Source organism: Olleya sp. AS48, from assembly GCF_038900355.1.
Lineage (GTDB): Bacteria > Bacteroidota > Bacteroidia > Flavobacteriales > Flavobacteriaceae > Olleya.
This window is the reverse complement of record NZ_JBBMRD010000003.1, coordinates 1-230,686: the sequence shown is the minus strand read 5'-3', so window position 1 is coordinate 230,686 and position 230,686 is coordinate 1. Positions and strand designations below refer to the sequence as shown.

The window sequence follows — 230,686 nt, the reverse complement described above, 5'->3', positions numbered from 1 at the left end:
TCCAGAAAGTGCCTTAGAAGCTTTGATAACTTCTTCCTCTTTTTTGAGCTGAGCAGCTTTAGCTGCCTTAACAGCTTCTTCTGCTTTTTGCTTTTCTTCTAACTCCTTTTCGCGTTTGATACGCAGCTCTTCTTTTTCTTTATTCTTTGCTTCGTTAACTTCTTGAGACGCCATTTTTTTGCTAGCATCTTTTTGAAATTCATTTGAAAGAATACTGTACGTTTCCTCTGAAATTTTGGTAGTCGGACGCTTCTCAACCTCTACACCCTTAGAATCTAAAAATTCTACAGCGCGATCAAGAGAGATGTTAAGCTCACGTAATACCTTATTTAATCTAATTGTTTCAGCCATAAATTGCCTTTAACCTAATTTCTTTTTTTCAAATATATGTTAATCTTCGAACTCTTCCTTAAGAATTCTAATAACATCTAAAATTGTTTCTTCTTCTAAGTCAGTTCTTTTGACTAGATCTGCCACATCTTGCTCTAAAATACTTTTTGCTGTATCTAGACCTGCTTTACTAAATTCTTTGATAATCCAATCCTCTATTTCATCAGAGAATTCTCTTAACTCTACATCTTCCTCAGCTCCTTCTCTTAACACGTCAATTTCGTAACCTGTTAATTGACCAGCTAATCTAATGTTATGTCCACCTCTACCAATTGCTTTACTTACTTCTTCTGGCTTTAAGATTGCTTCTGCACGTTTGTTTTCTTCATCAATCTTGATTGAAGTTACTCTTGCAGGACTTAAAGCTCTGGTAATATACAATTGTAAATTGTTAGTGTAATTGATTACATCAATATTTTCATTACCTAATTCACGAACAATACCATGTATACGTGATCCTTTCATTCCGACACATGCTCCAACAGGATCAATTCTATCGTCGTAAGAGTCAACCGCTACTTTAGCTTTTTCTCCAGGAATACGAACTACATTTTTAATTGTAATTAAACCATCAAATACTTCTGGTATTTCTGATTCAAAAAGTTTTTCTAAGAACTTTGGTGATGTTCTAGACATTATAATTGTTGGCTTATTACCTTTAAGCTCAACACTATCAATAACACCTTTTACATTATCTCCTTTTCTAAAAAAGTCAGAAGGGATTTGCTTATCTTTTGGTAATATGATTTCGTTTCCTTCATCATCTAACAAAATTACAGCTCTGTGACGAATATGATGTACTTCTGCTGTATATAAATCTCCAACTAATTCTTGGAACTGCTTAAATACGTTAGTATTATCGTGTTCATGAATTTTAGAAATTAAATTTTGACGCAATGCTAAAATTGCACGACGACCTAAATCTATTAATTTAACCTCTTCAGACACATCCTCTCCAACTTCAAAATCTGGCTCGATTTTTCTTGCTGCTGTTAACGAGATTTCTTGATTAGGTTCTTCAACTTCACCATCTGCAACAACAACACGATTTCTCCAAATCTCTAAATCTCCTTTATCTGGGTTTATAATAATATCAAAATTATCGTCATCTCCAAATTTTTTCTTCAATGCATTTCTAAATACATCTTCCAAAATAGCCATTAAGGTGACACGATCTATTAATTTATCGTCTTTGAATTCTGAAAAAGATTCAATTAACGCTATATTTTCCATAACTCTATTTGAATTAAAATTTTATTATAACTTTTGCTTCTACAATATCTTTGTAAGCAATATTTTCTTTTTTGTTTACTGTAACCTTACCCTTACCTACTGGTTTTGGCTCTCTAGCCTTCCATTCTAAAGTAATTTCATCCTCATTGGCTTCGGTTAAAACACCTTCAATATTTCCAGTACTTGTCTTAACACCTAAAGTTCTTCCAACATGTTTTGGATATTGTCTTGGTAATGCTAAAGGAGCAGCTGCACCAGACGACATAACCTCCAATGCAAAGTCATGTTCTTCTCTATCAATATTATGCTCGATAGCGCGACTAACAAACATGCAATCTTCAACTTTAACACCTTGATCTCCATCAATAATAATATTAATAGCATTCTCTCCATTAACACTAAAATCTATTAAAAATAAATCTTTGCGCTCTGTTAAGGCTTCCTCTAGTAAACTTTTGACTGTATTTATAAACATTTTTAAGTATAAAAAGAGGGGACTTTTAGTCCCCTCAATTTCAGTTTTTCTCTTGCAACGCTGCAAAGATACATAATTTTATTGATTTTCATAACTTTTTAAAAGTCATTTTTTATTACTAACTTTATAATATGTTCTTTATTAACCATCTAAATCAACATTATGAAAAAACTATTAGTCCCAACTGACTTCTCCAATGAAGCAGAAAATGCAGTTAAAGTTGCTGCTCAATTAGCAAAAAAACATAATTGCGAATTAATATTATTACATATGCTAGAGCTTCCTTTAAACCAATTAAGCACTAATGGTGGTACTCCTGCTGATCTGCCTGAGGCTGTTTTTTTTATGAAATTAGCACATAAAGAATTTGAAAAAATACTTGATAAAGACTATATAAAAGGCATAACGGTTCATGAAGCAGTAGATTTTAATGAAATTTCTAAGGGTATTCTTGAAACCTGTAAAAATCATGATGTCGATTTAATTGTCATGGGATCTCATGGTGCAGAAGGACTTAAAGAACTTTTTATTGGATCTACCACAGAAAAAGTTGTTAGAACCTCCAACACACCTGTTCTGGTTATTAAAAACGAACATGACAATTTTGATATAAAAGAATTTGTGTTTGCTTCAGATTTTAAAAATGACAACAAAGAAACTTATGTACAAGCGGTAAAACTAGCTAACCTTTTTGAGGCTAAAATCCACTTACTTAATGTTAATACACCAAGTAACTTTACCACAACAGCAGCCTCCAAAGTTAGAATGAGAGATTTTATAGCCAATTCAACTTTTGATAATTACACGATAAACATATATAACGACGAAACAATTGAAAAAGGTATATTAAATTTTTCTAGAATAATAGATGCCGATTTAATAGGAATTAGCACACATGGACGACAAGGTATTGCTCACTTTTTAAACGGTAGCATCAGCGAAGATTTAGTCAATCATGCAAAACGACCAGTCATTACTTTTAAGATATAAACAAAAAGGTATTAAATAAAAAAGCTTCCTAAAAAAGGAAGCTTTTTTTTGTTGGCCCACTAGGTTTCGAACCTAGACTCTTTGGTACCAAAAACCAACGTGTTACCAGTTACACCATAGGCCAATCTCGTAATGAGGATGCAAATTTAATACAATTATTTATTCACGCAAACATTTTTTAAAAAAAATTTAAATTAAAACTTAACGTTAACTTAAAAACCGTGTCTGTTTGATAATAATTACTAAATTCGCAACACATAATAAACCTATAATTTATGATGACTTTTAACTTTAAAAAATGGAACTTAATACTGAGTTGGTTCGCTTTTTTAATTGCTCTTATCACTTACACGCTTACTGTGGAACCTACCGTAAGTTATTGGGATGCTGGAGAATATATCTTAACCTCTTCAAAATTACAGGTTGGACATCCACCAGGAGCACCACTATTTCAAATGTTTGGAGCGGTGTTTTCAGTGTTTGCTTTAGACCCTTCACAAATTGGTTATTTAATGAATATGATGAGCGCTGTTTCTAGTGCTTTTGCTATTTTATTTATGTTCTGGACAATTATTTTATTGTTAGAAAAAATAATTGGACAACCAGAAAAACTTGAAAAAGGACAACAATTTGCCATTTTGGGTAGTGCTTTTGTAGGAAGTTTAGCTTTTGCCTTCACGGATTCATTTTGGTTTAACGCTGTAGAAACCGAAGTTTATGCTATGGCTACTTTAATAATGACTGTCATGTTTTACTTAGGTTTACGCTGGGAAAAAGACATGCATAAACCTAGAGGTAATCGCTGGCTAATACTAATAGCCTTTGTTGTAGGTCTTTCTTTTGGAATTCACTTTATGGGATTATTAACCATTCCTGCGATTGGCTTAATCTATTATTTCAAAAACTATAAAACAATAACAATTAAAAATTTTATAATAGCCAATATTGTATCGGTTGCTGTATTGTTATTTGTATTTAAATTAATGTTTCCAAATGTATTAAGATACTTTAGTGCGTTAGAATTGTTTTTTGTTAATCAAATAGGATTGCCTTTTAATTCTGGCTCAATAATAGCAGGAATATTGCTTATTGCAGCATTTTACTACGGACTAAAATATACACGAGCTAAAAAATTATATCATATAAATACAGGTATCATATGCTTACTATTTGTATTAATAGGCTCTTCAACATGGTTAATGTTACCTATTAGAGCAAATGCAAATGTTGTTATTAATGAAAACAACCCTTCTAGTGCCAGAGAACTTTTGGCTTATTATAATCTAGAACAGTATCCAGAAACACATTTATTTTACGGACCATTATTTACTGACCAATACACTGGTTTAGATGAAAACGAACCGTATGTAGATGATAAACCTAAATACGAAAAAGACGAAACAGCAGGTAAATACATTATTGTTAACGATTATAAACGTGCTAAACAAAACTTTAACTCTAAACAAGCTGCTATTTTACCAAGAATGTGGAGTGGAGAAAATGCTGAAAACTACATGCTGTTTACTGGCTTTTTGGAATTTAGTCTTAAACCAGAATACCAAGGGGAAGATCGATTAGTACAATCTATGATTGACTTTAAAAGTGATGTTGCTAAAGGTGCAATTGATTATGAAGATTATCATAACTTTTTAAAACAATTTGGACAATTTATCAATATTGAAAAACCATCATTAGCTAGCAATATCTCTTACCTATTTGAATACCAACTAGGTTATATGTATTGGAGATATTTTATGTGGAATTTTACTGGTAGACAAGATGACTTACAAGGTCGCTATGACCAACATGGTAATTGGATTAGTGGTATTAAATTTATTGATGAGTGGCATTTAGGACAATCTCAAGACAATCTACCAAGTGATGTTGCCGATAATAAAGGTCGCAATACGTATTTTTTCTTCCCATTAATTTTAGGATTAATAGGCTTATTTTTCTTATTCAATAAAGACAAAAAATTATTTTGGGTTACCTTGGTATTTTTCTTATTTACAGGATTAGCAATACAAGTATATACCAACGTTAGACCTTTTGAGCCGAGAGAACGTGATTACTCAGTCGTAGGATCGTTTTATGTATTTGCAATATGGATCGGACTTGGTGTCTATGCTATTTTTGATTTATTAAAAAAATACGTATCAAACAAAGTATTAGCTCCAACTATTACTTTAGCGTGCTTACTGTTAGTCCCTGTTATAATGGCGTCTCAAAACTGGGATGACCATGATAGATCAGGTAAGTATACAGCTTTAGCTATGGCTAAAAAATACTTAGATTCTTGTGGAGAAAATGGTATATTATTCTCCATTGGTGACAATGATACATTTGCCTTATGGTATGCCCAAGAGATTGAAAACTATCGTACAGATGTACGTGTAGTAAACACTAGTTTATTCCAAACGGACTGGTATATAGATCAAATGAAGCGTAAAGCTTATAAGAGTGATCCTATTCCTTCTAGCTTAACACACGATAAATATAAGCATGGAACAAGAGAATATTTAATGAAACGTTTACGATCTAAAGACACTTTAGACATTGCTACATTTATGAATTTTATAACTAGTGATGATCCAAAGACAAAACTTAAATATGCTTTACAACAAGAAGGAGAAGATTACACACAATATCCTCAGCAATTTTTAAATGCTAACTATTTTCCTGTCGAAAATATCAGAGTACCAGTAGACAAACAATCTGTTTTGGCTAATGGTATTGTAAAAGCAAAAGATAGCGACTTAATAGAAGACTATGTTGACATAACAATAACTGACAATGCCATAACAAAAAACCGTCTATTAATGCTTGATATTGTTGCTAGCAACAATTGGGAACGACCTATATACTTTACAGGTGGAGCTTTTGGAAACGATGACTACATTTGGATGAAAGATTACTTACAACTTGATGGTATGGTGTATAAACTAGTCCCTATAAAAACACCTGTAGCTAGAGCAAATCCATTTGATATGGGACGCTTGGATACAGAGTTTATGTATAATAAGGTTGTTAATTGGGATTGGGGAAATAGTGGAAGTGATCAAATTTACCATGATCCAGAAACTAGAAGAAACTCAATTACATACAGAGGAAACTTAGCAAGATTAATTGAAAATTTAATTAATGAAAATCAATTAGATAAAGCTGAAGAAATAGCAGACATAGCTATGAAAAATATGCCTGTTAATAAGTATGGTCATTACACCTTATTAGAGCCTTATATTAGTGCCTACTATGAAGTTGACAATCAAGATAAAGCCAGACAACTATTTACAGAAGTTGCTACCAAATATCAAGAAAATTTAAAATACTACAGCACCTTAACTAGAAATAATCAAGATAACAACTTTACTGAAATACTTACAGATATTGAGCGATACAAAGCTTTAGTAGATGTTTTAGTTGAATATGACAGAGAATTTGCCAAAGAAGAATCTATGACTTTTACTAACTATCTAGAATTGTTTAAACAATATTATGATAGCGAGCCTGAGCCAGAAACTAATCCTGCACCAACAGACAAAGATTTTTTACAGCAATTAGATACTGTTTTAAAAAGCGAATAGATGCCTGTTTTTCCAGCAAAAACACCAAAATTAATACAACGCCTTTTTCCTAAATACATTTGGAAAAAGGCGTCTTTGTCTAAGACTATTTATTTAACTTTTGATGATGGTCCTACACCTAAAATCACACAATGGACTTTAGATCTTCTAAAAAAATACAATGCAAAAGCAACATTTTTTTGCATTGGAGATAATATAAAAAAGTATCCAAATATTTTTAAATCTGTTCTAAATGACGGTCACACAATAGGCAATCATACCTTTAACCATCTTAAAGGGTGGCATACAGATACTAATAGTTATGTAGAAAATGCTGAAAAAGCGCAACTGTTAATCGATCCAGACAACAAGCATCTGTTTAGACCTCCTTTTGGGAAAATCAAACGTAAACAAGCCAATCAATTAATTAAAAGAGGTTATAAAATAGTAATGTGGAGCGTTATATCTTATGACTGGGAAGTCAAAGTTACACCAGAACAATGCTTACAAAATGTTATAAAAAATAGTACTTCGGGAAGTATTATCGTATTTCATGATAGCATAAAAGCATCAAAAAACATGCAATACGCACTACCTAAAGTTTTAGAGTATTTTAGTAAAAAAGGCTATCAGTTTAAAGCGCTTTAAACAAATTGCTGTACAATACTTATCAAAGTATTAGCATCTTGTTCGCCACTTTGACGCCATTTCATTTCTCCATTTTTATAGATAATTAAAGTTGGCAATCCTTTGACACGTAAAGCTTCGGATAGTTCTTGATTTTTGTCAACATCTATCTTTATTACTTTTGCCTTATCACCTAGTGCTGCAGCTACATCGCGTAAAACTGCGTGCATGGCTTTTGATGGCTCATTCCATTCTGTAAAAAAGTCTAACAGTACAGGAATTTCGACATCTATTAATTCTCCAAATTTTGACATTTGATTTTCAGTTTAGTTCAAACTAGTCACTAAAATATAACATTTAGTTGTAATTAAGCAATTTGCGTCCCTTTTTTAAGTTCTATGACTGTTATTTCTGGCCAAATTCCTACACGTCCAGGATAAGCTAAATAACCAAAACCTCTATTAACGTTAATGTATTGGCCTTTTTCTTTATAGATTCCTGCCCAATGTTTATAACGCCATTTAACAGGACTCCATTTAATCCAACCGGGAATTTCTATTCCAAACTGCATGCCATGTGTATGCCCACTTAACGTTAAGTGATAGTGATTACTATGGTCTATTACCTGTTCTGCCCAATGTGAAGGATCATGAGATAGCAATACCTTAAAATCATCTGAGGCAATATTATTTGACGCTTTATCCAAGTCTCCAGCTTTTTTAAAACCACCTATTCCCCAATTCTCTACACCTACTAATGCTATTTTTTGTCCATCTTTTTCAATGTAACGACTTTCATTTAATAATAAATCAAAACCAATCTCTTTCTGGATAGATTTTAATTCATTTAAATTATCATGTTTATCTTGCTCTGTTGCCCAATCTACGTAATCACCATAATCATGATTCCCTAATACAGAAAACACACCATCTTTTGCTGTAAGCTTAGAAAAGGTGTCTTTCCAATCATACATTTCGGATGCTTTATTATTAACCAAATCTCCTGTAAACAATATAACGTCTCCTTGTTGCTTGTTTACTAAATCGACAGCGTAATTAATTTTTTCTTTATTATCAAAACTTCCAGAATGGATATCACTAATATGTGTCATTTTATAGCCATCAAACGCGTCTGGTAAATCTTCAAAATGTAATGTGTATTTTAAAACTTTATAATTGTATCGTCCTTGATACATACCATAAAGCAACGAGGCAAATGGTATTGCTGCCAAACCTAATCCAATTTGACTTATAAATTTACGTCTAGAGGGTAGATAAAAGGATTCTTTAGTAATAAAATATTTATCATATAGGCTTATAAATGATCTAATAATGTCCTCTCCTATTAATATTGGAACAAGCACTAAATTAAAAGCCATAAAGGATAACAAAAAACCAATAGCATAACCTCTACCTCCTGATATCACTCTACCTTCAGATGGTGATGCAAATTGATACACCATATTTAAGGCAACAACAAGTGCTATTGCAAAAAACAAATAATGTACCCAACTTGATTTAAATACTGTCTTAATAGCCTGAAAACCATAAACAGTTAATAATATATATAAAAGTGAAATAATAATTAGACGTGTCATAACTTAGTTTAGACTACAAATTTAACTAATATGACAATCAATTATCTTAGCAATTTGTTAAACGTTTTGATTTTTAATTCTTTATGCCATGTCCTTTTTATTGTTATAAGGTGATTTATTATTTTATATTTTCTGTTTTAATTAAAATTAATGAAGCCTTTAAATCTGTTTATATATTAAGTACAAGTACTGGTCATAGAATTTTTTGAAGTTTCATTTTTAATTATATTAGAGGCTTATAAAAGCTATTCTTTCTAATGAAACTAAAATTAACCGCGTTTTTAATCCTATGTTTAATCATTTCTAGTTGTAATGACAAAACCGAAAACAAAAAACCAACAACTACAGAAAAACCATTAATAGCCTATGTTAATCCTTTTATTGGAACTGGAGGTCATGGTCACACGTATCCAGGAGCAACTATGCCTTTTGGAATGATGCAACTTAGTCCAGACACACGACTAGAAGGTTGGGATGGTTGTTCTGGATACCACTATAGTGATAGTTATATCTATGGTTTTTCGCACACACATTTAAGCGGAACTGGTGTTTCGGATTATGGTGATATTTTAATCATGCCAACCAATAAGGTTAATTTTAACAATGGTGCAGATGGTAAACCTGGTTATCGTGCTTATTTTTCTCATGATAATGAAATCGCTCAACCTGGTTACTACAAAGTCCATTTAGATAGCACCAATATTAATGTAGAATTAACGGTTTCTAAACGTAGTGGAATTCATAAATATCAATTTCCTTCAGCTGAAAATCAAGTTGCAATTGTAGATTTATTGCATCGTGATAAGGTTATAGATGCTAAATTTACAAAGGTTTCGGATACGCAAATTGAAGGCTATCGTTTTTCGGAAGCTTGGGCAAAAGATCAGCGTCTGTATTTTGTTATTAAAACATCACATACTTTTTCAGATGTACTCCAATCTCCACCTCAACAAGGTCAAAAAGGTGCTCAAAAAACAGCGTTAAAATTCAATAACCCAAACAACCAACCTGTTTATTTAAAAATAGGTATTAGTGCTGTAGATATTGAAGGTGCCAGAAAAAATCTTAAAGAAGAAATAGGAGAACATACTTTTGAAGAGGTAAAAAATACAGCTCAAGATATTTGGGAAAAACAATTAAAAAAAATTGTAATTCAAGATAATGATGTTGATAACAAAACCAACTTTTACACCTCAATGTATCACGTTGCTTTAGCACCTAATTTGTATCAAGATGTCGATGGTCGTTATCGTGGTATGGACATGAAAATTCACACCACTAAAGATTTTGATTATTACACAGTTTTCTCACTTTGGGACACCTATCGTGCAGCACACCCTCTATACACCATCACAGATCAAGACAAAACCACCGATTTTATAAACACCTTTATTGCTAAATATAACGAAGGTGGTATTATGCCAATTTGGGACTTAAGTGCCAATTACACAGGTTGCATGATTGGTTATCACGCAGTACCAGTTATAGCAGATGCCTACTTAAAAGGCATAAAAAATTATGATGTCGACAAAGCTTTTGAGGCCATGAAACATAGTGCAACAAGAGATAAATTAGGCCTAAAAAGCTATAAGCAATTCGGTTATATTCCTGTGGAAGAAGAAAGCGAATCGGTTTCTAAAACCTTGGAATATGCTTATGACGATTGGACTATTGCTCAAATGGCAAAAAGTTTAGGCAAGTTAGACGATTATAAAACGTATTCGGAAAGAGCACAATATTATAAAAACAGTTTTGATCCCGAAACGCAGTTTATGAGAGGTCGATACAGAAACACCTGGTTTGCACCTTTTGATCCTTACGAAGTCAATTTTAATTACACTGAGGCTAACGCTTGGCAATACAGTTTTTACGTACCACAAGACGTCTCTGGTTTTACGACACTTTTAGGCGGAAAAGACAAACTAGACGCTAATTTAGACAAACTATTTGTTGCAAAAGACCAAACCTCTGGACGACATCAAGTGGATATTACAGGCTTAGTTGGGCAATATGCACATGGCAACGAGCCTAGTCACCACATGGCTTATCTTTATAATTTTGTAAATAAACCACACAAGACTCAAGAAAAAGTCTATCAAATTTTAACAGAATTATACAAAAATAATCCTGACGGAATCTCTGGTAACGAAGATTGTGGTCAAATGAGTGCTTGGTACATTTTTAGTAGCCTAGGTTTTTACCCTGTAACACCTGGTAGTAATGACTATATTATCGGGACACCTCTTTTTGAAAAAGCAACCATTAATTTAGAAAACGGTAAACAATTTACAATTTCGACCGACAATTTAAGTTCTAAAAATATTTATATCGCTTCCGCAGAATTAAATGGCAGTCCGCTAAATCAGTCTTTTATCAATCATTCAGATATTATCAATGGTGGCACACTTCATTTTAAAATGACAGATCAACCCTCTACTTGGGCTACAAAAGATAACCAAGTACCAAAAACCGAAATTACAGAACACCTCATCACTCCTGCTCCATTTATTGCAAAAGGTGATATAGCCTTTAAAGGCGAAACTGAAGTTGTTTTGAATAATGTAGACAAACAAGTTGCAACTTATTACAGTCTAGACAATCAAAGTTTTAAACCATACCAACAACCCTTTACTATCTCTAAAGCTACACTGTTGCAAGTTTACTCAGAAAAAAACGGAATTAAAAGTGCCACTATCCAAACCCAATTCTATAAAATAGATCCAAATATTTCAATTAAACTAGAAACCGAATATGCAAATCAATATAATGGTGGCGGAAACAACGCGTTAATTGATGGTATTTACGGAACACAAGATTTTAGAACCGGAACTTGGCAAGGTTATCAAGACAAAGACTTAATAGCAACTGTTGATTTAGGTAGCGTGAAGCAAGTAAATCTGGTAACATTAAATTTTTTACAAGAACAACGATCATGGATATTTTATCCAACCCAAGTGAGCTGTTTTGGCTCGACAGATGGAATTAATTTTAACCCAATTGATACCACTAAATCTGTTAATAGCACACAACCATCTGAGGACACAGAAATCAAAAAGGTGTTTTTTAAACAAGTATCAATACCATATCGCTACATAAAAATCATAGCAAAAAAACTAGGCAAACTTCCAGAATGGCATTTAGGTTACAAGCATGATGGTAGAAGTTGGCTTTTTGTGGACGAAATCACTATCAAATAACTTTAATAACTATATTTAGGACAAATTAAAAACCAAACAATGGAAAACCAAAATAACAAATCTGCTTTAACAACCTTAGTTACTGTCTTCTTTTTTTGGGGATTTATAGCTGCTTCAAACAGTGTATTTATCCCTTTTTGTAAAACCTATTTTGATATCGATCAGTTTCAATCGCAATTAGTAGATTTTGCTTTTTATGGTGCGTATTACATTGGTGCCTTACTATTGTTTATAATATCTAGCACAATTAAAAAAGACATCTTAAATGCTTGGGGTTATAAAAACGGAATTATCTATGGATTACTCCTTTCTGCAATTGGCGCTTTTGTTATGTATCCTGCAACAGCTGGAGCAGAACAAGGACAAACTAGTATTTTTTATTTTGTATTAATAGCACTTTTTATTGTTGGACTTGGTTTTTCATTACAACAAACCACTGCTAACCCATTTGCTATTGCATTAGGAGACCCTAAAACTGGCTCACACAGATTAAATCTTGCAGGCGGAATCAACTCCTTTGGGACTACCATTGGACCAATTGTAGTTGCATTTATCATTTTTGGTTCTACACCTTTATCTGGTGATGAGTTGGCTGCTATGATTAAAAATAACGAGATTACACTTAACACTGTACAAATGCTATATTTAGGAGTTGGTGTCCTATTTTTATTAGCAGCAGCATTATTTTATTTCTCAAAAAAATTACCAGCTTTAAAATCTGAGACTGCTTTTGAGCCAGCTAATAAAGCCAAAAACTTATTAATTGTGTTAACCATAATAATCATTGGCTGTTTTGGTTACATTTTTAGCACTTATACAGGTAACGAAGTCGCTTCAGAAGGTTTAGAAAATAAACGTTTAGTCTTTTTAATTATCGCACTAGCAGCTGTTGTTGGCTGTTTAGTATTTGCTTATTCTAGTTCTTCTAAAAAACCAGAAGGTTGGGGAGCAATGAAATATCCTCAATTAGTTTTAGGGATGCTTGCTATTTTTACGTACGTTGGTGTAGAGGTTACAGTTGGTAGTAATTTAGGTGAGCTACTAAAAAAAGCTGTAGACGGAACAAACCTAAACGAATTAGGCTTACCAATCCTAAACGATGCTCAAATCGCACCATATATTTCACTGTATTGGGGAGGATTAATGGTTGGTCGTTGGGTTGGAGCCATTACAGTTTTTAACCCTAGTAAAGGCTTAAAAAAATGGCTATTAATAATTGTGCCTTACGTTGCTTTTGGAGTCATATTATTGGTCAATTTTGGAAAATATTCGCCTAATCAAATCTTATTTTTCGCCATATGCGTTGCAGTACAAATTGGAGGTTTCTTTTATGCTAAAGACAATCCAGTTACAACATTAAAAACATTTAGTTTATTGGGTGTTTTAGCTATGGTAATCGGACTATTAACTTCTGGTAACGTCGCATTATTTGCTTTTTTATCTGGTGGTTTGTTCTGCTCAATTATGTGGCCTTGTATATTTACTTTAAGTATTGCAGGTTTAGGTAAATACACGTCTCAAGGATCTGCATTTTTAATAATGATGATTTTAGGTGGAGCTATTATTCCGCCTTTACAAGGTAAATTAGCAGATGTTTTTGGTATACAAACGTCATACATTATGGCTGTATTATGCTTTGGCTATTTATTATTTTATACTTTCAGGACTAAATCTATTTTAGATAAACAAGGTGTAACGTATTAATTACATAATATGGATAGAAGAAAATTTTTAAAAAACGCATCATTAACCAGTATTGGTCTTGCAGCAGGAAGTTCTGCTCTTGCTTGTGCTAAAATTGATAAAAATTCATCTGATGTAACTCAACAAAAAGAAGACACTACTAGTATTATAGATAACACTAATTTTCCTATATCCATTTGTACTTGGGGTTTTGTAGATGCCAATGCAAAAGCGGGTCAAACGTTGGAAAAAGGTGTAAAAGCTTTAGATGCTGCAATTGCTGGTGTCGCTATTGAGGAAGAAAACCTAACCAATACAACCGTTGGTAATGGTGGTGCACCAGACAGAGATGGTCAAGTAACGCTAGACGCTTGCGTTATGGACAGTTCTGGAGATTGTGGTGCTGTTGTTTGTGTTCAAAATATTACTAATGTTGCGCTTCTTGCTAAAAAAGTAATGACAGAAACACCTCACGTTATCTTAGCTGCAAAAGGTGCCGAAGATTTTGCCTACACACAAGGCTTTAAAAAAGAAAACCTACTTACAGAAGCCTCAAAAAAAGCATGGGAAGACTGGAAAAAAACTTCAGAATACAAGCCTATTATTAACATAGAAAATCATGATACCATTGGCATGTTATGCATAGATAAAGATGGTGACATTGCAGGAGCTTGTACAACCTCTGGATTATCTTATAAAATGAAAGGACGCGTTGGCGACTCGCCAATCATAGGCTCTGGATTATATGTTGACAATCAAGTTGGTGGTGCAGCTGCTACTGGTTTAGGTGAAGAAATTTTAAAAACCGTAGGAAGCTTTTTAATTGTAGAGCTGATGCGCAACGGAATGCATCCACAACAAGCTTGTGAAGAAGCCATAAACCGTATCGTCAATAAAAGCAAAAACCACAAGGATTTTCAGGCAGCCTACATTGCGATTAACAAAGCTGGTCAAACGGGATCTTACTGCATTCATCCTGGATTTGCGTACATGAAATATCAGCATGGTAAAAACGAAAGAATCTTATCTAAAGCATTCTTAAAAGCTTAATCAATAATTTACTATTTTAAGCACAGAAGTTGTCAAATTTTAAAGCAAACCTGCGTTAAGTTTTGTAGTTTTGGTATTCTATCAAAATTACTATTATGTCAGACAATAAACGCGTCTTTTTAGTCGATGCCTACGCTTTAATTTTTAGAGGTTACTATGCCTTTATAAAAAACCCAAGAATAAACTCTAAAGGAGAAGACACCTCTGCTATTATGGGTTTCATGAATTCGTTATTAGATGTTATAAAACGTGAGCGTCCTGATCATTTAGCAGTTTGTTTTGATAAAGGCGGAAGTGCTGACAGAGTTGAAATGTTTGAAGCCTATAAAGCCAATCGTGACGAAACGCCTGAAGGTATTAAAACTGCTGTACCTTATATCATGGAGATTTTAAAAGCCATGCATATTCCAATTATGGTTAAAGCTGGTTATGAAGCGGATGATGTTATTGGGACTTTAGCTAAACAAGCCGAAAAAGAAGGCTACCAAACCTTTATGGTAACACCTGATAAAGATTTTGCGCAATTAGTTAGCGAAAACATTTTTATGTACAGACCAGTGTTTGGAGGTGGTTATGAAACTTGGGGAATCCCAGAAGTACAGAAAAAATTTGAAGTAACAGACCCTTTACAAGTCATTGACTTTTTAGGAATGATGGGAGACGCTAGTGATAATATTCCTGGTTTACCTGGTGTTGGAGAAAAAACCGCTAAAAAGTTTTTAGCACAATATGGTAGCATGGAAAACCTTTTTGCTAACACACACGAGCTTAAAGGTAAAATGAAAGAAAAGATTGAAGCCAACCAAGAGTTAGGTTTACTTTCTAAAAAACTAGCAACCATCATGCTAGACGTTCCTGTGACATTTAACGCTAAAGATTTTGAGTTAGACGCTCCAGATATTCCTAAAGTGACTGCCATTTTTCAAGAATTAGAATTTAGACGTCTAATAGATAATTTTACAAAAACCTTTACTTCTGGTGCAGAAGCCACATCGCTTGCTAACAACAACGCTTCGGAAAAAACAACACCAAAAGTGACACCAAAAGAAGCTGAAAGTGCTGGAGCTGGTCAATTTAATTTATTTGGAGGCGACCCAAATTCCGCAACAGCGATCTCTGACACAGATAGCTTAGCGCGAAAAACTGCCGAAACTACTGCTCATTTTTACCAAAGTGTAGCCTTAGGAATGGCAACTACATTATTTATCAAAAACTTAATGAGACAGACTTCGGTGTGTTTTGATACCGAAACCACAGGTTTAAATCCATTAACTGCAGAGTTGGTTGGGATTTCATTTTCATGGGAAATTGGTAAAGGCTTTTACCTACCCTTTCCGGAGGACAAAACCGAAGCACAAACACTAATCGAAACGCTTAGACCATTTTTTGAAAGTGAGACCATTCAGAAAATTGGACAAAATTTAAAATACGATATTAAGGTATTAGCCAAATACAATGTACAAGTCAAAGGTCCATTATTTGACACCATGTTAGCGCATTATTTAATTAATCCAGACATGCGTCACAATATGGATGTTTTGGCAGAAACGTACTTAAACTATACACCAATTACTATCACAGAATTGATTGGTAAAAAAGGAAAAAATCAATTATCCATGCGTGATGTTCCGTTGGAAAAACAAACGGAATATGCGGTTGAGGATGCTGATATCACGCTTCAATTAAAAGAACATTTTGAAAAGGAATTAGGCGAAGCTAACACTCAAAAATTATTTGATGATATTGAGGTGCCTTTACTTCGTGTATTGGCTGCTATGGAATTGGAAGGTATTAATTTGGATGTTGACTTTTTAAATAGCCTATCAGACGATTTAAATAACGATATCAACACTTTAGAAAGCAAAATATATGAGGTTGCTGGAGAGGAGTTTAATATTGCCTCACCAAAACAATTAGGTATTATTTTGTTTGAAAAACTAAAATTGGTTGACAAACCTAAAAAGACAAAAACAGGTCAATATGCAACAGGAGAAGACATACTGTCTTACCTAGCTAAGGATCATGAAATTATTCGCAATATTTTAGATTATCGTGGTTTAGCAAAACTTAAAAGTACCTATGTGGATGCGTTACCACTTCAGGTAGAGCCTGCAACAGGTCGTGTACATACAGATTATATGCAAACCGTTGCTGCCACAGGACGTTTAAGTAGCAATAATCCAAACCTACAGAATATTCCGATACGTACAGCACGTGGACGTCAAGTCCGTAAAGCGTTTGTACCACGTAATGAAGACTACACACTATTAGCTGCCGATTATAGCCAAATAGAATTACGTATTATTGCTGCGTTAAGTGAAGAAGAAACCATGATTGAAGCTTTTAAAAATGGAGAGGATATTCACGCTTCCACAGCATCAAAAGTCTTTAATGTACCTTTAAACGAAGTTACTAGAGAGCAACGTAGTAATGCTAAAACCGTAAACTTTGGAATTATCTATGGTGTGTCTGCTTTTGGGTTAAGTAACCAAACCGATTTATCGCGTGGTGAAGCCAAAGAGTTAATTGACACCTACTACGAAACCTACCCTAAACTTAAAAAATACATGAGTGCACAAGTAGATTATGCACGTGATCATGGATATGTGAAAACTATTTTAGATCGTAGACGTTACTTAAAAGATATAAATAGTCGTAATGCTGTGGTACGTGGTGCAGCAGAGCGTAATGCTGTTAATGCACCAATCCAAGGTAGTGCTGCAGATATTATTAAAATTGCCATGATTAACATTTATAACAAACTAGAAGCTGGTAATTATAAAACCAAAATGCTACTACAAGTACATGATGAATTGGTTTTTGATGTCTACAAACCTGAACTTGAAGAAATGAAAACCTTAATTAAAACCGAAATGGAAAATGCCTTTAAAATGGAGGTTCCGTTGGATGTTGAGGTAGATACTGGTTTGAATTGGTTGGAGGCGCATTAAGATGAAAACTATTTCTGTAACCTGTGCAATCATTCAATTTGACGATAAAGTTTTAGCTGTTCAAAGAAGTGAAACAATGAAACTTCCTTTGAAATGGGAATTTGCAGGAGGAAAAATTGAAAAAGGAGAAACAGAAATAGATTGTATTAAAAGAGAAATATCCGAAGAATTAAATATCCAAATTAAAGTCAAAGAAAAATTAACTCCTGTAACTCATGAATATTTAGATTTTAAAATTGAATTGATTCCTTTTACTGCCAATTATTTATCAGGAGAATTAATACTCAAAGAACATTCTGATTTTGTTATAGTTAATAAAGAAGAATTGATTAATTTAGATTGGGCTGAAGCAGATTTACCTATTTTAAAAGAATATTTATCACTATGAATCAAGGAATTTACGAAGAATTAATAACCCAATTAGTATCTGAAAAATTAAATGAACTTGATAAAGATAAATTCTTTCTAAAGAAAACTTCAATTGACAAAGAGGAAGCCTCAAGTGTTTTATCTAAACATCTAGCTAAAACTTTAAAACATGCATTTCAACTTATAAAAGGCAAAGCCGAATTACAAATTGAAATAGCTAATAAAATAATTAAATTACTTAAAGACGAATTAAATAAACAAGAATTTAATGATGATTTAGTTAGTGTAGAAGGTGAAATTTTAAAGGCAGTATTTTCAAAAACTGATGCGCACTTTTCAAATTTAGATTTAAGATTAAAAGAAATAACCCCTTACACAAGATTAACACAAAGTGAATTATTTACAGGTGGAAATGGTGGTCTATCACTAGAAAGTGAGCTTAAAAAGGAGATTCTTTCGTCTAACGAAATATATCTTCTTGTCTCTTTTATAAAATTTAAAGGCATCATTATTCTTGAAAAAGAGTTAAGAGAATTTACTGAACGTGGTGGAAAACTAAAAGTAATTACCACGACATATATTGGAGCAACAGATTATAAAGCTATTCAACTACTTTCAAAACTACCAAATACTGAAGTTAAAATATCGTACAATACAAGTAATGAAAGGTTACATGCAAAAGCATATCTTTTTTACAGAAATACTGGATTTCATACGGCATACATTGGTTCCTCTAACTTTTCAAGGTCTGCTTTGACTGATGGTTTAGAGTGGAATTTAAAAGTTACAACCAAAGAAGTAAGTCACATAATCGATAAATTCAATAAGACATTTGATTCTTATTGGAAGAGTGATGATTTTGAATTATTTGATGATTCTAAACACAAAGAGAAACTTCAAAATGCCTTAAAACAAAGTAAATTTAGTAAACCTTATGAAAACGCTACAGCTTTGTTTGATATTAAACCTTTTCCTTATCAAAAAGAGGTATTAGAAAAACTAGAAGTAGAAAGAACGGTTCATAAAAGATTTAGAAACCTTGTAGTAGCAGCAACTGGAACTGGAAAAACAGTTATTTCTGCGTTTGATTACAAACGTTTTAAACAAAATAATAAGTCTGCAAAACTTCTATTCCTTGCACATAGAAAAGAAATTATCCAAAAATCATTATCTACTTTTCAAGGTGTTTTAAGAAACAATAATATTGGTGAATTATGGGTTGACGGAATGGTTCCTGATAATTTTGAATTTGTATTTGCTTCTGTACAATCTGTCAAAAACAAGTTTAAAGAATATAACTTAACTCCCGATTATTACGATTATATAATAATCGATGAATGTCATCACCAAACCGCTAATAGTTATAGAGAAATAATTGACTATTTTAAACCAAAGGTTTTACTAGGCTTAACTGCTACACCTGAACGAATGGATGGTGGAGATATTTTAGAAGATTTTGATAATAAAATTGCTGCTGAAATTAGACTACCTGAAGCAATGAATCGAAAATTACTTTGTCCATTTCAATATTTCGGGATAACAGATAGTATAGATTTAACAAATGTAAGTTGGGCTAGAGGTAAATATGTCGCAAGTGAATTAACTAATCTGTATACCGAAAATGACAGAAGAGTTAGAGAAATTATTGACGCATTAGATAAATACACGAAAGATATAAATGAAGTTAGGTCTTTAGGATACTGTGTTTCTATGGAACATGCTAAATTTATGGCTGAAAAATTCACATTAGCAGGATTAAAAGCCGATTATTTAACAAGCATAAATAGTAAAGACAGAATTCAAATTCGTCAGAAACTTGAGAAAAAAGAAATTAATTACCTATTTGTAGTCAATATGTTTAATGAAGGTATTGATATTCCTGAAATTGATACTGTTCTATTTTTAAGGCCAACTGAAAGCTTGACAGTCTTTTTACAACAACTTGGAAGAGGACTGAGACTTCACGAAGAGAAAGATTGCTTAACAGTTTTAGATTTTGTTGGAAATTCCAAACCTGAATATAATTTTGAAAGTAAGTTTAGAGCTTTAATCGGTAAAACTAATACAACAGTTAAAAAAGAAATCGAAGATGATTTCCCGCATCTTCCTTTGGGTTGCTCAATCATTTTAGAGAAGAAGACAAAAGAAACAATTCTTAAAAATATTTCGGCTGCAACATCATTAAATAAAAACAAATTAATTCAAAGAATTCAGCAATATCAAAACGACACTAATTTACCATTAACAATAGGTAACTTTTGCTCGTTTTATAATATACCTCTACAATCAATATACAAAAGAGAAAGCTGGAAGCGTTTATGTCAATTAGCAGGAAGAATAGAAAACTTCAATTCTGAAAATGAGAAAGCTATTGTTTCAGCTATTTCAAACAAATGGTTATCTACAAATTCACTCAGTTATTTTTCTTTCATTTTAAAAATTGCAAAACAGAATTTTAAGGTGACAATTTCAGAATTGAATGAAAATGAAAAAACCATGCTTCTAATGTTGCATTACGATGTTTGGCAGAAAGAAGAAGGTTTCGATTCTTTAGAAAAAAGTATTCTCCAAATTGGAAATAATCTTGTTCTAGTCGAAGAAATAAAGGAAATTCTAGAATTTTTAATTGATAATATAGACTTCAAAGAATTACCGATTAAACTTCCATATGAACAACCATTAAAATTACATAGTCGTTATACAAGAGACCAAATATTAACTGCTTTCCAATTTAGTAGTTTCACAAAAAAATCATCTAATAGAGAAGGAACTGCATTGAATATAGATTTGAATACCGAATTACTTTTTATCAACCTTATTAAGTCCGAAGAAAACTTTTCACCAACCACAATGTATGATGATTATGCTGTAAATGAATTACTATTTCATTGGCAAACTCAAAACTCTGCAAGACCTGATAAAGGAAAAGGATTGTCTTACATAAAACATCAAGAGGACAATAAACGAATTTTACTTTTTGTTCGCGAAAAAGCAAAAGATGAATTTGGAAATACAAAAGGTTATGTTTTTATAGGAGAAGGAAATATAAAAGACCACTACGGTTCAAAACCAATGAGTATTAATTGGGAATTAAATGAACCAATGCCAAATTATATATGGAAAGATGCTGCAAAACTTTCTGTTGGATAAACCCTAATTTTTCCTACCCCTAAAATACTCCATACACTTAATAGCAGGATTTGTTTTTCGGTTTTTAAAGCCATGTGCAGCGCTGCTTACAATTAAAATTAAAGCAGCAACTATTGCAGTGTAGGCTACAGTGGTATTTGCGTTGTTATTAGCTACGTAAATAGCAATTAAAGCCCAAGCACCAACTAGTGCAAACTCGCGCATGTTACGTGTCCAGGTAACTATTAAGTTTATTACTGTGGCTATCACAATTAATAGTAAGGTCCAAACGGTTTGTGATAACCCAAAACCATCCCAATTATATTTTACTAAAACTGCTGATACATTGGCAATACTTGCTACTGTAATCCAACCACTATAAATTACAAATGGCCACCATAAAAAAACAATAACAGTGATTGGTGCATCAAACAATTCCATTTTATTTTTAAGGACTATTTGTAGTAATGCGACAAGTATTATAAAAATAAATACAGAGGACAATACAGTATAACCATAAATCCAGGTGACAATCCAAGCACAATTAGCAATACATGAGATAGCAAACCACCAACCTGTTGTTAGTATAAAATCGTTGTTTCTAACTTTTACAAATAGACTGCGTCCTTGATAAACAATAAATCCTGTTAAAAGCAAATAGATGATTCCCCAAATGGAAAACGCATATCCTGCAGGTGTAAATAAGGTATTGTATTGTTTAGAGACTTCGCCAATAGTCGTGTTATTTAATAAACCAGTATTGGATAAATAGTTCATTACAATCACGCTGACAAAAGCAATCCCATTGATTATTTGAAGTTGTTTTTTCATAGTTATAATATACTATATTTAAAACATCTTGAAAAAAATCTACACCAAAAAAAAGTTAATAGATTACTAATTTTTAACGACGTTTATTTTTGCTTTTAAACTTAGCCTTATTCTTACGTTGATTAAACGGAACAGCGTCATTAAAGGTGTTTTTAGCTTCACCTTTAGGTTTGTTTTTTCGCCATTTCTCCTCTTTACCAGGTAACAGCACGTCTAATAAGTCTTGACGTCCTAATTTATTTAAGGTCTTTTTGATCCACGCTTTGTTTTCGTCTTTATACCAAAAGAAAAAACGGTGTTGTTCGTCTTTCTCTTTTCTAGTAATTGGTGTATTTACTTTTTTAAGCGTGTAAGGATGGTAGCCACTATAATAAATTACAGTAGCCACAGTCATTGGTGTTGGTGTAAAGCCTTGTACTTGCTCTAACTGGAATCCCATGTCTTTGGTTTCGGCAGCTAGATTAGCCATGTCTTCAACCTCACAAGCAGGATGATTAGAAATAAAGTAAGGTATTAATTGAAGTTTTAATCCTTTGGCAATATTAATTTTATCAAAACGCTCTTTAAACTTATGGAAGTATTTAAACGACGGTTTACGCATTAATTTTAACACAGGATCACTAGTATGCTCTGGAGCCACTTTAAGTCGTCCAGAGACGTGCTTAGTCATGACTTCTTCCGTATAAGCATCTAACTCTTTTGGATCTGCATTTTTATTAAATTCTGGGACTAACATATCGTGTCGGATTCCAGAACCTATAAATGATTTTTTAACTTTTGGATGACTATCAACCGCTTGGTACAATTCGGTTAACGGTTTATGTGATGTATCTAAATTACTACATATTACTGGCGAAATACAACTTGGTGCAACACATTTATCGCAAATAGACTGTACTTTACCCTTCATTTGATACATATTTGCACTTGGTCCACCAATATCACTTAAATACCCTTTAAAATCAGGCATATTTGCAACAGTATCAACTTCTTTTAAAATAGATTCCTTACTACGTGAGGCAATAAATTTTCCTTGATGCGCAGATATGGTACAAAAGCTACAACCACCAAAACAACCTCTGTGAATGTTGATGGAAAACTTAATCATCTCGAACGCAGGAATTGGTCCACGTTTATCATACTTTGGATGTGGTAATCGTGTGTATGGTAAATCAAATGACGCATCAATTTCTGCTTCGGTCATTGTTGGATATGGTGGATTAATCATTAACACCTTATCTCCTACTTTTTGGAAAATTCGTCTTGCAGCTAATTTGTTGGACTCTTGCTCGATGACCTTAAAATTAGATGCATATTTTTTCTTATCCTTTAAACAGGTTTCATGCGAAGCGATTTCAATATCTTCCCAATTACTGTTCTTAGGTATTTTTTCGTCTTTATTCATTAATACAGCAGTTTGATTAACTGTATTAATACTACTAAATGGTACGCCTTTTTCTAGCAAACGTATGATTTCTCGCAAGGGTTGTTCTCCCATTCCGTACACCAACATATCTGCTTTAGAAGTTTCTAAAATTGTTGGCATTAATTGATCACTCCAATAATCGTAGTGTGTTACACGACGTAAAGACCCTTCGATACCACCAATTAACACTGGAGTATCTGGCCATTTTTCTTTTAAAATTTTAGAATATACAGACGATGCATAATCAGGTCTAAATCCAATATCACCATTTGGCGTGTAAGCATCCTTATCACGTTTCTTTTTATTAGCATTATAATTGCTAATCATGGGATCCATACAACCACCTGTAACACCAAAAAATAATCTTGGTTTACCTAATTTTACAAAGTCCTGAAGATTATCATTAACATTAGGTTGTGGTACAATAGCGACACGTAAGCCAAAACTTTCTAGCAAACGTCCAATAACTGCTGGACCAAACGTAGGATGATCCACGTAGGCGTCACCACTAAAAAGTATGACGTCTAGCTCTTGCCAACCACGTATCTTAACCTCTTTGTTAGTGGTAGGTAACCAATCTGATAATTTTAATTCTTGCATAACGTTGCAAAAGTATATAAAAAAAGACTGTGATGTATTTATTTTAAAGGGAATAGTTAATCTAGAAGCCTAAACTTTAACATCTAACGCATCGCGTAATGCATTACCAATTAGCATAAAAGCCATTACTAAAAGCATGATGCATAAACCTGGTAAAATAGCTAGATAGGGTTTACCTAAAATAATATAGTTGTAATGATCCTTAATCATTGCTCCCCAACTTGCCATAGGTGGTTGTGCACCAATACCTAGAAAACTAAGTCCAGACTCTATTAATATTGCTGCAGCAAAATTGGCTGCACATATTACAATCACTGGAGCCATAATATTAGGCAATATGTGTTTTGTTATTATCCTAAAATCGTTAAATCCTAAAGCTCTAGCTGCTGTCACGTATTGCATTTGTTTTGCACTAATAAGTTGTCCTCTAACGACTCTAGCGACTTCTACCCACATGGTTAAACCTACTGCTATAAATACTTGCCAAAACCCTTTACCTAAGGCTAAAGTAATTGCTATAACCAACAATAACGTTGGAATGGACCAGGTTACATTTATAATCCACATGATTAAAGCGTCTACTTTACCTCCATAATATCCAGCAACACTACCCATAAATATTCCAATTACCAGAGATATAAATACTGCTACAAAGCCAATAAAAAAAGAAATACGTGCACCAACCAATAAACGACTTAATAAATCACGTCCATATTTATCGGTTCCTAGATGGAAGGTTACGTTTTTTATATATTGAGACGGTGAATTTTGAGTGATATAAGACGCATCGATTGTTTTTGTGTCGCCTTCTAAACCATCAGAAGCAAACTCGGTGTACGTTAATTGGTTATTATGTATTGAATAACTTGAAATAGGAATTTCGGAGTCTGTATTGTTTATTCCGAAGAACACTTTTTGAAAAAGTGATTGCTCGTTTTTAATTTGAGAAGGTATGGTCAACATCTTAACATTAAAACCTGGAGGTTTAGAATGAATAGACACATGCATTTGATTGGCATTTTGAGAATTGTCTGGTGCAAATAAATACGCAAACACAGATACTAAACCAACTAATGCTACAAAACACAAACTAAAAACGCCCCAAAAGTTTTTTTTAAACTTTTGAAGCGCTAATTGTGATAAGGAGTATGTTTTTGTTGTCATTTTATAATTATCAATTCCTAAGTTTTGCGATGCTAAATATACAAATCAAAGGAATGACAAAACTACTAATTTTTTATCGTGGCTACTTTTTTAATTTCGTAAGTCATTTTTAAGTCGTTTAGCACGTTAAGCGCTTCTTCAACATAAACATCTTTACTTAAATTTTCATGCCATCTGTTACGTTTATCACGCAAGGTTGTGTCTTGATCAAACATTTTTTGCTCGTATGGTAACGACTCAAATGTTAAATTAGTTTTATAATCTGAAATCGCATCAAACTGCTTTGCTTCTTCTTCATTTAACTTTAACTCTGCTCTATATTTTTCGTAATTAAGCGAGTAGCTGTTATCATCCATTTTAGTCTTAGCCCATTTAGCACTATTTTCAATTAACTTTAATTGCTCGTTATTAGCCATACGCTCTTTACTATTAGCAATGGTACGATCGTAGTCAAAATAGCTATTCCAAACTTCAAAATCTACAGGTGTGATCTTATCCCAAGCTAATGGATTTTCTTGATCACGCTCACCTATGTCAATAAAACTGTAACGATCCGGAACAACAACATCACTTTTTACACCTTCTAACTGTGTTGATCCACCATTAATACGGTAAAACTTTTGACGCGTTAATTTTAAGGCTCCTAAATCTCCGTGAGAACTATTACGAACCATACGGTTTAAGTCTAATACATTTTGTACTGTTCCTTTACCATAAGTTTGCTTACTACCAATAATAATAGCACGTTTGTAATCTTGCATTGCTGCAGCTAAAATCTCTGATGCAGATGCAGATAACTCGTTAACCATAATTACTAATGGTCCATCCCAAACAATGGATTTATCAGTATCACGTAACACCTCTTTTGGCTCGTCGGTTGATCTAACTTGTACAATTGGTCCATCTTTAATAAATAAACCAGCCATATCTACAACGGTTCTTAAAGATCCTCCACCATTATTACGTAGGTCTAAAACAAGACCTTCAATACCTGCTTCTTTTAAACGCTCAATTTCTAATTTAATATCTGTTGCAGCATTACGGTTATTGTAATCTTCAAAATCTACATAAAATTTAGGCAGATTTATTATTCCGTAATTTTTATTGTCTTTTTTAACTATTGAAGACTTAGCATAAGTCTCTTCCAGCTCTACTAAATCTCTAGTCACTGCAATATCTTGGATAGTACCATCCACTTTTTTCATGGTTAAAATAACCTTAGTCCCTTTAGGTCCTTTAATTAATTTAATAGCATCATCGATACGCATTCCAACTACGCTTATTGCTTCTTTTTCTTTGTCCTGACGTACTTTCATTATAACATCACCAACTTCTATCTCTCCATCTCTCCAAGCTGGTCCACCAGAAATAAGTTCTACAATTTTGATGTAGTCCATTTTTTTCTGTAAACGTGCTCCAATACCTTCAAGTTTACCAGACATTTGCTGATCAAATCTATCTTTATCTGTTGGTGCTAAATAAGAGGTGTGTGGATCAAACTCTTCTACAATAGTATTCACATACATACCAAACCAATCCTCACGATCCATATCTTCGATATAATCAGTAAAATAATTATCTAAAGCTTTAGACGTTTCAGCTCTAGCTTCTGCTTCAATCTCTGTAATAGTTTTTTTAACTACAGGCTCTTTTTCAATAGCTTCAGTACCTTCCTCGTCTTCCTTTACTTTGGCTGTATCATTTTGCTCATCCATTAAAGTATCGTAACTAGACAACGTATTAAATTTTAACTGTTGTCTCCAACGCTCTTTTAACCCTTTTTTGTTTTTAGCGTATGGTAAGTTTTTATAATCTGTGTTATAATCTTCGTCTTGATTAAAATCAAAAGGCTTTGCTAAAATATCTTTATAATAAGACTTAGCTTCTTCTTGACGTTGCACTAAACGCTCATAAACCATACTAAAAAATGAAATATCATAAGCTCTTAACTGATCATCAATTTCGGTTTCAAACTTTTTAAAATCGTCAACATCTGACTGCAAGAAGTAACGTTTTAAAGGGTCAACCAACTCTAAATAGTCCGAATAAATTTCTGCAGAAAAAGCATCATTTAATTCTTTTGGTTCAAAATGTAACTGGTCTAAAGCTAAAGTTATGATTTGTATTAAAAGTTTGTCTTTATCTGGATCGTCATCAACTTTAGTGGTAAAACTACAAGAACCAAATGCTAATAATAGTACTAGCAATATTATATTATATTTCCTTTTCATGTGTTCTGTTTAAATTTTTTCGAGAAATTTCTACTAAAGTAAAGAAAAAACCATGCCAATAAAATCTAATCCACCTAATTTTTTGTTAAACTGAAGAAATTGAGTAGATACGGGAGAATTTATGTATTTTAGCTAAGTAATTTAATAGACTACTATGAGTAAAAAACCACTAATTTTAGTGACTAATGATGATGGCATAACTGCACCAGGAATTTTAGCTTTAATTGAAGTTATGGAAACCTTAGGCGATGTCGTTGTAGTAGCACCAGATAGTCCGCAAAGCGGAATGGGTCATGCTATTACATTAAACAATGTACTACACTTAGATAAAGTCTCTAAAAAAGGAGACAAAACTTTAAAATACAGCTGTTCTGGGACACCTGCAGATTGTGTTAAAATTGCAATTAACGAGGTTTTAGACAGACGTCCAGATTTGTGCGTATCTGGTATTAATCATGGCTCCAACAGCTCCATCAATGTGATATATTCTGGAACTATGAGTGCTGCTATTGAAGCAGGAATTGAAGGTATACCTGCTATCGGATTTTCTTTGTTGGATTACAAATGGGATGCAGATTTTGAAGCTTCTAAAAAATACATTAAACAAATAGCTAAAAATGCTTTACAACATGGTATTGCTGATGGTATGATACTAAATGTAAACATTCCTGCTTTAAAAAAGAAGGACATAAAAGGCATTAAAGTTTGTAGACAAGCAAGAGCTAATTGGAAAGAAAAATTTGACAAAAGACAAACACCACAAGGTAGAGATTACTACTGGTTAACTGGTGAATTTGTAAATTACGATAAAGGCACAGATACTGACGAATATGCTTTATCTGAAGGTTATGTTTCTGTTGTACCTGTACAATACGATTTAACTGCGCACCATTACATGCAAGAACTAAATACGTGGCAATTTGAATAACAAAAAACACATTATTCTTGGCTTTATTTTAGGTGTGATTTCTACAGGAATTGGTGTATTACTATACATCGCATTCTTTTCTAGATATGGCATTGAAGAGACTTTTAAAAAAGCCATACAGTTTAAATTTGTTGACAAAATAGTTAGCTTAGGCGCTTTGCTTAACTTAGGTTTGTTTTTTCTATTTTTAAACAGAAAAAAAGATGATTTGGCAAAAGGTGTGCTAATAGCCACACTAATAATTGGATTAATTATTATAATAAATAGATTATAAATTGAAGTATTACATTATTTCTGGCGAAGCCTCTGGCGATTTACATGGTGCAAACCTAATGAAAGCGTTGCAAAAACAAGATGCATCAGCTGATTTTAGGTTTTGGGGAGGCGACTTAATGCAATCTGTTGGTGGCACATTGGTAAAACACTATAAAGCTCTAGCTTTTATGGGATTTTCTGAAGTGATCATGAATTTAAGGACTATTGCCAAAAACTTATCGTTTTGTAAAACAGATATTGCAAACTATAATCCTGACGTGATTATTTTTATTGACTATCCTGGGTTTAATCTACGTATTGCAAAATGGGCTAAGACTAAAAATTTTAAAACACATTATTATATTTCTCCTCAAATTTGGGCTTGGAAAGAAGGTCGTATTAATGCTATCAAACATGATGTAGACCAAATGTATGTGATCCTACCGTTTGAAAAAGACTTTTACGAAAACAAACATAATTATCCTGTGCATTTTGTTGGACATCCATTAATAGATGCTATTGCAGACAGAACACAAGTGGACGATAAAACGTTTAGAAAAACACATGGTTTAAACGAAAAACCAATTATTGCCCTATTGCCAGGAAGTAGAAAGCAAGAAATAACAAAAATGTTATCCGTAATGCTTAGTGTTGTAGATGACTACCCTGACTACCAATTTGTAATTGCAGGTGCACCAAGTCAGGATTACGACTTTTATAAAACTTTTATTAAACAAAGTAATGTCCATTTTATAAGTAACAAAACTTACGATTTACTAAGTCTTGCGACTGCTGCTTTAGTGACCTCTGGAACAGCAACATTAGAAACCGCTTTGTTTAAAGTGCCTCAGGTAGTTTGCTACAAAGGTAGTTGGGTGTCTTACCAAATTGGTAAACGAGTAGTAAACCTAGATTATATTAGCTTAGTAAACTTAATATTGGATAAAGAGGTTGTAACCGAATTAATTCAGGGTGACTTTAACACTAAACGTCTAAAAAAAGAGTTAGATACTATACTAGATAGCTATGAACGTACTAAATATTTTATGAGTTATTATGACTTAGAAAAAAAATTAGGTGGAAAAGGTGCTAGTGAAAACACAGCTAAATTAATATATAATTACATACACGATTAATTATTAAATGAATAAAATTGTCCTACTTTTAATATTAGCAACATTAATGTCTTGCGGAAGCAGTAAAAGCAAGCGTGTTGTCACTACAAAATCTGAATCTGAAGTTATCAGCCAAACCAACAATAAACCTGCTAGACGTGGTCCTGCTAGAAAAACCAGCACAAAATCTACTAGAGACATAGCTACTGATGATCAATTAGAAGATAATCAATCTGTAGAAGCCATAGCTGTTAACAATCCACTAATTGCAAGCATTATTAATAATGCACAAAGCTATGAAGGTGTTAGATACAAATATGGTGGTACTACAAAAAAAGGAATGGATTGCTCTGGATTAATCTATACAGCATTTCAATCTGAAGATATTAGTTTACCACGATCTTCAAGCGCTATGGCTACGCATGGTGACTGGATAGATGTAAAAGAAGTTAGAGAAGGTGACTTACTGTTTTTTGCCACAAAACGGAACAGCAGAACCGTTAACCATGTTGGTTTAGTAACGTCATCTAGATTAGGACGTGTAGAATTTATTCATGCAAGTACAAGTAAAGGTGTAATGACCTCCCTTTTATCTGAACGCTATTGGTACTTTGCTTTTGTCCAAGCACGACGATTATTGTAAGAAATTGACTATATTGAAGTATGAAATTGCTTCATTTTTCAATTATAAAATTCACAATTTGCTTAATAATTGGCATCGTACTTTCTAAGATACTAAGTATTTCGGTACTTTATAGCTGGTTTATAACTATAAGTCTTACAGCGCTTTCCGTTATTTTATATTTTATTTTCAAAAAGAAAAGTAACCACATTTATCTTTTTGGTACTATTATCTACTTAACTTTTGTAGCTTTTGGTCTTTTTATATCTAATAGTAACGAAGATTTAAATAAAACCAATCACTTTAGTAATTATATAAGTAAAGATACCACCACTAGTACTACAACTTTTAGGATTAGAGAATTATTAAAACCTAATGCTTATAGTCAGCGTTATTATATTGACTTGCTTCAGATAAATAACAATAACGTTATAGGCAAAGCATTGCTAAACGTTAAAAAAGACAGTTTACAATCTATATTACCTATAGACGCTATTTATACGACTGCCATACCATTAGTGGACGTTAAAAAGCCTTTAAATCCAGATCAATTTAGTTATAAAAATTATTTAGAAAAACAGCAAGTACACTTTCAGCTATATGCTGATCACACCAATATACTGCAGCTTCAAAATAAAACACATACCCTATTTGGATATGCAGCTAAATTAAGAAATCACATAAATAGCAAATTAGATAAGTATCAATATACAAATGACCAGCTGTCCATTATTAATGCCTTAATATTAGGGCAAAGACAAAATATAACAAAAGCAGTTTATGACAATTACACCAATGCAGGAGCCATACACATATTAGCAGTTTCTGGGTTACATGTTGGTATAATATTGTTAATACTAAATTTGGTATTCAAGCCTCTAGAACGTTTAAAAAACGGGAAGTTTTACAAAACCATAATACTCGTTATTTTATTATGGACCTATGCTTTAATTGCAGGTGGTTCTGCATCTATTATAAGAGCAACAACCATGTTTAGTATTGTTGCTATAGGTATTAACTTAAAACGTCCGACAAACATCTATAACACCTTAGCTGTTTCTGTTTTTATTTTACTATTAATTAAACCTAATTTTTTATTTGATGTAGGTTTTCAGTTAAGTTATGCTGCAGTAATAGCAATCGTTAGTTTTCAGCCTATATTAGAAAAACTTTGGACACCTAAATACAAAATTGTAACGCTGTTATGGCAAACGCTAACAGTAACCGTTTCAGCTCAATTTGGAATTATCCCTATTAGTCTATATTATTTCCATCAATTTCCTAGTTTGTTTTGGCTATCCAATCTAATTGTAATTCCATTTTTAAGTATCATATTAGGTTTAGGTTTACTAGTAATAACATTAGCACTATTTGGTTTACCTAAAACATTTTTGTCAGACACATTTGGAATGGTTATCAATTGGATGAATTCCTTTTTTGAATGGATTTCTAGTCAGGAAGATTTTTTAATAATTGATATTCCGTTTACCATCGCTCAGGTGATTATATCCTATATTTTTATATTTTGCCTTTATGCACTTTACCATAATAAGAATTATAGGTGGTTACAATTTACCTTAATTTCGGTCTTGGTTTTACAGTTATCCTATACCATTGTCCAATTTAATAGTAAAAGCAATCAGTTTATTGTATTTTATAAAAGTAGAAACACACTATTAGGTAAAAAACATAACAATCAATTAGCAACCTTTTCTACATTAAAAACAGCAGAAACAAATTCTATAATTAGAAGCTATGCAGTCAAAAACGCATTACAAACATCGGCTTCAAAACCTGTAACTAACATATACAAACTGGACAACAAACATGTATTAGTTATTGATAGTTTGTCCGTATTTAATGTAAAAGGAATAACAATAGATTATGTTGTATTAACACAATCTCCAAAATTAAACCTAGAGCGATTAATTGACAGCTTAAAACCAAAGGTTATAATAGCAGATGGAAATAATTATAGATCGTATGTAAATCGTTGGGAAGCTACTTGTTTAAAACAAAAACTCCCGTTTTACCACACAGGTAAAACAGGAGCTTATATTATAAACTATTAAAAACGGTTTAATCGTTTTTAAAGGTTGCTTTAAAGGCTTTGTAATAGGCATCAAAATCTGCTTGAGTTTTCATGTCTTTATGTTTATTAGACTGAAACATTTTTAAATACAACTCTAAAGCTTGTGGTGTTTGATAACCTGTAATTGGAGATATTAATTGAGCATCTTCATCAAAAAATAGCAACGTTGGATAAGCTCTAATCCCTAAACCACGTGAAAGCTCGTGACTAGAATTTCTAGTTTTAGCTTTAGCTGGATTGTAACTCGGGTTTTTATATGTTTTTCCTTTAAAGGTAATTTCTTCATTTCCCTCAGCATTAAACTTCACAGCATAATAATACTTATTTACGTAAGCAATTAGGTCTTTATTAGTAAAAGTTCTAGCATCCAAAAGTTTGCATGGACCACACCAAGCTGTGTAAGCATCCATCATTATTTTTCTAGGTTCTTTTTTTTGAAGCTCAACAGCTTCTTCAAGTGTTACCCAGTTAATTTTGTCTTGTGCAAAACTACTAACTGTTAATAACAATGTTAGGGCTAAAAATATGTTTTTCATGGTATTTATTTTATATCTTTTATAGTCGCAAATAGTGTTCCAAATTTACAAAAAAATAAAACGCCTCATGATAGAGGCGTTTATTTTAATAATATATTAAGTGTTAATTATTGTACACCATGCATCATACGCTTAATCTTACCATTTAATAAAAGCATAATTACACCTGCTCCTATTGGAATTAAAGTAAAGATTAAGAAGAATGTTGATAAACCGTAATCTTCCATAATTGGATCCATGTAACTTGCTGTCCAACCTCCAATTACACCAGCTAAGAAATTTGCAATAAACCAAATACCAAACATCATACTTACTAGTTTTACTGGAGCTAATTTACTAACATAACTTAAACCTACTGGAGACACACAAAGCTCTCCTAAAGTATGCAATAAGAAAGCAATAATTAACCAAATCATACTAACTGAAGCTGACTTTGCGCCATCTGGGATTCCTGAAGCTCCATATGCTAATGCAGCAAAACCTACTCCTACAAGAATTAACCCTAAAGCAAATTTAATTGGTCCTGATGGGTTGTATTTGCTTTCCCATATTTTAGAAAATACTGGTGCAAATAATATAATGAATAATGAATTTAATACAGAGAACCATGATGCTGCAACTTCAGTAGCTTCAGATGTAAACTCTCTATATAACATCCAAATAACAATCACCCAAATAATTAAAAAACTAAATCCTAAGAAAAAATTTGATAAGGCATACTTTTTAAAAGTTTGCTTAAATAGCATTCCTAAAACCCATGTTAACACAAATAAAGGGACTAATGTAATAATTGAATTAACTATATTAAAAACCGTTGCAGACTCTCCACTTAAAGCACGATCTGTATAATCTGCTGCAAAAATGGTCATAGATCCACCTGCTTGCTCAAATGCCCACCAAAAAAATACTGTAAACAAAGCAAAAATACCAATTACAGTCAAACGGTCTTTTGTAACCTTAGACGACTTAGCATCGTCAATAACGTCTTCTACATCATCTCCAATTGCTTCCATTGAATGTTCTAATGTATCGTCAAGGTCCTCACTATTATTTGGAGATAATCCAATGTTACCAAATATTTTTTGTGCAAAGTAAAATTGCAACATTCCAAAAAACATAAATACACCAGCTAATCCAAATCCATAATGCCATCCTATTTTCTCACCTATATAACCACATAAAAGAATACCTAAAAATGCTCCTGCATTAATTCCCATGTAAAAAATGGTGTAACCAGCATCTTTCTCTTTTCCTTGACCTTTATATAATTGACCAACAATTGAAGAAATATTTGGCTTAAATAAACCGTTCCCTAAAATAAGAAAGACTAATCCAATGTAAAAAAACATATCTGTTAATCCCTCTAAAGCCATAGCAGCATGTCCTAAAGTCATTATTAAAGCACCAATAACAACGGACTTTCTAAAACCTAAAAATTTATCAGCTAAATAACCACCAATTATTGGTGTTAAATAAACCAATCCAATATACCATCCATACATTAAGGTTGCATCTTCACGCTCCCAACCCCATCCTCCTTCAAGGATTGACTTTGTTAAAAACAGTACTAGTAAAGCACGCATCCCATAATAGGAGAATCGTTCCCACATTTCAGTAAAAAAGAGTACAAATAATCCAGACGGATGACCTAAAACGGTCTTTTGATTGGTTTCTGAACCTCCAAATTTAAATTCCATAAGTTATAATATTAGTTAGTTTAATTAAAGTTTATCGCCTAAAGTGCAATTGATAAAGTTTGTCATTTTTGTATATAAATGCAATCTTGTATTACCTCCATAAATACCATGGTTTTTGTCTGGATATATCATCCATTCAAATTGCTTATTAGCTTGTACTAAAGCTTCAACCATACGCATTGTATTTTGTACGTGTACGTTATCGTCTCCTGTACCATGTATTAATAAAAAGTCTCCTTCTAATTTATCTACATGATTTATTGGTGAGTTGTTATCGTAACCACTAGCGTTTTCTTGTGGTGTAGTCATATAACGCTCTGTATAAATAGAGTCGTAAAACCTCCAACTAGTTACAGGTGCTACAGCTATTGCCATTTTAAACACATCGTTTCCTTTAAATAACGCATTACTTGACATAAATCCACCATAAGACCATCCCCAAATTCCCATTCTGCTAGAATCAACATATGTTCGTGCTCCTAATAATTTTGCTGCTTCAATTTGGTCTTCAACTTCAAATTTACCTAATTCATTTTGAGTTACTTTTTTAAAATCTGCACCTTTCAAACCTGTTCCTCTTCCATCAACACAAGCTATAATATAACCTTGTTGCGCCAACATTTGATACCAATAGTCATTTGCACTATGCCATTTATTAGCCACTTGTTGAGATCCTGGACCTGAATATTGAAACATAAACAATGGATATTGTTTGTTAGCATCAAAATTGGCTGGTTTAATCATCCACATATTTAAGTCGTTTCCGTTTACAGAAATAGTAGAAAACTCTTTTTTAGATATTGTATAAGCCTTTAAAGTTTCCTTTAAATCGCTATTATCTTTTATGGTTTTTAAAACTTTTCCTGTACTAGCATCATTTAAAGTGTATAAATATGGCGTTGTCGCACTTGAAAAGGTATTAATAAAGTAAGTGAAGTTAGCACTAAAGTCTGCATTGTTTGTGCCTTCGTTTTGTGTTAATCTTCTTTTTTGAGTTCCGTTTAATTTAATAGAATAAACGTCTCTGTTAATACTTCCGTTTTCTACTGACTGATAAAAAATACGATCTGAAGCACTATCATAACCATAATACTCTGTCACTTCCCAATTACCTTTAGTAATTTGGTTAATTAACTTTCCTTTTTTGCTATAATGATACACATGGTTGTAACCATCTTTTTCGCTACTCCAAATAAAGGTTTTGTCCTTTAAAAACGTTAGATTGTCTGTAATATCTATGTAAGCTTTATCCTTTTCTTCAACAACCAAATACGCTTCGTTTTGACTAGCATCAATCATCCATAAATCTAATTCGTTTTGATGACGATTCATATAAATAGCACTTAACATATTAGCGTCATGAGACCATTTAATTCTAGGGATATAAAAGTCGTTGTAAGTTTTATTCACTTTTACTTCTTCTAATTTATTTTTATCTAAATCAAAAAGATGTAAGGATACTACTGCATTACGTTCTCCTGCTTTTGGATATTTAAAAACGGTTTGTGTTTGATACAAATCCTTACCATAAACGTCCATAGAAAACTCAGGTACATCACTTTCGTCAAATCTAATAAATGCTATTTTGTTACTATCTGCATTCCAATCAAATGCTCTAACAAAACCAAATTCCTCCTCATAAACCCAATCCGTAATACCATTAATTACTTTGTTTTTTTTGCCATCAAAAGTTAATTGTGTAACGTCGTTAGTTTCTAAATTTTTAACGTATAAATTATTTTGATAACCGTAAGCTACTTTTTTACCGTCTGGAGAAAAAGTTGGTTCTTGTATTTTATGATTTGCTACACTATGGATAGACTTTTCTGACACATCATACACCACATATTTACCTAACGAAGAACGTCTAAAAATAGATTCTTCTTCAAAAGCTAAAAGTATTTTGTTTTCATCCTTACTAAAGGTATAATCAGAAAAATATTTTAAATCTAAATCCTTAGAGCTAACTAACGTTTTAACCTTTTCTAAAGTCTTATAGTCGTAAATATCGATTGTAGTTGTAGCACTTGCGCGATCAAAGTTTAAAACCGAATATTGTTGACCATTATTCATAGAGTGTAAGGCGTCTAAACCTTCTGTCCTAAAGGTACCACTCCATATTTCATCAAGTGTAAATTCCTTATTTTGAGCAGTTAAAAATGTACTTGCTAAAAAGCAGAATAGGGAAAGGATTCTTAAAATCTTCATTTAAAATTAATTATTTAATAATAGGATGTCAAGTTTACTAAAAAATACCCAAAAAACCGCCAACATTAACAGATAAATCAGCAATATTACGCGTACTACTATAATTTGAAAGTGTATATAGTATCTTTGCATTTCAAAAATAATAACATGAGCACACTCGTTTCTGGATTTTCTAAATTATCAAAAGCTGAAAAGATTAATTGGCTAATTAAAAATCACCTGTCAGCCTATAAAGATGCTGAGACCATCCTAAAGCAATATTGGAATAGTGATCAAAAGCTACAACAGTTGCACGACGAGTTTATTGAAAACACAATAACTAATTATTTTTTACCCTTTGGAATTGCACCAAATTTTGTTATTAATGACAAGATTTACACCATTCCAATGACAATTGAAGAAAGCTCTGTAGTTGCTGCTGCTAGTAAATCTGCAAAATTCTGGCAAACCAGAGGTGGATTTAAAGCAACCGTTTTATCTACTACTAAAATTGGTCAAGTCCACTTTACATATTCAGGAAGTTATAGTGATTTAAAAAACTATTTTGACATTATAAAACAGCAACTTATAACTGACACCAAATCCATTACTAAAAACATGGAAAAACGTGGTGGTGGTATTTTAGATATTGAATTAAGAGATAAAACCAGCGATTTAGATAATTACTATCAGTTGCATGCTACTTTTGAAACCTTAGATGCAATGGGAGCAAATTTTATAAACTCGTGTTTAGAACAATTTGCTAAAACATTTAAAACCGAAGCTGAACATCACTTACAATTACCAATAAATATTGTCATGAGTATTTTATCTAATTACGTACCTGAGTGCGTAGTTAGAGCTGAAGTAAGTTGTAAAGTTGAAGCTTTAGCTGAAAAAGACATAGATCCAAATACATTTGCCGAAAAATTTGTACAAGCAGTTAATATTGCAGAAATCGAACCTTATAGAGCTGTTACCCATAACAAAGGTATCATGAATGGGATTGATGCTGTTGTGTTGGCTACAGGTAATGATTTTAGAGCTGTAGAAGCTGGTGTACATGCCTACGCTGCAAAAGACGGAAAATATAGTAGCTTAACGCATGCTAAAATTGAAGATGGCATCTTTACTTTTTGGATGGAAATACCCTTAGCTTTAGGTACTGTTGGCGGTTTAACAAGCTTACATCCTTTAGTCAAACTAGCATTACAAATTTTAGACCAACCTAATGCAAAACAATTAATGCAAATTGTAGCTGTTGCAGGATTAGCGCAAAATTTTGCGGCTTTAAGAAGCTTAACCACAACTGGTATACAAGAAGGACACATGAAAATGCATTTAATGAATATTTTAAATCAGTTTGAAGCAACACCTTCTGAGAAAGAACAGATTGTAAATCACTTTAAAACTAACGTAGTTACACATAGTGCTGTTGTAAAAGCTATTGAAAATCTAAGACAGTAATGCAAACCTTTTATAGTCACGGAAAATTATTACTTACTGCAGAGTATGTTGTACTTGATGGCGCTAAAGCGTTAGCAGTTCCCACTAAATTTGGTCAACAATTAACAGTGGAGTCTATTGATAAACCTCAAATTATATGGACAAGTTTGGACCACAACAACGCCATTTGGTTTGAAGATATATTTAGTTTAGATGAAATTAAAGTCGGTTACCTTTCTCGTAATCCCATCTCTGATAGGCTAATTCAAATCCTAAAGGCTATAAAGCAGTTAAACCCTGAATTTTTAACTTGTAAAACAGGTTTTAAAATAACCACAATACTTGAGTTTCCTAAAAATTGGGGATTGGGTACATCCTCTACTTTAATAAATAATTTAGCGCAATGGGCTAACGTAGATCCATACCAATTATTAAACTTAACCTTTGGAGGTAGTGGTTATGATATTGCTTGTGCACAAAATAGTAAAGCTATAGTTTATCAATTAACGGACAACCTACCTGTAATAAATATATTAGACTTTAAACTTGACTTTTTTGAAAACCTATATTTTATTCATTTAAATAAAAAACAAAATAGTCGTGATGGTATTGCACATTATAAAGCTAACAAACACGACTTAGCAAATACAATAAAAGCTATTAATGCAATAACAAGTAATGTTATTAAAAGCGAAACGCTAGAAGATTTAAAAAATTTAATAGAACAGCACGAAACCATTATAAGTACTATAACAAATCAAACTAAAGTTAAGGACACCCTTTTTAGCGATTTTAATGGTAGTATAAAAAGTTTGGGTGCTTGGGGAGGCGATTTTATTTTAGTCGTAAGTAAAACCAATCCAACAGACTATTTTAAAGCTAAAGGTTTTAATACTATATTAAACTATAAAGACATGGTCTTATAAAAATAATGCATAAAAAAAGCCTCTTAAATTATTAAGAGGCTTTTTTTATATGTAAACTATAGTAGTTTATTGTACCGTTTTAGCTCTAAAATCTTCAATCTCTGCGGACTCTTTTAAAGCACTGTATAATCTAGTTTGTACTGCACTTAACTTTTGTGCACTTACTTGATTAGCAAATGGTAAATAGTTTTCTAATTCAACAGCTGGTGTCTTTTTAGTAACCTGTACCATAAACACACCTGTGTTTCCTTTTATTAATTTAGAAGCTACACCTTCTTTTAATCCAAAAGCAGTACCTACAACCATTGGCTCTTTTCCTGCTCCTGCAATTGTTGGGTTTTTCATGTTTATTGCTGAAGATGATTTAACCGTTTGGTTTTCTGCTGCAGCAAAATCTGCTAATGTTGAAGCGTTAACTCTGTCCATTATCATTTTAGCTTTTTTCTCTTTTCTAATTGCTGGTAATGCAGTAACTGAAGCATCTTCAACACTCATTAATCCTTTCTCTTGCTTACCAGTTAATTGTGCAATTACAATTCCTCCTGGTACGTTATCAAAACGCTTGTAGTCTCCAACTGCAGTTGCATCTTCAAAAGCCCAACGTACAATTTGACGTTGATTTCCTAAACCAGGAATACTTTCGTCTAACTCGTTAGCTGTCATTGGACGTACTTCGTAGTTTGCATTTTTAGCTACTTCTGCAAAGTTTCCTTTAGCAATTGCTAATTCAAAATTAGATGCATCAGCAAATATTTTGTCTTCTGTTTTAGAAGAAGGCTCTATTTTTCTAGCAATTGTTGCTAATTTAGCTGCAGTTTCAACATTTTTCTTATCGTCTACTCTAATAATGTGGTAACCAAACTTTGTTAAAACCACGTCTATACTTCCAGTTTCATTAAAAAATAAGAAGTTAGCAAAGTCAGGGTCAAAACTTGCAGGATTATAAGTTGTTAATCTTGTCCAACCAATACTTCCGTCTTTACCTTTAGTTCCGTCAGAGTTAATTTCATTTGCTACTTCTGCAAATTTAGTTTTATCATTTTTTACTAAAGGAAAGATACTATCGATCATTGCTTTAGCTTCTTCTTTAGTTCTAGTAACATCAGCTGCTGCTCTTGTTGTTCCAACAAAAGGAATTACAATATGGCTAGACTCGATTGAATCTGCTAATTTTTTATAATCTAATACTTTAGTTACTTTATAATAGTTACCGTCTTTATATGGACCGTAAGTTTTTCCAGCTTCTAAATTAAAGATAGTGTCTGCAATTGTTGCTGGTAAGCTAGATTTGTATTGGTACTTGTCTACAAACTTTAAATCATCAGAGTTACTGTTTACAAAACCTTCTACATCTTTAGTATTAACAAAACCTAATTTGTTATCTGTAGCTTTAGTCGCTTCGTTATAAACTTCTTTATCTTTAAGTAAACCGTTAAGTTCATTTTTAATTTCGTTTTCATCTTCTAAAGAGGCAACTTCTTTAAAAAATACATATTGAAAATTTCTATTAGCTTCAGTTTGATAAGCTTTTTGATTTTTGTTTATGTAGTTTTTAATATCTGATTGCGATACGTTAACTTCTGTATCTGGAATAGATGTGTAAGGTACTTGCACATAATTAATATCTACTTTTTCTCCTTCTAACTTATGCTCTAACTGTCCTTCTGCTAATGTTGCAGTTGTACCAGCTTTAACCATGTTAAAGTAGTTAGATTGTAAAGCATTATTAGCTAAAGTTTGCTCTGTAGATAACCAATTTTGGTAAGCTTCAGCTGAAGAGCTTTTTAAATTATCTATAAACAACTTTAATTTAGATTCATCAAAAACACCATCTTCGTTTAAAAATGTAGGATCTGTTCCGTAAGATGTTTTGATAAGGTCACGCATCTGCTCAGACTCCACAGTCATTCCTAATTTTTCAATTTGACCGTTCATTACAGCTTCTCTAACTTTAGTCTCAAACACACTATTCATGACTTGACTAGTTGTTGCATTTGGTCCCATTTGTCTTTGTTGAAACTCTACAAGGTTAGAAAACTCTTCTCTTGAAATGTCTTGACCATTGATTGTTGCTACAACATCTGGAGATTTAGAAAATAATGCATCTTTATTATCAAATAAACTTGATAAAATAAAAGCGAATAACGCTAATGCAATAACTAAGATTAATACAACCGTTTTTTGTCTAATTTTATTTAAAATTGCCATTTTTTGTGATAAATTTTGTGAAATATAGTGGGCGAAAATACCATTTTCTATTCAATAATAAAAGTACTTTATTATAATAAATATATTAATTAAAAATACTGTTAGTAAAATAGTTAGTATTTATCTTAAAATATTAGTCTTCTTCTTTAATTTGAAGCTCTACCAAGTCAATTTTGGTGTTTGAAACTTCTAAGATTTTAAAGTTGAATTTTTCTGTCGAAACAATTTCATTTTGCTGCGGAATCTCCTCGGTATGATCTACAATTAGACCTCCTAAGGTTTCGTAGTTTTCTCCTACTGGCAAATTTAACTTGTAAGTTTCGTTTAGATAATCTACTTCTATCCTTGCTGAAAAAACATAGGTTGTTGCATCCTTTTGTTCTTCAATTAAATCAATAGTATCATGCTCATCTTCTATTTCTCCAAACAACTCTTCAACAATATCCTCCACTGTCATTATACCAGAAGTTCCACCATACTCGTCCACTACTACAGCTATACTTTTACGTTTTTTAATTAAAACGTTAAGTATATCTTTAACTAACATAGTTTCCGGAACTAACTCTATTGGCATAATCATAGAACCAATATTTTTTGGTTTTTTAAATAAGTCAAAAGAATGGACATAGCCTAAAACATCGTCTATAGTTTCTTTATATATTAATATTTTAGAACATCCTGTCTCAGTAAACAATGCGCTAAGGTCTTGGATTGTATCTTGAAGCTCTAAGGCTATAATCTCTGTACGAGGCACCATAACCTCTCTTGCTTTAACTTCGGAAAACTCTAAAGCATTTTGAAAAATTTGAATTTCGGAATCTATATCTTCATGTTCCTCGATGCTTTCCATCTGCTCACTAATATAGTGACCTAACTCTACTTTTGTAAATGCAAGTTGTACTTGGTCGCCTTCTGTTTTAAAGAATTTTTTTAAAACCACATCACTGATCCAAATAACAAAGTCGGACACCCAACTAAACATCACATAAAAAATATAAGCTGGAAAGGCTAGTACTTTTAAGAGTGTATTAGAATATATCTGAAAAAATACTTTTGGTAAAAACTCGGCAGTAAATAAAATTAATAAAGTGGATAATATGGTTTGAGACAATAAACTTAAATCTACTAACATGTAGGAGGCAAAGGCATTGTCTGTTGGCAACATACTTTGAAACCAACCCATAAGCAAATCACCCATAAAAAAACCATAAATAACCAATGCTATGTTGTTACCTATAAGCATTGTTGCAATAAATTTTGATGGTTTAGCTGTTATTTTAGATAAAATTTTAGCTAAAAAACCATCTTGCTTTTTTTCTATTTCGATATGGATTTTATTGGACGATACATATGCGATCTCCATTCCTGAAAAAAAAGCTGACAATAATAAGCACGTAACAATTATAAGTATTGAGCTAAGCATTTACTTACGATCTTGATTTTCGAACTTTTTATTAAATCTTTTTTTGAAAAAGAACATAAACACTGCTGTTACACCTAATAAAAGAGACATATATGCTCTGGTTTCTCCCCAACTTGCAATTGCATCGTAAAGAAAAAGTACTGCAAATACTAAATAAGCGTATTGAAAAAATTTAAAAGTTTTCATTTAAATATAAATTGATAAGTAAAGATACTAAAAAAGTATTCTTTTTATTAGAAAGGAAATACTATTCTTGAACAGCAAATTGACCTGTAACACCTAAAACTTCTGCTTTTTTAAAGTCTCTGTCCGAATCAAATCCCATTCCGCTAGTTACATATCCTTTGGCTCTGTATGTTGCTGGCAGATTAGTAAATAACCATTGCTTACTTTGATCGTAATATAGTTGCTCTGCAAACAAGGTGTCATTTGTTGAAGTAGCTGCAATAACATGACCTCTTAAATCAATAAGATTAGTGTTGTCATAAAGTATTGCGTAATCTGATATAATGGTAGTCTTAGCTCGGTTTTTATCATACAAATGCAAAATAACACCTTCCGGAAACTCAGAGAAAGCAAAAGCCCTATTGCTAAAATCATACATTTTAGGACTAACCAAATTTGCAGCTAGACGACCTGAGTCTGTATATTTAACATTAATACTGTCTGAGACACCTACTGGATCATTAGCAGACATACCCATTTTTTTTACATCGTCTAAATTGTTTTTACATGCAAAAAACAAAGTCATAGCTAATGCTATGACTGAGTTTTTTAATATATGTAATTTAATGTTTAGCATTATAGGTTTGGTACTGTTACACTTCTACCTATCCAACATCCAATTTTAATACTTTGACCAGCATTACCTTCAGCAAATATTTCTGATTTGGTAGGAGCTTTAGCGTTATAGCTTTCTACATATTTAGATCCTGCTCCTCCAGCTTTAGCAGCTTCGTTAGCAGCTAACCAAAATACAGCTCTTTTGTTAAAGTTTGTATCACCACAACTGTTTGCACTACTTGCATACATTGATGCTATCTGTAAGTGAGGGTTTTTGTTAGATGGGTTAAGGTTTAAAGACTCTTGGTAATATTGTCTTGCCTTACCATAACTACCACTCTTTTTAAAGTCTGAAGCAGCTTTGTAATATAATTTAGCCTTTTTAAATGGATCTGTTTCTAAGTCCATAGTTTGGTCTAAATACTTTTGCTCTCCTGTAATAACATATAAGTAATAAGAAGTACTAGCATCTGGTTGTATTGTATTTTTTTGCTTTACAATGGTAACAAACATTGGATCTTCTTTACATCCTTTTTCATATAACTTGTTCATTGCACGTTGTAACCAAACTGCATTAGTTTTGTTTGCTTCGTAATTTTTTTGGTATAACGGAATTAAGTTTTCACAGTTAGCTCTATCTCCTAATTCTTTATCAACACCAAGTTGAACATTATCAAAAGCATCTACCATAGCACCATAATATGTTTTCCATTGACCATCCTTTTTAGTTAAAGCCACACCAGAGTCTTCCTTATTGATTAACTCATTAAGTTTTTTTGCGTTAAATGCAGTTTCTTCTTCAATTTTTTCGGCAACATCATCATACTTATCAAATAAGTCTTGTGCAGTTTTGTTTCCAGAATCATATAAGCTAACCATTAACTTAAAGTAGACATATAAACTCTTAGCACTTTTAAAGCTATCCTTATCTGCTTTATAAGCAGCATCAAAACAATCAAAAACATCTTGATCTGTTAAACCTAAAGCTTCTTTGTTATCATACTTAAGTTGACATTGCTCTGATTGGTACTCTCCAACAGGAGAAATACTTGCAAAGTTTGCCATTCTCTCGTCAAACATTAAAATTAAATCATTTACATAACCTAATTTTTCTGCTCCAGTAGATTTTTTTATGTAGTGACTTAGTATTTTTTCTCCATACACGTAAATCGCTTTGTTATATTTTGGACAGTCTTTTCTTAACTCCATAAAATATGGGTAAGCAGCTTCATAATTTTTAGCTTTTGAAGCTTCAGTCATTAAGGACAATTTAGTCATACATTCTTGCTCATCTTGAGCAAATCCGACTGACAGACCCAAAAATAGGGCTATTAATAAAGTGATTTTAGTTTTCATAATCTTTAATTTTATGCTGTTAGTTATATTTCTTTTTATTAAACCATCTATCATTTAGTGATAAACTTAATTGGAAGTTAACAAAGTTTTCTTTTACTAAATTAGCAGTGGTTGTACCTCTTTGTCCAAACTCTACTCCTAAATTAGCATTAGAGAACCAAACTCCAACTGGTATTCCTACTCCAAAAGACATGCCAAACTCTTTTATCGACTCATCATTTATAATTAACCCTGTGTTCTCAAAACGCATACCTGCACGATAAGTAACTCTTTTCCAACCGCTTGAAAACGAATTATACTCAGGAATATAAAATCCTCCTAAAGATAATTTTGAAGCATCTTCAAACGTTGCTCCAACATTATCATACAAAGGATTAAAAAATTCGCTTGTATTTTGCGAAGTATATTCTAAACCTGCAAACCACTTTCTAGGCTGACCAATACCAGATCCAATAGTAAATTTAGAAGGCAAAGTTAATTCTGTTTCTTTTAAATTAGTTGCAGATAAGTCTACATCAATTTGATTTGTTAAACCAGAAGAGACATCAATTGTAGATATTGAGCGTTGGTTTTGAGACGTCAATTTAATCTCTGGTGTGTAAGTCATAGACCCTTGATACTCTAATTTAGGCGAAATCATTTTTTGGTAATGCACTCCTAAATTAAAATTTAAACCACTTAAATCTGATCTATTACTCTCTTCTGAGTAATATTGTAGTGGCTCATCAGCGTCATTATACAATACATTAATTGTATTGTTTTGGATGTTACCAAAATCATAATCCATCTGTACACCTACACTAAAATTTTTGTTAACTTGATATCCTAAAGCTAAAAAAGCCTTATTTAGACCTCCTTCTCCTGCATATCTGTAATCAACCATATCATTAGCATTACGAGTTTCTAACTCATACCCAACAGAGGAGTAAGGTAGTAGTCCAAAACCAAAACCAAATTTCCCTACAGGAAAAGCTAAAGCTAAGTAATCAAAAGTAGTACTTGTAGCACTATCACTTCCATTATCAGATTTTAGATCAGTAGTTGTATGGCTTCCTCCAACTGTAAATTTTACTGGTCTTGTTTCATTATTAAAAGTTGCAAGATTGTTACCACCATAAGTTGCTGGATTTGAAAAATTAATATGAATACTATCTTTGTAAACACCTAACCCTCCCATGCTACGATTTTCAACCGATCCTTTAAATTTTAAGCTTCCTATACCATAAAAAGAATATGGTGAAGCTGTTCCCTCCTGTCCGTAACTTTGAATTGCAAAAACTGCAATAAAAACTAATACAAGTTTTTTTATCATCCGTTTGTGTTGTATTGTAATATGAAATTCAAACCTTCTAAAAGAAAATTTGAGTTGGCAAATATGCTACTTTTTAATTGTTTAGACAAAAAATTAGTATCTCCTCCTGTTAAAATTATTGTTAAATCTGAATAATCAGCACTATAACGTTCTATTATTCCATCTATTTCACTTAAAACACCATAAACAATTCCGCTATTTATTGCGTTTATTGTCGAGTTTCCTATAAAATGTTCCGGAAACTGTGTTTCTAACAATGGTAATTTAGCGGTTTGGTAATGTAATGCTTTATAACGCATTCTTATTCCCGGAGAAATTGAACCTCCCAAATAATCATTTGTATTAGTTATAAAATCATACGTAATACAAGTACCTGCATCAATTATTAAAACATTTTTATTAGCAAATTGTTGTACAGAGGCACAAACTAATGCTATTCTATCAATGCCTAATGTTTTTGGAGTCGCATATAAATTATTAAATGGTAAAGGCGTTTCATGACTTAGTACCAATAAATTAAAATGTAGGCTCAAATAATTAACAACAGCTTGATCTATAATTCCAACCGATGATACAATTGCTAAATGCAATTGGTTATAAGACTTTCTTAATTCTTTTATACCATCCAAAACTTCTGACTGCTCAACAATAACAACAGTTATAATGTTGTTTTTATCAAATACAGCTAGTTTAGTTCGGGTATTTCCTACATCTATTACTAAATTCATTCTACATTTAAAAATGGTAAATCTACAAAACGATTGTATTAAAAAGTATTAATAATATTATAATATTGAAATTGAGACAAATAAGCCTTCAAAAGAAACAAAAGTAAAAAAACATTGTAATTTTTTTGATTTTTTGTTTGGTAGTTCTAAAATTGAAACTATATTTGCACTCGCAATTTATTGCTACTGGTGCCTTAGCTCAGTTGGTAGAGCAAAGGACTGAAAATCCTTGTGTCCCTGGTTCGATTCCTGGAGGCACCACCACTAAAAACCCGATTCATCTGAATCGGGTTTTTTGGTTTAAAGAACTAAACCAAAGATTAATAATTCACTATAAAAAAGTAGTATATTAGCTAATGCTACATTTTTCAACTTAAAAATTTAAATTATAGTATGAGTAATAAAGATCAATTTATGAAAGAAGCTGTAAACGCAGCTTTAAAAGGAATGAACAACAACGAAGGTGGACCATTTGGTTGTGTCGTTGTTAAGGATGGAAAAATTGTAGGACGCGGAAACAATAAAGTAACCTCTACTAACGACCCAACTGCACATGCAGAAGTAACTGCTATTAGAGATGCTTGTAAAAATTTAGATTCGTTTCAATTAGATGGTTGCGAAATATACACCTCTTGCGAACCTTGCCCAATGTGCTTAGGTGCTATTTACTGGGCTAGACCTGACAAAGTATACTACGGAAGTAATCAAGTAGACGCTGCCAATATTGGTTTTGATGACGAATTTATTTACAAAGAAATCCCATTACCATACGCAGAAAGAAGTATCCCGTTTGAGCAATTAGCGCGCGAAATAGCTTTAGAACCTTTTCAAGAATGGACTAAGAAAGTGGATAAAACTGAATACTAAATAAACAATGACGTCACTTCGAGTGTTTCGGTTTTTACCGAAATGTATCGAGAACCTTTAAAAAAAACTTCTCAAAACAAAATTCAAAAAAAAGGAATTGCACTCGAAGTGACGACCTCATTACATTTTTAATTCATTTATAATTCATTTATAATTAAAAATTAATTAAACGTACAACATGATAACCTTCATCCTAAATAACAAAACCATAAAAACCTCGGAACATTCCGGAACTACTTTATTGGATTTTGTGCGTTATCAACAACGCTTAACAGGAACAAAAATTGGTTGTCGCGAAGGAGATTGTGGCGCCTGTACCCTTTTAGTAGGAACACACAATGGTAACACAATGGAATACCAGAGTATTACCTCATGTATTTCGCCACTAGGAAATGCACATGGCAAGCACATTGTTACCGTTGAAGGTACAAATCTTAAAGACAAATTAACCACTGCCCAAGAAGCCATGAAAGCAAATTACGCCACACAATGTGGATTTTGCACACCTGGTTTTGTGGTTGCCTTGACAGGATTTGCATTATCAAATTCGGATAAAAATTACACTAATGCAATTGACGCTATAAGCGGAAACATTTGCAGGTGCACAGGATATAAAGCAATTGAAAAAGCAGCACATCAAGTTGTAAAAAAACTAGACAACAACACTAACACCACGTTTAATTGGTTAATTGAAAACCAATTTATTCCTGAATATTTTAAAAGCATCCCACAACGTTTAAAAGATATTGAAGCTAAAGATTTAAATCAACCCAAAGGGAAATTTGTTTCTGGAGGTACGGATTTATATGTCCAAAAAGCGGATTATTTAGTAGACAACGCTGTACATCTAATAGCCGAAAAGGAGTATTTAAAAGGAATTACTATTGAAAATGGTATTTGCACGATTGGAACCAACGCAACGGTTTCAGATTTATGGAATCATACGGAATTAAATAGTATTTTACCAAACTTAAGAAACCACTTAAAGTTAGTCTCTTCAGAACAAATTAGAAACATGGCTTCGCTTGGAGGGAATTTAGTAAACGCCTCGCCTATTGGAGACATGACTATCTTTTTTCTCTCGCTTGATAGTAATATTACAATATTAAATTCTGAAGAAAAAGAAAGAACCATTGCACTCAAAAACTTTTACAAAGGGTACAAAACTTACGATTTAAAAGACGACGAACTTTTAAAGCGCATTCAATTTAAATTACCAACAGAACAGTCATTTTTCAATTTTGAAAAAGTGTGTAAACGGACACATTTAGATATTGCTAGTGTCAATTCTGCAATACATCTTTCAGTTGAAAACGAAACGATATCGGAAGCGCATGTTTCCATTGGAGGTGTTGCTGCCATTCCAAAATATTTGCATGAGACCTCAGCCTTTTTAGTTGATAAACCATTGACTTTAGACACTATAATTGAAGCTAATCAAATACTTCAAAATGAAATCAGTCCAATTAGTGATGTGCGTGGGACAACTGACTACAAACGGTTGTTAGGACGACAATTATTTTTTGCTCATTTTACAACGTTATTCCCGAAGCACTTCACCTTAAACGATTTTGTACAGCATGCATAAAAACAAGCCAAATAAAGTATTAGACACTAAATTAGATGCTGTTTCAAAATCATTAAAACAAAGCATCAAAAACTTAGACTCTTACACGCATGTCCGTGGAGAATCATTGTATGTTGACGATGTTAATATTAGACAAGGGACATTTCATGCTGTTGTTTTTGATTCGCCAAAAGCGCACGGAAAAATAAAAAGTATTGATTATTCTAAAGCAAAAGCTCTAGAAGGTGTACAACGTATTTTTACTTATAAAGATGTTCCTGGAGAAAATGAAATTGGTGGTATTATTCCAGACGAACCTTTATTTGCAGAACACGACGTCCATTTCTGGGGAATGCCCATTGCATTAATTGTTGCGGAGTCAGAATTTATTGCTCGAAAAGCACGAGATTTAATTATCATTGAAATAGAAAACTTACCAGTCATTACTACAGCAAAAGAAGCCAAAGCAAAAGGCAGCTTTATTAATGCACCACGTTCTTTTAGTTTAGGAGATACAGAAAAAGCATTTGCAAATTGTGACTATGTTTTTGAAGGTGAAACATTCTCTAACGGACAAGAGCATTTATATATCGAAGCACAAGGTGCTTATGCAGAACCTTTAGAAAACGGAAACATAAAAGTAACATCATCTACACAAGGTCCAACTGCTGTGCAAAAAACAATTGCTAAAGTTTTGGGCATTGCAATGCATAAAATTGAAGTTGATGTAACACGACTTGGAGGTGGATTTGGAGGTAAAGAAGATCAAGCAACACCTTGGGCTGTAATGGCAGCTTTGGCTGCGCACCATTTAAACCAATCTGTAAAACTGATTTTAAATCGTCATGACGATTTACGCATGACAGGAAAACGTCATCCCTATGAAAGCACATATAAAATTGGACTTTCAAAAGACTTAAAAATTATAGCGTATCAAACCGAGTTTTTGCAAAACTCTGGTGCTGCAGCAGATTTATCTCCTGCAATTGCAGAGCGCACTTTGTTTCATGCCACCAACAGTTATTACATACCTAATGTAACAACAAAAGTGTTGAGTTGCAAAACCAACTTACCGCCAAACACAGCATTTAGAGGATTTGGAGGTCCACAAGGTATGTTTGTAATCGAATCTGCTATTGCAAAAGCTGCTCATGAAATTGGTGTACCAACACGAACAATTCAAGAAGCGAATTTGTTAGATGAAAACGACACGTTTTCTTATGGACAAATTGCAAAAAAAGTAGAAGCCAAAAACACATGGCATTCTGCTAAAAACATATTTGACATTGAAGCTTTAGAACAAGCGGTTGAAGACTTCAATAATAACAATACAAGTTTCAAAAAAGGAATAGCGTTTATGCCCATTACTTTTGGTATTTCGTTTACAAACACACCAATGAATCATGCACGTGCTTTGGTTCATATTTATTTAGACGGAAGCGTTGGTATTAGTACTGCTGCTGTAGAAATGGGGCAAGGTGTAAACACCAAAATGATGCAAATTGCTGCGGATGTGTTTTCTATTCCTATTGAAAAAATCAAAATAGAAACAACCAATACAACGCGTGTTGCCAATACGTCGCCTTCTGCTGCAAGTTCTACCGCAGATTTAAACGGAAAAGCAACCTTAATGGCTTGTAATGCTTTAGTTGAAAGATTAAAAATTGTGGCTTCGGAAGACTTAAAAGCTCCAATAAAAGACATTACTTTAAATGAAGAATCTGTTTATATCAACAATAAAAAATCAGCTTTAACTTGGACAGAGCTAGTCAGCAAAGCCATGTTAAAACGTGTTGCTCTAACTGAAAACGCACATTATGCGACTCCAGAAATTCACTTTGACAAAACCAAAGAAAAGGGTCATCCTTTTGCTTATCATGTTTACGGAACCGCAATTACAACAACCACTATAGATTGTATGCGTGGTACTTATGAGTTTGACAGCGTAAAAATTGTACATGACTACGGAAAAAGCATGAGCGAAGGTATTGATTTAGGTCAAGTAGAAGGTGCTTTAATACAAGGTATTGGCTGGATGACTATGGAAGAGATTGCTTATAATAAAGAAGGGAAATTATTATCAAATGCACTTTCCACCTATAAAATTCCTGATATCTTTTCTGTACCAAAAACAGTAGAAGTGATTCCTGTAGAAACTGAAGGAAACGACATGGCTATATTAAAATCTAAAGCTGTTGGAGAGCCTCCTTTAATGTATGGGATTGGTGCTTATTTTGCACTTCAAAATGCTATAAAAGCGTTTAATCCAAACTACGACATGCAATTTCATGCACCAATGACACCTGAAAAGGTATTAACTGGTTTATATCAAAAATAATTAAGCCTTATCGCACTACATTACAAAACACAAAACATCCTTAAAGGTGCACTAATTTATAGTGCTGGAGACACAATAGCAGCCTTAATTGTCGACGAGTATTCTTGGCACAGACTACTGGGAATGGCATTTGTTGGCGCCACTTTTTATGCGTTTGAAATCCCTAACTATTTTGATTGGATAGTGAAAAAAACTAAAGATTTAAAAGGTGCACGCGCTGTATTATCTAAAACAGGTTTAGCCATAGCCTACTTTAATCCACTTTGGGTTGCAAGACATTTATTGTTTATCAAATTATTTTCGGCACAATTTAATGCGATTGGCTTTAATTTAATAGAAATTGCCTTTTGGTCCTTTTTAGTAAATATTCCTATTTCGTTTTTAGCAAATTACTTGATTCAAAATAGATTTAAATTAAAATGGCGTTTTTTAGGAAGCGCAATATACTCTGCAATAATGGCGATTTATTACGCTTTAGGCGAAACTATTTTTAGTTAGATTAAATGTTCTAAATCTTCTATAGTCAGAATAGAACATTCAGTTATCTCATAATGCTCCAAAACAGCATCCAACAAATAATCTCTGACTACCAAAATAAGATGTGAGTTATCTTTAGATCTAAACTGAGAAATCAAAGCTTGGGTTGAGACATGCAAGCCTTCATTTTTTAATTCTAACTTACCAATTTCATCAATAATTAAAAATTGAGGTTTTGTTTTTGAAGCTTCTAAAATCAAATAGTCATTAGCTTCATTAAAAGCCGATTGCAAAAATTTAAAATTACCTATTGCAACAATAGCTTCGGCTTCAGCTTCAGCTTCAAGCTTAAAAGTTGTTTTGTTTTTTAATTTCAGAAAATAACGTTTTCCATTAGCATCATCGGGACACAATAATCCATCAACATCATTCTTGTTTTTAGACCAATCTAACAACGCTGTAGTCTTACCTGATCGTATTGCTCCCGTAAGGATATAAATCATTCCGTAGGCGTTTTAAAATGAATACAGTTAGAAATACTATTGGCTATAAAAAACTTAAAACGATTGAATCCTTTTAAATGCTGCGTTTGTTTCCAAGTATAAGAAATAATCTGCCTAAAATAAGGAAACAAATCCATCGCGTTTGTTATTTCTTTTTGATATTTAGATTCTTTTTTACTTAAGTATTTCTGAACCATTTTTAATAAAAAAGGACCAATTACTAAATACCAAAGCATTAAAATAAGAAAACTACGAAACACGATATAAATAGCCTTTTGCCACCCAAAAAGAGGACCTCCAAATATTGAAAACCCTAAAACTATAAGGCCAACCGTAATTAACCACACCCAAATAACTTTGGTTTTAAAGGGTACTTTATGCTTAGTGCTTTCCGACGCTTTTGGCATTGTATCTAAATAAAAATCAACCTCAGGTTTTCTTGATATTATCTTAATAATACTTTTAATAAATAAACCGGCTAATAGTCCACAAACTCCATATATCAGAAGATATAACGTGACTAAAAAAGATGTGGTAGACGTTTCTGAGACAAAGTCTAACTTTTTCTGAACCCATGAGCCATAAATATTAATAGCTTCCCAAAGACCAGTACCATAAACCACTGTTAGCACTATTAGTTTTTGCAATGCGGACTCTAAAAAAATCACCATTCCTAAAACCAAAATCACGACACCTTTCCAAGAAAAGTTAGAAAATAAAAACGCACCAAAAAGCGCTTGAAAACTGACTGCAACATAAGCTCCGAACGGAGAATATGGACTTACTGCCATTTTAATAATCAAGACAATAACCAATGCTTTTAAAATAGCTTGCCATTTATTTTTAGCATAAAAAGCAATTAAGCTAATTAACAATATTGAAACACCACCAACAATCAAACCTGTGAATGGCGAATTAAACACATGTAAAAAACCACCCAAACCAGACTCATTTAAAGCCCAAAGCGCAGTTAATTTATCTATGATTGATTTGTTTTTTTTCATCTTTAATTGCTGCAATAATAGCCATTCTTTTACTTACAAGACACTTCGTAATCTCATAGAGGGAATATTATCATCAAATCTTAGTATTAATTAGCTAAGCTTTTATAATGCACTTGTAGTAATTGTGCAACAACACTTATAGCAATTTCTTTTGGTGTATCACCTCCAATGTCTAAACCAATAGGACAAACGACATTAGTCATACCTTCAGGAATATTCATCTCTTTAATAAGCATATTGTTAAATCTGACTTTTTTAGTTTTACTGCCAATCAACCCCAAAAATTTAGTTTGATTTTGTAACGCCATTGCTATAATATCAAAGTCAATTGCATGATTATGTGTTAACACTAAAACGTAGCTGTTACTACCCCATTTTACAACCTCCTTAAACGTTTTGAAATCAGTTTCAGTAGTTTGATGTGTTGCAATACTAGAATCTAACTCTAGATTAGAAAACCAGTCGTCTCGAGAATCTATTAGATTAACTTTAAAAGGCGTGTCTACTAAAAGTTTGCAGATTTCTACTCCGATATGTCCTGCTCCAAATAAAAATAACTCTGGCGATTGATTCATAGGTTCTATAATAAATTCGACTTTCCCGCCACAGCATTGCTCAAACTCTGGTCCTAAGGTGTAACTAGATTCTATAATTCTGTTGTCATTAATAGCAATTAATGCTTCGTCAATAGCTTTAAACTCTAGCTTACCTCCGCCTATGGTTCCGTAGATCTGTTTGTCTTTAGTGACTATCATTCTAGAACCAACAACGCAAGGTGTTGACCCCAGACATTTGGAAACAGTAATAAAAGCAATGGGTTGTTGTTTTGCCTTAAAATCAGACAATAGACTAATCCAGTTTTGCATAAGGGCTATTTAATTTCTAGTTTTTTAACTAATTTGCCAACGGTCATTCCTTGTATTAATATAGAAAAAACAACCACAACATAGGTAATTACCAAAATTAAATCACGCTCCATAACTTCTGTAAGACCTAAAGCCAACGCTATAGATATTCCACCACGCAATCCACCCCAAGTCATAATCAGGTTAGTTTTTGGAACAAAGTCCAACTTGTTTTCAAAGAATTTTATTGGTATTAACAATGAAATATATCTACAAACTAACACTAAAGGAATTGCTAATAAACCAGCAGTCAAATACTCGAATTTAAAGGTTAACACTAACATTTCCATCCCTATTAAAACAAACAGAATGGTATTTAAAAGAATATCCAATAACTCCCAAAACTTATCGACATAGGTTTCTGTTGTTTTCGACATTGCACTATCTCTAACCGTATCATTCCCAACTACCAAACCAGCGGTCACCATTGCTAAAGGCGCTGATATATGCAGCTTTTGCGCTAAAACAGTTCCTCCCATAACAGCAGCTAGGGTTATAATAACTTCAATATCATAATCGTCAATAGACTTCATTAATCTATACGTAATCCAGCCCAAAATCAAACCTAATGCAATCCCTCCAAGCACCTCAACACCAAACAGCTCCACAACTTCTAAAGCACTAACATTTTCAATACCTAAATCGGCAATTTTAAATATGGTTAAAAATATAACAACACCAACACCATCGTTAAAAAGGGATTCTCCAACAATTTTAGTTTCTAATTTTTTAGGCACACCTGCCTTTTTTAATATACCCAAAACAGCAATTGGATCTGTTGGCGAAATTAATGCACCAAACAATAAACAGTATATAAAATCTATATGTAAGCCTATAATTGGCAATGCATAAAACATAGCACCACCAACTAAAAATGTCGAAATCAAAACACCAAAGGTCGCAAATGCAAAAACAGGCCAACGCTGTACTTTAAGCTGCTCAAAATTAGTATGTAAAGCACCTGCAAACAGCAAAAAACTTAGCATTACGTCTAATAGAACACTTTTAAAATCTATTTGTGTAATTATAAACTTCTCTGCGTTTAGCAAAGTATCATCAAAATAACTTAATGCAAAAACCCCTAATGTAAACACAATGGTAATTAACATTAAACCAATGGTATTAGGCATTTTTAAAAACCGCACATTTATATACCCAAAAATGGCAGAAATAAGTACTAATATTGATGCAATCACAAAATAATCCATAGAAATATATTTATTGCTAAATTAAAATATTTAACATAAAAATCTGTTATTTGGCAAAATTTAGATTATTATACGTGTTATGAAAAACCTATGCATACTAGTTATTGTATTAACCTTTTTTTCCAGTCCAGCTCAAAACATGAAAACTTACACCTACGCCACAAAAGGATTAGACACACTTAAATTAGATGTTTACACGCCAGAAAACATTAAACCAACAGATAGCTTACCTGTTGTCATTTGGATGCATGGTGGCGGATTTTCTAGTGGTGAACGTAATGGTATTGACGAGTTGAATATCGTTAATGCTGCCAATAAAAATGGGTATATTGGAGTATCGATAACATATAGATTATTAAGAAAAGGAACAGATACTGGCTTTAGTTGCAATTGTAGTAAAGAAGACAAGATGTTCACCTTTAATCAGGCAGTTATCGACTTTTTAGATGCTACTAATTTTATCTATCAAAATAGCAAGATGCTACAAGTAGATACAACAAAAATTATTGCAGCAGGAAGCAGTTCTGGAGCAGAGACAGCACTACATGCAGCATTTATGCGACGTTTTTTTATTTCAGATTTAAGCATGTATCAAGACATTAAATTTGCAGGAGTAATTGGTTTTTCTGGTGCATTTCTGGACATAGACCACTTGACTATTGACAATGCAATACCAGTAGCACTTACACACGGTACGGAGGATCAAGCTGTACCCTTTGGCAGTGCTCCACACCACCACTGTAAACCAACAAAACCTGGTTATATTATGTTACATGGTGCCAAAACTATTACCGAAAAATTAGACACTTTAGAAAGTTCCTACTATTTAAATCTAGTCAAAAACGGAACTCATGATGCAGCTAATGTACATCCTGAAGATCTTGACGATATCTTTTATTTTTTGAATAAAACAGTCCTTAAAAACGAAGTTATTCAAACCAAAAAATACACCTTACCAAAACCTACTATCTATTAATTTATCATAAATAACAGTACTTTTGTTAGTACTACTAAAACTTTACGACAAAACGGTTTTAGATTTATATCTTTAAAAAAAATCATGATGGCAAAAACATATTACGATCCAGCGGATCTAAGAAAATTCGGAAAAATAACAGAATGGAATGAAGAACTTGGAAACAAGTTTTTTGACTATTACGGAAAAGTATTTGAAGAAGGCGCTTTAACTGCTCGCGAAAAATCATTAATAGCATTAGCTGTTGCACATACTGAGCAATGCCCATATTGCATTGATGCTTATACCAAAGATACCTTACAACGTGGTATCACAAAGGAGCAAATGATGGAAGCCATACACGTTGGTGCAGCTATAAAAAGTGGTGCAACTTTAGTTCATGGTGTACAAATGATGAATAAAGTAAACAAATTAGACGGTTAAAATAAAACCAATTTGGTATTACTTACGTAAGAATTACAAACAAGACAAATTGATTAATGGCAACAAAATCCCTTAAAAAATTAGGTAGCGATTTAGCAAAAAGCAATAAACAACTAGAGATATTATCTGGCGGAATTTTTGCTGATGGCGAATTACCAACTTTCAAAGATAAAATTTCTGAAACTAGTCAATTTCCGCTTAAAGCGAAAAAACTAGAAATACTACAAATTAACGTTGGTTACATGTGTAATCAAGTGTGCGAGCATTGTCACGTAGATGCAGGTCCAGACCGAAAGGAAATTATGACCCAAGAGACTATGCAACAAATCTTGGATGTTATTAAAACGACAGGTGCGCATACTTTAGATTTAACAGGAGGTGCTCCAGAAATGAACCCAAATTTTAGATGGTTTGTAGAAGAAGCTTCAAAAATTGGAATTAAAGATTTTATTGTACGTTCTAATTTAACCATTATTCGTGCTAACAAAAAGTATTACGATTTACCACAGTTTTTCAAAAAGCATAATATTCATGTTATAAGCTCAATGCCACATTGGACAAGAGGAAAAACGGACAAACAACGTGGCGAAGGTGTTTTTGACATGTCTATAAAAGCCTTGCAGGAGTTAAATGCTGTTGGTTATGGTATGCCAGGAAGCGATTTAAAATTGGACTTGGTTTACAATCCTTCAGGAGCCTTTTTACCTGGTGACCAAATGGCTATGGAAAAAGATTTCAAAAAAGCTTTGATGGAAGATTTTAGCATTCAGTTTCATAACTTATTTGCAATTACAAACCTACCAATTGCTAGATTTTTAGACTTTTTAATAGCCTCAGAAAACTACGAAGATTATATGTACTCTTTAGTCGAAGCTTATAATCCTGCTGCAGTAGCAAACGTCATGTGTACTAATACATTGTCTGTAAGTTGGGATGGTTATTTATTTGATTGCGATTTTAACCAAATGCTAGAATTGCCTGTAAACAGTAAATCTAAACATATATCAGACTATAAAACCGAATTACTTGAAGGTAGAAACATAGTAATTTCACAACATTGTTATGGTTGCACTGCAGGAGCAGGAAGTAGCTGTCAAGGTGTTGTTGCTTAATATAAAACTAACTTTTTTCGCTGTCGCGGAAATCCATAAATGAAGACTAAAACTGCCATTTTAATTTTTTCTAATTCTGCTAAAGAGGATGCTAAACGCAAATCTTTTTCAGATAGTCGGTTGTTTGAAACACTTACAAACGAGACTATTAAAAAAGTTAAAAAAACAGGATTACCGTTTTTTCATTTTACTGAAGCACAGCAACAAGGTTTAAATTTTGGTGATCGTTTTACAAATGCTATTCAATCGGTTTTTGATAGAGGTTTTACTAATGTTATTTCTATAGGAAACGACACACCACATCTAAAAACCAAGCACATAAATGATGCTTACCAAAAACTAAACAACAATCAGTTGGTTTTTGGACCATCAAAAGATGGCGGATTTTATTTAATGGGTTTAACCAAAAACCTATTTAATGCTAAGCAGTTTAAAAATTTACCTTGGCAAACTTCAGCTTTAAAAAGCACTACATTACAATTCTTATCTTCGACTAAAATCACTTTTAGTACGCTTGAAACCTTAGACGACATCGATTCGTTTAAAGACTTAAAAGCTATTTTAAATAGTTATAAAACGGTTTCAAAAACACTAAAAACTATAATACTACAACTTTGTATTTCCGCGAAAGCGATACTTAAACACATAGCATTACAATACCTATTATTACCACAACAATTACCTTTTAACAAAGGGTCTCCTAAATTAGTTTACACCAACCAATAGTGGCTTTTAGCCAATTTTATACTGAAACTAATTTAATTTAAATGAAACACATTTACTTATGTGCTTTGCTTCTTGTTTGTACATTTAGCGTTGCACAAACTACGATTACTGGTACTGTAACAAGTGCACAAGATGGTCAAACTTTAGCATACGTTAATATTTTAGCAGACCAAAATAACGGAACAATATCCGATAACAGCGGTTATTATTCTATTACAATTTCTGAGGAAACGGAAAACTTAACATTCTCATTTATTGGTTACAAAACACAACAAATTGCAATTAATAATCAAACGGTTATTAATGTTGTTTTAGAAGAAGATACCTCTAATTTAGACGAAGTAGTCATTACTGCATTAGGTCTAGAACGTGACACTAAAGAGCTTGGATATGTAGTACAATCTTTAAAAAGTGAAGGTTTAACCGAAGTCAAAACGGTAAACTTTATTGATAATCTTGCTGGTAAACTTGCAGGTGTTACAGTCTCTCAAGGTGCGACAGGTGTTGGATCGTCTTCAAAAATAACGATTCGTGGTGAAGCCTCATTTTCTAACAATAATCCTTTATTTGTAGTGGATGGTGTCCCAATTAACAACAATACTGTTTTTAACTTTACAAACGAAGCTGCTGCTGGTTTTCAGGAAATAGATTTTGGAAATGGGGCTATGGAAGTTAATGCAGACGATATCGAAGAGGTTTCTGTATTAAAAGGTCCAAGTGCTGCTGCTTTGTATGGTACGCGTGCATCCAACGGAGTGATTGTTATTAAAACCAAAGATGGTAAAAAAACCAAAGGTTTAGGGATTAGCATTAACACGTCGTTATTTGTTGATAATGCTTTTAGATTACCAAAATTTCAAAATAGTTACGGACAAGGTAATTCTGGACAATTTGAATATGTTGATGGTCTTGGAGGCGGAATTAATGATAATATCACCTATTCTTGGGGACCACAATTGGATGCTGGCATTTACGTTCCGCAGTTTAATAGTCCAGTGACATTAGCAAACGGAACTATTGTACGTGGTGGAGATACTGCTTTATATTCTGGTGACGCTATTACACCAACCTTATTCCAGTCTAATCCAGATAACTTAAAAGATTTTTACCAAACAGGAATTACTACCATTAATAATATTGCTATTTCTAGTGGTTTTGATACTGGTGATTATAGATTATCGTTTACAGATTTAAGAAGCGAATCTATTATTCCTGGTGTAAATTTAGACCGACAAACTTTTGCTGCAAAATTAAATTTTGAGCCCACAGAAAAAACGACTATCTCAACCTCATTATCTTACACCAATTCTTCAAGTGATAACAGACCATCTAACGGTTATGGTAGCGAAAATGTAAATTACAGTTTGGTAGCTTGGGGACCACGAAGTCTTGATATTAATAGTTTAAAAAACTATTGGCAACCTGGTTTAGAAGGTGTACAACAATATAGTTTTAACTACACGTTTTTTGATAATCCTTATTTTATTTTATACGAAAATACAAATAGTTTTAATCGTGATCGTGTCTTCGGAAACGTTGCTATTACACATAAATTTACAGACCATTTAAATCTTCAGGTTAGAACAGGTATGGATTATTCGTCTGAAAAAAGAGTACTAAAACGTGCGTATTCTAGTAATCGTTTTCAAAATGGTGCTTACGCAGAACATGATGTGTTTTACAGAGAAGTTAATACCGATTTTCTATTAAATTACAACAATACGTTTGGCGATTTTAAATTAGATGCATCCATTGGTGGAAACCGATTAAACCAAACAGCATCAACCAAGCAATCACAAACGGTTAGTTTGGCACAACCTGGAATTTTTAATTTAAATAATGCTGCATCACCTATTGAAGTGTTTCAGTTTGAATCTAAAAAACGTATCAATTCCTTTTATGGAATTGCAAAACTGGGCTATAAAGATTTTCTGTTTTTAGACATTACTGGTCGTAATGATTGGTCTAGTGCTTTAGCAACACCTTTTTCGGTGGATGGCACTTCTTTTTTCTATCCTTCGGCTTCAGCCAGTTTTATTTTATCTAATGTTACAGAGCTTCCTGAAGCTGTATCTTTTGCAAAAATAAGAGCCAGTGTGGCACAAGTTGGTAACGATACTAATCCGTATCAAACTTCTGGAGCTTTTGTATCGCAAACACCTTTTAATAGTCAACCTACTTTTAGTAATCAGGATTTTATTCCTAATTCAGAATTAAAACCAGAAAGCACCACTAATTACGAATTTGGTGCAGATTTACGTTTCTTGAAAGATCGTATTCGTTTTGACTTTACCTATTATAATGCCATAACTAAAGATCAAATAATTTCATTACCAATACCAATTTCATCCGGTTATGAACAACAAGTTGTAAATGGTGGAAAAGTAAAATCGACTGGTGTCGAAATTATCGCTGGGTTCACTCCTATCAAAACGTCTAATTTTAAATGGAATACAACCTTCAATTTTGCTAAAAACAAAGCAACTATTGAAGAGTTACCTCAAGAAGATGGACGTTTAACTTTGGCTTATAGCCGAATTTATGATAGTGCCAATCAAACGGTTTGGTTTCAAGTTGAAGAAGGTGGACAGATTGGAGATATTTATGGTACAGGTTATAGTGTTAACCCAACTGGAGAATTTGTTTTAGATGACCAAGGTAATTACATCAGCAATAATTTTTTGCAGAAACTTGGAAATTATAATCCAGATTTTACATTAGGTTGGAACAATGACTTTAACTATAAAAATTGGACTGCAAGCTTTTTATTTGACTGGAGACAAGGTGGCGAAATTGTATCAAGAACTAGCGCATTAGGTAATGTTGGAGGACAATTAGCCGAAACAGAATACAGACCTGACGAAGGTATTGTAGCAGAAGGAGTTAATGTTAATACAGGTTTACCAAATACTGTAGCTATATCTGCAGAAAGCTATTACAGACAATTTTATGACAGAAATCAAGAGCAAAATAACATCTATGACGCGTCTTACTTAAAGTTGAGACAATTTTCTGTTGGTTACAATTTTAAATTAAAAGAAGGCTTTTTAGGCTTAAAAGAAGGTGGAGACATTGCAGTGTCTTTAATTGGTAAAAACCTATTTGTTATTACTGAAAACCCACACTTTGACCCAGAACAATTAGCAGTACAAGGTAACGGTTTTGTTAGTGGTGTAGAAGATATGAGTTATGCCACATCACGCAGTTTTGGATTAAAAGCAAGTTTAAATTTTTAATAGACACATCATGAAAAACACATTATACATATTAAGCTTTTTCGCGCTTGTTTTAACCACAAGTTGCACTAAAGACTTTGAAGACATAAACACCAATCCTAATGCACCAAACACAGTGCAACCTAGTTTGCTACTACGTCAAGTTATTTACGATTTTGGAGAACAAATGAGTTATGAAGGTTTTGTTGCTGGCGATTTATTATCGCAACATAGGACTGCTTTAGATTTCAATTTATTTGACAGACACGCCTTAAAATCGCCACAATTAGGTGGAAATCCTTGGCCAATATTTTACACCAATTTACGTGATAACGAGATTATATTAACACAATCCAAAACCACCTCAACCTTTAAAGTCTATGAAGGTCCTGCTTTAATTTTAAAAGCATACATGGCAGCAGGATTAACAGATTTGTTTGGTGATGTGCCCTATTTTGAAGCCTTTAATGGTATTGAGGGAACCGTTACACCAAGTTACGACAGTCAAGAATCTATTTATTTAAATGAAAACGGTATTTTAGATAATCTTAATAATGGGATTGAAGCTATTGCAAATTACGATTTAGCGATACCGTTGGAAGGAGATATTTTATTTAATGGAGATTTAGACGCTTGGGTAAAATTTGCAAATAGTTTAAAATTAAAATATTTGCTTCGTATTTCCGATCAAGTGGATGTTTCAACTGAATTACAAACCATATATAATGAAGATAATTATATTTCAGCTACAGCTGAAAATGCTATTTTCAACTTTACAAACACAGATCCAAACAGCTTTAGATTGGCGCAATTAAGAATAGGAGATTTTAATAATTTTGTTCTATCAGAAACCATGGAAAATATTTTAATTGACCTAAATGATGATAGAATAAGCACGTTTTTCAAACCTTTTGAAAACTCGTCTTCCAATCAATTTAATGGATTGATTAATGGTATTGATGCTTCATCAACATCAATTGCTTTGGCAGACTATTCGTTAGCTGGAAGTGCATTTAGAGAAGACACTTCGGTTTTGGATGCTAATTTTATAACCTCTTGGGAAGTTCATTTTATTTTAGCTGAAGCTGCCTTAAAAGGATTAATTAGCGCCAATGCACAAGAATTATATGAAACAGGAGTCGCACATGCTTTTGAGTATTGGCAAACCGATTTACCTGCAACTTACCTAACAAGCAATGCTGCTTATAATGCACCAGGAACAACGCCTTTACAACAAATTATCACTCAAAAATGGATTGCTAATCTTATAAATGGTTATGAAGGTTGGGTAGACTACAGACGTACAGGTTTTCCTGAGTTTAATGCAATATCTGCAAGTTTAAACAATGGATTAATACCAGTCAGAATGCCTTATCCTGCAGAAGAAGAAGCTTTAAATGCCATAAACTATAATCAAGCAGCAAGTGCAACTAATGGTAACGATATTAACTTCCCAGTTTGGTGGGACCAAAACTAAAAAATGAGTACAGAAATTTGGCAATGGATTTTAGTAATAGCTTCAAGTTTAATCTTGTTTGCCTTATCACCTTATGCAAAAACCACTGCATCTTTTTTTAAAGCCAATCACAACAAAAAGTCGCCAAATGTTTTAGTCCTAACTGGTAGTTTAATAATCTCTTGGATTTTTGCTAAAAGCATTACTAATGCTGCTAATTTAGGATTAGATTTTGGTCTAGTTGGAGGTGTCGCTTATGCTGGATATTATTTAAGTTTTGCGGTTGCAGGATTACTAATTTATCAATTACGTACCAAAGGTGGATATACAAGTATTCATGAATTTTTAACTAGTAAATTTGGGAAAAAAGCGGTTGCTATTTTCACGTTTTTAATCATTATTAGATTATTTAATGAGGTTTGGAGTAATACCATGGTTATTGGCTCTTACTTTGGTGAAACCGGAAGTTCTAGCTATTACACTGCCATCATTGTATTTACATTACTAACATTAAGCTATGCTATAAAAGGTGGTTTGAGTAGCTCAATATTTACAGATGTGATACAAATGGTCTTATTTTCTGTACTATTAATCATTATTTTATATACTATTTTTTCAGTTGAAAATTTTAATACAAAAGACATTGTAAACTCTGGAACTTGGAGTTTTGAACTAGGTTTAAACCTGTTTTTTGCAGCCATAATACAATCTTTTAGCTATCCTTTTCATGATCCTGTACTAACTGACAGAGCTTTTATTAGTTCGCCAAAAGTGACTAGAAAAAGCTTTTTATGGGCTAGTTTATTAGGTGCTATTTGCATCATACTTTTTAGTTTAATTGGTGTGTATGCACAAACTCAAGGTTTAAAAGGACAAGCAGCTGTAGAGGTTGGAAAAGCATTTGGAGTTGTGGTGTTATTAGTCATTAATTTTATTATGATTACCTCAGCAGCATCAACCTTAGATTCAACGTTTTCATCGTTTTCAAAATTATTAGCTGTCGATTTGGGATTAGGTAAAAGTCTAACATTTGGTAGACTAGCAATGGTAGCCATTGCTGTACTTGGTACAATCCCAATCTTTTTTAATGCCGAAATCCTTTCTGCCACCACAATATCTGGAACTATGGTCATTGGTTTAACACCAATATTTGTATTCTGGAGTTATAAAGTGCCAAAAATTAGCTTCTATTTAAGTATTGGTTGTGGTATAATTTTTGGTTTTTTATTAGTATTCAAAGTGTTCCCAGAAGCTTTAATTTTTACAAAGGGTCGTTATGCAGATTTACTTTGGGTCAATGTTTGGGGCATTTTTAGTTGTAACCTTTTATATTTCGTTCCTAGATGGATAAAACAATAAATAATATAGGCACATTATCTGGTAAAGTCTTACTTTTTGGAGGCGTTTACAGTAATCTTCAAGCCTTAGAAGCACTTAAAGCTATTGCTGAACAGCAAAATATTGCTCCAGAGAACTGTATTTGCACAGGAGATGTTGTTGGCTATTGTGCACAACCCGAAGAAACGGTACAGCTTTTAAAATTATGGAAAGCCAAAAGTATTTTAGGTAATGTAGAAATCCAATTAACCGAAGGTGAAGCAGATTGTGGTTGCGATTTTACAGAAGGCTCACGATGTGATGGGTTTTCTAAACTTTGGTATCCTTTTGCACAAAGTAAACTAAGTAAAAACTCGATAGCGTATTTAGCAACGTTTCCGGATCATATCTATTTTAATTATGCTAATAAAAAAGTAACCGTTGTCCATGGTGATTATTTTAATGTATCAGAATTTGTATTTAAATCTACAGACTGGAATATTAAGGCAAAAACGATAGACGCAACCAAAAGCGATGTTATTATTGCTGGACATTGTGGGTTACCTTTTAGTCATGAGCAAGACAACAAATTATGGCTAAATCCAGGTGTTATTGGTATGCCTGCTAATGATGGATCACCACAAGTTTGGTACGCCATTTTAGAAGACATTAATGGCGAAATGAAATTTACGCATCATACGCTCGACTATAACTATAAGCTAACTAATAGTTTAATGAAAAACGGTTTGTTACCAGAAGAATACGCAAGAACAATAGTGACTGGTATTTGGGATAATACCGAGATTTTACCAGCTATTGAAAGTGGATTACAAGGTTTTGGACTTAATTTATAAATCACATGAAAACAGTATTATTAATTTTTATCAGTCTATTTACAGCACAAATATTTGCTCAAGACACTTTAGATGAGCTTTTAAAAAAACACAATAAAAATAGCGTTCCCTACATTACCGTTCAAGAATTGGCAATGCCAAAAACTGACGCTATTATATTAGACGCAAGAGAACCTAAAGAATTTGAAGTCAGTCACATTAAAAATGCGACTTTAGTAGGTTACGATTTTTTTGACATCAAGACAGTCACAGAACAATACACTAACAAAGATCAAAAAATAGTAGTCTATTGCTCACTTGGAATACGATCTGAAACCATTGCTAAAAAGCTAAAAGACGACGGTTACACCAATGTACTTAATCTGTATGGTGGCATTTTCGAATGGAAAAACAACGATTTTATTGTAGTAGATTCCGAAGAAAAAGAAACAGAACAAGTCCATACCTTTAATGAAGAGTGGAGTAAATGGTTGACAAAAGGAGAACAAGTATTTGAAGTAAAACCTACAAAAAAGAACACTAAATAATGGCTCATAATAACCTAATAATAACCTTCACCAGAAACCCTGAGTTAGGAAAAGTAAAAACAAGATTAGCTAAGACTATTGGCAATATTTCCGCTTTAGCGATATATAAAAAATTATTAGAACACACTGAACGCGTTTTACAACAAATAGACTGTGACAAGGCAGTATATTACTCGGTTAAAATTAGAGAAAACGACCTTTGGAATGCTGATATTTACCAAAAACACCAACAATCTGGTGACCACTTAGGCGTAAGAATGTCTAATGCATTTAAAACTGGTTTTGATTCTGGCTACACTAAAATAGTTATAGTTGGTAGCGATTTATACGACTTAAAACCCGAACATATTAATCAAGCTTTTGACGCTTTAGATAATAATGATGCAGTGATTGGACCTGCAATAGATGGTGGCTATTATCTTTTAGGAATGAAACAATTACATCCAGCTATTTTTGAAAATAAATCTTGGGGAACAGAAACAGTTTTTGAAGACACCATGAAAGATTTAGTTAAGGAAAACGTATTTTTGTTAGAACCATTAAATGATGTTGACACATACGAAGATATGTCCAACAACCAAACCTTAAAAGCCTTAATTGAACATGATAAAGCAAATAAATAAAACCGTAGAATACCTAAAAGAAAAAGGATTTGACCAACCAGAAGTTGGTATTATTTTAGGTACTGGATTAGGAAAATTAACCGATGAACTTGAAGTTATCCAAGAGGTAAGTTATAATCACATTCCTAATTTCCCTACAGCTACTGTCGAGTTTCATAAAGGAAAATTAATCTATGGGACGTTAGCAGGAAAAAAAGTAATTGTAATGCAAGGTCGTTTTCATGTTTATGAAGGTTACAGCTTACAAGATGTTACTTACCCAGTTAGAATTATGGAAAAATTGGGCATCAAAACACTACTGGTATCTAATGCTTCTGGTGCTATTAATTTAAACTTTAAGAAAGGTGAATTAATGCTTATTGACGATCATATTAACTTACAAGGAAGTTCTCCTCTAGCATTTAAAGGTGTTGCTGAGCTTGGTGAGCGTTTTGCAGACATGAGTGCGCCTTATGATTTAGACATAAATGCAAAAATTAAAGCTATAGCAAAAGCAAATAATATAAAATTACACGAAGGTGTTTACGCTAGTGTTGTTGGACCACAATTAGAAACTAGAGCAGAATACCGAATGCTTAAAATTATTGGTGCAGATGCAGTAGGTATGAGTACTGTCCCAGAAGTAATTGTCGCTAATCATTTAAATTTAAAGGTAGCTGCAGTGTCAGTTTTAACAGATGAATGCGACCCAAGTAATCTAAAACCTGTAGATATTGGTGAGATTATAGCTATGGCTAATCAAGCAGAACCAGATATGATTACGCTATTTAAAGGTTTAATAGAAAAACTATAACACGATGTAACTTTAGTTACATCAAAAAAGTAACTAAAAGGCTAATTTAGCCAGCTATGGAAAAGTATTTAGAAATAATAAAAAACGCCTATTTTGGCTATTGGAACTATTTAAAACACCAGATTATATTCCCAAATAATTGGGACAACTATTTTTATGGATTAATCATAATCTCATTAGTTGTTTGGGGTTTAGAAATTGTGTTTCCTTGGCGTAAAAAGCAATCTATTTTCCGTAAGGATTTTTGGTTGGATACGTTTTACATGTTTTTTAATTTCTTTTTACTAAATCTTATTGTATTAATAGCTTTATCTAATACTGCTGCAAGTTTTTTTGATGATATTTTAGGTGTTGTTGGATTATCAATTTCAAGTTTTCAACTGTTTGATGTAGATAATTTACCATTATGGTTAGGACTATTTATTTTCTTTATAATTTCAGATTTTACACAATGGATAACTCACAATTTATTACATCGTTTTGAGTTTTTATGGAACTTCCATAAAGTACATCACAGCGTTAAAGAAATGGGATTTGCTGCCCATTTACGCTACCATTGGATGGAACCGGTTTTATATAAATCCATGTTATACATACCAATTGCCATAATTGGCGGTTTTGATGCGCAACACGTTGCAATAGTCCACTTTTTTGCAATAACTGTTGGACACTTAAATCATGCTAATTTAGGTTGGGATTATGGTGTTTTAAAATATGTATTTAACAATCCAAAAATGCACATTTGGCATCATGTAAAACACTTGCCAGAACACACAAAGTTTGGTGTTAATTTTGGTATAACGTTAAGTATTTGGGATTATATTTTTAAAACTAATTACATTCCGCATGATGGTCGTGATATCGAGTTAGGTTTTGAAGGCGACGAAACGTTTCCAAAAGATTTTATTAGTCAAGAATTATATCCTTTAAAAAAATGAAACAACTTTTAGCCTTAGCATTATTAGTCTTGTTTTGCGCTTGTAAAAGCACAAAACAAACTGTACAAAATACTCAAATAGCAACTAATACAATTAAAAAAGAAGCTATAGCTGAAATTAAAATGGATACTATCAACAAAACAAATGATAGTAGTTACATAATTAAAAAAGCAAAATACTTAATAACTGAAGATGTAAAAATTGCTGAATATGATCTTGTTGATAAACGACAAAAATTTATATCAAACAAAAAAGATTCAATTCCTAAAAATAACGAATTCAATCAGATTCTTACGAAAACAGAGCATTCTAACATTCATTTTTTATGGAATGAATTATTACAAAAACATGTTTCAGCTAACGGAAATGTAAATTATAAATCATTTAAAACAGATTATAAAAAATTACTAGAATACATAAATATTCTCGCGATATTAAAGTCTAAACCTGAATTTGATTCTATTTCAAAAGAAGAAAAACTAGCCTTTTGGATCAACGCTTATAATGCTTTAACAATAGATTTAATTATAAAAAACTATCCTGTAAAAAGCATAAAAGACATTAAAGACCCTTGGGAACAACGCTTATGGCAATTTGGTGACAAATGGTATAATCTTGAAGATATAGAGCATAAAATACTACGTAAAATGGACGAACCACGCATACATTTTGCTATTGTTTGCGCCTCTTACTCTTGCCCTAAATTACAAAACTCTGCATTTACAGCAGATAATTTAGAACAACAATTAACCTTGGCTACTCAAGAGTTTTTAAGTGATACAAACCGAAATGAAATCTTTGAAAACGCTTTAAAATTATCAAAAATATTTAAATGGTTTGATAAGGATTTTGAGCAAAACGGAAGTTTGATTGACTTTTTAAACAAGTACACAGCTATAACTATTTCAGCGAAAGCTAAAATTAGCTACAAAGATTACAACTGGGACTTAAATGACTAAAACCAACCTAATAAAACTTACGTAAATACAGCATGATAAGTATTATTATTCCGGTTTTAAACGAAGCTAAACATATTACAGAGGTATTGTATCATTTAATTGACAATGCCTCATTAAACACCATCCAAGAGATTATAGTTGTGGATGGTGGCAGTACTGATAATACTGTTTCAGTTATTCAAGCATTAGGTTTAAATATTAAAGTTTTACATTCTGAAAAAGGTCGTGCTAAACAAATGAATCATGGTGCCAAAGCTTCAAAAGGAGATATCCTTTATTTTTTACACGCAGATTCTTTTCCGCCTAACAGATATGACCAATTAATTTTAGATGAAATTAAAAAAGGTAATAATGCAGGTTGTTTTAGATTACAATTTGATAGTAACCATTGGTGGTTACGTTTTACTAGTTGGTTAACTCAATTTTCTTGGCGAGCAAGTCGTGGTGGTGATCAAAGTCAGTTTATAACCAAAGCGTTATTTAATGATATTGGAGGTTACGACGAAAATTATATTATTTACGAAGACAATATCTTAATAAATGAGCTTTATAAACGTAAAGAGTTTGTTGTGATTAACCATAAGCTTAAAACCTCAGCTAGGCTATATCAAAAACATGGTGTTTGGACACTACAATATCATTACTTAGTCATTTATATAAAAAAATGGTTTGGTGCTTCTGCAAAAGAGTTACATAATTATTATTTAAATAAAATCTGTAAGCGTTAAAAACCTTTAATTTTATTTAGTTGAATTATAAGACGTACTATTTCTCCCTGTTTCGTTTGGATATAGCTTAGGCAAATTATCACTTTGAAATACGGTTTTATCATCAATATTTACAGCTGAAACTTTACCAGTAAATGCAGCACCTGTATCAATATTCCATACATTAATGGCTTGCATAGGTTGATCGGAGTTAAACCTAATCGTTGGTGTATGACCTATATAAATTTCGTGATAGTGTTTTAAACGTTTAGGATATAATACAGAGTCTTTTTTCACTCTTTTATCCATAGTTACCGCCATTTCCCAAAGGGTTCTGTCAAAATATAAAGTCTCAGGATACACTTCATTCTCTACGCCATGCATTGATGTAAATCCAGCATGTAAAAACAGTTGATTATTAGTGTTAAGATGATACAATTTCATTTGCTTAAAAAACTGTAAATGTATGGCTTTGTCTTCGTCTGAAAACGGATTATAACTTGCTATTGTACCTTCGCCTCCATTAACAAACCAAGCTTGATTTACGGTTTTATCTTCTAACCATTGTTCACACCAAACATCATGATTTCCTTTTATAAAAATACAATTGTATTGCTTAGAAAACTCAATTAAAAACTGTATAACCTGTGCAGATTCGCTCCAACCATCTACATAATCTCCTAAAAAAATAAAGCTATCATCTTCAGTCAAACCAATACGCTCTAACAATTGCTTTAACCCTTTTAGTCCTCCATGAATATCACCAATTACAAAGTTTCTGTTTGATGTCATATATTACTTTAATATTTAATTAAATTAAGACTGTTATTAAAAATATTGACCGATACCAAAGACCAAGCCTTGACCATCCTTTTCTGAAATTCCGTAACCATAATCTATTCTAAAAATAGCATTAAAAATAGATTTGTGTATAAAACGCAAGCCTACACCAGGAAACACTCGTAAGTTATCGGCATCACCAAAATCACCTAAATCTCCACCAGGATTTCGCCAACTTCCTGCATCTACAAACGCATTACCTTGTAGTGCAAACCAACCTTTTTCATATAACGTGTGTCTATACTCTGTATTTAAAACGACTGCTCCTGTACCTCTATCAATGGTATTACCAACACCTCTAATATTTAAATTATTATCCACTGAAAATGGTGCAAAAGGGGTCTCGTCATTACTGGATAAACCTAATCTAACACGTGTTGCCCAATTCCCTCTTTGCCCTACTCTTTTGTAATAATTAAAATCATTCCATCCAATTAAAAATTCAGGTAAATCATCACTAGTAGACGTTACATATTGTACATTTAATTGACTTTTAAAACCCGAAACGTATTGGTAATTGTAATCTAGATTATTGTATTCGTAGATGGCTTTATACAGTAATTTATTAACACTTAATACTTGAGGAACATCAGGATTTGTTGCTCCTGACTGATATTCATATTCTTCTAAAAAAGAATTAATACCAAACTCAAAACGGTTATTAAAGTTAGGCTGATACAATCCTAAAACTTCAAAAGATTTATTTCTGTATCTATAATCTGAAGTGGTATTATCAAAAAAAACAGGTTCTAAGGTTTGTAAATCCTGATGATTAATTGCCAAACCAAACTGACGACTAAACAAATAAGGTGCTCTAAAATTTATACCATATGAACTGAATATGTCTTTTTGATAAAATCCACCAAAAATCATATTTTGACCTAAAAGATTAAACTCATACACTCCAAGTCTGTAAGCAAACTCGCCATCATTTGAAGTATACACATTAAAAGAAGGTATTATTGTAAAATTTTCTTCGATATTATAAAACACATTATAATCTCCATTTTCTGAAGGAAATACTTGATAATACGCATGAGAAACTGAAGGTAATCGTTTTAACAACTTAATATCTTCGTCCAACTGGATACTATCTAAAACTGCACCAGGCTTAGCATTAGCTACTTTTTTGACAAAACTAGATTTTAGCTTTTTATTGCCTTGTATTTTTAAATCAGTAATGTTTTGCGATTGCGCAATTGTAACTCCAAAAAAGGTTAAAACAAATAATAAATACTTCATTTAATTTACTTTATAATGTTCTTTAATAAGGGTTTCTGCAGGTTTATTTTGTGGTGTAAAACGGTTATTATCCACACCTCCAACTTTGTCATGATTTATAAACCATTTCCAGACAAAACCTCCTGCAAACCAGTCTTCTTTCCAGAAAGCTTCAAATAAAGCTTTGGTAGTATTAACCTGTGCTTCTAGATTTACTTTTTCTTCAATTCTATCTACAGTCCATGGTGCTTTACCTGCATAATCTACACTACGGTAACCAAACTCGGTAAACAAAATTGGTTTATTATATTTTTCAGTAAACTCTACTATTGTTTTTTTATGCTTTATCCAGCCCTTTAAACACTCTTCTACAGTAGGTGTTTTACTATCACTAACCGGAAAATAGGCATCAATACCAATATAATCTAATTGTTCCCAAAAAGGTGTTTTTGTATACTCATTCCAATTAGCTGCGTAAGTTAATTTACCTTTATAAATAGCTCTGACCTTAGTAATTAAATTAATCCAATAGTCTGGTCGCTGTTCCACAAAGTTCTCTAATTCTGTACCAATACAAAAAATTTCTGCTTTTGTATCTTGAGCCACTTGAGCAAAATCTAGAATATATTTAGTGTAAGTTTCTTCTAAGATTTTCCAATCCGCTTCAGTTTTCATTGTTATAAAACCAGTAAACTCGCCATGCCAAACCCAAAGTTGCGGTTTAAGCATGATTTTAATGTTATCTTTTTTTAAGGCATTTACATACTGTTTGCCACCTATTTTAGTCTCACCAAACCATTGTCTTTCGGCTCCATAACTAACCTCAGGATGAGCTAAATCTTTAATAACACCAAAAGGCATAATGGCAGCATAATTGGCATTAACATTTAAAAGTGGATTGATATTTTGCTGAGTAATACTATCTCTGTGCGCCACAAAACTTACTCCGTTTATTTTTTTGTCTTGTGCTGTACAAGATTGAAGTAAAATTGCAATAAGTAAAAGCTGAATAAAGCGCATCATGTTTTTTTACTAAATATAAATAAATCCCGCTTTTCAGCAGGATATATTTACTTTTATATTACTATTTAATTATTAAAACAAGGCTCTTAAACCAATATTAAAAGATTGTCCTAAACCAGTATTGCTTCCTCTAACAAATTTAGAGTATAAAGTTTCAATATTTAACACATCACTAATTTGGTATTTTGCTCCTCCTCCAACTGCAGTAAAATCTTGTTCAAAATCATTACCTGTATCTATACGTTGTGAGTGTTGTACTAATCCTAAAACGGTAAATTTAGAACTCGGGAAATAACTTAAAAACAAACCTGGTGTTAAGCTTAAACTGTTATTAGCAAAGCTTTCTTCTTTTTTACCAAAGTGATATTCTGTATTAAGCTCTGTAAATAATTGCCATTTAGAGTTGAAATTGTAATCATAAAAAAAACGATTTTGAAACGTAAACCCTTTTTGATCTAAAAACACTCCATTTTCACTTTCGTTATCTACTAAAGGGATATGAAACGCTGTCTGGATAGTAAAATTACTAACACTTTTTATAGGATTAAATTTAACTGCAGGCGCAAAAGAGGTAAAACCAGAACGTGCTGTATTTGATTCACCATCAAATTTAAACACATCTAAAGCATCACGATCTCCAATAACATTAGACCTAAACTCTAATAATAAACCAACATTAAAGCGGTTGTTAGCACTAATACCTGTAAACACATCTACGGTTGAAGTAAAATAAGTCTCTCTAGCTTCTGTACTTGATGTAAACGTACTTTCTGTTTGCGTATATAGGTTATTAAAAAATTTAATATCCCATTGTCCTTGGCTTAATAATTTAGAAGGTGTGTAGGTTTGAATGTTACTTCCTGAAGTGTCATCATCTTGAGAAAAACCAGTTATTGAAGTTGCAATAGCGATTAGTAGTAAAGTTAGTTTTTTCATGCTTTTTTTTGTTTTGCTTTCCGCGAAAGCGTTATTTTTTTATTGTTTATTAAGTTTCCAGTTATAAGAAAAGTACTTTAACTTATAATTTTCAGGTATTGTATTGGCTCTGTATTTATTTATAAATTCAATTTCAGTCATACCGTTTTGCACAAAATCTTCATTGTACCATTTCATGATTTCAGAAGCTTCAACCGTTTTCTTTTTATCATCAACTTTCACAAAATAATCACCATTTAACGCTAATTTTGTTTGCTGCTCTAATTGCGCATCAAGTGTTTTTGGCAAATAAGCATTAGCAATTAAAGGCGGACAACCATTGGCACCACAAACAAGTACAAAATGAAATCTTGCATCATTAAACTTGGCTCTTAACAATTCATTTTCAATGGTGTTTAATGTCAACTTTTGTCCTGCTAAACTGTACGTTGTTTTATCAAAAAAACCAGCTTTATCCAATGGTGAAGCTATCGGATAATTATCAACAATCCCTTTAATAACAGACAAATTATAAGCATTAATCCAAAAAGCTTGATAGTTTTTAGCATCTGTTTGGTCTACAGTAATTTGATCTGCAATAGTTAAAATTGTGTTTAAACTAACCACGTTTTCCTTAACTGCTTTATAATCTACTTTACCTTTAACCACGTAGGATTTTAAAAAGGCGTCTGTTTGTGTAAAAAAGTCGTTAAGGGTTTGCGCTTTCGCGGAAAATAATCCGCTGACAACAAGGACTATTATTAGGCTATTTTTAATCATTATATTGGTTTTTAAATCTTTGTAACATTAATAAAGTCTTAACATTTAACAAAAACTTTCAAAAAAATAAAAAAAAATTGACGTCTCAATGTTTTTCAAAACCTTACAAACACGAGTAATTTAAACCCATTCTAAACTACTAAACCAATTAAGTTTTTAACTTTAAAACCGACAGACTATCTAACAATCTCAATTTATGGAACACATCGTCATTATAGGAAACGGAATTTCTGGAGTTACTCTAGCAAGACACGTCAGAAAATTATCAGATAAAAAAATTACTATCGTTTCTGCTGAAACGGATTACTTTTTTTCTCGTACAGCTTTAATGTATGTGTACATGGGTCACATGAAGTTTGAACACACCCAACCTTACGAAAATTGGTTTTGGGAGAAAAACCGTATTGAGCTTAAAAAAGGTTATGTCAATGCTATAGATACTGATAAAAAAACACTCCACTTTACTAAAGGTGATGCAATGTCGTATGATAAATTAGTAATTGCCACAGGAAGTAAACCTAATAAATTTGGTTGGCCAGGACAAGATCTAAAAGGTGTACAAGGCTTATACAGTAAACAAGATTTAGATAACATGCAGCAAACTGCACCAGATAACAAAACTTGTAAACATGCTGTAATTGTTGGTGGAGGATTAATTGGTATTGAAATGGCAGAAATGCTAAATTCAAGAGACATACCAGTTACTTTTTTAGTTAGAGAGACTAGTTTTTGGAATGGTGTTTTACCTGAAGGCGAAAGTCAAATGATTAACAGACACATTAAAAATCACCACATTGATTTAAGATTAAACACTAATCTAAAAGAAATCAAATCGGACGAACACGGAAACGTAAAATCCATAATTATTGAAGAAACTGGAGAAGAAATAGCCTGTAACCTAGTTGGACTGACTGCTGGAGTATCTCCAAACATTTCATTTTTAAAAGACTCTAAAATTGAAACCAAACGAGGTGTACTAGTCAATCGTTATTTAGAAACTAACATCAAAGATGTATATGCAATTGGAGATTGCGCTGAGCAACACGAAGCTATTGGTAACAGACGTCCTATTGAAGCGGTTTGGTACACAGGACGTATGATGGGAGAAACTTTAGCACAAACCATTTGCGGAAATAAACTACAATACAAACCAGGACATTGGTTTAATAGTGCAAAATTTTTAGATATCGAATACCAAACTTACGGTTGGGTTTTTGGAGAGCGTGGACGTCCTGAGCACGAAAAACATTTCCATTGGAAACATGAGGATGACACCAAATGTATAACCGTAGCTTACAATAAAGACACCAAGACTTTTTTAGGCATTAACACTTTTGGTATCCGAATGCGACACGAAACTTTTGATACTTGGTTGACAGAACAACGTGATGTAGATTACGTAATTAATAACTTAAAAGAAGCCAATTTTGATCCAGAATTTTACAAACATTTTGAGCAGGATATCCTAAAGGCATACAACAAACAACTACAAACAGTATAACAACATCCCAATATGAGTAATAAATTAAATCATAGTATGTCATTAGCATCACCAGATGCGTTTCATATATCAACAAAACAAAAATTTGCTTTAGGTATTGGTCTTGTTGGACTATTAATTTTGGCATTAGCCTTATTTAACGTCAATCTACCAAATACAGCATTATTTTTAACGCTAGCATTAGGATTGATTACAGTTGGTGTTATTATATATTCTAGAGAAGCGTATTTAACCAAATTAGAAGGTATAAAAAATGACGGAGTTTGGTATAAATCCATTTCATCTAGAGGATTTTGGGGTTGGGCTTTGGGTATCATACTAACCAGTTTTTATATTGTATTGTACTTTTTTCCTGAATATTTAGGTTTAGGTAAAGATGGTGCAGCAAACACTGGTTTAATTAGATTATTCGACCCTTTAAGCAATTTATTAAGTGGTAGAAATGCTAGTCAATGGTTTGTCTATGGGACATTATATACCATTGCCATTTTAGCATTTGGTTACAAATACATTTTAAAATATAGACATAATCGCTATCAGCAAATCCGAACCGTTTCTGTTATGTTTTTTCAGTTAGGTTTTGCTTTTTTAATCCCAGAATTTATGTACGTCATGAATAATGATTTACCTTATTATGATCTTAAAAGCGTTTGGCCATTAAATTATTACATTTTTGATGAGTGGTCTGTAAAAGGCTTTTTATCTAATGGTAATTTAGGACTAGCTTTAATTATTTTTGGGATAGCTTCAACCTTTATCATTACTCCTATTTTAACATATAAATACGGAAAACGTTGGTATTGCTCATGGGTTTGTGGTTGTGGTGGTCTAGCCGAAACAGCAGGTGATAGTTTTAGACATCTATCTTCAAAAAAACTTTCTGCTTGGAAGCTAGAACGATGGTTAATACATACTGTTTTGGTATTTTCTGTAGTGATGACAACAGCAATGGTGTATAGCTATTTAGGCAAAGACAGTAATAATTTTTGGTTAACACGTGATGTTTTTATCATTTCTGTAATAACATTTTTAACCATTATTTTTGCAGGTGTCATGTATTTTAGAGGGAAAGAGCTTGGTAAAGATGCTAAAGCTGGTGCAATTGGTTATGCTGTTGTAATTGCTCTGTTATTAATTATGCACTTTACATCTACAACAGATCACTTATTTTTTGTAAAAGGTAGTGCTTTAAGATCCACTTATGGAATCTACATAGGCTCCATATTTTCAGGAGTTATCGGAACAGGTTTTTACCCAATTTTAGGTAGCAGATCTTGGTGTAGATTTGGATGTCCTATGGCAGCTATATTAGGATTTCAACAACGTTTATTTTCAAAATTCAGAATCACAACCAATGGTGGACAATGCATCTCATGTGGTAATTGCTCAAACAGTTGCGAAATGGGAATTGATGTACGTGCCTATGCGCAAAAAGGAGAAAACATTGTACGTTCAAGTTGTGTTGGATGTGGTGTTTGTAGTGCTGTTTGCCCAAGAGGTGTTTTAAAATTAGAAAACGATACTATGGATGGACGTATCAATCCAACAGAAGTCTTATTAGGTAATGATGTTGACTTAATGGATTTTGTAAACAAAAAATAAAATGAAAACCTTTGTACTATATTGCTTTATTGTTTTGGGTTATAACGCTTACGCGGAAAAAACTTACGTAAGGACGTATTACGATAACGGTAACCTATTGTCTAAAGGTTGGACTAGCGATAATAACAAAATAGATTTTTGGATTTATTACTACCCAGACGGAAGCATTAAAGAAAAAGGAAACTATAGTTACAACCTTAAAACAAGTTATTGGATAGAGTATCATGACAATAAAACAATCAAAGCTAAAGGCAATTATAATAAAGGCTTAAAAGAAAAGTATTGGACTTACTATCACAATAACAACACCTTACACAAAGCTGGCAATTATCTTCATGGTAAAACCAGTGGTTACTGGAAAACATATTATAAAAATACCTACTTAAAAAGTCAAGGTCTTTATATAAATGGAGTAAAAAATGGCTACTGGAAAACCTATTATGACAATTCAAAAACTAAAAGCGAAGGACATTATTTAAACGATTTAAAAAATAAATTCTGGAAATTCTATCATAGCAACTCAGTAATTTCTAAATTTGGAAGATTTAACCAAAACCTAAAAGTTGGCTACTGGCAATATTTCCGCGAAAGCGGTAAAAAAGAAAAGGAAGGCCATTACATAACTGATAAAAAGGTAAAATGGTGGCTATTTTATGATCAAAACGAAAAAATTAATCATAAATGTCAACTTAAAGACAATCAAAAAAACGGATATTGTCTTATGTATAAAAACGAAGCGTTAATATCTGCAGTAAAATTTAAAGCAGGACAAAAAATAAAAGAATGGACCGATTTAAAGTCCTTTAAAAAAGAAAATAAATTAAGCGACCTTAAATGACCAAAATAAAAGTCATCATTCCTGCCTACAATGAGCAAGATTCTATTGCAAACGTTATAAACGATATTCCTAAATTAGTTGATGAGGTGATTGTAGTTAGCAACAACTCGACAGACTTAACAGAAGTTAATGCAAAAAACGCAGGCGCAACTGTTTTACAAGAAAACAATAAAGGCTACGGTTATGCTTGCTTAAAAGGTATGGATTATATCGCTAAACAAGATAGCAAACCTGATATTGTGGTGTTTTTAGATGGAGATTATAGTGACTATCCGGAAGAATTAACCAAAATTGTAGCGCCAATTATAGATCAAAATATGGACTTTGTTATTGGTGCACGTGTCAAAAAATTAAGAGAAGAAGGCAGTATGATGCCACAACAAGTGTTTGGTAATTGGTTAGCAACAACCTTAATGTCACTTTTTTTTGGCGCTAAATTTTCTGACTTAGGACCATTCAGAGCTATTAAATATGACAAGCTTCTGGCTTTAAACATGGTAGATAAAACCTATGGCTGGACGGTAGAAATGCAACTAAAAGTATTAAAGCAAAAACTAAGCTATATAGAAGTCCCTGTAAACTACAGAAATAGAATTGGTGTCTCAAAAGTTTCAGGAACAATAAAAGGTAGTATATTTGCAGGCGTTAAAATACTAACGTGGATTTTCAAATACAGTTTTAAAAAGTGATTCTCGAAACCATTACCATTATTATTTATAGCATTGCGCTAGTACTTATTTTCATGTATGCTTTGGCACAATTAAACCTACTGTTTAATTACTTAGCAGCAAAAAAGAAAGAAGAAAACGGACCAAAATTTAACTTTAATAATTCGGAAGAAATTCCGTTTGTAACTATTCAACTTCCTGTTTTTAACGAGTTGTACGTTATGGATCGTCTATTGGACAACATAGCCTTAATGGATTATCCAAAAGACAAATTAGAAATCCAAGTTTTAGACGACTCTACGGATGAGACCGTTGCTACAACCAAAGCTCACGTTGACCAACTTAAAGCAAAAGGGTTAGATATTACACATATTACCAGAACTAACAGACAAGGTTTTAAAGCAGGTGCTTTAAAAGAAGGTTTAGAGATAGCAAAAGGAGAATATGTTGCTATTTTTGATGCCGATTTTTTACCAGAACCAAATTGGCTTAAAAAAACAATTCCGTTTTTTAAAGACCCAGAAATTGGTGTGGTACAGACACGTTGGGGACACATTAACAGAGATTATTCTACATTAACAAAAATACAAGCCTTTGCTTTAGATGCACACTTTACTTTGGAGCAAGTTGGACGTAGTAGCAAAGGTCATTTTATTAACTTTAATGGTACAGCTGGTGTATGGCGTAAAGACTGTATTTTAGACGCAGGAAACTGGGAAGGTGACACCTTAACAGAAGATTTAGATTTAAGTTACAGAGCGCAACTTAAAAACTGGAAATTTAAATATTTGGAAGACGTTGAAACTCCAGCAGAGCTTCCTGTGGTAATTAGCGCAGCAAGATCACAACAGTTTAGATGGAATAAAGGTGGTGCCGAAAACTTCCAAAAAATGTTTGGACGTGTGGTTAAAAGTAAAAATATTACAGCAAAAACTAAACTTCACGGATTATTACACTTACTAAATAGTACTATGTTTTTAAACGTATTAATTGTTGGTATATTAAGTATCCCAATGTTGTACATTAAAAACGAATACGCACACCTAAGACCATACTTTTACGTCATGAGCTTTTTTGTAGTTAGTACAATCATATTTTTTGTGTGTTATTGGGTTATGTATAAGCAAAGTCATGGTAACACATTTAAAGACTTTTTAAAATACATTGCACTATTTTTTACGTTTTTCTCAATAGCTATGGGCTTTTCATTACACAATTCTATTGCAGTATTAGAAGGTCATGTTGGTAAACGTAGTGAGTTTGTACGCACACCAAAATTTAATATCAGTACACTTAAAGATAGTTGGAAAGGCAATAAATATTTACGTAAAAATATATCCATTAATGTGATTTTTGAAGGTGCATTAATGCTATACTTTGCGTTTGGTATGTACAGTGCTTTTGTGGTTGGAGATAAAGGAGGAGACTTCGGTTTATTTCCATTTCACTTAATGTTAACCGTAGGCTTTGGATTTGTGTTTTTTAAATCCCTAACCTCTAAAGCATAGTATTTTGGGCGTTACCACAAGGGTCGCGTCTTCCATTATATCTTTTCTGCGACGCAGTTTTATATTAATTCAAAATTGTTTTATAACACAAACTCTTTGTAAACAGCAAAGATTTGTTGTAAACTATCGCAAAAAAGGATGCCATTTCAACCGCTAACGCAGGACGCATCATGCTTAATACATATTTTTTAAAAACTAACAAACTAACACTACTGCTAATACTAGCTAGCTTTTGTTTGTATGGCGTGTTTGCATATGATATAGCAAGAATAGACCACACCAATCTAATATCCATATATATTGTATTATTTGGATTATTTCTTAAAATACTAAATAATAACAAAAATAGTTTTAAGCTTTTAGTTGCAATAACAATCATTAGCAGATTAATCTTTTTATTAGCAATCCCTAATTTATCACAAGATTTTTACCGTTTTATTTGGGATGGACGCATGATATTACAAGGCTTTAATCCTTACTTACATACACCTGCAAGTTTTATAATATCAGGAAACTATCCTATTGATCAAGCACAACAATTAGTAACAGGTATGCAAGCGCTTAACGCTAGCCACTACTCCAACTATCCTCCAATAAATCAATTACTATTTACGCTAGCTAATTTATTCTCTTCTTCAAGCATTCTGGTATCAGTAATAGGATTAAGACTAATAATAATAGCTGCAGATATCGGAACCCTATATTTTGGAGCTAAACTATTAAAAAGACTAGGACTAAAACCACATAAAATATTCTGGTATACCCTAAACCCATTTATTATAATAGAACTAACAGGGAATTTACACTTTGAAGGTGTCATGATATTCTTTTTAATACTAAGCTTATACTTATTACATAAAAACAAATGGCAATGGGCTGCTGTAGTCTTTGCGCTGTCAATTTCAACAAAACTAGTCCCTCTTTTATTTTTACCGTTATTTGTAAAATGGTTTAGAGTTAAAGACAACCATTCCAAAATTGATTTCAAAAAACTAATTTGTTTCTATTTAATAATTGGCGTCTCTACATTAGTATTATTTACACCATTTTTTTCAATGGAATTTGTAAACAACTACTCCAAAACTGTAGGTTTATGGTTTGGAGATTTCGAGTTTAATGCAAGTATATATTACATCGCTCGAGAGGTTGGTTATTTAATTACTGGATACAATCAAATAGCAATAATTGGTAAAATATTACCTATAATAATTTTTACCTCAATTTGGTACATAGCACTAACCAGACAAGACCAAAACTTTATAACATTGGTAAAAAGTATGCTTATTGCTTTTACAGTATACTTATTACTAAGTACAACCGTACACCCATGGTACATTGCATCCATTTTATTGCTTTCTATATTTACAAACTACAAGTATCCATTAATTTGGAGTTTTATAATCATAATAAGTTATTTAGCATATGCCAATGCAGATAACATAGAAAATTTATGGATTATAGGCTTTGAATATCTTGTGGTTTTCACAGCACTATTGTGGGACGTATTAAAACAAAAAAAGCTTCTCTAAAAAGAGAAGCTTTTTTACTTTGTACAGGCGGAGAGACTCGAACTCTCACACCTCGCGGCACTAGATCCTAAGTCTAGCGTGTCTACCAATTCCACCACGCCTGCAACTTATACCCGTAATTTCGGATTGCAAATATAAACAATAGTTTGAATATTCATAATAACTTCAAACAAATAATTTTCATTTTTGTATTTTTACATAAATTCAATCTATTTTCATGAAAAACATAAAGTCTTACGTCCAAGAAAACAAGCAACGTTTTCTTGACGAATTAATAGAATTACTTAAGATTCCGTCAATCAGTGCGGATTCTGCTTATAAAGAACATACCATTAACACCGCAGACGTTGTGGCAAAAAGCTTAAAAGACGCTGGTTGTGATGTGGTTGAAATTTGCGAAACAGAAGGCTATCCAATTATTTACGCACATAAAATAATTGATAAAGACTTACCAACCGTTTTAGTTTATGGTCATTATGATGTACAACCGCCAGATCCATTAAATTTATGGACCTCTCCTCCTTTTGAGCCTGTTATTAAAACAACAGATTTACATCCAGAAGGCGCTATTTTTGCACGTGGTGCTTGTGACGACAAAGGACAAATGTACATGCACGTCAAAGCAATGGAGTTTATGACAAAAAACAACACTTTACCTTGTAACGTCAAGTTTATGATAGAAGGTGAAGAGGAAGTTGGAAGTGTTAATCTTGGTAAATTTGTAAAGCAAAACCAAGACAAATTATCTAACGATGTGATCTTAATTAGTGATACTGGTATGATCGCACAAGACACACCATCCATTACAACAGGATTACGTGGTTTAAGTTATGTTGAGGTAGAAGTTACAGGACCAAATCGCGATTTACACTCAGGATTATATGGTGGTGCAGTTGCCAATCCAATTAATGTGTTAACTAAAATGATTGCCTCATTACACGATGACAATAACCATATTACCATTCCTGGTTTTTATGATAATGTAGAAGAGTTATCTTTAGACGAGCGTGCACAAATGGCAAAAGCTCCGTTTTCATTAGACAAATACAAAGCAGCTTTAAACATTGATGCTGTATACGGAGAAGAAGGCTATACAACCAACGAGCGTAACAGTATTAGACCAACCTTAGACGTTAACGGTATTTGGGGTGGTTATACTGGAGAAGGCGCAAAAACAGTAATAGCAAGTCAAGCATTTGCAAAAATATCGATGCGTTTAGTCCCAAACCAAGATTGGGAAAACATCACAGACCTATTCAAAAACCATTTTGAAAGCATTGCACCAAAAGGCGTTAAAGTAAAAGTAACACCTCACCACGGTGGACAAGGTTACGTAACTCCAATAGACAGTGTGGGTTACCAAGCAGCAAGTAAAGCCTATCAAGAAACCTTTGGAAAAACACCAATACCACAACGTAGTGGAGGAAGTATTCCAATCGTAGCTTTATTTGAGCAAGAATTAAAAAGCAAAACCATTTTAATGGGCTTTGGTTTAGATAGCGACGCAATCCACAGTCCAAACGAACATTTTGGAGTATGGAACTACTTAAAAGGAATCGAAACTATTCCATATTTCTATAAGTACTTTACAGAAATGCATAAGTAAAATTAGGGTGTCACCACCTTTTGCTTTTAGGAGGCAAAAGGTGGTCGCGTCATCCGTTATATCTTTATTTTGCCATATATGGCAGCAAAATAAAGGATGCCACTACTACCGCTTACACAACCAACCAAAGTGAAAAACCAACATTTAAAGCACGTATTAGCATTAACCTTTGCCACACTACTAATTAGTACATCTGGTAGTTTAGGGCGTTATATAAGCATGCCTGCACCAGTAACCATTTGGTGGCGTAGTTTTCTAGCATTATTTTTATTATTAGGCTATTGCAAATACAAAAACATTACCCTAAAAATAAATTCTAAAAGAGACTTGGGTGCTTTTGTGTTAAGCGCCTTATTTATGGCTTCGCATTGGATTACTTACTTTATAGCACTACAGTTGTCAAGTGTCGCTATTGGTATGTTAGCCTTATTTACATTCCCTATAATGACAGCCTTTTTAGAACCCTTATTTTCTAAAACAAAATTTGATTACATGCACCTTTTATTAGGCGCAATGGTCCTTTTAGGAATTTATATCCTCTCTCCAGAATTAGACTTTCAAAATGACTCCGTAAAAGGGATTCTGTTTGGACTATTATCTGCCTTCTGTTATGCTATGCGTATTTTAATACTTAAACAATACGTAACCTCCTACCATGGTAGCAGTCTAATGTTTTTTCAATTATTAATAATTAGCATCATTTTATTACCTGCCTTATTATTATTCGACACTTCTAATATAAGCACACAGTTTCCGTATGTTATTATACTTGCATTAGTAACTACAGCAATTGGACACACATTATTTATTCAAAGTTTAAACCATTTTAAAGTCAGTACTGCCAGTATTATTGGTAGTACACAACCAATATTTGGGATTATAATTGCCTTTTTCTTCTTAAACGAAATCCCTACTTGGAACACTTTTTTTGGCGGAATGCTAATCTTATCTACAGTTGTTATTGAGAGTTTACGCTCTAGGAAGTAGTGACTAATCCAATCCTGTCATAAAAATCACTTAATAAAAATCATTCTTCAAGCGTATCTTTTTCGTGACTACATAGTTTTTTCCGTTTCGGACAGGATTCTGAAACTAGTACAGGATGACGTAGAGAGTGTGATAGCTCACACAAGATTACTCAATCGTAACTTATTAAAAATGAATCACAAACTGTTCTTTTTTTTATAATTAAAAACACAAAAAACACCTCTACGTTTGTAGAATCAAATTTTTATTCTACATTTGTAGAAGTTAATCTAAACTTGTAGACATGCAATTATCAAAAACGGAAGAAGAATTAATGAACCATCTATGGAAACTAGAAAAGGCTTTCATGAAAGATTTATTAGACGCCTATCCAGAACCAAAACCTGCAAACACAACAGTCGCAACCTTATTAAAACGCATGACAGAGAAAGGTTTTGTGACTTACACCAAATTTGGCAACTCTAGACAATACCAACCAATGGTTAAGAAAAAAGACTATTTTTCTAAACACGTTAATGGCTTGATAAAAAACTTTTTTAATAATAGCAGCTCTCAATTTGCCTCTTTTTTTACCAAAGAAACCGATTTAAGTAAAAATGAATTAGAGGAGTTAAGAGCAATAATTGACAACGAAATTAAAAACAAGTAATCATGGAACTACTACTATTAAAATCCAGTGTTTGCCTTTTAGCTTTGCTATTGTTTTACAAAGTAGCTTTAGAACCATTAAGCATTCATAAATTTAAACGTGTGTATTTATTGGTTGCTGTTGCAGTCGCAGCAATCATCCCTTTTATAACGTTTGTAAAATATGTCGACCATACTTTTGACAATTCATCATTTATTTTTGATACTTCGGCAACAATACCATTAGACACAAATTTTAAAATAGTAGAAGAAACCAACTACTTATCCATCATTTTATGGAGTATTTATGCTTTAGGAGTAGGTTTATTCTTTATTAGATTTTGCGCTAATCTATTTAAAATAGTTTCAAAAATCAGAAAACATACTAAAGTTAAAAGCCAATCTTTTATCAATGTTTTAATGGAGCATTTAGAAATTCCGCATACCTTTTTTAATTATATCTTTTTAAATAAAAACAAGTTTGAAAACAAACAAATTCCTGCTGAAGTCTTATTACACGAACAAACGCATGCCAAACAAAAACACAGTTTAGACATCATAATTATAGAGTTACTTCAAGTCGTCTTTTGGTTTAACCCATTAGTATATTGGCTAAAAAAAGAAGTGAAACTTAATCATGAGTTTTTAGCAGATCAACATGTTATAAACCAAGGAATCAATACTAAAACTTATCAAACTATTTTATTACAATTCTCGTCCAATCAACAAGAATTAGCATTAGCAAATGCTATCAATTATTCATCAATCAAAAAACGTTTTACACTTATGAACACACAAACACCCACAAAAACAAAATGGATACGTAGCCTATTGCTATTACCATTATTAGCGCTATTACTTTATAGTTTTAGTAGCACGAAAGAAGTTGAAAAAGAGGTAATTCCTAAAGCAGAAACTAAAGCTGCTTCAGTAATTAAAGATTATAAAAATCAATCTATTGTTGACAAACAAAACTCTACTTTACTAGTTAACGGAATAGCATGTGATGGTTGTACACTTAACTTATCAAAAAAAGGAATAGCAGAGTTAATTTTAAGCACAACTAACCAAGAGGATATAACTAACTTTAAGTTAAAAATCCCTGGAATAAAAACATTATTTAACGAAGGTAACATGCCAAATAATGAAGCCAGACAATATGTTTTAAAAACCAAAAAAGGTGATATTATTCAATTATTTGATATCAAAACTAAATCCAACAAACTTAAGCCTGTTGTTATAAAAGTTGTGGACAAAAATGATGAGAATTATTCAGAATCACCTAAAGTAAAAAAAGGAGAAGAATCTAATATTCCACCACCACCTCCACCTCCACCTGTAAATCCAAATGCAACACCAGAAGAGAGAGAAAAACAAGAACGAGTTATAAAAAAATACTATAAAGAAAATAAAATCATTAAAGGTAAAGTTTATAAAAACCCTCCTCCACCTCCAGCTCCTTTAAATTCAGATACTGAAACAGGATTTATAAACATTAATGATGAGGCTCATTTTTTTGTAACAACAAAAAACAAAACTAAGTATTATAACAAATCAGGAATTGAAGTCGACAAAAAAGGGAATAAATTATCCAATATTCCAACAGATGGTAGCAAAGTAATTCCTGGTCAAAAAATAACTAAAGTTTATAAAGACGGTAAAGTTTTTATTAAATTTAAAAAAACTTGGAAGGATGATGACTTAACACTTCCACCTCCACCACCTCCAATGAAAACTACAGATCACATTATTAGTATGGCAAAAAAAGACGCTTTATTTTATTATAATGGAGAAGCCATTACCTCTGATAAGGCTTTAGATTTAGTTAAAAATAATTCAGAATTAAACATATCATCACATACAAATAACGGTGTGTCCACTGTTCATCTATCTGAAAAACCAATAAAAACGGTTAATGGTAAAGTTGTAAACGAGTAATATATGTTTTTAGATAAAAAAAGCTTCAAATTAATGAAGCTTTTTTTTGGCTTAAACTGTAACAAAACCAAACATTTAGCGTTCTAATAGACAATCAGTCCTGAGCTTGTCTTAGGGTCATCAATTAAAGTCAATCACATCATGTTAAAACAATTTTTTATAATCTGTTCTGGAGCAGATACAGACCTCCTTAAAACATCCTCTATTGGCGAACAAAATAAATACGCAGGAATAGGCGCAACCGTATTTTTTACTGCAGTAATGGCGTTTATAGCTTCTAGCTATGCACTTTACACCGTTTTTGACAACGTATACATGTCCATTGGATTTGGATTAGTCTGGGGACTTTTAATTTTTAATTTAGACCGCTTTATTGTGTCAACTATTAAAAAAAGAGGCAACTTTGTTAACCAACTATTACAAGCCACACCTAGACTAATTTTGGCTTTAATTATAGCTATAGTCATCTCAAAACCTTTAGAGCTTAAGATTTTTGAAAAAGAAATCAATCAAGTATTACTGACAAAAAAAAATGCAATGACCCTTCAAAATCAAGAGGATATTGCCTTACAATTTTCACCTAAAGAAAATGAATTAAAACAAAACATAGTCAACCTTCTAAATGAAATAACAACAAAAGAAGCTGAAGTTAACACCCTTTACAACACATACATTACAGAGGCTGAAGGTACCTTTGGCACTAATAAATTAGGCAAAGGACCTGTCTATCAGGAAAAACGTGATAAACATGATACTGCTTTCGCAGAATTACAGCAACTAAAAACAGATAATAAAACAAAAATTGCAACTATTGAAAGTGAAATAAGTAAACTAAACTCGGATTATGAGCTACAAGTAGCCAACACACAACCCATTATTGATGGCTTTGATGGCTTAATGGCCAGAATAAATGCCTTAAACACCTTACCATGGCTACCGTCGTTTTTTATATTCTTATTATTTTTAGCTATTGAAACCTCTCCAATAATAGCGAAACTATTATCACCCAAGGGAGAATATGATTTTAAACTAGAAGATCAAGAAACAGCTATTAAAACGGTTGTTGAGCAACGTGTTCAAGAAAGAAAACTATCTGCGAAAGCTGACTTTAAAATAAATGATAAAATTTATACTGATTTATCTGAAGACGATGAATTGTATCAATACAAACGTAAAAAAGCTAGTCAACTAATGCAACTTCAAGCAGATGCTTTTTATAAACAACAACAAAAAGCGTTATAACAAAAAAGGCTTCAATTAATAATTGAAGCCTTTTTTATATGTTGTCATTAAGATTATAGTTTCTTAACGTACTCAGTAATAATAACGGTTAGTGTTGGTCCTACTTTACCTTCAATATAGGTAGCATTTTCACGATCTAATCTAATATTTCTTACTGCTGTACCTTGTTTAGCCACTTGACTAGAGCCTTTTATTTTAAGATCTTTAACTAATACAACACTATCTCCAGTTTCTAAAATTACACCATTACAATCTCTATGGATAATTTTATCCGCTTCATCTTTATGCTCATCCGTTAATCTAGCAATTGCTAAGTTATCATCGTCCAAGTACATCATGTCCAACAAATCTTTTGGCCAACCTTCGCCTCTTAATCGTTGTAACATTCTCCAAGCCATAATCTGAACAGCAACGTGCTCTGACCACATACTATCGTTTAAACACCTCCAATGGTTAACGTCCATCTCTGTGTTTTTTTCGATTTGGTCATAACAGTTAGCACATACCATTAAACAAGTATCAACAGTTTCGTTTAATGATGGCGGAATATTATATTGTCTTGTATCTACATTAGAAGTACACAACTCGCAATTAGAGTTACTTCTTTCTTTTAACATTTGTAAAACGCTCATATTTAATATTATTTGATGCGCACAAATATAGTAATTGCTTTGTGTTTAGCTATTAAAACTACAACTAAGATGCGTGTTGTATATTATTTACTGAGCTATCGTCAATATATACCTCTAATAGTTTAGCGTTAGTAGAATTAAAAACGACTGCATTTGCTTTAGCTGGAATTAGTATGGTTTCGCCCATTTTTAAAGTTTCATGTTCAGTACCTATGGTAACTTCTACCGTACCTTCCACACACATAAATATTACAAAAGAGTCCAAGTTGTCATATGATTTTGCTTGAAGATTAGTAATATCCAAAATATTAGTTGTAAAGTATTCGCAATTAACCAAATTAGTCCTAGTGTTAGGTTTTATGTTATAACTAGCTTTACCGTTAGTATCAAATTGTTTTGTTGCTTGCTCAGCTAACTTAGTATGCAACTCTCTTTTTTGACCATTATCATCTACTCTATCCCAATCATATACGCGATATGTAACATCTGAAGTTTGTTGTATCTCTGCAGCTAAAACACCTGCTCCAATAGCATGTATTTTTCCTGCTGGTATAAAAAAACTATCGCCTTTTTTAACTTGTTCTCTGTTAAAAATAGCATCTACATTATTTGCATTTATATGGTTTAATACCTCTGGGTTTATTGTTTTATCTTTTAACCCTAATACAATATCTGCATTTTCATCACTATCCATTATGTACCACATTTCAGTTTTACCAAAACTATTATGATGCTTTTTAGCCATTTTATTATCAGGATGCACTTGTACAGACAAATCTGTTTTGGCATCTAAAAATTTAATTAGCAATGGAAAATCAAATCCAAAATTTGCAAAGTTATTTGCACCTAACAAATCTGCTTGATGTGTTGCAATTAGTTGTTTTAAACTAGACCCTTTGTATACACCATTACTAACTTCAGAAATATTTCCATTTACATCAGAAATCTCCCAACTTTCGCCAACATTATCTTTAGCAGTGTTTTTACCTAATAAAGTTCCTAGTTTGTTTCCTCCCCAAATTTTTTCTTTTAATATTGGATTGAATTTTATTGGATATACTTTCATAGTTCTGAATTTAAAATTTACTTAAATATTGTAGTTCGATAAACTGGTTTTTGACTTTTATTTTTTTTAAATAATCAATAATTGAAAACAAGCTTTGAAACAGAGATACTTTAATTTTACGTTTTTTAAGCTCTTCGATATTAAACTTAGATAGTAGTTCTTGATTTTCGTTTATGGCATCTATCAAACCATTTAAGCCATGATACTTGATGTTTAGCATATTTGCAGACACATATCCTAATTGATTTAAATTAAATTGGTTGGACATATATCTTGCTCCTGCTCTGACTGCCGAAATATCTGATTTAAACTTTTTAATATTTACTACAGACACTTCTGGACAAGCCTCTTTAATTTCGTCTAACATAACAGATGTATTATCCTTACTATCATTATCAACAAAACATAATTTTAAATTTGATGTGTTTCTTATTTTTTGAATAAAAAAAGAGGGGTTAATTTGTTTTTCGTTATTGTGAAAGATTATGATAATACCTGTTTTCATGATTTGGGGAAATTTAAAGATTAGGCTACATTAACTTTAGTTGCGACTGCTGCTTTTGAATTTTGTTTTTTATTTCTGTAAACCCAAGCAATTTGTCCTAATTGTCCAACAATTTTTACTGAGTCCTTCATTGATAATTTAGAACCATCTGCATGTATCCATCTTTTTAATGGTTGCTCGCATAGCATTGCTTTTGCTTCTTTTAATCCAAAATGGATACTCATTCTTTTAAAAATCTCCACATCAAAAATCCATTGTGTTACGAACTTTTTACCAAAAGCGATGTCAATTACATCTTTATGGAAGATTTTAGCACCACATTGAGTGTCTTTAAAATCCATTTTTAAAATCTTTCTGATAATAAAGTTTATCGTTAAGCTAATTATTTTTCTTGCAGACTCTTTAGTAATATTTGCTCCCATTCTTGAAATACGAGAACCACTTACAATTTTAAAATCTGTAGTTTCAATAGTTTTAACTAAATCATCAAAATCTGCTAAGTCTGTAGATAAATCTGCATCTAAAAATCCGATGTAGTCTAAATCTTCTTTTTTAGCCATATGCAACATTCCTAAACGTACAGCTTCAGCTTTTCCTCCGTTTTTCTCACAGTCATAAACTGTAATAAAATCTTCTCTTCCTTTTTGTAATTCTTTTAAAACTTCTAATGTTTTATCCTTACTTCCATCATTTACAAAACATAAATGATATCCTGAGTTTTTATCTATATAAGTAATAAACTCTTCACTTAGTAAACGCTCTTCTTCATTGTAACATGGGATCACAACACCTACGCAACGCTCTTGTATCATTACATCACTTTTAGTTACTATATTAGAAACTTCTGGTGCACCAATTAATCGTTTTACACGAGCACTAATTTCGTTTAAGCTTAATGGTTTTTTCATGTAGTCGTTAATACCTAATTCAAAACCTTCAGTAATAGTTTCATCTTTAGTTTCACCAGACAAAACCATTATTGGTGTTTGCGAGTTTTTAGTCAGTCTAATATGTTTTACAACTTCCAATCCAGATAATCCTGGCATATTGATGTCTACTATTACTAAATCTGGATTAAAAGATTCATATAATTCTAAACCTTTAACTGCATCTGTTTCGATTTTTACTTCGTAACCTAACTCTACTAATCTTTTTTGTAAAGGCAGTAATACTAATTGTTGGTCATCTATTGCTAAAACTTTCATAATAAGTGTATTTGTTTGTTGTTGATGGTACAAATGTACATGAGATAAGTGCCTTAAATTTGTAATTTAGTTTAACCTATAGCTAAGTGTCGACGAATGGTAGATTGCTGTAGATAATTAAAAATGGAAGCACTATTTTATTTATTTATCTTTACCATATATAATAGCGTAAGCTTTAAATGAAGGAAACCTCAAACAAATACTTAATCACAGCTATACTTTTAGCTTTAGCATTTCATGGTAGTGCCATATTTTTTACTTTGGAAACTACTTATGATGCGTTAATTCATTTGTTTTTTGCAGATCATTATGCTAATAGCTGGTTTGAACCTTGGAATTACGAATGGTATACAGGTTTTACCGTACAAAGTTATCCGCCTTTAGTACATCAATCCATTGGACTACTCTCCATGATTGGTGGTTTAAAATTTGGAATGTTTAGTGTTGCGTTAATTGCTATTGTGCTGTTTGTGACTGGTACGTATCGTTTTTCTTTAATGATGACCGCTAATAAAACGGTAGCTGGTTATGCTTGTGTACTGGCAGTATTTAGCTCATCGTTTGTGGAGACGCTTCATATTTTTGGACAATTACCCAGTATTGTTGGTGTGTCTGTATTAATGCATGCCTTACCCGAAATTTACTTATGGTTAAAAACAGGTAAAAAATGGTATTTAGCAACCTCCTTATCTTTAATAGCAGTAACGGTAACTTCACATCATGTAACACCAATTTTTGGAATGATCTTTTTTATCTTCCCTTTAATAGGAATGGTAATTATGGATGTTTCGCGAGAGCAAGTCAACACCATGAAAGAAGTGACTTTCAAAATATTTTTGAATAGTTTTTTTAAACTTTTTAAACGTATTGTAAGTTTTGGAATGCTGTCACTAGTCTTAATCGTTGGATGTATTTTTCCATATTGGCTAAACTCTAAAGCCAATCCAATTACTCAGGTTCCAATTCCGCATGGTTCTCGTGATAATTTCTTAGAAATCACATCCTCAGGATTAGTCTTCTTTTTAATTCCTTGGGGAATTTTACTAATATTATTACCCTATATTTTTTACAGATATTACAGTAAACGCTACTTGTTTTTTGGACTATCAATAACTATTTGTACCATTTTAGGAACTGGAGGAACTACTCCTGTACCACTAAAAATGTTAGGCGAAACTGCTTTTAATATTTTAACCTTAGATAGATTTACACTTTGGGCTTCTATATTATCCATTCCTTTAATGGGTGAATTTGTATATCGTTTTGTTGAAGGTGATTTAAAAGAACTTATTCAGTCTAAATTTGGTGCTGTTTACCATCGTATTATTGGCGGAATACTTGCTGGACTCATGGTATTTATGGTAGTTTTCACTATGAGTTTAAATTATTTTAGACCATCGCAGCCACAAAAAATTAAGATGTTGCCTATTGTTAATTTTTTAAATCAAGATGACCATGATAAATGGCGTTTTTTAACGCTAGGCTTTGGAGATCAAATGGCTTGGCTAAGCGCGCAAACTAATGCCATGACAGTAGATGGTAATTACCATTCTGCACGTCGATTACCAGAATTAACCACACGACCAATCGAGCGCTTAGAAAACTCAAAATTTAAAGGAGTTGCCGGAATTGGATCTTTACAGCAATTTTTAACAACGCCAGAGAAATACAATCTTAAGTACATATTTTCTAACGATAAGTTTTACGATCCCATCCTTTACTTTTGTGGTTGGCAGCGTTTACGACAATTAGAAAATGGAATTATGGTTTGGGAACGCCTTAACATTCCGCCTGTGTCTTCAATTTTACCAAAAGAAGATGTTGCCAAATGGGTTAAAATAATGTGGGGAATTATTCCGTTTTTAACCGTTTTAGTGGCTTTTGTTTTAAATATTCAAATGCTTTGGGTTAACGCTTTAAAAACTCGCATAAAACCAGTTACCGAATTTTTAAAATTCCCAACGACCTATAATAAGTTTAATAGAAACGTTTTACGTATCACACACGTTTGGGCATTAATTCTAGCCATAGCTGTGTTTTATGGTATTTATTTGTTTTACTTAAAAAACGATTCGCAACGCAGTCCAGAAAATGCCATTATTGCCTACTATGATGCGTTAGATTTTAAAGAATTTGAAAAAGCACATAGCTTAATAGATCCCGAAAACAACTTGCCAATAGCACAATATATGCTAGAGATATCGGTAACCGATGGGTTGCTAAGTAGCTACGCAAAAATGGATGCTATCGAGACTGAAATAACTAAACATAACGACAGTACAGTATCGGCAAAAGTAACCAGCCAATGGATTACACCTTTAGAAAAAATTGAAAAAGTGGATTACAAATCGCTATCAAAACGTCAAGGCAAATGGTATTTACAACCTGACGATTTAAATAACGACTTACCTCCAGACCAACTCTATTCTGATAACACAACCAAGTATTTTAATCAAGGTCGTAGACGTATTACAACAGAAGCAACACACCATGAAGATATTTTAAAACAGCCTGTTTTAGAAGTCGTTTCAGCTAAATTAGTGAAGTATGATGGTAGTTATGCTATTATTGGAGAAGTCCAAAATGTAGACAATGTACCAGCAGATGTTATTTTAAAAGGCACCTTGTATAACGATAACAACAAACAACTAGCAACATACAACGCAAAATACCACGTCAAGCATAAATTAATGCCTAAAGAGTCTAGTAGTTTTAGGATTAATTTTGAAGGTATTGCTTGGTCTAGAACACAAGATTCCATTCCAGACACATTTAATCCAGATGAATTTACTCCAGTTGAGTTTGAAGAGCAACCAACAAAATTTAACTTACAAGCAGCAGGAAATGTATCGGGATCTGACTTGTACAAAAACGTTGTACTAAGTGCCATTAGCATTAAAGACAGTATTATAAACGGAAACTTATTTAATAGTGGTATCCAAGAGATTACAATACCTCAGCTTTTAGTAACTTACTATGATGAAAACAAAAACATGGTTTGGGTCGATCATTTATTTGTAAAAGAAGGTGTAAGGCAACAACGCAAACAAGATTTTGAATATCAGATTTTAAAGGACGGTAAAGTTAAAATCATAAATAGTGATATGAAAAATATTTTTGTAAATGGTTTACCAAACGATGCTATAGCTGGAAAAGTCGTTCCTAACAGAATTGAAAACCATAGCGATGCCCAATTACAAAAAATTGATCATCCTGATTTTAGTTATATTAAAATAGAAATTAACACATACATAGGAAGTCCAAATTAATGCTACTTAAACGCACATACATATTTGTTTTAGGTCTGATTTTATTATCATCGTTTGCTGTTGTACAACAAAGCGAGAAGACTAATCCTATCAAATTAGTAACAACACTAACAAATTATAATGTTGGCAAGCCAATTGTTTTAAAATTTACTACTTCAGAAGGCGAAAAACCATTATTGTATTGTTCAAACAGTTATGGATCTACTTTAGTTTCGGCTATAGCCAAAGATGGTACACTTCAATATATAATTCCGGAAAACATAACCAAAAAAATTGGTGTGGTCAATTGGATAGTATTAGACAAAAATAAATCTGCGTCTGGTCAATTTAATATAAATCCAAAAGCAGAAGTTGCAACCATGGAAACTTATATTGGACCTCCAAGTATTGAGGCTGGAGCAACAGATTACACCATGTTGGTTGTTATACCTACAGATTCTTTAGACAATCCAGTGCCAACAAAAACTAAAGTTGATGCTAAATTTCAATTTTTAGCTTCAGAAGAAAAAGAGGTCATTTTTACAAAAAATTTGATTTCTTATAAAAACATTTATTCTAAAAAAGAAAGTGGACGCATGTTAGTGTCATCAGAAAGTTTAGGAGTTAATTCCAAAGAGTTTACCATTAATGTTTGGGCAGCAATTCCTACAGATTTTAAAATTTCGGCAAAAAGACCACATAATTACGCAGACGGAAATCAGGTTACCACGTTTAACACCACAGTAATTAAAGACAAGCAAGATAATGTGGTTAGTGATGGGACTTTTGTTACCTTTTTTATTACCAACACTAGTGGAAATATTTTAAAAACTACAGGTACAACAATTGAAGGAGTGGCACATGCAAAAATTATTCATCCTGATTTTAAGGATAATTGGAGTATTAAAGCCTATGTTGATGGCATGGCAGAAAGCAATACAATTACTTTAAGTTACCAACGCGTTATTGAAGATTTTGAGGTTGCTTTTGCCAAACAAAATCGCGAAATTTTAGTAGGTCCATTACAAAGTTTTATGAAGCAAATGATTCCGGATGGCTTGCACGTCAAACTTTTAATTTACAAAGACAATGTGCTTATTGACACCATTATAAAAACATCTTTTAATGGGTATGTTACTTTTAATTTAAAGCCTGCAGTTTACAAAAACGACACGTATAGTTTTAGTGTTGAAACCGCTGGAATAAATAAAACATTTAATAATAAAAAACTATGGTAGGTCTTAACAAAAACATACTACGTACCATATTAATAATCTCATATATTATGATTGTAGCCTTGATAATATCTGGTATTAGTGGGCTTTTTAGCTACTTAAACACTGGAGCAGACAGAAGCACAATGCTACATACCGAAATACAAAAAATAGAACAATATGCTCCAAAATTAATTTGGGAACCTTTACAAAACGAAGGTCGTCCAATGGATAACGAAAACTTAAATGCATTGCAAAATGACTATTTAGATGCTTGGTATGTTAAACAAGTAGCCTACAAAACCAACAAAACTGCTGGTATAAAAGATTATTACACAGATAGTGCCAGAGAAAATTTATATAGTTTTATTGAATTAAATAAAGCTGAAAACACAACTATTGAAGCCACAACATTAAACCACAATCCTACTTTAGAATTTTTTAGTGAAGATGGACAGTTGGCTGTTGTTACCGATAGAGATGTTGTAGAATATAAACGTGTTTTTAAAGCTGAAAAACTAGTCCTAGAAACAACAGAAACCTCAACTTATAAAATGGTGTTTTTATTAGAAGATGGTTTTTGGCGTATTAGACATCTTGTTAAAGAAAGTACTAAACCGTACTTACCAGAAATAGCAAAAATTGAAACTGATAGTTTAGTTATTAAAGGAATTAATTATTACCCAAAAGCGACACCATGGAATATGTTTGGTGACGCTTTTGCGAAAGACACAATTGCTAACGACTTTAAAATCATTAAAAATGCTGGCTTAAATTCGGTTAGGATTTTTGTGCAATATGATGACTTTGGAAAAGCTAAGGTTGATCCTAAAAAGTTAGAAAAACTAAAACACACTTTAGATGCTGCAGAAGAGCAAAACCTAAAAGTAGTAGTTACGTTATTTGATTTTTATGGTGATTATTCTGTAATGAATTGGACCTTAAACCAACGTCACGCAGAAACTATAGTGTCCACTTTTAAAGACCACAACGCTATTATTGCTTGGGATATTAAAAACGAACCTAACCTAGATTTTGAATCTAGAGGAAAAGATATGGTTATCGCTTGGTTAGACAATATGATTGACTTGGTAAAATCTATAGACAAGGTACATCCTGTAACTATTGGTTGGTCAAACACCCAAAGTGCACCAATTTTAAAAGATAAGGTAGATATTGTTTCGTTTCATTATTATGAAGGCTTAAGCGAATTGGATGCTGCAATTAAAACCATGCAAAACCAAATACCAAACAAACCGTTAGTATTGCAAGAGTTTGGAATGTCATCTTACAATGGTTTTTGGAAACCTTTAGGAAGCAATAAAGAAGATCAAGCTAATTACCATAAAAAAATACAAGAGATTATTGCTGCTAATAATTTACAATTTATGTCTTGGACGTTGTATGATTTTGTAGACGTACCAAAAGCTGTTGTAGGTAGTAGACCTTGGCGTAGAAATACCCAAAAACATTTTGGGTTTATTGATAAAAATGGTGTAAAAAAGGCATCGTTTAAATATATTACTAACTAGTAGTAGATAGCTGTTTAAATAGTTTTATAAAAGCAAAAATCTCAAATTAAGTAGGTTAATTTGAGATTGTAAAAAACTATATTTGCTAAATCAATATGAGATATTTATTTGTTTGGGACAAAAAAGGTATCGTAATTTACTAGTACTATTCTGCTGAAGCTGGCTCTAAAACCACTGCTTTTTGACTCATTTTTCTTAGGGCTTTTTTTGGTGATTTAGTTGCAATGATAGCATCAAAGTTATTAAGGTACATATCTGCAATTTTTTCCATTGGGTAGGCTGTTGCAGCTTCGTAGTTTGCTTTACCTAAAGCTATTCTGTGAGCTTCATTTGTTACTATTGCCTCAATTGCATTTGCTAAACTTTCTACAGAAGTAGGCTCAAAAAATTCACCTTTATAACCTTCATCCTTTACTAATAATGCAAGGTCACCTAAATCTGGCATAACAACAGCTTTACCATAACTTCCTGCTTGGTGTAAAACACCAGAGCTTCCTGTTGTTGACGTGTATGGAAATACAACTACTGCACTTTCTTTAAACAAGGTTGGTACTTCAAATTCTTCAACATATCCTGTAAAACGCACTTGTGGCACATGCTTATAATCTTCTTGCACTTTTGCTAAATAACCTGGTACGTTTGGGTTGTCTGTTCCTGCTATTACAACTTCTAGATCTAATCCAGTTGAAGCTCTTACTTTTTCAACCGCTTCAATCATACCCTCTACTTTTTTGTAAGTTCCAAATTTTCCAAAAGTCATAACTTGTAAAGGTCCTTGTGGCAAATCGTATTCTGGCTTTTCTTCAGAGATTTCAAAAGTTCCGTGCGGAATTAATGTCACATTTTTCACCTTATACTTTTTCTCTAAAATATCAACATATTTTTGCATTGTTACCGCAACTGTATCTGCTTGTAAGATTAGCTTTGTTAAGCTTGTTCCTATAAAACCATAAACTTTTTGCATAATTTTGCTACTTGTAAATCCAGCAGATCCTAAATCTACTTCTTCTAATATATTATGCAATAACACGATATTAGGAATTTTTTTAAGTTTACAAACTAGTGGTAACATTAACCCTAAAGCTGCAGCTATTTTTTTGTCTCCAAACTTCATGAATTGTAAGTTAAATAAAACTGCATCTGGCTTAGTCTTACTAATAGCTTTAGTCACATTTATAATGTTTGTGTAGCTATTAAATGCCCAACACTCTTTAACTGTTATTTTACAACCATCTTCTGTAAAAGCAATGTCTTTTGCGCCTTCTGTTTTATCTGTTAATAAAACAATCTCAGTTACATTTTCTTTTTGTCTAAAGTGCTTTACTAAATGGTAAGCGTACTCATTTAATGTTACTTTACTTGGTGGATATGCTGTTACGATTGCTAGTTTCATTTTTATGTGTTTTAATATGTTGTTTCTTAATTACACTACAAATTTGCGTTATTTAAGACACTAATTAAGACCTCTTTAGACAGATTGCAAGTTACTGTAGACGAATGGTAAAAAGGTGTCGTTTTACCATTTAACGTTTTGACTTTCAAAAGAAAAAAACCAACAAAACTTATACTATTATTTAAACTACTATAATATAACATTAAGATAAACATTTTAATATCCACTTGCAAAATACTTACAACAGAAAAAGCCATGGTTTAAAACCATAGCTTCTTCATTTATAATAGACTAATAAAATAAATTACTTTTTATTTTTTCATTTTAGACTCAAAAACAAAGAAGATCACTTGGATGACCAATAATGATACCATTGCTATTATTTGCATGTGTACGACTTGCTCTAAACTGTCATGAAAAAAGATAACTAATCCCATTTGCAACATTCCGAAGACTCCAGATATTACCACAGGAATATATCTATCTAATGATAAATAGTAGTATGCAAAGATGTTTGATATGGCAAACAAACCAGTTGCTAAAGCATACTTCCATAATAAAGGCGCCATTGTTAGATAACTATCTCCAAATAATATAGTAATTGCAGTTTCTGGAAATAAAGCACAACCAATAACTATTGCAGTTGCAATTGCTGCAATGTAACCAACGTATTTAAATAAAATTGGCGCTGTTGCTTTTCCTTCTTTTTTAAGTTGTACCACTGTTGGTAATAACAGCATAACAAACATCCATGCTACAAAATATACAATACGACCTATTAAGGCTAGTGATGCATACAATCCTGCGTCGTAAGCGTCAAAGTAATGCTTAACTAATAAGATGTCACTATTGTTGATTATAATCTGTGTAAACTCGTAAAACGCTGTGATAATAAAAAAGCTTTTTACTTGTTTAGATTGACTTGCTTCTATAGCAATAGTTTTTTTGAAGTTTAAATTTTTAAATTTAAAAGGCACTAATCCAAATCCAAAAGAAATTAAAATTCCGACTGCAATAACAACCGATGATTGTATGTCAAATAAAAAAATTAAAGCTAACGTAATAACCAATCGGCTTAGCATCTCGGCTTGATAGGTAATGGATAAAGACTTGAATTCTTTTTTACCCTGAAACACACCTCTGTTTACACTCATTAAAAAATAAAGTGGTACTCCTATTCCAAAAATTGTAAACATACTAGAAGATGATGTATTAAAAAGAGCTTGTAATTGATTTGCAAACACGATAATTAAAGCACCTAAACCTAATCCTACAATTGTCGCATTTTTGTAAATTTTTGAGATAAAATTTTTAAACGTATCGTTTTCAAAAACTACCGAGAATTTTGCAGTCACTAATTGAAACGTCATGGCTACAAAAGATAGCACTAACAAAAAGGTAATTAACACAGCTGCATCTGCAAATTGTGCTGGACCTAACACACGACCTAAAATAAGATTGTACAAATAGTTTCCTCCATTTACTGCTAATACGCTAAGCATAAATAATTGCTCTGGAGATATTTTTTTTGTTTTTAATATAGAAAAAGCTTGCATCTTATTATGGTGTGTTGATTAATACTAATTAGGCTACTTGTGGATATACAAATGCTTCGTAAATTTCTTCACTTCTGTTACCTTCAACAAAAAACATTTTCTGGTTTGCTACACCTTTAACATACATTGCTTTTAAAGTTTGTAATGCACAAGCATCCATATCTGTAACCTTATCAATGTTTAGTGTTACACTTTTAAATGCGTTTAGTATAAAGCCAAAATGTGTTGTAAAATTATTGATGGTTGCAGTGTTTAAGCTTCCTTCTAAAATAATTGTGTTGTCCTGTTGTGTAATTGTTAATGCCATAATTGTTATATTTAAATTGTTATTGTCTGATTTCTGATACAAAGATGCGACGCAAACCTCTGAAGGACTGTTGAATTTCGATGAGTGGACGATTGGTGTAGATGAATGAATGGATATGAATGCCTAACTTGCAATTGATTTAAAACTGAAACATGAAACTCAAATTTTTTACCCTACTTACCTTTTTAATAACTACTGTATTTAGTTATGCTCAAGATATGCAAGAAGGCTATACATACCTAGAAACAGGGAAGTACGCTAAAGCGGAAACGTTTTTCCAAAACATACTAAAGGAGCATCCTACCAATAAAACCGCTAGACTATGTTATGGTCGTGCAATTGGTTTAAACGGAAAACCAGAAGAAGCCAATACCCTTTTTACAAATCTTTTGGCAGATTACCCAAAAGATTTTGAGGTGAAACTAAATTATGGCGAATCCCTATTATGGAATAAAAACTTTCCAAAAGCAAAAACATATTTTAAAACGCTAATAGATGAAGACCCTAAAAGTTTTCCCGCTTTACTAAGTTATGCCAACACATTATCTAATTTAAAAGAATATGAAGACGCGTTACTATATGTAAACAAAGCTTTAAACGTTTTACCTGGCAACCCAAATGCTTTAACCTCTAAAAAATACATGTATTTAGGTTATGCTTATCAAAAACAACAAGCGCAACAATATGATGAAGCTGAAGCTTTATTAAAACAAAACCTGACACTTTTTGATAACGACAAAGACACTTTATTAAACTTAGCAAACTTATATTTAATAGCAAATAGATTAGACGATGCTAAAGCAACCTATGATATTTTAGCTAAAAATCCTGAAAATAAAATCACAGCATTAAATGGTTTAGCATTAGTATCCCACTTAAACGGTAAAGAAAAAGACGCGCTACAATTAAGCCAACAAGCCTATAATAGTTTAGAGGCATCAACAGATGCAACATTAACACAACAAACTACAGAGCGTTATGCGCAAGCCTTAATTTGGAATAAAAAATATAAAACTGCAGATACGCTTATCGCGAAATTAATTGAGTCTAAACCTAACGAAAATTGGGTTTTAGCCTTACGCGCAACACTTAATATTTATAAAAGTGATTTTAAAAAGAGCGTCAAAGATTACGACCAAATTTTGGTAAATGACAGCACGTCTTTTGATGGTAACCTAGGAAACGCTAATGCATTAAAAGCCATAGGAAAATATGAAGCTGCTTACACATCTGCAGAAAACACCTTGAAGTTTTACGACAATCAAAAAGACGCAACAAACTTTATAAAAAACCTTAATACAACCTTTACACCTTTTTACGAAGGAAAAACATCATACACCTTTGATAATGGAGATAATGAAGCGTTTGCAGTAAACAACAATCTAGAGTTTCCATTTTCTACAAAATTTAAAATATTAGGAAGCTACAATTACAGAAGCACCACTAATGCAGTAACAAATAACGAAGCAACCTCTCACGATTTTAGCGCAGGAATATCCTACCAATTATTACCAAACTTAACCTTTAAAGGAACTGCTGGTTTAACGTCTGCAAAGGCAACCACTAATGACTACACACAATTATTAACAGACTTGTCATTTAATATTAAACCTTTTAAGCTGCAAGATTTAACCGTAGGTTATAAGCGCGAATTACAAAGTTTTAATGCCGAGTTATTAGATCGCGAGATTGTACAAAACAACTTTTACGCAAACTACAGTTTAAATACTAATTTTAATTTAGGTTGGTTTACGCAGTACTTTTATACTAGTCAAAGCGATAGCAATGCCAGAAACTTATTATTCACATCTTTATATTATAATATTTTACCCAAACCATCACTTAAAGCAGGTTTAAATTACCAATACATTACGTTTAAAAACCAAGTTCCATCCATATATTTTTCGCCAGAAACCTTTAATGCTGTAGAGGTATTTGCAAACCTTATTAAAGATGAAAACATCGCAAAACCAAAAGAGTGGTACTACGAATTAACAGCTGCAACCGGTTTACAATATATTGAAGACGACGAACAGCAAAGCACTTACAGAATACAAGCTAAATTAGGTTATAAATTCTCAGAGCGCTGTATGGCTAACCTTTTTGGTACACGAAGTAACATTGCATCTGCAACTGCTGCTGGTTTTACTTTTAACGAAATTGGATTACGTTTTAAATGGTTATTGTTTGATAAGCCAGTTTTTAGAGATTAAACACAAGTATTTATAAAAATAAAAGCATAAAAAAACACAAGCAGTACGCTTGTGTTTTTTATTATATGATATTGACTTATAATTATCCTCTACTAGCTTTTACAGGACAACCTATTGCTTTAGTTAATGTAGTTGTTGGTTTTTTTCCTGCTTGTAAAGCCAAAATAGCATCTTCAACATACTTTGTTTTAACGTCTTCTGGCGACTTAGAATTGTCATCAATGGTACCAATATATTGTACCTTACGATCACTATCCAATACAAATACATGAGGCGTTCTAACTGCTCCATATTGTGGGTATATTTTTTGACCTTCGTCTACTAAATACGCAAAAGGAAATCCTTTTTCTTTCGCTCTAGCTTGCATTGCTGCGTAACCTTCTTTCTCGTTTTCTGGACTATTTGGGTTTATTGCAATAACAGGATAACCTTGAGGCGCATACGTATTATGTAATGCAATTAGACGGTCTTCGTATAGTTTTGAAAAAGGACACTCGTTACAAGTAAATGTTACAATATAACCTTTAGCATCTTTTACACTGGCTAAAGATACCATTGAGCCATCCACATTTTTAAGATTAAAATCCGTAGCTACATCTCCAATGTTATACCCACCAATTTCTTCAATAGTTTTGGTTTGTTCTGGACTGCCTCCTTTTGGTGGTCCTTTTCTATCTCCTTGATGTGGTGGACCTTTGCGGTCGCCATCATGATGTTGTCCTTCAGGTCCTTGACCACGACCATCATGCTCTAAAGCTGTTTCGTTTTTATGACTAGCTTTATCTTTGCATGACACAAAAACACTGACTGATAATGTAAGCATTATTGCTATTATACTTATTCTTTTCATTTTAAATTATTTAATTAGTTAAGGTTTTATTTATTTCGATTTCTAAATCTTCAACACTTTCAAACGATCGCTCAAAAAAAGCGCGTTTATTATTATTAAAAACAATTGTAAAAGGTATGGCTCCTGACCAATTTGGATCTATTTTATCAATCCATATATTAGATGCAGGATCATCCAACAAAACTACTTTTGAAGTAATATTGTTTTGTTTTAAAAAAGGCTTTAGTTTGGTCTCAATATCTTTAACAAAATCTAGACTGACTAGAATAACCTCTGTCTCTGGATGCTTTTGTTGATAGTCTTGAATGTATGGCAATTCCTTAACACAAGGTGCACACCACATTGCCCAAAAATTTATAATATAAGTTTTGTTGCTGTCTGTATGTAATAGTGGCTGTAATTGGTCAAAATTATAAACAGGTATATTATCATTATTTACTACTACAGCATTACTTTTTGAGTTGTTGCAACTTAAAAACAAGCATATTACAAGTACCAAAATTAATACATGTTGCCATTTTTGATTTAAAGAGTGTGTTTTTTTCAAATTTTTAAAAATGAGAAAGGGTTAAAAATCTTGGACATTTTAAATTGGATAAGGTTTAATTGAATTAAAAATTAATATTATTAAAACAAAAAAGGCTACTAATTTAAGATGCTTACTTTTTAAATGATTTTATTTTTTGGCTTTAGCTCTAGATTCTTTTAAAACCTTAATGACGATTATGGCTAAGGGTTAAGTTTTGACATAAAAAGCAGCTTTAATCCTAATCATTGAACGATTTTATTATTTTATATTGCTTTTAAACAAGAACATTCACCGCTGTTTTAAATAAACCTAATTATTTAATAATCAGATATAATAAAAACTAAAAATATTACGATGTCATATAGTAAAATTTCAATTTAAAATTTTACTATATTGCTGTGATTTGTTATTTTAACTGATAAATATTCCTTTTAACAGATGCTTATTATTATATTTACTTTAAAAAATACTTAGACACTAAAAATCAACAAATTACACTCGATAAGCCCTAACTTATTAGTACTGAACAATTACTTACATGAAAGAACTTTACAATCAGTTATTTCAAAAACATACGACTAAAGACAATATTAGTTACACCTACATGGACTCTTTACAAAGAGACATAGCTATTGGATCTTGGGAAGTTAATCTCCAAACCAATAAAGCTACATGGAGCGCCATGACTAGAACTATCCACGAAGTAGAGCCAGAATACAATCCTAGTTTAGAAGAAGGTATCAACTTTTTTTTAGAAGGTTATGATAGAGAGTTAATAAGCATCCTATTTAATCGTGCTGTTAATAAACAAGAACCTTATGATAATGAGGTACAACTAAAAACAGCAAAAAACAATATTAAATGGGTGCGTATTGTAGCTTATCCTGTAATAAAGAATGATGCAACTCAAAAAGTTATAGGTGTCATCCAAGATATTACCGAAAAAAACAAAACACTATTTGAACTTAAATTAAAAGAAGAATTAATACGTACAACGTTTGACAATGCTCCTAACGCTATGGCATTAGTTAGTTTGGATGGTCAAATACTTACTTCAAACAAAAGCTTTAGCGACTATTTAGGCTACACAAAAGAGGAGCTAATTGGCTTCCCGATAAATACTTTATCTCATCCAGAAGATATCGATGTAATACCTCAAAACATAAAAGATTTAATTGCTGGTAAAAGCAATAAATTTCAGTGTGAAAAACGATACATCAGAAAAGACAAATCTATCATACATTGTCTATTATCAGTCTCTATTTTAAGAGATGAAAATTTCAAACCTGTTCATTTTATATCTCATATAATTGATATAACTAAACGTACAATAGCTAATAAAAAGGTAGAAACGCTGTTAAAAACCACAAAACTACAAAATGAAAGATTATTAAATTTTGCTCATATTGTATCACACAACCTAAGGTCACATTCTGGAAACATACAAATGTTATTAGATTTAATGTACTCAGAAACACCAGAAGCAACTAATAACGAATATGTTCCGTTAATATTAGAAGCTGTCCATCAATTAAGCGAAACCATTGACAATCTTAACCAAGTGTCTACTATAAACGACAATAAAGAACAAGATTTACAGCGTTGTAATCTTTTAGATTTTACAAATAAAGCCATCTCAAATTTTAGTGCCGAAATAAAGGAAACTAAAGCCATCATTAATATAAACATAGAACAAGATATTTATGTTTTAGCAATACCAGCTTATTTGGATAGCCTATTATTTAATTTTATATCTAATGCTTTAAAATACAAACAAGATCATATTCCACCAGAAATAACTTTAAGTGCAGAACAGTCTGATAAATTTATTAAAATAGAAATTGAAGACAATGGTCTTGGTATTAATCTAGACCTTCATAAAGATAAAATTTTTGGGTTATACAAAACTTTTCATAACCACAAAGAAGCTAAAGGATTAGGCTTATATATTACAAAAAACCAAATTGAAGCCATGCATGGTAAAGTTAAAGTAAAAAGCAAAATAAACAAGGGAACCATATTTTCTATATATTTAAAGTATGAAACAAATTGAATCAGCTTGTCTAATTGACGACGACCACATCTTTATATTTGCTGCTAAAAAAATTTTATTAGCTACAGATATATGTCAAAATTTTACAGTTTATAACAATGGAGCTGATGCTATTTCAGGCTTAACCGAAATTATTAAAACCGGAAAAAACGTTCCTGAATTAATATTACTAGATATTAATATGCCAATAATGGATGGATGGCAATTTTTAGATGAATTTATTAAAATTAAATATCCCAAAAAAGTTACACTATACATCGTTAGTTCTTCAATCGATCCTGTAGATATTAAAAAAGCTAAAGAGTATGAAGCTATTACAGATTTTATAATCAAACCCATTACACGAAAAAACTTGATTAATATGGTGTCTACTGTATCTGCAAACGAGCAAGATTAAAGTTAAACACCTTTTTATTATCAAAGAAAAAATAACAGCAAACTTCTTAAATAAAAAAAGGGCAAAAGATTTCTCTTTTACCCTTAGTGAGTAACCAACTGTATAAAGCTATTATTAGTTATTAGGTTACCACGTATCAATCAACAAACTAAATGAAATTGTTACTTTATTAGCAACTTTAAGGGATTGTAATGTGTTTTAGCACTTGATAATTTACAGATATATAATCCAGAACTTAAATTTTGTCTGCTTAATGCTATCTGGTTTTTACCAACTTGTGCATTTATTGTTTTATTATAAACTACTTTACCTAACTGATTGTAAATAACTAACTGTACTGTTTCAGATTGGGTAGTAGTAAAATGTAAATTTGATGTATCTACCATTGGATTTGGGTAGGCTGTAATACTATTTTCTAAACTTGTTGTCTCAAAATCATTAACAGATAATGTTGTCCCTCTAGAAAAACGCACATCTTGTAAATTCATTTCTTTAGTCACAGTACTTCCATCTTCACTAACCATAGTAAAAACAATAGTAACAATGTCATTTGCATCTAAACCTAATGATAAGGTAGATGTGAAATCAGCAAACGAAAGTGCGTAGTTTTGAAAATTATCTGTTAAAGCAATAGTGGTCTTGTATTGTTCTTCCCAATTGGTAATACTTTGCTTCACTAATGTAATCTCTAAGTTTCCTGTTCCTTTAGCTTTTAATTTAAGACTATTAAAATCTGTTAAATCAACAGCTTTAAAACGTGGTGTTATCGCTCTGTAAGCTGCAAAATAAGTGCTTGTGGTTGCATTAAGCGTCACATTACGTTCAATTGGAAAATCTAAACTATTAAATGTAGTCGTGTTTTCTGTAACATTATAATTATTGACGTTAGTAGACACCTGAGAGTCATCAAAACCCCAAGGACCATCAGACATAAATAAATCATCAGGAGTATTAATTCCATCTCCAATTCTAAATCCAATATCAAATAAATGTCCTGTTGGTACTGTTATCTCTGTAATGTAATTTTCGTTTAAATCAAGACTGCTAGACGTGTAGTTAAAATCACTAGTTTCAGTAGTTCTAAAACCAGAATCAAAAGCAACAGTGTTAGTCGCATTTGTATTTATTATTTGAAGATCTAAAGCACCATTGTTATATTTTCCTTTTCTAACAAATACAGTTGGAGGCGTTGATAGTTGATATTCCGAAATTGGCTTTACCGTATCCAATAAGTTTAATACCTCTTGAGCTAAATTATATAAATCATCAATTGAGTCTGACCAAATTTGGAAATTATAAAACGTTACATCTGATTGATATAAATCTAAATTCCAATGTGACTCTATTGCAAAATTAGCATCAGCATTGTCTAATTTAGCCGACAAACTTAACACATACTCAAAACTACCATCAGCGTTTTTAATAATTGATTTAATAAACGGTTGATCGTTGATAGCTATGGTTGACACCGAAATTAACTCGGCTCCTAATAATCTATCACAGATATATTTTGTGTGCTCATACACACCATTTTCTGTTTTTAAAGCTAAAATCGAAGCAATTGAAGCACCTCCTTGCATGTAGTCTACTGAGTATACCTCTGTAGCGTTAGTAATATTTAGTAAGTCTAAAGGTGTTGAGTCTATTGCATAATCTTCATTAATAGTTGTTAATGGTATAAAATCTTGTAATTGAAAACTAGTACTTGCTGATCTATAATTAGAATACAAATTACTTGTATCTCTTGTTACACGTTTTGCAGATTTCTGGTCAAATTTATAACTTGATTTTGCTCTATTAAAATTACGTTTATTAATTGCTTCAGACAATCTTCCGTTACTTTCTAAACCACCATCATTAGCTGTAGTTGGAGGTGCAATTACATCACAACTTCCAAATCCAGAACAAGATGGATCTTCACAATCAATTAAACCATCACCATCATCATCAATACCATTATCACAAATTTCTTGTGCTACTGGAGCAGTAGGACAACGTGCACCATCATTACTTGCACTTGAAGGACCAAAAGCAAATAAGTTAGAATCCATTATAGTTGAAGGCGTTACATCCTGTACATTTTGGATAACATATACTGTTCCTGTTTGATTAGCAGACACGTAAAAACGACCATCTGCATCAAAATAAACAGCTCCATAAGTATAATTTAATCCTGACAAAATTGGCACTTCACCTAAAGCCTGAACAGTACTTGTAGTTGGATCAATACGGTATAAAATATTTGTACTTTTTTCTACTGCATATAAATTTCCATCCACTGCATTAAAAGCCCAATCGTGAATACTAATATTTTGAGATAAGTTTTCTGTAGATAAATATTGTGTATATGTAGCTGAGCTTGGATCTAAATCTACTTTAAAATAACTAGTTCCACCTGCTTTAAAATAATAAATTCCGTCTGGACTAATATCTCCAACATATTTATTTCCTGAGGTCAACTCTGGAATAGTAAACGTTGTTGTTTGAAAATCGCTACCAATTCTTACTATTGTTTGAGATGGCGAGCTTAAATAACCCCAAATAAATCCATCAGCTGGGTTGTAAGCTGCTGCATTAATATTACCTGGAGTAATATCCTTAGCTGCTAAAAAAGCATTACCAGAAGCTAAGTCAACAGCATAAACATCATTATACTGAAATAAATACGCACTATAATCACAATTAAAAGGTGTGTCTTGTGCTAGACTAGAAACGCTTATTAATAGTATTGCTAGTGCTAATATTTGATTTTTAATAGAGTGTAATATTTTAGTCATGATGTAGTTGTTTATTATTTACAAGACAAATTTACTTGTAATTCTTGCTGGAAAACTCGTTTTTCGATTGATGCTTTGTAAGTGTAGACGAATGGTAATTAACTGTAGATAAACTAATTTTACGTTTATAGTTTTACAAAAATATTAGTAAAATAGTTTTTACCTTCTGCATCTTGTTTTGTGGATATACCAATGTTTGTTGCTTCTGGGTTTTCTATATTTTCTCTGTGACTTTCGCTATTTAACCAAGCATTAACTAAAGCTTGCGCATTACTAAATCCAAAAGCAACATTCTCTGAAACTGTCTTTGCATTAACCGTTTGTTTTAGATTTTGAGAACGTAAATAAAAATAGTCATGACTTGGTGTACCTTGAGTAACCATATATTGATTATGATCAATAGCTTCTTTTGAAGCTTCATTTAAAATAGCCAAACTTGATAATCCTTGAGAAATTCTGTAATTATTAATCAACTCTATAATCTCATAATCCAATTGCGTGTATGATACATCTGCGATTATAGCACTATAGCTTTCAGGTGTATTCACCTCTTCCTCTACAGAACAAGACATTAAAAAAATATTGAATAATACAATTAGGGTTACAGTTAGTTTTTTCATCTTTATTTAGTTATTTGATGACAAAACTAATTTTAAAGCTTGCTGGATTTATAGTTTTTCGATTAGTGCATTTTAAACTATCGACGAATGGTAATAATCAACAGATTAGCTAATTTTTTTACCTTACGTCTATGATTTGTTTAAAAACAACACAAATAAAACACTACCTAACGTGTTAATAAGATATAAGTTAGTTACGATGCAAACAATTTAAAAAGATACTGTTATAGTAAATTTAAACGTTTCATTAATTCTGGTCTATTAGATCGACTTACAGGAATTACGTCTTTTTTGATTAATACACTATTGTCCTCGATATCAATAATTTTTTTAATATTAATAATGTAAGATCTGTGGACTTTTAAAAATAAATCATCGGGTAATTTATCTTCAATTTTTTTTAATGTAGAATGTACTGTATAATTTTTATCCTCTGTTTTAACTTGAATATAGTCACCTTTAGCTTCCACTAAATAAATACTTGGAATATCAATTTTAATTAAACGTCTATCAATATTAACATACAAATCGTTGCCAGAAGAGGTTTCTACATTTTCAGATTTTGAAACTGGTTTAGCTGTCGTTTCCTTTATTGATTCTGCTTTATCAATTGCTTTTTTAAAACGCTCTAAAGTTATAGGTTTAACTAAATAGTCAACGATACAGTCGTACTCAAAAGCTTGAATAGCAAAATTTGGATCTGATGTTGTAAGTACTATTTTAGGTGGATTTTTAAGGGTTTCGATAAAATCAAAACCAGTAAAATCAGGCATATGTATATCTAAAAAAATTAAATCTACTTCGTTTTGATTTAAATATTTTATGGCTTGCATTGCATTTGGAAACTCTTCCAAAACATTTAGACTTGGTACATTTGAGCACAATTGAGAGATAATCATCCTTGCTGTAGCTTCGTCATCAATGATAATACAATTCATATTTTTTTTATATTTAAATTTCTTCTAGATAGTTTGTTATGCTTTGCAATATCGCTTCAAACTGATCTTTAAGATCTGTAGTACCGTCTAACAAATTGTTTTCGTATGCTACTGCGACTTCATAACCTTTTTCCAGGCCTAAAATACTAATTTTATGCTTAAGTTTATGCACATTATCTGCTGCTAATTTAAAATTATTAGCTTCAAAATTATCAAAATAGACTTGTTTCTCTTCTGGATACTCTTTTTTAATAATATCAATTAGCTTTTGTTTGAAGGCTTCATCACCTCCTGATAGACTGTTAATGTAGGATTGGTTAGGTTGTTCCATTTGGGGATTTTTTTAAAGTGAAATAAAATGTTGTACCAACATTGACTTGAGATTCTAGCCAGATTTTACCACCATATAATTCGACAATTTTTTTAACTATAGACAATCCAATTCCTGTTGAGTCTGGATTGTTTTCTAATTTTATAAAGGTTTTAAATATTTTATCAAAGTAGGATTTATCAATACCCTTACCGTTATCTTTTATGTAAAATTGCCAGTAGCTGGCTTTATCTTCTGCTCCAATTTCAATAACGCCTTGGTCTTTATCATTGTATTTAATAGCATTACTAATAAGGTTTTGAAACAATTGTTGCAACCTATATTTATCACCTTTTATTACTGGTAAATTGGTTTTAGTAACACTAATATTACTTGGTACATGAATAATTTTTAGAATGTTTTCTATTAGCAGATTAGCATCCACATCATAGGTTTCTATTTGATTTTTACCAATCGTAGAGTATTCTAAAATACCACTAATAAGCGTGTCCATTTTCTCCACGTTATCTCTTATTAGATCTAATGTGTTTTTTCCGTTACTATCAAAAACCTCAGCATAGTCTTCCGTTAACCAAGACGTTAAAGCGTCTATACTACGAAGTGGTGATTTTAAATCATGAGACACCATGTGTGCATAGTCACTAAGCTCCTGATTTTGGTGCGCCAGCTCATTTAATAATGCTTGTTTTTGTTTGTTCATTTCAATAATCTCCTTGGTTTGATTATCGATAAAGTCAACTAATTTTGAACCTGTAAGTTCTATATTTTCAGTTTTTTGATCTTCTTCTAGATTATAAAACTTAAGCGTATCTATAACACTTTTTAGTTTTTGAATAACCACTTTTTGTTCTTCAGCTTCGTTTTGTAACTTACGATTTGCTGTATACAACTCGTCAGAACTAATAGACATTGCTCTTTGAATCATATGTGATTGCTCGTCAAAATTATTGTAAGAGCTACTTATAGCATTAAAAAACTCTGAAAGTGCGTCGTTGTTTTTTAAATCTTCACTTAAATATTTGCGTATCTGTCTTTTTAATAATGAATTCATTATTCGCTAATTAGCGTTATAGTCATGGTTTGATTATGTAATTGACACGCAACTTCGCCATGAAATGGTGCTATTTCTCCGTAGGAATAAAATCCGCTAATGACTGTCTCAGTACCTATAACCTCAATAACTTCTTCAATTTCTTCTTCTACACGTTGGTCTAAAACAATTTTTCTACCAATACAACTTACCAATATGGCTAATTCTGGTTTGTTTTTTCTGTGCGTTAAGGCTTGGGTTGCTGCACGCTCTGACGCATTAGCTATGTGATCCACGTTGGTCATCATTAACTGTACTTTGGAGTTTTCTTTGATATCTCCTGCTAAAATTACAGCATTTTCTGCTTCGTTTATATTTAAAATTGAACGTACTATGGATTGATCTTCGTCTTCCGACTTTACATTTAAAGGATATAATAAAGCTGCTCCTGGAAGGTCTCTAGCTTTGTCACCTAAATACGTTTTATATAAGTCTAAAGCTGGTTGATCATCCAACTCGTACAACACATTACCACTAGATTTAGTAACAATACGCTCTGGACCAAAAGGTGTCCATCCACCATGAATTGAAAACGAAATCTCAAGTGTGTCTCCATAAAACCCTATAGCAACTAGCTCTCCTTCTTTTGGGTTTTCATTATAAGATGCTAATGTTTTTTCAAAACGCGCATCATCACCGCATAGTCCACCTGTTATTAATAGGTTGTCATTTGTAGCAGCACTCATCCCTTTTGTTAATTGGCTTCCGTTAATAAAACTACCTTCTGAGACTACAAAAGCATATTTTAATCCTTCTTCAGGAAATTGTTTTATCAATTCGTTTCCTGTTTTAAAACTATCTAAATCTTTGTTTAGAACGTTACTAGTTTTTATTAAAAACTTACTTTTTTCAAATTGTATAGCTGTAACTGTAATACTATTTTGATTAACTGTATTAGACGAAATTTCTGCACAAGAAGATGCAAAAACAATATGCCCATCAGGAAAAATTTGTCTAAGATCTTGGTATACCGTTTTTTCTTCCAACATAAATCTATTTCCAAAAACCAATACTAAAGGCTCTATTAGATCCTGTTTTTCAACAACATATTCCCAATTTTTATTTTTATGTTTTACTAATTGTACTGTTTTCATTGCTATTTTTTTAATGTAAAATAAAAAGTGGTTCCTACAGTTGGTTGACTATCTAACCAAATTTCTCCGTCATGTAAATTAACTATCTTTTTTACAATAGATAATCCAATTCCTGTAGAGTCTTTACTTTTGTTAAGTGCATGGAATATTTTAAATATTTTATCATGAAACTTTTTATCAATTCCCATACCATTATCTTGAATTGAAAACTTGTAGTGACTTTTTAAATCCTCCACATCTATGATAATATGTCCTTCTGTTTTATCAATAAACTTTACTGCGTTACTAATTAGATTTTGAAATAACTGCTGTAATTTGGTTTTATCACCATTAATATTTGGTAATGTTTTAAGGCTTTTAATGTGTATATGGTCAGGAATGTAAAGCATACTAATTAGCTCACTAACCATACTATTTAAATCTACTTCAGATTTTGCTGTATTATCAGCTCCTACGCTAGAGTAATTTAAAACATCTGTAATTAGTTGCTCCATTTTTTCTAGAGTAGATTCTATCAATGCAAAATTTTGAAGACTTACATCGTCTAACTTTCCTTGATTGTCTTCTTTTAACCAACTAACTAGTGCGTCTATGCTTCGTAAAGGCGATTTTAAATCGTGTGAAACAATGTGTGCATATTCTTGCAACTCGTCATTACTTTTTTCTAATTTGGCTAAAAGTTTTTCTTTTTGAAGCTCTAAATTTTTAATTTCGGTGATGTCTAAATGGATCCCAATTGACCCTACAATGTCACCTTCTATATTATAATTAGGTGCACCACTAATTAACCAATATCTTATTTCTCCAGATTTATTTTTAACCTTAAGCTCATAGGAATTAGACAATCCTTTTTGGCGCTTTTTATTTTGTTCTTTTATAACGTCAGAACCATCTTCAATTGGAAAAATTTGTGCTGCATTTTTTCCTTTTAATTCCTTTTCTGTATAACCTGATAATTGCTCAAAACTTTGATTTACCATTAATATTTGGTCTTGATTATCAACCTCAATCAGACCTAAATTCATGTTAGCAATTATGTTGTAATATTTTTGTTTTTGTGCTTCTAAACTTTTTCGGTAGGTACGATTTAAGGTCACATCTTTGAATGTCCACAAATACCCTTTGGACTTTTCGCTAATTATAATTGGTGTATAATTACGTTCTAAAATTTTACCATCAACCATTTCTAGTTCATCACCAAGTACCACTTGTTTAGCCTCATCAATTGCTCTCATTCTTTTTAAAAAGCCATCTGGATCTTTAAATAATATTTTATTTTGCTCTGAAGCTGCTTTACAATCTATACCTATTAAATCTTTGGGAGTTGTATTTATTCCGAAAAGCTCACAAAATTTATTATTAGTTAGTACTATGTTTCTGTTTTCATCTTCCAAAACAATACCACTATCCAAATTAACAACTAGCGATGCTAATCTGTTTTCAGATTCTATTAATTTTTCTTCAGAAATTTTTTGATTGGTGATATCTCTAACAATACCTTGTGCAGCAACTGGCTTTTTATCTTTATCAAAAATAATACTAGCATTAATGTGCACCCATTTTACCTCTTTAGATTTGGTGTATACTCTGGCTTCATAACCTTTAAAAAAACCCTTAGTGTATAACTCATAAAAAGAAGTCATAGCGTATTGGTAGTCTGCCTTATATATAAGATTGGTAACATTTACTTTATCTCTAGAGACATCGTAACCAAATAATTTTGTTGCAGCTTCGTTAAATTTTATGACATCGCCTTGAAGATTCATTACGACATAGGCATCAGCTATATTCTCGAAAACGCCTTGTAGCTGTGACGATTTTTCGTCCAATAACTGCTCTAATCTTTGAGATGTAAAGTAGAGTTCTCTTGATTTTTCTTCAAGAATTTTTTCAGCAGCTTTTCTTGCTGCCTTTTCTCTAGTTAAAGCACGCTTTAATATTTCTGACTGATCTTGACTCATTAATTTTTATTAATAACAAATCTAACTTCTGTACCGTCTTCTTTAATTTTTTGTAAATCTATAGTTGCTGTTGCATTAAAATGCGCGAATGTTTTATTCATTAACCCTAAACCAAAGTGATGCATTGCTCTGCTTGAAGTATATATCATTACTAAAGAGTTTTCAGTTTTTTCCACTACTTCAAACGTTGGTAATTCTGCGTCAGGATAAATTTTTCTAACTTCTACATGAATATGATTTTCAATAGATGAAATCATCTCGATTGGATCTTTATAGGTTGCTAAAAGTCCTGGATAACTATTTTCTATTACACTAAAAAAGTGCTCTGCATAAACCAGTAATAAGTTATCTATTGAAATACCAGTATTTTCGCTTAAATGCGTTAAAAGCTGAAGCATTTCTGAAAAACTATACGTCCCAACAGCTGTGTAAACTCCATCGGATTCTAGCGTAGAGCTGGTTATTATATTATCAACCATTTCTAGACCAAACTTGTCTTCTACTAACTCTAAAAATTCTGTAAAAACTATACCCTTCATTACTTATACTACTATTAATTCATTTATACTCCAATAGGCTAATAATCTTTCAATTTTGATTACGTAATCCTCATATTTTAAAGGCTTAATCACATATCCTGCTACACCAGTTTTATAACATTCTAACAAGTCTTTTTGGTTATTAGACGTTGTCAAAATTATTGTAGGAATATATTTTAAAACATCATCCTTCTTTAAAATTTTTAAAAACTCTATACCATTAATTTTAGGCATGTTTAAATCTAATAAAATTATGTCAGGTAAGTTGTCTTTTTTCTCTAATATTTGCAATGCAACTTCACCATTATTAGCTTCAATAATAGTATGATCTAATTTTAGAGTAGAAATTGTTCTGTTCAATTTCATTATTTCAATCATGTCATCTTCAATTAGAAGAATTTTCAGTTTTTTAATCATCTTGAGGGTATTTGTATTAATCCGTCGAAATTTACCCCTTAATCAAGGTTTAAAATTTATATTTCGGTTAGACATTAATAACTGTCGACGGATAGCATTTAAGTGTCGACGAATGGAAAATCTACTTTTGTTTTTTATAAAAACGAATAGATTGTATTGTATTTAGCTTAGCAGACTGCTTAATTATAGATAGCTCTTGAAGAAAACTAAGAGAATAACTATCTACGTCTTTATTATCTAGATGCATTTCAAAATTTGAAATAAATTCTAATTGCTTTAAATTTAAATACAAACTTTTACTATACTGGTTGTCATACATATTATCTAATGTATTGTCTTTAACATTAGTTATGACTTTTATTTTGGCTTTAAAAAAATTGAGAACACTCATACTGTGAGAATATATGTTTAATGGTGTCAAAGGTAACATGGTATATAGTGTTGAATTTTTTATTTCTTTAAAAGAGAATTATATATAGATAAGTTGCAGTTAAGTGTCGATAAATGTTTTTAAGACTCTAATTCTAACCGCATTTTTTTAGTCATTCCTTTGATTACCATATCATAGGAGTGGTCTATTAATTGCTTTATAAATTCTGGTTTTAAGTCGGCTTTATGGATGTAGACCGTATTCCAATGTTTTTTATTGGAGTGCCAACCAGGTACTATGCTTTCATGAGCTTCACGAAGGTTTATAGCATATTCTGGGTCGCACTTTAAGTTTATAGATGCTAGTCCACGCTCCCATTTTTCTAGTGGTACTAATGCAAACATTTTACCTAATACTTTAAACACTAAGGTACTTTCATCAAACGGAAAAGAATTGGTAACCTTAGGCTTACTTAAGCAATAGGTACGTAATTGCTCTATATCCATATAAAGTCAAATTAATTTTATTTTTGATGTTTTGTATTAGACTTGCTAGATTGCCTCCTTAGTTTTTTTAAATAATGGGCTTCTTCCTTAGTTGCGATTGGCGGAATGTCTAGACTTAATAAAGTATCATTAATGTATTGTAAAAATTTGTTCATAACTAATAGCTTTGGTTCTATAAATCAAGGTATTAAAACATAAATAGGTTACCACAAATATACATCCTTAAAACATCAAATCTGACTAAATACCGATTTAATCGACCAAATGCACTTTATTTTAATAACTTATCTTGTTTAGCACTAATTTTTAAAGCAGAATAGTCCAAAGTCCAACCAATAGTTTCTACAATATTTTCAACAAGAAGTAAAGATTCTAAAGCTTCTTTTTTAGCCACATTATACAATCCGCTTTCTGGAACTTTGTCTCTAATATGTTGCTTAGCTTCCTCGCTTAAATTGGTCAAATCTGTGGCTTCAAATCTATTAAAGTAGCCATCTTTTTTATCGTAATAATTAATATTAGTCTCGATAGACAAAATTTCTGGCTGCGGAAAATGACTAATAGTTACGGTCTTTTTTTTATGGTTTGATGTTAATTCAATTTTATTAAAATCGTAGCCAACATAGGCTTTAGCATTAATTACTACTAAGGCTTTTTTCTTGCTTGACACTAATTTTAAAAACCGTTCTTTAACGTCTTCATAGTGATAGATTTCGGCAAAGTCCCCTTCTACAGTTATAAATTTACAGACCTTTTTTATTTTATCCAATAGTATAACAGACTGTGCTGTTACCTTTTTTTTGTTTTGTAAATGATTATAAAGCGTGTAGACACCTAACCCTAGGATTCCTCCTATAATTAAAGTAAAAAATGTTTCCATTTAATTTTCGATTTTATATAATATAGGTTTACTTGGTGTTGCATCATTCTCGATTGGAGCGATTTGAAGATTTAAAATATACTTCCCATCTTCAATTTTGTTTGACACGTATATAAACTCTGTAATTGTGGCATCTTTTCTAATCTTACCATTAAAATCCCAAAAGGCTTTATGTGCTAATAGTTTGCCATCATCCTTCTCTTTATCAATACTTGGTAAGTCAATCAATAAGTGTTTTACTCCTATTTTTTTTATAAATAAAGCAGCCTCCTCTGTTAAATAAGGCCAGTTTGTATTAGAGTATTGTCTAGATTTTTTCTCTTTAGTATTAGGCATTGTCCTTATAACTAAAGCCTTAGGTTTACGCTGTTTTAATAAATATTGTAGTTGCGCTTTTGATATCACCTGATCCTCTCCTATTAATTCTGGTGCTACAGAAATAACTTCAGCTAAATAAAAAAACTGTTTTAAGCATTTATTTACACTATAAAACTGCTCTGTAATATGACCAACACACTCAGTATGTGTACCATGTGCATGTGGATTAAATTGAATGTTATTAAAATTTATCGATGCACCTTCTTTAACGCTTGCTGTCCAGTCGTTAACCACAACAGGTTCTATTTTAGGAGCATCAACATACCAAGCATTAGCATTGGATATTGAAGCGCGAAGTGGCATAGATATGTCTAAAGGTTGCGCTAAGTTTACGGTATATTTTTTATTGTTTATGGTTATTGTAGAAATCAAAATTAGATAATTTTAAATAAGTCCGAAGCAATTCCGTCGCTTAGAAACTTACCGGTTTTTGTTGTTTTTAAGTTGTTATCCTCAATATACAACATTTGTTTGTTTATATACTGATTAGCTTGTAGCAACAAGTATTCCAAAAAAGATTCTCCAAACTGTTTTTCAATTTTATCTAACGAAACTCCCCAAATAGTACGTAATCCAGTCATGACGTACTCATTATACTTATCATTTACAGTCAAAGTTTCTACCTCCAATGGTAATTGATTAAGATTAATTTTGGAGATATAAATCGCGTTGTTTTTTACATTCCAAGCACGTTGACCTCCATTAAAACTATGAGCAGAAGGTCCAATTCCCAAATATGGTTTACCTAACCAATAGGCACTATTGTTTTTACTATAAAAGCCTTTTTTTCCAAAATTGGATAACTCGTAATGATCAAAACCTGCTTGCTCTAATTGCTCTATTAAAATATGAAATTGCTCGTGTGCCAAATCGTCATCCACATTGTCTATAATCCCTTTTGCAATAAAACTAGCTAGTGCTGTTTTAGGCTCAACGGTTAAAGCATAACTAGAAATATGTGGTACACCAAAGCTTAATGCAGTTTGTATATTATCCAACCATTCTGCATTTGTACTATTTGGTATTCCATAAATTAAGTCTAAACTTATATTATCAAAATATTGGGTTGCTAATTGCAAACAGCGCTTAGCTTCTTGCGCATTGTGTGCACGATTCATTAGTTTTAAATCCTTTTCATAAAAAGATTGAATACCAATACTAAGTCTATTAATAGGACTTTTAGAGAGTTTAATTATAACCTCTTCGTTTAAATCGTCAGGATTTGCCTCTAAGGTGATTTCTGGATTATCTGTGACTTTATAGTTTAAATAGACACTATCTATCAAGTATTGCAATTCGTCTGCAGACAAAACACTTGGTGTACCTCCTCCAAAATAGATGGTTTCTACCGTTATATTTTTAAACTCGTCTTTACGTAATTCCATTTCTTTCGCTAAAGCGAAAATAAGCTGATCTTTCTTTTTCATGGACGTCGAAAAATGAAAGTCACAATAATGACAGGCTTGTTTGCAAAACGGTATGTGTATGTATATTCCTGACATTTTATTAAGCTATTAGTTGTAAAATATAAGAGTTTCTATTTTTTAACGCGCTTTTCATTCTGCTTTACAAAACTTGCCCAACCTGTATAACTTTTACCAATCTCTACACGTCCTTGATTGTAAAAATGGCACACAGCTGCTCCAAGTCCATCCATCGAATCTAGATTTTTTGGTAAGGTTTTAATACCCAACATGCTTTGTAACATTTTAGCAACTTGCTCTTTACTAGCATTACCATTACCTGTAATTGCCATTTTAATTTTTTTTGGTGCATACTCTGTTATTGGTACTTCGCGACTTAATCCTGCAGCCATAGCCACACCTTGTGCACGACCTAACTTAAGCATACTTTGTACGTTTTTACCAAAAAAAGGTGCTTCGATAGCAATCTCATCTGGATGATGAGTTTCAATTAGCTCTATGGTACGTTCAAAAATTAATTTCAACTTTAAATAATGGTCATCGTATTTTTTAAGATCCAATTCATTTAATTGAATAAGACTCATTTTTTTGTTAACCACCTTTATTAAACCAAAACCCATAATGGTTGTTCCTGGATCAATACCTAGTATAATTTGTTCTTTACTCATTTAGTTACATGTATAACAACCACTTAATGATACAGCCACACCAACAGTTACAGTCAACATATTGCCATTAAAAGATCCATAACCTTCTGTAATTGGATCAAAATTGTCTGCAAAACCTAATATATAGGAGGCATCCACAAACGCTGAAACTGTTTGACTTATTCCGTAGTGAAACTCCATGCCACCCATTGCATTTAAAAACGAGGTTTTATTATCACCATAATCTCCTAATGGTTTTATCATAGAGTAACCAGGACCAACATGAAATAACATTCCAGTTCCAAACGGTAAAAAATTAAAATCGCGTGTAGCATCATACACAAACTGTAAATTTACACGTGTGTAGTTTGTTTTAAACTCTGGTGTATTATCTGCATTTGCAAAACGGTTATAACCAAAGTCTAATTTTGCTCCTAATTGTGGCGTAAACATACGTTGAACACCTAAATTTATGGTTGGAAAATTAATACTATTAGCTTCAAAGGGAGTCACCAATCCGTCTTGTGATGGACTGTTAAAACCTACAGCAAATAAGGCTTTCCATTTACTAGTTTCTATTTGTGCCTCTGCTGTACTTAAAGTAAAAACAGCAATTAATAGTAAGCAATAGTGTTTGATAGTAGATAACATTGTGTAATATTTAGTTTAATTTGCAAACGTCAACATTGGCGCAACTTTTATGCACAGCAACTTGCCTTACAAAACTAAACAATTCTTTTTTGTACTTATTAAATTAAGTATAGTTGTTGGTGCATTTTATTTTATCTACCAAAAACTACTTTATAATGACACTTTAAATTTTAGTCATTTTATTCACTTTTTAAACCAAAACAAACTGTTTAGTCTAAAAAACATAGTGATTTTAAGTTTTTTAAGTGGTTTAAACTGGTTTATAGAAATTATAAAATGGCGTTTTTTAGTATCCAAGCTTAAGGTTCTGTCGGTTTTTGAAGCTTCAGAGCAAAGTTTAGGTGCCTTAACAGCATCTTTATTAACACCTAACCGTATTGGAGAATATGGTGCCAAAGCCATTTACTACCCAAAAGCGCACCGAAAACGCATATTACTAATCAATTTAATTAGTAGTATGATGCAAATGGGTATTACAGTTATTTTAGGCGTTATTGGTTTTATTTTATACCATAATACGTACGACACAACTATTGATTTTATTAAAATATCAAGAGGGTTATTTATAGCTATTATTATTTTTGTGATAACACTATTTGTATTAAAACAAAGTAAGTATAAAATAAAGGGGTTTTCTATTCAAAAAATAACAAATTATATCAAAACACTAGGTTTACCATACATTACAATTGGCTTAGTACTATCGTTATTACGATATATAATATTCTCTTTTCAGTTTTATTATATTTTAATCCTTTTAGGAATTGAAATAAGTTATCCTAATGCTATGGTAATAATTACAACACTGTATTTACTAGCATCTATTATTCCGACAATTTCAATTTTTGATGTGGTTATAAAAGGAAGCGTTGCCATTTATTTATTTGGATTTGCTAACATTGCAGAACTTCCTGTTTTAAGCTGTGCGTTAATTATGTGGTGTCTTAATTTTGCATTACCAAGCCTAATTGGAAGCTATTTTGTTTTACGCTTTAATCCAATAAAAACCAACGTTAAATGCTAATCACCTTTGTAATTATTACTATTCTGTATCTGTTTTTAATAGGCTTTTTTGTACTAGGGTTTGATAAAGTAAAACAATTTAGACTACAAGATATTACACCAAAGACCACGTTTACGGTAATTATTCCGTTTAGAAATGAAGCCGAAAATTTACCAGAATTATTAGACTCTCTTTTAAACTTAAATTATCCTAAACATTTATTTGAGGTTGTTTTAGTAAATGACGACTCACAAGATGATTCGGTTAAAACCATTAAAAATCAACTATCTAACAACCAAACCACTCAGTATAACATTAAAATAATAGACAATCAACGCGAAACAAATTCACCAAAAAAAGACGCTATAACATCTGCCATTAAACAAGCTAAACACCAATGGATTATTACCACAGATGCAGATTGTATTGTACCCATTTACTGGTTAGATAGTTTTGATAACTTTATACAAAGTCATACTGTAAAAATGATTGCTGGACCAGTATGCTATAATCAAAACAAAGGACTATTAAATTATTTTGAAACTTTAGATTTTTTAAGTCTAATTGGCGCTACCATTGGTGGTTTTGGCATCAATAAACCATTTTTATGTAATGGCGCAAATTTAGCTTATCAAAAACAGTTTTTCAAACAACTAAATGGTTTTGAAGGCAATACAAATATTGCCAGTGGTGATGATATTTTTTTAATGGAAAAAGCTTTAAAAACTGATAATCAAAGCATTCTGTATTTAAAAAACAATCAAGCTATAGTTACCACAAAACCACAAAGCAATCTTAAAAACTTAACATCACAACGTGTACGTTGGGCTAGCAAAACTAGCAATTATAAGAATAATTTTGCCAAAACTGTTGGGCTACTAGTATTACTAATGAATGCTAGTCTTGTAATTGGATTACTATTAGTGACTTTAGGACTATTTGCATTAAAACCTTTTGCTTATCTGTTTTTTATAAAAGTAGCTATAGACTTTATACTAATTTATAAAGCTTGCCAATTATTTAATAAAGAAGAATTGCTTAAGCATTATTTGTGGAGCTGTTTTATTTACCCATTTTTTAGTGTTTATATTGCCTTTATATCTATGTTTACAACCTATAAATGGAAAAACCGAACATTTAAGAAATAGCTTTTTCAGCCAAAAACATTTACTTTAGCATTAAACCAAACTACAGCATTATGAAAACCCTAGTTTTATTTTTAGCCTTAAGCTTTACAACGCTTACTATTGCACAAAACTCGTATACGTTTAATAACGAAAAAATTGAACTTAAAACAGAGGTAGAGGGTGACTACCACTTGTTATGGAACACCTTTGAAGGACGTTATCGTTATTTTATTAAAGGTCAAAATGAAGCCTTAACAGAATTGACAAACACTAAAGGTGCAGACAATAAATATGATAATGCTTATCAAACTACTTTAAAGGCTACAACAGGACAAGATGCCTCCAAAGTAAAACTAACACTTTACAGTCTAAAAAATTTTATTAACCAAGCCAATGCATCAAGCGATGCTAGTTATACATATAATAGCGATAAGCCAAAATTAAAAACTAGAGTTGGTATTTTTAGCGGTTTAACCAACCATCCTTTTGTGGTTAATCCAGACAATAAATCTGTACCCTTTTTTGGAGCAGAATTGGAAGTATTTCAGGACAATCCAACACCAAAACATTCTGGGTTTTTAAATATACGTAGTGCAGGAGATACTGACGATTTTAAATATAGCGCAACCCAAATTGCTTTAGGTTACCGATTTAGATTTTTAAACAAACCAAGCTTTAATATTTACGGACAAACTAAGTTTGCTACTTTTACTACATCCAAAACTACTATTACCTATCAAGACCCTAACAATACGGAAACAATAATTATTGATGAAGTAAAAAATTCTGGGTTTGATGTGCCTTTAATTTTTGGTTTAGGAGCCGATTACAAATTAGGAAATGGGTATATCACGCTTGTTGTGGATTCGTTATTTGCAGCTTTTATAGATATCGAAGGTAACTTTCCTTTGGATCTTGCTTTAGGCTATAAGTTAAATTTATAACATGCGTTATTTAGAAAAAACTTCTAATCCAGCATTTACAAATTACTTTTGGAAAAATCAAAACCCTGCTTCTGGTCATAAAATGACAGTTACAGGTATTATGACCAAAACCTTATTTTGTTTACTAGTTATAACAACTATTGTTGTTGCCATCTGGAAGCTATATGCCAACGGAACCAGTATTAAATGGTTTGCTTCTGGAGGTATGCTTGCTACTATTGTTATTAGTATTGTGCTTTCTGTTAGACAACAGTGGGCTCATGTTTTAGTACCATTATATGCTGTCGCAAAAGGCTTTTTTCTTGGTGGTATTACTGCTTATGCTCAGGCTAGGTTTCCGGATTTACCGTATCAAGCCATAGGTGTAACTATCGTAACCTTTTTTGTGGTTTTGTTTTTATATCAAACCCGTTTAATTGTAGTAACCAACACCACTAAAAGTGTTATTATTACCGTGTGCACGACTATATTTTTAGTATATATTATCTCTTGGATTTTAAGCCTTTTTGGAATTAAATCTTTTATTTGGGGAACCTCTTGGCTAGCTATTGGTTTTAATATTTTTGCAGCCATTTTTGCTGCATTATCCCTTTTACTAGATTTTGATTACATAGAAAGACAAAAAAACAAAGCTTCCAAGTACAAAGAGTGGATGGCAACTTGGGGACTTTTAGTTACTTTAATTTGGTTGTATGTTGAGATTTTAAGACTAATGAAAAAGTTTGCTATTAGATTTTAATAACCACCATTAATTAACCCGTAAAACTATAGGTAATTTAAACTGAGACTTTACCTGTTGTCCACGTTTGATAGCTGGATAAATTGTAGGTAGCGTATCCAGGCTATTAGTAATTATAGTTTTAATTTCTGGAATTTCTAGGGTAGTAATACTATCTATTTCTATAGCATTTATAACTAATTCTCCTTTTTCTGAAATTAATAAGGATAATAAAATTGTGTCATTTATATCCTGAGACACAATAATAGTTTGTTCTTGCAATTTACTTGAGATATGATTAGCTAAGGTTGTCTCAAAACACTGTTTAGCATCTAATTTTGACTGTAAAGTATCGCAAGTTTTAAAACTTGGATAACTGTCTACTTCTTTCCAATTAAAAGTTTTGAGTTCTTTTTTTAAAATAGCTTCAGAAGAGGTCTTCTCTACATCAAAATATTGACAAGAGGCCAACATCAAACACAGTAAGAAAACAGCTATTTGCTTCATAATTAACTAATATAGCCGAAAAGTACAACTTTTTTAAATGACAGAAACTGGTATGTTATTAATTTCTTTTAACTACAAACAGATTAGAATAGGTTGTATTGTCTTTTGAAATTTTTAATACATAGACACCATCCTCTAGTTTATCTACATTTATGACTTCGTTTAAATCACCTTTAGTAAAGCGTTTTTTGTATTGTTTTACAAGTACACCATTAGTCATGTAAATAGCAAAATTATACTCACCTTTAAGGACCGCTTTAAAAGCCACATTTAACTGGCTTACTGCAGGATTTGGATAAAGACTAATATTTTGTTTAGATAAGGTAGTTGTTATTGCATCGCAGCACACTTCCTCTTGAACTACTTTGGATGATTTAGCACCTAATGTGATTGTTTTTACACTTATTTTTCCGTCACGTTGAATCGTTAACTTTACAGTATCAAAAGGCTGATAAGCTTTTACAGCATTCATAGCATCACCTCTTCTATTTACTTCTAAATCGTCTATTGCCAAAACTAAGTCGTAGGGTTGCAAGTTGTTTTCTGCAGCAGCAGTATTATCTATTACTTTTAGGATAATAACACCTTGATCAGTTTTACTTTCTTTATCACATGGACTACCAAACTGAACACCTAAAAAAGCAGTTTCGTATACTATTTTATCAATTGTGCAGGTTTGTTTACAATCATTAGCGGTTTGTGCATTTACTATACTTGCAAAACTTAATAAAGCAAAAATCAAGGGTAGACATCTTTTCATAATAATAGAAATTTAATACATTTCAATATATAGTATTTTTCATACAAAGTTATTAATTATACTAATAAATTTGATTTTTGATATAAATCCTAGATAAAAATCCAATTATACCGATGATCTAACAATATGAATTTATTCGGTTTTATTTTGAAATTTTTCGCTTTTGTACGTCGCTAATTTAACCTTTAATATTTCTGAATATTTACTGTCCGGAAATTGATTAATATACTTTTCAACCTCTTTTTGTTTAGCGTCAAGGTCTTTAAAATAATCCAATTTTGTAAAGGTCCTAAAAAAGTAATTAGACTCTGTCTTTGGATTTTCTTTTATTGCATTAGTAAAAGCCTGAATCGCTTGGTCTGGTTTATCTTGTAAATTGTATAAAACACCTAATTTAGCATACTGCTCATCCAAGGGTTGATCCTGCAGTTTAATTGCTTCTAAAACATGCTTTTCGGCTAAATCATATTCACGGATTTGTTCATAATTGATACCTAATAAATAATGATTATTAGCATCCTTTGGGTCTAACTTTAAAGCTAGGTCTAAATATTTTATAGCCTTACTGTAATAGTAAACTTTACCATAACAATACCCTAATTTTTCGTAAACAAACTTAGTTGTTTCGCCCAAATCTAAGAGTTTTAAAAACTGACTTATGGATTCATGGTACTCATTATTTAAATAGTATTTTTGAGCAATAAGTCCTATTAATTGCTTGTTATTGGGATAGGATTCTAACCCTTTATTTACATAATCTTCAACTTTTTTAAATGCTCTTTTTTGGAGACTGTATTTAGCCAATTCAAAAATTACTTTTTGATGTGTTTGATCAAGTTGAAAGGCTTTTAAAAAATTATTCTGAGCAGTTTCAAAATCGTCTGAAGCATTACCAACCAACCCTAAATAATAGTAGTAATTAGGGTTAGATTGATCTGCTTTTATTAGGTCCATCAAATGGTTTTTAGCTTGGACTAATTGACCATTTTGAAACAATAATTTACTTAATTCAAACTTAAATAAAAGATTATTTGGACTATTTACTACTGACTTATTATAGTAGCCTACTGCTTGGTCATAGTTGCCTAAATATTGATAGGATTTGGCTATTTTATCCGTATAATCTGCAGTATTATCTAACTGATTATAAAATTGGATTGCCTTAGTGTAATTTCCGTGATTATATAAACTATCTGCAGTTTCTAGAATGGATGTTTGAGCGTTAACACTAACAAATAACAAAATACTTACTATGACACTAAAGGTTTTCATTTATTTAATTTTAAACGCGATTGGTAAACCGTAAACAACATCTACTGCTTTACCTTCATGCATACCAGGTGTCAATTTAGGTAAATTATTTATTACACGATTGGCTTCTGCCTCAAGATCAGGATGTATTGCTCTTGACATGACATCAATAATCTCACCTGTTTTACTTATTTTAAAACTTACAAACACCTTAGTGATTCCTTTTTTTAAATCTAAATTATCAGCTAATTTAGTATTAAAATTGTTTAGGACATGATTAGATACTTGATCTGAAAAACATTTTTTTTGTTGGTCTTTGTCAACAAGCGTTTTACAGGCTTCAAATAAAGGGGATTGATCAATAGCAGAAAATGGCAGGTCTACACCTATTTGCTTACTGTTGTTTACATCTAATGTTTCGGTCTGCATATTTACTATTGGGTCTTTGGTTGCTTCACTTTCGTTGGAACAAGATGAATAGACTAACATTCCTAAAACCATAGGAATTAATAATAAATACTTAACTAAATGTGTCTGTTTCGTTTTTGATTTTTGTAACATAATGATTCGTTTTTTGATTAATGATTGATTGAAAAATGGATTGATAAAAGCATACGTTTTAACATTAAAAACTTGCTGTAATAATTGTTGATAATACTCGGATTTATTGAATTTTACTGCATTTTGATCCGCTAAAAATTCGTGAATATTACTAATTCTGATTTGATATAAATACACTAAAGGATTAAACCATAACACAATCTTTAAGACCTCAAACCACAACAAATCAAAGGTGTGTTTTTGTTTGGCATGTATCTTTTCGTGTTCAAAAACAGATTGCCTCTGAGTGGTTGTTAATGTATCTCCTAAAAAGATATAATTAAAAAAAGAGAAGGCTGTGTTTGTATCTTTTAAATGGACAATAGTTAAGTTATGATATTGGCTTTTTGGATTTTGATGGATAAGTTTTATAATCTTAATTAGCTTGATAATAAATAAAATAAAAATAAATAATGTGACCAATAAATATCCATTAGTTACTGTAAATACAGTATTACTAAACTCATATGTTGGTGATTGATTATTTAAATTCCCTAAAACTAATTCTGGCAATACCATTATAGATGATGTATCTATTAGGTTATTAAACCCACTAACTTTAACTAAGGGAATAACTAATGACAATAAAGATGTAATTAACAAATACAACCTATTGTGACTAAAAAAAGTATCTCTTTTTAAAAACAAATCATAGACTATTAAAAATAATAGCTGAAATAAAATACTCTGAAACAAATAATTTATCATGACTATTCTTTTTTATTAATCTCCTTTAATACCGTTTCTAACTCGTTTAAACTAATGTCATTTTTTTTAACAAAAAAAGAGACCATACTTTTAAACGAACCTTGAAAATAATTATCCACCAATTTAGTAATCGATTGATTACTATAATCTTGTTTTTTTAAAACAGGAAAGTAAATATGTCCTTTTCCTTGTTTTTTATAATCTACAAACCCCTTAGATTCTAAAATCCTAACAATGGTGGACACTGTGTTATATGCTGGCTTAGGTTCTGGTAAAAACTCAATTATTTGTTTAACATTAGCATTTTCTAGCTGCCATAAAACTTGCATAATATCCTCTTCTGCTTTGGTAAGTGCTTTCATTTTTTAAACTAACTTTTTAGTTGAATGATTCAAATATAACTAAAAATATAGTTTAAACTAATTTTTTAGTTATAAAATTGTAACAATCTTTCTTTTAATCAGTCTTATTAATAAAATAAAGAAATGGATATCTTATTTAGCCTGTTAGGTTTAATGTTTATATTATTTGGATTGGCTGGCAGCTTATTACCTATTATTCCTGGTCCGCCATTAAGTTGGATTGGCTTATTGTTTTTATATATGACTACAGCTGTACCCAATGACACGACTTTTTTAGTAATTACAGGTATTGTAGCTATAGCTATATTTACTTTAGATTATTTTATTCCTGCAATTGGTACCAAACGATTTGGTGGTAGTCGATCTGGAGTCATTGGAACAACTATTGGATTATTTATTGGCTTATTCTCGCCTATTCCAGGAGGCATAATTATTGGTCCATTTGTTGGTGCTTTTATCGGTGAAAAATATAATAATGCTAATAATAATCAGGCACTAAAAGCTGCGTTTGGATCGTTTTTAGGATTTATAACAGGAACCTTATTAAAGTTTATAGTAGCTATTGTATACTTTGGATATTTTATTGCTACGTTTTGGGAATACAAACACCTAATGGTATAAAAAGATAAAGCAACATCCTTAAATGTTGCTTTATAGTGTGTAAATGTAAATGCTATTAATCAAACAGAAGTTTGAAGGGAATGATTAACTTTATACTAAGTTATATAACAAATATATATAATCTTACATTTACCTATTGTGGTTAAAACCACAACGTTACTGTGGTTAAAACCGCAAGTTTTAGTAATACTAAGTTGTTTGAAAGATTTTTGACAGCTAAAAAAAACTAAAATTTAACATTTAAATTTAAATATAGCCTTTCTCCTTAGCTATGCTAATAAGCGTTTCGTCCTTACCATCATCCACAATAAATAATTCTTTAAGATTTTTTTTACGCTTTTCAATTGCACTTAATGTAATGCCTAAAGGCTCTACTAAATCTTTTGTCCTAATACCTAATGACAAATAGTAAAGCATTTTGTGATTTATCTCATCCACTTCAATAGGATTAAAGATGCTTCGTTTAATAATAGTATTTATTGTTCCTGTATAAAATGGCGGTTTTGTTTGTATAACCTCAAAAGCACTAGCTAACTCGCTTGATGTTAGATCACTTTTAATTAAAAACCCTTCAGGATTTATTGTTTTAATTATATTATGTATTCTGTAAACCTCGTTAAACATGGTTAAAATAACCACTTTAGCTTCTGGTTGTGTCTGCTTAATATGTTTGGCCAAATCTTCTCCAGATTTATAAATACCATCTGAGGATTGAGGTATGCTAATATCAAAAAAATAGATATCGTAGGGTTTTCCAATACTTTTTGATTTTTTTATCGCAGCTAAAGCAGAGTCACAGTCCGTAGCAATATCAATTTCTAATATTTGATTTTCTTTTTTTGTAGCTAATAATGTGTGTTGATAACCTTCAATAATCATTGGGTGATCATCAACCATTAATATTTTTAATACTTTACTTTCCATAGGTTAATTATTAATTGTAGGGACAATAATTATAATTTTAGTTCCTGTATTTTCATGGCTTTTTATTTTAAGCTCGCCATTAATTTCTTGTATTCTATCCTCTATATTTTTTAATCCAATGCCTTTTTTAGCTTTATGTGTATCAAACCCTTTTCCGTTATCCGAAATGCAAAAAACTAATGCATTAGCTTCCATTTTAAATGAAATATCCACCTTAGTTGCTTCAGCATGTTTATATGCATTTTGCATTGTTTCTTGCAAAATACGATACAGGTGAATTTTTACTTTATTATTTAATGCATCCCAATCAATACTATCGTCGCCATAAAAAGTGTACTCTATTTTATAAGCATTCATTTGTGCATCAACCAACGTCTTGACAATATCCAAAAAACCAGATTGTTTTATAAAGTCGGTATTTAGCTCGTGGGATACTTTACGGATGTCTTCTTCTATATTTTTAAGCTCGCTTATATAATGGCTTCTTTTGTCAATAGCCTCTTTATTTACGCTTAAATTTAGACCATCCAAACTAAGTCTTACTCCAAAAAGTTTTCCTAATATACCATCATGAATATCTTTAGATATTCTGTTTTTTTCTAAACTTCTTGCTTCATCAATTTTATCTTGCTGAGATAACATGAGTTTGTATATCTCCTCATTAGCTTCTTGCTGCTGTCTTTCTAACTGTAGTTCTTTATTTTTTTCACGTTGGGTTTTAATAATGTACAGAAAAAACAATGTAAATAATAACCCTCCAGAAACAATAAGTAACCACAAGCGCTGACGTGAGATTTGTTGATTTTCTTGTTTAATTTCTTCCGTTTCATAATCAATTCTCATAAATTTATTTCGACTTGATCGTTCTGCAAAAAGCAAACTATCATTTAGTCTAATATGTTCAAAGAGATATTTTTTAGAAGGTTCACCTTTTTCAATTTCAGACTTTATATAAAGCGCTTTTAAAATAGTCTTATTATGCTTTAACTCTTTACCCAAAGAATATGCTGTAGTAGAATATATCGCTGCAGAATCAAGTTGATTAATGGTTTTAAAATAGTCTGAAAAATTAAGACTAACAGACATCTTTATATTTTTATCTGAAATGGAGTCACTAAGCCTAAACGCTTGTCTATAAAGGGTTTCAATTTCTTTATTAGAATCCTTACCACGCAAAAATTTAGAATACGCCAAATCGTTTATTACATAAGCATAAGTCGAAGCATCCTCTGATAACAGTTTACTGCTTTCTAAAATTTGATTGTACTTATCAATAGCAAGATTGTAATCCCCTTTTTTTCGATAAGTCGAAGCTATATTTACGTTAGAATAGATTTTGTAGAAATAATTATCCTTTAGTTTATTACTACTATTAATCGCTTTGTTGTGATATTCTATTGAGTTATCATATTGCTGAAGCTCTCCTGATATTATACCAATAAGGTTATATAAGGACCATTCTGTATCTACATTATAGTCGTTTTTTTGAAGTTTATCAACAACATTTATGGCCTTAATTACATTATTTTGTGCTCCAATATAATCTCTTTCAGACTCTTGGATATTTGCCATATTTAATAAAACAGCAGCATAATTTTTAAAATCTTCTAACTTATCGTAAAGCTTAACTGCGTTAAAGTAATAATAATAAGCACTATCTACTTTTTGTGTTTTACCATAAGAGTAGCCTAGATTATAGTATGCATTTGCTATTGATACCGAATCTTTTATTTTTTTAGCAAGAGATAAATTATCAAGATTTATTGATTTGATATTATCTATTTGCCCATCAATAATGTATAAAAAAGATAAGACCCTTTGACTATTTAATAAAGTAGAATCACTATCAGTTTTAGCAGATAATGTAATTGCTTTTCTAGCATAGATAATTCTATCTTCCGTAGTTATTTGGTCATTTTTGGCTAAGTTTCTGTAATAGTATATTGAGTCGGAACTCTGACTAAAACCTAGACTAGCAAAAAGTAAAATTACTAATGGAAAATATTTTATCAATCTATTTACAAAATTAAGGTAAAACCAAATTTAGGATAAAATAGATAAATATAGGTATACATAGCACTGATAATTTTTCAATGCTTAAAACACTATGCCAATAAAACAATAGACTATCCTTGAGATGGTACCTTATCTTTTTTGATACCATTAGTTGCAAGCAACTTAATATCTACTTTTTTAACTTCAGTATTAGAATTTTCTTTGTTTGGTGTTGTATCGTTTAAAGCGCTTACTCCAGTTAATAATACGATAGAAAAGATTGCTACTAATGTAATTTTTAGGGATTTCATAATAATAATTATTTAAGGTTAATTTTGAGTTATATATTAATTTTAAAATTTAAATATACTAACAGTAAGCTAATACTATAGCTTACCAAAATCACACACTAATTATTTGTATGTCCAAGAAGATTAATTAATTAGCTTTAATAGAGGTAATATTTGAGGGAAACTTTTAAAGCCCGACGAAAATATCATAACATAGAGTAAAAGTAGTAAATAATTCGATGAAAAGCAAATAACATAGACGAAGTGTCCTAAAACAAAAAAGCATCCCAATTTTCTAGAAGAAAAAAGGAAAGCTTTCCATCGGTTCAAGCTATTTGACTAGCTTTCTACCAGTTTGATAGACTACTACATCTATCAAAACAACACAACTAAATTTTATTGCCAAAAAAAGCTCCGATAAATCGGAGCTTTTAGCAATTTTCGCGGTCTGGACGGGATTCGAACCCGCGACCTTCGCCGTGACAGGGCGACATTCTAACCAGCTGAACTACCAGACCGTTGCGTTATTGCGAGTGCAAAGATACACTTCTTCATCAATGTCGCAAACTTTTTTTCACTTTTTTTTTATTTTTTTTAAATAAATTTTTCGCGCTCGATCATATACGTAGTCAAAATTTTGTCAAACGCCTGATTTACATCAGCATTAACGTATTTAATCTTGTATTGCAGACATTTCATTTTTAAATCATTAAAATAATTTAAAATTTCGTTTTTATAATTATCCTTGACTTGGTCTGCATATAAATTGACGTAGTCTCCAGTTTCTATATCAATAAACTTTTTGGGCTTATTATTAAAATCAAAAGCAACTTCCTTATTTTTATCATGCACATGAAACAAAACCACCTCATGCTTATTATGTTTTAGATGTCTTAAAGCTTCAAATAACTTCTCTTGATTTGTTGAAGCCTGAAACATGTCTGTAAACACAAATATTAAAGAGCGTCTGTGTATCTTCTCTGCTATTTGATGCAAATATACATAGGTATCTGTTTGTCTAGTCCTAGGGTCTGCTTTAACAGCTTCTTCCAATTGATGGATTAGCATTTGATGATGACGCTCGCTACCTTTTTCTGGTGCGTAAAAATCGTATGCATCACTATATATGCTTAGTCCTACAGCGTCTCGCTGTTTTTTTAAGATATGCATCAAAGCTGCTGAGGCTAACGCAGAAAAAGCAATCTTATTTAAAGTTCCTAAAGCGTAGTTGTCCATTTTTGGATAATGCATAGAACTACTATTATCCAAAATAATATGACAACGTAAATTAGTTTCTTCATCATACCGTTTGGTATACAGTTTATCTGTTTTAGCAAATAGCTTCCAATCTATATGACGTGTACTTTCACCTTGATTATAAATTTTGTGCTCTGCAAACTCTGCAGAAAAACCATGAAACGGACTTTTATGCATTCCAGATATAAAACCCTCGACCACTTGTTTTGCCAAATGTTCGAGGTTTTTAAATCCACCTGCTTTATTAAGTTCGTCTTGTAGTTTCATTACTCAGCTATACCATCAACAATACCATAAGCAACAGACTCATCTGCTCCCATCCAATGGTCACGATTAAAATCTTTCATTACTTTATCATATGTTTGACCACAGTTGTCTGCTAAAATATGAGCACTTAGCTCTTTTGTTTTAACAATTTCTTGAGCTGTAATTTCAATATCACTTGCTTGACCACGTGCACCACCACTTGGTTGATGTATCATGACTCTTGCATGTGGTTGAATAAAACGTTTTCCTTTTGCTCCAACAGATAGTAATATTGAACCCATTGATGCTGCTAGTCCTGTACATACTGTAGAGACGTCACTTTTTAAACTTTTTATGCAATCGTACATTGCAAATCCTGAGGTTACATAACCACCTGGACTATTAATGTATAATGTAATATCTTTTGTATCTAAGCTATCTAAATACAGCAATCTATCTATAACATGCTTTGCTGATTTATCATCTACCATTCCCCAAAGAAACACTTTACGCTCTTCTAAAAGCTTAGCATCAATAGCATCTTGTACTTTTATTGTTTTACTCATTTTTTATAATTTTGATCGTTTAAATCTTAAAGTTTAATATCACTATACAAATAAAGCCTTTAATTTATTTAGACATTTATTATAGTTTCAACTAAAGTAAAAAAGGTTTGCCATTACAGCAAACCTTTTATCAATACTTTAATAACATTGACTTATAATAAAGCGTCTAATGCTTCAGCGTAAGCTGTTTTTGGTGCTACACCTACCTGACGTCCTACTACTTCACCATTTTGAAATACTAAAACCGTTGGGATGTTACGTACACCATATTTTGCTGCAAATTCTTGATTTGCATCTACGTCTACTTTTCCTACGATGGCTTTACCTTCATACTCAGTGCTTAATTCATCGATGATTGGTCCAACCATACGACATGGTCCACACCAGGCTGCCCAAAAGTCAACTACTACAGGCTTATCGCTTTTTAATACTGTTTCTTCAAAGTTTGCATCTGTTATTTCTAATGCCATAATATTATGTTTTAATTGTGTTTTACTACGTGTTAATATGCAATATTAGTCAAAAATATTGCCAAAGCTTACAACCAAACAATTTGTTTTAACTATTACTGCATTGGTTTGGCTTATGCTAGAATGAATTACAATTTAATCCTATCTAGACTTTTACTAAATTAAGGTTTTAACCTTTACAATTTACAAAAGTTTTTTTATTGATTAATTAAATAATGAATCTGTTGCTCTTGTAACTCATTTAACAACTCATTAGTCACTTTAATTTTTTGTTTTCTACTTATCATGGTTAGCTTAATTTTATCTCTATTGTCATAGACTAAAAAGTTTAGTGCATGATTACCTGGATGCATGGAGATTAACTCTTTTAAATACTGAATTTTCTCTGCTTCCAACTCTTTAATATTTAGCTGAATTGATATTTTACGGACGTTTTTTTCCATAACATCGTGCAGCAATTGAAAACTATTAAATTGTAATCTAGGTTCACTTTTTTTACCAGTATCTCTATTAACCCATCCTTCTCTAACAAATGCTTTAACATGAACAAATGTGTTTTGTAACAAAAAGGGACGATGTTTTAAATACTCTTCTCCAAATACCCTAAACTCAAAGGTGTCTGTATAATCTTCAATAGTAAATAATGCCCAACCTTTACCCTGTTTACTAACACGATGTTGTACATCTGTTACTACTCCTCCAAAGGTAATTTCTTTGTTAACATGCGGATTAAGATCATGAAAATCAGAAATTTTACCATTACAAAACGATTTCATTTCTGTTCTAAAATCATCCAAAGGATGCCCAGAAATATAGACACCAACCACCTCACGTTCTCTGGACAATTTTTCCATTGTTCCCCAAGTTTCGCACTCTGGAATAATAGGTTCTTCAATTTGCACATCGCTCTCACCTCCAAACAAACTAACTTGTGCCGAATTTTCGTTTTCCTGATGCTTAGCACCATATTTAATTGCTTTTTCCAAAAAGGTCAACTCGCTACCATCTTTAAAAAAGTATTGTGCACGATGTGTGTCTCCCAACTCATCAAATCCACCTGCAAGCGCTAAGTTTTCAAAAGCTTTTTTATTAGCTGCACGTAAATCTATACGTTTAGCTAAATCAAAGATTGACGTATATGGTCCATCTTCATTTCTATTATTAACAATAGTCATTACTGCACCATGTCCAACCCCTTTGATGGCTCCCATACCAAATCGCACAGCATTGTCTTTATTTACAGAAAATTTATAATAAGACTCATTAACATCAGGACCAAGTACTGGTAACTTCATACGCTTACACTCGTCCATAAAAAAGGTTACCTGCTTAATATCATTCATGTTATTAGACAGTACAGCAGCCATATATTCTGCTGGATAATGCGCTTTTAAATATGCTGTTTGGTATGCAATCCAAGCATAACACGTCGAGTGGGATTTGTTAAAGGCGTAACTTGCAAATGCTTCCCAGTCCTTCCAAATTTTTTCTAACTTTTTAGGGTCGTGTCCCTTTGCACTAGCTTGCTCAACAAATTTTGGTTTCATTTTATCCAAAACCGCAATTTGTTTTTTACCCATTGCTTTACGCAAGACATCGGCTTCACCTTTTGTAAAGTCTGCCAACTTTTGTGATAAAAGCATCACTTGCTCTTGGTATACTGTAATTCCGTAGGTTTCTTTTAAGTACTCCTCCATTGCTGGTAAGTCATACTCAATATCCTCATCACCATGTTTTCTGCGTACAAAACTTGGTATGTATTCCATTGGACCAGGTCTGTACAGTGCATTCATTGCAATTAAATCGTCAAAAACGGTAGGTTTAAGATCCTTTAAGTGTTTTTGCATTCCAGGAGATTCATATTGAAAAACACCAACTGTCTCTCCACGCTGGAAGAGTTCATAGGTTTTAACATCATCCAAAGGAAAAGTGTCAGGATCTAAAACTATACCATGTTTAGCCTTCACAATTTTTACAGTATCCTTAATTAAGGTTAACGTTTTTAAACCCAAGAAATCCATCTTAAGTAATCCTGCATCCTCTACTACAGAGTTATCAAATTGGGTTACATATAAGTCTGAATCTTTTGCTGTAGATACAGGTACAAACTTAGTAATGTCATCTGGTGTAATAATTACACCACAGGCATGAATACCTGTATTTCTTACAGAGCCTTCTAAACTTCTAGCAAGGTTTATTGTTTCGGCTTCTAAATTATCACCTTCCGAAATATTAAAAAGCTCGTTAATTTTTTCCAGATCTTCAGCTCTAAACTTTTGGCCTAGTTCCTTTTCACTTAAACCAAAAATCTTTTTTAATTTAGACATGGTCGGAATTAACTTCGCGATCCTATCTGCATCAAAAAGCGGTAAATCTAATACACGTGCTGTATCTCTGATACTACTTTTAGCAGCCATAGTACCATAGGTAATAATTTGTGCTACTTGATTACTTCCATATTTATCTATTACATAATCCATGACACGACTACGACCTTCATCATCAAAATCGATATCAATATCTGGCATACTTACACGATCCGGATTTAGAAAACGCTCAAAAAGTAAGTTATACAATAAAGGGTCAATATTTGTAATCCATAAACAATAAGCTACAACAGATCCTGCAGCACTACCACGTCCTGGACCAACCGATACATCCATTTTTCGGGCTTCGCGTATAAAATCTTCTACAATTAAGAAATATCCAGGATATCCAGTATTTTCAATTACTGAAAGTTCAAAATCTAATCGTTCAATAACCTCATCGGACAGCTCTTCTCCATAACGTTTTTTAGCTCCAACATAGGTTAAATGCCTTAAAAAAGCATTTTCTCCTCGTTTTCCTCCATCTACCTCATCATCGACATGTTTAAACTCGTCTGGAATATCAAACGCTGGCAATAATACGTCTCTAGCAAGCTCAAATCCTTCAATTTTATCTACAACTTCTTGGATATTTGTAATTGCTTCAGGAATATCTCTAAATAATGCCTTCATTTCTTCTGAAGACTTAAAATAATATTCTTGATTTGGTAAACCGTATCGGTAACCACGACCTCTACCTATTGGTGTTGATTGTTTTTCGCCATCTTTAACACACAATAAAATATCGTGTGCATTAGCATCGCTTTGTTTTCCGTAATAGGTATTATTAGTTGCAACAAGCTTAATATTGTGTTGATTAGCAAACTTGATTAACGTTGGGTTTACACGATTTTCGTCCTCTTGATCATGACGCATAAGCTCTATGTACAAATCGTCTTGAAATAAGTCTTTCCACCAAAGCAACGCTTCTTCCGCTTGACTTTCTCCAACATTTAAAACCTTACTTGGCACCTCACCATATAGGTTTCCTGTCAAGCAAATTAAGTCTTCGCGATACTGCTCGATTAATTTTTTGTCAATACGTGGTAAATAGTAAAAACCATCAACAAACGCATGCGATGACAGTTTAGCTAAATTGTGGTATCCGTTTTTATTTTTAGCAATTAGGACAATTTGATACCCATTATCCTTTCTAGTTTTATCTGTATGGTCTTCGCAAACAAAAAACTCGCATCCTAAAATCCCTTTTATTTCTTTGGCTTTAGGTGTTTCTCCTCTCGCTTCTGCTTCTGCATTTTTAGCTTTTACTGCTCTGTTATGACCATTAATAGCCTTTACAAAATGGAAGGCTCCCATCATGTTTGCATGGTCTGTAAGTGCTACTGCAGGCATATCTTGCTCTGCTGCCAAATCAACCAAATCAGTAATACTAATAGTAGATTGTAAAACTGAAAATTGCGAGTGATTATGTAAATGAACAAAATCTACAGATTGCAGATCTTTGATGTTTTCTTTAATTTCGGCAGAAGAAATCTCGTTTGTATTCTGCTTTTGTAATTGCGCTTGGATTTTAGCACTTTCCTTTTTAAGGTTAATATGCTTTAATCCAATAAGCTGTATGGTTTGCGGATTTGCCTTATTAAAATGCTCAAAATACTCTGGCTGAACGTCTAATTGCTCTTTTGTATATTTTTTTAATCTTATTAACTCTAAAAAGCAACGTGTTGTCGCTTCCACATCTGCTGTTGCGTTGTGCGCTTCTGCAAAAGGCTGATCAAATAAAAACTGATGCAACTCTGTTAAAGTTGGCAACTTAAATTTACCATAACGTCCACCTGGAATCTGACATAACTCTGCAGTATGCTCTGTACAAGTGTCTAAAACCGGAAGTTCTTGCAATGGGTTTTCTACGCTTTCGCGAACAAATTCCGCTCCCATAATATTTAAATCAAACTTTACATTTTGACCGACTACATACTTGGTTTTACTAAGCGCAACATTAAATTTTTCTAAAACTTCAGATAACGGAATCCCTTGTTGTTGAGCTAATTCTGTAGATATACCATGGATTTTTTCAGCATCATAAGGTATATTAAAACCTTCTGGTTGTACTAAATAATCCTGATGCTCGATACAGTTACCCATCTCATCATGTAATTGCCAAGCAATTTGAATACATCTAGGCCAATTATCTGTATCTGTAATTGGTGCATCCCAACGCTTAGGTAATCCTGTGGTTTCGGTATCAAATATTAAGTACATGTTGTGATTTCTTTGAAGTTTGTGCTGAAAAATACGAGCCTATAAAAGTACGTAGAATTTATAATTCTTTAAAGCGAATTAGCAAACAGTTGTAAACAAAAAAAAAGCCAACATGTAAATGCTGGCTTTTTTTATTATATAATTATGCCTTTATGAGACTAGCTCTTCATGCACTTTTTCGGTATTAATTGCTGCTTGGATTGCGTTTCTATGCTTAGCAATTAAGCTATCTATGGTTGGTGGCAAATTATTTTCTTTTAACAATTTGTCATATTCCTCAAGACTTGCTTCCTCACCTTTAATTGCTTCTTCTAAGATTGCTTCTTCATTATTTGAAGTAAAGGTTGATTTTAAGCTCATCCAATTTCTGTGCATGGTTCCTTTAAAACTTCCAGAATCTTCAGGAATTTGTCCATATTGCAAGATTTCGGTTCTTAGTTCTTTTGCAAACGCGCTACGCTCTGAGGCACGTCTTTTAAAAAACATTTTTAATTCACTATTATCTACGTTATCAATTGCATTTAAATACCCTTTTTCGGCATCATAATTTTTAATTAATAATTCGTTTAACTTGTTTGAAATTTTTTCACTGTAGTTCATAATATCTTTGATCATTTAAATTTCAATATTTTTTTTAAAGATGCATATTGTTTGACATCTACAATTACAATATAGCACAAATGACAGCTGTTGTCAAGCGATTTAACAGGGTTTGTGATAGCCTTAAGAGTATTTAACAAAAAAAGCCAACGCATTAGCGTTGGCTTAAATATTATAATTTAAAGGTGATTAATTAGTACAATCTCCTAAATCATCTATTAAGTCTTGTATCGATCCATCTGTATCACCACATTGTTGCTTTTTATTCTCTAATGCAGTTTTATAAAAGTTACATACTTGCGGATAATCTGCAGACATAATATCTACTGCTTCGTAATTAGTTTGAGTGGTCAAAGCTACTGCTGTTGCATTTTGGCAAGCCACTAACGGATCTATCGATACTACGGTTCCGATGCTTAAAATTGGCACATTATAAAAATACCCTTTATTAAAGTTTTCTGTTTGTGTACCAGAACTATCAAATACGTTAAAAGTAAACGTTCCCGAAACGGTTCTTTCAATAATATTAAAATCAGAAATATTTATTTTACCATCTGCAGGATACACTTGTAAATCTGGGTCAGGCACGTTATTAGTTGAATAAAAATCACCAAACTCATTTTCATAAGTTGCAGATGATGTTGTATTTCCTAAAAGGTACAAAGTCTCGGCAGTATCATTTGTTTTAAGTATTATAGTCTCTAAACCTCTAATACCAGTAATTGTTAAATTTCCTGAGCCATCAACATTAGCTCTATAGGTTGTTGCTTCCCATAACTCGCCATCATTATATCCTATAAATGCAGGATTATTAAAGACTAGATCCTCACTACAAGATGTCAAGGTTAATAATACAACTAATAAAATTGTTATTTTTTTCATTATCGTTACTTTTATACAAGACCAAAAATAGAATAATTTATTTTATTTGACAGATTTACTTTAAAAAGTTGAAAATTAAAAAAATATAGTATCTTTGCAGCTTATTAATAATAGAGGTCGCGTACCTTACAAATTAATTATTTATGCCAGTAAAAATTAGATTACAAAGACACGGTAAAAAAGGAAAACCTTATTACTGGATCGTAGCAGCAGATGCTAGAGCAAAAAGAGATGGTAAATACCTAGAAAAATTAGGTGCTTACAATCCAAACACAAACCCAGCAACTATCGAAATAAACGTTGATGGAGCTTTACAATGGTTACAGAATGGTGCACAACCAACTGACACAGCAAAAGCAATTTTGTCTTACAAAGGTGTTATGCTTAAAAACCATTTAGCAGGTGGTGTTAGAAAAGGTGCTTTAACAGAAGAGCAAGCTGAAGCAAAGTTTACAGCTTGGTTAGATGAAAAAGCAAGTAAAGTAGAAGCTAAAAAAGACGGTTTATCAAAAGCGCAAGCTGATGCTAAAACTAAAGCTTTTGAAGCAGAAAAAGCAGCTAATGAAGCTAGAATTGCAGCTAACGCTCCAGTTGTAGAAGAAGCTCCTGCTGAAGATGCAAAAGCATCTAACGAAGAAGAAGAATAAAAATTAATTTTTATACTTTTAAACTCCGATAATTTTTATCGGAGTTTTTTATGCAAAAAACTTTTGTTATGGATATTAAAGACTGTTTCTTTTTAGGTAAAATTGTTAAAAAATATAGTTTTAAAGGCGAGCTCCTTATAAAACTAGATACTGATGAGCCTGGACTTTATGAAAACTTAGATTCTATGTTAATAGATTTACGTGGTTCATTGGTTCCGTTTTTTGTTGAAAGCTCTCAATTACATAAATCTGAATTACTTCGTGTAAAATTTGAAGATGTCGATACCGAAGCTGATGCTGATAGTTTAATTAAAAGCAACATATACTTACCACTAAGCGTTTTACCAGAATTAGAAGATGATAAATTTTATTTTCATGAAATAATAGGTTTTAAAGTTGAAGACAAAAACTTTGGAACTGTTGGTATTATAAAAGCGGTTAATGACAGTACAGCACAATCCCTATTTGAAATTGACAGAGATGGTATTGAGATTTTAATCCCAATGAATGATGAGTTTATTTCTAAAGTGGATAAACCAAACAAAACTATTTTTGTAGATACTCCAGAAGGCTTGATTGACTTATATTTAGAAGATTAATTTTTTTGTACTGAATTTATTTCAGCATTACATCCAAAAACTAAAGAGATCCTCAATACATTTAGGATAACGTCATATGAGCAAGCCTTTTAAATTTAAACAATTTACTGTACAACAAGACCAATGTGCCATGAAAATTGGTACTGATAGCGTTTTACTTGGTGCTTGGTCACCTTTAAAAACCAACCCATTTGCTATTTTGGATATTGGTGCAGGCACAGGTATTTTAGCTTTAATGCTTGCACAACGTAGCAACGCACAAGTAATTGATGCTTTAGAAATTGACGAACAAGCGTATGAGCAATGTGTTGATAATTTTGAAACTTCGGTTTGGGCTGATCGCTTATTTTGTTATCATGCCGATTTAGCTGAGTTTACAGAAGAAATTGAGGACAAATACGACTTGATTATATCCAATCCTCCATTTTATGCTGAGGATTACAAATCTGACAACACGCAACGTGACTTAGCACGTTTTACAGATGCCTTACCTTTTGATCATTTAGTTGCTTGTACTGCTCAACTATTGTCTGAAACTGGTATTTTTACGGTTGTTATTCCCTTTAAAGAAGAAGCTCATTTTATAGACCTAGCGTCTAAAGTTAATTTGTTTCCTAATAACATCTTACATGTTAAAGGAACGCCTACTTCTGAGGTTAAAAGAAGCTTGCTAGCGTTTTCTTTCCGCGAAAGCGACATTAAAACTGAGACTTTGATTATTGAAACCTCAAGGCATCAATATACTGATGATTATATTACGTTAACTAAAGATTTTTACCTTAAAATGTAGTGGATTGCATTGCTTTTGGATGCTGTTTACTTTTTTAAGTGGGATTGGATCCTGAAACTAGTTATGGAGGACTTGGTAAGAGTTTTTTTTTATGCTATTGTGTTTGGTGGTCTGTAAGAGACCCTTCGACTGCGCTCAGGGAGACATTGGTTTTGCTATTTGTGACATTGGTTTGATACTATTAGGTTTGATTTGTTACTCTAAGGATTTGTGCTAAAATGCTAAATATGTTATTAAATACTAGTAAATAAAAGAATTCTTAAAAATTTGCCTTAATTTTTGATATAATATTGTGTTCTGAAAACGATTTCGTTATTTTTGTGATTGAAACAATAAGCTACACGAATAGTTTATTTTTAATACAGACTTAAATGAAACCAGATTTATTTGAAGCGCCAGATTACTATAATCTTGACGAACTTTTAACTGAAGAACATAAATTAGTACGTGATGCTGCTCGTGAATGGGTTAAGCGTGACGTCTCTCCTATTATTGAAGCGTATGCTCAAAAAGCAGAATTCCCGAAGCAAATTGTTAAAGGATTAGCAGATATTGGTGCTTTTGGACCTTATATTCCTGTGGAATATGGTGGTGCAGGTTTAGACCAAATTGCTTATGGTTTAATTATGCAAGAGATAGAACGTGGTGATTCTGGTGTACGTAGTACTGCCTCAGTACAATCGTCTTTAGTAATGTATCCTATTTGGAAATATGGTAACGAGGCTCAACGCCAAAAATACTTACCAAAATTAGCAAGTGGAGAATGGATTGGAAGTTTTGGTTTAACTGAGCCTGACCATGGAAGTAATCCTGGAGGCATGGTCACCAACTTTAAAGACATGGGAGACCATTACCTATTAAATGGTGCAAAAATGTGGATTTCAAATTCGCCATTTTGTAACGTTGCTGTTGTTTGGGCTAAAAATGAAGCAGGACGTATCCATGGTTTAATTGTAGAACGTGGTATGGAAGGCTTTACAACACCTGAAACACATAACAAATGGTCCCTTCGTGCGTCTGCAACTGGAGAGCTTATTTTTGACAACGTTAAAGTACCAAAAGAAAACTTATTACCTAACAAATCTGGATTAGGTGCACCATTAGGTTGCTTAGATTCGGCACGTTTTGGTATTGCTTGGGGAGCGATTGGAGCAGCAATGGATTGCTACGATACTGCTTTAAGATATAGTAAAGAACGTATGCAATTTGGTAAGCCTATTGGACAATTCCAATTACAACAAAAGAAGCTTGCTGAAATGATTACCGAAATTACCAAAGCGCAATTATTAGCTTGGCGATTAGGTGTTATGCGCGAAAATGGTACTGCTACCTCAGCTCAAATATCTATGGCGAAACGTAATAATGTAGATATGGCACTAAAAATTGCTAGAGACGCTAGACAAATGTTAGGTGGTATGGGAATTAGTGGAGAGTACAGCATTATGAGACATATGATGAACCTTGAAAGTGTTGTTACTTATGAAGGTACACATGATATCCATTTGTTAATTACTGGATTAGATGTGACTGGATTAAATGCTTTTAAATAGTAGATAGTGAATAGAATATTGCATAGCTTAAGCTTTTCTTACTTATTATATTATTTGACTGTTTAGCATGCAATGTATAGTTATAAAAAAAAGCACGTCTTAACGACGTGCTTTTTTTATTATATATTATACTATGGGCTTATGCTGTCTTGTAGTTTTTGAATTATCCTTCGGTTTATACTGTGGTTATATTTAGGCTTATTTATTTCACTTAAAACCCATCTGTAAATCGCCAGATGACTCCAATATTACATTGGTAATAGCTACCTACTTCTGGACTGTTATTTTTAACTGCAACGTTAGCACGTCCAGAGATATTAATAGCCATTTTAGGAAGCAGCCAATAACTAATGCCTAAACCTGGACCTACAATAAGCGCATCTGTATTAGCGTACGTGTATTTTCCTGCTGCTAAAAACACGTATAACTCTTTGTAATCTCTTGCTGTATTTGGGATAATATAATAATTAACATCTGCTTGTACTGCAAACAAACTCGCATTGGATTTGGGTGTTTTTAGCGTATTTGTGGACACATTAACACCAACACTCCAATTAGTATCTAACTGATAGTCTACGCCTAAATTAAAAGGCGTTGCAAAGTCTAACTTGTCTATTGCCCAAGGTAACCTGCTGTATGGATAATTATTAATAATGTTGACACCCAAAGTTAGCTTTACGTGTGGTTTGTCTTGTGCTACAGCTTTGTACATGACTAATGTACTAGCTACAGCAATGTGTAGTAATAGCGATTTTATATTCATCAAGTTACTATTTTAACTTAGTTACTATATTGCGCTATTAATAGTTTAGGGAGTGACTTTACAAACCTTTTTAAGGTGTTATTATTGTTTTATTTTTTAAACTGATACCACTTTTTCTTAACCGTTTCGGCATGATAGCCATAACCATAGCCATAATTATAACCATAGCCATACGATCCTTTAAAGTCAATATCGTTAATAATATAACCCATGTTTTTAATCTTTTTCTGGTCCACTAATTTCTTAGAGTATTCAATTAATGGTTTTTCTGTCACTCCAGATCTAACGACGTAAGCTGTATAATCAATACCATCCATAAACGTTAGCGTATCTGCTACTAATAAAGTTGGTGCTGTATCTACAATAATATAATCGTAATGTGCTTTAGCTTCGTTTAAAAATGCTTGGAAACGTGCACTTGATAATAAAACCGTTGGCATTGGCGGAATTGGACCTGATAGTAATAAATCAAATTGATTACTATTAGCATCCATTTGTATTAACATGTCTTGCCAATCACTGGTTTGATTACTTAAATAATTAGATAATCCAGCTTTGTCTTTAGAGCTTCCAATTAAGGTGTGTAATTGCGGATTACGTAAATCTGCACCAACTAATAAGACTTTCTTTTTTAAATGAAAATAGGTTTGTGCAATATTAAATGCCACTGTTGTTTTCCCTTCGCCTTTAACCGAAGACGTTACTGCAATGACTTGACCTTGATTGGTCTGTTTGTTATGTAACGTAAAGTTTAGGTTATGGATTAAAGTTCTAAAGGCTTCCTCAGTTTGTGTGTTTCCTGAGGTTAGTTTTATGGCTTGTTTAGCATTAGGAATTACCGGAATCTCACCAACAATTGCAGTCTTTGGGTTAATATTTTCAACATCTTTACTAGTGTAAATTTTAGTATTGGTTAAAAACTTTAAATACAAGATACCGATTGGTAAACCCAATCCTAATAATAAGGCAGCTAACAATACTATTTTACGTTTTGGCGCTACAGGAATCGAGTTAGTAATGGCGTAATCTATCACTTTTACATTCGCTGCAGTGACTGCCATAGTAATTGCTGCTTCTTCGCGTTTTTGTAATAATAGTAAGTACAGGTTTTCTTTTAGGATTTGTTGACGCTCTATACTACGTAATATTTTTTCTTTGCTTGGTAAGGTTTTAAACGACTGTTGTGCTAAGCCTTGCGCACGTTTATTTTGCGATAAGGACTGTTGCAATTGCGTTTTATAACCAGACAACGAGCGTTGGATGTTATTATTTAAATCTGTAATAGACGCTTTTAAAATCTTAACCCTTGGGTTATTGTCTCCTGCTGTGGCTTTCCATTTGTTATATTCTAACACTGCAGCATTATAATCGCTAACCAAGTTATTTACTGCACCACTATTTAACCCAATATTAGCAGGTAATAATTTTATGTCTTGGTTACTAGCTATGCTTTTGTCTAACACATCTGCTAATAGCAATTGGGTTTCGGCTTCAAACAGTTGTTCGTCTTTAATCGATTTTTTCTGAATCACAGACGCTGCATCAGCTTCAAAAATACTTAGGTTATTGTTTTGCTTGTAGCTACCTTTTGCGACTTCAATCGAATCCAACTCGGTTGTTAGATACGTAAACCTTTCGTCAATAAACGCGATGGTACGTTTAGACACTTCCTGTCTGTCTGTAATTCCATCTTGAGTATAGACTTCAATTAAAGTATTTAAGACTTGTTGTGCTTTTTGCTTGCTTGGATCTTCCAGACTTAATATTAAAATATCACTATCCTTACCATCAGGTGCAATTTTTATGGCTTGTAATAAATTTTGTGTGGCTTGTGTTTGACTACTAATTTTAACCTCATAGACTGGGTTATCATTAGCCACTAAACTTTGTGCATTTGCTGGCTGAATGGTAAACGGAAAATCAACCGTTGGCTTTTCAAAATAAAAGTTTGGGACTTGTAAGGTGGCTTCGGTTTCTAGGTTTAATAATTGGTAGCCTTTATCCTGAAGTGTTATTTGAAACTGTAATTCGGCATCTGGTTTTGCTAATTCCGGTTCAAACACCACTTTAAAAGGTGCGTTAAAGACTTCAGATTTATTAACACGACCAGACTGAAAGTATTGCACCTGTAAGTTTAATTGATTAACCACTTGTCGGTTTAATCTAAAGGATTGCAATACTGCACGTTCGTTTTCTAGGTTAACGTTTCCTTTACCTAATAATTTATCTAAATCTAGGTTTAATGCAGTAGATTCTTTTTCAGTTAACACCTTAATTTTTGCAGCAGTTTTGTAGCTATCTGGTGTGTAACGTAAATATAAAAAGGCTATAATTAAGGCGATTATTCCGCTTAAAGCGATCCAATACCAATAGGCTAAGTACTTATTAGCAATCCCTTTTAGATCTATTTGCTGGTCCTGTGCGTCTTGTTGTTCTAGGTAATTATCCATAGTCTGCTTATCTAGTCAATAAAATTATGGCACTTAGGGTTACCGATGCAATTGCTACTATGGTTGTTACATTACCTACGTAACCTGCTGTTTTTACTTTAGCACGATTGGGTTGTACCACTAACACGTCGTTAGGTTTTAGTCGGTATTCTGGATTGTCCATCCAATTGGTAGTGGTTAAGTCTATGTGTGTGATTTTACGTGTCGCATCCACCTCTCTGATTAACAAAATATCGTTACGCTTTCCGTTAATAGTTAAATCTCCTGCATAACCTAACGCTTGTGGTACACTAATGTACTGCTCTGTAAAACTAAAGGTTCCAGGACGTTGGACTTCACCTAACACTGTCACTTTAGCATTAAGTAATCTAACGGTTACAATAGGATTAATTAAGTGACCACCATTTTCTAGTTGTGCCACAATTTGGCTTTCTAGTTGCGAGTTGGTAAGTTGTGTGGCTTTAATTTTTCCTAACACTGGTAAGGCTATAAACCCTTCTGGATTGACTAAATACCCTTGCAGTTTTAAAATATCTACACTATTATTAACAGCATTAGCATTTACGTTTTTGTTATACGGAATGGCTGCTTCTGGTATGGCAGCACTTATGGATACTGCTAATATATCGTTAGGCTGAATGGTGTTTTCTTGATACTGTACGTTAGTTTGGTTGTATTGGTTAGCATCCTGAAAGTATAAAATTTCTTTATTACTCACACAGCTGCTTAAGGATATAGCCATAACTACGACTGTGATGATTTTAACGAGATGCTGATTATATTTGGGTTGCATACTTATGATTACTATTAGCGATTATTATTTGTACCACTACTGGTTAGGTAGCTGTTTTTTTTTACGTCTGAACTGTAAAATGCGTGACGTTTTGTATTGGTTATTTTGTTTAACGTGTCAAAAATAGCACAAAATTATAAACTACCACTTTTTAGTGGATTAAAACCATGTTTTTTAAGCTTTTAATATGGCTGTTTTTTAAGCTTTTTAAGCCTATAATTTTAATACACTATCCATACACTATCTATACCTTTGCTATACTGTTACTATACCTATGCTATAAGGTTGCTTTTTTGATTCGTTTGGGTTGTGCTATTTGGGTTGTTTTTAGTTTTAATATTACACTAAACTACGCTTTAAAAATGCGATGTTTAAAATAAAGACATCTCATTACTATTAAATTATTTTACAGACCAATCCATCCATAAATCTTGATCAAAACGATACTGATCATTTTTAGCAGATTCTAAATCCTGGTCTGAAAACACGATTAATTCTGAGTTAGCTTCCAATGCTTTAAATCCATTAGCATGACCTTTAGGTACACAAAGCACTTGATTTTTATTGGCTTGTAAAATAAATACTTTGGGTTTACTATTGACGTCAGGTGTATTCCAATCTTTAATAGGCACAATTGCAATTACAAAACGTCCTTTAGTACATTTAAAATATTTTGCCTCAATTTTATGCGCTTGCCAAGCACGCACAACTGTTGTCGATGGATGCGTGATGGTATACATGCGTTTTATTGGTGACATATCAAAATCGTTTACAAAAGCTACCGTTCCGCGATGATCATTGTGTACTGCACCATCTATAATATAAGGTTGTAAGTGTTTAACATCTTTAGTCATTCCAAAATAATTTTTCAAGAGTCTGCTTTGTTTTTATTTCGTCAAAACTATCGTTTAATAAAGACATCGAATTATTTGATAATTGCTGAATTTTGTTGTCAGGATATTGTAATAATTCTAAAAAACCTTTTTCGATAGCTTCGATACCACTTGGATCAGCTGAAACACCTAAATCATACTGAGACACCAATTGTGCTACCTCTCCTTTCATGACTGCATAAATTGGCTTTTTAGCAGTTAAATACGTTTGGAATTTAGATGGAATCATAATTTCATACAACGGAACATCTACCAATGAAATTAATAACACATCGCTAGCTGCAAAATAATTAGGCATTTTAGTGACCGGTTTTCTACCTGTAAAATTAACGTTGGTGATTTGCTCTGTATTGCAAATTGCTTTTAATTCTTCTAAAAAAGAACCATCACCAATAATATTTAAATAGGCGTTTTTATGTGTTGCACTTACTGCTTTAAAAGCACGTACCACTTTATCTAAATTTTGCACTTTACCAATATTTCCAGCAAAGGTAAAATTAAAACCTTCTGGCAATGTTTCTTTTTCTGTTGAAAACCCATCAATTAATGGCCAATTAGGAATCCAATGTATTGGTTTTGGCTTTTTAAGCAACGCTTCAATTTTACTTTTAAATCCTTTACAGGAGATTAAAATTGTGTCGCATCCCGAATAAATAAACCGCACAATTTTAGTTAAAACATAGTTAGTTAATTTGGTCTTTTTTAAGCCATATGCATAAATAGTATCTGGCCACAAATCTTGTGACCACATGGTTATTTTGTATTTAAATAACGGTTTTAATAATACTGGAGCCATACCGTTTGTTAGAGGTCCTGTTTGATAAATAAAAACTTTTTCAAACCGACGTCCAATACTTAATAGTATCCAAAAACTAAAAAACATATAATTAATGTAGTTTAATAGCTTTATAAGTAAACTATTTTGATAACCTGGTATTACTAAAAAGCGATGTACAATTGCTGACTTATAATTACTTTTGCTATAGATGCGATTTTTGTAACCATCCAAAACTTCCCCATAAGGATAGGATGGATTTCTAGTTAAAATTTCAAGCTCATATCCTTGCTCCAACCAACTGTCCACCAAATTGTTAATTATAAAATCTTCGGGAAAGAAGACCTCTGTAATTATTAAGGCTTTCTTAGACATTAAAACTTATAATTTTGAGAATACATGTTTTTATTTGCTTCCATATTTTCGTGCATTTCTTTAAACATTACTTTATAAGTAGGCACGACATAATTAAAATCTTTGCGCTCTGACTTTAAGCTTTTATCCACTTTTTTACCCTCAAAAGGATCAACAATTAAAGCTTCACGATTAAAAACAATTTTAAATAATTTAAGCATTTCAAACTTAGAAATAGCTATACCATTGGTTAGATTAATCACTCCTCTAACATCTTGATTAATCGCTTCTAAAATAGCTTTGGATAATTCTAAAGTAGTTACTCCACCCCAAAAAGCTTCAGTATACCCTTTTATTGTGCCACTTTGCTTTAAAAACCAATGTAACAACCCTTCGCCTTCCGCTTTTATTTCAGGACCTATAATAGACGTCCTTATAGTCAACGACTCTTGACCAAATAATTCGCCAAGCGCTTTGCTGCGTCCATAAACATCATCTGCATCTCTAAAATCTGACTCTACATAACCACCTTTAGCTCCAGAAAACACACAATCTGTACTGACGTGAATTACACGAGCGTTATTTTTTTGTGCTATTGCAGATAATTCATGTGGTAAATAGGCATTGATGTAAATAGCATTAGCAGGATTATTAGTCGATCCTTTTATTAAAACACCAATACAGTTTACAATAATATCTGGATTAGTTTGTTGTATTACCTCAGCTAATTTGTGCTTATCCGTAACATCGCAAATAATGGAATCTGGCGTCAACTTATTTCTATAGACTACATCTAATATAGTGTGATTGGTATCTTTTTTTAGGGTATTGTAAAGCACATGACCTAACATACCTGTTGCGCCTAATACAAGTATTTTTTTGTTTACTTTTTCCATACTGTTCGATTAATATAATCTGTGTAAGATAAAATGATACGTAACACTTTTTTAGACACGTTATCCGTAGTATAATCTTCTACAATGCGTATGACGTTGTTATTTTCTTGATGTTGGCTTACCACAACATTAATAGCTTCCATAACACGATTTTTGTGCAAGCCTGACATTATTAATGTGCCTTCGTCCATACCTTCTGGACGCTCATGCGCTTGCCTAATTGTAATTGCAGGAAATCCTAAAATTGACGCTTCTTCAGTAATTGTACCACTATCCGAAATAACACAAAAAGCTTCTTTCTGCAATTTGATGTAATCTAAAAAACCAAAAGGTTTCATAAAACGAATGTTGCTATTATTGTTAACAAAATCCATTGCCTCTAATTTTTTTCTAGTTCTAGGATGCGTGGATACAATAACTGTTTTGTTATATTTTTCTTGAATAGCACTTAATGTCTCTAAAAGGTTTTTAAAATTTTCTTCAGAGTCTACATTTTCTTCACGATGTGTACTTACAATAAAATAGGCACCTTTTTCTAATCCCTCGTCTGTAAGTACAGTCGATTTTTCTATCCCATTTTTATGATGAAGTAAAACCTCACGCATTGGTGATCCTGTTTTAATAATGGTTTCTGGTGCAATCCCTTCGTTTTCTAAATATTTTCTAGCATGCTCAGATAAAGGCATGTTAATATCACTTAAATGGTCTACTATTTTGCGGTTAATCTCTTCTGGTACACGTTGGTCAAAACATCTATTTCCTGCTTCCATATGGAATATTGGAATTTTTCTGCGTTTTGCCGAAATCACTGACATACAACTATTAGTATCACCATATAACAACACAGCATCTGGTTTGTGTTGTTCAAAAGCACCATCCGACGCTATAATTACCTGTCCAATGGTTTCTGCTGCATTACTACCTGCTGCATTTAAAAACATATCAGGTTTACGTATGCCTAATTGCTCAAAAAATATCTCGTTTAATTCGTAGTCATAATTTTGTCCTGTGTGGACTAAAACATGTTCAGTATGTTTATCTAGCTCTGCAATAACACGACTTAATTTAATTATCTCTGGACGTGTCCCTACAATAGTCATTACTTTTATTTTTCCTTCCATGCTGCTATTTCGTCTTTAATTAAGTCTAAGGTTAATAATAAGGCTTTAGTTTCTTCCACAGTTAAACGTTGTGTATTATGCGAGTTATAATCCTCAACCGTTGCTGTTTTTACATCACCTTCTTCAAAATACTGTGCATAATTTAAATCCCGATTATCTGCTGGTATTTGATAAAATCCTGGTAAATCAATAGCTTTAACCATTTCTTCACGCGTACAAAGGGTTTCGTACAATTTTTCGCCATGACGTGTACCAATAATTTTTATTTGGCTGTCACTTTCAAACAATTCTATTAATGCTTTAGCTAAAACCTCAATAGTTGCTGCAGGTGCTTTTTGCACAAATAAGTCACCTTGTTTGGCATTTTTGTATGCAAACAATACCAAATCTACTGCATCCTCTAAAGACATTAAATAACGTGTCATGTTAGGATCTGTAATAGTTATTGGCTGACCTGCTTTTATTTGTTCTATAAATAACGGAATTACCGATCCACGTGATGCCATTACATTACCATAACGTGTTAAGCAAATTGTGGTGTCCTCTTCTGCTACATTACGCGACTCTGCAACAGCTACTTTTTCCATTAAAGCTTTAGACATACCCATTGCATTAATAGGATAGGCTGCTTTATCTGTGCTTAGGCAAATTACTTTTTTTACGTTATTAGCTATAGCTGCTTTTAATACATTTTCTGTACCAAGTACATTTGTGCGTGTCGCCTCAATAGGAAAAAACTCGCAGGATGGTACTTGTTTTAAGGCTGCTGCCTGAAACACATAATCTACACCACGCATTGCGCTTGCAATACTGTTATAGTTACGCACGTCTCCTATATAAAATTTTACTTTTGGATTATTAAGTCTAACACGCATATCGTGTTGTTTTTTTTCATCACGAGAAAAAATACGAATTTCTTTAATATCAGTATCTAAAAAGCGATTTAGTACTGCGTTACCAAAAGACCCTGTACCTCCTGTGATTAATAGCGTTTTGTTTTTGAACATTATTTATGATTTAAATACACTTGGTTTATAAAACTAATGGTTTGTTTAGCTGTTTTATCCCAAGAGTAATTTTTAATTTCTTTTAAATTATTATTAGCCATTTGTTCTCTTTCTTTTGGTTTTGAAAGAAAATCGATAATTGCATCTTCAATAGATTTCACTTCCTTTGGATTGAAATAAAAACCATTTTCTTTTAAAAATTCAGGCATTGGCTGTTTATTGCTGCATACAATAGGTACTCCAGAAGCCATAGATTCCATTAAAATATTTGGCATATTCTCGCAATTTGAAGCAAAAATAATACCTGATGCTTTTTTATACTCCTCTGCTATTTCAGCATATGGAATATGTCCTTTATTTATAACAAATTGATTCTCTGGATCTACCGCTTTAATGGTTTGCATTAATAATTTACCTGCTGGCTTAAAAATAACACCACCTACCAAAGTCAATGTAACTGGATATCCTTTTTTTCTTAAATTGGAAATTGCTTGCACTACATACCACTGATTTTTGTACACATGTACTGTAGACACATATAAAAAATTGAATGGTTTATTTAAGCTATACTCCGTTATTGCTTGCTGCACTTTAACCTCTCCTTTAAATTGAGGAGAGACACCATGCGGAATTATTATTTGTTTCTTTTTATCAATATTTAAAACGTTGTTAGCGTATTGTTTGGCATAATTTGATATAAAAATAATACCAGAAGCATTATTAAAACAACGTTGTTGTTTTTTAAAGTTTAACCAAAAACGTATAACTTCTTTAGGTTTTTTTATTTCGCGCCAAATATCACGTTCATATAGTAGCATATTTCTGGACATTCCTACTATAGGCTTAAATCCTCCTGTATAATCTCCAGTTAACGAAAACAATATATCACAATGTTTTTTTATTTCTTGATCATAATTTAGCATTTGAAATTTTACACGTTGCACAAGACCTTGATTTAATTCTGGAAAACTAACCTTAGTTAAAAAACTATAATCGCCAATCTCTTTTAAGACTTTATCCGAACTAAATACAACAATAGCTTTAACATCCATTAATTGATTGGATGTTGCAATAGATTTTAATATTTCTGTCAGATGAGTAATCCCACCTCCTCCTCCTATATTGGAAGCGTCAATGCCTAGTCTCATAATTACAATTTTAGTTGATTGCCCAAAATAACATCATATTGTATTGGCCTAATGGGACCACAACCTCCTTCAGGATGAAATGTTATTTCTCCAAAATAAACTTCGTTATTATGATCATAAAAATCTACACGAACAAAAGGCAATCTATCTCTAAGATCTTCTGCTATTAATTTTACTAACCTGACCATTAATTCTAAATGTTTTGGTTGTTTTATTATTCTGGAGCAATTTGGGTATAGAATCTTAAAATCAACTTTTACCCAATCTAAGTCGTAAAAATTTCTAGTATGATTAGTATCTCTATCTATATCAACTTGAATATATTTTGGCTCTCCATTAAAACAAAAAAACTTATAATCCAATAATGGATTACCAACTGTATTATGGAGATATTTTTCAATAACAATTTTATTTTTAATGCCTTTATATTGCCACTCGCCAAATACAGAATAGTCAATTTTCAACCATTTCTCTAATTCCTTTTTTACTTCTTCAATATCAACTTGATTTATATCTTTTACCAAAAAATTATTCCCTGAAGATTGATTAGCTTTTATAGCACACTGTTTCGGTAAAGCTTTAAAATTTATATCATTAACATCGTCATAAACTCCAATTAACGGAATTAAATATTTATCACCAATTATCTTAGTTATATAATTACGCACCTCATATTTATCTACAAGTAAATGTGCATCCTTAAACCTGTTTTTTAATTTTAGGAAAATTATTTTTTCATTAAATGTCTTTGGATTTTTTAAATCAAGGTTTTTAGGAAAAAACAAATGTCTTAAGTGCAGGTAGTAATTACTTATCTTAAAAAAAGACATATCACTTAATCTTTTTCTAAGAAAATTAATTATTTCAAGTTTCATATTAATGTGAATTGATTTTAAATATTTTATTAATCTTTAGTTTACTAACATATAATAACAGTTTCAAGTAATTGTAATTGACAAAGCCAAATAAAATAAATTTTATTTTATTTGGTTTACCCAAACCATAACTACTATGCTTTACTACCTTATGCCAATTTATTGCTGAAGCAGGCATCGTAGATTTAAAATAATTATAAACCTTTAAGAAACCTTTAATTCTTAATGGCTTCGAATTTGTGATTTTAATATTGCTTTGCTGATAATACAATTCTATAGAGTTGGTCTGAATAAATTCTCTTGTAGGATTGTCATTTCTCAAACACAAATAAAAGTAATAGTCTTGTGCAGATTCCAACCCTATCCAAAAATAAGACTCTTTTATATATTCTTTCTTTATGCATGAAAAGCTAAACCCTCCAAAAAAATTTCGATAGTCTAAAAAGTGTTTATTTGAATTACCATGAATTACACCTCCTAACGTACCATCTTGATAAAACACTCTAGCATCAGAAGTTACTAAAATTGCATTATTATTGGCTTCTAATAAATTAACTTGGTTTTCAATTTTAGACTCAACCCAATAATCATCATCATCCAAAAATGAAATATATTTTCCAGTAGCATTTTGAAAACCTAGTAGTCTAGCTGCATTGGCTCCTCCTAAATTTGAATTAAAAAGCTTAACATTAAACTGTTCTAATATTGTTTCTAATTTATTATTATCTGCTTCGTAATCATTTACAACTATAATTTCAATATTATTATACGTTTGTTTTTGAACAGATTTAATTGCTTTTATTAAATCTATATTTCTGTTATAAGTAGTTATCACTACGGAAACTTTATGCTTTTTTTCCATAAACAAGGCTTTCTATTAAAACTAATAGGACTATAAAGATTACATAGGCGTTGGCAGACGGGAAATAAAATTTATTGTAAAATAAACCCATTAATAAAAACTGAGTATATACGATATAAATCAAATAACTTGATGGTATTAATTTTTTAACTTTTGATAAAAAGCTAACAACAGTTACAAATAGTGAACAAACTATTAATGTACCTATAGCACCAAAATCTATCCATAATTCCTTTAAATAATATGCAAAGTAAAAATGCTTTTTACCATTACTTGCTATTTGCCATTGTACATTTTCTTTTTCCTTTTTAAGCTGGTTACTTCCTATAAAACTCCTATATATATAAGGAAAATTATAAAGACCATAAGTATGATCAATATCCATATTATAATAGTCATTAGCATTTCTTAATTGCTGTCCACCATAATCCAGTAAACTTAAAACTACCGGATTTAAGTTTTCATTTCCATAATAATAATTACTATCCGTAAACCTACTAGAGGAAAGTTTTAGAAATAAAAACAAAAACAGAATTCCAAAAATCAAAAATATTCTGTGAAATTTTTTCTTTATTTTGGCAGATAATTCTTTTTTAAACAGCAAATAATAGAATAAAAATGATATCATCCAAAAAACGAAACCATCTCTACCAAAAACACTAGACACCCAAAAAACATAACTAAAACTCGCAAATAAGACTATCATACCTAGTACTTTTTTGTTCTTCTTAATCAAATCAAAAAACAAAAAAATATTTATGTGAAAAGAAAAACTAATAGTTGCAAAAAAAGAATAAATAAAACCTTTAGATTCATTTCCTTCTAATTGATGCTCAAGCCTAGCATCTCCCAAATTTGGAGTTTGCAAAAATTTAATAAAATCTACTAAATATAAAAATGTAGAAATAATGGAAAGAAAAACAATAATTTTAAGAATTAAGCTATCATAAATTAGAGGCTTTTTTGAACCAGAAATTTCTACCAAATCGAAAGAAGATAATGATTTAAATGAAAGTAACATAGTAGCAACTATAAAAATCATATTCATATAATTCCACTCATCTTTATAGTATTTAAAATCTAAGAATTCTAAAAAAAAGCCTAAAAGTAATGATATACAATATATAGAAACTATAATCTTTGTTGCAGATGATTTAAGTGCAACTTTATGATAAAAAAAAAGAAAAAATATAATAGTTACTAAATGCAATTTGATTTGTTTTTAAAATTAAATCCAAGTAAGTTTTTTTTATGATTTGAATAAATCATTAGAAAAAACACCCATAATTCTACAAAAACAGCTAACCAAGACATACTCTTTAACGAGACAAAATTTAACCAATACAATAAAAAAGCACCTGTACAATAAAATATAGTTGTACTTGAAATTATTTTAGTGAATAGCTTATTATAACCAAAAACAATTAATCTTGAAGTTCCTAAAAACTGATTAAAAGCGACAATAATTGCAGCAACTGATAATACACGCATTGCATATTTAGCCTCCACCATCTCTCTATCACCAATTAATTGTATTATTTGATCACTAAAAATCAAGACTAAAATCACAAGAATCAGAGTAACACCTGATGCAATAAACATCGTTTTATTTATTAGTTTAATATTTTTTTCCTTAGCTAGCAAAGGAAAAGTTGCTTGTGTAAACATTGCTGCTGGGATTTTCAAAACCCTCAATACTTTTTCACCTAAATCGTAAAAAGCAGTATAACTCATCCCTAATAAAGTACCAATAATTATTTTATTAGCATTAACATATATTTGTTTAGATGCTACAGAAACAAAAATAACTAAACTACTTTTAAATTGAGATTTAATCAAATAGTACTCTTGCTTTATAAATTTCACCTTCTCTTTATAAATAATTACATACATAGCAATGAGACCACCAAACAAAGCTCCAATACCATTAAGTAATGGTACATACAAGTAGTCTTGTTTATTTTTAACTAAGAGGAATATTAAAATTGTAAAAAAAGTTTTTATAATTAAATTTATGATAGTAATGTACTTCATTTTCTCAATACCTTGAAAAAACCATTGAGGAAATAAAAATTCATTAAAAGTAATTAAGTATGTAAAGATATAAAGTCGCCAATCTCCTTCTAAAACAGAAAAATAAAGTAACACTATGAGTATTAATAGAGAAAAAATCCACAAGAAAAATTTTATTATTAATACTGATGAAACTATCCCACTTAATTTATTCAAATCACCTACATTTTCAGCAATATCTTTGGTTGCAGTAATATTAAACCCAAAATTAATTAACATTGAAAAGTACAACGTTATAGCTTGAGCAAAAATAATTAACCCATACAAATCGGCTCCTAAAACCCTTAATAAATATGGGTAAATAATCAATGGAAGTACAATTAATAAAATTTGGAATAGTGATAAATAACTGAGGTTATATATTACTGTTTTATATTTAATTATTGCACTATTTATACGTTGAATTACTTTATTATTAAATCCAAAAATCATTTTTATTTCTTCATTAAAAAAAATTAAAAAAGTAAAATATATTTAATTACAAATTCTCCCAATACCAACCTACTGCTTCTTCAATCCCTTGAGCAATACCATGCGTTGGATTATAATCTAACAAGCGTTTTGCTTTATCTACTGATGCTAACGAATGTGGTATGTCTCCTTTTCGGTTTGGACCATGTACAATATTAACTTGGGCAATTTTAGGATCGTATTTAGACAAGTATTTTTTTAGTAAGTCTGTTAATTGCACTAAAGTGGTACGGTCTCCAACTGCTGTATTATAAACTTGATTAAGTGCCTGTTTGTTTTGGGTTGAAATGGCAAGCAAATTCATTTGTACTACATTATCAATGTAAGTAAAATCACGAGAGTAACTTCCGTCTCCATTAATTACTGGACTTTCGTGTTTTATTAACTGCTTTACAAATAATGGGATGACTGCTGCGTAGGCTCCGTTTGGATCTTGACGTCTACCAAAGACATTAAAATAACGTAGTCCTATGGTATTTAATCCGTAGGTTGTAAAAAAGTTTTCTGCATATAGCTCGTTTACATATTTTGTGATGGCGTATGGTGATAAGGGTTTACCAATGGTTTCTTCTACTTTAGGTAAGGCTTCGTGGTCTCCATAAGTGGATGAGCTTGCAGCATAAATAAAGCGTTTTACTTTGGCGTCTCTTGCTGCTACTAGCATGTTTAAAAATCCAGACACATTAACTGCATTACTTGTAATTGGGTCTGCGATGGATCTTGGTACAGATCCTAATGCTGCTTGATGCAATACAAAGTCTTGATCCTTGCAGGCTGTATTACACACTTCTAAATCGCGAATATCGCCTGTTATTAGTGTAAAATTAGGATTGCTTAAAAAGGGTGTAATATTGTGTTGGTGTCCTGTTGCAAAATTGTCTAAACAGGTCACTTTAACCTCTAAATTTAATAAGGCTTGACATAGGTTAGATCCTATAAACCCTGCACCTCCTGTTACTAATACTTTTTTATTTTTTAATTGTGTAAATGACTCCATATTTGGGTTTTACTGAACTATAAGTTTTTATTTGGGGTGTTACAGTCTTCCGTCTGCCTGTTTTAATACACCTTTTACATCATACACAATAGCTTTTGGTGCTTTTAAGGATTGTAAATCTAAGTCTAAAAACTGTTTGTGTGGTACTGCTAAAACTACTGCGTCAAATACTGCTGTAGGTTTGTGTTGTGTTGTTGTTAATTGGTACTCGTGTTGTACTTGCTCAGGCGACGCTAATGGATCGTAGATGGTTACGGTTATGCCATAACTTTGTAAACTACGGACTACATCTACAACTTTGGTATTACGTACGTCTGGACAGTTTTCTTTAAACGTAAATCCTAATACTACGATGTTTGCTCCTTTGACTTTAACATCATTATTTAGCATTAACTTTACTATTTGTGAGGACACATATTCTCCCATGGAGTCGTTAAGTCGTCTTCCTGCTAATATAATTTCGGGATGATAGCCTACTTCTTGTGCTTTTTGAGCCAGATAATAAGGGTCTACACCAATACAGTGTCCACCAACTAATCCTGGTTTAAAGGGTAGAAAATTCCATTTTGTGGCTGCTGCTTCTAATACATCGTTTGTATTAATATCTAAACGATTGAAGATTTTAGCAAGTTCGTTAACAAACGCAATATTAATATCACGTTGCGCGTTTTCAATCACTTTTGCAGCTTCTGCTACTTTTATACAAGGTGCTAAATGTGTACCTGCTGTAATAACACTGCTGTACAATTTGTCTATTTGCTGCCCAACGTCTGGCGTTGAACCAGAGGTTACTTTTAAAATTTTATCTACAGTATGCTCTTTATCTCCTGGATTAATACGTTCTGGTGAGTAGCCTGCAAAAAAATCTGTATTAAATTTTAAACCACTTGTGGCTTCTAATACTGGAATGCAAACTTCCTCTGTTGCTCCTGGATATACCGTAGATTCATAGACTACAATGTCTCCTTTTTTTAATACGCGTCCAACGGTCTCACTAGCCTTAACTAAAGGTGTTAAATCTGGTCTATTATTTTTGTCTACTGGTGTAGGAACTGTTATAATATAATGTGTCGCGCTTGCTAAATGTGCTTGATCTGTTGTGCAATACAAGCCTTGATCTTTTTGATTAAGTTGGTCTGGACTAGTTACTACCACTGCTTTTAATGTTGCCTGATCAATTTCTAGCGTACTGTCTGTACCTTGTTGTAGCTCTGAAACACGAGCAGAATTAATATCAAATCCTATGACCTTATATTTTGTAGCAAATAATCTTGCTAATGGTAATCCTACATAACCTAAACCTATAATAGCTATTGTCATTTTATATATATACTTATTATCTTAATTTATCTTTTTTATAGTTTCTTCCTTTTTTTTTTACAAGGTAGGAACAACCCATTTAACTTTACCTGATTTTACTTTTAAAATAAAAGGAAATAGTAATAACACAATTCCAGCAGGTAATATTATAAAAAAGGCTTTATTTATTGGTAAATCCCTAAGTAAAATTGCTAAACCAGTTATTATAATTGTATATAATCCAATAATTAGTGTCGCATATTTATGTTTTAAACCTAAGTCCACCAAACGATGATGGATGTGATTACGGTCTGGCGAAAATGGGCTGCGCTTGTTAATTATCCTGATAAAAAACACACGTAAGGTATCAAATAATGGATACGACACTAAAGCTAGTACTATTACTGGAGCATTTTTAAACACAATTAACTGTGACTCGCGTGCACCAATACTTAAATATGTTACGACTTCTAAAGCTAACAAAAAGCCAACTATTAATGACCCTGTGTCACCCAAAAATATTTTACGGTGTCTGGAAAAATTAAAGACTAAAAAGCCTATTAAAGCGCCTACTAAAGACAAACAAACTAAACTATAAAAAAAGTGATTGGTCAGGTAAAATACTATGGACATATAACCAGAGATTAAAACGCCTAGCACTCCTGCTAAACCGTCTATACCATCAACCAAATTATAGGCATTTATTAAAAGAACAATAACAAACACAGAAAAAATTATGGAATAAGTTATTGGAATATCATGCGTCCCAAATAAACCTAAAAAGGAATCTATATGCATGTTTGCACCTAAAACATAAATGGCAGCAACCACTAATTGATATCCTAATTTTCGGACTGCCGAAAGTTTCATGATATCATCAAAAATACCTATCAATAATAACGCTAATATTAACGCATTAAATATTAACAAATCAATTAGCTGGCTGTAATTAGCAAATAATATTGCTGTTACATTTATAGGTAATATCATACCAGTAAATACACCAATACCACCAAGTGTAGGCACAATCCCTTTATGAGAGGTCCTGTCGTTTGGTGATGCGGTTAAATTTTTGGCTTTACTAATGGCTACTACTTTTGGTGTAACAACCATGGTGGCACAAATAGCAAATAGTGTAGTACAGACCGCTACAGGAAACTTGTAGTGGTTTAACAAGGCGGTTATTTCCTCGTGATTACTAGGTAGGTTATCTAAAATCATATTAATAGCGATTGCCAAATTGGTACAAAAATGGTTAAGTATAATAGGTACCAAACGTGGCTACGCCCTTACTTGTCACATGGCAAGTTGCTATTATACTGCGATACATTGTGTAAAAACAACTTGTTTTTACGTCATGAACACGACCTTAAACCTTAACTAAATGGTTTTTTAAAACATAAATATTATTGCGCCTAGCTAATTAAAACATTGCTGTTTAGATTAGTCAGTCACATAATACTTTGGAATTTAGTTATTTAAGCCATGTAGGAGATGTCATGATTATTTTCCCTTTTGTTGTTATATAATTACGATTTGGTGAGAACCGTAACACTGTATAAAACTGTTTTTTTATTACTGATTAAGTTGCAATTTTACAACAAATCCAACAGACTTCAAAACTACCCAAACATTATTTTTTGTGGTTTTTACTATTAATCCTTCTTGATTTTCTATGCCAAAATCTACCAAAGGTAGCGTTTCGCCAGGCGTTATAGCGTCCACACTATGCGACTGAATATCAAGGTTTTTTAAATTATTTTTCAGGTAATTGATTTCTTCTTCTTTGACAATTCCGGGTTTACCTTGGTCGTATAAGTAGTTTACGGTTCCTGGCAAATCAAATACTGAATTACGGTGCTCATCTGCAGCATTTACAAAAATGATACGAGGTAACAATGGGACTTTTATTTTTTTCTTACGGTCGCTCCATACACGAATTTCAGTGCGAATTGGACAAAACGCTTGGACGTCGATATCCCACTTATTTATAAGGGTTTCGACCTTATTTTCGTGATTTCGTTTAACGTATAATACGTACCAATTCTTATTCTGCATTATTATTTTTTTGGAACTCAAACAAAAGTACTGTTTATATTTTAATTTGGTTTTTTCGCTTGGATTTGAAGGGTAAGCTCCTGAAACCAGTTACTAATGAAGTGGTGGGTAGTTATTTGATTGGGTTTGGTTTTGATATTTTAATTAAAATAAATCCTATCTTGCTTCTAGAAAAAGTATACTATGTTTTCAGCAAAAAAGAAATTGGATCGTGCTTATAACAACGCTAAAGTTATTGGGTTTGATGACGCCTCTAAGTTTATACTATTTAGTGATTGTCATCGTGGTGATAATAGTTTTGCTGATGATTTTGCTAATAACCGAAACATTTATTACCATGCCTTAAAACATTATTATGTCCAAGGTTTTGACTATGCCGAATTAGGTGATGGTGATGAGTTGTGGGAAAACATATCGTTTGAGTCCATCCTTTATGCTCATAAAAACGTGTATGGCTTGATGCAACTGTTTCATAAACAAAACCGCTTGCATATGATTTGGGGAAATCATGATATGGTATATCGCGATCCTGACTATGTTAAGAAAAATTTACATTCTTTTTTTGACCCTAAAATTGGCGCTGATGTAGAACTGTTTGGTGATATTGAATACCACGAAGCTATAATTTTAAAACATAAAGACACGCAACAAGAGGTGTTTTTAACGCATGGTCATCAAGCGGATTGGTGGAATTATACCTTCTGGAAATGGAGTCGGTTTATGGTACGCGTCCTTTGGAAACCTTTAAATGTTATGGGTATTGCAGATCCCACTAGTCCTGCAAAAAACTATAAGGAATTAATTAAAGTCGAACGTCGTACCAAAAAATGGATTACTGAAAACAATAATATGATTACTGTTGTTGGTCATACACACAGACCACGTTTTCCGGAACCTGGTGATGTGGCTTTTTTTAATGATGGTAGTTGTGTGCATCCCAGAAGTATTACTGGTATTGAGATTGAAAATGGCGCGATTTCTTTGATTAAATGGCAAATTGCTACTAAAGAAGATGGTACGTTACAAATTGTGCGTGTTTTGTTGGAAGGTCCTAGACGTTTGTTAGATTATAGCGATTAGGTTTTGCTGTTTTTTTGAAACTGATTCTGTAATTATACAGATTGTATTGCTTTTTATATGTAGAAAGCTAATATTAAACAGATTGCTTCACTATGTTCGCAATGACGTGACCATTAGAATTTACTTTGTCAAGGCTACTTATATTGTAAGGTAGATTGCTTCACTATGTTCGCAACGACGTGTGGGCTGAAATTTGGATTATTCTTCAGGAGCTAATTGGACTTCCAGACCTTCTAGGTCTGGTGTCATTTGTATTTGACAACCTAATCTTGAATTATCTTTGACGTTAAATGCTTCGCTAAGCATCGCTTCTTCATCGTCTTGCATTTCTGGAAGCATTGTATCACTTAACACGTAACATTGACAACTTGCACACATTGCCATACCACCACAGATTCCGATAGTACCTTCTGGAGCCAGCTCGTAACTGCGGACTACTTCCATAAGGTTCATTGCCATGTCTGTTGGTGCAAGCACTTCATGTGTTACACCATCTCTGTCTGTTATTTTTATGTTTATGTCTTGTTCCATGAGGAGAAGTAATTAGTGATTAGTTGTTACTTTATAGTCGTTAGTATTTTCAATAAGAATGTTAGTTTCTGTCTCTTTTAAACAATGTAATCTAATGGATAAATATAACATCGAGCGGACTTCGCTATTTGATCCTTAAAAGAGAAATCTTTATTATCTTGAAATGCTTTGTAGATCTGTATCGTTAAATCCTGCGACTTTTGCCAAACTAGTAAGTCTTCAAATTTTTGTACTGCCATTCCCTCATTACTTATTACTATTTACTGACTACTGAATCGATTTTACCACTGCTTTTGGTGCTTCTTTACGTGTACCATCAAAACCATCTACTCCGCTTACTGTGGTATATTTTAATACATAGCGTTTTCCTGGATTAATAATTTGATACGCTGATTGACACATTAATGTTGCTTCGTGAAAACCACATAAAATTAATTTTAATTTCCCTGGATAGGTATTAACATCTCCAATAGCAAAAATACCAGGAATGTTAGTTTGGTAATCCAAACTATTATCCACCTTGATTGCATTTTTTTCTATCTCTAAACCCCAATCTGCAATTGGTCCTAATTTTGGTGACAATCCAAAAAGTGGTACAAAATGATCACATTCTTTTTTAAAAGTTTTGGCATCTTGTTTTATAGTAATAGCCTCTACTTTATTAGTCCCTTCTACTCCAATAACCTCAGCTGGTGTGATTAAATTAATCTTACCTGCATTTTTTAATTCTTGTACTTTTTCTACTGAATCTAAATGCCCTCTAAACTCGTTTCGTCTATGGATTAAGGTTACTTCTGAAGCGATATCGCTTAGGTAAATACTCCAATCTAAAGCTGAATCTCCTCCACCTGCAATGACTACTTTTTTATCTCTATAAAACTCAGGTTCTTTGATAATGTATTCAACCCCTTTGTCTTCGTAATTAGCTAGATTATCAATAATAGGTTTACGAGGCTCAAAACTACCTAATCCACCTGCTATTGCCACTACAGGAGCGTGATGTTTTGTACCTTTATTAGTGGTTACTATAAAGGTTCCATCCTCTTGCTTGTCAATCGTTTCTGCACGCTCGCCAAGTGTAAAACCTGGTTCAAATTGCTTGCATTGCTCCATTAACTTATGCGTTAAATCTCCTGCAAGAATTTCTGGATAGGCTGGAATATCATAAATAGGTTTTTTAGGATATATCTCTGAGCATTGTCCACCTGGTTGTGGCAATGCGTCTATTAAATGACATTTTAATTTTAATAATCCTGCTTCAAACACAGCAAAAAGACCAGTTGGTCCTGCTCCTATTATTAGTATGTCTGTTTTAATCATTATTTTTTCTTTTCAAATTTACCTTTAGCCTTTACTTATGACTTTAAGTGTACTTGACAAAAGTAAAACAAGATTTGGTTTTGTTTTATGACTTTTGTTAGCTTTTTAACTGCATTAAGGATGGCGTACTTTGACTACGCTCAACACTTACCCACTTTGTGAGCGCCTGACCTTTGTGATAACGCCAAAACTTATGTTTTACGCCACGTTGATTACACGTTCGATTTGTGGTGCGTACTTTTTGATAGTCATCTCTACACCTGACTTAAGCGTCATTTGGTTGACACTACATGAGGTACAAGCACCTTGTAATTGTACTTTAACTTCGTTATTCTCGATAGATAAAAGCGCTATATCTCCTCCATCACTTTGTAAAAAAGGACGAATTTCTTCTAATGCTTTTTCTACGTTTAATTTTAGTTCTTGTGTTGTCATTTATTTTTTATTAACTGCAGAACATCCTGCCATAGTGGTAATTTTGATAGCTTCTGTCGCTGGAAGATTATCGTTTCTGTCCACTACTTGCTGCACTACGTTTTGTGTTATTGTTTCAAATGCTTTTTCTAGAGGTGTTCCGGTTTGCATTGCTGCTGGACGACCAACGTCTCCTGCTTCGCGTATGCTTTGCACTAATGGTAACGCTCCTAATAAAGGCACTTGTAAATCTTCGGCTAGGTGTTTAGCACCTTCTTTACCAAAGATATAGTATTTATTATCTGGTAATTCAGCTGGTGTAAAGTAAGCCATGTTTTCTATAATTCCTAAAACTGGTACGTTAATACTGTCTTGTTGGAACATTGCAACTCCTTTTTTAGCATCTGCTAAAGCGACGTTTTGTGGTGTACTAACCACTACTGCACCTGTTATTGGTAGTGATTGCATGATGCTTAAGTGGATATCTCCTGTTCCTGGTGGTAAGTCAATTAGTAAAAAGTCTAATTCTCCCCAAGCTGCATCAAAAATCATTTGGTTTAATGCTTTTGCTGCCATAGGTCCACGCCATACAACTGCTTGATCTGGTTTTGTAAAAAACCCGATTGATAATATTTTGACTCCGTAGTTTTCTACAGGTTTCATTTTTGATTTACCATCTACTGTTGTCGATAATGGACGTTCTAGCTCTACATCAAACATGATTGGCATTGATGGTCCGTAAATATCGGCATCTAACACACCCACTTTAAAGCCCATTTTTGCTAACGTTACTGCTAGGTTTGCTGTTACTGTAGATTTACCTACACCACCTTTTCCAGAAGCTACTGCTACTATGTTTTGTATTCCAGGAATGTGTTTTCCTTTGATGACGTTTGGTGCTGATTTTTCTGGTGCATCCACTTTAATATTAACCTTTATCTTAGCTTTTTCATACACTAGTTTGTGAATGGCTTGTAAGATTTCGACCTCAGTTTTTTTACGCGCTTGTAAAGCTGGGTTTTTTATTGTTATGTCTACAATAACCTCGTCTGCAAAAGTTACTACGTTTGTTATTGCTCCGCTTTCTACCATATTTTGACCTTCTCCTGGTACTGTTATAGTTTCTAACGCTTTAAGTATGTCTTGTTTATTTAATTTCATAATTATTTAGAAAAAAAAGAGTAAATTATAGCTTGAAGACTATGCCTACAGCTTATAATAATCCACTCTGGATAATTGTTAACTAATTCAGAATGATTCTAAAATGCAAAGATACTACATAAACCTTGAAGAATGAAGCGCTTGGTTTGTTGTTTTTTATGGTTTGATAAGGAAAATTTATAACTAAAAATCCAAGAATATTAACTTCTTTTTAATGCTATGAGTTTGATTGGTCGTATCTGAAAACCATGTATTTCTATCGTTTACAGCTTGAATGGTATCAAATTGAGAATAATTAATCGAACCATTAAATTGGTTAGAATAATACAATTTTTGATCGTTCAGTACTTTGACACGCAGCTTGGTTTTATAATCGCCTGAGTATTTAAGCATGGACGACACCATAACATGTTTTGGCTTTAGCTGGTAATATTCAAAATCACTTATACAAATCCTTCTAGGCACCTTATTATATTCAATTGGTTTCCATTGGTTGTTTTTATCCAATGCTTCAACTACTATATACAATTCTCCGTTAATAACAGATGGTACTATTACTCTATTATTATCCGATTGATTATAAATAAATACTGGAAGGGTATTGTAATGCTTTTTTAACCTTTGCTTATTTTTAATCTTATTTTTTTCCATGACTTCTAAAAAAACACTATCACGATAAACCTTATCATATTCTTGAGATTCTGGAATATAAAATGAAGGTGGAGGTGGTGGTGATAGCTCCGAAATATTTATTTCATGGGTGTGAAAATTAGCATTGTTCACGTCTACATACACTATTAAACTGTCGTTTTTAAATCCTTGCTGAGCGTTAATAAAATCATCTTGATTATTATCTTTTTTAAGCGAAAAATCTAAAGTATCCAAAACATTGACACCATAAATTAGATGATTAGCTTCCATCATAACTTTAGAATCCACTTGAATAATAGTATCGTAGGCTGCTGTTATTAAAACGGGTTGATTAAATGGTTTTTTATGATTACAAGATGTAACCACAAAGATTAGCAAGATTACATTAAAAAGGGTGTAGTACTTCATGCTAAAAACGTATCAAAAATTATTCCGAAAGTAATACAGAAGGATCCCAAAATAGGGTTTCAAAATTTTGGATTTGGTTATCTACAACCTCAATACCTTCGCTTTCTAGTAATTGCTGCATAAGGTTAGTCCCATCAAAATGATGTTTACCAGTTAGTAATCCCTTACGGTTTACCACTCTGTGTGCAGGCACCTCTTTATTATGTGACCCATTCATAGCATAACCTACCATTCTGGCTCCACGAGTTGCGCCTAAAAAATTAGCTATAGCTCCATAACTTGTCACACGACCATACGGAATTTGTCGTGCCACCTCATACACTTTATCAAAAAAATTAAGTGTTTCGGGTTTCATAGTTTTAAAAGTCTTTTATAATATTTATTAGTGTTACAATTGCAATTATACCTGTAATTGAACCTATAATGTAGTTCATGTTTTTTTGTGACTTTAGCTTTTTGCTTTTTATCTTTTTTAAAAAAAACACATAAATATACAACATCACAAACGTACCAGATGCTGCTCCAGCAACATAGGACGCAATATTTGGGTTGTCTAATGTTATCCAACCTAAACTAGCCAAAGTTATACTCATATATGCTTGATACGGAATTGGAAACACATTTAATGCTGACAACACCATACCATAAAAAAACTGACTGCGTTTACTTTTACGATCGGCTTCTACTTCTGGTTTTGGATCCTTGGTAGCTAATAAAAAAAAGTAAACCGTTATTAAAACAAATAATACAAATGCTACTTGTTGTAATATCCTAACTACCTCAGAATGTTTACTTAAATAGCGCGCAAAAATAACCGCTATTAATGTTTGTATAACTACAATAACACAAACCCCTAACGAGAATACTAAGCCACGACTATACCCTTCTTTTATACTAATTTTTGCTGCTGTCATGTTAAGCAATCCTGGAGGGATTACACCAACAAGTGCAATTAATAAGCTTACAAAAAAGGTAATTGTTAAATTCAATAGTTAGTTAATTTTAAATCTAATATACGTAATTGGTTTGTTTTGTTCTAAATAGATGCTTTCATAGTGTGTTTGGATGCTAGTTACTTCTTCTGGGCTTCCGTCTTGTCTATACACATCGTTATTAGAATGTAATACCTCATGACCTTCACCATGTAGTAACCCTAATGTGTAACCATGCATGAACTCTGAATCTGTTTTAAGATTCATGATTCCGTCTGGTTTTAAAATAGTTTTGTAACGTTTTAAAAACTGCGAATTAGTCATGCGGTGTTTTGTACGCTTATATTTTATTTGTGGATCTGGAAAGGTAATCCAGATTTCGTCTACTTCGTTTTCTGCAAAAACAGACTCGACCAACTCAATTTGTGTGCGTATAAAGGCAACGTTAGGCATGTTATTTTCGGTAGCAGTTTTGGCTCCTCTCCAAAAACGTGCACCTTTAATATCTATACCAATAAAGTTTTTGTTTGGAAACTTTTCTGCTAAAGCCACACTATATTCTCCTTTACCACAACCTAGCTCTAACACTAATGGGTTGTTGTTTTTAAAGACATTTTTATTCCAATTTCCTTTATGCTCGTAAACCTGGTCTACTAATTGACTTCTAGTTGGCTGAAACACATTATCAAAGGTTTCATTTTCTCTAAATCTTTTTTGCTTGTTCTTGCTACCCACTTCTTAACTATTTGTTATTTCTGGCGTAAAATTAAGGAAATATACCTAAGTAACTTTATGATTATCTTTGATTTTGACATTTTACTGCGTTAAGGATGGAAGTGGCATCCTTTTTTTGCTGCCATAAATGGCAAAAAAAGATATAACGGACAGCCTGACCCTTGTGGTAACGCCCAAATTTTTATAATGAAAAAAAGAATTCTTGTTGCACCTTTAAATTGGGGAATTGGTCATGCGACGCGATGCATACCTATTATTAACGCCTTGATTGAAGCGGGTTTTGAGCCTATTATTGCTAGTGATGGTCAAGCGTTAGATTTGCTTAAAAAAGAATTTGAGAGTGTGACGTGCCTTACATTACCTGCTTATAATGTTACGTATGCCAAATCTAAAACATGGTTTAAATGGTTAATGCTTTGGCAATTACCTAAAATTAAAAAAGCGATAAAAAAAGAACATCGCGCGACACAAAAAATTATTACGGACTATAATATTAAGGGTATTATATCTGATAATAGAATGGGTGTTTTGTCCAAAACGGTACCTTCTGTATTTATAACGCACCAATTAAATGTGTTAAGTGGAAGCACTACTAAATTAAGTACTTATTTTCATGATCACTATTTAAAGGCTTTTGATGAATGTTGGATTCCGGATTTTGAAAACCAACCTAATTTAAGCGGAAACCTTGGTCATAATTTTAAAAACAAAGGTTTAAACATAAAGTACATTGGTCCTTTAAGTCGGTTAGAAAAAATTAAGGTTAAGCCGAAGTATGATATCATGGTTTTGTTGTCTGGACCAGAGCCACAACGCACTATATTAGAAGAAAAACTACTATCTGATTTAATTAACTATAAAGGAAAGGTGATGTTTGTTAGAGGAAAAATTGAAACAGAACAGACAGTTATGTTGGAATCTCCTTTTACGATTTACAATTTTATGCAAACCGAAGAATTGCAACAGGCACTTAATAAAAGTGAACTTGTGGTGTCTAGATCTGGTTATACAACTATTATGGATTTGGCCAAGTTGGGTAAACAAGCGTTTTTTATACCAACACCTGGACAATTTGAGCAAGAGTATTTAGCTGACTATTTAAACAACCAAGGGATTATTGCTAGTTGTAGTCAGGAAGATTTTACTTTAAAACAATTGGAACGTGTGACTGCCTATTCTGGTTTTAAGGCTTTTAATAACACGATTGATTTTAAGGGGTTGTTTTTGCTTTTTCAAGGGTAAAAGAAAACTCGCTACCAATATTAAACTCGCTTTCCACATAAATTTTTTCGTCGTGTGCCTCAATAATATGCTTAACAATTGCTAGTCCAAGACCAGAACCACCTTCTTTACGTGATCCACTTTTATCGACTCTGTAAAAACGCTCAAACAATCTAGAGATGTGTTTTTTCTCAATCCCTTCTCCATTGTCTGTTACTCTAACAATGACTTTGTTTTTAATTAGTTTTTCTATACTAATTTCGGTCGTTCCTTTTTCGCGTCCATATTTAATAGAATTTACAATCAAGTTGGTCAAAACTTGTTGTATACGCTCTTCATCGCCTTTTACCATTATTGGATACTTGTAATCCATATCAAAGGTTAAGGTAATTTTTTTCTTGGCTGCCTTCATTTCTAAAAGCTCAAAAACGCTTTGCACTAGCGCCACAATATCAAAAGTATCGACGTTTAGACTTAAATCTCCAACTTCAAGTTTGGTTATCATGTCTAAATCCTTAACAATATAGATTAGTCGCTCCACACCTTTATTGGCTCTTTCTAAATATTTTTCAGCTACATTTTTGTCATTGATAGCACCATCTAACAATGTTTCTAGATAGCCTTGTACTGTAAATAATGGTGTTTTAAGCTCATGGGAAATATTACCCATAAACTCCTTACGGTATTCTTCTCTTACTTTAAGTGTTTCAATTTCTAGCTTTTTGTTTTTAGCATATTGGTCTATCTGTTTGGTCAGCGTAGCCATGTCTGTAGTGATGCTTTTTTTACTAAAACTAACTGCTTCTAAAAGGGTAAGATCTTTGTAAATTTTGTTAATACGTTTATAGATAAATTTTTCTACCCTAAACTGTGTTATTAAAAACGAGACGCTAAAGGTTGCGAAAGCAAAAAGCACCAATTGTCCTACGTCCACAATATAAAACGTATATAAAAACAAACCCATAAAAAGGGTTAAGAAGATTGTTATTAAAAACGAGGTTTTTAATGCAAACTTGTAAGTCTTTTTTAACTTCAAATTATTCTACAAATTTATAACCCACACCTTTGACGGTTTTAAAACTGTCATCGCCAATTTTTTCTCGTAGTTTTCTTATATGTACGTCAATTGTACGTCCACCAACAACGACTTCGTTACCCCAAACACGATCTAAAATATCTTCTCTTTTAAAGACTTTATTAGGTTTAGAGGCTAATAAAGATAATAATTCAAATTCTTTTCTTGGTAAAATAATCTCGTCACCATCCAGAATAATTTTATATTCCTCTCTATTAATTACCAAGTTACCAATGGTCATTAAAGACTTACTAGTCTCTTCTGCTTTTAAACGACGTAACAATGCTTTAACCTTACTAACCAATACTTTTGGCTTAATAGGCTTAGTAATATAATCATCTGCTCCTGCATCAAATCCAGCTACTTGCGAGTAGTCTTCTCCTCTGGCTGTTAAAAACGTAATAAGCGATGCGCTTAATTCTGGAATTTTTCTAATAGCTTCACACGCTTCAATACCATCCATTTCTGGCATCATCACATCTAGAATAATAAGCTGTGGCTTTTCTTTTTTAGCTTTTTTGACTGCTTCTAATCCGTTTTTAGCTGTAACTACTTGATAGCCTTCATTAGTTAAATTATAACCTACAATTTCTAAAATGTCTGGCTCATCATCCACTAAAAGGATTTTAATGTCTTTTTTATTCATGTGTCTATTATATGTGTTTTTTTTATCTATCACATGGTATTTCAATAGGCAGTCAATTATTTAAAACAACCTGATGTTGTAAAATTTTTAGGGACTTTACTATTGAATTACATAATGGTTATATTAATGTAAAGATAAAACTATTACTAAAAGATTTAATTTTTAAATAATTAATAACATTAAGATAACATGCTAAATTAATCTAAAAAAATATAATAGACGCATAATCAGTCTTTAACTACAAATCTGATAACCAAAGCATTAAAATGATGTTATTTTAACATTAAGAAGCAGGATAGCCTTATTAATAATTGGGTTAAGTCAATTTTCTATGTATCTTTATTGCCTAATTTTATATCCATTAATTATGAAAAAACTTTACTTTTTAATTTTAACATTATTAGTTTCATCTGTCACTTTTGGACAGGGAAATGAAACTTTTACAAACTTCCCTTCTACTACTTCAGGGTATGTAAATGGAACATTTGTTGGCGATGATGGTTCTACATGGAATTTCACTCAATGTAGAGGAGATGTTCAAATTACTGATCAGTCAATTATGATTGGTAGAAACAGAACACCACAAGCCGAATTTAGCTCAGGCGTTATTTCTGGAGGTGTAGGAACAATATCATTTAACTATTTACAGGCTTTTAGCACTAACGTCAATTTAACGGTTTTGGTCAATGATGTTGTATATGGAACAGTAACTAGTAGTAGTCAACAAAATGTTGTTTTAAACTCTGGTAACATAACAGTAAATCAACCAGGTGACGTAGTTATTAAATTTATAAATGTAAACAATAGCGATGGTCAAGTTGTTATTGACGACGTGGTTTGGACCGGTTTTACTGGGACTGCAACACCTGTTATAAGTTTAGGTAATGCGGTTACAGGTTTAGATTATTTTGAAGGAAATGGACCTTCAGCTGAAGGCACATTTACAGCATCTGGATCTAACTTAACAACAGATATTACTTTAAATACAGCAAGCCCAGCGTTTGAACTATCCTTAACTTCTGGTTCCGGTTTTTCAAGTACATTAACGTTACCACAATCAGCAGGAGCTGTTGCAAACACGACGGTTTATGTAAGACTAGCGTCAGGACTTTCTGCAAATGTATATGATGAGATTATTACAGCCACTTCAACTGGAGCAGCAAATGAAACTGTAAACGTCAGTGGAACAGTTGAAGCAGCGACACCTCAATTTAGTGTTTTTGGCACTCCAGATGCCTTAAATTATGCTGTTGGTGCTGGTCCATCTAATGAAGATTCTATTTTTGTTGAAGGCTTATTTTTAACAAACGATATTACTGTAACTGCTCCAATAAATTTTGAAGTTTCATTAACATCAGGAACAGGTTTTTCAAATTCTGTAACAATTCCTCAAGTTTCTGGTACAGTTGCAAACACTGAAGTATTTGTAAGATTAGCTTCTGGTTTAGCCATTAACAGCTACTTAGGTGATATTACTGTAGCCTCAGCTCCTGTTGCAGACCAAACAGTTGCTTTATCAGGTAATGTGTTTGGTGCAGCAACTAACGCTTTAGTTTTAACTGGAGTTTATGATGGGCAAAATAATTCTGTACCGAAAGGAGTAGAAATTACTGCTCTAGAAGATGTTCCGGATTTAAGCTTATTTGGTTTAGGAAGTGCAAATAATGGAGGAGGAACAGATGGGCAAGAGTTTACTTTCCCTTCAGTTTCATTAAGCGCTGGTGATGTTATTTATGTGTCTAGTGAATCCACAGGTTTTACTTCATTTTTTGGTTTTGCTCCTGATTACACAACTGGTGCAATGTCAATTAATGGTGATGATGCTATTGAATTATTTGAAAACGGTATTGTAATCGATACATTTGGTGATATTGATACCGATGGTACAGGTGAAGCTTGGGAATATACTGATGGTTGGGCTTACAGAGTTGACAATACAGGACCTGATGGTGGATTTGTTTTAGCTAATTGGACTTTTAGTGGTATTGCTCAATTAGACGGAACAACAAATGACTTATCTGCTGTCCCTTTTCCAATATCAAACTATTCTTTAACAACTCAAGAATTTAACACAACTTCTAACTTTAACATCTATCCAAATCCAACAAATTCAGGATTTGTAAACATTACAACTAAAGCAAATACTGCTGTTACTGTTACAGTATATGATGTATTAGGAAAGCAAGTTTTATCTAAAACACTTAACAACAACACATTAGATGTTACTAGTTTAACTACTGGTGTTTATATATTAAAATTAAACCAAAACGGAACCTCTACTACTAAGCGATTAATAGTAGAATAATCCAATATTAAGGTATTGTTAAAAGAGTTATCTGTTATCAGATAACTCTTTTTTTTTGTATAGATTTGATGCTAAATTTAACAACACATTTATATGAAAAAAATTTACTTTTTACTTTTTACTTTATTAACTCTGACACTTTCAGTTGGACAAAATGAATTAACTAATCCAGGGTTTGAAACATGGCCAGGAACCGCTTCATTAGACACACCAACAAGTTGGTATGGATCTAAGTCAAGTATTGCTGCCTCAGCAGTTACACAATCTACAGATGCTCAAGAAGGCTCATTTTCTGTTGCTTTAGAAGTTACTGGTACTAGTCACAAAAGATTTACAAACGAAGTTATTACTGCTACCAATGAAGAATATACTTTGACTTACTACGCAAAAGGAGATGGTCAATTAAGAAACGCCTTTCATGATGGTGGATATTCTTCATATACAGCCTATACTGATTTAGCATCAAGCGCTGGATGGGTTGAAATGACATATACTTTTACACCTGATGCAGGCGATTTAGAAGTTATTTTTTCAGTTAGAAATACAACTGGAAATGGAATTTTAATAGATAACGTTGTGTTATCAAAAACTGCAACTTTATCCAATAAAACTTTCGAACAATCAGAATTCTCAGTATTCCCTAATCCAACGTCTAACGGATTTGTAAATATCAAAACTGCAAACAACCAGCCAGTTGCTGTTGTTGCTTATGATGTTTTAGGAAAGCAAGTATTAAACACAACATTAACGACTAGTCGTTTAAACGTGTCTAATTTAAAAGCTGGCGTTTACATTTTAAAATTAACGCAAAATGGAGCGACTACTACTAAAAAATTAGTAATAGAATAAGTTTTATTATACCTCACAAAAAAAGCGTTGCAATAGCAACGCTTTTTTTATTTTATATACTTTTGTGTTTTACAATTACATGACTACGACTAAGGACATTTTTACAATTACAACTCCTGATCAGTTTAAGGCAAAAGCCTTAGAGGTGTTTCGTTTTCAGTTTGAAAACAATACAATCTATCGTTCGTTTTGCGACTTACTGTATATTAATCCAAGTGATATCTCAGACTTGCACGAGATTCCGTTTTTACCCATACAATTTTTTAAATCTCATCAGGTATTAAGTACAACTAACCCTATTGAAACTACTTTTTCAAGTAGTGGTACTACAGGACAAATTACCAGTAAGCATTTGGTATCTGACTTAAGCGTGTATGAAACTAGTTTTAAATTAGGTTTTAAGCATTTTTATGGTAATGTAAAAGATTATACCATTTTAGCCTTATTACCCAATTATTTAGAACGCGAAGGCTCCTCTTTAGTTTATATGGTAGACCATTTAATTAAAGACTCCAATAAGCCACAAAGTGGTTTTTACTTAAATAATTTAGACCAATTAAAGGACATACTAATTGCATTGGATCATGCTGAAGAAAAGGTGTTACTTATTGGTGTATCCTTTGCGCTATTAGATTTAATAGATTTGCACACTTTTAACCTTAAACATACTATTATTATGGAAACTGGTGGTATGAAAGGACGTCGTAAAGAAGTGATAAGAGAAGAGTTACACAACACCTTAAAAGCAGGTTTTGGTGTGGATGCAATACATAGCGAGTATGGTATGACAGAGTTATTAAGCCAAGCATACTCCAAAGGACATGGTATTTTTAACTGTCCACCATGGATGCGTATTTTAACTAGAGACACTGAGGATGCATTAACCGTTTTTAATAGTGCTAAAACTGGTGGTATTAATGTTATTGATTTGGCAAATATAAATTCTTGTAGTTTTATTGCGACCCAAGATTTAGGTAAAGTACATGATAATGAGGACTTTGAAATTATTGGTCGCTTTGATAATAGTGATATTAGAGGCTGTAATTTAATGGTATTGTAAGGACTTTAAAAAAGATACGACTAACCTAATATGAAAAAGAGAAATTAGTTTTTGGTTGGTTAACTGATTTCATAAAAAAAAGCCTGCTTATTTTAAGCAGGCTTTATTGTTTACTATGGTATTTGAGATTTACAACCTCAGCAATTTTTTAGATAGCTTTAATAATAAAGGTTGTTTTTTTACCTCTGTTAATTACAATATACTTATCGTTAATTAAATCGTCTTTAGTAATTGTGTAATCCTCTGTAACTTTATCCTTGTTTACAGACACCGAGTTTTCTTTTAATGCACGACGTGCTTCTCCATTACTAGCTAAAAAATCAGTTTCGGCAGCTAATGCGGCAATCATGTCTAAACCTGCTTCGATTTTGTCCATAGACACTTCGGCTTGTGGCACACCTTCAAAAACATCTAAAAATAAATTTTCGTTTAGCTGCTTAATTTCATTTTTAAAATCTTTACTAAACAATATTCCTGATGCTTTTTCAGCATTTTCTAATTCTTCTTTACTATGTACAAAAGTAGTCACCTCTTCTGCTAATCGTTTTTGTAAGGCTCTAAAACCTGGATTTTCTTTATGTTCTGCAATTAAAGCCTCAATGGTATCTTTATCTAAAAAGGTGAAAATTTTGATGTACTTCTCTGCATCTTCGTCTGAGCTGTTTAGCCAAAACTGGTAGAATTTATATACACTGGTTTTATCAGCATCTAACCAAACATTGCCACCTTCGCTTTTACCAAATTTACTTCCGTCTGCTTTTGTAATTAATGGACAGGTCATCGCGTAAGCTTTAGCTGTGTCATCACCAACATTCATACGTCTTACTAATTCTGTTCCTGTGGTGATGTTTCCCCACTGATCACTTCCACCCATTTGTAATTTACAATTTAGGTTTTTGTGTAAATGGTAAAAATCGTATCCTTGGATTAATTGGTAAGTAAACTCAGTAAAACTCATACCAACATTACCTTCTTCTCCCGACAGACGTTTTTTAACACTATCCTTAGCCATCATGTAGTTTACAGTAATACGTTTACCAACATCACGCGCAAAATCTATAAATGAAAACGATTTCATCCAATCATAATTATTAACTAAAACTGGTGCGTTTTTATCGTTAGAGTTAAAGTCTAAAAAACGAGACAATACAGACTTAATACCTGCTACGTTATGGTTAAGTGTGGCTTCGTCCAACAAATTACGCTCGTCACTTTTACCAGAAGGATCTCCAATCATACCTGTTGCTCCACCTACTAAAGCTACGGGTTTATGTCCTGCTTTTTTTAAATGTACTAGCAATATTATTGGTACTAAACTACCTATGTGTAACGAGTCTGATGTTGGGTCAAAACCAATATAGGCTGTGGTCATCTCTTTATCCAGTTGCGCTTCGGTTCCTGGCATGATATCGTGTACCATCCCTCTCCATCTTAATTCTTCTACAAATGCATTAGCCATTTTAGTGTGGTTTTATTATTGAAGACGCAAAGATAAAAATCGTGCCATAAACTACATACAATATCTAATATTTATTACCTTAGAGGTATGATTTTAGTTACAGGAGGAACAGGCTTGGTTGGTGCACACTTATTGTTTAATTTATTAAATGAAAACCAATCTGTACGTGCTATTTATAGAAATGAAAAAAAGTTTGAAACCGTTAAACGCATTTTTAGCTATTATACTGACACACCTGATGTCCTTTTTAGCAAAATTGATTGGGTAAAAGCCGACTTAAACGATATACCAGATTTAACTGACGCTTTTAATGGAATTACCCATGTTTATCATTGTGCTGCTTTTGTGTCTTTTGAACCTAATAAGTTTGAACTACTTAGAAAAACTAATATTGAAGGGACAGCAAATATTGTTAACCAATGTTTATCTAATCAGGTAATAAAACTATGCTATGTCAGCTCCATAGCTGCTATTGGTACACCAACTAATAATGCACAATTAATTACTGAAGCTACGGATTGGAATCAGGAATTTGACAATAGTGTTTATGCTATTACCAAGTATGGTGCAGAGCTTGAAGTTTGGCGTGGTACACAAGAAGGCTTGGATGCTGTTATTGTAAATCCTGGAATTATAATTGGTCCTGGAATATGGAATTATGGTAGTGGATCGCTTATTACTATGGTAAATAAAGGCATGACCTATTACACTACGGGAAGTACAGGTTACGTGGATGTTAATGATGTTGTAAGTTGTATGGTTACACTTATGAAAAGCAACATTATTAATGAACGCTACATACTGGTATCTGAAAACTTAAGCTTTAAAGACTTTATTTACAAAACTGCCAACTACCTAAATGTAGTCCCTCCAAAAAAGAAAGCCACAAAACTACTATTAGCTTTATGTTGGCGATTGGATTGGATAAAACAGAAACTTACAGGTAAACGACGCTTGTTGTCTAAACAAACAGCACATTCGGCTTTGTCCCAAAGTCAATTTAGTAATAGTAAAATTACAACTGCTATAGATTATAATTTTACAAGTATAGACATTAGTTTAAAACAAACTACTTTGGCGTTTGCACGCGATCAAGCTTTTGTTTAACCGTTTCTTTTAATTCTTTTTGTTTGATTTTGTCTTCCTTTTTCTCTTCGGCTTTATAAAAAGTCCTTAAACTTTCTAGACTATCTCTAACATCCTTATATATTTGAGAATATTCATCTATGTCATATGCATAGTAGTTATTACTGTCTGCAAATATGGTACTGTCAATTTTATGTTTTCTGTAAACAAATGTATCAGGTACTATCCCTTTATTTTCTAGCTCACGTTTATTAATTCCTTTAGCAGAAGACACTAATGCTAATTCTACCAGAACATCTACCATTTTATCCTTACTCATTAAATTTTCAGGTTTTTTTGGTTTTTCAATTCCGTAACAAGACACAAATAACAAGGTTATAAATATGTATATTACAATGTTCTGTTTTAACATAACTATCTATTAAAGGTTAAGCGTTGTGCGTAGTTAGTATCATAAAACTTAAAGTTTTTGTAAGCTAAACCACCATTTACAAACGTATGAGTAATCCTAGATTTAAATGTTGTACCCTCAAAAGGAGACCATCCACATTTATATAAAATATTATCCTTTTTAACAGTCCAAGGGTTGTTTAAATCTACAACAACTAGGTCTGCAAAATAGCCTTCTCTGATATATCCACGTTTTTCTACTTCAAATAAAATAGCTGGATTATGGCAAAATTTTTCTACAATCTTCTCAATAGAGATATCACCATCATGATACATTTCTAGCAATGCTGGTAATGCATGCTGTACTAAAGGACCTCCAGATGGTGCAGATGTATATACGTTTGATTTTTCTTCAAAGGTATGTGGTGCATGATCTGTAGCAATAACGTCTATCTTGTCATCTAACAAGGCTTTAAGTAGTTGCTCGCGATCTTTTTCGGTTTTAACCGCAGGATTCCATTTAATTAGCGTGCCTTTCTCGTCATAATCTTTATCGCTAAACCACAGGTGATGTATACAAACCTCTGCAGTAATTTTTTTATCTTTTAAAGGTACTTTATTGTCAAACAATTCGGTTTCCTTACCTGTAGATAAATGAAACACATGTAAACGTGCTCCTGTCTTTTTAGCTAATTCTATAGCTTTAGAAGAAGAAATATAGCATGCTTCCTCACTTCTAATTATAGGATGAAAATTTACAGGAATGTCTTCTCCATAACGTTCCTTATAAATATCTAAGTTTTTTTGGATGGTTGCTTCGTCCTCACAATGCACAGAAATTAATAAATCTGTACTGTTAAATATTTTTTCTAAAACCTCTGGATTATCAACAAGCATATTACCCGTTGACGATCCTAAAAATAGTTTTAAACCAGCAACTTCCTTTTTATTTACTTTTAAAATTTCTTCTAAATTGTCATTAGTACCACCAAACATAAAGGAATAGTTAGCCCATGATTTTTTAGCAGCAATTGCAAATTTCTCGTCTAGCTTTTCAATAGTTGTTGTTTGTGGATTAGTGTTTGGCATCTCGATAAAAGAGGTAATTCCACCAGCAATAGCAGCTCTAGACTCAGTCTCTATATTTGCTTTGTGCGTTAATCCTGGTTCTCTAAAATGCACTTGATCATCAATTGCTCCTGGAATGACATATTTGCCCTCTGCGTCAAAAACATTAACATCTGCAGATTTTGGGCTAATAGAATGGTCTATTTTTGTAATAAACTGACCTTCGATTAATATATCACCATTAAAAATTGTGCCTTCATTAACGATTTTTGCATTTTTAATAAGTGTCTTCTTGTTTTGCATTATTAATTGGATTTGAATAAACTTTTAATTTTCATACTTATAACACCAAATATAGCTTCGGATATTATACTTGAGCTTAATTTAGATTCTCCTTTTGTTCTGTCAGTAAATATGACTGGGACTTCTACTAATTTAAACTTTTTTAAATACGCCTTAAATTTCATTTCTATTTGAAACGCGTAGCCAACAAACTTTATTTGATCTAAGTTTAGTTGCTCTAAAACCTGTCTTTTGTAACATATAAAACCTGCAGTAGCGTCTTTAACACGCATACCTGTAATTAATCTTACATAAATAGAAGCACCATAAGACAATATTACACGACCTAGAGGCCAATTGACTACATTGACACCTTTTACATAACGCGACCCTATGGCTAAGTCTGCATTGTCTAAACGACAAGCATCGTACAAACGAATTAAATCTGTTGGGTTATGAGAAAAATCTGCATCCATCTCAAAAATATATTGGTAGTGCTTTTTTAAAGCCCATTTAAAACCATGTATATACGCAGTACCTAACCCAGATTTTTCTTTTCTAACTTCTAAAAATAGCTTATTGTCAAACTCTGCTTGTAATGCTTTAACCTTAACAGCGGTTTGATCTGGCGAATTATCGTCCACCACTAATACATCAAATGCTTTAGGAAGTGCAAACACTGCACTTAAAATAGCTTCTATATTCTCAATTTCGTTGTATGTTGGTATTATAACAACAGCGTCTTGCATCAATACTAATTAAAATTTAGGCAAATGTACATTTTTATAAAATTACTTAATTATAAAAATTACTTAATTATTAGACGATTTACTATTAAAAAATAATAATTTTATGCCATGCTAAGAGACCTATATACTGTAGATATTTTAACCCTAACTTTTATAGGTTGCCTAATTATTGTAGCGCTATCTAAGACATTATTTACTAAAAGGTTTAATGAGTTTATCTTACTATTATTTAACTCCAGACATACTAACCTATATATAAAGGAACAGCGCTTTTTTGATTTATTTGAAGGTTTGTTGTTTTTAAACTTTATACTAAACTTAGGACTTTTACTGCACACCTATTTAAATGAGCAATCCTTAAACAGGTTACCACAAGTAGACGTCTTTAAATACGCTTTACTTATTGGGTTATTTTTAATATTAAAGGTGCTTTTTGAAAGATTATTATCAAGCGTATTGGATATAGAGCCTATTATAGATAAGTATATTTTTGAAAAAACTAGCTTTCAAAACTTTGTAGGATTAGTACTTCTACCAATAAATGCTTTACTAATCTATACATTAACACCTAACCAAACCCTATTAATTACACTGCTTGCCATCCTTTTAGCTTTGCAATTTTTTGGCTTGTTTTTATTTATTAAGAATAATCTTAATGTCTTTAGAAAGAGCTTGTTTTATTTTATTTTGTATCTTTGCACTCTCGAAATTGCACCTTATGTTGTTTTATATAAAATTATAACAACTAATTGGGTCTAAATAAAATTATACAACTTATGAAAGTGAAAACGATTTTAGTCTCGCAACCGGAACCTAAAATAGAAAATTCGCCTTATTTTGATCTCTCTGAAAAGCAGAAAGTAAAAATTGATTTTAGACCTTTTATTCATGTAGAAGGTGTGCCATCCAAAGATATCAGACAACAAAAAGTTGATTTAAAAAATTACACTGCTATTATTTTAACTAGTAGAAATGCTGTTGATCACTTTTTTAGAGTGGCTGAAGAAATGCGTTTTAAAGTGCCAGATTCTTTAAAATATTTTTGTCAATCTGAAGCAGTTGCTTACTATTTACAAAAATATGTAGTGTACAGAAAGCGTAAAATTTATGTTGGTAAACGTAATTTTGCAGACTTATCACCTTTAATAAAAAAATATAAAGACGAAAAGTTTTTATTACCTACAACAGACAAATTAAAGCCTGAGGTACCAGAAACTTTAAACGCATTAAATATTGATTGGAAAGAAGCTGTCTTTTATAAGACAGTTATTAGTGACTTATCAGATTTAGAAAATGTGACTTATGACATTTTAGTATTTTTTAGTCCTAGTGGTATCGAGTCATTATTCCACAATTTTCCAGAATTTAAACAAAACGATACTAGAATTGCTGTTTTTGGTAACACGACCATTAAAGCTGTTGAAGAAAAAGGATTGCGTGTAGACATTGCTGCTCCAACACCTGAAACACCATCTATGACTATGGCTCTTCAAAAATATATTGACAAAGTTAATAAAGGTAAATAAACCTTAATCTACTATAAATTAAAAGCGCCAATTGAAAATTTCAATTGGCGCTTTTTTTATTAACACTTTATCTATTACTATTCAGCGTAACGTTGTGGTCCACCGCGTCTAATTTCTTCGCTTGCATAAGATTCAAATTTCTCAAAATTCTCTCTAAAAGCATTAGCTAGTTTAAAAGCTGTCTTGTAATATTCTTTATCGTCTTTCCAAGTTGCTCTTGGGCTTAACACCTCATCAGGTACACCTGGACAAGTTCTAGGTTGTGCTACACCAAATACAGAATGGATGTGATAATCTTTATAGTTATACAATCCTAAATCTCCATTAAGTACTGCACTAATCATAGCACGCGTATATTTTAACTTAATTCTGCTTCCTACTCCGTAAGATCCTCCAGTCCAACCTGTGTTAATCAACCATACGTTTACGTTAGCGTCTTTCATTTTTTTACTTAACATCTCAGCATATTTTGTTGGATGTAAAGGCATAAAAGGTGCTCCAAAACATGCCGAAAAACTTGGTACTGGCTCAGTAATTCCAGCTTCGGTACCTGCTACTTTTGCAGTATAGCCAGATATAAAATGGAAAGCAGCTTGAGCTGGTGTTAGTTTAGATATTGGAGGCAATACTCCAAAAGCATCTGCTGTTAAAAAGAAAATGTTTTTAGGATTCTCTCCTGTAGATGGTACTCTAATATTTTCAATATGATGTATTGGATAACTTACACGCGTATTTTGTGTAATAGAAGTATCTTCAAAATCTACCTCTCCTTTATCATTCATGATAACGTTTTCTAGGATTGCTCCTTTTTTAATCGCACCAAAAATTTCTGGTTCTTGCTCTCCTGATAAGTTAATCACTTTAGCGTAACAACCACCTTCAAAGTTAAACACAGTATTCTCTGCAGTCCAACCATGCTCATCATCTCCAATTAAGCTTCTGTCAGGATCTGTAGACAATGTTGTTTTTCCTGTTCCTGATAATCCAAAGAAAATTGCTGTGTCGCCATCCTTACCAACATTTGCACTACAGTGCATTGGTAATGTGTTTTTGTAAACTGGTAAAATAAAGTTTAGTGCAGAGAAGATTCCTTTTTTGATTTCTCCTGTGTAACCTGTACCACCAATTAAAGCAATTTTTCTAGTAAAATCTAAAATAGCAAAATTATGCTGACGTGTACCATCAACTTGTGGATCTGCCATAAAACCTGGAGCGTTAACTACAGTCCATTCTGGAGTAAAATCTTTTAACTCTTCTTCAGTTGGTCTTAAAAACATATTGTAAGCAAACATGTTACTCCATGGATACTCATTTATAACACGAATGTTTAGTTTGTAGTCTTCATCAGCACAAGCAAAACTATCTCTAACAAAAACCTCTTTGTTAGATAAGTAATCTGTTACTTTATCGTATAGTTTTTGAAACTTATCAGCATCAAAAGGAATGTTGATATTTCCCCACCACACTTTATCTTCAGTAATACTGTCTTTTACAATAAAACGGTCCATTGGAGAACGTCCTGTAAACTCGCCTGTATTTACTGCTAAAGCTCCTGAAGAGGCTACTTTACCTTGACCTTTTTCAAGAGTTTCCTCTTGTAATTGATCTGGTGTTAATTGATATTTTACTTGGGCATTTTTGATTCCGTACTGTTCCAACGCAATCGTTTTCGTAAATTGGGTATGGTCTACCATAATTTGTGTGTGTTGTGTATGTGTTGTTTGAGTTGCAAAGTTAAAATTATTACACTAGAAACGCCAAACAATTACTAATTATTCTGTTTGATCTTTAAAATATTTATCAACAGGATAACCCATGACAAGATTAATAGTAAACCTCCTATTGGTGTCACAAACGCTATTAATTTAAAATTAAAAGCAGTTAATGTGTTAGTTGCTAATCCGTAAATAGATCCGGAAAACAAGATTATACCTGACAAAACCAAATAAAAAATTATTGTTTTAGATTTTGAGGCCACCAAATTATGACTCCCAACAACTAACAACAATAATGCATGATACATTTGGTAGCGCACACCAGTTTCGTAACTTTGGACTGCTTCTGCAGACACTAAAGCTTTTAATCCATGCGCTCCAAAAGCACCTAAAACAACACTTAATAATCCCAAAATAGTTCCTAAAAGTAATAGCTTCTTATTCATATAAATACTTCATTTTCGTTTTTATCCCAATTAAAATTTTCTACATTCGTAGTTCAAAAATACTCAACAAATCCCATTATGCGAAAGATATTAGTCATAGGTTCCGGAAAATCAACCTCGTACCTTATTAAATACTTACTAGATAAATCAGAAACCGAAAAATTACATATTACAGTTGGTGACTTAAATGTTGAAAGCGCAAAAATAATGACTAGTAATCATACTAATGCCTCGGCAATAAGTTTAGATGTATTTGATCCAGCATCTAGAGAGCAAGCTATAAAAGCTGCAGATATCGTGGTGTCTATGCTACCAGCAAGATTCCATATAGAAGTTGCAAAAGACTGTATTACTTTTAATAAAAGTATGGTCACAGCGTCTTATGTAAGTGATGAAATGCAAGCTTTAGATCAAGATGCTAAAGACAAAGGGTTAGTCTTTATGAACGAGATTGGTGTAGATCCAGGACTAGATCATATGAGTGCCATGCAAGTTATTGATGGTATTCGTGATAAAGGCGGAAAAATTATATTATTCGAGTCCTTTACTGGTGGATTAGTAGCTCCAGAAAGTGATAACAATTTATGGAATTACAAATTTACTTGGAATCCAAGAAATGTAGTCACAGCAGGACAAGGTGGTGCAGCCAAATTTTTACAAGAAAACACATACAAATACATACCTTATAACCGCTTATTTAGACGTACCGAATTTTTAGACGTTGACGGTTTTGGACGCTTTGAAGCTTACGCTAATCGCGACTCATTAAAATACCAAAGCGTGTATAATCTTGACAATGTAAAAACATTATATCGTGGGACGATGCGTCGTGTTGGATTTTCCAGAGCTTGGCAAGTCTTTGTAGCATTAGGCATGACAGACGATAGTTACACTATAGATGATAGTGAGAATATGACCTATCGCGACTTTGTAAACGCCTTTTTACCTTACAGCCCAACAGACTCTGTTGAGCTTAAATTTAGACACGCCTTAAAAATAGATCAAGATGATATTATTTGGGACAAGTTTTTAGAGCTAGACCTGTTTAGCAAAACTAAAATGGTCGAACTTAAAAAAGCAACGCCTGCTCAAATATTACAAAAAATATTACTAGACAGCTGGACGTTAGACCCTAAAGACAAGGACATGATTGTCATGTACCACAAATTTGGTTATGAGCTTGATGGTAAAAAACACCAAATAGACTCTACAATGGTTACCCTTGGCGAAGACCAAACTTACACAGCTATGGCAAAAACCGTAGGACTTCCTGTGGCAATTGCAACCTTAGCCATATTAAATGGTAAGATTACAACTCCAGGCGTACAAATACCAATTACAAAAGAAGTCTACACTCCAATTCTAGAAGAATTAAAGGATTACGGAATTACTTTTAAAGAAACCGAAGTCCCATATTTAGGCTACAACCCATTAAATGTTTAATTTTTGGGCATTACCACACAACACTTACAAGGTTTTAATTAACCTTGTAAGTATTGCTTAGGTCAGGCTGTACATTATATCTTTTTTGCTTTTAATGGCAAAAAAGGATGCCATTTCCATCCTTAATGCGTGTAAAAACAATGTCTTTAAAACACCATGTTACAATTTAAAATAGATTGTTTAAATTTATCTTTTAAATTTTAACCTATTTCAACTTGAAAACTACAAACAATAACATTACTATAGATGGTATCGATAAAAAGATACTTCGTGCTTTAATGCAAGATGCCAGAACACCTGTTTTAGAAATCGCACGTCAAGTCGGTATCTCTGGAGCTGCCATACACCAACGCTTAAGAAAACTAGAAAAATCTAAATTAATAGCAGGCTCTAAATTTGTTATTAACCCAAAAGTTTTGGGCTATACCACTATGGCATTTGTAGGTATTTATTTAGACAAAGCCATGAGTAATCCGGAAGCAGTTAAACAATTAAAAAAAATACCCGAAGTTTTAGAGTGTCATTACACTACAGGAAACTGGAGTATATTAATAAAAATACTATGTAAGGACAACGAGCATTTAATGCATTTACTAAATAATGATATACAATCCATTGCTGGTGTTTCTAGAACAGAAACCTTTATATCTCTAGACCAACAAATAGAACGACAAATAAAAATATAAAAAAAGCGCCTTCAAAAAGGCGTTTTTTTATGTATATCTAAATTACTAAATTATTCTATAATTATCTTTTTAACAAGATTTCCTTTTTCTGAAATTACAGTAATAAAATACAATCCAGAAGCTAAATCTGTACTTAAATCTAAAATAGCATTTGTTGAGCTATTATTTAAATCTATTGTTTTAATTAAACGTCCATTAATATCTGTAACATTAACTGCCTTTAAATTAACTCCGTTGTTTTTAATAGTCATTAATCCATTAGAAGGATTTGGATATATAGATAATACACTATTTAAATCAAATACATCTGTACTTAGTGTCAAACCAGGAATAAAATCTATAGCATCTAAGGCCAATTGCTCTGCTCCAGAATTAGAAGAAAACTCAATTACCAATTGTGCTTTGCACGCTGCATTAGCAGATAAATCTGCAGACAATAATTGCCAAGACCCTTGCAAACCTGGCAAATCATCAATACCATTAGTTTCTGTAGTGGTATCAATTAACGTAAGCGCTGGTGAAGCACAATCTGAAAATTGAATAGTCACTCTAAAAAAGTCTAAAATATCCCAATTAGTATCATCTAAAAAATATTGCATACTAAACTGTGGATTAGATCCTACTAGATCAACTTGGTCAAAAGTCATAGTAACTGTACCATCAACATCATCCATAAAAAACGCTTGCGTCCCTTCTGGTGGCGCAAAACCTAATTCTGATTGGATGGAAGCTGCTGTAGCAACACCAAAATAATCTCCATCAGAGAAACCTACAGGACCATTAGGTGTTGTTGGATCTAATACAATAGAGTATCCCAAGGTTACACCAGAACTTGCCTCGGTAACATAAACCAAACCGCAATTGGCATTATAATTAGTTAATGTATGTGCTGTTGTAGTATTTGTGTCAAAATATTGACACGCATTACTTACAGCGTTAAATGTTACACCTGGAGTATTTTCAAAACCATTGCCTACTTGTGACATGATTAATGAGGGTAACAAAAAAATCAATGATAGTAGTTTATTTTTCATAATATATAAATTAATAGCATAACAAATTTAACATATTGATTGACACCATATAATAATTTTTGATATTAATTTTAAAAATAGTTTTATAACCAACAAACAACTATAAAACAGCAAATTACAAGTTAATTAAACCTTGTTAAAATTTAAGTTTTGACGTAAAAAAAGCACCTAAAATTTAGGTGCTTTTTTTACTATTTACTAGGATAATTTTTAGTCTCTTGACATAAATATTCTAAGGATATACCAAAATAACAACATTAAAGATGCAAATAAACCTAATGCTGCAGGTATATAATCTTCAGTTGTGTACTTATCTTTAATTTGAGACGTTTGGTATAAAATTGATCCTCCTGCTAATAAACACATTCCAACAGAAAACCATAAACCTAGTGTAAATCCACCAAAAAGTGATCCAGCAACAATTAACCCTAAAGCTATAAAGCCACCAATAGTTAAGCCTGCTTTTAAAAACGAAAAATCTGTTTTAGTCATCATTACTACAGCAGTTAAACCTGTAAATAACGCTAACGTTACCAATGCTGCTTGTTGTAACATTTCTGGACCAGAATCCATGTAAAAAGCTGCAATGTATATCATTGGTACAAAAATAACAGCCTGAGCTAATATATATAATGCATAAGCTAAATACTGTTTATTTTTATCGGCAGTTTTCATTGCTGTGCTTTCAGCATAAGTTGTAACTAACATAAAACCTCCAAGTAGTAGTAACCACTTATAACCTTCTGTCATAGACAACATAAACTCCACAACAGTTTGGCTTTGTAAAAGTAGGTATTCAAATAAAATAAATACTAATACACCTACAGCAACATGACCATACGTTTTTTTATAAAATGCGACTCTATCTGCTTCAGATGCCACATTTACTAATGTATTCCCTTGATAATTGTCAAACGAATTTTCTAAATTATTTTCCATTATTATTGATTAAATTATTGGTTGCTCAAATGTAAAAAAAGAAAAACTATTATGTATTATTTTAATATAATTTAAGTGACTTAATCGCGTCTACCTAAAATTTGCATAGCCCAATATAATAAAGAGGCTAACGCTCCAATTGCTGCTACTAAGTAGGTTCTTGCAGCCCATTTAAGCGCATCTTCAGAGCCTTTATATTCTTCTGGTGTGACAATATTTTTTGCTTTTAACCAAGCCAAAGCTCTATTACTTGCATCATACTCTACTGGCAAAGTGATAAAACTAAATAGTGTAGCAAATCCCATCATGACCAAACCTGCAATTGCAACATAAAGTCCACTTGCACCTAATGCACCAGAAGCCATTAATGCAATACCACCAATAATAACCCATTGTGACATACTAGATGTTACTTGAACAACAGGTACTAATTTAGATCGCATAGTCAAATAACTATAGGCTGTTGCATGTTGAACAGCATGGCCACACTCGTGTGCAGCTACAGCAGCTGCTGCTGCATTTGCATGACTATACACGACTTCACTTAAATTTACAGTTTTATCCACTGGATTATAGTGATCCGTTAATTGTCCTTTAACAGAAATAACCTTTACGTCTCTAATACCATTATCTGCTAGCATTTTTTCTGCAATTTCTGCTCCTGTCATACCATTACGCAAATGGACTTTAGAGTAAAATGCAAATTTACTTTTTAACTTACCACTTACTAAACTACTAATTAAACCGATAGCTCCTATTAGTATATAGTAACCCATATATCCTGAAAACATATTTTTTTAAATTTTAAAATTGATATTATAAATATAGCAAAAAGTAAGCCAACTTAAAGGATAGAAAAAATGTCAGACTTAGACTTTATTTTTATTGGCATAAAAATCTGTTAAACCGACCATTTTAGAGTTTTGAAAACTAAAATTAATCTGCAATTAACTTATCATAACTCAGAAAATAATCTTCCTCACAAGGTGTCATTGTGTGAGGGTAACTATAAACGTAACGTCACATCGAGTGGTTTGTGAGGCACGAGCAAATTGTATCGAGAGGTCTATTGGTTCTCGATACAATTCTCCTACGTCGAATCACTCGAACTGACGTATTCCTGATGACTCTTGATTATATCCTAAAAATAGCTCATTGAAGAAATTACATTGTTCCTGCAATGACTGTATTATTTATAATAACGTTAGCCTACAATATTTACAATTTTACCTGGAACAATAATCACTTTTTTAGGTGTACGTCCATCTAATTGAGCAATAGTTTTTTCATGAGCCATAACGGTTTTTTCTATGTCGTCTTTAGACATATCCGTTGGTAACTCTAAAGTAAAACGCATTTTTCCGTTAAACGAAATTGGGTAATTTTTACTACTCTCTACCAAATGGCTAGCTTCAAACTTAGGAAAAGCTGCAGTACTAATAGACTCTGTATTTCCTAATTGGCTATAAAGCTCTTCAGTAATGTGAGGTGCATAAGGTGATAATAGTACTAATAATGGCTCTAAAATAGCTTTGCTAGTACATTTTTGTTGTGTTAACTCGTTAACAGCAATCATAAACGTTGAAACCGAAGTATTAAAAGAGAAATTCTCAATATCTTCTTCAACCTTTTTAATGGTTTTATGTAACGTTTTTAGGTTGTCTTTTGTTGGCTCAGCATCATTTACAGTAACTCCGTTTTCTCCAACATATAATTTCCATAATTTTTTTAAGAAACCATGCACACCTGTAATACCAGCAGTATTCCAAGGTTTAGCTTGCTCTAAAGGTCCTAAAAACATTTCGTATAAACGTAAACTATCTGCTCCATACTGCTCGCAAATATTATCTGGATTTACGACGTTGTATTTAGATTTAGACATTTTTTCGACTTCGCGACCTACTTTAAATGTTCCATCTTCTTCTGTTATAAATATAGCTCCTTTTAATTCATCTCTCCAATTTTCAGCTTTTGCAATATCTAATTCATCTGAAGCGTTTACAAAAGAAACATCTACATGTAATTCCTGAAATAAAACGCTTGCTTTTGTTAACGTCCCAACATTTTTAGTATCATTATTATAACTTTCAATTATTGGATCCTGAATACTATCAAGAGCTTCAGTTAATTTACTATATTCAACTGATGAATGGTCTTTATTATCTTTTAATTTATCATAATAACTTTTTGTTACAAAAACTTGTTTTAAAGAAGCTGCTGAAGGAAAATTTTCGGTCAAATTATCTGGCATATCTTTTCGATCTAATGCTAAAGGTCTTCTAACTCTATAAACAAAAGCACTAGTCCCAAGAATCATTCCTTGGTTAATTAGCTTTTTAAATGGCTCTTCTACTCCAACAAAACCTCTATCTTTTAAAAACTTCACCCAAAAACGTGAGTATAATAAATGTCCTGTTGCATGCTCACTTCCACCAATATAAAGGTCTACGTTTTCCCAGTAGTTAAGTGCATCTTTGCTTGCAAAATCCTCACCTCTGTTGGCTTTTTCTTCCATATAACGGAAAAAGTACCAAGAGCTTCCTGCCCAACCAGGCATTGTGTTTAACTCTAGTGGGTAGATTCCGTTATCTTTAGACGTCTCGACTTCACTCGACGAGACAAGAGTATTAGAAACCACTGTATTTGTATTAGTATCCCAAGCCCAAACATCTGCACGACCTAAAGGTGGCTCTCCTGTTTCGGTTGGTAAATATTTTTCTACTTCTGGTAATGTGATTGGTAAATGTTGTTTATCAATCATTTGTGGCATTCCGTTAACGTAGTATACTGGAAACGGTTCTCCCCAATATCTCTGTCTAGAAAATACTGCATCACGCAATCTGTAGTTAGTTTTTCCTTCGCCTTGACCTAATTGCTCTAACTCAAAAATAGCACGTTTAGATGCTTTTTTGTAGTTCATTCCATCTAGGAAATCGCTATTTGCAATTTTCACATTGTCTTTAGATGTAAAAGCTTCTTGGCCTATATCTGCACCTTCAAAAATATTAGGAATATCAATATTAAAATGTTTTGCAAAGTCGTAATCACGTTGGTCACCACAAGGCACAGACATAACTGCTCCTGTACCATAACCAGCTAATACGTAATCTCCAATCCAAATTGGAATTGGTTCTTTACTAAATGGATGCTCTGCGTAAGCACCTGTAAATGCACCAGAAATGGTTTTTACATCTGCCATACGATCACGCTCGCTACGTTTTGAGGTTGCTAAAATATAAGCATCAACCTCTGCTTTTTGTTCTATAGTTGTTATTTGAGAGACCAACTCATGCTCTGGAGCTAAGGTCATAAAACTAACACCAAAAATAGTATCTGGTCTTGTTGTGAAAACTTCTATTTGATGAGACGTCTCGACTGCGCTCAGAGTCACATTTGGTATAACATTAAAAGTTACACTTGCTCCAACAGATTTACCAATCCAATTACGTTGACTTTCTTTAAGCGAATCTGTCCAATCTATAGTATCTAATCCTTGCAGTAAACGTTCTGCATAAGCAGAAATTCGCATACTCCATTGCGTCATCTTTTTACGCATTACAGGATGTCCACCACGTTCTGACACTCCGTTTACAATCTCGTCGTTTGCTAAAACGGTTCCTAAAGCAGGACACCAATTTACTTCTGTTTCGGCTAAATACGTTAACCTATATTGTAATAGTATTTCTTGTTGCTTTTCGGATGAAAATCCATTCCAATCGTCAGCTGAGAATATTTCGATATTATCATCACAAACAGCATTTACATTAGCATTTCCTTCCGCAGAAAATATTTTAATTAAGCTCGAAATTTCTTCAGCTTTATTAGTAGTGTTATTATACCAAGACTCAAATAACTGAATAAAAATCCATTGCGTCCATTTGTAATATTCTGGTGTAGATGTACGTACTTCGCGACTCCAATCAAAACTAAAACCTATTTGATCTAGTTGTCTTCGGTAACCTTTAATTATATTTTCTTGATAGTTACTATCATTGATAGTAATCCTCTTACCTTTTTCTATAAGTGCAGTATCTTTAATACTTCCATCTTCATTTACATACTTTTTAAGGATATTTCCTTTTGCATCTAAACAACCATCAATATTTATTTCAGTAGTGTCTTTAGGATGCTGACCTGTTTGTATTGCATACTGTTCTGCTGGTAAACCAAAGCTATCATAACCTTGTGGATGCAATACATTAAACCCTTTATGACGTTTGTAACGTGCATAAATATCTGACGCGATATAACCTAATGGATGACCAACGTGTAATCCTGCACCTGATGGATAAGGAAACATGTCCAAAACATAATATTTTGGTTTATCACTAGTATTAGAGGCTTTAAAAGTTTGGTTTTCGGCCCAATATTTTTGCCATTTGGCTTCGATGTCGTTAAAATGGTATTGCATTTTTGTGTTTTACTGCTTAATTAAGCAACAAATTTAAACTTATTATAAGACTATTAAAAGTTTGACGTTGTAAATCAAAGGGATTTCATTTTCTTTTATATTTTTACACTATAAACTAACATCAATTTATGAGCTCTTCTTTTGAAAGATATCAAAAACGTAGATTAATTTCTTCATACTTTTCTGTAGTACTAAGTATTGCATTAGTATTATTTTTATTGGGTATTTTAGGACTTTTGGTTCTTAACGCTAAAAAAGTAGCAGACTTGTTTAAAGAACAAGTAACGGTTACTATTTATTTAAAAGACAACGCCAAGGACGTCGAAGTTAAGCAACTTGAAAAAAGTTTAGCATTGGCAGATTATGTAAAATCTACAGAATACATCTCTAAAGAGCAAGCAGCTGAATCTATGAAAGCTGAAAATGGTGAAGATTTTATGGAGTTTTTAGGATTTAATCCTTTACAAAATAATATTGATGTTAACCTTAAAGCAGATTTTGTGACTTCTGATAAGTTAGAAGAATTAGCTGCAACTGCATTAGAAAAAGGTTTTGTTGAAGAAGTTAGGTATGACAAAGATTTAGTAACCTTAATGAATAGTCGTGTTAAAAAAATTAGCTTTTGGGTCTTATTACTAAGTGCTATTTTTACTTTAATTGCTGTATTACTAATTAATAGTAGCATTAGATTATCTGTTTACGCTAAGCGTTTTACTATAAAAACGATGCAAATGGTAGGCGCTACCAAACGCTTTATACGTAGACCATTTGTTTGGAAAAGTATTAAACTAGGTATACTTGGTGCTATCCTTGCATTAGTAGGCTTAGGCTTTATAGTATATTATGTGGACCAAGCTTTTCCGGAATTAGTTTTACGTCAAAGCCCTATTTTAATAGGTGGTTTATTTTTAATAATCTTTTTACTAGGTATCCTTATTACTTGGATAAGTACTCATTTTGCAACACAACGTTTTTTAAATTTAAAGACCGATCAACTGTATTAATTTAACAGCTTTTAACTAAAGCGTTAACAATACTTTGCACTTTAGCGCGTTATATTTACTTAACCAAAAAATAACGCACTATTGACCAACTAATACTTTAAAATGATTAATAACTCTAAAACTAATGTTTATGAAACGAATCACATTTGTATTAATAGGTCTAGTTGCAATTATTGCTTATTTAGCGACAACAACTAATAAGTTTGAAACTAAAGTTGCACACACAGATAAAGTGACTATTAAAAAACATCAAACAAAATTTATTTACGATTAATTTAAAAAGTTTAAATTTGTCAAAAATCAACACAAATAATACTTTGGGAGAAAGCAATAAAAACAATAAAAACAGTTTAAAAACCGAATTAGTTTTTGGTAAGCACAACTATAAATTTATGTTTATTGGCTTAGCTTGCATTGCCTTAGGCTTCATTTTGATGTCTGGTGGTGGTAGTGACGACCCAAATGTATTTAGTGATGCTATTTTTAGCTGGAGACGTATCCGTTTGGCTCCTGCTTTAGTAATTATTGGCTTTGGTATACAGGTTTACGCTATACTATCTAAGCCTAAAGCCGAATAACACTTCTAGTAGTTTATTTTTATTGAAATTAGAATATTAAATTTCAACTTCATTGTATCATTTGGTCATAGTATTTTAATACTTTTGCCAACATGGATATTTTCGATTCAATTTTATTAGGTATAGTACAAGGATTAACTGAGTTTCTTCCTGTGTCTTCAAGTGGTCATTTAGAAATAGGTAAAGCCATTTTAGGCGATAAAAGTATTCCTGAAGAAAGCTTATTATTTACCGTAGTTCTTCATTTTGCAACTGCGTTAAGTACCATTGTTATTTTTAGAAAAGATATTTTAGATATTATTAAAGGCTTTTTGGCTTTTAAATGGAATGAGGACACCAAGTTTGTAACAAAAATTGCAATCTCTATGCTTCCTGCTGCTTTTGTAGGATTGTTTTTTGAAGAACAATTAGAACAACTTTTTGGTGGTAATATTCTTTTAGTAGGTTGTATGTTATTAGTCACAGCAATACTATTATTTTTTGCTGATAAAGCTAAAAACACAAATAAAAACGTATCCTTTAAAGATGCTTTAATTATAGGTGTGTCTCAAGCAATAGCTATGCTTCCTGGTATTTCCAGAAGTGGAGCAACCATATCTACTTCTGTATTATTAGGTAATGACAAAACTAAAGCTGCACGCTTTTCTTTTTTAATGGTTGTACCTTTAATATTCGGAAAAATAGCCAAAGACATTTTAGGAGGTGATTTAAATTTTGATAGTCAAAATATCACTGCATTATCCGCTGGTTTTATAGCTGCTTTTGTTGCTGGATTATTTGCTTGCACTTGGATGATTAGCTTGGTTAAAAAAAGTAAGCTATCCTATTTTGCTATTTACTGTGCTATTGTTGGTATAATTGCAATAACATTTGCACTATTAAATTAAGTCAATGACTAAAGAAGATTATTTAGCAGGACAAGTTTTACTTATAGACAAGCCATTAGATTGGACGTCTTTTCAGGTGGTAAACAAACTACGTTGGGAAATCCGTCAAGCTTTTAATATTAAAAAAATAAAAGTGGGTCATGCTGGAACTTTAGATCCATTAGCATCTGGATTGCTAGTTATTTGTACTGGTAAAATGACCAAACAAATAGACACCTTTCAAGGTCAAATTAAAGAGTATACAGGAACAATTGTTTTAGGAAGCACAACGCCTTCATACGATTTAGAAACCGAAATTAACGAGACTTTTAATACCAGCCATATTACCGAAGATTTAATACACCAAACGACTAAACAGTTTACAGGTGAAATCGACCAATTTCCTCCAATATTTTCTGCTTTAAAAAAAGAAGGAAAGCGCCTTTACGAATATGCTAGAGCTGGTGAAACCGTTGAAATTAAATCCAGAAAAATATTAATTCAAGAATTTGAGATTACTAACATTGATGATCTAAATATTGATTTTAGAGTGGTATGCAGTAAAGGGACTTACATACGATCTTTAGCTAACGATTTTGGAAAAGCATTAAATTCCGGCGGACACTTATCTGTTTTACGTCGCACAAAAATTGGTGATTTTGATGTAAAAAATAGCCTTTCGATAGATGATTTTATTAAAAACCTCCCAAAAAAGGACTAAAACACATCTTTTTATACTTTGCAAACGTATATACATATACTAACAATTAGTTAAAAATCGTTTGTATTACATGCTTTTAAAAAACTCTCATAAAGCGCTAGCTATAACTTTATTAATAACAGGTACATTGCTGTTGTCTGTATTAAATGTGACTGTTTTTAAAACAAATACAGCTGTAGCTGAAACATTGTACGACATAGAGCAAGTTGAAGATATTATTGAAAATATAGCCGAGCAAACACCCATTAAAAGCGCTAATAAAGCAACAAACAAAGCCTTTAATACTTCTGAAAACTATAAACACTACGCACAAGCTTACAAACCTATAGCTCCTCCTGAGGATTATATTAATCCAAAATTAGAAACCTATAAAAACGATATCAAGACTGAAGAAACTACGGAAGCAAGTCATGGTAATTCTGCAATCTCTGAAAAGACATTAACTAGTTTTAATAGCGTAAATGAAATACTTAACAAACGGTCTAAAAAAAGTAGTACGAATCAAAGTAATGTGGCCAACACTAACAGCTCTATATACTATTCTTTAAAAGGTCGGACAGATCAATACTTGCCAATTCCTGTTTATTTATGTGATGCAGAAGGTAAAATTGTAGTTAATATAACCGTAAATAGTAATGGTACTGTTATAGATGCATATATCAACAATGCTTCAACTTCTAATAATGCATGTTTACAAGAACATGCTTTACAATATGCTAAGGACGCTAAGTTTAGTACCTCAACAAAATCAAAGCAATTAGGATCTATTACATTTCAGTTTAACGGAAAATAGATATATATTATTTAACCAATTAAAGCGACTAAATCCGCTATAACAGTATGACCTTTATCTTTATTATACCATTGTTGTAAGTCTTCTTTAAACTCTGGCGTTAATTTACCATACTTAGCTTTATAGTCATTTACCAATAATGTTGCTGTGCTTGGTCTTGGACCATAAGTAGCAATAACATCTTTAGTAATTGTATCTAAAATAATTAACTTAGCTATAGACCTAGAACCATTAGTTAAAAATTGGTCCATTAACGCTTCGTTATCATCTCTTAATACAACTCTAAAATTGATACCATCGTTTAATTCTGCAATTTTATTAATAACAGGCATTACATGTGCAGCATCTCCACACCAACTTTCTGTTATTATAATCCAAGTTTGATTAAATGTTTTATGTTTAATAGCATCTGCAACGCCTTCTCCAATCTTAATCGTTTTATCCCAACGCTTCATGCGCTTATTGTTAAGCATTGTATAATTAGCTAAAGCTTCATTAACCTCATGACCTGTGTTTGAATTGTTTTCGACTTTAGTCAAAACCAAATCTCTATATTCAGCATAGCTCATGCTATTATCCAACCCATCTTGTAAAATTTGTTTGATAATTGTATCTTTAAGTGTATCCATAGTACAAAAATACAGCAACTATTATGATTTATAAGTTACTGTTGTTACATTAGTAGAAATTATTAAAACTTCCTTACAATGTTAACTTTAAGAACCATTAAACCTATTTTATTTGTTGGTTTTTTCAGCTTATTTGCTTGTAAAAGTCTTAATTTGATTCCTAATTATCATATTTTTAAAAATCTATATTTGTTTGACTTAAGACATGTAATAGTGCTTATTTACATGTTAATTGCCATAAAAGAATATCGAAAAACGAAACAAAATGACTAAACATAAATGCGGTTGGTGCGTTGGAGATGATTTATATGAAGCTTATCATGATAAAGAATGGGGAACTCCTGTATATGATGATGCTACACTATTTGAGTTTTTAATCTTAGAAACCTTCCAAGCTGGACTTAGTTGGATAACTATTTTGAGAAAACGTAATAATTTTTTTGATGCATTTGACCAATTTGATTATCAAAAAATAGCTAAGTACAACGAAGAAAAAAAAACTGAATTATTACAAAATGCTGGCATTATTAGAAATAAATTAAAAGTCAATGCCACGATTACTAATGCCCAATTATTTATGGACATCCAAAAAGAGTTTGGTAGTTTTAGCACTTATTTATGGGCTTTTGTAAATAATACACCTATAAAAAATAAAGTAGCACATTATAAAAGTGCACCTGCAAATACTACAATTAGTGATGCCTTAAGTAAAGATTTAAAAAAACGAGGTTTTAAATTTGTTGGATCAACTGTTGTTTACGCATTTATGCAAGCTGTAGGCATGGTTAATGACCATGAAGTAGCTTGTTTTAGATACCATGAGGTTTAAGTTAAATACTTTAAAAACTGCGCTCTAGAAATATCCATTGCACCTAAACTTTCCAAGTGATTTGTGTAAACTTGACAGTCAATAAGCTTATAGTTTGTATTTTGAATAAAACTTATAAACCCTACTTTACTAGCATTACTTACTTTAGCAAACATGCTTTCTCCACAAAAAACACCGTTACCTAAGTCTACACCATATAAGCCTCCAACAAGTGTATTATTTAGCCAAACTTCTATAGACTTTGCATAACCTAATTGATGTAATTTAGTATAGGCCTCAATCATACCTTTTGTAATCCAAGTATCATCTTGTCCTGGTCGTTTTGCTGCAGCACAAGATGTAATAACAGCGTTAAAATCTTTATTAACTGTGACCACAAAATCTGTGTTACGCAGGATTTGCTTCATGCTTTTAGACACTTTTAAATCTTTTGGAAACAATACAAATCTAGGATCTGGAGACCACCACATTATAGTATTATCGTCTTCAAACCAAGGAAAAATGCCTTTTTGATACGCAGTTAACAATCGGTTTGCACTTAAATCTCCACCAACAGCTAAAAGACCATCTTCTGTGGCTTTATCAACTTCAGGAAACACATGATTATTATTTAAAAATTCCATTTGTCGTCAATTAGTTTAAGATATTAAAGTAAGAAATTGAATTAGAAAACCTTATTATAAACTGTATTTACTTACAAAAAACACTAATATTTAATTTTATAACATTAATTACCAACGTTTTATCTTCTAATTAATTTATTTTTCAGATATTTATGTAGTCTTTATATTGATAATTAGTTTTCCACTGTTTTTAAAGTTTATAACTAAAGGCTAATAAAATCCACTATTTTAAAAAGTCTTGTTTAATTACAAGACTTTTTTTTATAAAAAAACCTCAAAACAAAAGTCTTGAGGTTTTTTATATCTAGTACAACAACTAATTTTAATAAAGTTATTGTTTAAAGATTGACTATTACTTAAAATGGTAAATCGTCGTGATCTTCATCTTTTACATTGTTAGCTGGCTCAAAAGCTTGTGCTGGTGGCACTTCTGGCATCCCTTGAGGTGCTGCTCCTGCTTGTACGCCTTCAATTCTCCAACCCTGAATAGAGTTAAAATATTTAGTTTCTCCTTGAGGATTAACCCATTCTCTACCACGTAAATTGATGTTAACTTTAACATCTTGACCTACTTGATAGTTGTTTAATAAATCACATTTATCTTGAACAAACTCTACTAAAATATGTTGAGGATATTGCTCTTCTGTAGTTACTACTAATTCTCTTTTTCTAAATCCGTTGCTACCAAAACTTTGAGTTTCTCCTACTAGCTTAACTTTACCTTGTACTTCCATTTTCTATATAATTATTAAATATTCGTCTAATTAAATATCGCAAACTTACGATAACAACACTTTCCAAGCGCTTTCCACATCACTAAAACTTAAAAAGTCTTTTGCTTTTTTATGTTTTTGTTCAGTCGACAAAGAACTTAAATTATGTTGGTTTTTAAAAGCCTGAATGCTATTTTCCTCAGGTAAGTTTTCAACATTCCCTAAAAGACCCAAATCATTTCCTGTTAAAACAGCACTTTCTCTAACTGCTTTTGGTAAAGCGTCAACACCTATACCAAGGGTTGACAACGGTTTTGGAATTTCAAAAAATCCAGATTTTGCTCTGCTATAATAACTACCTCCTGCTCTAGATACTAAATCTAATTTATTTTGGTCAATTGCACCATTTTCATCCAAGACATCTTCAGACACATGCATTTTAACCACTTCACAAATAATTAAATTACCTGCTCCAGCGTTTTCACCAAGATGCACGATTTGGTTAACTTTACATTCCATTTGCACAGGACTTTCTGCTACCCTAAATGGTTTTACCACATCTGATTTTAACATAGTCAGACCTGCTTTTTCAAATTCGTTTATACCTTCAGGATACTCTGTACTACTTAAAGACATTTGCTGTACAATATCGTAGTTGACCACATTAATTACAACCTCTTTAGTAGCTTCTGCATTAACCAACGTATGCTTAATAGTATTATCTCTAACACGTCTTGCTGGCGAAAAAATTAATATTGGTGGATTAGCACTAAACACATTAAAAAAACTAAAAGGTGATAAATTAGGTTTTCCGTCTGCATCTATTGTACTAGCAAAAGCTATTGGTCTAGGTGCAACAGCACTAAGTAAATAGCCATGTAATTTAGCTGTAGAGAATTCTTGTGGTGTAAATGATAACATAAAGGAGTATTGTTTACTACAAAAATACACAATCTGACGGTCAACTAAAAGGCAATTAGTAACCAACCTCCACAATAATATTAACAGAATTGCATTATATTAACACCAAAAACTAACAATCATGTTTTTTACAAAACATCGTCAGCTTATACGCTGGATAATAATTATTGCTTCATTTGCTATTATCTCTTTAATACTATGGAATACTTATGTGTTTTTTCAAAAATTTAAAGCAGAAGAACGCAGAAAAATGCAAACATGGTCCTATGCACAAAGTGATTTTTTAAATAGTTTTAGAAACGGGTTGGATGGCGAAGTAAACAATGTCACAACATTTATTATAACAGATTCCACCTCTACAACTCCAATGATTTTAGTATCTCCTAAAGGAGAAATAAGTAGCTTTAATAATTTAGATACTTTAGGAATAAAAAATGTTGATGCTTTTTTAAGAAAAAGTCAATTACAATTTGAAGAAGAAAACCACCCTATTGCATTATCCTATTATAATAACAAAACTAATAGCGATGAGTCCCTAGGTATGCTATACTACGGAAACTCGCCACTTTTAAATAAACTAAAATATTATCCATTAGCGCTATTATTAATTATTGTCTTATTTGGAGCAGTGGTTTACTTTTTTTATCGCAGCTCTAAAATTGCAACTCAAAATAAATTATGGTCAGGAATGGCTAAAGAAACCGCACATCAAATCGGGACGCCTTTATCATCATTAATTGGTTGGACCGAAATTTTAAAAGGTGAAAATACTAATCCTGAATACATAAAAGAAATAGAAAAAGACATTAGTCGTTTGCAAACAATCACAGAGCGATTTAGTAAAATAGGATCGCTTCCAACACTAAATAAGGTTGATATTGTTGCTGAAACCAAAGACGCTTATGACTACTTAAAAACAAGATCTTCAAGACTAATAAATTTTGATATCACTTTACCTGATCACCCTATATACGTTAATTTAAATACCCAATTATATGGTTGGACTATTGAAAATTTAGTTAAAAATGCTATAGATGCCATGAAGGGAAAAGGTGATTTGCATGTCAGTATCACACAGTTAGAACAAAGTGTAAAAATAACTGTAACAGATTCAGGAAAAGGAATAAGTAAAAACGAATTTAGTACTATCTTTGAGCCTGGTTATACAACTAAAAAACGTGGTTGGGGACTTGGTTTATCATTGGTAAAACGAATTGTAGAAGACTTTCATAATGGTCGTATAAAAGTTTTGCACTCTGAAAAAGGAAAAGGAACAACTATGCAGATTAGCCTAAAAACAATATAAATGTCTGATAGATTACTAACAATAAATACTGTTGATTTAAATAATAATTGCCCTGAATGCTTTAGCACTAAAGGACTGCAATTAACGTTTAAACAACGTTTTATTGAAACTTCTTTTTATAAAAGCATTACACAAGAGGTAAGTACGGAAATGAATTGCATTGTTTGTAATACTAAAATCTATCCAGCACGTTGGACGGATGACATTGAGCGCGTTTATGACTACCAGATGAAAGCTTTCCAGCCTAAAAAATCATCTAAAAAGTACAAAAGTCTGTTTTGGATTTTAATTGGTGCAGCTATCCTTTTAATAGCTGCAATACTAAGCGTTTTAGTTTACCAATTATAAATTGGCAGCAATTGCTTTTGCTAAAGCCTCAAAATCTTCCTTTTGTAAAGACACTTTATTAATAAACCTTGCGTCTTCCATTGTATTTAATGGTATTAAATGCACATGTACATGTGGTACTTCTAAACCAATTACACTTACACCAACACGTTTACAAGGCACAGCTTTTTCTAAAGCTATTGCCACTTTTCTGGAAAATAGCATTAACTGAGTATAAGTGGTTTGGTCTAAATCAAAAAGTTTATTTACTTCTTTTTTAGGAATACATAAGGTATGTCCTTTAGCATTAGGATTAACATCTAAGAAGGCTAAAAAATCTTCGGTTTCGGCTACTTTATAACACGGAATTTCTCCGTTTACTATTTTTGTAAAAATGGATGACATATAGGTTTCGGTTTAGAAACTAAAGATAAAAAAAGATTCCTGCTAACCTGAAATTTGTTTCAGAATAAACAGGAATCTTAAAAAAATTTACATTTTTATATATTTCCGCTTTAGCGTTATTATTTAAATGAAATATTATCTACTAATTTCGACAATATCAAATTTAATTATACCACTTGGTACTTGTATTTCGGCAACATCACCAACTGATTTCCCTAATAAACCTTTACCTATTGGGCTGTTTACAGATATTTTACCTGAGGCTAAATCTGCTTCGCCATCTGCTACTAAAGTATAATTCATTTCCATACCATTGGTTTGGTTTTTGATTTTTACTTTAGATAGGACTAATATTTTAGAGGTGTCCATTTGTGACTCGTCAATAACACGTGCTCCAGCCATTTGATCTTCTAGCTTCGCGATACGCATTTCTAGCATACCTTGCGCTTCCTTGGCTGCATCATACTCTGCATTTTCACTTAAATCACCTTTATCTCTTGCTTCTGCTATTGCTCTAGAGGCCTTAACGCGCTCCACATCCTTAAGCTGCTTAAGCTCGTCACGCAATTTTTTTAACCCTTCTGCTGTATAATAAGATACTTTACTCATATTTTTTTCGTTTAAATAAAAAGACGCTAAAACAATTTAGCGTTAAACACAAAAATCTCGTCGACACGAGATTTTGTCTTACAAATATACAAAATATTTAACTCAACATTGTAATTGTTGTAAATTGCAATCCTAAAAAATTATTAAATTTATATGTTAAGGTCTTTAACTACAATAATATTATGCTTTGCGCTAATAACGTCATGTCAAAAAAACGATGATGCTGATAACAGCAATAATTTTATACCAAATATTAATTTTGACACTTTTAATTCCATAAACACAACTTTACCACAATATAATGACTTAGAGTTTCCTGGTGGTAGTATTGTTATTAATGGTTTTGGGTATAATGGTATTGTTATTTATTACACAGGTAACACTTATTATGCTTTTGAAATTACAGACCCTAATCACGTCCCTTCAGACTGCTCTTTACTAACTGTTGAAAGTGGTATTGCAACTTGTAATTGTGATGATGGTAATAGTTATAGTGTTGCTGGTGGAGGTGTTCCTTTTGATGGTACTAGTGGACAATATAGTTTAAAACCTTACTTTGTAGAGGTTAATGGAGATGTTATTAGAGTTTACAATAACTAAAAAAGCACCTCTAAATTAGAGATGCTTTTAAAGGGTTGTTAAAAAATTATTGGTTAAAATTTTAAGGTTACACCTGCTAAAAAGTTAGTGGTTGCTTGTGGGTAATAAAAATTTTCTGTGATTGGTGCATCATTAGAGTTTTCTGGTCTATAAAAATAGCTATACGTATAACCATTAGACACATATTTATTATTAAACACATTGTTAACCAATACATTAAAAGCGATCTCTTTAATCCAAGTTGGTTTGATACGATAAGACACATTTAAGTTGTTTACAAAATAGCCATCCATACTTTTACTATCACTTGACGTGTTGTCTAAATATTGTTGCCCAACGTACTTAGATAATAAAGCGATGTTAGCATTTTTAATTGGCGAGTAGGTTAATGTACTACCAAATATTACGTTTGGCGAAAATGAGATATCTGTATCATTATAAGTTGTCACAACAGCATCATAAGATACTGTATCAAATGTGCTAGGATCATACTGCGTGTCATAAACGACATAATCAAACGCTTTAATTTTGTTTTGACTAAAAGTTGCATTAGCATCAATCCTAAATTGATCCGATAATTTATATCCTGTTTGTATCTCGATACCAGCTCTGTAACTATCTGCTACATTTTGTCTGATTGGATCACCAACATCATCTAAATCTCCTGTTAACACTAATTGATCTTTATAATCCATATAGTATAAATTAGCGTTTAAGTAAAACTTAGAATTTTGTAATTTATAACCAAACTCAAAATCATGTAACTGTTCCGATACTGGCTTGATTGGATTTTTTGTTAAATCGTCACGATTTGGCTCTCTGTTACCTACAGCGTAAGATCCATACACATTACTATTATTATTAATCCTGTAGGTTAATCCCATTTTTGGATTGAAAAAATTATACGTTTCTTTTACATTAATATCTAGTAAATCTGAGCTTGTTCCAACAGACTCATAATCAACCGTTCTATATTGTAAATCTAGTAATGCAAATAAATTTGAATTGATATTATACTCGGCTTTTAAGTACGTATTAAAATCTTGTTTATCTCCATAACTAAAATAATAATTGCTTCTTACAGGTATTGGTGTTTCAAATGAATCCCAGATAACTTCACCAAAATGATCCCCTTTATAAGAATTATATCCACCACCTAAATATAAATTTAACTTATCCTTTTTATAGTTAAGTGAATATACAATTGCTGTAAAGTTATTATCTAACCAACGTCTTCTAATGACATCACCTTCGTCTGAAGCATTTGCATTATTTGGGAAATAGTCACCTAATTCCTCACCATCTTTATATTGTTCATAATAACCTTTACCTGTTGTAAAATTACCAGAAATATTAGCAGAAAATATAGAGTTAAATTGGTGAGAAGCATGTAATTGATAATGTGTTTGTTGATAGCTATCAATTTCATTATCATAAGTGTAGTAATTATAAGTTCTTCCTGAATTTAATAAATTTTCAGCTTCTGCATCACTTGGATAATTTCTATCAATAAAAGCCTGAATTCCTTCTAAATCGTTATTAACAACTGCTTCTGGTGTTCCGTACCAAGACTGGTAAGTCTCTTCTTTTCCTCCAAAAACAATAGCTTTTATGGATGTTTTTTCGTTAACAAAACCAGCTTCTGTATAATAACTATTTAAGTCTGCTCTAGCTCTATCAATATATCCATCACTTTGTATATTGGATAATCTAGCTTCAGCATAAAAATTATTTTTAATTCCAGAACCAATACTAATATTATGTTTTCTAGTTCCAAAACTACCTACTGCGTTAGTTGTTGTAGCATAACCATCAGTCGATGGATTAAGTGTTTTTAAGTTTAAGCTAGCACCAAAAGCACCAGATCCATTGGTAGATGTTCCAACACCACGTTGTAATTGAATATCCTCAACAGAACTTACAAAATCAGGCATATTAACCCAGAATGTCCCTTGACTTTCTTGGTCATTGTAAGGTATTCCGTTGATAGTCACATTGACACGTGTCGCATCACTACCTCTAACTCTAATCCCTGTATAACCAACACCTGCTCCTGCATCACTTGTTGTTACTACAGATGGTAATTGATCTAATAATACTGGTAAATCCTGACCAAGATTTATAGATTCTAACTCTTCTTTTGTGATGTTTGAAAAAGCTACTGGTGTCTTATCCTTTGCTCTAGTAGCAGATAGTAACACTTCATCAAGTTTTGTGATTTTTGTAGAGTCCGACTCAACTGTTTTTTTGTCTTGTGCGTTAACACTGACCGATAACACTAATAGTGTTAAAAAAAGAAATAAATTTTTCATTACGATTAAATTACTAATCGAATAAAAAGAGGTAATTATTCTTAATTGTTATTAATTAAATTTTGTAATACATAGACTCTCTATATATTATATAGTAACACAAAAAATGTGTTTCAAATTTCCTAAACAGCATTACCTGTTCTAGGTTCAATGGGTATGATCTCAGCCGATATAGGCACCCCTTTTTTGAGAACGCTGCAAAGGTAGATTAGAATTTTGATTTATGAAATATGATTCTTGATTTTTTTTTCAAAGAATAATCTACGCAATAATTAATATTGTTAAAATACAATTAAGACTTATATAATAAGCTACTCTATTTTTGGTTTTTTTCGATTAGCTTTTATATCTGAGTTGTGTTTTTTGTTTTTTAAGCGTTTACGAATAACTGCTCTTGGGATTTTGGTTGGTTTACGCTCTGGATCTACTTGTAAAGCTTGTTGTAAAATAGCAATTGCACGTTTTATAATAATCCCTTTATTTTTTAATTGACTTCTAGTGTCTCCACATTGCAATAATAATACCTGATCTTTAGTTAGCCTAGTTGCTAATTTTGATATAATCCGTTCTTTTTGGTCGTTTGCAAGAACTACAGAATCATTAATAGAAAAACTTAACTCTATTTTAGTAGCAACCTTATTGACATGCTGTCCACCACTACCAGAACTTCTGATAGCTTTAAGGTTAAATTCTTTCTCTAAAGCTTGTTTGTCTAACACGTTATAAGACTTGATGTGTTGGTTTTAGTAAGTCATTAACCGTTTTTACTGGATTGAAGGTAACTAAAGGTACTTCCACAAAAATAGTATTCCAATTGGACATACTTCCGTTCCAAAGTCCTGGCAACTCTAAAGCTTTAATATCTTTTCCAACTTTTGTTTTCATAGTAATAAAAGCTGTTTGGTGGTCAACAAATTTTTGAAGATCATACGTTTCGCCTTTATAGTTTTTTATACTACAAACAATGTCTACAGGATTAAAATGCGTCGCTTTTTTTAAGATGTTTTTTTGTTCTTTATCCTTTTTGTTAATTTGAGCAGATTCTACTATTTGCAAAGACAGATTTGCTCCTTCATCTTTAACCCAAAATGGACCTCCTCCTGGCTCCCCTTCGTTTTCAACCATACCACAAATACGGATTGGTCTGTCTAGTTTATTTTTTAAATAATCTATTTGATATGCTGTAGAATATTTTTCAAATTCAGGAGAAATTACAACATTCATTTTACAAATCAAAAACTCTGCGATTTCAACTATATCCTCATGCGACAATTGCTTTGTATCTAAATCTTTGGCATACTTAAACGCTTGCTTTTTTATATTAATCAATAAACCTGCTAGCATTTTTTTAGACTTAGCGACTTCTTCTTCATATTTATAAACTACAACGTTATCAATATTTTTAATAAAAATAATGTCAGCATCAAAGTCGTTTAGGTTTTCAAGTAAAGCACCATGACCAGATGGTCTAAAATATAGCTCGTGATTGTCCTCTCTAACAATTTCATTTTTTGCTGAAACTGCTATTGTATCTGTAGATTCTTTTTGATAAGAAAAAGAAATATCAAATTTAGTATTGGTTTTGCTTTCAACTATTTGTTGAATTCTAGCAAACTCAGCATCAAACTTTTCTTTATGTTTTTCTGAAATAGTAAAATGAAGAGAAGCTTTACCATTTGAGGTCGAGTACAATGCAGCCTCAAATAAATGCTCCTCAAAAGCGCTTGCTAAATGATTTTTATATTTATGAAACGGTAATAATCCTTTTGGAAAAGCACTAAAAGCTAATTGATCATCGTTTAAAATAGCTTTGATAAACGCAACCAATTTTTCATCGTTTGATAATTTATTATAGTTTTTGTTTTGTGACTTTAAATAGGTTATTACTAGATTATAAAAAGGTAGTTTTTCTAACCCAATAAAAAATAAAGATAACTCTGAAGCCTTAAATTTATTTACATAAGCATTTATACTTTGCTTTTTAGGCTTAAAATCCTTGATAAAATCAAATAAAAATTTAAACATTCTGGTCGCTGCTCCAGAAGCAGGAACAAATTTGACAATTTTGATTGCTTCTTTTTGAGCATCATAAACCTTTATTAAACCCGATTTCTCTTGCTCAGAAAACTTAAGTATTCCGTCTTCAATAGTTGCTGCTCTTTCTAAATTAATGAAGGGTAATCCTGTTTTAAGCAACTGTAATTGTTGCTCTACCTTTTTAAGTGTTAATCCTTTTTTTTCTATGAAAATTTTATCTGAACTATTAAACTGCATCATTATGTTTTGCTAATAATAAATCTATATGTTTTATGGCTAATTGTAATCTTGTTTTCTTATCTCCTTTTAATAATACATAAGGTCGATTATATTTTATTAATGTAGATTTAAACGTTTCAAACATTGCTTCTCTTTCTTCAGGCTTGTCCCTTAAATCATCCGCTTCCCAAGGTGTATCAATATACGTTAAAAAGTATAAATCATAAGTATTCTTTATAGCATATTTTTCTAAAACTGGATTGCAAGTCCCAGAGTAATAGGTTTCAGAGTATACTTTAGTCTCTAATAAATCAGTATCACAAATTAGTACAGATTCTGTTTTTTTTGCCAAACGGTTTTCCATACTCATTTGACCCATAGCTATTGGAAGTAAATCGTGAGTTTCGCAGGTTTTACGTTCGTTATTCCATTTATTTTGTAAATAATCTCTAGCATATTCGGGTACCCAAACGGAATGATAATGCCTAGCTAATTGTTGAGATAACGTCGTTTTTCCAGTAGATTCTGGTCCAAACAAAACTATTTTTACACAGTTTGCAGGTTGCTGTTCAAGTGTTTTTTCCATTGTAAATAACCAAATATTGCAATTACTGTAAATCCTAAATACTGAAAAGAAGTAAACGTAAATCCTTTATAAAAATATAAAGGAACAGAGATAATATCTCCTATAATCCAGTAAATCCAGTTTTCAATTTTACGTTTAGCCATCAACCACATACCAACAAAAAATATTGCAGTAGTAATGGTATCAACATATGCTACCCAACTAGTCCACTTATCAAATGTTTTATAAACTACAAACACAAATAACATAGTTGCTAAAAAAATAATTACACTTAATTTTTTTTCCTTTTTTGTGGTAACAGAAATAGGTGTAACGTGTTGATCGTCCACTTTTCTTGTCCATATATACCAACCATAAACACTCATTACAAAATAATAAGCGTTAATCATCATATCGCCTAACAGACCCCATTTTAATAATAAATACACAAAAATTAAGGTACTTATCATACCTGTAGGAAACACCCAAATTTTATTTTGTTTAGAAAACAATACAGATAAAAAACCAAAAATTACAGCAATAATCTCTAAAACCACATCTGTTGTTTCGTATTCAAAATATTGCCCAAAAAGGAAATCAAAAATGTGGCTCATAATCGCTTCTGTCTGTTTTTACAACTTTAATAGTTAGTACACATATGTCTTGATTTTCAAACGAAGCTTTAATCTTTTCGTTTAAAAAAGGCATCAACTGGTCAAATTCGCCAAAAACCTGAGTACTTAATGGGTTTTCTAAAACCGTAAAATTAGAGTCACGTAAAGCTTTAATAAAATCAATAACGTGCTGCTCATAATTATTACTTAATGGTGACAAAGTTAAATCTACCGATATTTTCATGGTTTATAGTTTTAATTCTTCAAAAAAGTCATGGTTTTCTTCAAAAGCAGTACCAATTACTACTAAATCTGCTCCTGCACTATAAGCGTTATCCAATTGTTGTTTGCTTCTAATACCACCTCCAACTATTAAAGGGATTGTTAAATCTTGTTTCACAAACTTAATCATTTGTAATGGTACAGGGTGTAATGCTCCACTTCCAGCTTCTAAATAAATAATTTTTTTACCCATTAATTCACCTGCTTTTGCTGTATCAGCAACTAAAGTATGCAAAGCAGTTGGGATCGGTTTACTTTTTGTTACTTTTTGGACCGCAGTTTCTTTTCCATTTTCAATCAAAATATAACCAGTTGGAATAACCTCCAAGTCGGTATTTTTTAAAATAGAAACAGCTTCAATTTGTTTTTCGATTAAATATTTAGGGTTTCGACCAGAAATTAAGGACAAAAACAAGATAGCGTCAGCATCCTTTGATATTTGCGTTACATCACCAGGAAATAGCACAATGGGTAATTTAGTTAGTGGTTTTAAAGCAGCAACTAATTTTTGCGTCACCTCCAACTCAACTGTACTACCACCAACAAAAACATGTGTTATTACAGATTGATTAATTTTATTGGTAAATTGCGATAATAATTTAATATCAAATTTATCAGGATCAATTAGTATAGCTAATAATTGTTCTTGTTTCGCTTTCGCGGAAAGTATGTCGTTGTAAACACTCATTATTCTATAACATAAGCACAAGTAAAACCTTCAAACTCTAAGTAATTGGCAGTATAACGTTTTTTTAAACCCTTATAATCTATCCAACAAACCGTTTGGGCATCAATTATAGAAAACGGAATTACCAAAAAATGGTCCTTAAACAACATTCCTGGAGTTGCAAACAATTTGTATAAAGATTCCTTTATTCCCCAAATAACAGTTAGTTTATTAATATAATCAGAAGCTTCTTTATCCAAATATTCAAACTCGTACGCCACAAACTTTTTAGCAATAACTGCTATTTTTTGGCGCTGTCTTTCTATATCTATACCAACTTCTGTATCGCTAATAATAACGCCAGAAAATGTAAAGCTATGGGTTATAGATATATGCTTTCCATCCTTTAAATGTGGTTTGCCATTCGCGTCATAAAATAAATCATGATCGGTATAACCAAAAGCATTAAGCAAGTGTCTAACACTTAAAAAACCACGTTGATGCAGCTCACTTTTCATACCTAAGACACGATCTAAACTCTCTGGTTTTAAATCTAATCCATTGATTAATTGGTCATAAGACTCTTCAATCTTCCAGATTTTAACAGTAGTTTGTGAATTTGGAGTAAGGGTTTTATATAGAGGCATTTAATATTCTAAATTCTATTAGTTATCTTTGCAAAGCCTAAGGCGAAATATGCATTTTTGTTAAGCGAATTTAACCATTTTAAGTGCTAATTCCCAAAGGTGTTTCATTTATAAAATAAAGAGAGAAATAATATGAGTACAAAAAACGTTGCTTACGTGCCTAATAAGGTAAAAGACATGTCGCTTGCGGCTTGGGGAAGAAAAGAAATTAATTTAGCCGAAGCAGAAATGCCAGGTTTAATGAGTTTACGTGAAGAATACAAAAACGAACAACCTTTAAAAGGAGCACGTATTGCTGGATGTTTACACATGACTATCCAAACTGCTGTTTTAATTGAAACTTTACAAGCTTTAGGAGCAGAAGTTACTTGGAGCTCTTGTAACATTTTCTCTACACAAGATCAAGCTGCTGCTGCAATTGCAGATGCAGGTACAGCTGTGTACGCTTGGAAAGACATGACTGAAGAAGAATTTGATTGGTGTATCGAGCAAACCTTATTTTTTGGAGAAGACCGCAAGCCATTAAACATGATTTTAGATGATGGTGGAGATTTAACTAACATGGTTTTAGATAAATACCCAGAATTATCTGCAGGAATTAAAGGATTATCTGAAGAAACTACAACAGGAGTACACAGATTATACGAGCGTGTTAAAAACGGTACATTAACAATGCCAGCAATTAACGTAAACGATTCTGTAACTAAATCTAAATTTGATAACAAATACGGATGTAAAGAGTCTGCAGTAGACGCAATACGTCGTGCAACAGACATTATGTTAGCAGGTAAACGTGTAACTGTTTGTGGTTATGGAGACGTTGGTAAAGGTACTGCTGCGTCTTTTAAAGGTGCTGGAAGTATTGTAACAGTAACAGAAATTGACCCAATTTGTGCATTACAAGCAGCAATGGACGGTTTTGAAGTTAAAAAACTAGAAACAGTTGTTGGTAATTCTGATATAATCATTACAACTACAGGTAACAAAGACATTGTACGTGCAGAGCATTTTGAAGCAATGAAAGACAAAGTAATCGTAGCAAACATCGGTCACTTTGATAACGAAATCCAAGTAGGATGGTTAAACAAAAACCATGGTCATACTAAAGACACAATCAAACCTCAGGTTGACAAATACAACATTGATGGTAAAGATATTATCTTGCTTGCCGAAGGACGTTTAGTAAACTTAGGTTGCGCAACAGGACACCCTAGTTTTGTAATGTCTAACTCATTTACAAACCAAACTTTAGCACAAATCGAACTTTGGAAAAATAGCAATAAATACGAAAACGACGTATATATGTTACCAAAGCATTTAGACGAAAAAGTAGCTAAATTACATTTAGAAAAAATTGGTGTAGAGCTAACAGAATTAGCAGATTACCAAGCTGATTATATTGGTGTTAAAGTTGAAGGACCATACAAGCCAGAACATTACAGATACTAATCAAAGCGTCGTTGCAAGTCACTTTTTAGTGTTCTAGCAATCACATACTTTGAAATTACATATTAAATCCCAAGCAGCAATGTTTGGGATTTTTTTTGTTTTATGGCAATTTGTTTTTGGAAAAAAACCAAAAACAACCACGCTTTCCGTTATATCTTTTTCTCGTGCCTCAAAAAAGGATGCCACTACAATCCTTATTGCAAACTAATCCGCAAAAACACAGTTCTTCTAGTAAAATGGTTTCGTTTTTGTTAAGTCAAGTTCGTTTTAAGTATCTTCACAAGACAAAAACAAGACCATGTCCATACAAAAACTTACTACAGCCATAAATAATTTAGAACATCACATAATAAATCACGACCAATCAAACCCTAAAGTATCTAAAAGCAATATAGCTTGGCATATAGACCACAGTCTTAAAGTAATAAACAACGTAAGTATTGCTACCAATACATCAGACCCAAAACAATTTAAAAATAACTTTACACTTTTAGGAAAAGTCTTTTTTATATTAGGCTTTTTCCCCAGAGGAAAAGCAAAAGCACCAAAACATGTACTACCACCAGAAAATATTACTAAAGTAGATTTAACACAACAAATTACATTAGCAAAATCTAATATTGCTACACTAACAAACTTAGACAAAAACGCCTATTTTAAACATCCTTTATTTGGACACATAAACACCAAGCGTGTACCCAAATTTTTACTAATGCACACCAACCATCATTTAAAAATTATAAACGACATACTAAAACAACAAAAAACCCTTTCTAAATAAATAGAAAGGGTTTTAATTTTTTAGGAAATAAAATTATTAAGCTTGGAAAGGCTCAATAGAAACGTAAGACTTGTTGTCTCTTTTCTTTGTAAATTTTACTAAACCATCAACTTTAGCATGTAAAGTGTGATCTTTTCCTTGGTATACATTTTCACCTGGGTGATGTGTATTACCACGTTGTCTTATGATAATGTTTCCAGCAATAGCAGCTTGTCCACCAAAAATCTTAACGCCTAAACGTTTTGATTCTGATTCTCTACCATTCTTCGAACTACCAACCCCTTTTTTGTGAGCCATGATCTTAAGTGTTTAAATTGTTATACTTAAAGTGTTTTAGCAATTACGCTTTACCACCATCTAATTCGTCTTGCCATTTCTTTAACTCATCCCACTTACCATCAGCAGCTAATTGAGCTTGTGCTGGCCATGTGTCAGTTACGTGATTACCACGTACACCTGCGATAATTTCAGAAATTTTAGCTGCATCAGTTTTAGCTAATTCAGCAAAAGTAGCGATTCCTGCTTCAACTAATGTTTCAGCAATTTTTGGCCCAATACCTTCAACTTTTTTCAAGTCGTCAGCTTTACCTGATGCTTTAGCAGCCTTTTTAGGTGCAGCTTTAGCTTCTACTTTTTTAGTTTCTTTTTTTGGAGCAGCTTTTTCAGCTTTCGCTGCTGGCTTAGCTCCTGAAGCTACTATACTTTCAATTACGATTTCAGTTAAGGCTTGTCTGTGTCCGTTTTTCTTACGGTAACCTTTTCTTCTTTTCTTCTTGAAAACAATAACTTTATCACCTTGAAGGTGCTTTAAGACTTTTGCACTTACTTGTGCTCCGCCTATAGCTGGGGCGCCTACAGTTATGTTAGAACCATCTGCAATTAAAAGGACATTGTCAAAAGACACTGCTTCTCCTTCTTCTGTTGCTAAACGGTTAACAAAAACTTTTTGGTCTTTTTCAACTTTAAATTGATGCCCTGCTATCTCTACAATTGCGTACATAGCGTAACGTTTTTATTAATTAGTTTATATAAAATAATCTCATTTTCCTGAGAAAACGGATGCAAATATACTTCTAATTAATTAATCTACAAACCTTTTATTGATTTTGAGGCATATTTCTGCTATTTTTAAAAAGTTGCATACAAGTAAGTGTAGTAACTACTGTTGTTGCAAATCCCATAATCGCGACAACAAAAGCAACTAAGCCTATTTGTACATTATAGTCACTTTTAAAAACGGTTAATAATTTGGTCAAAAATTCAGTATCAACTTCTGTAGCATAAAAGGTAAAAAATACTGTAAACAAAATTGCAGCTGTAAAACCTGCAATGATACCTACGGTAAAACCGCCTGTGTAACTAAATTTGTCAGCTTGTTGTAATTTATAATACTTTATAGTTTCATAAATACCAAAACCTGTTATTACACCATTAAATAAACTAAAAAAAGGATTAGTATGTAAATTAAACAAAGACAGGATTAAAAAAAAGGCAATTAAACATGCGCTTATAACTAACCCAAATCTTACAGGAAGGGAAATATTTTTCATATTAATTTATGGTTTTTGGTTAATAATCCCTTTAAATTTCGTGAAAATGGAACCAAATTTTTATAATTTGATGTTAATTTTCAATAAATTAAGCAGTAATACATGGTTGTATTGTTATTTTTGTTAAAACTGTTGTAACAAAAACATACAACAGTATACTAATACTTAAACTGATAAATTAAATAATCAAACACATGAAAAAAAGTTTATTCTCATTAGCTGCTTTGCTTTTAGCTGGTTTTTCTGCTACAGCACAAGAAGTTAACTACGAAGAGTATGATTTAGACAATGGTTTACACGTTATCTTACATCAAGACAACTCTGCTCCTGTAGTAACTACCTCTGTAATGTACCATGTTGGTGCAAAAGACGAACAGCCAGATCGTACAGGTATGGCTCACTTTTTTGAACACCTTTTATTTGAAGGTACTGAAAACATCGATCGTGGTGAATGGTTTAAAATTGTAACTTCTCAAGGAGGAAGTAATAACGCAAACACAACTGACGACAGAACGTATTATTACGAAGTTTTCCCTTCTAATAGCTTAGAATTAGGATTATGGATGGAATCTGAGCGTTTAATGCACCCAATTATTAATCAGATTGGTGTGGACACTCAAAATGAAGTTGTAAAAGAAGAAAAACGTTTACGTGTAGACAATTCTCCTTATGGTAAATTTATCGAAAATGTTAAACTTAATATCTTCAAAAAACACCCTTATAAAGGAACAACTATTGGAAAAATGGAGCATTTAGATGCTGCTTCTTTAGAAGAGTTTCAAGCGTTTAACAAAAAATTCTACGTACCAAATAACGCTGTATTAGTTGTTGCTGGTGATATAGATATTGCCTCTACAAAAAAGATGATTAAAGACTATTTTGGACCAATCCCAAGAGGAGAAGATATAGTTAGAAATTTCCCTAAAGAGGACCCAATTACTGAGACTATTAAAGCAACAGCTTACGACGACAACATACAAATCCCTGCAATTATTGCTGCCTACAGAACACCAGCAATGACAGAAAGAGATGCTTATGTATTAGATATGTTATCTAGTTATTTAAGTTCTGGTAAAACATCTAAATTGTATAAAAAAATTGTTGATGACAAAAAAATGGCTGTACAAGTTGGTGCTTTTAACCAAAGCCAAGAAGATTACGGTACATACATTATCTACGGTTTACCTTTAGGTGATAATACTTTAGATGGTTTATTAGCCGAAATTGATGAAGAGTTAGTTAAGGTACAAACTGAATTAATGTCTGAAAGAGATTACCAAAAACTTCAAAACCAATTTGAAAACAATTTTGTAAGTTCAAATTCAAGCATTTCTGGTGTAGCAAACTCATTAGCTCGCTACTATATGCTTTATAAGGATATTAGTTTAATTAACAACGAAATTAAAATCTACAGATCTATTACTAGAGAAGAGATTCAAAATGTTGCTAAAAAATATTTAAATCCTAACCAACGTGTTGTTTTAGAATATTTACCAAGTAAAGACGAAAAATAAAAAAGAAATTTCAATAGATATGAAAACAAAAATAACAGCCTTATTAGCGGTATTGTTTATATCAATTTCGGCAACAGCCCAAATAGACAGATCTAAACAACCAGAACCAGGTCCTGCTCCAACCATTACTTTAGAAGTTCCTGGAGAGTTTGAACTAAAAAATGGACTTAAAGTTTTAATTGTTGAAAACCATAAGCTTCCAAGAGTATCATATGCGTTAACTATAGATAACCAACCAATTACAGAAGGTGACAAAGCAGGTGTATCTGCAATGTTAGGTGCCATGTTAGGAAACGGTACAACTAATATCCCTAAAGATGTTTTTAATGAAGAGATTGACTTTTTAGGAGCAAGCCTTGGATTTAGTTCTGATGGAGCATATGCTAGTGGTTTATCTAAATATTCTGAACGTATTATGGAATTAATGGCAGATGCAGCTATGAATCCATTATTTTCTCAAGAAGAATTTGATAAAGAAAAAGCACTTATTCTAGAAGGTTTAAAAAACAACGAAAAAAGTGTAGATGCTGTAGCAGGTCGTGTAGGTAGCGCATTATCTTATGGTAGTAACCACCCTTACGGAGAATATATTACTGAAGAAACTGTAAATAATATTACAATTGATAATGTTAGAGCATTTTATCAAAAATACTTTAACCCAAACAATGCATACTTAGTAATTATTGGTGATGTAGATTTTAAGACAGTTGAAAAGCAAGTTAAAAAATACTTCAAAAAATGGGATAAAGGAATTGATTTTACAACAAATCTAGTTACTCCTAATCCAAACCTAGCAAGCACGCAAATCAATTTTGTAGACATGCCAAATGCTGTACAATCAAACATATCATTAACTAATAACGTAACGTTAGAAATGAATGATCCTGATTACCATGCAGTATTAATTGCTAATAAAATTTTAGGTGGTGGTTTTAACAGCTACTTAAACATGAATTTACGTGAAGCAAATGGTTGGACTTATGGAGCACGTTCTAGTATTGGTGCTTCTCGTTTTGGTGCGTCAAGATTTACAGCTGGAGCTGAAGTAAGAAACACTGTTACTGACAGTGCAGTTGTAGAGACTTTAAAAGAAATTAAAAGAATAAAATCAGAACCTGTTACTGCTGAAGCATTAGCTAATGCAAAAGCTAAGTATGTTGGAGATTTTGTTTTAGCTTTAGAAAGCCCTCAGACAATTGCTAGATACGCATTAAGCATTAAACTAAATAAATTACCTTCTGACTTTTATAAAACGTATTTATCTAAAATAAATGCAGTAACTATTGAGGATGTACAACGTGTGGCTAACAAATACTTTAAGCCAGAAAATGCACGTATAATCATAGTTGGGAAAGGTAGTGATGTAATCCCTGGATTAGAAAAAACAGGAGTACCAATTAAGTACTTTGACAAGTTTGCAAATCCAGTTGAAAAACCAGAATTTTCTAAGCCAATTCCTGATGGCGTAACTGCTAAAACAGTATTAGACAACTATATTACAGCTATTGGAGGAACCAACAATATTAACATGGTAAACTCTGTAAAAATGGATGGCGATTTTGTAATCCAAGGAGCACCACCATTGACAGTTGAAATAAAGAAAACTAAAGACAATAAAGAGTCTATGGAAGTTGCTATGCAAGGTATGGTAATGATGAAGTCTAAATGGAACGGTACTGCTGGTTACAGAGAGCAACAAGGTCAAAAAATGCCTTTATCAGATACTGAAGTATCAGACAAAAAAGCTGAAGCTGGAATGTTTCCAGAAACAGCATATGATATGGCCAATGTAACATTAGTAAGTATTGTTAATATTGATGGCGCAGATAGCTATAAAGTAAAAGTAACTAAAGGTGACGATGCGTCTTACCGTTATTATGATGTTACATCAAAATTATTAGTTCAAGAAGAAAGCACAACTAAAGCGCAAGGACAAGAAGTTACTACAACAGTTAAGTATGGTAATTACTCTGAAGTAAACGGAGTAAAATTCCCTTACGCACAAACTATTATAGCTGGACCACAAACAATGTCTATGAATATTAAAAATGTAAAAGTAAACGAAGATGTTACTGATGCAGATTTTAACTAATATTCATTACAATTAAACTAAAAATCCGAAACTTAAACGTTTCGGATTTTTTTTGCTTTTCTATTAGCTAAATACACACCAATTAAAATAATTAAGGTCCCAACAATTTGTGTTACACTAAAACTTTCTCCATCCATCAAGCCCCAAACTAAAGCAACAATTGGCATAATATAAGTCACAGAAGACGCAAATACAGGAGTAGACATTTGCACCAAAGTGTTAAACAATACTTTAGCCAAAGCAGTCCCAAAAAAGGATAAAGTAACAACGTAACCAATTGCATTTGTAAAATCAGGATTACTAAAGTTTGCCACATTAAAAAAGTCTGCAAAAATCAAAACAACTAAAGCAGGTATAAAAATAACAACATAATTACCAACAGCTATTGCTAAAGGTTTAACGTCTTGTAAATAGCGCTTAATAATGTTAACATTTATGGCGTACATAACCGTAGACGCTATTACAAATCCTGCAAACCAATAATTTTGATTTGGGTTTAAATCTGCACCTTCTAATATTAATATAGACGTACCAATAAAGCCAATAATAACACCAACAACCTGCTTAGTAGTGCTTGCTATTTTAAACACAGCAGCACCAATTAAAACAGTGTTTAAAGGCACCAAACTATTTAAAACAGACACAACTGCACTATCTATTTGGGTTTCGGCGATTGCAAAGAAAAACGCAGGAATAAAAGACCCTAAAAAGCCCGAAATCGCAATCCATTTCCAATCCGTTTTTTTAATTAAACGTATCTTTTTATAACCTGCCATAAACAAAAACAATCCTGTAATTAAAGTACGCAAAGCACCTAATTGATAGGCATTTAAACCCAACAAAGCCTTCTTAATTAAAATAAAAGACGTTCCCCAAATAAGAGACAAAACAAGTAAATACACCCATTTTTTAGTATTATTATTTTGCATAACTAAATTTTACGGTACAAAAATCCAATATAAAAAGCAATAAAGCATATTATTTAGTAATTTTGTAACTATTAAACAATAACAAAATTTTATTAAAATGAAATCATTTAAACATATACTAGTACTAGTTGCAATAACAGTATTAACATTTAGTTGTAAAAACGAAGCTGAGCCAGAAGTTATGACATCACCTTCTGCTACAGAAACTACAGAAGTAACAAAAAAAGCAGAAATTAATCCAAATGCTAAGTTAGCTAAAGCTGAATTTAAAATAGAAGGTATGACTTGCGCAATGGGTTGTGCAAAAACTATTGAGAAAAAAATGGCTAAAATGGAAGGTGTAAAATCTGCAATTGTAGATTTTGATCGCGAATTAGCAATGGTAGAATATGATGAAGCATTAGTAACTCCTGCATCATTAGAAACTACTGTTACAAGTGTTGCTGACACCTATAAAGTAAAAGACATGCATACGGTAGATGCTTTTTCTACTGCAAAAAAAGAGTGCACAATGAAGTGTAAAGAAGATTGCACTAAAAAAGACTGTAAAGATTGTGCTGCTAAAACTGCAGAATGCAAGAAAAAATGTGCTATCAAAACTGAAGCAGAAAAATTAGCTTGTGCTAAAGACTGCAAAAAAGCATGTTGTACAGACGCTAAAAAAGCTTAATAAACATTACCTTATTTAAATATAAAAGCCTTGAAAATTCAAGGCTTTTTTTGTTCTTATTTTCTATTTGTGATTTAAAGATGTGTTTAAATAATCAAAATTACTTCCATTGGACACTTTCCATTATACGCTTAATATCTTTTTGAAGATAATTAGCAGCAGGTAATATCGAGTCATAATTAGGTTTAGCATAAAAATATAATGACCCAGTTAAAAAATGATTTATACTATCCGTTATATAAAACTGAGATTGTGATGCTGCATTACCACCAACTTCATAAAACATTCCATACACTTTATTCACAGGGTTTTCCCAAACAACCTCTTCAATAGCATCTGCTTTTTTAGTATGTTCTTGAGTAAAATTTTGAGCATTTTTAAGATACTTAACTAAGCGCTCTTTGCCATCTATTGCTTTATAAGTTAGATATATGGTTCCTTTTAATTTTTTATACTCAATATTAAGTCCAAAACTTTTTACATCATCTTGTAAAGGCTTATATATTATGGTATCACTTTGCATGTTTCGATCAAAAGCAAAAGGCAAGTCTTGATTATACATTTTATAATCTGCCTGAGGATACTCTAACCTTAGATACCCTTTTGGCTTTGGTATTGGGTCGTTTCCACAACTTGTTAGTAGTACAAAGGTTAAAAGGAAGATTATTAAATGTCTCATGTTATAATTACTTAGGCAATAATAATTAGCCTTTATATTTTGTTATTTAGGGCAAGGTAACCTTGACACGTTTTATACGTTTTTTATCTAATGCTTCAATTGTAAAAACGTAGTTTTCAAACTGTATTTTGCTATTTCGTTTAGGAAAACCTCCAGAATTTTCTAAAATAAAACCAGCAATAGTCTCAGCTTCACCTTTATTATCTTCAAAAATTGTATCGTTTTCTAACTTAATAATTTTATAAAAATCTTTTAACGCAGTTTTACCTTCAAAAGCATAATTTTTATCATCAAGCTTTGAAAACACTAAGTCTTCGTCATCAAACTCGTCACTAATATCACCTACAATCTCTTCAATAATATCTTCTAATGACACTAATCCAGATGTTCCTCCATACTCATCAACAACTACCGCAAGATGTACTTTTTTCTCTTGGAATTCTGCCATTAAATCGTCCAATTTTTTATTTTCTGGAACAAAAAATGGTGCTCTTAATAAAGTTGTCCAATCAAATGTTTGCTTATCAATATATGGCAATAAATCTTTAACATACAATACGCCAACGATATTATCCATACTATCTTTATATACTGGTATTCTAGAATAACCGTTTTCTATAATTTCTGGAATAATCTCGCTATAAGGTTGCTCTACATTTAAAGCAAAGACATCAATACGTGGTTGCATAACCTGTTTGGTATCTGTATTTCCAAAACTTACAATCCCTTGTAATATTTTTTGTTCTTCTTTAGTGGTGTCATGCTCACTTGTTAGCTCTAATGCTTGAGACAATTGATCTACACTGATATTAGATTTTTGTTTTCCTAATCTATTATGAATTGTCAGCGTGATACTGCGCATTGGCAAACTTAAAGGCGAAAATAATACATCTAGAACACCTAATGGATAGGCCATAAATGTCGCAAATTTTAAATTGTTGCGACTAGCATAAATCTTAGGTAAAATTTCACCAAAAAGTAATATTAAAAAGGTAATGACTACTACTTCCACTATAAATTTAACTAAAGCAGAGTTTATACCTGCAAACAAATAGTTACCTAAAAAGGCAAATAGTATTACAATACCAATATTTATAAAATTATTGGCTACTAAAATGGTTGCTAATAGTTTTTTAGGCCTAACTAGTAGTTTAGAAATTATCTGTATTTGTTTTTTACCTTGTAATGCTTCGTCTTCAAGATCAGATTTTGTTAATGAAAACAATGCCACTTCTGCTCCTGAAATCATAGCAGAACATATTAATAATACAACTAAAAGTACAAAACCAAGTACAATATTGATATTATCAGAAATTACTAATGCTAAAAAACTCGAGGGTTCAGGATCCATAATCACTTATTAAAACGGTAGATCGTCTTCGCTAGAGGCTGAAGACGTTTGTTTTGGAATATCAGTTTTTGGTGCTTGTTGCTGTTGTACAGCTGGTGTTGTAGGAGCTGCCTCAGGATCACGCTTTGTACTTAAAAATGTAAAGTCAGACACTTGTATCTCTGTACTATAACGATCATTTCCAGATTCGTCTTGCCATTTTCTAGTTTTTATGCGTCCTTCAACATAAACCTTATCACCTTTTGTTAAATATTTTTCACAAATTTCAGCAGCTTTATTGCGCACTACTATATTATGCCAATCCGTATTAGTAACACGCTCGTTAGTTTGCTTGCTAACATAAGTCTCGTTGGTTGCTAAAGGAAAACGTCCAACACAACCACCTCCTTCAAAGTAGTGCATTTTAACTTCATCTCCTAAATGCCCAATTAGCATAACTTTATTTAATGTTCCTGACATAAGTAGTGTTTTTTTCTAATACAAAATTACAGCTTTAAGCTTCAATGTAAATAAATTTAATAAAAAATATTGAGGCGTTGACAGTAATGATTTAAAAATTAAATTTTTCAATAAAATTACCTATCAATATTGGCACTGGAAAATCCTTTATTTTACCAAAAGCAATACCTTCTGGAAGGTTACTATCTAACGATACAATCCAAAATTTAGTGTATAAATGCTGATGGGATAATTTATGTACTATTGATTTTTCGTTATATAAAGACAATTCTAAAAATTGTTCTTTTAATGGTGCTATCAATTTAATTTGCTCCTCAATACTATCAAAAGACGCATCTTTATCAGTTTCTATTAAAGGAAATTGATATAAATTTTGCCAAATCCCACTACCTAGTCGCTGTTGTAAAACCGTTTTACCATCCTTAGAAAAAATTACAATAAAGTTAAAATACTTTTTGGAAACCTTAGCACTTTTAATTTTTACAGGTAAATCAGTAATTACAGCTTTTTCTAAAGCAACACATGTGTTGTTAAAAGGACAATTATTACAATCTGGATTTTTAGGCTTACACAATCTTGCACCAAACTCCATTATGGCTTGATTAAAAGTAGCAGGTTGCTTAACATCAATTAATTGTTGTGCTAACATCTTAAACTCTTTAAAACCTTTACCTGTATTAATAGGAGTGTAAATACCATAAATCCTAGACAACGCTCTGTAAACATTACCGTCAACAACTGCAGTAACTTCATTAAAACTAATAGAAGCAATTGCACTTGCTGTATAATCACCTACTCCTTTTAGTTTAATAATGTCATCAAAAGTATCCGGAAAATGTCCATCACGCTCATCTACTATGTATTTAGCTGAGGCGTGCAAATTTCGTGCTCTAGAGTAATAACCCAATCCTTGCCATAATTTTAACACTTCTTGTTCCTCAGCCTTAGCTAAGTCAAAAACAGTAGGGAAATTGGTAGTAAAAGCGGTGTAATATGGCAAGCCTTGAATGACTTGTGTTTGTTGTAAAATAATTTCGGAAAGCCAAATATAATAAGGGTTTGTAGTGTTACGCCAAGGCAAATCTCGTTTATTATCTGTGTACCAATTAATTAATTGTTTTGCAAAGTTCATTTATTAGAAAAAAGTAAGAAAAGCAAAAGTAAAGTTTATCGCATTAAATTTTAATGAATTAGGTTTGAAATATTGAATATTAAATGCCTATATTTGCCAACCCTTAGAAAAATTAATAACGCAAACAAGAAAAGAAAATGACTAAAGCTGATTTAGTAACAAAGATTTCTGAAAAATTAGGAATAGAAAAAGGAGATGTTCAGGCAACTGTAGAGACTTTTATGGAAGAAGTTAAGACATCTTTAGAAGGAGGTGATAATGTTTACCTTAGAGGATTTGGTAGCTTTATCATTAAAACAAGAGCAGAAAAAACAGGAAGAAATATTTCAAAAAATACGACTATCAAGATTCCTGCTCACAACATACCAGCGTTTAAACCTGCAAAAGTATTTGTAGAGGGTGTAAAAACTAACGTAGACGTAAAGTAAAAAATATTATAAACGAATTATTAATTTAAAAACATTAACCCTATGCCAAGTGGTAAGAAACGTAAAAGACACAAGGTTGCAACGCATAAGCGTAAAAAACGTAGACGCGCTAATCGTCACAAGAAGAAGAAATAGTACCAAAAAGTAGTTTATATAACTACTTTTTTGGTTTATTAAAATTATCGTTCTTTGAAAATAGAGTTTATAATAAATATGTAAAACCTTGCGTATTTTTAAACTCAAACGGATTTAAAAAATCCTGTGATTATCATACCTTTTTTTGTTTAAAAAAAAGGTATGATATATTGTATAATCCATCTATACTTAGTTGTATGGATAAAAATTAACCTTAAATGGATAAAGAATTAATTATTAGATCTAGTCCAGAAGCTGTTGATTTTGCCTTATTAAAAGATGGAAAATTAGTTGAATTACATAAAGAGGAAGATGGGAACAACTTTGCGGTTGGTGATGTGTTTATCGCCAAAATAAGAAAAGCTGTTCCAGGACTAAATGCAGCATTTGTCAATGTTGGTTATGAAAAAGATGCATTTTTGCATTATCATGATTTAGGACCAAAAATGTCATCTCTTTTAAAATTCACAAAAAGTGTAAGCACAGGTAAACTAAAAGATTTTTCTTTAAAGGATTACCCATTTGAAAAAGATATTGATAAAGACGGAAAGATTACTGACGTCTTAAAATCAAATCAGTCTATTTTAGTACAAATAGTTAAAGAACCAATATCTACTAAAGGCCCAAGGATTAGCTCAGAGCTGTCCATAGCTGGTAGATATATTGTTTTAGTGCCATTTTCCGATCGAATTTCTATTTCGCAAAAGATAGAGAGTAAAGAAGAGAAAGAGCGCTTAAAACGCTTGGTAAGGAGTATAACTCCTCCTGGTTTTGGAGTTATTGTACGAACAGTAGCAGAAGGCAAAAAAGTAGCCGAACTAGATAAAGATTTACAAAATTTGCTTAGTCGTTGGACAGCAATGTGTAAAAAATTGCATAAAGCAAATCATCCTACCAAAGTATTAGGTGAGTTAAATAAAGCCTCTTCTATTTTAAGAGATATATTTAACGACACTTTTACAGGGATTCATGTAGATGATGAAGCATTACATGCACAAGTTAAAGATTACGTGCAACAATACGCACCCAAAAAAGAATCAATAGTCAAATTACATCAGTCTAATATTCCTATTTTTGAAAAATTTGGAATAGAAAGACAAATAAAAACTGCTTTTGGTAAGACGGTCTCTATGGCTAAAGGTGCATACCTTGTCATCGAGCATACTGAAGCGCTTCACGTCATTGATGTAAATAGTGGTAATAGATCAAATAAATCAAACTCTCAAGAAGACACAGCACTTGAAGTAAACTTAATATCTGCATCAGAAGTAGCACGACAATTAAGATTACGTGATATGGGTGGAATTATTGTGATAGATTTTATTGACCTAAATACCGCTGAACATAGAAAAAAACTTTACAATCATCTTCGTGACGAAATGAAAGATGATCGTGCCAAACACAAAATATTACCTCCTAGTAAGTTTGGATTGATTCAAATTACACGTCAAAGAGTAAGACCAGAAATGAATATTAAAACAAGAGAGGAAAATCCTAACAGTTTTAATGGAGAAGAAGTCGAAGCACCAATTAATATTGTGCCTAAAATAACTCACGACATAGAACAAATATTTAAAAAAGACTATAAGAAGGTGACTTTAAACACACATCCTTTTATAGCAGCCTTTTTAACAAAAGGTTTTCCATCAATTCGTTCAAAATGGTTTTTTGAACACAAAAAATGGGTTAAAATACAACCAAGAGATGCTTACACATACCTTGAATATCATTTTGTTGACAAAGATGGTAATCAAATTAAATAATAAAAAAGCCTACTATTTTATAGTTAGGCTTTTTTTTTGCACCAAAGTGTATAATAAAATTAGTAGGCCAATCTTCGCATACTTAATAATACTATTTACAATAACAAATCTTAATAGTTTACAAAGCTAAAAAGACTTCAAAACAGCTATAAATTAAAAAAGCCACATCTTTTATAGATGTGGCTTTTTTTGGTTTTTAATTGGTTGTTAAACTAGTGTTTATTGTTTAGGTCCACCGCTTACGATTGTAAACTCAGAACG

At 32.1% G+C, this 230,686-nt stretch carries 215 protein-coding genes, 4 tRNA genes and 1 riboswitch (1 of these 220 cut by a window edge); of the genes, 89 read left to right on the top strand and 130 right to left on the bottom strand.

The window, feature by feature from the left end; genetic code table 11:
* The 3 genes in view from infB to rimP are tightly spaced (at most 39 nt apart) and all read right to left on the bottom strand, a layout consistent with a single transcriptional unit that may run on beyond the window.
* Positions 1–351, bottom strand: partial view of a translation initiation factor IF-2 gene (gene infB, locus WNY60_RS06075; protein WP_145003671.1) — the 5' end (the start) only. It extends 2,427 nt beyond the left edge of the window; the window shows 351 of its 2,778 coding nt (coding positions 1–351); its start codon is at positions 349–351; its stop codon lies off the left edge, out of view.
* A gap of 39 nt (positions 352–390) precedes the next feature.
* Positions 391–1,623 (bottom strand): transcription termination factor NusA, encoded by a 1,233-nt coding sequence (gene nusA, locus WNY60_RS06070; protein ID WP_145003674.1) that lies wholly within the window; start codon positions 1,621–1,623, stop codon positions 391–393.
* 13 nt (positions 1,624–1,636) lie between these two features.
* A complete protein-coding gene (gene rimP, locus WNY60_RS06065) occupies positions 1,637–2,098 on the bottom strand; it encodes a ribosome assembly cofactor RimP (RefSeq protein WP_342861835.1) in 462 nt (153 codons plus the stop codon).
* 162 nt (positions 2,099–2,260) lie between these two features.
* Here rimP and WNY60_RS06060 point away from each other — a divergent pair, with 162 nt between their 5' ends.
* Positions 2,261–3,088, top strand: a complete 828-nt coding sequence (locus WNY60_RS06060) for a universal stress protein (RefSeq protein ID WP_342861834.1) — start codon at positions 2,261–2,263, stop codon at positions 3,086–3,088.
* A gap of 51 nt (positions 3,089–3,139) precedes the next feature.
* Here the strand turns inward: WNY60_RS06060 and WNY60_RS06055 are convergent.
* Positions 3,140–3,212 (bottom strand) — tRNA-Gln (locus tag WNY60_RS06055).
* A gap of 151 nt (positions 3,213–3,363) precedes the next feature.
* Between WNY60_RS06055 and WNY60_RS06050 the strand changes: the two genes are divergently transcribed.
* Complete coding sequence (locus WNY60_RS06050; RefSeq protein ID WP_145003683.1) at positions 3,364–6,672, top strand: DUF2723 domain-containing protein; 3,309 nt, start codon at positions 3,364–3,366, stop codon at positions 6,670–6,672.
* On the top strand, positions 6,673–7,299 hold the full coding sequence (locus WNY60_RS06045) for a polysaccharide deacetylase family protein (protein ID WP_342861833.1): 627 nt from the start codon (positions 6,673–6,675) through the stop codon (positions 7,297–7,299).
* Here the strand turns inward: WNY60_RS06045 and WNY60_RS06040 are convergent.
* Positions 7,296–7,592, bottom strand: coding sequence for a thioredoxin family protein (locus WNY60_RS06040; protein WP_145003689.1), 297 nt, complete (start codon positions 7,590–7,592; stop codon positions 7,296–7,298). The two genes, WNY60_RS06045 and WNY60_RS06040, sit on opposite strands and share 4 nt — an antisense overlap.
* 53 nt (positions 7,593–7,645) lie before the next feature.
* A complete protein-coding gene (locus WNY60_RS06035; protein ID WP_145003692.1) occupies positions 7,646–8,875 on the bottom strand; it encodes a metallophosphoesterase in 1,230 nt (409 codons plus the stop codon).
* Positions 8,876–9,132: 257 nt separating this feature from the next.
* Between WNY60_RS06035 and WNY60_RS06030 the strand changes: the two genes are divergently transcribed.
* The 6 genes from WNY60_RS06030 (at position 9,133) to WNY60_RS06005 (ending at position 21,275) form a co-directional block, all read left to right on the top strand.
* Positions 9,133–12,072 (top strand): GH92 family glycosyl hydrolase, encoded by a 2,940-nt coding sequence (locus WNY60_RS06030; protein ID WP_342861832.1) that lies wholly within the window; start codon positions 9,133–9,135, stop codon positions 12,070–12,072.
* A 39-nt stretch (positions 12,073–12,111) separates the two neighbouring features.
* Complete coding sequence (locus tag WNY60_RS06025) at positions 12,112–13,776, top strand: MFS transporter (protein WP_342861831.1); 1,665 nt, start codon at positions 12,112–12,114, stop codon at positions 13,774–13,776.
* 9 nt (positions 13,777–13,785) lie between these two features.
* On the top strand, positions 13,786–14,805 hold the full coding sequence (locus WNY60_RS06020) for a N(4)-(beta-N-acetylglucosaminyl)-L-asparaginase (RefSeq protein ID WP_342861830.1): 1,020 nt from the start codon (positions 13,786–13,788) through the stop codon (positions 14,803–14,805).
* 95 nt (positions 14,806–14,900) lie between these two features.
* Entirely contained in the window at positions 14,901–17,756 is a 2,856-nt protein-coding gene (polA, locus tag WNY60_RS06015; RefSeq protein ID WP_342861829.1) for a DNA polymerase I, read from the top strand.
* Position 17,757: 1 nt separating this feature from the next.
* Positions 17,758–18,144 carry a (deoxy)nucleoside triphosphate pyrophosphohydrolase gene (locus WNY60_RS06010; protein ID WP_054852603.1) on the top strand — a complete coding sequence of 129 codons (387 nt, stop codon included), beginning with the start codon at positions 17,758–17,760 and terminating at the stop codon, positions 18,142–18,144.
* Positions 18,141–21,275 (top strand): DUF3427 domain-containing protein, encoded by a 3,135-nt coding sequence (locus WNY60_RS06005; protein ID WP_342861827.1) that lies wholly within the window; start codon positions 18,141–18,143, stop codon positions 21,273–21,275. The genes WNY60_RS06010 and WNY60_RS06005 overlap by 4 nt, the downstream gene beginning before the upstream one ends.
* 3 nt (positions 21,276–21,278) lie before the next feature.
* Here WNY60_RS06005 and WNY60_RS06000 read toward each other — a convergent pair whose 3' ends face one another.
* The 4 genes from WNY60_RS06000 to WNY60_RS05985 form a co-directional block, all read right to left on the bottom strand.
* The gene (locus WNY60_RS06000; RefSeq protein WP_342861826.1) at positions 21,279–22,085 is read right to left on the bottom strand and encodes a tryptophan-rich sensory protein; all 807 of its coding nucleotides are present in this window, start codon (positions 22,083–22,085) and stop codon (positions 21,279–21,281) included.
* Between the two features lie 73 nt (positions 22,086–22,158).
* Complete coding sequence (locus tag WNY60_RS05995; protein WP_145003719.1) at positions 22,159–24,111, bottom strand: YgiQ family radical SAM protein; 1,953 nt, start codon at positions 24,109–24,111, stop codon at positions 22,159–22,161.
* 69 nt (positions 24,112–24,180) lie between these two features.
* Entirely contained in the window at positions 24,181–25,275 is a 1,095-nt protein-coding gene (locus WNY60_RS05990) for an ABC transporter permease (protein WP_342861825.1), read from the bottom strand.
* A 65-nt stretch (positions 25,276–25,340) separates the two neighbouring features.
* The gene (locus WNY60_RS05985) at positions 25,341–27,506 is read right to left on the bottom strand and encodes a carboxy terminal-processing peptidase (RefSeq protein WP_342861824.1); all 2,166 of its coding nucleotides are present in this window, start codon (positions 27,504–27,506) and stop codon (positions 25,341–25,343) included.
* 154 nt (positions 27,507–27,660) lie between these two features.
* Here WNY60_RS05985 and surE point away from each other — a divergent pair, with 154 nt between their 5' ends.
* Genes surE through WNY60_RS05960 form a run of 5 tightly spaced genes read left to right on the top strand, consistent with a single transcriptional unit; the run spans position 27,661 to position 32,498 of the window.
* Positions 27,661–28,434, top strand: a complete 774-nt coding sequence (gene surE, locus WNY60_RS05980) for a 5'/3'-nucleotidase SurE (RefSeq protein ID WP_339808744.1) — start codon at positions 27,661–27,663, stop codon at positions 28,432–28,434.
* Entirely contained in the window at positions 28,427–28,708 is a 282-nt protein-coding gene (locus WNY60_RS05975; RefSeq protein WP_145003730.1) for a hypothetical protein, read from the top strand. The genes surE and WNY60_RS05975 overlap by 8 nt, the downstream gene beginning before the upstream one ends.
* Before the next feature lies 1 nt (position 28,709).
* Complete coding sequence (gene lpxB / locus WNY60_RS05970) at positions 28,710–29,825, top strand: lipid-A-disaccharide synthase (protein ID WP_342861822.1); 1,116 nt, start codon at positions 28,710–28,712, stop codon at positions 29,823–29,825.
* A 7-nt stretch (positions 29,826–29,832) separates the two neighbouring features.
* The gene (locus tag WNY60_RS05965) at positions 29,833–30,447 is read left to right on the top strand and encodes a C40 family peptidase (protein WP_261375359.1); all 615 of its coding nucleotides are present in this window, start codon (positions 29,833–29,835) and stop codon (positions 30,445–30,447) included.
* A gap of 20 nt (positions 30,448–30,467) precedes the next feature.
* Positions 30,468–32,498 (top strand): ComEC/Rec2 family competence protein, encoded by a 2,031-nt coding sequence (locus WNY60_RS05960; protein WP_342861821.1) that lies wholly within the window; start codon positions 30,468–30,470, stop codon positions 32,496–32,498.
* 7 nt (positions 32,499–32,505) lie between these two features.
* Here WNY60_RS05960 and WNY60_RS05955 read toward each other — a convergent pair whose 3' ends face one another.
* The 3 genes from WNY60_RS05955 to WNY60_RS05945 all read right to left on the bottom strand — a co-directional run bounded on the left by WNY60_RS05955 (position 32,506) and on the right by WNY60_RS05945 (position 36,959).
* Positions 32,506–33,054: a thioredoxin fold domain-containing protein gene (locus tag WNY60_RS05955; protein ID WP_145003739.1), complete on the bottom strand. Its 549-nt coding sequence runs from the start codon at positions 33,052–33,054 to the stop codon at positions 32,506–32,508.
* A gap of 107 nt (positions 33,055–33,161) precedes the next feature.
* A complete protein-coding gene (locus WNY60_RS05950; protein ID WP_145003742.1) occupies positions 33,162–34,751 on the bottom strand; it encodes a peptide MFS transporter in 1,590 nt (529 codons plus the stop codon).
* Positions 34,752–34,775: 24 nt separating this feature from the next.
* Complete coding sequence (locus tag WNY60_RS05945; protein WP_342861820.1) at positions 34,776–36,959, bottom strand: S9 family peptidase; 2,184 nt, start codon at positions 36,957–36,959, stop codon at positions 34,776–34,778.
* Positions 36,960–37,106: 147 nt separating this feature from the next.
* Between WNY60_RS05945 and WNY60_RS05940 the strand changes: the two genes are divergently transcribed.
* Both WNY60_RS05940 and WNY60_RS05935 read left to right on the top strand, forming a co-directional pair.
* On the top strand, positions 37,107–38,405 hold the full coding sequence (locus WNY60_RS05940) for a hydroxymethylglutaryl-CoA reductase, degradative (RefSeq protein WP_145003748.1): 1,299 nt from the start codon (positions 37,107–37,109) through the stop codon (positions 38,403–38,405).
* Positions 38,405–39,310 carry a GYDIA family GHMP kinase gene (locus WNY60_RS05935; protein WP_342861819.1) on the top strand — a complete coding sequence of 302 codons (906 nt, stop codon included), beginning with the start codon at positions 38,405–38,407 and terminating at the stop codon, positions 39,308–39,310. The genes WNY60_RS05940 and WNY60_RS05935 overlap by 1 nt, the downstream gene beginning before the upstream one ends.
* A gap of 66 nt (positions 39,311–39,376) precedes the next feature.
* On the opposite strand, the gene WNY60_RS05930 is transcribed toward WNY60_RS05935, so the two are convergent.
* The 7 genes from WNY60_RS05930 to WNY60_RS05900 form a co-directional block, all read right to left on the bottom strand.
* Positions 39,377–41,518: a peptidylprolyl isomerase gene (locus WNY60_RS05930; RefSeq protein WP_339808751.1), complete on the bottom strand. Its 2,142-nt coding sequence runs from the start codon at positions 41,516–41,518 to the stop codon at positions 39,377–39,379.
* Between the two features lie 133 nt (positions 41,519–41,651).
* Positions 41,652–42,941 (bottom strand): hemolysin family protein, encoded by a 1,290-nt coding sequence (locus WNY60_RS05925; protein ID WP_145003758.1) that lies wholly within the window; start codon positions 42,939–42,941, stop codon positions 41,652–41,654.
* Positions 42,942–43,127, bottom strand: coding sequence for a hypothetical protein (locus tag WNY60_RS05920; RefSeq protein WP_028283348.1), 186 nt, complete (start codon positions 43,125–43,127; stop codon positions 42,942–42,944).
* Positions 43,128–43,188: 61 nt separating this feature from the next.
* A complete protein-coding gene (lptC, locus tag WNY60_RS05915) occupies positions 43,189–43,743 on the bottom strand; it encodes an LPS export ABC transporter periplasmic protein LptC (RefSeq protein WP_342861818.1) in 555 nt (184 codons plus the stop codon).
* The gene (locus tag WNY60_RS05910) at positions 43,743–45,080 is read right to left on the bottom strand and encodes a hypothetical protein (RefSeq protein WP_342861817.1); all 1,338 of its coding nucleotides are present in this window, start codon (positions 45,078–45,080) and stop codon (positions 43,743–43,745) included. Before WNY60_RS05910 ends, lptC begins: the two co-directional genes overlap by 1 nt.
* Before the next feature lie 19 nt (positions 45,081–45,099).
* Complete coding sequence (locus tag WNY60_RS05905) at positions 45,100–46,392, bottom strand: hypothetical protein (RefSeq protein WP_342861816.1); 1,293 nt, start codon at positions 46,390–46,392, stop codon at positions 45,100–45,102.
* A complete protein-coding gene (locus WNY60_RS05900) occupies positions 46,389–47,120 on the bottom strand; it encodes a type III pantothenate kinase (RefSeq protein WP_342861815.1) in 732 nt (243 codons plus the stop codon). Before WNY60_RS05900 ends, WNY60_RS05905 begins: the two co-directional genes overlap by 4 nt.
* 188 nt (positions 47,121–47,308) lie before the next feature.
* Here WNY60_RS05900 and WNY60_RS05895 point away from each other — a divergent pair.
* From WNY60_RS05895 to WNY60_RS05875, 5 genes are all read left to right on the top strand, one after another.
* Positions 47,309–47,384: transfer RNA gene (locus tag WNY60_RS05895), tRNA-Phe, on the top strand.
* A 129-nt stretch (positions 47,385–47,513) separates the two neighbouring features.
* On the top strand, positions 47,514–47,987 hold the full coding sequence (locus WNY60_RS05890) for a nucleoside deaminase (RefSeq protein WP_342861814.1): 474 nt from the start codon (positions 47,514–47,516) through the stop codon (positions 47,985–47,987).
* Positions 47,988–48,165: 178 nt separating this feature from the next.
* Entirely contained in the window at positions 48,166–49,575 is a 1,410-nt protein-coding gene (locus WNY60_RS05885) for an FAD binding domain-containing protein (RefSeq protein ID WP_342861813.1), read from the top strand.
* A complete protein-coding gene (locus WNY60_RS05880) occupies positions 49,568–51,892 on the top strand; it encodes a molybdopterin cofactor-binding domain-containing protein (protein WP_342861812.1) in 2,325 nt (774 codons plus the stop codon). The genes WNY60_RS05885 and WNY60_RS05880 overlap by 8 nt, the downstream gene beginning before the upstream one ends.
* Positions 51,893–52,015: 123 nt before the next feature.
* A complete protein-coding gene (locus tag WNY60_RS05875) occupies positions 52,016–52,390 on the top strand; it encodes a hypothetical protein (RefSeq protein WP_339808757.1) in 375 nt (124 codons plus the stop codon).
* Here the strand turns inward: WNY60_RS05875 and WNY60_RS05870 are convergent.
* The 4 genes from WNY60_RS05870 to WNY60_RS05855 form a co-directional block, all read right to left on the bottom strand.
* Complete coding sequence (locus WNY60_RS05870) at positions 52,387–52,872, bottom strand: nucleoside-triphosphatase (RefSeq protein WP_342861809.1); 486 nt, start codon at positions 52,870–52,872, stop codon at positions 52,387–52,389. The two genes, WNY60_RS05875 and WNY60_RS05870, sit on opposite strands and share 4 nt — an antisense overlap.
* Positions 52,869–53,876: a hypothetical protein gene (locus WNY60_RS05865; RefSeq protein ID WP_342861807.1), complete on the bottom strand. Its 1,008-nt coding sequence runs from the start codon at positions 53,874–53,876 to the stop codon at positions 52,869–52,871. The genes WNY60_RS05870 and WNY60_RS05865 overlap by 4 nt, the downstream gene beginning before the upstream one ends.
* An 86-nt stretch (positions 53,877–53,962) precedes the next feature.
* Positions 53,963–54,742 carry a xanthine dehydrogenase accessory protein XdhC gene (gene xdhC / locus WNY60_RS05860; protein WP_342861806.1) on the bottom strand — a complete coding sequence of 260 codons (780 nt, stop codon included), beginning with the start codon at positions 54,740–54,742 and terminating at the stop codon, positions 53,963–53,965.
* Positions 54,743–54,747: 5 nt separating this feature from the next.
* Positions 54,748–55,989: a sodium:proton antiporter gene (locus WNY60_RS05855; protein WP_145003792.1), complete on the bottom strand. Its 1,242-nt coding sequence runs from the start codon at positions 55,987–55,989 to the stop codon at positions 54,748–54,750.
* Positions 55,990–56,128: 139 nt separating this feature from the next.
* Between WNY60_RS05855 and WNY60_RS05850 the strand changes: the two genes are divergently transcribed.
* The 14 genes from WNY60_RS05850 (at position 56,129) to WNY60_RS05785 (ending at position 70,636) form a co-directional block, all read left to right on the top strand.
* Positions 56,129–56,965 carry an alpha/beta hydrolase gene (locus tag WNY60_RS05850; RefSeq protein WP_342861805.1) on the top strand — a complete coding sequence of 279 codons (837 nt, stop codon included), beginning with the start codon at positions 56,129–56,131 and terminating at the stop codon, positions 56,963–56,965.
* A gap of 87 nt (positions 56,966–57,052) precedes the next feature.
* Positions 57,053–57,388 carry an arsenosugar biosynthesis-associated peroxidase-like protein gene (locus tag WNY60_RS05845; RefSeq protein ID WP_090838001.1) on the top strand — a complete coding sequence of 112 codons (336 nt, stop codon included), beginning with the start codon at positions 57,053–57,055 and terminating at the stop codon, positions 57,386–57,388.
* A 56-nt stretch (positions 57,389–57,444) separates the two neighbouring features.
* Positions 57,445–58,500, top strand: coding sequence for an arsenosugar biosynthesis radical SAM (seleno)protein ArsS (gene arsS / locus WNY60_RS05840; protein ID WP_145003799.1), 1,056 nt, complete (start codon positions 57,445–57,447; stop codon positions 58,498–58,500).
* A gap of 39 nt (positions 58,501–58,539) precedes the next feature.
* A complete protein-coding gene (locus WNY60_RS05835) occupies positions 58,540–59,226 on the top strand; it encodes a DUF2064 domain-containing protein (protein ID WP_342861803.1) in 687 nt (228 codons plus the stop codon).
* Positions 59,227–59,267: 41 nt separating this feature from the next.
* Entirely contained in the window at positions 59,268–62,462 is a 3,195-nt protein-coding gene (locus tag WNY60_RS05830; RefSeq protein ID WP_342861802.1) for a SusC/RagA family TonB-linked outer membrane protein, read from the top strand.
* Positions 62,463–62,472: 10 nt separating this feature from the next.
* Positions 62,473–63,918, top strand: a complete 1,446-nt coding sequence (locus WNY60_RS05825; protein ID WP_342861800.1) for a SusD/RagB family nutrient-binding outer membrane lipoprotein — start codon at positions 62,473–62,475, stop codon at positions 63,916–63,918.
* A gap of 3 nt (positions 63,919–63,921) precedes the next feature.
* A complete protein-coding gene (locus WNY60_RS05820; RefSeq protein WP_342861799.1) occupies positions 63,922–65,256 on the top strand; it encodes a sodium:solute symporter in 1,335 nt (444 codons plus the stop codon).
* Positions 65,241–66,068, top strand: a complete 828-nt coding sequence (locus WNY60_RS05815; RefSeq protein WP_342861798.1) for a metallophosphoesterase family protein — start codon at positions 65,241–65,243, stop codon at positions 66,066–66,068. Before WNY60_RS05820 ends, WNY60_RS05815 begins: the two co-directional genes overlap by 16 nt.
* A 5-nt stretch (positions 66,069–66,073) precedes the next feature.
* On the top strand, positions 66,074–66,595 hold the full coding sequence (locus WNY60_RS05810) for a rhodanese-like domain-containing protein (RefSeq protein WP_342861797.1): 522 nt from the start codon (positions 66,074–66,076) through the stop codon (positions 66,593–66,595).
* Positions 66,595–67,218: a TIGR04282 family arsenosugar biosynthesis glycosyltransferase gene (locus WNY60_RS05805; RefSeq protein ID WP_342861796.1), complete on the top strand. Its 624-nt coding sequence runs from the start codon at positions 66,595–66,597 to the stop codon at positions 67,216–67,218. Before WNY60_RS05810 ends, WNY60_RS05805 begins: the two co-directional genes overlap by 1 nt.
* Complete coding sequence (locus WNY60_RS05800) at positions 67,199–68,011, top strand: purine-nucleoside phosphorylase (RefSeq protein ID WP_145003824.1); 813 nt, start codon at positions 67,199–67,201, stop codon at positions 68,009–68,011. Before WNY60_RS05805 ends, WNY60_RS05800 begins: the two co-directional genes overlap by 20 nt.
* A 56-nt stretch (positions 68,012–68,067) precedes the next feature.
* Complete coding sequence (locus WNY60_RS05795) at positions 68,068–68,949, top strand: sterol desaturase family protein (protein ID WP_339808772.1); 882 nt, start codon at positions 68,068–68,070, stop codon at positions 68,947–68,949.
* Complete coding sequence (locus tag WNY60_RS05790; RefSeq protein WP_342861795.1) at positions 68,946–69,908, top strand: DUF547 domain-containing protein; 963 nt, start codon at positions 68,946–68,948, stop codon at positions 69,906–69,908. Before WNY60_RS05795 ends, WNY60_RS05790 begins: the two co-directional genes overlap by 4 nt.
* A 32-nt stretch (positions 69,909–69,940) precedes the next feature.
* The gene (locus tag WNY60_RS05785; RefSeq protein ID WP_342861792.1) at positions 69,941–70,636 is read left to right on the top strand and encodes a TIGR04283 family arsenosugar biosynthesis glycosyltransferase; all 696 of its coding nucleotides are present in this window, start codon (positions 69,941–69,943) and stop codon (positions 70,634–70,636) included.
* A 12-nt stretch (positions 70,637–70,648) separates the two neighbouring features.
* Here the strand turns inward: WNY60_RS05785 and WNY60_RS05780 are convergent, their stop codons facing one another.
* The 5 genes from WNY60_RS05780 to WNY60_RS05760 all read right to left on the bottom strand — a co-directional run bounded on the left by WNY60_RS05780 (position 70,649) and on the right by WNY60_RS05760 (position 75,394).
* On the bottom strand, positions 70,649–71,407 hold the full coding sequence (locus WNY60_RS05780) for a metallophosphoesterase family protein (protein WP_342861791.1): 759 nt from the start codon (positions 71,405–71,407) through the stop codon (positions 70,649–70,651).
* Positions 71,408–71,443: 36 nt separating this feature from the next.
* On the bottom strand, positions 71,444–72,697 hold the full coding sequence (locus WNY60_RS05775) for a POTRA domain-containing protein (protein ID WP_342861790.1): 1,254 nt from the start codon (positions 72,695–72,697) through the stop codon (positions 71,444–71,446).
* The gene (locus WNY60_RS05770) at positions 72,698–73,696 is read right to left on the bottom strand and encodes a glycoside hydrolase (protein WP_145006762.1); all 999 of its coding nucleotides are present in this window, start codon (positions 73,694–73,696) and stop codon (positions 72,698–72,700) included.
* A gap of 75 nt (positions 73,697–73,771) precedes the next feature.
* Positions 73,772–74,635, bottom strand: a complete 864-nt coding sequence (locus tag WNY60_RS05765) for a hypothetical protein (protein ID WP_342861789.1) — start codon at positions 74,633–74,635, stop codon at positions 73,772–73,774.
* Positions 74,636–74,674: 39 nt separating this feature from the next.
* Positions 74,675–75,394 (bottom strand): DUF547 domain-containing protein, encoded by a 720-nt coding sequence (locus tag WNY60_RS05760; protein WP_342861787.1) that lies wholly within the window; start codon positions 75,392–75,394, stop codon positions 74,675–74,677.
* A gap of 196 nt (positions 75,395–75,590) precedes the next feature.
* Between WNY60_RS05760 and WNY60_RS05755 the strand changes: the two genes are divergently transcribed.
* The 6 genes from WNY60_RS05755 (at position 75,591) to mptB (ending at position 83,040) form a co-directional block, all read left to right on the top strand.
* The gene (locus tag WNY60_RS05755; protein WP_342861786.1) at positions 75,591–76,895 is read left to right on the top strand and encodes an FAD-dependent oxidoreductase; all 1,305 of its coding nucleotides are present in this window, start codon (positions 75,591–75,593) and stop codon (positions 76,893–76,895) included.
* 12 nt (positions 76,896–76,907) lie between these two features.
* Entirely contained in the window at positions 76,908–78,497 is a 1,590-nt protein-coding gene (locus tag WNY60_RS05750; RefSeq protein WP_145003847.1) for a 4Fe-4S dicluster domain-containing protein, read from the top strand.
* A gap of 1 nt (position 78,498) precedes the next feature.
* Complete coding sequence (locus WNY60_RS05745; RefSeq protein ID WP_342861785.1) at positions 78,499–79,335, top strand: hypothetical protein; 837 nt, start codon at positions 78,499–78,501, stop codon at positions 79,333–79,335.
* Complete coding sequence (locus tag WNY60_RS05740; RefSeq protein WP_342861784.1) at positions 79,332–80,024, top strand: glycosyltransferase family 2 protein; 693 nt, start codon at positions 79,332–79,334, stop codon at positions 80,022–80,024. The genes WNY60_RS05745 and WNY60_RS05740 overlap by 4 nt, the downstream gene beginning before the upstream one ends.
* Positions 80,021–81,511 (top strand): cellulose synthase family protein, encoded by a 1,491-nt coding sequence (locus tag WNY60_RS05735; RefSeq protein ID WP_342861783.1) that lies wholly within the window; start codon positions 80,021–80,023, stop codon positions 81,509–81,511. The genes WNY60_RS05740 and WNY60_RS05735 overlap by 4 nt, the downstream gene beginning before the upstream one ends.
* Before the next feature lie 170 nt (positions 81,512–81,681).
* The gene (mptB, locus tag WNY60_RS05730; protein ID WP_342861782.1) at positions 81,682–83,040 is read left to right on the top strand and encodes a polyprenol phosphomannose-dependent alpha 1,6 mannosyltransferase MptB; all 1,359 of its coding nucleotides are present in this window, start codon (positions 81,682–81,684) and stop codon (positions 83,038–83,040) included.
* A gap of 22 nt (positions 83,041–83,062) precedes the next feature.
* On the opposite strand, the gene WNY60_RS05725 is transcribed toward mptB, so the two are convergent.
* Positions 83,063–83,144, bottom strand: a tRNA-Leu gene (locus WNY60_RS05725).
* Positions 83,145–83,257: 113 nt separating this feature from the next.
* On the opposite strand from WNY60_RS05725, the gene WNY60_RS05720 reads away from it, so the two are divergent.
* The 5 genes from WNY60_RS05720 (at position 83,258) to WNY60_RS05700 (ending at position 89,440) form a co-directional block, all read left to right on the top strand.
* The gene (locus WNY60_RS05720; protein WP_342861781.1) at positions 83,258–84,646 is read left to right on the top strand and encodes a dipeptidase; all 1,389 of its coding nucleotides are present in this window, start codon (positions 83,258–83,260) and stop codon (positions 84,644–84,646) included.
* Between the two features lie 96 nt (positions 84,647–84,742).
* Complete coding sequence (locus tag WNY60_RS05715) at positions 84,743–85,633, top strand: DMT family transporter (protein ID WP_342861780.1); 891 nt, start codon at positions 84,743–84,745, stop codon at positions 85,631–85,633.
* A gap of 283 nt (positions 85,634–85,916) precedes the next feature.
* Positions 85,917–86,282, top strand: a complete 366-nt coding sequence (locus WNY60_RS05710; RefSeq protein ID WP_342861778.1) for a BlaI/MecI/CopY family transcriptional regulator — start codon at positions 85,917–85,919, stop codon at positions 86,280–86,282.
* Positions 86,283–86,284: 2 nt separating this feature from the next.
* Positions 86,285–88,198 carry a M56 family metallopeptidase gene (locus tag WNY60_RS05705; protein WP_342861776.1) on the top strand — a complete coding sequence of 638 codons (1,914 nt, stop codon included), beginning with the start codon at positions 86,285–86,287 and terminating at the stop codon, positions 88,196–88,198.
* A gap of 141 nt (positions 88,199–88,339) precedes the next feature.
* Positions 88,340–89,440, top strand: coding sequence for a DUF4407 domain-containing protein (locus WNY60_RS05700; protein ID WP_342861774.1), 1,101 nt, complete (start codon positions 88,340–88,342; stop codon positions 89,438–89,440).
* A 53-nt stretch (positions 89,441–89,493) separates the two neighbouring features.
* On the opposite strand, the gene WNY60_RS05695 is transcribed toward WNY60_RS05700, so the two are convergent.
* From WNY60_RS05695 to WNY60_RS05680, 4 genes are all read right to left on the bottom strand, one after another.
* Positions 89,494–90,072, bottom strand: a complete 579-nt coding sequence (locus tag WNY60_RS05695; protein ID WP_145003879.1) for an alkylphosphonate utilization protein — start codon at positions 90,070–90,072, stop codon at positions 89,494–89,496.
* Between the two features lie 64 nt (positions 90,073–90,136).
* Positions 90,137–91,138 carry a type I phosphomannose isomerase catalytic subunit gene (locus WNY60_RS05690; protein WP_145003882.1) on the bottom strand — a complete coding sequence of 334 codons (1,002 nt, stop codon included), beginning with the start codon at positions 91,136–91,138 and terminating at the stop codon, positions 90,137–90,139.
* Positions 91,139–91,148: 10 nt separating this feature from the next.
* Positions 91,149–91,643 carry a glycosyltransferase gene (locus WNY60_RS05685; protein ID WP_145003885.1) on the bottom strand — a complete coding sequence of 165 codons (495 nt, stop codon included), beginning with the start codon at positions 91,641–91,643 and terminating at the stop codon, positions 91,149–91,151.
* Positions 91,644–91,663: 20 nt separating this feature from the next.
* Entirely contained in the window at positions 91,664–92,848 is a 1,185-nt protein-coding gene (locus WNY60_RS05680; RefSeq protein ID WP_145003888.1) for a response regulator, read from the bottom strand.
* Positions 92,849–93,027: 179 nt separating this feature from the next.
* On the opposite strand from WNY60_RS05680, the gene WNY60_RS05675 reads away from it, so the two are divergent.
* The 3 genes from WNY60_RS05675 to WNY60_RS05665 are packed head-to-tail and all read left to right on the top strand — an operon-like array spanning position 93,028 to position 98,842.
* Entirely contained in the window at positions 93,028–96,117 is a 3,090-nt protein-coding gene (locus WNY60_RS05675; protein WP_342861771.1) for a hypothetical protein, read from the top strand.
* Complete coding sequence (locus WNY60_RS05670) at positions 96,117–97,334, top strand: hypothetical protein (protein ID WP_342861770.1); 1,218 nt, start codon at positions 96,117–96,119, stop codon at positions 97,332–97,334. Before WNY60_RS05675 ends, WNY60_RS05670 begins: the two co-directional genes overlap by 1 nt.
* Positions 97,328–98,842: a glycoside hydrolase family 2 TIM barrel-domain containing protein gene (locus tag WNY60_RS05665; RefSeq protein WP_342861768.1), complete on the top strand. Its 1,515-nt coding sequence runs from the start codon at positions 97,328–97,330 to the stop codon at positions 98,840–98,842. The genes WNY60_RS05670 and WNY60_RS05665 overlap by 7 nt, the downstream gene beginning before the upstream one ends.
* 145 nt (positions 98,843–98,987) lie before the next feature.
* Here the strand turns inward: WNY60_RS05665 and WNY60_RS05660 are convergent, their stop codons facing one another.
* The 3 genes from WNY60_RS05660 to WNY60_RS05650 form a co-directional block, all read right to left on the bottom strand.
* Positions 98,988–100,235, bottom strand: coding sequence for a glycosyltransferase (locus WNY60_RS05660; protein ID WP_342861767.1), 1,248 nt, complete (start codon positions 100,233–100,235; stop codon positions 98,988–98,990).
* 311 nt (positions 100,236–100,546) lie between these two features.
* A complete protein-coding gene (locus WNY60_RS05655; RefSeq protein WP_342861765.1) occupies positions 100,547–101,791 on the bottom strand; it encodes an oligosaccharide flippase family protein in 1,245 nt (414 codons plus the stop codon).
* Positions 101,792–101,819: 28 nt separating this feature from the next.
* Positions 101,820–102,098: an STAS domain-containing protein gene (locus tag WNY60_RS05650; protein WP_145003907.1), complete on the bottom strand. Its 279-nt coding sequence runs from the start codon at positions 102,096–102,098 to the stop codon at positions 101,820–101,822.
* A 152-nt stretch (positions 102,099–102,250) separates the two neighbouring features.
* Between WNY60_RS05650 and WNY60_RS05645 the strand changes: the two genes are divergently transcribed.
* Positions 102,251–104,311, top strand: coding sequence for a tetratricopeptide repeat protein (locus tag WNY60_RS05645; protein WP_342861764.1), 2,061 nt, complete (start codon positions 102,251–102,253; stop codon positions 104,309–104,311).
* 82 nt (positions 104,312–104,393) lie between these two features.
* Here WNY60_RS05645 and WNY60_RS05640 read toward each other — a convergent pair whose 3' ends face one another.
* Positions 104,394–105,161: a thioredoxin family protein gene (locus WNY60_RS05640; protein WP_342861763.1), complete on the bottom strand. Its 768-nt coding sequence runs from the start codon at positions 105,159–105,161 to the stop codon at positions 104,394–104,396.
* A 10-nt stretch (positions 105,162–105,171) separates the two neighbouring features.
* Positions 105,172–105,708 carry a TlpA disulfide reductase family protein gene (locus tag WNY60_RS05635; RefSeq protein ID WP_342861762.1) on the bottom strand — a complete coding sequence of 179 codons (537 nt, stop codon included), beginning with the start codon at positions 105,706–105,708 and terminating at the stop codon, positions 105,172–105,174.
* Positions 105,709–106,228: 520 nt separating this feature from the next.
* Here WNY60_RS05635 and WNY60_RS05630 point away from each other — a divergent pair.
* Positions 106,229–107,743 carry a PAS domain S-box protein gene (locus WNY60_RS05630; protein WP_342861761.1) on the top strand — a complete coding sequence of 505 codons (1,515 nt, stop codon included), beginning with the start codon at positions 106,229–106,231 and terminating at the stop codon, positions 107,741–107,743.
* Positions 107,730–108,140, top strand: a complete 411-nt coding sequence (locus tag WNY60_RS05625) for a response regulator (RefSeq protein ID WP_145003919.1) — start codon at positions 107,730–107,732, stop codon at positions 108,138–108,140. The genes WNY60_RS05630 and WNY60_RS05625 overlap by 14 nt, the downstream gene beginning before the upstream one ends.
* A 161-nt stretch (positions 108,141–108,301) precedes the next feature.
* Here WNY60_RS05625 and WNY60_RS05620 read toward each other — a convergent pair whose 3' ends face one another.
* From WNY60_RS05620 to WNY60_RS05540, 17 genes are all read right to left on the bottom strand, one after another.
* Positions 108,302–110,917, bottom strand: coding sequence for a T9SS type A sorting domain-containing protein (locus WNY60_RS05620; protein WP_342861760.1), 2,616 nt, complete (start codon positions 110,915–110,917; stop codon positions 108,302–108,304).
* A gap of 125 nt (positions 110,918–111,042) precedes the next feature.
* Positions 111,043–111,537, bottom strand: coding sequence for a CAP domain-containing protein (locus WNY60_RS05615; RefSeq protein ID WP_342861759.1), 495 nt, complete (start codon positions 111,535–111,537; stop codon positions 111,043–111,045).
* Positions 111,538–111,761: 224 nt separating this feature from the next.
* Positions 111,762–112,475, bottom strand: coding sequence for a LytTR family DNA-binding domain-containing protein (locus tag WNY60_RS05610; protein ID WP_292947959.1), 714 nt, complete (start codon positions 112,473–112,475; stop codon positions 111,762–111,764).
* A gap of 13 nt (positions 112,476–112,488) precedes the next feature.
* Positions 112,489–112,806, bottom strand: coding sequence for an Hpt domain-containing protein (locus WNY60_RS05605; protein WP_145003931.1), 318 nt, complete (start codon positions 112,804–112,806; stop codon positions 112,489–112,491).
* Positions 112,793–113,857, bottom strand: coding sequence for an ATP-binding protein (locus tag WNY60_RS05600; RefSeq protein WP_342861758.1), 1,065 nt, complete (start codon positions 113,855–113,857; stop codon positions 112,793–112,795). The genes WNY60_RS05605 and WNY60_RS05600 overlap by 14 nt, the downstream gene beginning before the upstream one ends.
* Positions 113,857–114,990: an FIST N-terminal domain-containing protein gene (locus tag WNY60_RS05595; RefSeq protein ID WP_342861756.1), complete on the bottom strand. Its 1,134-nt coding sequence runs from the start codon at positions 114,988–114,990 to the stop codon at positions 113,857–113,859. The genes WNY60_RS05600 and WNY60_RS05595 overlap by 1 nt, the downstream gene beginning before the upstream one ends.
* A 2-nt stretch (positions 114,991–114,992) precedes the next feature.
* Positions 114,993–116,951 (bottom strand): PAS domain S-box protein, encoded by a 1,959-nt coding sequence (locus WNY60_RS05590; RefSeq protein ID WP_342861755.1) that lies wholly within the window; start codon positions 116,949–116,951, stop codon positions 114,993–114,995.
* Positions 116,951–117,490, bottom strand: a complete 540-nt coding sequence (locus WNY60_RS05585) for a heme NO-binding domain-containing protein (RefSeq protein WP_145003944.1) — start codon at positions 117,488–117,490, stop codon at positions 116,951–116,953. Before WNY60_RS05585 ends, WNY60_RS05590 begins: the two co-directional genes overlap by 1 nt.
* 3 nt (positions 117,491–117,493) lie before the next feature.
* Positions 117,494–117,907 (bottom strand): response regulator, encoded by a 414-nt coding sequence (locus WNY60_RS05580; protein ID WP_145003948.1) that lies wholly within the window; start codon positions 117,905–117,907, stop codon positions 117,494–117,496.
* A gap of 121 nt (positions 117,908–118,028) precedes the next feature.
* The gene (locus WNY60_RS05575) at positions 118,029–118,298 is read right to left on the bottom strand and encodes a hypothetical protein (protein WP_145003951.1); all 270 of its coding nucleotides are present in this window, start codon (positions 118,296–118,298) and stop codon (positions 118,029–118,031) included.
* 119 nt (positions 118,299–118,417) lie between these two features.
* A complete protein-coding gene (locus tag WNY60_RS05570) occupies positions 118,418–118,783 on the bottom strand; it encodes an MmcQ/YjbR family DNA-binding protein (protein ID WP_339808688.1) in 366 nt (121 codons plus the stop codon).
* A gap of 17 nt (positions 118,784–118,800) precedes the next feature.
* Positions 118,801–118,938 carry a hypothetical protein gene (locus tag WNY60_RS05565; RefSeq protein ID WP_186439215.1) on the bottom strand — a complete coding sequence of 46 codons (138 nt, stop codon included), beginning with the start codon at positions 118,936–118,938 and terminating at the stop codon, positions 118,801–118,803.
* 116 nt (positions 118,939–119,054) lie between these two features.
* Positions 119,055–119,663 (bottom strand): DUF4230 domain-containing protein, encoded by a 609-nt coding sequence (locus WNY60_RS05560; protein WP_145003957.1) that lies wholly within the window; start codon positions 119,661–119,663, stop codon positions 119,055–119,057.
* On the bottom strand, positions 119,664–120,413 hold the full coding sequence (locus tag WNY60_RS05555; protein ID WP_339808686.1) for a cyclase family protein: 750 nt from the start codon (positions 120,411–120,413) through the stop codon (positions 119,664–119,666).
* Between the two features lie 2 nt (positions 120,414–120,415).
* Positions 120,416–121,543, bottom strand: coding sequence for a radical SAM family heme chaperone HemW (hemW, locus tag WNY60_RS05550; RefSeq protein ID WP_342861754.1), 1,128 nt, complete (start codon positions 121,541–121,543; stop codon positions 120,416–120,418).
* Between the two features lie 35 nt (positions 121,544–121,578).
* On the bottom strand, positions 121,579–122,133 hold the full coding sequence (gene ruvC, locus WNY60_RS05545; protein WP_339808684.1) for a crossover junction endodeoxyribonuclease RuvC: 555 nt from the start codon (positions 122,131–122,133) through the stop codon (positions 121,579–121,581).
* Positions 122,134–122,763, bottom strand: a complete 630-nt coding sequence (locus tag WNY60_RS05540) for a cell envelope biogenesis protein OmpA (protein WP_342861753.1) — start codon at positions 122,761–122,763, stop codon at positions 122,134–122,136.
* Positions 122,764–122,812: 49 nt separating this feature from the next.
* Between WNY60_RS05540 and WNY60_RS05535 the strand changes: the two genes are divergently transcribed.
* Genes WNY60_RS05535 through WNY60_RS05520 form a run of 4 tightly spaced genes read left to right on the top strand, consistent with a single transcriptional unit; the run spans position 122,813 to position 126,576 of the window.
* Positions 122,813–123,787 carry a hypothetical protein gene (locus WNY60_RS05535; protein WP_342861752.1) on the top strand — a complete coding sequence of 325 codons (975 nt, stop codon included), beginning with the start codon at positions 122,813–122,815 and terminating at the stop codon, positions 123,785–123,787.
* A complete protein-coding gene (locus WNY60_RS05530) occupies positions 123,781–124,914 on the top strand; it encodes a glycosyltransferase (RefSeq protein WP_342861751.1) in 1,134 nt (377 codons plus the stop codon). The genes WNY60_RS05535 and WNY60_RS05530 overlap by 7 nt, the downstream gene beginning before the upstream one ends.
* A gap of 50 nt (positions 124,915–124,964) precedes the next feature.
* Positions 124,965–125,837, top strand: coding sequence for a hypothetical protein (locus tag WNY60_RS05525; RefSeq protein ID WP_342861750.1), 873 nt, complete (start codon positions 124,965–124,967; stop codon positions 125,835–125,837).
* A 1-nt stretch (position 125,838) separates the two neighbouring features.
* On the top strand, positions 125,839–126,576 hold the full coding sequence (locus WNY60_RS05520) for a Bax inhibitor-1/YccA family protein (protein WP_342861749.1): 738 nt from the start codon (positions 125,839–125,841) through the stop codon (positions 126,574–126,576).
* A gap of 9 nt (positions 126,577–126,585) precedes the next feature.
* On the opposite strand, the gene WNY60_RS05515 is transcribed toward WNY60_RS05520, so the two are convergent.
* The 5 genes from WNY60_RS05515 to WNY60_RS05495 form a co-directional block, all read right to left on the bottom strand.
* The gene (locus tag WNY60_RS05515) at positions 126,586–127,062 is read right to left on the bottom strand and encodes a hypothetical protein (protein ID WP_339808678.1); all 477 of its coding nucleotides are present in this window, start codon (positions 127,060–127,062) and stop codon (positions 126,586–126,588) included.
* A gap of 58 nt (positions 127,063–127,120) precedes the next feature.
* Entirely contained in the window at positions 127,121–127,822 is a 702-nt protein-coding gene (locus WNY60_RS05510) for a PDZ domain-containing protein (protein ID WP_342861748.1), read from the bottom strand.
* A gap of 132 nt (positions 127,823–127,954) precedes the next feature.
* Complete coding sequence (locus tag WNY60_RS05505; RefSeq protein ID WP_342861747.1) at positions 127,955–129,094, bottom strand: tetratricopeptide repeat protein; 1,140 nt, start codon at positions 129,092–129,094, stop codon at positions 127,955–127,957.
* Positions 129,095–130,381 carry a M56 family metallopeptidase gene (locus WNY60_RS05500; protein WP_342861746.1) on the bottom strand — a complete coding sequence of 429 codons (1,287 nt, stop codon included), beginning with the start codon at positions 130,379–130,381 and terminating at the stop codon, positions 129,095–129,097.
* 2 nt (positions 130,382–130,383) lie between these two features.
* Positions 130,384–130,743, bottom strand: coding sequence for a BlaI/MecI/CopY family transcriptional regulator (locus WNY60_RS05495; RefSeq protein WP_292947998.1), 360 nt, complete (start codon positions 130,741–130,743; stop codon positions 130,384–130,386).
* 123 nt (positions 130,744–130,866) lie between these two features.
* Between WNY60_RS05495 and WNY60_RS05490 the strand changes: the two genes are divergently transcribed.
* On the top strand, positions 130,867–131,364 hold the full coding sequence (locus WNY60_RS05490) for a DUF456 domain-containing protein (protein ID WP_145004001.1): 498 nt from the start codon (positions 130,867–130,869) through the stop codon (positions 131,362–131,364).
* A gap of 246 nt (positions 131,365–131,610) precedes the next feature.
* Here WNY60_RS05490 and WNY60_RS05485 read toward each other — a convergent pair whose 3' ends face one another.
* The 10 genes from WNY60_RS05485 to WNY60_RS05440 form a co-directional block, all read right to left on the bottom strand.
* Positions 131,611–132,288, bottom strand: coding sequence for a response regulator (locus WNY60_RS05485; protein WP_145004004.1), 678 nt, complete (start codon positions 132,286–132,288; stop codon positions 131,611–131,613).
* Positions 132,289–132,291: 3 nt separating this feature from the next.
* Positions 132,292–134,301, bottom strand: coding sequence for an ATP-binding protein (locus WNY60_RS05480; protein ID WP_342861745.1), 2,010 nt, complete (start codon positions 134,299–134,301; stop codon positions 132,292–132,294).
* Positions 134,302–134,414: 113 nt separating this feature from the next.
* Complete coding sequence (locus WNY60_RS05475) at positions 134,415–134,594, bottom strand: hypothetical protein (RefSeq protein ID WP_028283267.1); 180 nt, start codon at positions 134,592–134,594, stop codon at positions 134,415–134,417.
* Positions 134,595–135,017: 423 nt separating this feature from the next.
* Positions 135,018–135,091, bottom strand: a tRNA-Asp gene (locus WNY60_RS05470).
* A gap of 76 nt (positions 135,092–135,167) precedes the next feature.
* On the bottom strand, positions 135,168–136,097 hold the full coding sequence (locus tag WNY60_RS05465) for a DUF58 domain-containing protein (RefSeq protein ID WP_342861744.1): 930 nt from the start codon (positions 136,095–136,097) through the stop codon (positions 135,168–135,170).
* Positions 136,097–136,642 (bottom strand): ATP-dependent Clp protease proteolytic subunit, encoded by a 546-nt coding sequence (locus WNY60_RS05460; protein WP_145004010.1) that lies wholly within the window; start codon positions 136,640–136,642, stop codon positions 136,097–136,099. The genes WNY60_RS05465 and WNY60_RS05460 overlap by 1 nt, the downstream gene beginning before the upstream one ends.
* A 152-nt stretch (positions 136,643–136,794) precedes the next feature.
* Entirely contained in the window at positions 136,795–137,151 is a 357-nt protein-coding gene (gene trxA / locus WNY60_RS05455) for a thioredoxin (RefSeq protein ID WP_261375478.1), read from the bottom strand.
* A 158-nt stretch (positions 137,152–137,309) separates the two neighbouring features.
* The gene (gene dnaE / locus WNY60_RS05450) at positions 137,310–141,701 is read right to left on the bottom strand and encodes a DNA polymerase III subunit alpha (protein ID WP_342861742.1); all 4,392 of its coding nucleotides are present in this window, start codon (positions 141,699–141,701) and stop codon (positions 137,310–137,312) included.
* 150 nt (positions 141,702–141,851) lie between these two features.
* The gene (locus WNY60_RS05445; protein ID WP_342861741.1) at positions 141,852–142,301 is read right to left on the bottom strand and encodes a PA2169 family four-helix-bundle protein; all 450 of its coding nucleotides are present in this window, start codon (positions 142,299–142,301) and stop codon (positions 141,852–141,854) included.
* 189 nt (positions 142,302–142,490) lie between these two features.
* Positions 142,491–143,183 (bottom strand): DUF6252 family protein, encoded by a 693-nt coding sequence (locus tag WNY60_RS05440; RefSeq protein WP_145004020.1) that lies wholly within the window; start codon positions 143,181–143,183, stop codon positions 142,491–142,493.
* Between the two features lie 143 nt (positions 143,184–143,326).
* On the opposite strand from WNY60_RS05440, the gene WNY60_RS05435 reads away from it, so the two are divergent.
* The 4 genes from WNY60_RS05435 to WNY60_RS05420 all read left to right on the top strand — a co-directional run bounded on the left by WNY60_RS05435 (position 143,327) and on the right by WNY60_RS05420 (position 146,769).
* Complete coding sequence (locus WNY60_RS05435) at positions 143,327–143,830, top strand: 30S ribosomal protein S16 (protein WP_342861740.1); 504 nt, start codon at positions 143,327–143,329, stop codon at positions 143,828–143,830.
* A 68-nt stretch (positions 143,831–143,898) separates the two neighbouring features.
* Complete coding sequence (gene rimM / locus WNY60_RS05430) at positions 143,899–144,429, top strand: ribosome maturation factor RimM (RefSeq protein ID WP_145004026.1); 531 nt, start codon at positions 143,899–143,901, stop codon at positions 144,427–144,429.
* A 76-nt stretch (positions 144,430–144,505) separates the two neighbouring features.
* Entirely contained in the window at positions 144,506–145,219 is a 714-nt protein-coding gene (locus WNY60_RS05425; protein ID WP_342861739.1) for a methyltransferase, read from the top strand.
* 371 nt (positions 145,220–145,590) lie between these two features.
* Positions 145,591–146,769 carry an acyl-CoA dehydrogenase family protein gene (locus WNY60_RS05420; protein WP_339808667.1) on the top strand — a complete coding sequence of 393 codons (1,179 nt, stop codon included), beginning with the start codon at positions 145,591–145,593 and terminating at the stop codon, positions 146,767–146,769.
* A gap of 211 nt (positions 146,770–146,980) precedes the next feature.
* Here the strand turns inward: WNY60_RS05420 and WNY60_RS05415 are convergent, their stop codons facing one another.
* The 17 genes from WNY60_RS05415 to WNY60_RS05335 all read right to left on the bottom strand — a co-directional run bounded on the left by WNY60_RS05415 (position 146,981) and on the right by WNY60_RS05335 (position 165,604).
* Positions 146,981–147,532, bottom strand: a complete 552-nt coding sequence (locus WNY60_RS05415; RefSeq protein ID WP_342861738.1) for an outer membrane beta-barrel protein — start codon at positions 147,530–147,532, stop codon at positions 146,981–146,983.
* A gap of 89 nt (positions 147,533–147,621) precedes the next feature.
* Complete coding sequence (locus tag WNY60_RS05410) at positions 147,622–149,982, bottom strand: polysaccharide biosynthesis tyrosine autokinase (RefSeq protein ID WP_342861737.1); 2,361 nt, start codon at positions 149,980–149,982, stop codon at positions 147,622–147,624.
* 7 nt (positions 149,983–149,989) lie between these two features.
* Positions 149,990–150,700 (bottom strand): polysaccharide biosynthesis/export family protein, encoded by a 711-nt coding sequence (locus WNY60_RS05405; protein ID WP_342861736.1) that lies wholly within the window; start codon positions 150,698–150,700, stop codon positions 149,990–149,992.
* 476 nt (positions 150,701–151,176) lie between these two features.
* Positions 151,177–151,647 (bottom strand): dTDP-4-dehydrorhamnose 3,5-epimerase family protein, encoded by a 471-nt coding sequence (locus tag WNY60_RS05400; protein WP_342861735.1) that lies wholly within the window; start codon positions 151,645–151,647, stop codon positions 151,177–151,179.
* Entirely contained in the window at positions 151,622–152,818 is a 1,197-nt protein-coding gene (locus tag WNY60_RS05395) for a glycosyltransferase family 4 protein (protein WP_342861734.1), read from the bottom strand. Before WNY60_RS05395 ends, WNY60_RS05400 begins: the two co-directional genes overlap by 26 nt.
* A complete protein-coding gene (locus WNY60_RS05390; RefSeq protein ID WP_342861733.1) occupies positions 152,818–153,693 on the bottom strand; it encodes an SDR family oxidoreductase in 876 nt (291 codons plus the stop codon). The genes WNY60_RS05395 and WNY60_RS05390 overlap by 1 nt, the downstream gene beginning before the upstream one ends.
* Entirely contained in the window at positions 153,681–154,814 is a 1,134-nt protein-coding gene (gene wecB / locus WNY60_RS05385) for a UDP-N-acetylglucosamine 2-epimerase (non-hydrolyzing) (protein WP_342861732.1), read from the bottom strand. The genes WNY60_RS05390 and wecB overlap by 13 nt, the downstream gene beginning before the upstream one ends.
* Positions 154,799–155,821 carry a polysaccharide biosynthesis protein gene (locus WNY60_RS05380; RefSeq protein ID WP_339808659.1) on the bottom strand — a complete coding sequence of 341 codons (1,023 nt, stop codon included), beginning with the start codon at positions 155,819–155,821 and terminating at the stop codon, positions 154,799–154,801. The genes wecB and WNY60_RS05380 overlap by 16 nt, the downstream gene beginning before the upstream one ends.
* Positions 155,821–156,969, bottom strand: a complete 1,149-nt coding sequence (locus WNY60_RS05375) for a glycosyltransferase family 1 protein (protein ID WP_342861731.1) — start codon at positions 156,967–156,969, stop codon at positions 155,821–155,823. The genes WNY60_RS05380 and WNY60_RS05375 overlap by 1 nt, the downstream gene beginning before the upstream one ends.
* A gap of 2 nt (positions 156,970–156,971) precedes the next feature.
* Positions 156,972–157,844, bottom strand: coding sequence for an ATP-grasp fold amidoligase family protein (locus WNY60_RS05370; RefSeq protein ID WP_342861730.1), 873 nt, complete (start codon positions 157,842–157,844; stop codon positions 156,972–156,974).
* A 1-nt stretch (position 157,845) separates the two neighbouring features.
* Entirely contained in the window at positions 157,846–158,706 is an 861-nt protein-coding gene (locus WNY60_RS05365) for a glycosyltransferase family 2 protein (RefSeq protein ID WP_342861729.1), read from the bottom strand.
* Positions 158,690–159,916: an O-antigen polymerase gene (locus WNY60_RS05360; protein ID WP_339808655.1), complete on the bottom strand. Its 1,227-nt coding sequence runs from the start codon at positions 159,914–159,916 to the stop codon at positions 158,690–158,692. Before WNY60_RS05360 ends, WNY60_RS05365 begins: the two co-directional genes overlap by 17 nt.
* Positions 159,907–161,211, bottom strand: a complete 1,305-nt coding sequence (locus tag WNY60_RS05355; RefSeq protein WP_342861728.1) for an oligosaccharide flippase family protein — start codon at positions 161,209–161,211, stop codon at positions 159,907–159,909. Before WNY60_RS05355 ends, WNY60_RS05360 begins: the two co-directional genes overlap by 10 nt.
* 46 nt (positions 161,212–161,257) lie before the next feature.
* Complete coding sequence (locus WNY60_RS05350; protein WP_342861727.1) at positions 161,258–162,247, bottom strand: SDR family oxidoreductase; 990 nt, start codon at positions 162,245–162,247, stop codon at positions 161,258–161,260.
* A gap of 39 nt (positions 162,248–162,286) precedes the next feature.
* Positions 162,287–163,567, bottom strand: a complete 1,281-nt coding sequence (locus WNY60_RS05345; protein WP_339808652.1) for a nucleotide sugar dehydrogenase — start codon at positions 163,565–163,567, stop codon at positions 162,287–162,289.
* A 57-nt stretch (positions 163,568–163,624) separates the two neighbouring features.
* Entirely contained in the window at positions 163,625–164,767 is a 1,143-nt protein-coding gene (locus WNY60_RS05340; RefSeq protein WP_342861726.1) for an MraY family glycosyltransferase, read from the bottom strand.
* Positions 164,768–165,121: 354 nt separating this feature from the next.
* The gene (locus WNY60_RS05335; RefSeq protein ID WP_342861725.1) at positions 165,122–165,604 is read right to left on the bottom strand and encodes a UpxY family transcription antiterminator; all 483 of its coding nucleotides are present in this window, start codon (positions 165,602–165,604) and stop codon (positions 165,122–165,124) included.
* Positions 165,605–165,787: 183 nt separating this feature from the next.
* Here WNY60_RS05335 and WNY60_RS05330 point away from each other — a divergent pair, with 183 nt between their 5' ends.
* The gene (locus WNY60_RS05330) at positions 165,788–166,684 is read left to right on the top strand and encodes a serine/threonine protein phosphatase (protein ID WP_342861724.1); all 897 of its coding nucleotides are present in this window, start codon (positions 165,788–165,790) and stop codon (positions 166,682–166,684) included.
* 198 nt (positions 166,685–166,882) lie between these two features.
* Here WNY60_RS05330 and WNY60_RS05325 read toward each other — a convergent pair whose 3' ends face one another.
* The 8 genes from WNY60_RS05325 to trmB form a co-directional block, all read right to left on the bottom strand.
* The gene (locus tag WNY60_RS05325; RefSeq protein WP_145004093.1) at positions 166,883–167,215 is read right to left on the bottom strand and encodes a 2Fe-2S iron-sulfur cluster-binding protein; all 333 of its coding nucleotides are present in this window, start codon (positions 167,213–167,215) and stop codon (positions 166,883–166,885) included.
* A gap of 267 nt (positions 167,216–167,482) precedes the next feature.
* Complete coding sequence (locus WNY60_RS05320; RefSeq protein ID WP_145004098.1) at positions 167,483–168,535, bottom strand: NAD(P)/FAD-dependent oxidoreductase; 1,053 nt, start codon at positions 168,533–168,535, stop codon at positions 167,483–167,485.
* Between the two features lie 198 nt (positions 168,536–168,733).
* Entirely contained in the window at positions 168,734–168,970 is a 237-nt protein-coding gene (locus WNY60_RS05315) for a NifU family protein (RefSeq protein WP_145004101.1), read from the bottom strand.
* Positions 168,971–170,110 carry an Mrp/NBP35 family ATP-binding protein gene (locus WNY60_RS05310; protein WP_342861723.1) on the bottom strand — a complete coding sequence of 380 codons (1,140 nt, stop codon included), beginning with the start codon at positions 170,108–170,110 and terminating at the stop codon, positions 168,971–168,973.
* Positions 170,111–170,293: 183 nt separating this feature from the next.
* Complete coding sequence (locus tag WNY60_RS05305; RefSeq protein WP_342861722.1) at positions 170,294–171,169, bottom strand: hypothetical protein; 876 nt, start codon at positions 171,167–171,169, stop codon at positions 170,294–170,296.
* Positions 171,170–171,188: 19 nt separating this feature from the next.
* A complete protein-coding gene (locus tag WNY60_RS05300; RefSeq protein ID WP_339808645.1) occupies positions 171,189–171,524 on the bottom strand; it encodes an MGMT family protein in 336 nt (111 codons plus the stop codon).
* Positions 171,525–171,528: 4 nt separating this feature from the next.
* Positions 171,529–172,158: a LysE family transporter gene (locus tag WNY60_RS05295; protein ID WP_145004112.1), complete on the bottom strand. Its 630-nt coding sequence runs from the start codon at positions 172,156–172,158 to the stop codon at positions 171,529–171,531.
* 3 nt (positions 172,159–172,161) lie between these two features.
* Entirely contained in the window at positions 172,162–172,836 is a 675-nt protein-coding gene (gene trmB, locus WNY60_RS05290) for a tRNA (guanosine(46)-N7)-methyltransferase TrmB (protein ID WP_145004115.1), read from the bottom strand.
* Positions 172,837–173,022: 186 nt separating this feature from the next.
* Here trmB and WNY60_RS05285 point away from each other — a divergent pair, with 186 nt between their 5' ends.
* Positions 173,023–174,078, top strand: a complete 1,056-nt coding sequence (locus WNY60_RS05285; RefSeq protein WP_145004118.1) for a glycosyltransferase — start codon at positions 173,023–173,025, stop codon at positions 174,076–174,078.
* Here the strand turns inward: WNY60_RS05285 and WNY60_RS05280 are convergent.
* Positions 174,047–175,021, bottom strand: coding sequence for an ATP-binding protein (locus WNY60_RS05280; protein ID WP_342861720.1), 975 nt, complete (start codon positions 175,019–175,021; stop codon positions 174,047–174,049). The two genes, WNY60_RS05285 and WNY60_RS05280, sit on opposite strands and share 32 nt — an antisense overlap.
* 73 nt (positions 175,022–175,094) lie before the next feature.
* Entirely contained in the window at positions 175,095–175,778 is a 684-nt protein-coding gene (locus WNY60_RS05275) for a response regulator transcription factor (RefSeq protein WP_145004123.1), read from the bottom strand.
* A gap of 367 nt (positions 175,779–176,145) precedes the next feature.
* Here WNY60_RS05275 and WNY60_RS05270 point away from each other — a divergent pair, with 367 nt between their 5' ends.
* From WNY60_RS05270 to WNY60_RS05260, 3 genes are all read left to right on the top strand, one after another.
* On the top strand, positions 176,146–178,083 hold the full coding sequence (locus tag WNY60_RS05270; RefSeq protein ID WP_342861719.1) for a T9SS type A sorting domain-containing protein: 1,938 nt from the start codon (positions 176,146–176,148) through the stop codon (positions 178,081–178,083).
* A 93-nt stretch (positions 178,084–178,176) separates the two neighbouring features.
* On the top strand, positions 178,177–178,932 hold the full coding sequence (locus tag WNY60_RS05265; RefSeq protein WP_339808641.1) for a T9SS type A sorting domain-containing protein: 756 nt from the start codon (positions 178,177–178,179) through the stop codon (positions 178,930–178,932).
* A gap of 79 nt (positions 178,933–179,011) precedes the next feature.
* The gene (locus WNY60_RS05260; protein ID WP_342861718.1) at positions 179,012–179,992 is read left to right on the top strand and encodes an acyl transferase; all 981 of its coding nucleotides are present in this window, start codon (positions 179,012–179,014) and stop codon (positions 179,990–179,992) included.
* 148 nt (positions 179,993–180,140) lie between these two features.
* Here the strand turns inward: WNY60_RS05260 and tyrS are convergent, their stop codons facing one another.
* On the bottom strand, positions 180,141–181,451 hold the full coding sequence (gene tyrS, locus WNY60_RS05255) for a tyrosine--tRNA ligase (protein ID WP_342861717.1): 1,311 nt from the start codon (positions 181,449–181,451) through the stop codon (positions 180,141–180,143).
* Positions 181,452–181,538: 87 nt separating this feature from the next.
* On the opposite strand from tyrS, the gene WNY60_RS05250 reads away from it, so the two are divergent.
* The gene (locus WNY60_RS05250) at positions 181,539–182,558 is read left to right on the top strand and encodes an NAD-dependent epimerase/dehydratase family protein (RefSeq protein ID WP_342861716.1); all 1,020 of its coding nucleotides are present in this window, start codon (positions 181,539–181,541) and stop codon (positions 182,556–182,558) included.
* Here WNY60_RS05250 and WNY60_RS05245 read toward each other — a convergent pair.
* From WNY60_RS05245 to WNY60_RS05235, 3 genes are read right to left on the bottom strand one after another with little or no spacing between them, the layout of a single operon-like run.
* Positions 182,521–182,949 carry a DUF4296 domain-containing protein gene (locus tag WNY60_RS05245; RefSeq protein WP_145004140.1) on the bottom strand — a complete coding sequence of 143 codons (429 nt, stop codon included), beginning with the start codon at positions 182,947–182,949 and terminating at the stop codon, positions 182,521–182,523. The two genes, WNY60_RS05250 and WNY60_RS05245, sit on opposite strands and share 38 nt — an antisense overlap.
* 2 nt (positions 182,950–182,951) lie before the next feature.
* A complete protein-coding gene (locus tag WNY60_RS05240; protein WP_342861715.1) occupies positions 182,952–184,298 on the bottom strand; it encodes a dihydroorotase in 1,347 nt (448 codons plus the stop codon).
* Between the two features lie 2 nt (positions 184,299–184,300).
* On the bottom strand, positions 184,301–185,026 hold the full coding sequence (locus WNY60_RS05235; protein WP_145004147.1) for a polyprenol monophosphomannose synthase: 726 nt from the start codon (positions 185,024–185,026) through the stop codon (positions 184,301–184,303).
* A 108-nt stretch (positions 185,027–185,134) separates the two neighbouring features.
* Here WNY60_RS05235 and WNY60_RS05230 point away from each other — a divergent pair, with 108 nt between their 5' ends.
* On the top strand, positions 185,135–185,785 hold the full coding sequence (locus WNY60_RS05230) for a DUF4271 domain-containing protein (RefSeq protein WP_145004150.1): 651 nt from the start codon (positions 185,135–185,137) through the stop codon (positions 185,783–185,785).
* Positions 185,786–185,802: 17 nt separating this feature from the next.
* Positions 185,803–186,552, top strand: a complete 750-nt coding sequence (locus WNY60_RS05225; RefSeq protein ID WP_145004153.1) for a uroporphyrinogen-III synthase — start codon at positions 185,803–185,805, stop codon at positions 186,550–186,552.
* A gap of 77 nt (positions 186,553–186,629) precedes the next feature.
* On the opposite strand, the gene pckA is transcribed toward WNY60_RS05225, so the two are convergent.
* Positions 186,630–188,246 carry a phosphoenolpyruvate carboxykinase (ATP) gene (gene pckA / locus WNY60_RS05220; RefSeq protein WP_339808634.1) on the bottom strand — a complete coding sequence of 539 codons (1,617 nt, stop codon included), beginning with the start codon at positions 188,244–188,246 and terminating at the stop codon, positions 186,630–186,632.
* Positions 188,247–188,320: 74 nt separating this feature from the next.
* Positions 188,321–188,713: a DUF423 domain-containing protein gene (locus tag WNY60_RS05215; protein WP_342861714.1), complete on the bottom strand. Its 393-nt coding sequence runs from the start codon at positions 188,711–188,713 to the stop codon at positions 188,321–188,323.
* Positions 188,714–188,791: 78 nt separating this feature from the next.
* On the opposite strand from WNY60_RS05215, the gene WNY60_RS05210 reads away from it, so the two are divergent.
* Positions 188,792–190,156 carry a saccharopine dehydrogenase C-terminal domain-containing protein gene (locus WNY60_RS05210; protein WP_145004162.1) on the top strand — a complete coding sequence of 455 codons (1,365 nt, stop codon included), beginning with the start codon at positions 188,792–188,794 and terminating at the stop codon, positions 190,154–190,156.
* Between the two features lie 215 nt (positions 190,157–190,371).
* A complete protein-coding gene (locus WNY60_RS05205; RefSeq protein WP_028283223.1) occupies positions 190,372–190,842 on the top strand; it encodes an Lrp/AsnC ligand binding domain-containing protein in 471 nt (156 codons plus the stop codon).
* A 50-nt stretch (positions 190,843–190,892) separates the two neighbouring features.
* Here WNY60_RS05205 and WNY60_RS05200 read toward each other — a convergent pair whose 3' ends face one another.
* From WNY60_RS05200 to WNY60_RS05185, 4 genes are all read right to left on the bottom strand, one after another.
* Positions 190,893–191,828, bottom strand: a complete 936-nt coding sequence (locus tag WNY60_RS05200; RefSeq protein WP_339808632.1) for a T9SS type A sorting domain-containing protein — start codon at positions 191,826–191,828, stop codon at positions 190,893–190,895.
* Positions 191,829–192,086: 258 nt separating this feature from the next.
* Positions 192,087–192,815: a Bax inhibitor-1 family protein gene (locus WNY60_RS05195; protein ID WP_292948056.1), complete on the bottom strand. Its 729-nt coding sequence runs from the start codon at positions 192,813–192,815 to the stop codon at positions 192,087–192,089.
* An 80-nt stretch (positions 192,816–192,895) separates the two neighbouring features.
* On the bottom strand, positions 192,896–193,606 hold the full coding sequence (locus WNY60_RS05190) for a zinc metallopeptidase (RefSeq protein WP_261375373.1): 711 nt from the start codon (positions 193,604–193,606) through the stop codon (positions 192,896–192,898).
* Between the two features lie 413 nt (positions 193,607–194,019).
* Positions 194,020–197,226 (bottom strand): class I tRNA ligase family protein, encoded by a 3,207-nt coding sequence (locus WNY60_RS05185; RefSeq protein ID WP_342861711.1) that lies wholly within the window; start codon positions 197,224–197,226, stop codon positions 194,020–194,022.
* A gap of 128 nt (positions 197,227–197,354) precedes the next feature.
* Between WNY60_RS05185 and WNY60_RS05180 the strand changes: the two genes are divergently transcribed.
* From WNY60_RS05180 to WNY60_RS05155, 6 genes are all read left to right on the top strand, one after another.
* Positions 197,355–198,230, top strand: a complete 876-nt coding sequence (locus WNY60_RS05180) for a permease-like cell division protein FtsX (protein WP_145004175.1) — start codon at positions 197,355–197,357, stop codon at positions 198,228–198,230.
* Positions 198,231–198,360: 130 nt separating this feature from the next.
* Positions 198,361–198,504, top strand: a complete 144-nt coding sequence (locus tag WNY60_RS05175) for a hypothetical protein (protein ID WP_186439217.1) — start codon at positions 198,361–198,363, stop codon at positions 198,502–198,504.
* Positions 198,505–198,547: 43 nt separating this feature from the next.
* On the top strand, positions 198,548–198,808 hold the full coding sequence (locus WNY60_RS05170; RefSeq protein ID WP_292948102.1) for a DUF3098 domain-containing protein: 261 nt from the start codon (positions 198,548–198,550) through the stop codon (positions 198,806–198,808).
* A gap of 92 nt (positions 198,809–198,900) precedes the next feature.
* A complete protein-coding gene (locus WNY60_RS05165; protein WP_145004178.1) occupies positions 198,901–199,695 on the top strand; it encodes an undecaprenyl-diphosphate phosphatase in 795 nt (264 codons plus the stop codon).
* A 4-nt stretch (positions 199,696–199,699) separates the two neighbouring features.
* Positions 199,700–200,395: a tRNA pseudouridine(55) synthase TruB gene (gene truB, locus WNY60_RS05160; protein WP_342861710.1), complete on the top strand. Its 696-nt coding sequence runs from the start codon at positions 199,700–199,702 to the stop codon at positions 200,393–200,395.
* A gap of 70 nt (positions 200,396–200,465) precedes the next feature.
* The gene (locus WNY60_RS05155) at positions 200,466–201,188 is read left to right on the top strand and encodes an energy transducer TonB (RefSeq protein WP_342861709.1); all 723 of its coding nucleotides are present in this window, start codon (positions 200,466–200,468) and stop codon (positions 201,186–201,188) included.
* 11 nt (positions 201,189–201,199) lie between these two features.
* Here the strand turns inward: WNY60_RS05155 and WNY60_RS05150 are convergent, their stop codons facing one another.
* Complete coding sequence (locus WNY60_RS05150; RefSeq protein WP_145004187.1) at positions 201,200–201,817, bottom strand: thioredoxin family protein; 618 nt, start codon at positions 201,815–201,817, stop codon at positions 201,200–201,202.
* A gap of 265 nt (positions 201,818–202,082) precedes the next feature.
* Between WNY60_RS05150 and WNY60_RS05145 the strand changes: the two genes are divergently transcribed.
* Positions 202,083–202,646: a DNA-3-methyladenine glycosylase I gene (locus tag WNY60_RS05145; RefSeq protein WP_342861708.1), complete on the top strand. Its 564-nt coding sequence runs from the start codon at positions 202,083–202,085 to the stop codon at positions 202,644–202,646.
* Here the strand turns inward: WNY60_RS05145 and aat are convergent.
* From aat to WNY60_RS05130, 3 genes are all read right to left on the bottom strand, one after another.
* Positions 202,643–203,269, bottom strand: coding sequence for a leucyl/phenylalanyl-tRNA--protein transferase (gene aat, locus WNY60_RS05140; protein WP_342861707.1), 627 nt, complete (start codon positions 203,267–203,269; stop codon positions 202,643–202,645). The genes WNY60_RS05145 and aat overlap by 4 nt on opposite strands.
* 356 nt (positions 203,270–203,625) lie before the next feature.
* Entirely contained in the window at positions 203,626–204,003 is a 378-nt protein-coding gene (locus WNY60_RS05135; RefSeq protein WP_145004194.1) for a DUF3127 domain-containing protein, read from the bottom strand.
* Between the two features lie 45 nt (positions 204,004–204,048).
* Positions 204,049–204,903: a flavin reductase family protein gene (locus WNY60_RS05130; RefSeq protein ID WP_145004196.1), complete on the bottom strand. Its 855-nt coding sequence runs from the start codon at positions 204,901–204,903 to the stop codon at positions 204,049–204,051.
* A 121-nt stretch (positions 204,904–205,024) separates the two neighbouring features.
* Here WNY60_RS05130 and WNY60_RS05125 point away from each other — a divergent pair, with 121 nt between their 5' ends.
* Positions 205,025–206,209 (top strand): HAMP domain-containing sensor histidine kinase, encoded by a 1,185-nt coding sequence (locus WNY60_RS05125; RefSeq protein WP_342861706.1) that lies wholly within the window; start codon positions 205,025–205,027, stop codon positions 206,207–206,209.
* Positions 206,210–206,557, top strand: coding sequence for a hypothetical protein (locus WNY60_RS05120; protein ID WP_342861705.1), 348 nt, complete (start codon positions 206,210–206,212; stop codon positions 206,555–206,557).
* Here WNY60_RS05120 and WNY60_RS05115 read toward each other — a convergent pair.
* Both WNY60_RS05115 and greA read right to left on the bottom strand, forming a co-directional pair.
* Positions 206,552–206,941: an HIT family protein gene (locus WNY60_RS05115; protein WP_339808624.1), complete on the bottom strand. Its 390-nt coding sequence runs from the start codon at positions 206,939–206,941 to the stop codon at positions 206,552–206,554. The genes WNY60_RS05120 and WNY60_RS05115 overlap by 6 nt on opposite strands.
* Before the next feature lie 135 nt (positions 206,942–207,076).
* Positions 207,077–207,550 carry a transcription elongation factor GreA gene (gene greA, locus WNY60_RS05110; RefSeq protein WP_145004207.1) on the bottom strand — a complete coding sequence of 158 codons (474 nt, stop codon included), beginning with the start codon at positions 207,548–207,550 and terminating at the stop codon, positions 207,077–207,079.
* A 153-nt stretch (positions 207,551–207,703) separates the two neighbouring features.
* Here greA and WNY60_RS05105 point away from each other — a divergent pair, with 153 nt between their 5' ends.
* Positions 207,704–208,150 (top strand): hypothetical protein, encoded by a 447-nt coding sequence (locus WNY60_RS05105; protein WP_339808623.1) that lies wholly within the window; start codon positions 207,704–207,706, stop codon positions 208,148–208,150.
* A gap of 53 nt (positions 208,151–208,203) precedes the next feature.
* On the opposite strand, the gene WNY60_RS05100 is transcribed toward WNY60_RS05105, so the two are convergent.
* The 8 genes from WNY60_RS05100 to WNY60_RS05065 all read right to left on the bottom strand — a co-directional run bounded on the left by WNY60_RS05100 (position 208,204) and on the right by WNY60_RS05065 (position 215,493).
* Positions 208,204–210,462, bottom strand: a complete 2,259-nt coding sequence (locus WNY60_RS05100) for a TonB-dependent receptor (RefSeq protein ID WP_292948081.1) — start codon at positions 210,460–210,462, stop codon at positions 208,204–208,206.
* Positions 210,463–210,564: 102 nt separating this feature from the next.
* Positions 210,565–210,655: riboswitch (TPP riboswitch) on the bottom strand.
* A 118-nt stretch (positions 210,656–210,773) separates the two neighbouring features.
* Positions 210,774–211,181, bottom strand: a complete 408-nt coding sequence (arfB, locus tag WNY60_RS05095) for an alternative ribosome rescue aminoacyl-tRNA hydrolase ArfB (RefSeq protein WP_145004215.1) — start codon at positions 211,179–211,181, stop codon at positions 210,774–210,776.
* Between the two features lies 1 nt (position 211,182).
* A complete protein-coding gene (locus tag WNY60_RS05090) occupies positions 211,183–212,739 on the bottom strand; it encodes a DUF4301 family protein (RefSeq protein ID WP_339808620.1) in 1,557 nt (518 codons plus the stop codon).
* Positions 212,726–213,304, bottom strand: a complete 579-nt coding sequence (locus tag WNY60_RS05085) for an ATP-binding protein (RefSeq protein WP_292948082.1) — start codon at positions 213,302–213,304, stop codon at positions 212,726–212,728. The genes WNY60_RS05090 and WNY60_RS05085 overlap by 14 nt, the downstream gene beginning before the upstream one ends.
* Positions 213,265–213,897 carry a nicotinamide riboside transporter PnuC gene (gene pnuC, locus WNY60_RS05080; protein ID WP_339808619.1) on the bottom strand — a complete coding sequence of 211 codons (633 nt, stop codon included), beginning with the start codon at positions 213,895–213,897 and terminating at the stop codon, positions 213,265–213,267. The genes WNY60_RS05085 and pnuC overlap by 40 nt, the downstream gene beginning before the upstream one ends.
* Positions 213,881–214,141 carry a hypothetical protein gene (locus WNY60_RS05075; RefSeq protein WP_292948084.1) on the bottom strand — a complete coding sequence of 87 codons (261 nt, stop codon included), beginning with the start codon at positions 214,139–214,141 and terminating at the stop codon, positions 213,881–213,883. Before WNY60_RS05075 ends, pnuC begins: the two co-directional genes overlap by 17 nt.
* Before the next feature lie 3 nt (positions 214,142–214,144).
* Positions 214,145–214,867 (bottom strand): geranylgeranylglyceryl/heptaprenylglyceryl phosphate synthase, encoded by a 723-nt coding sequence (locus tag WNY60_RS05070; protein ID WP_342861704.1) that lies wholly within the window; start codon positions 214,865–214,867, stop codon positions 214,145–214,147.
* Positions 214,867–215,493 carry a 4'-phosphopantetheinyl transferase superfamily protein gene (locus tag WNY60_RS05065; RefSeq protein ID WP_342861703.1) on the bottom strand — a complete coding sequence of 209 codons (627 nt, stop codon included), beginning with the start codon at positions 215,491–215,493 and terminating at the stop codon, positions 214,867–214,869. The genes WNY60_RS05070 and WNY60_RS05065 overlap by 1 nt, the downstream gene beginning before the upstream one ends.
* Positions 215,494–215,625: 132 nt before the next feature.
* On the opposite strand from WNY60_RS05065, the gene ahcY reads away from it, so the two are divergent.
* The 3 genes from ahcY to WNY60_RS05050 all read left to right on the top strand — a co-directional run bounded on the left by ahcY (position 215,626) and on the right by WNY60_RS05050 (position 217,723).
* On the top strand, positions 215,626–216,942 hold the full coding sequence (gene ahcY / locus WNY60_RS05060; protein WP_342861702.1) for an adenosylhomocysteinase: 1,317 nt from the start codon (positions 215,626–215,628) through the stop codon (positions 216,940–216,942).
* A gap of 49 nt (positions 216,943–216,991) precedes the next feature.
* Complete coding sequence (locus WNY60_RS05055) at positions 216,992–217,150, top strand: hypothetical protein (RefSeq protein ID WP_339808616.1); 159 nt, start codon at positions 216,992–216,994, stop codon at positions 217,148–217,150.
* 90 nt (positions 217,151–217,240) lie between these two features.
* On the top strand, positions 217,241–217,723 hold the full coding sequence (locus tag WNY60_RS05050; protein WP_342861701.1) for a DUF1569 domain-containing protein: 483 nt from the start codon (positions 217,241–217,243) through the stop codon (positions 217,721–217,723).
* A 36-nt stretch (positions 217,724–217,759) separates the two neighbouring features.
* Here the strand turns inward: WNY60_RS05050 and rpmA are convergent, their stop codons facing one another.
* The 3 genes from rpmA to WNY60_RS05035 form a co-directional block, all read right to left on the bottom strand.
* The gene (gene rpmA / locus WNY60_RS05045; protein WP_028283192.1) at positions 217,760–218,020 is read right to left on the bottom strand and encodes a 50S ribosomal protein L27; all 261 of its coding nucleotides are present in this window, start codon (positions 218,018–218,020) and stop codon (positions 217,760–217,762) included.
* A 43-nt stretch (positions 218,021–218,063) separates the two neighbouring features.
* Positions 218,064–218,723, bottom strand: coding sequence for a 50S ribosomal protein L21 (gene rplU, locus WNY60_RS05040; protein ID WP_145004235.1), 660 nt, complete (start codon positions 218,721–218,723; stop codon positions 218,064–218,066).
* A gap of 97 nt (positions 218,724–218,820) precedes the next feature.
* Positions 218,821–219,273, bottom strand: coding sequence for a DUF4199 domain-containing protein (locus WNY60_RS05035; protein ID WP_342861700.1), 453 nt, complete (start codon positions 219,271–219,273; stop codon positions 218,821–218,823).
* A gap of 194 nt (positions 219,274–219,467) precedes the next feature.
* Between WNY60_RS05035 and WNY60_RS05030 the strand changes: the two genes are divergently transcribed.
* Positions 219,468–220,787 (top strand): pitrilysin family protein, encoded by a 1,320-nt coding sequence (locus WNY60_RS05030; RefSeq protein WP_145004240.1) that lies wholly within the window; start codon positions 219,468–219,470, stop codon positions 220,785–220,787.
* 19 nt (positions 220,788–220,806) lie between these two features.
* Positions 220,807–222,879, top strand: a complete 2,073-nt coding sequence (locus WNY60_RS05025) for a pitrilysin family protein (RefSeq protein ID WP_342861699.1) — start codon at positions 220,807–220,809, stop codon at positions 222,877–222,879.
* A 32-nt stretch (positions 222,880–222,911) separates the two neighbouring features.
* On the opposite strand, the gene WNY60_RS05020 is transcribed toward WNY60_RS05025, so the two are convergent.
* The gene (locus WNY60_RS05020) at positions 222,912–223,808 is read right to left on the bottom strand and encodes a DMT family transporter (protein ID WP_342861698.1); all 897 of its coding nucleotides are present in this window, start codon (positions 223,806–223,808) and stop codon (positions 222,912–222,914) included.
* A 97-nt stretch (positions 223,809–223,905) separates the two neighbouring features.
* Here WNY60_RS05020 and WNY60_RS05015 point away from each other — a divergent pair, with 97 nt between their 5' ends.
* A complete protein-coding gene (locus WNY60_RS05015) occupies positions 223,906–224,478 on the top strand; it encodes a heavy metal-associated domain-containing protein (RefSeq protein WP_342861697.1) in 573 nt (190 codons plus the stop codon).
* 100 nt (positions 224,479–224,578) lie between these two features.
* Here the strand turns inward: WNY60_RS05015 and gldD are convergent, their stop codons facing one another.
* From gldD to mutY, 4 genes are all read right to left on the bottom strand, one after another.
* On the bottom strand, positions 224,579–225,157 hold the full coding sequence (gldD, locus tag WNY60_RS05010) for a gliding motility lipoprotein GldD (RefSeq protein WP_145004251.1): 579 nt from the start codon (positions 225,155–225,157) through the stop codon (positions 224,579–224,581).
* A gap of 46 nt (positions 225,158–225,203) precedes the next feature.
* Positions 225,204–226,508 carry a gliding motility-associated protein GldE gene (locus WNY60_RS05005; protein ID WP_145004254.1) on the bottom strand — a complete coding sequence of 435 codons (1,305 nt, stop codon included), beginning with the start codon at positions 226,506–226,508 and terminating at the stop codon, positions 225,204–225,206.
* A 9-nt stretch (positions 226,509–226,517) separates the two neighbouring features.
* A complete protein-coding gene (gene ssb / locus WNY60_RS05000) occupies positions 226,518–226,967 on the bottom strand; it encodes a single-stranded DNA-binding protein (protein ID WP_145004257.1) in 450 nt (149 codons plus the stop codon).
* 91 nt (positions 226,968–227,058) lie between these two features.
* Positions 227,059–228,099, bottom strand: a complete 1,041-nt coding sequence (gene mutY / locus WNY60_RS04995; protein WP_342861696.1) for an A/G-specific adenine glycosylase — start codon at positions 228,097–228,099, stop codon at positions 227,059–227,061.
* Between the two features lie 137 nt (positions 228,100–228,236).
* On the opposite strand from mutY, the gene WNY60_RS04990 reads away from it, so the two are divergent.
* Positions 228,237–228,527 (top strand): HU family DNA-binding protein, encoded by a 291-nt coding sequence (locus WNY60_RS04990; protein ID WP_028283181.1) that lies wholly within the window; start codon positions 228,237–228,239, stop codon positions 228,525–228,527.
* Positions 228,528–228,880: 353 nt separating this feature from the next.
* Complete coding sequence (locus WNY60_RS04985; protein ID WP_145004263.1) at positions 228,881–230,425, top strand: Rne/Rng family ribonuclease; 1,545 nt, start codon at positions 228,881–228,883, stop codon at positions 230,423–230,425.
* The last annotated feature ends 261 nt before the right edge of the window (positions 230,426–230,686 follow it).

Bases quoted from the DNA above. Each gene is read 5' to 3' on its own strand.
- nusA (WP_145003674.1), bottom strand. From the start codon at position 1,623: ATGGAAAATATAGCGTTAATTGAATCTTTTTCAGAATTCAAAGACGAT.
- rimP (WP_342861835.1), bottom strand. From the start codon at position 2,098: ATGTTTATAAATACAGTCAAAAGTTTACTAGAGGAAGCCTTAACAGAG.
- WNY60_RS06060 (WP_342861834.1), top strand. From the start codon at position 2,261: ATGAAAAAACTATTAGTCCCAACTGACTTCTCCAATGAAGCAGAAAAT.
- WNY60_RS06050 (WP_145003683.1), top strand. From the start codon at position 3,364: ATGATGACTTTTAACTTTAAAAAATGGAACTTAATACTGAGTTGGTTC.
- WNY60_RS06045 (WP_342861833.1), top strand. From the start codon at position 6,673: ATGCCTGTTTTTCCAGCAAAAACACCAAAATTAATACAACGCCTTTTT.
- WNY60_RS06040 (WP_145003689.1), bottom strand. From the start codon at position 7,592: ATGTCAAAATTTGGAGAATTAATAGATGTCGAAATTCCTGTACTGTTA.
- WNY60_RS06035 (WP_145003692.1), bottom strand. From the start codon at position 8,875: ATGACACGTCTAATTATTATTTCACTTTTATATATATTATTAACTGTT.
- WNY60_RS06030 (WP_342861832.1), top strand. From the start codon at position 9,133: ATGAAACTAAAATTAACCGCGTTTTTAATCCTATGTTTAATCATTTCT.
- WNY60_RS06025 (WP_342861831.1), top strand. From the start codon at position 12,112: ATGGAAAACCAAAATAACAAATCTGCTTTAACAACCTTAGTTACTGTC.
- WNY60_RS06020 (WP_342861830.1), top strand. From the start codon at position 13,786: ATGGATAGAAGAAAATTTTTAAAAAACGCATCATTAACCAGTATTGGT.
- polA (WP_342861829.1), top strand. From the start codon at position 14,901: ATGTCAGACAATAAACGCGTCTTTTTAGTCGATGCCTACGCTTTAATT.
- WNY60_RS06010 (WP_054852603.1), top strand. From the start codon at position 17,758: ATGAAAACTATTTCTGTAACCTGTGCAATCATTCAATTTGACGATAAA.
- WNY60_RS06005 (WP_342861827.1), top strand. From the start codon at position 18,141: ATGAATCAAGGAATTTACGAAGAATTAATAACCCAATTAGTATCTGAA.
- WNY60_RS06000 (WP_342861826.1), bottom strand. From the start codon at position 22,085: ATGAAAAAACAACTTCAAATAATCAATGGGATTGCTTTTGTCAGCGTG.
- WNY60_RS05995 (WP_145003719.1), bottom strand. From the start codon at position 24,111: ATGCAAGAATTAAAATTATCAGATTGGTTACCTACCACTAACAAAGAG.
- WNY60_RS05990 (WP_342861825.1), bottom strand. From the start codon at position 25,275: ATGACAACAAAAACATACTCCTTATCACAATTAGCGCTTCAAAAGTTT.
- WNY60_RS05985 (WP_342861824.1), bottom strand. From the start codon at position 27,506: ATGAAAAGGAAATATAATATAATATTGCTAGTACTATTATTAGCATTT.
- surE (WP_339808744.1), top strand. From the start codon at position 27,661: ATGAGTAAAAAACCACTAATTTTAGTGACTAATGATGATGGCATAACT.
- WNY60_RS05965 (WP_261375359.1), top strand. From the start codon at position 29,833: ATGAATAAAATTGTCCTACTTTTAATATTAGCAACATTAATGTCTTGC.
- WNY60_RS05960 (WP_342861821.1), top strand. From the start codon at position 30,468: ATGAAATTGCTTCATTTTTCAATTATAAAATTCACAATTTGCTTAATA.
- WNY60_RS05955 (WP_145003739.1), bottom strand. From the start codon at position 33,054: ATGAAAAACATATTTTTAGCCCTAACATTGTTATTAACAGTTAGTAGT.
- WNY60_RS05950 (WP_145003742.1), bottom strand. From the start codon at position 34,751: ATGGAATTTAAATTTGGAGGTTCAGAAACCAATCAAAAGACCGTTTTA.
- WNY60_RS05945 (WP_342861820.1), bottom strand. From the start codon at position 36,959: ATGAAGATTTTAAGAATCCTTTCCCTATTCTGCTTTTTAGCAAGTACA.
- WNY60_RS05940 (WP_145003748.1), top strand. From the start codon at position 37,107: ATGAGCACACTCGTTTCTGGATTTTCTAAATTATCAAAAGCTGAAAAG.
- WNY60_RS05935 (WP_342861819.1), top strand. From the start codon at position 38,405: ATGCAAACCTTTTATAGTCACGGAAAATTATTACTTACTGCAGAGTAT.
- WNY60_RS05930 (WP_339808751.1), bottom strand. From the start codon at position 41,518: ATGGCAATTTTAAATAAAATTAGACAAAAAACGGTTGTATTAATCTTA.
- WNY60_RS05925 (WP_145003758.1), bottom strand. From the start codon at position 42,941: ATGCTTAGCTCAATACTTATAATTGTTACGTGCTTATTATTGTCAGCT.
- WNY60_RS05920 (WP_028283348.1), bottom strand. From the start codon at position 43,127: ATGAAAACTTTTAAATTTTTTCAATACGCTTATTTAGTATTTGCAGTA.
- lptC (WP_342861818.1), bottom strand. From the start codon at position 43,743: ATGCTAAACATTAAATTACATATATTAAAAAACTCAGTCATAGCATTA.
- WNY60_RS05910 (WP_342861817.1), bottom strand. From the start codon at position 45,080: ATGAAAACTAAAATCACTTTATTAATAGCCCTATTTTTGGGTCTGTCA.
- WNY60_RS05905 (WP_342861816.1), bottom strand. From the start codon at position 46,392: ATGATAAAAAAACTTGTATTAGTTTTTATTGCAGTTTTTGCAATTCAA.
- WNY60_RS05900 (WP_342861815.1), bottom strand. From the start codon at position 47,120: ATGAATTTAGTAATAGATGTAGGAAATACCCGAACTAAACTAGCTGTA.
- WNY60_RS05890 (WP_342861814.1), top strand. From the start codon at position 47,514: ATGAGTAATAAAGATCAATTTATGAAAGAAGCTGTAAACGCAGCTTTA.
- WNY60_RS05885 (WP_342861813.1), top strand. From the start codon at position 48,166: ATGATAACCTTCATCCTAAATAACAAAACCATAAAAACCTCGGAACAT.
- WNY60_RS05880 (WP_342861812.1), top strand. From the start codon at position 49,568: ATGCATAAAAACAAGCCAAATAAAGTATTAGACACTAAATTAGATGCT.
- WNY60_RS05875 (WP_339808757.1), top strand. From the start codon at position 52,016: ATGGCATTTGTTGGCGCCACTTTTTATGCGTTTGAAATCCCTAACTAT.
- WNY60_RS05870 (WP_342861809.1), bottom strand. From the start codon at position 52,872: ATGATTTATATCCTTACGGGAGCAATACGATCAGGTAAGACTACAGCG.
- WNY60_RS05865 (WP_342861807.1), bottom strand. From the start codon at position 53,876: ATGAAAAAAAACAAATCAATCATAGATAAATTAACTGCGCTTTGGGCT.
- xdhC (WP_342861806.1), bottom strand. From the start codon at position 54,742: ATGCAAAACTGGATTAGTCTATTGTCTGATTTTAAGGCAAAACAACAA.
- WNY60_RS05855 (WP_145003792.1), bottom strand. From the start codon at position 55,989: ATGGATTATTTTGTGATTGCATCAATATTAGTACTTATTTCTGCCATT.
- WNY60_RS05850 (WP_342861805.1), top strand. From the start codon at position 56,129: ATGAAAACTTACACCTACGCCACAAAAGGATTAGACACACTTAAATTA.
- WNY60_RS05845 (WP_090838001.1), top strand. From the start codon at position 57,053: ATGGCAAAAACATATTACGATCCAGCGGATCTAAGAAAATTCGGAAAA.
- arsS (WP_145003799.1), top strand. From the start codon at position 57,445: ATGGCAACAAAATCCCTTAAAAAATTAGGTAGCGATTTAGCAAAAAGC.
- WNY60_RS05835 (WP_342861803.1), top strand. From the start codon at position 58,540: ATGAAGACTAAAACTGCCATTTTAATTTTTTCTAATTCTGCTAAAGAG.
- WNY60_RS05830 (WP_342861802.1), top strand. From the start codon at position 59,268: ATGAAACACATTTACTTATGTGCTTTGCTTCTTGTTTGTACATTTAGC.
- WNY60_RS05825 (WP_342861800.1), top strand. From the start codon at position 62,473: ATGAAAAACACATTATACATATTAAGCTTTTTCGCGCTTGTTTTAACC.
- WNY60_RS05820 (WP_342861799.1), top strand. From the start codon at position 63,922: ATGAGTACAGAAATTTGGCAATGGATTTTAGTAATAGCTTCAAGTTTA.
- WNY60_RS05815 (WP_342861798.1), top strand. From the start codon at position 65,241: ATGGATAAAACAATAAATAATATAGGCACATTATCTGGTAAAGTCTTA.
- WNY60_RS05810 (WP_342861797.1), top strand. From the start codon at position 66,074: ATGAAAACAGTATTATTAATTTTTATCAGTCTATTTACAGCACAAATA.
- WNY60_RS05805 (WP_342861796.1), top strand. From the start codon at position 66,595: ATGGCTCATAATAACCTAATAATAACCTTCACCAGAAACCCTGAGTTA.
- WNY60_RS05800 (WP_145003824.1), top strand. From the start codon at position 67,199: ATGATAAAGCAAATAAATAAAACCGTAGAATACCTAAAAGAAAAAGGA.
- WNY60_RS05795 (WP_339808772.1), top strand. From the start codon at position 68,068: ATGGAAAAGTATTTAGAAATAATAAAAAACGCCTATTTTGGCTATTGG.
- WNY60_RS05790 (WP_342861795.1), top strand. From the start codon at position 68,946: ATGAAACAACTTTTAGCCTTAGCATTATTAGTCTTGTTTTGCGCTTGT.
- WNY60_RS05785 (WP_342861792.1), top strand. From the start codon at position 69,941: ATGATAAGTATTATTATTCCGGTTTTAAACGAAGCTAAACATATTACA.
- WNY60_RS05780 (WP_342861791.1), bottom strand. From the start codon at position 71,407: ATGACATCAAACAGAAACTTTGTAATTGGTGATATTCATGGAGGACTA.
- WNY60_RS05775 (WP_342861790.1), bottom strand. From the start codon at position 72,697: ATGAAGTATTTATTATTTGTTTTAACCTTTTTTGGAGTTACAATTGCG.
- WNY60_RS05770 (WP_145006762.1), bottom strand. From the start codon at position 73,696: ATGCGCTTTATTCAGCTTTTACTTATTGCAATTTTACTTCAATCTTGT.
- WNY60_RS05765 (WP_342861789.1), bottom strand. From the start codon at position 74,635: ATGAAAAAACTAACTTTACTACTAATCGCTATTGCAACTTCAATAACT.
- WNY60_RS05760 (WP_342861787.1), bottom strand. From the start codon at position 75,394: ATGATTAAAAATAGCCTAATAATAGTCCTTGTTGTCAGCGGATTATTT.
- WNY60_RS05755 (WP_342861786.1), top strand. From the start codon at position 75,591: ATGGAACACATCGTCATTATAGGAAACGGAATTTCTGGAGTTACTCTA.
- WNY60_RS05750 (WP_145003847.1), top strand. From the start codon at position 76,908: ATGAGTAATAAATTAAATCATAGTATGTCATTAGCATCACCAGATGCG.
- WNY60_RS05745 (WP_342861785.1), top strand. From the start codon at position 78,499: ATGAAAACCTTTGTACTATATTGCTTTATTGTTTTGGGTTATAACGCT.
- WNY60_RS05740 (WP_342861784.1), top strand. From the start codon at position 79,332: ATGACCAAAATAAAAGTCATCATTCCTGCCTACAATGAGCAAGATTCT.
- mptB (WP_342861782.1), top strand. From the start codon at position 81,682: ATGCTTAATACATATTTTTTAAAAACTAACAAACTAACACTACTGCTA.
- WNY60_RS05720 (WP_342861781.1), top strand. From the start codon at position 83,258: ATGAAAAACATAAAGTCTTACGTCCAAGAAAACAAGCAACGTTTTCTT.
- WNY60_RS05715 (WP_342861780.1), top strand. From the start codon at position 84,743: ATGCCACTACTACCGCTTACACAACCAACCAAAGTGAAAAACCAACAT.
- WNY60_RS05710 (WP_342861778.1), top strand. From the start codon at position 85,917: ATGCAATTATCAAAAACGGAAGAAGAATTAATGAACCATCTATGGAAA.
- WNY60_RS05705 (WP_342861776.1), top strand. From the start codon at position 86,285: ATGGAACTACTACTATTAAAATCCAGTGTTTGCCTTTTAGCTTTGCTA.
- WNY60_RS05700 (WP_342861774.1), top strand. From the start codon at position 88,340: ATGTTAAAACAATTTTTTATAATCTGTTCTGGAGCAGATACAGACCTC.
- WNY60_RS05695 (WP_145003879.1), bottom strand. From the start codon at position 90,072: ATGAGCGTTTTACAAATGTTAAAAGAAAGAAGTAACTCTAATTGCGAG.
- WNY60_RS05690 (WP_145003882.1), bottom strand. From the start codon at position 91,138: ATGAAAGTATATCCAATAAAATTCAATCCAATATTAAAAGAAAAAATT.
- WNY60_RS05685 (WP_145003885.1), bottom strand. From the start codon at position 91,643: ATGAAAACAGGTATTATCATAATCTTTCACAATAACGAAAAACAAATT.
- WNY60_RS05680 (WP_145003888.1), bottom strand. From the start codon at position 92,848: ATGAAAGTTTTAGCAATAGATGACCAACAATTAGTATTACTGCCTTTA.
- WNY60_RS05675 (WP_342861771.1), top strand. From the start codon at position 93,028: ATGAAGGAAACCTCAAACAAATACTTAATCACAGCTATACTTTTAGCT.
- WNY60_RS05670 (WP_342861770.1), top strand. From the start codon at position 96,117: ATGCTACTTAAACGCACATACATATTTGTTTTAGGTCTGATTTTATTA.
- WNY60_RS05665 (WP_342861768.1), top strand. From the start codon at position 97,328: ATGGTAGGTCTTAACAAAAACATACTACGTACCATATTAATAATCTCA.
- WNY60_RS05660 (WP_342861767.1), bottom strand. From the start codon at position 100,235: ATGAAACTAGCAATCGTAACAGCATATCCACCAAGTAAAGTAACATTA.
- WNY60_RS05655 (WP_342861765.1), bottom strand. From the start codon at position 101,791: ATGCAAGCTTTTTCTATATTAAAAACAAAAAAAATATCTCCAGAGCAA.
- WNY60_RS05650 (WP_145003907.1), bottom strand. From the start codon at position 102,098: ATGGCATTAACAATTACACAACAGGACAACACAATTATTTTAGAAGGA.
- WNY60_RS05645 (WP_342861764.1), top strand. From the start codon at position 102,251: ATGAAACTCAAATTTTTTACCCTACTTACCTTTTTAATAACTACTGTA.
- WNY60_RS05640 (WP_342861763.1), bottom strand. From the start codon at position 105,161: ATGAAAAGAATAAGTATAATAGCAATAATGCTTACATTATCAGTCAGT.
- WNY60_RS05630 (WP_342861761.1), top strand. From the start codon at position 106,229: ATGAAAGAACTTTACAATCAGTTATTTCAAAAACATACGACTAAAGAC.
- WNY60_RS05625 (WP_145003919.1), top strand. From the start codon at position 107,730: ATGAAACAAATTGAATCAGCTTGTCTAATTGACGACGACCACATCTTT.
- WNY60_RS05620 (WP_342861760.1), bottom strand. From the start codon at position 110,917: ATGACTAAAATATTACACTCTATTAAAAATCAAATATTAGCACTAGCA.
- WNY60_RS05615 (WP_342861759.1), bottom strand. From the start codon at position 111,537: ATGAAAAAACTAACTGTAACCCTAATTGTATTATTCAATATTTTTTTA.
- WNY60_RS05610 (WP_292947959.1), bottom strand. From the start codon at position 112,475: ATGAATTGTATTATCATTGATGACGAAGCTACAGCAAGGATGATTATC.
- WNY60_RS05605 (WP_145003931.1), bottom strand. From the start codon at position 112,806: ATGGAACAACCTAACCAATCCTACATTAACAGTCTATCAGGAGGTGAT.
- WNY60_RS05600 (WP_342861758.1), bottom strand. From the start codon at position 113,857: ATGAATTCATTATTAAAAAGACAGATACGCAAATATTTAAGTGAAGAT.
- WNY60_RS05595 (WP_342861756.1), bottom strand. From the start codon at position 114,990: ATGAAAACAGTACAATTAGTAAAACATAAAAATAAAAATTGGGAATAT.
- WNY60_RS05590 (WP_342861755.1), bottom strand. From the start codon at position 116,951: ATGAGTCAAGATCAGTCAGAAATATTAAAGCGTGCTTTAACTAGAGAA.
- WNY60_RS05585 (WP_145003944.1), bottom strand. From the start codon at position 117,490: ATGAAGGGTATAGTTTTTACAGAATTTTTAGAGTTAGTAGAAGACAAG.
- WNY60_RS05580 (WP_145003948.1), bottom strand. From the start codon at position 117,907: ATGATTAAAAAACTGAAAATTCTTCTAATTGAAGATGACATGATTGAA.
- WNY60_RS05575 (WP_145003951.1), bottom strand. From the start codon at position 118,298: ATGAGTGTTCTCAATTTTTTTAAAGCCAAAATAAAAGTCATAACTAAT.
- WNY60_RS05570 (WP_339808688.1), bottom strand. From the start codon at position 118,783: ATGGATATAGAGCAATTACGTACCTATTGCTTAAGTAAGCCTAAGGTT.
- WNY60_RS05565 (WP_186439215.1), bottom strand. From the start codon at position 118,938: ATGAACAAATTTTTACAATACATTAATGATACTTTATTAAGTCTAGAC.
- WNY60_RS05560 (WP_145003957.1), bottom strand. From the start codon at position 119,663: ATGGAAACATTTTTTACTTTAATTATAGGAGGAATCCTAGGGTTAGGT.
- hemW (WP_342861754.1), bottom strand. From the start codon at position 121,543: ATGTCAGGAATATACATACACATACCGTTTTGCAAACAAGCCTGTCAT.
- ruvC (WP_339808684.1), bottom strand. From the start codon at position 122,133: ATGAGTAAAGAACAAATTATACTAGGTATTGATCCAGGAACAACCATT.
- WNY60_RS05540 (WP_342861753.1), bottom strand. From the start codon at position 122,763: ATGTTATCTACTATCAAACACTATTGCTTACTATTAATTGCTGTTTTT.
- WNY60_RS05535 (WP_342861752.1), top strand. From the start codon at position 122,813: ATGCACAGCAACTTGCCTTACAAAACTAAACAATTCTTTTTTGTACTT.
- WNY60_RS05530 (WP_342861751.1), top strand. From the start codon at position 123,781: ATGCTAATCACCTTTGTAATTATTACTATTCTGTATCTGTTTTTAATA.
- WNY60_RS05525 (WP_342861750.1), top strand. From the start codon at position 124,965: ATGAAAACCCTAGTTTTATTTTTAGCCTTAAGCTTTACAACGCTTACT.
- WNY60_RS05520 (WP_342861749.1), top strand. From the start codon at position 125,839: ATGCGTTATTTAGAAAAAACTTCTAATCCAGCATTTACAAATTACTTT.
- WNY60_RS05515 (WP_339808678.1), bottom strand. From the start codon at position 127,062: ATGAAGCAAATAGCTGTTTTCTTACTGTGTTTGATGTTGGCCTCTTGT.
- WNY60_RS05510 (WP_342861748.1), bottom strand. From the start codon at position 127,822: ATGAAAAGATGTCTACCCTTGATTTTTGCTTTATTAAGTTTTGCAAGT.
- WNY60_RS05505 (WP_342861747.1), bottom strand. From the start codon at position 129,094: ATGAAAACCTTTAGTGTCATAGTAAGTATTTTGTTATTTGTTAGTGTT.
- WNY60_RS05500 (WP_342861746.1), bottom strand. From the start codon at position 130,381: ATGATAAATTATTTGTTTCAGAGTATTTTATTTCAGCTATTATTTTTA.
- WNY60_RS05495 (WP_292947998.1), bottom strand. From the start codon at position 130,743: ATGAAAGCACTTACCAAAGCAGAAGAGGATATTATGCAAGTTTTATGG.
- WNY60_RS05490 (WP_145004001.1), top strand. From the start codon at position 130,867: ATGGATATCTTATTTAGCCTGTTAGGTTTAATGTTTATATTATTTGGA.
- WNY60_RS05485 (WP_145004004.1), bottom strand. From the start codon at position 132,288: ATGGAAAGTAAAGTATTAAAAATATTAATGGTTGATGATCACCCAATG.
- WNY60_RS05475 (WP_028283267.1), bottom strand. From the start codon at position 134,594: ATGAAATCCCTAAAAATTACATTAGTAGCAATCTTTTCTATCGTATTA.
- WNY60_RS05465 (WP_342861744.1), bottom strand. From the start codon at position 136,097: ATGAAACTACAAGACGAACTTAATAAAGCAGGTGGATTTAAAAACCTC.
- WNY60_RS05460 (WP_145004010.1), bottom strand. From the start codon at position 136,642: ATGAGTAAAACAATAAAAGTACAAGATGCTATTGATGCTAAGCTTTTA.
- dnaE (WP_342861742.1), bottom strand. From the start codon at position 141,701: ATGTACTTAATATTTGATACCGAAACCACAGGATTACCTAAGCGTTGG.
- WNY60_RS05445 (WP_342861741.1), bottom strand. From the start codon at position 142,301: ATGAACTACAGTGAAAAAATTTCAAACAAGTTAAACGAATTATTAATT.
- WNY60_RS05440 (WP_145004020.1), bottom strand. From the start codon at position 143,183: ATGAAAAAAATAACAATTTTATTAGTTGTATTATTAACCTTGACATCT.
- WNY60_RS05435 (WP_342861740.1), top strand. From the start codon at position 143,327: ATGCCAGTAAAAATTAGATTACAAAGACACGGTAAAAAAGGAAAACCT.
- rimM (WP_145004026.1), top strand. From the start codon at position 143,899: ATGGATATTAAAGACTGTTTCTTTTTAGGTAAAATTGTTAAAAAATAT.
- WNY60_RS05425 (WP_342861739.1), top strand. From the start codon at position 144,506: ATGAGCAAGCCTTTTAAATTTAAACAATTTACTGTACAACAAGACCAA.
- WNY60_RS05420 (WP_339808667.1), top strand. From the start codon at position 145,591: ATGAAACCAGATTTATTTGAAGCGCCAGATTACTATAATCTTGACGAA.
- WNY60_RS05415 (WP_342861738.1), bottom strand. From the start codon at position 147,532: ATGAATATAAAATCGCTATTACTACACATTGCTGTAGCTAGTACATTA.
- WNY60_RS05410 (WP_342861737.1), bottom strand. From the start codon at position 149,982: ATGGATAATTACCTAGAACAACAAGACGCACAGGACCAGCAAATAGAT.
- WNY60_RS05395 (WP_342861734.1), bottom strand. From the start codon at position 152,818: ATGTCTAAGAAAGCCTTAATAATTACAGAGGTCTTCTTTCCCGAAGAT.
- WNY60_RS05390 (WP_342861733.1), bottom strand. From the start codon at position 153,693: ATGGAAAAAGTAAACAAAAAAATACTTGTATTAGGCGCAACAGGTATG.
- wecB (WP_342861732.1), bottom strand. From the start codon at position 154,814: ATGGAAGGAAAAATAAAAGTAATGACTATTGTAGGGACACGTCCAGAG.
- WNY60_RS05380 (WP_339808659.1), bottom strand. From the start codon at position 155,821: ATGTTCAAAAACAAAACGCTATTAATCACAGGAGGTACAGGGTCTTTT.
- WNY60_RS05375 (WP_342861731.1), bottom strand. From the start codon at position 156,969: ATGAGACTAGGCATTGACGCTTCCAATATAGGAGGAGGAGGTGGGATT.
- WNY60_RS05370 (WP_342861730.1), bottom strand. From the start codon at position 157,844: ATGAAACTTGAAATAATTAATTTTCTTAGAAAAAGATTAAGTGATATG.
- WNY60_RS05365 (WP_342861729.1), bottom strand. From the start codon at position 158,706: ATGGAAAAAAAGCATAAAGTTTCCGTAGTGATAACTACTTATAACAGA.
- WNY60_RS05355 (WP_342861728.1), bottom strand. From the start codon at position 161,211: ATGATTTTTGGATTTAATAATAAAGTAATTCAACGTATAAATAGTGCA.
- WNY60_RS05350 (WP_342861727.1), bottom strand. From the start codon at position 162,247: ATGGAGTCATTTACACAATTAAAAAATAAAAAAGTATTAGTAACAGGA.
- WNY60_RS05345 (WP_339808652.1), bottom strand. From the start codon at position 163,567: ATGACAATAGCTATTATAGGTTTAGGTTATGTAGGATTACCATTAGCA.
- WNY60_RS05340 (WP_342861726.1), bottom strand. From the start codon at position 164,767: ATGATTTTAGATAACCTACCTAGTAATCACGAGGAAATAACCGCCTTG.
- WNY60_RS05335 (WP_342861725.1), bottom strand. From the start codon at position 165,604: ATGCAGAATAAGAATTGGTACGTATTATACGTTAAACGAAATCACGAA.
- WNY60_RS05330 (WP_342861724.1), top strand. From the start codon at position 165,788: ATGTTTTCAGCAAAAAAGAAATTGGATCGTGCTTATAACAACGCTAAA.
- WNY60_RS05325 (WP_145004093.1), bottom strand. From the start codon at position 167,215: ATGGAACAAGACATAAACATAAAAATAACAGACAGAGATGGTGTAACA.
- WNY60_RS05320 (WP_145004098.1), bottom strand. From the start codon at position 168,535: ATGATTAAAACAGACATACTAATAATAGGAGCAGGACCAACTGGTCTT.
- WNY60_RS05315 (WP_145004101.1), bottom strand. From the start codon at position 168,970: ATGACAACACAAGAACTAAAATTAAACGTAGAAAAAGCATTAGAAGAA.
- WNY60_RS05310 (WP_342861723.1), bottom strand. From the start codon at position 170,110: ATGAAATTAAATAAACAAGACATACTTAAAGCGTTAGAAACTATAACA.
- WNY60_RS05305 (WP_342861722.1), bottom strand. From the start codon at position 171,169: ATGAAGTACTACACCCTTTTTAATGTAATCTTGCTAATCTTTGTGGTT.
- WNY60_RS05300 (WP_339808645.1), bottom strand. From the start codon at position 171,524: ATGAAACCCGAAACACTTAATTTTTTTGATAAAGTGTATGAGGTGGCA.
- WNY60_RS05285 (WP_145004118.1), top strand. From the start codon at position 173,023: ATGAAAAAAAGAATTCTTGTTGCACCTTTAAATTGGGGAATTGGTCAT.
- WNY60_RS05280 (WP_342861720.1), bottom strand. From the start codon at position 175,021: ATGGGTTTGTTTTTATATACGTTTTATATTGTGGACGTAGGACAATTG.
- WNY60_RS05275 (WP_145004123.1), bottom strand. From the start codon at position 175,778: ATGAATAAAAAAGACATTAAAATCCTTTTAGTGGATGATGAGCCAGAC.
- WNY60_RS05270 (WP_342861719.1), top strand. From the start codon at position 176,146: ATGAAAAAACTTTACTTTTTAATTTTAACATTATTAGTTTCATCTGTC.
- WNY60_RS05265 (WP_339808641.1), top strand. From the start codon at position 178,177: ATGAAAAAAATTTACTTTTTACTTTTTACTTTATTAACTCTGACACTT.
- WNY60_RS05260 (WP_342861718.1), top strand. From the start codon at position 179,012: ATGACTACGACTAAGGACATTTTTACAATTACAACTCCTGATCAGTTT.
- tyrS (WP_342861717.1), bottom strand. From the start codon at position 181,451: ATGGCTAATGCATTTGTAGAAGAATTAAGATGGAGAGGGATGGTACAC.
- WNY60_RS05250 (WP_342861716.1), top strand. From the start codon at position 181,539: ATGATTTTAGTTACAGGAGGAACAGGCTTGGTTGGTGCACACTTATTG.
- WNY60_RS05245 (WP_145004140.1), bottom strand. From the start codon at position 182,949: ATGTTAAAACAGAACATTGTAATATACATATTTATAACCTTGTTATTT.
- WNY60_RS05240 (WP_342861715.1), bottom strand. From the start codon at position 184,298: ATGCAAAACAAGAAGACACTTATTAAAAATGCAAAAATCGTTAATGAA.
- WNY60_RS05235 (WP_145004147.1), bottom strand. From the start codon at position 185,026: ATGCAAGACGCTGTTGTTATAATACCAACATACAACGAAATTGAGAAT.
- WNY60_RS05230 (WP_145004150.1), top strand. From the start codon at position 185,135: ATGCTAAGAGACCTATATACTGTAGATATTTTAACCCTAACTTTTATA.
- WNY60_RS05225 (WP_145004153.1), top strand. From the start codon at position 185,803: ATGAAAGTGAAAACGATTTTAGTCTCGCAACCGGAACCTAAAATAGAA.
- pckA (WP_339808634.1), bottom strand. From the start codon at position 188,246: ATGGTAGACCATACCCAATTTACGAAAACGATTGCGTTGGAACAGTAC.
- WNY60_RS05215 (WP_342861714.1), bottom strand. From the start codon at position 188,713: ATGAATAAGAAGCTATTACTTTTAGGAACTATTTTGGGATTATTAAGT.
- WNY60_RS05210 (WP_145004162.1), top strand. From the start codon at position 188,792: ATGCGAAAGATATTAGTCATAGGTTCCGGAAAATCAACCTCGTACCTT.
- WNY60_RS05200 (WP_339808632.1), bottom strand. From the start codon at position 191,828: ATGTCACAAGTAGGCAATGGTTTTGAAAATACTCCAGGTGTAACATTT.
- WNY60_RS05195 (WP_292948056.1), bottom strand. From the start codon at position 192,815: ATGGAAAATAATTTAGAAAATTCGTTTGACAATTATCAAGGGAATACA.
- WNY60_RS05190 (WP_261375373.1), bottom strand. From the start codon at position 193,606: ATGTTTTCAGGATATATGGGTTACTATATACTAATAGGAGCTATCGGT.
- WNY60_RS05185 (WP_342861711.1), bottom strand. From the start codon at position 197,226: ATGCAATACCATTTTAACGACATCGAAGCCAAATGGCAAAAATATTGG.
- WNY60_RS05180 (WP_145004175.1), top strand. From the start codon at position 197,355: ATGAGCTCTTCTTTTGAAAGATATCAAAAACGTAGATTAATTTCTTCA.
- WNY60_RS05175 (WP_186439217.1), top strand. From the start codon at position 198,361: ATGAAACGAATCACATTTGTATTAATAGGTCTAGTTGCAATTATTGCT.
- WNY60_RS05165 (WP_145004178.1), top strand. From the start codon at position 198,901: ATGGATATTTTCGATTCAATTTTATTAGGTATAGTACAAGGATTAACT.
- truB (WP_342861710.1), top strand. From the start codon at position 199,700: ATGACTAAAGAAGATTATTTAGCAGGACAAGTTTTACTTATAGACAAG.
- WNY60_RS05155 (WP_342861709.1), top strand. From the start codon at position 200,466: ATGCTTTTAAAAAACTCTCATAAAGCGCTAGCTATAACTTTATTAATA.
- WNY60_RS05150 (WP_145004187.1), bottom strand. From the start codon at position 201,817: ATGGATACACTTAAAGATACAATTATCAAACAAATTTTACAAGATGGG.
- WNY60_RS05145 (WP_342861708.1), top strand. From the start codon at position 202,083: ATGACTAAACATAAATGCGGTTGGTGCGTTGGAGATGATTTATATGAA.
- aat (WP_342861707.1), bottom strand. From the start codon at position 203,269: ATGGAATTTTTAAATAATAATCATGTGTTTCCTGAAGTTGATAAAGCC.
- WNY60_RS05135 (WP_145004194.1), bottom strand. From the start codon at position 204,003: ATGGAAGTACAAGGTAAAGTTAAGCTAGTAGGAGAAACTCAAAGTTTT.
- WNY60_RS05130 (WP_145004196.1), bottom strand. From the start codon at position 204,903: ATGTTATCATTTACACCACAAGAATTCTCTACAGCTAAATTACATGGC.
- WNY60_RS05125 (WP_342861706.1), top strand. From the start codon at position 205,025: ATGTTTTTTACAAAACATCGTCAGCTTATACGCTGGATAATAATTATT.
- WNY60_RS05120 (WP_342861705.1), top strand. From the start codon at position 206,210: ATGTCTGATAGATTACTAACAATAAATACTGTTGATTTAAATAATAAT.
- WNY60_RS05115 (WP_339808624.1), bottom strand. From the start codon at position 206,941: ATGTCATCCATTTTTACAAAAATAGTAAACGGAGAAATTCCGTGTTAT.
- greA (WP_145004207.1), bottom strand. From the start codon at position 207,550: ATGAGTAAAGTATCTTATTATACAGCAGAAGGGTTAAAAAAATTGCGT.
- WNY60_RS05105 (WP_339808623.1), top strand. From the start codon at position 207,704: ATGTTAAGGTCTTTAACTACAATAATATTATGCTTTGCGCTAATAACG.
- WNY60_RS05100 (WP_292948081.1), bottom strand. From the start codon at position 210,462: ATGAAAAATTTATTTCTTTTTTTAACACTATTAGTGTTATCGGTCAGT.
- WNY60_RS05090 (WP_339808620.1), bottom strand. From the start codon at position 212,739: ATGATGCAGTTTAATAGTTCAGATAAAATTTTCATAGAAAAAAAAGGA.
- WNY60_RS05085 (WP_292948082.1), bottom strand. From the start codon at position 213,304: ATGGAAAAAACACTTGAACAGCAACCTGCAAACTGTGTAAAAATAGTT.
- pnuC (WP_339808619.1), bottom strand. From the start codon at position 213,897: ATGAGCCACATTTTTGATTTCCTTTTTGGGCAATATTTTGAATACGAA.
- WNY60_RS05075 (WP_292948084.1), bottom strand. From the start codon at position 214,141: ATGAAAATATCGGTAGATTTAACTTTGTCACCATTAAGTAATAATTAT.
- WNY60_RS05070 (WP_342861704.1), bottom strand. From the start codon at position 214,867: ATGAGTGTTTACAACGACATACTTTCCGCGAAAGCGAAACAAGAACAA.
- WNY60_RS05065 (WP_342861703.1), bottom strand. From the start codon at position 215,493: ATGCCTCTATATAAAACCCTTACTCCAAATTCACAAACTACTGTTAAA.
- ahcY (WP_342861702.1), top strand. From the start codon at position 215,626: ATGAGTACAAAAAACGTTGCTTACGTGCCTAATAAGGTAAAAGACATG.
- WNY60_RS05050 (WP_342861701.1), top strand. From the start codon at position 217,241: ATGTCCATACAAAAACTTACTACAGCCATAAATAATTTAGAACATCAC.
- rpmA (WP_028283192.1), bottom strand. From the start codon at position 218,020: ATGGCTCACAAAAAAGGGGTTGGTAGTTCGAAGAATGGTAGAGAATCA.
- rplU (WP_145004235.1), bottom strand. From the start codon at position 218,723: ATGTACGCAATTGTAGAGATAGCAGGGCATCAATTTAAAGTTGAAAAA.
- WNY60_RS05035 (WP_342861700.1), bottom strand. From the start codon at position 219,273: ATGAAAAATATTTCCCTTCCTGTAAGATTTGGGTTAGTTATAAGCGCA.
- WNY60_RS05030 (WP_145004240.1), top strand. From the start codon at position 219,468: ATGAAAAAAAGTTTATTCTCATTAGCTGCTTTGCTTTTAGCTGGTTTT.
- WNY60_RS05025 (WP_342861699.1), top strand. From the start codon at position 220,807: ATGAAAACAAAAATAACAGCCTTATTAGCGGTATTGTTTATATCAATT.
- WNY60_RS05020 (WP_342861698.1), bottom strand. From the start codon at position 223,808: ATGCAAAATAATAATACTAAAAAATGGGTGTATTTACTTGTTTTGTCT.
- WNY60_RS05015 (WP_342861697.1), top strand. From the start codon at position 223,906: ATGAAATCATTTAAACATATACTAGTACTAGTTGCAATAACAGTATTA.
- gldD (WP_145004251.1), bottom strand. From the start codon at position 225,157: ATGAGACATTTAATAATCTTCCTTTTAACCTTTGTACTACTAACAAGT.
- WNY60_RS05005 (WP_145004254.1), bottom strand. From the start codon at position 226,508: ATGGATCCTGAACCCTCGAGTTTTTTAGCATTAGTAATTTCTGATAAT.
- ssb (WP_145004257.1), bottom strand. From the start codon at position 226,967: ATGTCAGGAACATTAAATAAAGTTATGCTAATTGGGCATTTAGGAGAT.
- mutY (WP_342861696.1), bottom strand. From the start codon at position 228,099: ATGAACTTTGCAAAACAATTAATTAATTGGTACACAGATAATAAACGA.
- WNY60_RS04990 (WP_028283181.1), top strand. From the start codon at position 228,237: ATGACTAAAGCTGATTTAGTAACAAAGATTTCTGAAAAATTAGGAATA.
- WNY60_RS04985 (WP_145004263.1), top strand. From the start codon at position 228,881: ATGGATAAAGAATTAATTATTAGATCTAGTCCAGAAGCTGTTGATTTT.